The sequence below is a fragment of the Flavobacterium sp. KS-LB2 genome, from assembly GCF_036895565.1.
Classification (GTDB): domain Bacteria; phylum Bacteroidota; class Bacteroidia; order Flavobacteriales; family Flavobacteriaceae; genus Flavobacterium.
Genome location: NZ_CP145904.1, coordinates 1,672,470 through 1,903,155, shown reverse-complemented (window position 1 = coordinate 1,903,155; position 230,686 = coordinate 1,672,470). Strand labels below are relative to the sequence as shown.

General features: G+C 33.4%; 200 protein-coding genes, 5 tRNA genes, 3 rRNA genes, 1 pseudogene and 1 riboswitch (1 of these 210 running past the window's edge). Of the genes and pseudogenes, 116 read left to right on the top strand and 93 right to left on the bottom strand.

Annotation, left to right across the window (positions count from 1 at the left end):
• A protein-coding gene (locus V5J73_RS08060; protein WP_338644823.1) for a membrane metalloprotease crosses the window boundary here: on the top strand, window positions 1–709 show its 3' portion. It extends 68 nt beyond the left edge of the window; the window shows 709 of its 777 coding nt (coding positions 69–777); its start codon lies off the left edge, out of view; its stop codon occupies window positions 707–709.
• A gap of 54 nt (window positions 710–763) precedes the next feature.
• Here V5J73_RS08060 and V5J73_RS08055 read toward each other — a convergent pair whose 3' ends face one another.
• The 3 genes from V5J73_RS08055 to V5J73_RS08045 form a co-directional block, all read right to left on the bottom strand.
• Window positions 764–1,660, bottom strand: coding sequence for a hypothetical protein (locus tag V5J73_RS08055; RefSeq protein WP_338644822.1), 897 nt, complete (start codon window positions 1,658–1,660; stop codon window positions 764–766).
• Between the two features lie 10 nt (window positions 1,661–1,670).
• Window positions 1,671–2,090: a DM13 domain-containing protein gene (locus V5J73_RS08050; RefSeq protein ID WP_338644820.1), complete on the bottom strand. Its 420-nt coding sequence runs from the start codon at window positions 2,088–2,090 to the stop codon at window positions 1,671–1,673.
• Between the two features lie 152 nt (window positions 2,091–2,242).
• Window positions 2,243–2,836, bottom strand: a complete 594-nt coding sequence (locus V5J73_RS08045; RefSeq protein WP_338644818.1) for a hypothetical protein — start codon at window positions 2,834–2,836, stop codon at window positions 2,243–2,245.
• A gap of 214 nt (window positions 2,837–3,050) precedes the next feature.
• Between V5J73_RS08045 and V5J73_RS08040 the strand changes: the two genes are divergently transcribed.
• Complete coding sequence (locus tag V5J73_RS08040; RefSeq protein ID WP_338644816.1) at window positions 3,051–4,538, top strand: aminotransferase class V-fold PLP-dependent enzyme; 1,488 nt, start codon at window positions 3,051–3,053, stop codon at window positions 4,536–4,538.
• Between the two features lie 105 nt (window positions 4,539–4,643).
• Here V5J73_RS08040 and V5J73_RS08035 read toward each other — a convergent pair whose 3' ends face one another.
• Complete coding sequence (locus tag V5J73_RS08035) at window positions 4,644–5,513, bottom strand: lysophospholipid acyltransferase family protein (RefSeq protein ID WP_338644814.1); 870 nt, start codon at window positions 5,511–5,513, stop codon at window positions 4,644–4,646.
• 114 nt (window positions 5,514–5,627) lie between these two features.
• On the opposite strand from V5J73_RS08035, the gene V5J73_RS08030 reads away from it, so the two are divergent.
• Both V5J73_RS08030 and V5J73_RS08025 read left to right on the top strand, forming a co-directional pair.
• Entirely contained in the window at window positions 5,628–6,266 is a 639-nt protein-coding gene (locus V5J73_RS08030) for a rhomboid family intramembrane serine protease (RefSeq protein WP_338644812.1), read from the top strand.
• A 50-nt stretch (window positions 6,267–6,316) separates the two neighbouring features.
• Window positions 6,317–7,006 carry an SIMPL domain-containing protein gene (locus tag V5J73_RS08025; protein WP_338644810.1) on the top strand — a complete coding sequence of 230 codons (690 nt, stop codon included), beginning with the start codon at window positions 6,317–6,319 and terminating at the stop codon, window positions 7,004–7,006.
• 217 nt (window positions 7,007–7,223) lie between these two features.
• On the opposite strand, the gene V5J73_RS08020 is transcribed toward V5J73_RS08025, so the two are convergent.
• The 5 genes from V5J73_RS08020 to V5J73_RS08005 form a co-directional block, all read right to left on the bottom strand.
• Window positions 7,224–7,304 (bottom strand) — tRNA-Tyr (locus tag V5J73_RS08020).
• Window positions 7,305–7,477: 173 nt separating this feature from the next.
• Window positions 7,478–7,843, bottom strand: coding sequence for a TlpA family protein disulfide reductase (locus tag V5J73_RS14665; protein ID WP_445236421.1), 366 nt, complete (start codon window positions 7,841–7,843; stop codon window positions 7,478–7,480).
• Between the two features lie 39 nt (window positions 7,844–7,882).
• On the bottom strand, window positions 7,883–8,644 hold the full coding sequence (locus V5J73_RS08015; protein ID WP_338644808.1) for a DUF4369 domain-containing protein: 762 nt from the start codon (window positions 8,642–8,644) through the stop codon (window positions 7,883–7,885).
• A gap of 293 nt (window positions 8,645–8,937) precedes the next feature.
• Window positions 8,938–9,378 carry a KTSC domain-containing protein gene (locus tag V5J73_RS08010; RefSeq protein ID WP_338644806.1) on the bottom strand — a complete coding sequence of 147 codons (441 nt, stop codon included), beginning with the start codon at window positions 9,376–9,378 and terminating at the stop codon, window positions 8,938–8,940.
• Window positions 9,379–9,548: 170 nt separating this feature from the next.
• Complete coding sequence (locus V5J73_RS08005; protein ID WP_035672083.1) at window positions 9,549–9,794, bottom strand: hypothetical protein; 246 nt, start codon at window positions 9,792–9,794, stop codon at window positions 9,549–9,551.
• Between the two features lie 91 nt (window positions 9,795–9,885).
• Here V5J73_RS08005 and V5J73_RS08000 point away from each other — a divergent pair, with 91 nt between their 5' ends.
• Entirely contained in the window at window positions 9,886–10,431 is a 546-nt protein-coding gene (locus tag V5J73_RS08000) for a hypothetical protein (RefSeq protein WP_338644805.1), read from the top strand.
• A gap of 34 nt (window positions 10,432–10,465) precedes the next feature.
• On the opposite strand, the gene V5J73_RS07995 is transcribed toward V5J73_RS08000, so the two are convergent.
• Together V5J73_RS07995 and V5J73_RS07990 are read right to left on the bottom strand one after the other, a co-directional pair.
• Complete coding sequence (locus tag V5J73_RS07995) at window positions 10,466–10,864, bottom strand: response regulator (protein ID WP_338644802.1); 399 nt, start codon at window positions 10,862–10,864, stop codon at window positions 10,466–10,468.
• A complete protein-coding gene (locus V5J73_RS07990) occupies window positions 10,861–13,704 on the bottom strand; it encodes a PAS domain S-box protein (protein ID WP_338644801.1) in 2,844 nt (947 codons plus the stop codon). Before V5J73_RS07990 ends, V5J73_RS07995 begins: the two co-directional genes overlap by 4 nt.
• A 367-nt stretch (window positions 13,705–14,071) precedes the next feature.
• On the opposite strand from V5J73_RS07990, the gene V5J73_RS07985 reads away from it, so the two are divergent.
• From V5J73_RS07985 to V5J73_RS07960, 6 genes are all read left to right on the top strand, one after another.
• Window positions 14,072–14,221 (top strand): hypothetical protein, encoded by a 150-nt coding sequence (locus tag V5J73_RS07985; protein WP_338644799.1) that lies wholly within the window; start codon window positions 14,072–14,074, stop codon window positions 14,219–14,221.
• A 6-nt stretch (window positions 14,222–14,227) separates the two neighbouring features.
• Entirely contained in the window at window positions 14,228–14,458 is a 231-nt protein-coding gene (locus V5J73_RS07980) for a hypothetical protein (protein WP_338644798.1), read from the top strand.
• 30 nt (window positions 14,459–14,488) lie between these two features.
• The gene (locus V5J73_RS07975) at window positions 14,489–14,872 is read left to right on the top strand and encodes a YchJ family protein (protein ID WP_338644796.1); all 384 of its coding nucleotides are present in this window, start codon (window positions 14,489–14,491) and stop codon (window positions 14,870–14,872) included.
• A 92-nt stretch (window positions 14,873–14,964) separates the two neighbouring features.
• Window positions 14,965–16,083, top strand: coding sequence for a vWA domain-containing protein (locus V5J73_RS07970; protein ID WP_338644794.1), 1,119 nt, complete (start codon window positions 14,965–14,967; stop codon window positions 16,081–16,083).
• Window positions 16,084–16,125: 42 nt separating this feature from the next.
• Window positions 16,126–17,589: an AAA family ATPase gene (locus V5J73_RS07965; RefSeq protein WP_338644792.1), complete on the top strand. Its 1,464-nt coding sequence runs from the start codon at window positions 16,126–16,128 to the stop codon at window positions 17,587–17,589.
• A gap of 301 nt (window positions 17,590–17,890) precedes the next feature.
• A complete protein-coding gene (locus V5J73_RS07960) occupies window positions 17,891–18,403 on the top strand; it encodes a 2OG-Fe(II) oxygenase (RefSeq protein ID WP_338644790.1) in 513 nt (170 codons plus the stop codon).
• A gap of 149 nt (window positions 18,404–18,552) precedes the next feature.
• On the opposite strand, the gene V5J73_RS07955 is transcribed toward V5J73_RS07960, so the two are convergent.
• Entirely contained in the window at window positions 18,553–19,701 is a 1,149-nt protein-coding gene (locus V5J73_RS07955) for a saccharopine dehydrogenase family protein (protein WP_338644788.1), read from the bottom strand.
• 258 nt (window positions 19,702–19,959) lie between these two features.
• Entirely contained in the window at window positions 19,960–21,348 is a 1,389-nt protein-coding gene (gene mnmE / locus V5J73_RS07950; RefSeq protein WP_338644786.1) for a tRNA uridine-5-carboxymethylaminomethyl(34) synthesis GTPase MnmE, read from the bottom strand.
• Window positions 21,349–21,526: 178 nt separating this feature from the next.
• Here mnmE and V5J73_RS07945 point away from each other — a divergent pair, with 178 nt between their 5' ends.
• The 4 genes from V5J73_RS07945 to V5J73_RS07930 all read left to right on the top strand — a co-directional run bounded on the left by V5J73_RS07945 (window position 21,527) and on the right by V5J73_RS07930 (window position 26,084).
• Window positions 21,527–22,357 carry a universal stress protein gene (locus V5J73_RS07945; RefSeq protein ID WP_338644784.1) on the top strand — a complete coding sequence of 277 codons (831 nt, stop codon included), beginning with the start codon at window positions 21,527–21,529 and terminating at the stop codon, window positions 22,355–22,357.
• 79 nt (window positions 22,358–22,436) lie between these two features.
• On the top strand, window positions 22,437–23,270 hold the full coding sequence (locus V5J73_RS07940; protein ID WP_338644782.1) for a universal stress protein: 834 nt from the start codon (window positions 22,437–22,439) through the stop codon (window positions 23,268–23,270).
• A gap of 64 nt (window positions 23,271–23,334) precedes the next feature.
• Window positions 23,335–25,107 carry a MutS-related protein gene (locus V5J73_RS07935; RefSeq protein ID WP_338644780.1) on the top strand — a complete coding sequence of 591 codons (1,773 nt, stop codon included), beginning with the start codon at window positions 23,335–23,337 and terminating at the stop codon, window positions 25,105–25,107.
• 86 nt (window positions 25,108–25,193) lie between these two features.
• On the top strand, window positions 25,194–26,084 hold the full coding sequence (locus tag V5J73_RS07930; RefSeq protein ID WP_338644778.1) for a hypothetical protein: 891 nt from the start codon (window positions 25,194–25,196) through the stop codon (window positions 26,082–26,084).
• Between the two features lie 136 nt (window positions 26,085–26,220).
• Here the strand turns inward: V5J73_RS07930 and dnaN are convergent, their stop codons facing one another.
• The 5 genes from dnaN to V5J73_RS07905 all read right to left on the bottom strand — a co-directional run bounded on the left by dnaN (window position 26,221) and on the right by V5J73_RS07905 (window position 31,080).
• Complete coding sequence (gene dnaN, locus V5J73_RS07925) at window positions 26,221–27,339, bottom strand: DNA polymerase III subunit beta (protein ID WP_338644776.1); 1,119 nt, start codon at window positions 27,337–27,339, stop codon at window positions 26,221–26,223.
• Between the two features lie 103 nt (window positions 27,340–27,442).
• On the bottom strand, window positions 27,443–29,128 hold the full coding sequence (gene gldG, locus V5J73_RS07920) for a gliding motility-associated ABC transporter substrate-binding protein GldG (protein ID WP_338644774.1): 1,686 nt from the start codon (window positions 29,126–29,128) through the stop codon (window positions 27,443–27,445).
• Window positions 29,128–29,853 (bottom strand): gliding motility-associated ABC transporter permease subunit GldF, encoded by a 726-nt coding sequence (gene gldF, locus V5J73_RS07915; RefSeq protein ID WP_338644773.1) that lies wholly within the window; start codon window positions 29,851–29,853, stop codon window positions 29,128–29,130. Before gldF ends, gldG begins: the two co-directional genes overlap by 1 nt.
• 83 nt (window positions 29,854–29,936) lie before the next feature.
• The gene (locus V5J73_RS07910; RefSeq protein WP_338644771.1) at window positions 29,937–30,233 is read right to left on the bottom strand and encodes a putative quinol monooxygenase; all 297 of its coding nucleotides are present in this window, start codon (window positions 30,231–30,233) and stop codon (window positions 29,937–29,939) included.
• A gap of 19 nt (window positions 30,234–30,252) precedes the next feature.
• Window positions 30,253–31,080, bottom strand: a complete 828-nt coding sequence (locus tag V5J73_RS07905) for an SAM hydrolase/SAM-dependent halogenase family protein (RefSeq protein WP_338644769.1) — start codon at window positions 31,078–31,080, stop codon at window positions 30,253–30,255.
• A gap of 120 nt (window positions 31,081–31,200) precedes the next feature.
• On the opposite strand from V5J73_RS07905, the gene V5J73_RS07900 reads away from it, so the two are divergent.
• From V5J73_RS07900 to V5J73_RS07880, 5 genes are all read left to right on the top strand, one after another.
• Window positions 31,201–31,728, top strand: a complete 528-nt coding sequence (locus tag V5J73_RS07900; protein WP_338644767.1) for a hypothetical protein — start codon at window positions 31,201–31,203, stop codon at window positions 31,726–31,728.
• Window positions 31,729–31,750: 22 nt separating this feature from the next.
• Window positions 31,751–32,701, top strand: coding sequence for a PhoH family protein (locus tag V5J73_RS07895; protein WP_338644765.1), 951 nt, complete (start codon window positions 31,751–31,753; stop codon window positions 32,699–32,701).
• Between the two features lie 205 nt (window positions 32,702–32,906).
• On the top strand, window positions 32,907–33,722 hold the full coding sequence (locus tag V5J73_RS07890; protein ID WP_338644762.1) for a Cof-type HAD-IIB family hydrolase: 816 nt from the start codon (window positions 32,907–32,909) through the stop codon (window positions 33,720–33,722).
• A 60-nt stretch (window positions 33,723–33,782) separates the two neighbouring features.
• Complete coding sequence (locus V5J73_RS07885) at window positions 33,783–36,131, top strand: S9 family peptidase (RefSeq protein WP_338644760.1); 2,349 nt, start codon at window positions 33,783–33,785, stop codon at window positions 36,129–36,131.
• A gap of 112 nt (window positions 36,132–36,243) precedes the next feature.
• The gene (locus tag V5J73_RS07880; RefSeq protein WP_338644758.1) at window positions 36,244–37,197 is read left to right on the top strand and encodes a phosphoribosylaminoimidazolesuccinocarboxamide synthase; all 954 of its coding nucleotides are present in this window, start codon (window positions 36,244–36,246) and stop codon (window positions 37,195–37,197) included.
• A 57-nt stretch (window positions 37,198–37,254) separates the two neighbouring features.
• On the opposite strand, the gene V5J73_RS07875 is transcribed toward V5J73_RS07880, so the two are convergent.
• Both V5J73_RS07875 and V5J73_RS07870 read right to left on the bottom strand, forming a co-directional pair.
• Window positions 37,255–37,710 carry a DUF1801 domain-containing protein gene (locus V5J73_RS07875; protein WP_338644756.1) on the bottom strand — a complete coding sequence of 152 codons (456 nt, stop codon included), beginning with the start codon at window positions 37,708–37,710 and terminating at the stop codon, window positions 37,255–37,257.
• A gap of 149 nt (window positions 37,711–37,859) precedes the next feature.
• Complete coding sequence (locus V5J73_RS07870) at window positions 37,860–38,948, bottom strand: M42 family metallopeptidase (protein WP_338644754.1); 1,089 nt, start codon at window positions 38,946–38,948, stop codon at window positions 37,860–37,862.
• 82 nt (window positions 38,949–39,030) lie between these two features.
• Between V5J73_RS07870 and V5J73_RS07865 the strand changes: the two genes are divergently transcribed.
• The 10 genes from V5J73_RS07865 to V5J73_RS07820 all read left to right on the top strand — a co-directional run bounded on the left by V5J73_RS07865 (window position 39,031) and on the right by V5J73_RS07820 (window position 48,752).
• On the top strand, window positions 39,031–39,708 hold the full coding sequence (locus tag V5J73_RS07865) for a DUF4294 domain-containing protein (protein ID WP_338644752.1): 678 nt from the start codon (window positions 39,031–39,033) through the stop codon (window positions 39,706–39,708).
• A gap of 421 nt (window positions 39,709–40,129) precedes the next feature.
• Window positions 40,130–40,303, top strand: a complete 174-nt coding sequence (locus V5J73_RS07860) for a hypothetical protein (RefSeq protein ID WP_338644750.1) — start codon at window positions 40,130–40,132, stop codon at window positions 40,301–40,303.
• Window positions 40,304–40,833: 530 nt separating this feature from the next.
• Window positions 40,834–42,347: ribosomal RNA gene (locus tag V5J73_RS07855) — 16S ribosomal RNA — on the top strand.
• Between the two features lie 124 nt (window positions 42,348–42,471).
• Window positions 42,472–42,545, top strand: a tRNA-Ile gene (locus V5J73_RS07850).
• A gap of 113 nt (window positions 42,546–42,658) precedes the next feature.
• Window positions 42,659–42,732: transfer RNA gene (locus tag V5J73_RS07845), tRNA-Ala, on the top strand.
• 138 nt (window positions 42,733–42,870) lie between these two features.
• Window positions 42,871–45,755 (top strand): 23S ribosomal RNA (locus V5J73_RS07840).
• Window positions 45,756–45,928: 173 nt separating this feature from the next.
• Window positions 45,929–46,038 (top strand): 5S ribosomal RNA (gene rrf, locus V5J73_RS07835).
• Together the 16S, 23S and 5S rRNA genes with 4 tRNA genes alongside form the textbook arrangement of a ribosomal RNA operon.
• Before the next feature lie 64 nt (window positions 46,039–46,102).
• Window positions 46,103–46,175 (top strand) — tRNA-Phe (locus tag V5J73_RS07830).
• Between the two features lie 6 nt (window positions 46,176–46,181).
• A tRNA-Leu gene (locus tag V5J73_RS07825) sits at window positions 46,182–46,267 on the top strand.
• A gap of 859 nt (window positions 46,268–47,126) precedes the next feature.
• Window positions 47,127–48,752 (top strand): amidase, encoded by a 1,626-nt coding sequence (locus V5J73_RS07820; protein ID WP_338644747.1) that lies wholly within the window; start codon window positions 47,127–47,129, stop codon window positions 48,750–48,752.
• Between the two features lie 47 nt (window positions 48,753–48,799).
• Here V5J73_RS07820 and V5J73_RS07815 read toward each other — a convergent pair whose 3' ends face one another.
• Genes V5J73_RS07815 through V5J73_RS07805 form a run of 3 tightly spaced genes read right to left on the bottom strand, consistent with a single transcriptional unit; the run spans window position 48,800 to window position 50,743 of the window.
• Entirely contained in the window at window positions 48,800–49,444 is a 645-nt protein-coding gene (locus tag V5J73_RS07815) for an endonuclease III domain-containing protein (RefSeq protein WP_338644745.1), read from the bottom strand.
• A 4-nt stretch (window positions 49,445–49,448) separates the two neighbouring features.
• Complete coding sequence (gene msrB, locus V5J73_RS07810; RefSeq protein ID WP_099715422.1) at window positions 49,449–49,838, bottom strand: peptide-methionine (R)-S-oxide reductase MsrB; 390 nt, start codon at window positions 49,836–49,838, stop codon at window positions 49,449–49,451.
• A 32-nt stretch (window positions 49,839–49,870) separates the two neighbouring features.
• The gene (locus V5J73_RS07805) at window positions 49,871–50,743 is read right to left on the bottom strand and encodes an alpha/beta fold hydrolase (RefSeq protein ID WP_338644743.1); all 873 of its coding nucleotides are present in this window, start codon (window positions 50,741–50,743) and stop codon (window positions 49,871–49,873) included.
• 161 nt (window positions 50,744–50,904) lie between these two features.
• Between V5J73_RS07805 and V5J73_RS07800 the strand changes: the two genes are divergently transcribed.
• The 6 genes from V5J73_RS07800 to V5J73_RS07775 all read left to right on the top strand — a co-directional run bounded on the left by V5J73_RS07800 (window position 50,905) and on the right by V5J73_RS07775 (window position 60,583).
• A complete protein-coding gene (locus V5J73_RS07800; RefSeq protein WP_338644741.1) occupies window positions 50,905–52,326 on the top strand; it encodes a glycogen synthase in 1,422 nt (473 codons plus the stop codon).
• Window positions 52,323–53,603 (top strand): glucose-1-phosphate adenylyltransferase, encoded by a 1,281-nt coding sequence (locus V5J73_RS07795; RefSeq protein ID WP_338644739.1) that lies wholly within the window; start codon window positions 52,323–52,325, stop codon window positions 53,601–53,603. Before V5J73_RS07800 ends, V5J73_RS07795 begins: the two co-directional genes overlap by 4 nt.
• 72 nt (window positions 53,604–53,675) lie before the next feature.
• Window positions 53,676–55,583, top strand: a complete 1,908-nt coding sequence (gene glgB, locus V5J73_RS07790) for a 1,4-alpha-glucan branching protein GlgB (RefSeq protein WP_338644737.1) — start codon at window positions 53,676–53,678, stop codon at window positions 55,581–55,583.
• Between the two features lie 196 nt (window positions 55,584–55,779).
• Window positions 55,780–58,179 (top strand): glycoside hydrolase family 31 protein, encoded by a 2,400-nt coding sequence (locus V5J73_RS07785; protein ID WP_338644735.1) that lies wholly within the window; start codon window positions 55,780–55,782, stop codon window positions 58,177–58,179.
• 88 nt (window positions 58,180–58,267) lie between these two features.
• On the top strand, window positions 58,268–59,083 hold the full coding sequence (locus V5J73_RS07780) for a M48 family metallopeptidase (RefSeq protein ID WP_338644732.1): 816 nt from the start codon (window positions 58,268–58,270) through the stop codon (window positions 59,081–59,083).
• A gap of 174 nt (window positions 59,084–59,257) precedes the next feature.
• Window positions 59,258–60,583, top strand: a complete 1,326-nt coding sequence (locus V5J73_RS07775; RefSeq protein ID WP_338644730.1) for an MFS transporter — start codon at window positions 59,258–59,260, stop codon at window positions 60,581–60,583.
• Window positions 60,584–60,615: 32 nt separating this feature from the next.
• Here the strand turns inward: V5J73_RS07775 and V5J73_RS07770 are convergent, their stop codons facing one another.
• Genes V5J73_RS07770 through V5J73_RS07755 form a run of 4 tightly spaced genes read right to left on the bottom strand, consistent with a single transcriptional unit; the run spans window position 60,616 to window position 63,502 of the window.
• Window positions 60,616–61,350 carry a head GIN domain-containing protein gene (locus tag V5J73_RS07770; protein WP_338644727.1) on the bottom strand — a complete coding sequence of 245 codons (735 nt, stop codon included), beginning with the start codon at window positions 61,348–61,350 and terminating at the stop codon, window positions 60,616–60,618.
• Between the two features lie 16 nt (window positions 61,351–61,366).
• Window positions 61,367–62,431 carry a hypothetical protein gene (locus V5J73_RS07765; RefSeq protein ID WP_338644725.1) on the bottom strand — a complete coding sequence of 355 codons (1,065 nt, stop codon included), beginning with the start codon at window positions 62,429–62,431 and terminating at the stop codon, window positions 61,367–61,369.
• Window positions 62,415–62,951 (bottom strand): anti-sigma factor, encoded by a 537-nt coding sequence (locus V5J73_RS07760; RefSeq protein WP_338644723.1) that lies wholly within the window; start codon window positions 62,949–62,951, stop codon window positions 62,415–62,417. The genes V5J73_RS07765 and V5J73_RS07760 overlap by 17 nt, the downstream gene beginning before the upstream one ends.
• The gene (locus V5J73_RS07755) at window positions 62,948–63,502 is read right to left on the bottom strand and encodes an RNA polymerase sigma factor (protein ID WP_338644721.1); all 555 of its coding nucleotides are present in this window, start codon (window positions 63,500–63,502) and stop codon (window positions 62,948–62,950) included. The genes V5J73_RS07760 and V5J73_RS07755 overlap by 4 nt, the downstream gene beginning before the upstream one ends.
• A gap of 307 nt (window positions 63,503–63,809) precedes the next feature.
• Between V5J73_RS07755 and lon the strand changes: the two genes are divergently transcribed.
• From lon to V5J73_RS07725, 6 genes are all read left to right on the top strand, one after another.
• Entirely contained in the window at window positions 63,810–66,260 is a 2,451-nt protein-coding gene (gene lon, locus V5J73_RS07750; protein ID WP_338644719.1) for an endopeptidase La, read from the top strand.
• Window positions 66,261–66,407: 147 nt separating this feature from the next.
• A complete protein-coding gene (gene porQ / locus V5J73_RS07745) occupies window positions 66,408–67,430 on the top strand; it encodes a type IX secretion system protein PorQ (protein WP_338644717.1) in 1,023 nt (340 codons plus the stop codon).
• A gap of 23 nt (window positions 67,431–67,453) precedes the next feature.
• Window positions 67,454–68,146, top strand: coding sequence for a (d)CMP kinase (cmk, locus tag V5J73_RS07740; protein WP_338644715.1), 693 nt, complete (start codon window positions 67,454–67,456; stop codon window positions 68,144–68,146).
• Window positions 68,147–68,220: 74 nt separating this feature from the next.
• The gene (locus V5J73_RS07735) at window positions 68,221–69,597 is read left to right on the top strand and encodes a nucleoside permease (protein ID WP_338644713.1); all 1,377 of its coding nucleotides are present in this window, start codon (window positions 68,221–68,223) and stop codon (window positions 69,595–69,597) included.
• Between the two features lie 388 nt (window positions 69,598–69,985).
• A complete protein-coding gene (gene rpsA, locus V5J73_RS07730) occupies window positions 69,986–71,764 on the top strand; it encodes a 30S ribosomal protein S1 (RefSeq protein WP_338644711.1) in 1,779 nt (592 codons plus the stop codon).
• Window positions 71,765–72,058: 294 nt separating this feature from the next.
• A complete protein-coding gene (locus V5J73_RS07725; RefSeq protein WP_338644709.1) occupies window positions 72,059–72,613 on the top strand; it encodes a fasciclin domain-containing protein in 555 nt (184 codons plus the stop codon).
• A gap of 129 nt (window positions 72,614–72,742) precedes the next feature.
• Here the strand turns inward: V5J73_RS07725 and pheT are convergent, their stop codons facing one another.
• Window positions 72,743–75,163 carry a phenylalanine--tRNA ligase subunit beta gene (gene pheT, locus V5J73_RS07720; RefSeq protein ID WP_338644707.1) on the bottom strand — a complete coding sequence of 807 codons (2,421 nt, stop codon included), beginning with the start codon at window positions 75,161–75,163 and terminating at the stop codon, window positions 72,743–72,745.
• A 296-nt stretch (window positions 75,164–75,459) separates the two neighbouring features.
• Here pheT and V5J73_RS07715 point away from each other — a divergent pair, with 296 nt between their 5' ends.
• Window positions 75,460–76,965: an aldehyde dehydrogenase family protein gene (locus V5J73_RS07715; RefSeq protein ID WP_338644705.1), complete on the top strand. Its 1,506-nt coding sequence runs from the start codon at window positions 75,460–75,462 to the stop codon at window positions 76,963–76,965.
• A gap of 77 nt (window positions 76,966–77,042) precedes the next feature.
• Window positions 77,043–77,417: a DUF779 domain-containing protein gene (locus V5J73_RS07710; RefSeq protein WP_338648604.1), complete on the top strand. Its 375-nt coding sequence runs from the start codon at window positions 77,043–77,045 to the stop codon at window positions 77,415–77,417.
• 1 nt (window position 77,418) lies between these two features.
• Here V5J73_RS07710 and V5J73_RS07705 read toward each other — a convergent pair whose 3' ends face one another.
• The 7 genes from V5J73_RS07705 to recG all read right to left on the bottom strand — a co-directional run bounded on the left by V5J73_RS07705 (window position 77,419) and on the right by recG (window position 88,665).
• Entirely contained in the window at window positions 77,419–78,342 is a 924-nt protein-coding gene (locus tag V5J73_RS07705; RefSeq protein WP_338644703.1) for an AraC family transcriptional regulator, read from the bottom strand.
• Between the two features lie 73 nt (window positions 78,343–78,415).
• Window positions 78,416–79,279: a bestrophin family protein gene (locus V5J73_RS07700; RefSeq protein WP_338644701.1), complete on the bottom strand. Its 864-nt coding sequence runs from the start codon at window positions 79,277–79,279 to the stop codon at window positions 78,416–78,418.
• A 167-nt stretch (window positions 79,280–79,446) separates the two neighbouring features.
• Entirely contained in the window at window positions 79,447–80,400 is a 954-nt protein-coding gene (locus V5J73_RS07695; protein ID WP_338644699.1) for a hypothetical protein, read from the bottom strand.
• 248 nt (window positions 80,401–80,648) lie between these two features.
• Complete coding sequence (locus tag V5J73_RS07690; protein WP_338644697.1) at window positions 80,649–81,962, bottom strand: TolC family protein; 1,314 nt, start codon at window positions 81,960–81,962, stop codon at window positions 80,649–80,651.
• Window positions 81,963–82,050: 88 nt separating this feature from the next.
• Window positions 82,051–85,146 carry an efflux RND transporter permease subunit gene (locus tag V5J73_RS07685; protein WP_338644695.1) on the bottom strand — a complete coding sequence of 1,032 codons (3,096 nt, stop codon included), beginning with the start codon at window positions 85,144–85,146 and terminating at the stop codon, window positions 82,051–82,053.
• A 68-nt stretch (window positions 85,147–85,214) separates the two neighbouring features.
• Window positions 85,215–86,273, bottom strand: a complete 1,059-nt coding sequence (locus tag V5J73_RS07680; protein WP_338644693.1) for an efflux RND transporter periplasmic adaptor subunit — start codon at window positions 86,271–86,273, stop codon at window positions 85,215–85,217.
• Between the two features lie 286 nt (window positions 86,274–86,559).
• Window positions 86,560–88,665, bottom strand: coding sequence for an ATP-dependent DNA helicase RecG (gene recG, locus V5J73_RS07675; protein ID WP_338644691.1), 2,106 nt, complete (start codon window positions 88,663–88,665; stop codon window positions 86,560–86,562).
• Between the two features lie 223 nt (window positions 88,666–88,888).
• Between recG and V5J73_RS07670 the strand changes: the two genes are divergently transcribed.
• From V5J73_RS07670 to V5J73_RS07655, 4 genes are all read left to right on the top strand, one after another.
• Complete coding sequence (locus V5J73_RS07670; RefSeq protein ID WP_338644689.1) at window positions 88,889–89,602, top strand: endonuclease/exonuclease/phosphatase family protein; 714 nt, start codon at window positions 88,889–88,891, stop codon at window positions 89,600–89,602.
• A gap of 134 nt (window positions 89,603–89,736) precedes the next feature.
• A complete protein-coding gene (locus tag V5J73_RS07665; RefSeq protein ID WP_338644687.1) occupies window positions 89,737–90,282 on the top strand; it encodes a DUF1697 domain-containing protein in 546 nt (181 codons plus the stop codon).
• Window positions 90,283–90,782: 500 nt separating this feature from the next.
• Window positions 90,783–92,267, top strand: a complete 1,485-nt coding sequence (locus tag V5J73_RS07660; RefSeq protein ID WP_338644685.1) for an aminopeptidase P N-terminal domain-containing protein — start codon at window positions 90,783–90,785, stop codon at window positions 92,265–92,267.
• 313 nt (window positions 92,268–92,580) lie between these two features.
• Entirely contained in the window at window positions 92,581–93,801 is a 1,221-nt protein-coding gene (locus tag V5J73_RS07655) for a sensor histidine kinase (RefSeq protein ID WP_338644684.1), read from the top strand.
• Between the two features lie 27 nt (window positions 93,802–93,828).
• Here V5J73_RS07655 and V5J73_RS07650 read toward each other — a convergent pair whose 3' ends face one another.
• On the bottom strand, window positions 93,829–94,566 hold the full coding sequence (locus V5J73_RS07650; protein WP_445236420.1) for a Dph6-related ATP pyrophosphatase: 738 nt from the start codon (window positions 94,564–94,566) through the stop codon (window positions 93,829–93,831).
• 102 nt (window positions 94,567–94,668) lie between these two features.
• Between V5J73_RS07650 and V5J73_RS07645 the strand changes: the two genes are divergently transcribed.
• Window positions 94,669–96,732, top strand: a complete 2,064-nt coding sequence (locus tag V5J73_RS07645) for a M1 family metallopeptidase (RefSeq protein WP_338644680.1) — start codon at window positions 94,669–94,671, stop codon at window positions 96,730–96,732.
• Between the two features lie 88 nt (window positions 96,733–96,820).
• Here the strand turns inward: V5J73_RS07645 and V5J73_RS07640 are convergent, their stop codons facing one another.
• The gene (locus tag V5J73_RS07640; protein ID WP_338644678.1) at window positions 96,821–97,342 is read right to left on the bottom strand and encodes a DUF7935 family protein; all 522 of its coding nucleotides are present in this window, start codon (window positions 97,340–97,342) and stop codon (window positions 96,821–96,823) included.
• Window positions 97,343–97,472: 130 nt separating this feature from the next.
• Here V5J73_RS07640 and V5J73_RS07635 point away from each other — a divergent pair, with 130 nt between their 5' ends.
• From V5J73_RS07635 to V5J73_RS07625, 3 genes are all read left to right on the top strand, one after another.
• Window positions 97,473–98,240 (top strand): sulfite exporter TauE/SafE family protein, encoded by a 768-nt coding sequence (locus V5J73_RS07635; protein ID WP_338644676.1) that lies wholly within the window; start codon window positions 97,473–97,475, stop codon window positions 98,238–98,240.
• Window positions 98,241–98,446: 206 nt separating this feature from the next.
• Complete coding sequence (locus V5J73_RS07630; protein ID WP_338644674.1) at window positions 98,447–100,786, top strand: ATP-dependent helicase; 2,340 nt, start codon at window positions 98,447–98,449, stop codon at window positions 100,784–100,786.
• Between the two features lie 24 nt (window positions 100,787–100,810).
• Complete coding sequence (locus V5J73_RS07625; protein ID WP_338644672.1) at window positions 100,811–101,431, top strand: L-threonylcarbamoyladenylate synthase; 621 nt, start codon at window positions 100,811–100,813, stop codon at window positions 101,429–101,431.
• Between the two features lie 100 nt (window positions 101,432–101,531).
• On the opposite strand, the gene V5J73_RS07620 is transcribed toward V5J73_RS07625, so the two are convergent.
• The 3 genes from V5J73_RS07620 to V5J73_RS07610 are packed head-to-tail and all read right to left on the bottom strand — an operon-like array spanning window position 101,532 to window position 103,880.
• On the bottom strand, window positions 101,532–102,365 hold the full coding sequence (locus tag V5J73_RS07620) for an OmpA/MotB family protein (protein ID WP_338644670.1): 834 nt from the start codon (window positions 102,363–102,365) through the stop codon (window positions 101,532–101,534).
• A gap of 50 nt (window positions 102,366–102,415) precedes the next feature.
• Window positions 102,416–103,417 carry a glycosyltransferase family 2 protein gene (locus tag V5J73_RS07615; RefSeq protein WP_445236419.1) on the bottom strand — a complete coding sequence of 334 codons (1,002 nt, stop codon included), beginning with the start codon at window positions 103,415–103,417 and terminating at the stop codon, window positions 102,416–102,418.
• Window positions 103,418–103,430: 13 nt separating this feature from the next.
• Complete coding sequence (locus V5J73_RS07610) at window positions 103,431–103,880, bottom strand: type I restriction enzyme HsdR N-terminal domain-containing protein (protein WP_338644666.1); 450 nt, start codon at window positions 103,878–103,880, stop codon at window positions 103,431–103,433.
• Between the two features lie 92 nt (window positions 103,881–103,972).
• Here V5J73_RS07610 and holA point away from each other — a divergent pair, with 92 nt between their 5' ends.
• The 3 genes from holA to ettA all read left to right on the top strand — a co-directional run bounded on the left by holA (window position 103,973) and on the right by ettA (window position 107,004).
• A complete protein-coding gene (gene holA / locus V5J73_RS07605; protein WP_338644664.1) occupies window positions 103,973–104,977 on the top strand; it encodes a DNA polymerase III subunit delta in 1,005 nt (334 codons plus the stop codon).
• Between the two features lie 76 nt (window positions 104,978–105,053).
• Window positions 105,054–105,236, top strand: a complete 183-nt coding sequence (locus V5J73_RS07600) for a CAL67264 family membrane protein (protein ID WP_091169561.1) — start codon at window positions 105,054–105,056, stop codon at window positions 105,234–105,236.
• A gap of 73 nt (window positions 105,237–105,309) precedes the next feature.
• Window positions 105,310–107,004, top strand: a complete 1,695-nt coding sequence (ettA, locus tag V5J73_RS07595) for an energy-dependent translational throttle protein EttA (protein WP_338644662.1) — start codon at window positions 105,310–105,312, stop codon at window positions 107,002–107,004.
• A gap of 60 nt (window positions 107,005–107,064) precedes the next feature.
• Here the strand turns inward: ettA and V5J73_RS07590 are convergent, their stop codons facing one another.
• From V5J73_RS07590 to V5J73_RS07580, 3 genes are all read right to left on the bottom strand, one after another.
• A complete protein-coding gene (locus V5J73_RS07590) occupies window positions 107,065–107,196 on the bottom strand; it encodes a hypothetical protein (protein ID WP_255409051.1) in 132 nt (43 codons plus the stop codon).
• Between the two features lie 76 nt (window positions 107,197–107,272).
• A complete protein-coding gene (locus tag V5J73_RS07585) occupies window positions 107,273–107,689 on the bottom strand; it encodes a thiol-disulfide oxidoreductase DCC family protein (protein WP_338644660.1) in 417 nt (138 codons plus the stop codon).
• Window positions 107,690–107,760: 71 nt separating this feature from the next.
• On the bottom strand, window positions 107,761–109,926 hold the full coding sequence (locus V5J73_RS07580) for an endonuclease MutS2 (protein WP_338644658.1): 2,166 nt from the start codon (window positions 109,924–109,926) through the stop codon (window positions 107,761–107,763).
• Between the two features lie 145 nt (window positions 109,927–110,071).
• Between V5J73_RS07580 and ung the strand changes: the two genes are divergently transcribed.
• Entirely contained in the window at window positions 110,072–110,743 is a 672-nt protein-coding gene (gene ung, locus V5J73_RS07575; protein ID WP_338644656.1) for a uracil-DNA glycosylase, read from the top strand.
• Between the two features lie 151 nt (window positions 110,744–110,894).
• On the opposite strand, the gene V5J73_RS07570 is transcribed toward ung, so the two are convergent.
• From V5J73_RS07570 to porX, 5 genes are all read right to left on the bottom strand, one after another.
• Complete coding sequence (locus V5J73_RS07570) at window positions 110,895–111,269, bottom strand: DUF4258 domain-containing protein (protein WP_282717747.1); 375 nt, start codon at window positions 111,267–111,269, stop codon at window positions 110,895–110,897.
• A gap of 36 nt (window positions 111,270–111,305) precedes the next feature.
• Window positions 111,306–112,505 (bottom strand): alanine dehydrogenase, encoded by a 1,200-nt coding sequence (locus V5J73_RS07565; RefSeq protein ID WP_338644653.1) that lies wholly within the window; start codon window positions 112,503–112,505, stop codon window positions 111,306–111,308.
• A gap of 94 nt (window positions 112,506–112,599) precedes the next feature.
• A complete protein-coding gene (locus tag V5J73_RS07560) occupies window positions 112,600–113,073 on the bottom strand; it encodes a GNAT family N-acetyltransferase (protein ID WP_338644651.1) in 474 nt (157 codons plus the stop codon).
• A gap of 8 nt (window positions 113,074–113,081) precedes the next feature.
• Window positions 113,082–113,489 carry a tRNA (adenosine(37)-N6)-threonylcarbamoyltransferase complex ATPase subunit type 1 TsaE gene (tsaE, locus tag V5J73_RS07555; protein WP_338644649.1) on the bottom strand — a complete coding sequence of 136 codons (408 nt, stop codon included), beginning with the start codon at window positions 113,487–113,489 and terminating at the stop codon, window positions 113,082–113,084.
• A 72-nt stretch (window positions 113,490–113,561) separates the two neighbouring features.
• Window positions 113,562–115,142: a T9SS response regulator signal transducer PorX gene (gene porX / locus V5J73_RS07550; RefSeq protein WP_338644647.1), complete on the bottom strand. Its 1,581-nt coding sequence runs from the start codon at window positions 115,140–115,142 to the stop codon at window positions 113,562–113,564.
• 470 nt (window positions 115,143–115,612) lie between these two features.
• Between porX and V5J73_RS07545 the strand changes: the two genes are divergently transcribed.
• The 4 genes from V5J73_RS07545 to V5J73_RS07530 all read left to right on the top strand — a co-directional run bounded on the left by V5J73_RS07545 (window position 115,613) and on the right by V5J73_RS07530 (window position 119,183).
• Window positions 115,613–116,530: a hypothetical protein gene (locus V5J73_RS07545; RefSeq protein WP_338644645.1), complete on the top strand. Its 918-nt coding sequence runs from the start codon at window positions 115,613–115,615 to the stop codon at window positions 116,528–116,530.
• Between the two features lie 674 nt (window positions 116,531–117,204).
• Entirely contained in the window at window positions 117,205–118,083 is an 879-nt protein-coding gene (locus V5J73_RS07540; RefSeq protein ID WP_338644643.1) for an alpha/beta hydrolase, read from the top strand.
• A gap of 49 nt (window positions 118,084–118,132) precedes the next feature.
• Window positions 118,133–118,672 carry a GNAT family N-acetyltransferase gene (locus V5J73_RS07535; protein WP_338644641.1) on the top strand — a complete coding sequence of 180 codons (540 nt, stop codon included), beginning with the start codon at window positions 118,133–118,135 and terminating at the stop codon, window positions 118,670–118,672.
• A gap of 31 nt (window positions 118,673–118,703) precedes the next feature.
• Window positions 118,704–119,183 (top strand): GyrI-like domain-containing protein, encoded by a 480-nt coding sequence (locus V5J73_RS07530; protein WP_338644639.1) that lies wholly within the window; start codon window positions 118,704–118,706, stop codon window positions 119,181–119,183.
• A gap of 114 nt (window positions 119,184–119,297) precedes the next feature.
• Here V5J73_RS07530 and V5J73_RS07525 read toward each other — a convergent pair whose 3' ends face one another.
• From V5J73_RS07525 to V5J73_RS07510, 4 genes are read right to left on the bottom strand one after another with little or no spacing between them, the layout of a single operon-like run.
• A complete protein-coding gene (locus tag V5J73_RS07525) occupies window positions 119,298–120,698 on the bottom strand; it encodes an efflux transporter outer membrane subunit (protein ID WP_338644637.1) in 1,401 nt (466 codons plus the stop codon).
• A gap of 5 nt (window positions 120,699–120,703) precedes the next feature.
• On the bottom strand, window positions 120,704–123,856 hold the full coding sequence (locus V5J73_RS07520) for an efflux RND transporter permease subunit (protein WP_338644635.1): 3,153 nt from the start codon (window positions 123,854–123,856) through the stop codon (window positions 120,704–120,706).
• 24 nt (window positions 123,857–123,880) lie between these two features.
• Window positions 123,881–124,987 (bottom strand): efflux RND transporter periplasmic adaptor subunit, encoded by a 1,107-nt coding sequence (locus tag V5J73_RS07515; protein ID WP_338644634.1) that lies wholly within the window; start codon window positions 124,985–124,987, stop codon window positions 123,881–123,883.
• 23 nt (window positions 124,988–125,010) lie between these two features.
• Complete coding sequence (locus V5J73_RS07510; protein ID WP_338644632.1) at window positions 125,011–125,511, bottom strand: GbsR/MarR family transcriptional regulator; 501 nt, start codon at window positions 125,509–125,511, stop codon at window positions 125,011–125,013.
• A 234-nt stretch (window positions 125,512–125,745) separates the two neighbouring features.
• Here V5J73_RS07510 and V5J73_RS07505 point away from each other — a divergent pair, with 234 nt between their 5' ends.
• The 15 genes from V5J73_RS07505 to V5J73_RS07435 all read left to right on the top strand — a co-directional run bounded on the left by V5J73_RS07505 (window position 125,746) and on the right by V5J73_RS07435 (window position 141,490).
• Window positions 125,746–126,540 carry a 3-keto-disaccharide hydrolase gene (locus V5J73_RS07505; protein WP_338644630.1) on the top strand — a complete coding sequence of 265 codons (795 nt, stop codon included), beginning with the start codon at window positions 125,746–125,748 and terminating at the stop codon, window positions 126,538–126,540.
• 123 nt (window positions 126,541–126,663) lie between these two features.
• Entirely contained in the window at window positions 126,664–127,893 is a 1,230-nt protein-coding gene (locus tag V5J73_RS07500; protein ID WP_338644628.1) for an HD domain-containing protein, read from the top strand.
• A 40-nt stretch (window positions 127,894–127,933) separates the two neighbouring features.
• Entirely contained in the window at window positions 127,934–128,977 is a 1,044-nt protein-coding gene (gene lpxD / locus V5J73_RS07495; RefSeq protein WP_338644626.1) for a UDP-3-O-(3-hydroxymyristoyl)glucosamine N-acyltransferase, read from the top strand.
• Entirely contained in the window at window positions 128,970–130,358 is a 1,389-nt protein-coding gene (locus V5J73_RS07490) for a bifunctional UDP-3-O-[3-hydroxymyristoyl] N-acetylglucosamine deacetylase/3-hydroxyacyl-ACP dehydratase (protein ID WP_338644624.1), read from the top strand. The genes lpxD and V5J73_RS07490 overlap by 8 nt, the downstream gene beginning before the upstream one ends.
• A 70-nt stretch (window positions 130,359–130,428) precedes the next feature.
• On the top strand, window positions 130,429–131,214 hold the full coding sequence (lpxA, locus tag V5J73_RS07485) for an acyl-ACP--UDP-N-acetylglucosamine O-acyltransferase (protein ID WP_338644622.1): 786 nt from the start codon (window positions 130,429–130,431) through the stop codon (window positions 131,212–131,214).
• Between the two features lie 93 nt (window positions 131,215–131,307).
• Complete coding sequence (gene efp, locus V5J73_RS07480) at window positions 131,308–131,874, top strand: elongation factor P (RefSeq protein ID WP_338644620.1); 567 nt, start codon at window positions 131,308–131,310, stop codon at window positions 131,872–131,874.
• Window positions 131,875–131,969: 95 nt separating this feature from the next.
• Window positions 131,970–132,899: a UDP-3-O-(3-hydroxymyristoyl)glucosamine N-acyltransferase gene (locus tag V5J73_RS07475; RefSeq protein ID WP_338644619.1), complete on the top strand. Its 930-nt coding sequence runs from the start codon at window positions 131,970–131,972 to the stop codon at window positions 132,897–132,899.
• Window position 132,900: 1 nt separating this feature from the next.
• A complete protein-coding gene (locus tag V5J73_RS07470; RefSeq protein ID WP_338644618.1) occupies window positions 132,901–133,263 on the top strand; it encodes a nuclear transport factor 2 family protein in 363 nt (120 codons plus the stop codon).
• 94 nt (window positions 133,264–133,357) lie between these two features.
• Window positions 133,358–134,230: a succinate--CoA ligase subunit alpha gene (gene sucD / locus V5J73_RS07465; protein ID WP_338644616.1), complete on the top strand. Its 873-nt coding sequence runs from the start codon at window positions 133,358–133,360 to the stop codon at window positions 134,228–134,230.
• A gap of 218 nt (window positions 134,231–134,448) precedes the next feature.
• Complete coding sequence (locus tag V5J73_RS07460; protein WP_121342069.1) at window positions 134,449–134,871, top strand: hypothetical protein; 423 nt, start codon at window positions 134,449–134,451, stop codon at window positions 134,869–134,871.
• Window positions 134,872–134,994: 123 nt separating this feature from the next.
• A riboswitch (SAM-I-IV-variant riboswitch) is annotated at window positions 134,995–135,091 on the top strand.
• A 54-nt stretch (window positions 135,092–135,145) separates the two neighbouring features.
• On the top strand, window positions 135,146–136,468 hold the full coding sequence (locus tag V5J73_RS07455) for a Na+/H+ antiporter NhaC family protein (protein ID WP_338644614.1): 1,323 nt from the start codon (window positions 135,146–135,148) through the stop codon (window positions 136,466–136,468).
• A gap of 182 nt (window positions 136,469–136,650) precedes the next feature.
• Window positions 136,651–137,397 carry a 3-oxoacyl-[acyl-carrier-protein] reductase gene (fabG, locus tag V5J73_RS07450; RefSeq protein ID WP_113665733.1) on the top strand — a complete coding sequence of 249 codons (747 nt, stop codon included), beginning with the start codon at window positions 136,651–136,653 and terminating at the stop codon, window positions 137,395–137,397.
• Between the two features lie 101 nt (window positions 137,398–137,498).
• Window positions 137,499–139,526, top strand: a complete 2,028-nt coding sequence (locus V5J73_RS07445; RefSeq protein WP_338644612.1) for a hypothetical protein — start codon at window positions 137,499–137,501, stop codon at window positions 139,524–139,526.
• A gap of 14 nt (window positions 139,527–139,540) precedes the next feature.
• Window positions 139,541–140,437, top strand: coding sequence for a LysR substrate-binding domain-containing protein (locus V5J73_RS07440; protein ID WP_338644610.1), 897 nt, complete (start codon window positions 139,541–139,543; stop codon window positions 140,435–140,437).
• 75 nt (window positions 140,438–140,512) lie between these two features.
• Window positions 140,513–141,490: a YeiH family protein gene (locus V5J73_RS07435; RefSeq protein ID WP_338644608.1), complete on the top strand. Its 978-nt coding sequence runs from the start codon at window positions 140,513–140,515 to the stop codon at window positions 141,488–141,490.
• Here the strand turns inward: V5J73_RS07435 and V5J73_RS07430 are convergent.
• Window positions 141,474–142,223 carry a YoaK family protein gene (locus V5J73_RS07430; protein ID WP_338644606.1) on the bottom strand — a complete coding sequence of 250 codons (750 nt, stop codon included), beginning with the start codon at window positions 142,221–142,223 and terminating at the stop codon, window positions 141,474–141,476. The two genes, V5J73_RS07435 and V5J73_RS07430, sit on opposite strands and share 17 nt — an antisense overlap.
• A 98-nt stretch (window positions 142,224–142,321) precedes the next feature.
• On the opposite strand from V5J73_RS07430, the gene V5J73_RS07425 reads away from it, so the two are divergent.
• A complete protein-coding gene (locus V5J73_RS07425; protein ID WP_338644604.1) occupies window positions 142,322–143,320 on the top strand; it encodes a zinc dependent phospholipase C family protein in 999 nt (332 codons plus the stop codon).
• A gap of 57 nt (window positions 143,321–143,377) precedes the next feature.
• Here the strand turns inward: V5J73_RS07425 and V5J73_RS07420 are convergent, their stop codons facing one another.
• Window positions 143,378–145,477: an LTA synthase family protein gene (locus V5J73_RS07420; protein WP_338644603.1), complete on the bottom strand. Its 2,100-nt coding sequence runs from the start codon at window positions 145,475–145,477 to the stop codon at window positions 143,378–143,380.
• Window positions 145,478–145,730: 253 nt separating this feature from the next.
• Between V5J73_RS07420 and V5J73_RS07415 the strand changes: the two genes are divergently transcribed.
• From V5J73_RS07415 to V5J73_RS07295, 25 genes are all read left to right on the top strand, one after another.
• Window positions 145,731–146,168 (top strand): QcrA and Rieske domain-containing protein, encoded by a 438-nt coding sequence (locus V5J73_RS07415; RefSeq protein WP_338644601.1) that lies wholly within the window; start codon window positions 145,731–145,733, stop codon window positions 146,166–146,168.
• Between the two features lie 124 nt (window positions 146,169–146,292).
• Entirely contained in the window at window positions 146,293–146,727 is a 435-nt protein-coding gene (locus V5J73_RS07410; RefSeq protein WP_338644599.1) for a thioredoxin family protein, read from the top strand.
• Window positions 146,727–147,710: an FAD:protein FMN transferase gene (locus tag V5J73_RS07405; RefSeq protein WP_445236397.1), complete on the top strand. Its 984-nt coding sequence runs from the start codon at window positions 146,727–146,729 to the stop codon at window positions 147,708–147,710. The genes V5J73_RS07410 and V5J73_RS07405 overlap by 1 nt, the downstream gene beginning before the upstream one ends.
• 15 nt (window positions 147,711–147,725) lie before the next feature.
• Window positions 147,726–147,938, top strand: a complete 213-nt coding sequence (locus V5J73_RS07400) for a DUF4266 domain-containing protein (RefSeq protein ID WP_338644595.1) — start codon at window positions 147,726–147,728, stop codon at window positions 147,936–147,938.
• A 44-nt stretch (window positions 147,939–147,982) separates the two neighbouring features.
• The gene (locus tag V5J73_RS07395) at window positions 147,983–149,404 is read left to right on the top strand and encodes a DUF3570 domain-containing protein (protein WP_338644593.1); all 1,422 of its coding nucleotides are present in this window, start codon (window positions 147,983–147,985) and stop codon (window positions 149,402–149,404) included.
• A gap of 19 nt (window positions 149,405–149,423) precedes the next feature.
• Window positions 149,424–150,086 carry a response regulator transcription factor gene (locus tag V5J73_RS07390; RefSeq protein WP_338644590.1) on the top strand — a complete coding sequence of 221 codons (663 nt, stop codon included), beginning with the start codon at window positions 149,424–149,426 and terminating at the stop codon, window positions 150,084–150,086.
• A gap of 6 nt (window positions 150,087–150,092) precedes the next feature.
• Window positions 150,093–151,487 carry a sensor histidine kinase gene (locus tag V5J73_RS07385; protein ID WP_338644589.1) on the top strand — a complete coding sequence of 465 codons (1,395 nt, stop codon included), beginning with the start codon at window positions 150,093–150,095 and terminating at the stop codon, window positions 151,485–151,487.
• Window positions 151,488–151,683: 196 nt separating this feature from the next.
• Window positions 151,684–152,073 (top strand): hypothetical protein, encoded by a 390-nt coding sequence (locus V5J73_RS07380; RefSeq protein ID WP_315177125.1) that lies wholly within the window; start codon window positions 151,684–151,686, stop codon window positions 152,071–152,073.
• A gap of 98 nt (window positions 152,074–152,171) precedes the next feature.
• On the top strand, window positions 152,172–156,515 hold the full coding sequence (locus V5J73_RS07375) for a CusA/CzcA family heavy metal efflux RND transporter (protein WP_338644588.1): 4,344 nt from the start codon (window positions 152,172–152,174) through the stop codon (window positions 156,513–156,515).
• Window positions 156,516–157,640 carry an efflux RND transporter periplasmic adaptor subunit gene (locus V5J73_RS07370; protein WP_338644587.1) on the top strand — a complete coding sequence of 375 codons (1,125 nt, stop codon included), beginning with the start codon at window positions 156,516–156,518 and terminating at the stop codon, window positions 157,638–157,640.
• A 123-nt stretch (window positions 157,641–157,763) separates the two neighbouring features.
• Window positions 157,764–158,882 carry a VIT1/CCC1 transporter family protein gene (locus tag V5J73_RS07365; RefSeq protein WP_338644586.1) on the top strand — a complete coding sequence of 373 codons (1,119 nt, stop codon included), beginning with the start codon at window positions 157,764–157,766 and terminating at the stop codon, window positions 158,880–158,882.
• Window positions 158,883–158,959: 77 nt separating this feature from the next.
• A complete protein-coding gene (locus tag V5J73_RS07360) occupies window positions 158,960–159,472 on the top strand; it encodes a DUF2231 domain-containing protein (protein WP_338644584.1) in 513 nt (170 codons plus the stop codon).
• 270 nt (window positions 159,473–159,742) lie between these two features.
• Complete coding sequence (hisG, locus tag V5J73_RS07355) at window positions 159,743–160,600, top strand: ATP phosphoribosyltransferase (protein ID WP_338644582.1); 858 nt, start codon at window positions 159,743–159,745, stop codon at window positions 160,598–160,600.
• Window positions 160,601–160,686: 86 nt separating this feature from the next.
• Window positions 160,687–161,979 (top strand): histidinol dehydrogenase, encoded by a 1,293-nt coding sequence (hisD, locus tag V5J73_RS07350; RefSeq protein ID WP_338644580.1) that lies wholly within the window; start codon window positions 160,687–160,689, stop codon window positions 161,977–161,979.
• Window positions 161,969–163,018 (top strand): histidinol-phosphate transaminase, encoded by a 1,050-nt coding sequence (hisC, locus tag V5J73_RS07345; RefSeq protein WP_338644578.1) that lies wholly within the window; start codon window positions 161,969–161,971, stop codon window positions 163,016–163,018. The genes hisD and hisC overlap by 11 nt, the downstream gene beginning before the upstream one ends.
• A 31-nt stretch (window positions 163,019–163,049) precedes the next feature.
• Window positions 163,050–164,186 carry a bifunctional histidinol-phosphatase/imidazoleglycerol-phosphate dehydratase HisB gene (gene hisB / locus V5J73_RS07340; protein WP_338644576.1) on the top strand — a complete coding sequence of 379 codons (1,137 nt, stop codon included), beginning with the start codon at window positions 163,050–163,052 and terminating at the stop codon, window positions 164,184–164,186.
• Window positions 164,187–164,255: 69 nt separating this feature from the next.
• Window positions 164,256–164,843, top strand: a complete 588-nt coding sequence (gene hisH, locus V5J73_RS07335) for an imidazole glycerol phosphate synthase subunit HisH (protein ID WP_338644575.1) — start codon at window positions 164,256–164,258, stop codon at window positions 164,841–164,843.
• A gap of 97 nt (window positions 164,844–164,940) precedes the next feature.
• Window positions 164,941–165,657 (top strand): 1-(5-phosphoribosyl)-5-[(5-phosphoribosylamino)methylideneamino]imidazole-4-carboxamide isomerase, encoded by a 717-nt coding sequence (hisA, locus tag V5J73_RS07330; protein WP_338644573.1) that lies wholly within the window; start codon window positions 164,941–164,943, stop codon window positions 165,655–165,657.
• Window positions 165,658–165,765: 108 nt separating this feature from the next.
• A complete protein-coding gene (gene hisF / locus V5J73_RS07325) occupies window positions 165,766–166,521 on the top strand; it encodes an imidazole glycerol phosphate synthase subunit HisF (RefSeq protein WP_338644571.1) in 756 nt (251 codons plus the stop codon).
• Window positions 166,522–166,604: 83 nt separating this feature from the next.
• The gene (hisIE, locus tag V5J73_RS07320) at window positions 166,605–167,204 is read left to right on the top strand and encodes a bifunctional phosphoribosyl-AMP cyclohydrolase/phosphoribosyl-ATP diphosphatase HisIE (RefSeq protein WP_338644569.1); all 600 of its coding nucleotides are present in this window, start codon (window positions 166,605–166,607) and stop codon (window positions 167,202–167,204) included.
• Window positions 167,205–167,335: 131 nt separating this feature from the next.
• Window positions 167,336–168,469: an alpha/beta hydrolase gene (locus V5J73_RS07315; protein ID WP_338644567.1), complete on the top strand. Its 1,134-nt coding sequence runs from the start codon at window positions 167,336–167,338 to the stop codon at window positions 168,467–168,469.
• 81 nt (window positions 168,470–168,550) lie between these two features.
• Window positions 168,551–169,984 carry a leucyl aminopeptidase family protein gene (locus tag V5J73_RS07310; protein WP_338644565.1) on the top strand — a complete coding sequence of 478 codons (1,434 nt, stop codon included), beginning with the start codon at window positions 168,551–168,553 and terminating at the stop codon, window positions 169,982–169,984.
• Between the two features lie 3 nt (window positions 169,985–169,987).
• Window positions 169,988–171,202 (top strand): ATP-grasp domain-containing protein, encoded by a 1,215-nt coding sequence (locus V5J73_RS07305; RefSeq protein ID WP_338644564.1) that lies wholly within the window; start codon window positions 169,988–169,990, stop codon window positions 171,200–171,202.
• 145 nt (window positions 171,203–171,347) lie between these two features.
• Entirely contained in the window at window positions 171,348–172,394 is a 1,047-nt protein-coding gene (locus tag V5J73_RS07300) for an alkaline phosphatase D family protein (protein ID WP_338644562.1), read from the top strand.
• Window positions 172,395–172,444: 50 nt separating this feature from the next.
• Window positions 172,445–174,100 carry a M1 family metallopeptidase gene (locus V5J73_RS07295; protein WP_338644560.1) on the top strand — a complete coding sequence of 552 codons (1,656 nt, stop codon included), beginning with the start codon at window positions 172,445–172,447 and terminating at the stop codon, window positions 174,098–174,100.
• Window positions 174,101–174,172: 72 nt separating this feature from the next.
• Here the strand turns inward: V5J73_RS07295 and V5J73_RS07290 are convergent, their stop codons facing one another.
• The 16 genes from V5J73_RS07290 to V5J73_RS07215 all read right to left on the bottom strand — a co-directional run bounded on the left by V5J73_RS07290 (window position 174,173) and on the right by V5J73_RS07215 (window position 190,610).
• Window positions 174,173–175,048, bottom strand: coding sequence for a sugar phosphate isomerase/epimerase family protein (locus V5J73_RS07290; protein ID WP_338644558.1), 876 nt, complete (start codon window positions 175,046–175,048; stop codon window positions 174,173–174,175).
• A 19-nt stretch (window positions 175,049–175,067) separates the two neighbouring features.
• Window positions 175,068–175,961 (bottom strand): hydroxypyruvate isomerase family protein, encoded by an 894-nt coding sequence (locus V5J73_RS07285; protein WP_338644556.1) that lies wholly within the window; start codon window positions 175,959–175,961, stop codon window positions 175,068–175,070.
• A 9-nt stretch (window positions 175,962–175,970) separates the two neighbouring features.
• On the bottom strand, window positions 175,971–177,209 hold the full coding sequence (locus tag V5J73_RS07280; RefSeq protein WP_338644554.1) for a nucleoside permease: 1,239 nt from the start codon (window positions 177,207–177,209) through the stop codon (window positions 175,971–175,973).
• Window positions 177,210–177,264: 55 nt separating this feature from the next.
• On the bottom strand, window positions 177,265–178,002 hold the full coding sequence (locus tag V5J73_RS07275; protein WP_338644552.1) for a 3-keto-disaccharide hydrolase: 738 nt from the start codon (window positions 178,000–178,002) through the stop codon (window positions 177,265–177,267).
• A gap of 34 nt (window positions 178,003–178,036) precedes the next feature.
• The gene (locus tag V5J73_RS07270; protein WP_338644551.1) at window positions 178,037–179,494 is read right to left on the bottom strand and encodes a Gfo/Idh/MocA family protein; all 1,458 of its coding nucleotides are present in this window, start codon (window positions 179,492–179,494) and stop codon (window positions 178,037–178,039) included.
• 102 nt (window positions 179,495–179,596) lie between these two features.
• On the bottom strand, window positions 179,597–179,971 hold the full coding sequence (locus V5J73_RS07265; RefSeq protein ID WP_338644549.1) for a c-type cytochrome: 375 nt from the start codon (window positions 179,969–179,971) through the stop codon (window positions 179,597–179,599).
• A 19-nt stretch (window positions 179,972–179,990) separates the two neighbouring features.
• Window positions 179,991–181,043 carry a sugar phosphate isomerase/epimerase family protein gene (locus tag V5J73_RS07260; RefSeq protein WP_338644547.1) on the bottom strand — a complete coding sequence of 351 codons (1,053 nt, stop codon included), beginning with the start codon at window positions 181,041–181,043 and terminating at the stop codon, window positions 179,991–179,993.
• Between the two features lie 39 nt (window positions 181,044–181,082).
• Window positions 181,083–182,249, bottom strand: a complete 1,167-nt coding sequence (locus tag V5J73_RS07255) for a Gfo/Idh/MocA family protein (RefSeq protein WP_338644545.1) — start codon at window positions 182,247–182,249, stop codon at window positions 181,083–181,085.
• Window positions 182,250–182,256: 7 nt separating this feature from the next.
• On the bottom strand, window positions 182,257–183,960 hold the full coding sequence (locus V5J73_RS07250; protein ID WP_338644543.1) for a GMC family oxidoreductase: 1,704 nt from the start codon (window positions 183,958–183,960) through the stop codon (window positions 182,257–182,259).
• A gap of 54 nt (window positions 183,961–184,014) precedes the next feature.
• Entirely contained in the window at window positions 184,015–184,578 is a 564-nt protein-coding gene (locus V5J73_RS07245; protein WP_338644541.1) for a gluconate 2-dehydrogenase subunit 3 family protein, read from the bottom strand.
• Window positions 184,579–185,067: 489 nt separating this feature from the next.
• Entirely contained in the window at window positions 185,068–186,258 is a 1,191-nt protein-coding gene (locus V5J73_RS07240; RefSeq protein WP_338644539.1) for a hypothetical protein, read from the bottom strand.
• Between the two features lie 15 nt (window positions 186,259–186,273).
• Entirely contained in the window at window positions 186,274–187,104 is an 831-nt protein-coding gene (locus V5J73_RS07235; RefSeq protein WP_338644537.1) for a type 1 glutamine amidotransferase, read from the bottom strand.
• Window positions 187,105–187,144: 40 nt separating this feature from the next.
• A complete protein-coding gene (locus V5J73_RS07230) occupies window positions 187,145–188,254 on the bottom strand; it encodes a carboxylate-amine ligase (RefSeq protein ID WP_338644535.1) in 1,110 nt (369 codons plus the stop codon).
• Window positions 188,255–188,322: 68 nt separating this feature from the next.
• Window positions 188,323–189,264 carry an ATP-grasp domain-containing protein gene (locus V5J73_RS07225; RefSeq protein ID WP_338644533.1) on the bottom strand — a complete coding sequence of 314 codons (942 nt, stop codon included), beginning with the start codon at window positions 189,262–189,264 and terminating at the stop codon, window positions 188,323–188,325.
• Window positions 189,265–189,282: 18 nt separating this feature from the next.
• On the bottom strand, window positions 189,283–189,996 hold the full coding sequence (locus V5J73_RS07220) for an esterase family protein (protein WP_338644531.1): 714 nt from the start codon (window positions 189,994–189,996) through the stop codon (window positions 189,283–189,285).
• A 212-nt stretch (window positions 189,997–190,208) separates the two neighbouring features.
• A complete protein-coding gene (locus V5J73_RS07215; RefSeq protein ID WP_338648603.1) occupies window positions 190,209–190,610 on the bottom strand; it encodes a glyoxalase in 402 nt (133 codons plus the stop codon).
• A gap of 69 nt (window positions 190,611–190,679) precedes the next feature.
• On the opposite strand from V5J73_RS07215, the pseudogene V5J73_RS14660 reads away from it, so the two are divergent.
• Window positions 190,680–190,883, top strand: a pseudogene (locus tag V5J73_RS14660) (acyl-CoA thioesterase); the annotation flags it as partial.
• 216 nt (window positions 190,884–191,099) lie between these two features.
• Here the strand turns inward: V5J73_RS14660 and V5J73_RS07205 are convergent.
• Both V5J73_RS07205 and V5J73_RS07200 read right to left on the bottom strand, forming a co-directional pair.
• Window positions 191,100–192,356: a mechanosensitive ion channel family protein gene (locus V5J73_RS07205; RefSeq protein ID WP_338644527.1), complete on the bottom strand. Its 1,257-nt coding sequence runs from the start codon at window positions 192,354–192,356 to the stop codon at window positions 191,100–191,102.
• Complete coding sequence (locus tag V5J73_RS07200; RefSeq protein WP_338644525.1) at window positions 192,349–192,627, bottom strand: DUF3817 domain-containing protein; 279 nt, start codon at window positions 192,625–192,627, stop codon at window positions 192,349–192,351. The genes V5J73_RS07205 and V5J73_RS07200 overlap by 8 nt, the downstream gene beginning before the upstream one ends.
• 103 nt (window positions 192,628–192,730) lie before the next feature.
• On the opposite strand from V5J73_RS07200, the gene V5J73_RS07195 reads away from it, so the two are divergent.
• The 4 genes from V5J73_RS07195 (at window position 192,731) to V5J73_RS07180 (ending at window position 197,766) form a co-directional block, all read left to right on the top strand.
• The gene (locus V5J73_RS07195; RefSeq protein ID WP_338644523.1) at window positions 192,731–193,258 is read left to right on the top strand and encodes a DUF6155 family protein; all 528 of its coding nucleotides are present in this window, start codon (window positions 192,731–192,733) and stop codon (window positions 193,256–193,258) included.
• Between the two features lie 107 nt (window positions 193,259–193,365).
• On the top strand, window positions 193,366–194,910 hold the full coding sequence (locus tag V5J73_RS07190) for a DEAD/DEAH box helicase (RefSeq protein ID WP_338644521.1): 1,545 nt from the start codon (window positions 193,366–193,368) through the stop codon (window positions 194,908–194,910).
• Window positions 194,911–195,050: 140 nt separating this feature from the next.
• Entirely contained in the window at window positions 195,051–196,388 is a 1,338-nt protein-coding gene (locus V5J73_RS07185; protein ID WP_338644519.1) for a DEAD/DEAH box helicase, read from the top strand.
• Window positions 196,389–196,485: 97 nt separating this feature from the next.
• A complete protein-coding gene (locus V5J73_RS07180) occupies window positions 196,486–197,766 on the top strand; it encodes an NAD(P)/FAD-dependent oxidoreductase (protein ID WP_338644517.1) in 1,281 nt (426 codons plus the stop codon).
• 186 nt (window positions 197,767–197,952) lie between these two features.
• Here the strand turns inward: V5J73_RS07180 and V5J73_RS07175 are convergent, their stop codons facing one another.
• A complete protein-coding gene (locus tag V5J73_RS07175; RefSeq protein WP_338648602.1) occupies window positions 197,953–199,182 on the bottom strand; it encodes a multidrug effflux MFS transporter in 1,230 nt (409 codons plus the stop codon).
• Window positions 199,183–199,303: 121 nt separating this feature from the next.
• On the bottom strand, window positions 199,304–200,023 hold the full coding sequence (locus V5J73_RS07170) for a sulfite exporter TauE/SafE family protein (protein WP_338648586.1): 720 nt from the start codon (window positions 200,021–200,023) through the stop codon (window positions 199,304–199,306).
• 106 nt (window positions 200,024–200,129) lie between these two features.
• Here V5J73_RS07170 and V5J73_RS07165 point away from each other — a divergent pair, with 106 nt between their 5' ends.
• On the top strand, window positions 200,130–200,549 hold the full coding sequence (locus tag V5J73_RS07165) for an Lrp/AsnC family transcriptional regulator (protein WP_338648584.1): 420 nt from the start codon (window positions 200,130–200,132) through the stop codon (window positions 200,547–200,549).
• Window positions 200,550–200,895: 346 nt separating this feature from the next.
• Here V5J73_RS07165 and V5J73_RS07160 read toward each other — a convergent pair whose 3' ends face one another.
• Entirely contained in the window at window positions 200,896–201,402 is a 507-nt protein-coding gene (locus V5J73_RS07160; RefSeq protein WP_338648582.1) for a DUF2911 domain-containing protein, read from the bottom strand.
• A gap of 184 nt (window positions 201,403–201,586) precedes the next feature.
• Here V5J73_RS07160 and V5J73_RS07155 point away from each other — a divergent pair, with 184 nt between their 5' ends.
• Both V5J73_RS07155 and V5J73_RS07150 read left to right on the top strand, forming a co-directional pair.
• Window positions 201,587–203,503, top strand: coding sequence for a DUF294 nucleotidyltransferase-like domain-containing protein (locus V5J73_RS07155; protein WP_338648581.1), 1,917 nt, complete (start codon window positions 201,587–201,589; stop codon window positions 203,501–203,503).
• Window positions 203,504–203,505: 2 nt separating this feature from the next.
• Window positions 203,506–204,102: a 3'-5' exonuclease gene (locus V5J73_RS07150; RefSeq protein WP_338648579.1), complete on the top strand. Its 597-nt coding sequence runs from the start codon at window positions 203,506–203,508 to the stop codon at window positions 204,100–204,102.
• A gap of 8 nt (window positions 204,103–204,110) precedes the next feature.
• Here the strand turns inward: V5J73_RS07150 and V5J73_RS07145 are convergent, their stop codons facing one another.
• From V5J73_RS07145 to V5J73_RS07115, 7 genes are read right to left on the bottom strand one after another with little or no spacing between them, the layout of a single operon-like run.
• Complete coding sequence (locus V5J73_RS07145; protein ID WP_338648577.1) at window positions 204,111–204,602, bottom strand: 4'-phosphopantetheinyl transferase family protein; 492 nt, start codon at window positions 204,600–204,602, stop codon at window positions 204,111–204,113.
• Between the two features lie 28 nt (window positions 204,603–204,630).
• Window positions 204,631–204,888 (bottom strand): acyl carrier protein, encoded by a 258-nt coding sequence (locus V5J73_RS07140; protein WP_338648575.1) that lies wholly within the window; start codon window positions 204,886–204,888, stop codon window positions 204,631–204,633.
• Window positions 204,889–204,940: 52 nt separating this feature from the next.
• The gene (locus V5J73_RS07135) at window positions 204,941–206,212 is read right to left on the bottom strand and encodes a beta-ketoacyl-[acyl-carrier-protein] synthase family protein (protein WP_338648573.1); all 1,272 of its coding nucleotides are present in this window, start codon (window positions 206,210–206,212) and stop codon (window positions 204,941–204,943) included.
• A 40-nt stretch (window positions 206,213–206,252) separates the two neighbouring features.
• Complete coding sequence (locus V5J73_RS07130) at window positions 206,253–206,699, bottom strand: 3-hydroxyacyl-ACP dehydratase FabZ family protein (RefSeq protein ID WP_338648572.1); 447 nt, start codon at window positions 206,697–206,699, stop codon at window positions 206,253–206,255.
• A 15-nt stretch (window positions 206,700–206,714) separates the two neighbouring features.
• Complete coding sequence (locus tag V5J73_RS07125) at window positions 206,715–207,767, bottom strand: type III polyketide synthase (protein ID WP_338648571.1); 1,053 nt, start codon at window positions 207,765–207,767, stop codon at window positions 206,715–206,717.
• Window positions 207,764–208,474, bottom strand: coding sequence for a methyltransferase domain-containing protein (locus V5J73_RS07120; protein ID WP_338648570.1), 711 nt, complete (start codon window positions 208,472–208,474; stop codon window positions 207,764–207,766). The genes V5J73_RS07125 and V5J73_RS07120 overlap by 4 nt, the downstream gene beginning before the upstream one ends.
• Window positions 208,475–209,602 (bottom strand): NAD(P)/FAD-dependent oxidoreductase, encoded by a 1,128-nt coding sequence (locus V5J73_RS07115; protein WP_338648568.1) that lies wholly within the window; start codon window positions 209,600–209,602, stop codon window positions 208,475–208,477.
• 103 nt (window positions 209,603–209,705) lie between these two features.
• Between V5J73_RS07115 and V5J73_RS07110 the strand changes: the two genes are divergently transcribed.
• Window positions 209,706–210,428, top strand: coding sequence for a hypothetical protein (locus V5J73_RS07110; RefSeq protein ID WP_338648566.1), 723 nt, complete (start codon window positions 209,706–209,708; stop codon window positions 210,426–210,428).
• Window positions 210,429–210,436: 8 nt separating this feature from the next.
• Here V5J73_RS07110 and acs read toward each other — a convergent pair whose 3' ends face one another.
• The 7 genes from acs to V5J73_RS07075 all read right to left on the bottom strand — a co-directional run bounded on the left by acs (window position 210,437) and on the right by V5J73_RS07075 (window position 220,818).
• Complete coding sequence (gene acs, locus V5J73_RS07105; RefSeq protein ID WP_338648564.1) at window positions 210,437–212,344, bottom strand: acetate--CoA ligase; 1,908 nt, start codon at window positions 212,342–212,344, stop codon at window positions 210,437–210,439.
• 529 nt (window positions 212,345–212,873) lie between these two features.
• Window positions 212,874–214,343: a ketol-acid reductoisomerase gene (gene ilvC, locus V5J73_RS07100; protein ID WP_338648562.1), complete on the bottom strand. Its 1,470-nt coding sequence runs from the start codon at window positions 214,341–214,343 to the stop codon at window positions 212,874–212,876.
• 55 nt (window positions 214,344–214,398) lie between these two features.
• Window positions 214,399–214,932, bottom strand: coding sequence for an acetolactate synthase small subunit (ilvN, locus tag V5J73_RS07095; protein ID WP_121365410.1), 534 nt, complete (start codon window positions 214,930–214,932; stop codon window positions 214,399–214,401).
• A 94-nt stretch (window positions 214,933–215,026) separates the two neighbouring features.
• Window positions 215,027–216,721, bottom strand: coding sequence for a biosynthetic-type acetolactate synthase large subunit (gene ilvB, locus V5J73_RS07090; RefSeq protein ID WP_338648561.1), 1,695 nt, complete (start codon window positions 216,719–216,721; stop codon window positions 215,027–215,029).
• Window positions 216,722–216,760: 39 nt separating this feature from the next.
• Window positions 216,761–218,434 carry a dihydroxy-acid dehydratase gene (gene ilvD, locus V5J73_RS07085; RefSeq protein WP_338648560.1) on the bottom strand — a complete coding sequence of 558 codons (1,674 nt, stop codon included), beginning with the start codon at window positions 218,432–218,434 and terminating at the stop codon, window positions 216,761–216,763.
• A gap of 54 nt (window positions 218,435–218,488) precedes the next feature.
• Window positions 218,489–219,604: a 3-isopropylmalate dehydrogenase gene (gene leuB / locus V5J73_RS07080; RefSeq protein ID WP_338648559.1), complete on the bottom strand. Its 1,116-nt coding sequence runs from the start codon at window positions 219,602–219,604 to the stop codon at window positions 218,489–218,491.
• A 38-nt stretch (window positions 219,605–219,642) separates the two neighbouring features.
• Window positions 219,643–220,818, bottom strand: a complete 1,176-nt coding sequence (locus V5J73_RS07075; protein ID WP_338648557.1) for a 2-isopropylmalate synthase — start codon at window positions 220,816–220,818, stop codon at window positions 219,643–219,645.
• Between the two features lie 154 nt (window positions 220,819–220,972).
• Between V5J73_RS07075 and V5J73_RS07070 the strand changes: the two genes are divergently transcribed.
• The gene (locus V5J73_RS07070) at window positions 220,973–222,517 is read left to right on the top strand and encodes a hypothetical protein (protein WP_338648555.1); all 1,545 of its coding nucleotides are present in this window, start codon (window positions 220,973–220,975) and stop codon (window positions 222,515–222,517) included.
• A gap of 45 nt (window positions 222,518–222,562) precedes the next feature.
• Here the strand turns inward: V5J73_RS07070 and V5J73_RS07065 are convergent, their stop codons facing one another.
• From V5J73_RS07065 to V5J73_RS07055, 3 genes are read right to left on the bottom strand one after another with little or no spacing between them, the layout of a single operon-like run.
• Entirely contained in the window at window positions 222,563–222,787 is a 225-nt protein-coding gene (locus V5J73_RS07065; protein ID WP_338648554.1) for a hypothetical protein, read from the bottom strand.
• Between the two features lie 56 nt (window positions 222,788–222,843).
• Window positions 222,844–223,134, bottom strand: coding sequence for a putative quinol monooxygenase (locus tag V5J73_RS07060; protein ID WP_338648552.1), 291 nt, complete (start codon window positions 223,132–223,134; stop codon window positions 222,844–222,846).
• A gap of 2 nt (window positions 223,135–223,136) precedes the next feature.
• The gene (locus tag V5J73_RS07055) at window positions 223,137–223,730 is read right to left on the bottom strand and encodes an NAD(P)H-dependent oxidoreductase (protein WP_338648551.1); all 594 of its coding nucleotides are present in this window, start codon (window positions 223,728–223,730) and stop codon (window positions 223,137–223,139) included.
• A gap of 96 nt (window positions 223,731–223,826) precedes the next feature.
• On the opposite strand from V5J73_RS07055, the gene V5J73_RS07050 reads away from it, so the two are divergent.
• Entirely contained in the window at window positions 223,827–224,720 is an 894-nt protein-coding gene (locus V5J73_RS07050) for a LysR family transcriptional regulator (RefSeq protein ID WP_338648550.1), read from the top strand.
• A 213-nt stretch (window positions 224,721–224,933) separates the two neighbouring features.
• Here V5J73_RS07050 and V5J73_RS07045 read toward each other — a convergent pair whose 3' ends face one another.
• Window positions 224,934–226,910, bottom strand: a complete 1,977-nt coding sequence (locus V5J73_RS07045; RefSeq protein ID WP_338648548.1) for an alpha-ketoacid dehydrogenase subunit alpha/beta — start codon at window positions 226,908–226,910, stop codon at window positions 224,934–224,936.
• 171 nt (window positions 226,911–227,081) lie between these two features.
• Between V5J73_RS07045 and V5J73_RS07040 the strand changes: the two genes are divergently transcribed.
• The 4 genes from V5J73_RS07040 (at window position 227,082) to V5J73_RS07025 (ending at window position 230,611) form a co-directional block, all read left to right on the top strand.
• Window positions 227,082–228,032 (top strand): isopenicillin N synthase family dioxygenase, encoded by a 951-nt coding sequence (locus V5J73_RS07040; protein WP_338648546.1) that lies wholly within the window; start codon window positions 227,082–227,084, stop codon window positions 228,030–228,032.
• A gap of 104 nt (window positions 228,033–228,136) precedes the next feature.
• Window positions 228,137–228,466 (top strand): translation initiation factor, encoded by a 330-nt coding sequence (locus V5J73_RS07035; RefSeq protein ID WP_091256676.1) that lies wholly within the window; start codon window positions 228,137–228,139, stop codon window positions 228,464–228,466.
• 58 nt (window positions 228,467–228,524) lie between these two features.
• Window positions 228,525–229,394, top strand: a complete 870-nt coding sequence (locus tag V5J73_RS07030; RefSeq protein ID WP_338648544.1) for a nucleoside phosphorylase — start codon at window positions 228,525–228,527, stop codon at window positions 229,392–229,394.
• 92 nt (window positions 229,395–229,486) lie between these two features.
• Window positions 229,487–230,611: an SDR family oxidoreductase gene (locus V5J73_RS07025; protein WP_338648543.1), complete on the top strand. Its 1,125-nt coding sequence runs from the start codon at window positions 229,487–229,489 to the stop codon at window positions 230,609–230,611.
• The last annotated feature ends 75 nt before the right edge of the window (window positions 230,612–230,686 follow it).

Genomic DNA, 230,686 nt, shown 5'->3' with positions numbered 1-230,686 from the left:
TGATCCCTTAGATAATCCAGTTGCAATAAATCCAGTAATTAATAAACAGCCAACAGGAAGCTCTGCCAACGATTTATTATCTGATAAAAAGTTCAAGAGTATGGTTATTGAAGTGGTGTATGTAACTGGTTTTGAACCAAGCAGTACCGCAATTAATAATTTTGTAAACTTTCTTACAGCAAGAACATATAAACCAAGTGGTATTCGTGTTGTTAAACGTTCTATACCTTCGCCTGGAAATTCGCCTTACACCAATGAAGAAATTGTAAGCATTGAAGATGCGAACAGAACAAAATACAATAATGCTGATGAAATAGCGGTTTGGGCATTTTTTGCAGATGGAAAATCTTCAAAGGATACAGATACATCGGTTATTCTTGGAACGGCTTACAGAAATACTTCTTTTGTTATTTACGAACAGACAATTCAAGGTCTGAGTGATAGCCCATTTGAACCCAACAGAAGTCTATTAGAAACAACAGTAATTACACATGAATTCGGGCATATATTAGGCTTGACAAATCTTGGTACTGACTTGCAAAGCAATCACGAAGATGCTGAACATCCAAAACATTGTATTGAAAAAACCTGTTTGATGTATTGGTCTTCAGAGTTCGGAGGTGGTATTGGTAATATGGTTTCTTCAGGTGCAGCACCACAACTCGATGCACAATGTATAGCTGATCTTAAGGCCAATGGTGGTAGGTAATACCACAACAGAAATACAATAGTAAAATTGGTTTGAATTAATTTTTTTAAGGTTTTAAAAAGAAACTTTGTAAATTATTCCTGTGGTGAATTTACGAGTTAAACCATCAGGACGTACTTCTCGAACTACAAATGGCGTGGCTAAGGATAATTCGATGCTGTTTTTAGTATTTATGGCATATGTGCCAATAATATTTCCGTTTATGGTCAAACCATCAGAGTTTTTTATCGTTTCTCTTGTTCCAAAAACATTCTCAAAACTATCTTCTCCTAAATGATAAATGAACAATAGGTTGGGTTTGAAAGTGAATCTTTTATTCGTAGTTTGCAAAGTATAGGTAGTTCGAAATAAAGCATCTGATTTTCTTTCGAATAAATTAGTGGAAGGAAAGTCATCTGTATCAGCGAATTCCGTGAAGTACGAATTTTTATTATTATTGAAAACTGGAATTTGAACGGCCGTATTAAAATCCCATTTTTTATAGTTAAGATTCAATCCTGCAATTAAATCAAATGTTCCCAAACTGGATTGGTAATCCAAAGGAAGTGAAAACTCATTTATTTTAAGATTTGAACTCGTAAAAGGTATTTTGAGGCCCACAAGTGAACTCCATTGTGTATTCGTTTTTGGTTTCCAATTGTAATTTCCTATCAAATAAGCATCGCCAAAAGCACCTCTTGTTCCAAAACTACCATTTGCAACCGAATATGTGATTTTAGAACTCAATGCCAAACGTTCATTAATTGTTCTAGTATAGGTGATGTAAGGCGAAAAATAGGTAACATCAGCTTCGCCAGCACCATAAATACTTCCTATTTCAAGTGCATTTTTTACTGTTTTGTCGGTAGTTTGAAAACCGTTTCCAATGGAGCAAATTCCGGCATCGCTACAGCCTTGCGCAAAGGAGTTAGAGAACATCCCAATGGCGATGATTAGCAGTAGTTTTTTCATAAATAAGGTTTTAATTTTGTGATAATTGCGCCACTGCAAAAAGATGACTGTATTGTTGGCAGTGAATCAGTACATATTTATAATCAGAAACATTGACTTGAATTGGAATTGCGTAGACTGTGGAAGATGTTAAATTGCCTAGATTTACAAAATCTGTAGGGGTAGCGTTTTTTGACAGATATACTTTCAAATCGGGACCACTGGAAACACTGAAATTTTCTAAACGAACTTCATTCTGATTTCCATTCAAATAAATTTTAGCAGAACCGGTAACTTTAATTCCTGATGTTGGCATGAAATTACCGGTAGCAACAGGAGGAGTATTTTCAGGAATTGGTATGGTTAACTCGGTATCATGGGTCAAATCGCCTTCAACTTCACACGAAAGTAAAAGCAAGAGAATAGGTAGTATAAAAACAATTTTTTTCATGACGAAAATGTTTTTTGATTCATTAATCAAATATAAAACGAATCAAAATCACACTTTGTCAGCTACTTTACATTTTAAGGGATTTTTATAGAAGATGTTTTTGTATATGATTATTTCAGGATGGGACATTTTTAAAAATAAATGAAAATATTTTACACTTCGGGTTTTGCTTTAGGAATATGTTTAATTATATCTAAATAAAATTCAATATTCCTTTTTAATTTATTCATGCGTGAATAGTCGTTTCTGTTAAAAATGAGGTAGAGTCCAATAAGTGCAGATATTAAGGTAATAATTATACTTGATGTAGTAAAAAGATTAAAAGAAACTATTGCAAGAACAATACAGAATATAAATCCTAATGTTTTTATTGAATTTTCAGGGTCATGCTGGGCATTATTAATTTCAATAATTTTAGGTAATTGCCGCAGTAATGTATTAATATCGGGTTCACAAATCTCATTCTTTTTTAAATCAGCTATTAAATCTTCTACAGTTTTTATTTTTTTATTTTTAGAATATAGATAAGGGAATATTTCATTAATAAAGTTTTGATTTCTTACATCCTGTATGTTCTCAATTAATATTTTGACTTCATTGGATAAATCTTTTCTGAGAATAATTTCTTTTTTCAAAGTGCTAAAGCACATCGTAGAAAGACATTCAGCATTTCCATTAATGTAGTGAGTCAATTCTTCTTCTGAAAAAGATTGAACTTTTTTTTCTAAAATAATACTTTTATTCATAATGGTATTAACTGTTAACTTATTGAAAAAAAGATAAATAATTTGGTTCTTTTACAAAAGTATTTCCTTTGTTTTACATTATTTTGAGGAAAACCTCAATGGAAATAAAAATCGTTGAAATTCATGAAAAAACTAATGACATTCGGAAATAACAAACTGTCAAATTCTCAATTTCATAAAATAATAATATCTTTGAAGTCAAATTAGACATACAATGATTACCAAAGAAGCGCCAACACAATTAGAGCAATACTTTCAACAGTTTCGCGATAACATAATCGGAATAAATCAAGAGTTTGAATCTCCTTACGGACATAAACAAATTATTTATACGGATTGGACAGCCAGCGGTCGTTTGTATCGTCCTATTGAGGAGAAATTAATGAACGAATTTGGTCCTTTTGTGGCTAATACTCACACAGAAACTACGGTTTCGGGAACAGCAATGACTAAAGCCTATCATCAAGCGCGACATATTATCAAACATCATGTAAATGCTAGTGCTGATGATGTTTTAATTACTGATGGAACTGGAATGACAGGTGTTGTCAATAAATTTCAACGAATTTTAGGTTTGAAAATACCTGAAAACTTAAAGAATTTCATCACTATACCAGCCGAAAAGAAGCCAATTGTTTTTATTTCCCATATGGAACACCATTCCAATCAAACGTCTTGGTTAGAAACTATTGCTGATGTTGAAGTTATTCCTTCTTCAGAAGATGGTTTGTTCAGCATAGAAAATCTTGAGCTTTTATTGGATAAATATAAAGAAAGATCTTTTAAAATTGCTTCCATCACATCGTGTTCGAACGTTACGGGAATCAGAACTCCGTATCATGAAGTGGCAAAAATAATGCACCAGCATAACGGACTTTGTTTCGTGGATTTTGCTTGCTCTGGGCCTTACGTGAAAATCGATATGCATCCTGAAGATGCAGAAAGTTATTTGGACGCCATTTTCTTTTCACCGCATAAATTCCTTGGCGGACCTGGAACTTGTGGCGTTTTAGTATTTAATAAAAAATTATATCAAAATTTAGTTCCCGATAATCCAGGTGGCGGAACGGTAAGTTGGACGAATCCTTGGGGAGAACATAAATACATAGATAATATTGAAGATAGGGAAGATGGTGGTACTCCCGGATTTCTTCAGGTGATAAAAACCGCATTGGCTGTTCAGTTGAAAGAGCAAATGGGAATTGAAAATATCTTAAAAAGAGAGCATGAAATAGTAGATTATATTTTCTCTGAATTAGGAACTATTTCTAATATTAAAATTCTTGCAGGACAACATCAGGACAGGTTAGGGGTGATTTCTTTCTTTGTGGAAGATTTACATTTTAACTTAGGCGTGAAATTATTGAATGATAAATTCGGAATTCAAACTCGTGGTGGTTGTAGTTGTGCTGGAACCTACGGACACTTTTTATTGCATGTTGACCAAGAAACTTCCCATAAATTAATTGACGAAATTACACTTGGAGATTTAATCAGAAAACCGGGCTGGATTAGAATGTCTATTCATCCTACAACTACAAATGCTGAAATTGAATTTGTTTGTAACGGAATAAAAGCATTAGCTGAAAACCATAAAACTTGGGCTTTGGATTATAATTATAATTCGGCTACAAATGAGTTTGTAAATAAGAACGCGCAACCCTTAGAGGATGAATTGGTTAAAAACTGGTTTTCTTTATAGAAGTTACGGTTTTAATAAACTAAAAAATCACACGTTATAAATGCTATTGTTTATAATGTGTGATTTTTTTACTGTACACTGTTTCTGATTACTGCAAACTGAATACTATTTTCTGTGTTTCCATCTTTTATGCGTCCAAAAATAATATTCAGGAGCTTCTAGAATTTGTTTCTCGACTTCTTTTATGTAGGTGCTCGTAATTCCAAAATTTGGAATCGAGTTTGGATTATCACTAATAGGAACTATAGTAAGCTCATAATACCCTCTTTTTACCTTTTTGACTTTTGCAAAAACTACGGTCATATCGTATTTTTTTGCTAACATTTCAGGTCCGGTATGTACGGGAACTTCAACGCCCATAAAACTCTCCCAGTGAAATATTCTATCTGCCTTAGGGGATTGATCACTGGCTAGTCCGTATACACATTGAGTTTTATTTTGTTGATTTTGAGTGATTAACGGGATTGTTTTATTGGTAGGAACTAATTCTGTGTTATATTTGGATCGAATGTCTCTTACTAGTTTATCAAAGTATTTATTGGCTAATTTTTTATAAACGGCAATCCCTTTAGATGATATTTTTTGATTCAGTGTAATTAGCCATTCCCAACTTGCATAATGGGAAGCTATAAGCATAATACTTTTTCCTTTTTTCTCGTATTCTTTGATAACCTCTAGATTTGTTATTACAAACCTTTTATTCATTTCTTCTGATGAAATAGTCATAGTTTTTATCATTTCCATAAACATATCGCACAAATGATGATATGACTTTTTTTCGATAATAAGTCGTTCTTCGACACTAATTTGTGGTAATGCTAAAGCTAGATTTGCTCGAACTACTTTTTTTCGATATCCAATAACGTGGTAAACTAAAAGGTAAACTACATCTGATAATCCGTAAAAAACACGAAATGGAAGAATAGAAATAACCCAAAGAAAAGGGTAAGCAATAATAAAAACGAGTAATTGCATTCAGAATTTTTTTTGCAAATATAATGTAAAAATGAATGTTGATATAAAATTTGAGCGTTAACTATAGGTGTGTATGAGAATGACTATATTTACAATTCACAATAAACACAATTTATGAATACCATTTTAATAGCTTTAATTGTTGTAAATGTTTTGATTAGTTATAAAGGATTTAATGACCTTTCCTTTTTTAGAAAATATGAATTTCATATTGGGAGCATTCGTTCTGGAGAACAAATTAGGATGTTGTCTTCTGGGTTTTTGCATGCTGATATGACCCATTTAATTTTTAACATGTTGACACTTTGGTTTTTTGCTCCGGTGGTCATTAGTAATTTGGGCGATTTTTCATTTGTACTCATTTATTTTGGGAGTTTAATTTTCGGGAGTTTGTTGACGATGGTATTTCATAAAAATGATTATGGTTATAGAGCTGTAGGCGCATCAGGTGCCGTTACAGGAGTTTTATATTCGGCAATATTACTACAACCAGATATGATGTTGGGAATCTTTTTTGTCATTCCAATGCCTGCGTACCTATTTGGAATCCTTTATTTATTGTATTCTATTTATGGAATGAAAGCTAAGAATGATAACATTGGTCATACGGCTCATTTTGGAGGTGCTGTAGGTGGTTATTTGATTACATTGCTCAAAGAACCTACATTGTTAGTAGATCATACTTTAATGGTAGTATTATTAGCTATTCCAATAGTCATTCTTTTTGTGATGGAAAAAATGGGAAAACTATAATGGCATAACTTTTGAAAAGGAATTAGTACAAACAATTAAATCATACAAAAATGAAAAAAGCACTATTGATTCTGTCTATTCTATTCTTTACAATGTCTTACGGACAGGAAGTGAAGCAAGTTCCTCAAATAAATGTAAGTGGAGAAGGAAAAGTAAAAGTTATTCCAGACCAGGCTACTATAGCAGTAACCGTTGAAACAAAAGGGAATAATGCCAAAGATGTAAAAAAACTAAATGATGAAAAGATAGAGGCTGTTTTGAAATTTATCAAAAAAATGAACTTGGCGCCAGCCGATTATAAAACACAACGTGTTTCATTGAATCCACAATATGATTATGAAAAAAAGAAGCACACTTATAATGCTACACAAACTATAGAAATTTTGTTGAAAGATTTATCAAAATACGATGAATTGATGGAAGGTTTGGTAGACCAAGGAATTAATAGAATTGATAATGTTATTTTTCAATCTTCAAAATTAGCACAATATCAATCTGAAGCTAGAAAATTAGCGATGAAGGATGCAAAGCTGAAAGCCGAAGATTATGTTTCTGTTTTAGGACAAAAAGTAGGTCGTGCCATGACTATATCTGATAATTCACAAACGTATTATCCGCAACCAATGTATGCAGCAATGAAAACGATGGAAAGGAATGATGCCAGTGGACCAAGAGAAACTTTAGCCGTAGGAGAAATCAATATTACTGCTAATGTAACTGTAAGTTTTATTTTGGAATAAAGACACTATAAATTATGTTTAGAAATCCTATCTCAATAGACTGTGATAGGATTTTTTTTGCGTTAACCAAAATATAAAATAATTAAAGCATTACTTTATATCAAAAAAAAGTTTCAATTGTTTGAAACGCTTAAGTTAGGAGAGCAGTCCCGATGCTTCGGGAAAACCTGCTAATTGTTCATAAAAAAAAACGCTTCAATTACTTGAAACGTTTTAGTGGGGAGAGCAGGATTCGAACCTGCGAAGTTTACACAGCAGATTTACAGTCTGCCCTCGTTGGCCGCTTGAGTATCTCCCCAAGACTCAACAAGCATTGCTTGTTGTGCTAACCGGGTGCAAATATAGAAACTGTTTTGAAGTTTCCAAACTAAAATTGCACTTAATTTTACTATTATTTTTAATCTATTGGTATTGAATAAAATAAAAAAATCTCCACTAGGGAGATTTTTTATTTTATAAGGATAAATGCATTTATTTTGCTAGAAGTTCAATAATTTTTGCTCTAAGCGCATCACCTCTTAAATCTTTTGCAACTACATTTCCAGAGGCGTCCAGAATAAAAGTAGCTGGTATTGACTCTACTTTATATTGAGCAGCTATTGGTTCGTCCCAAAATTTTAAATTTGAAACATGAGCCCATGTTAGCTTGTCTTTTGCAATAGCATCTTTCCACGCTTTGGCATCTTTATCTAGAGATACTCCAATTATGTTCAGGCCTTTGCTGTGAAGCTCTTTATAAATTGCTACAACATTTGGGTTTTCTTGTCTACATGGTCCACACCATGAAGCCCAAAAGTCAACTATAGTAACTTTTCCTAAATTTTCCTTTAGTGAAATTACTTTCCCTTGCGGATTAGGACCTGAAAAATCTGTTCTTCATTTAGCTTCAACAGCTGGCGCTACTGGTGCAGCTCCTACAGCAGGCGTTTTCAATTCAGCAAGTCTAGCTTTAATAGCTATACCTGGTTTTGTTTTTTTCAATGACTCTTCTAGACTGTTGTATAATTTTTCAGATTTTGCAACATCAGCAGTTGGGTCATTTAACATACCTTGAATAATCAAAGCAGAGATAAATGCTTTAGGATGTGTTTCAGCATAAGTTACATATTTAGCTTTAGAAGCTTCACCTACTTCTTGTTGAATTTTAGAAAATTCCTGCATCAATTTATTGATAACAACTGTATCTTTAGTTTGTTGAGCAGTTTCCATAGCTTTCATGTTTTTACTTTGGAAATCCATAAGTTTCTTTTGAACTTTAGTGATTTCTTCATTGAATGCTACATATTCATCATTGTTGTAAGTTCCTGAAACTTTAGATTTTTGAATACTGTCTTTGTTAATGGCGATAGTTACTTCTCCATTTTCTAATATGAAAGGTATTTTAGCTTGAGCTCCTTCTAATTGAATAGTATAAAATGAAGGCTCAGTAATTGTTCCTTTCATTTCGAATTTTCCGTTTTCAACTTTTACAGTGTCTTTTGCTGACATCATTCCAGTAGCATCTTGAGTTTCCAAGATTATCGTTTTACCATTTTCAATTCCTGTTGCAGTCCCTGAAATGATGTATTCATCTTTGCCAACTTTGCTACAAGAAATTAAAACAACAGCAGCCGAAAGTAATAAAATTATTTTTTTCATTATTAATTAGTTAATTAAGTTAAGGTTGCAAAAGTATTTAAAAAATATAAAATACAAATTATTTTAGAACCTAAATTTTTGTTATAATTTCTCATTCTTAATTAGCAACTAACTTGCAATTTATTTGCAATGTAAATGTGAGCTGCTTTTGATCTAGATTTTATTTTTAGATAAATCTGTTGATAATGTAGTTGTTTGTTTAAAAAGGAGTTAGTAGAATATTATGCTGAGTAGTAAAATAAAAAAAGCATCCTGATGAGAGGATGCTTAGTTCTTTTTTTATTTTGTAAAAACTAGTCTTGGTTGATAGTTTTTCTCCAAGTAAAAGAATTTAGGATATGTCTTTTTGCAAATCTTCCCGGAGAATCAGCGTTTACCATTTTCACATAAGTAGCTTTAGGCACGCTAATGTATTCGTAAACACTACCATTTGAAAAGTTGATAATTAATCTACCTTCAACAAATTTGTAATCTGTGATTGTTGATGTCGAGATTGTCTCAGTATATTCTGGCAAGTTTGCTTTTATAGTTTCAGGATTGATACTTACCAAAAAGTGGTAGGCTTCAATGATTTTTTTACTATTTTCTTCTGCAGCTTTCAATCCAGCTTCATCGCCCTGAAATTTGTCAGGATGCGCTTCTTTCATCGCATTACGATATATCGTTTTCAAATCTTTTAGCTCTGCAGTTTTATCTACATTTAGCAGTTTGCGGTATTCAACTATTTTTTTCATAAATAAGGTAACTACTTGTCTTTTACTCTTTAATCAATGTGATTTGATTTCAAAATCGACAAATTTTTTGCAAAGGTACACTTTTTTTTATTTTTTTTGTTTATCACAAAAAAATTTTTAAAAAAAAGAATTTGTATTCTATTTTTTTTGAAAATGTAAACTGAGAACTATTATTGTTGTGGTTTATTATTGGCTTTATCGAAGTTTTTCGATTTTTTTGGATATTTGTTATAACTTATATCGCTTGGGTTTTCAATTATTGATTTTATTGTAATCCAATCACCAACAGTGTGTTTTTGGGCCATTTTATAGTCTAAAAGATATTCACCACAAAAAAAGTTGTTGTTCTCATCTTTTTCCATAATTCCAGTGTAAACACCCTTTTGTAACATTCTTTCTTCAGAAGCTTTGGTCATAATCAATTTATTTTACTAATTCTAGTGGGCAAAGTTAATCAAATATTAATTGTCTTTTTTCTATTTTAGACTTTCTGATTACCTTTGTTTAATGGAAAAAATATTTCGTCCCAATCCTAACTCCTTTAAAAATACTTTTTGTGTCTTTCACGAAGTACCTCTGGATAGCATAAATGGATTAGAACTTCAATATGATAGTAAATCAGGAAGCAAATATTATTATACTAAAATAGGAATGTATCGTTTGTCAAATCATTGGGGGCGATTGGCTAATAGCAAATGGCGCTTGGAGCCATTGGAACCTGAAACCGTTTCTAAAATTAAACTAGGTTTTGCTCCTTGGACTACTTTTTATCCAGATAATGCGGTCGATGAGTTGTATTACTTAGAAGCTAATTATCTAAAGAAAACAGTTAATTATCAGCATAAAAAAAATCCAAATTACGATCATAAAGCCCTACTTAGAACTAGTTTTGAAACAGCAAAAAGAATCAAACAAGTTCGTAATTTATTTAATCTGACTTCATGGGCTAAGTATTTTGATTATGATGATTTAGAAGTTTTGAGGAAAAAGATTATTGATGAATTAATATTCACCAATAAATCTTTGGAAGAAATAAAAAGAGAATTGAATTAAAACGAATAGTTGATGTACTCAAAATACTGTTTTTTTAATCCTTTAAAGCAATTAATTCTAAATCAAGCATAGTAACAGGTTTGGATAAATATCCTAAAATGTCCGAATACGTTTTGGATTTGTTCTTGTCTTCACTAGCAATAGAGGAACTTACAATATAAACGGTGACGTTTTTACTGAATTTTGATTTTATCAAGCCCATTTTTTCCATAAATTCCCAACCATCCATAATTGGCATATTAATATCTAGTAAGATGATATCTGGAAGTGCTTCACTGTTATTATTTAAGGTGTCATGCAAGTTATCTATCGCTTCTTTTCCGTTCTTGAAAGAAGTGGTAGTCGAAAATAATTCAGATCGTTGAATAATCTTATTGATGATAATTTGATAAATAGCATCATCATCGATTACCCAGATTGCTTTTTTTGTCATTGGATATAGATTTTAAATGTTGTTCCTATATTGGGTTCACTTTCTACAGTGATGTTTCCACCCATGGCATCAATTTGATTTTTTGTAATAAATAATCCAATTCCTTTTGAGTCGGAATTGTTGCTGAATGTTTTATACATTCCAAAAATTTTATCAGCATTTTTAACAAGGTCAATCCCCACACCATTATCCGAAATTTGAAGAATTTTATTTCCGTCTTCATTAATCCACTTAATAATAATATTTGGTTTGCGTTCTGGGTGACTGTATCTAATAGAGTTCGAAATTATATTGTATAGAATACTTTCGAGATAAGCTGGATTATAATTTATCATCACATCATCAGGCATGATAGTGGAAATACAAACATTTTTTGAGTTTATTTGTTCTGAAAGAACTGTTTGAACAGTTTCTAGATAGTGCTGTAAATTTAATGATTCTGATACTAAACCTATATTCGTCCTTATATTAATGACTTCGTTTAGGTGAATCATAGTTTCATTTAAGGAATTTGAAACAGATTTTAATAATTGAATCATTTCATTTTTTTCATCTTCAGATTCAGAAGATTCTATTAATTCCATAATCGATGCAATATTACTGGTATGCGATCGTAAATTGTGAGAAACGATATAGGAAAAGTTAAGTAATCTCTTGTTTTGTTCGGTCACTAAATTAAAAGAGTCACTTAAATTTTTCTCGGCTTCTTTTGTTGTTGTAATATCAATCATGATTCCACGTAAACTAATAGCTTGGTCGTTTTCAGAAATTACATTTACAATATCTCTTAACCAAACAACAGCTCCATTCTTAGCTATCATCCGATATTCAAAATCGTGATTTAAATTTTCGCTGCTTTTTAAAGCGCAATAATCGGTCGTCCACTGTCTGTCTTCGGGGTGAATATGATCAGCCCAAAAAGTTTTGCTTTCCAGCCATTCTGCTGCCGTATAGCCCAATATTTTTTCTACTTTTTGACTGATAAAATTGAAGGCAAAGGTTTTTGCATTACATTCCCAAACGATACCATCGATTGTGTTAATTAAGGATTCAATTCGTTGTTGTGAGTGAAGAATTATATTTTCGGATAATTTTCGCTCCGTAATGTCTTCTGTAGAAATTATAACTCTTTCCAATGATTTTTCATATCCACGAATTACATTCCATCTTAAGTTTATATCTCGATATTCACCGTCAGTATTTTTCATTTTGGAATCCGCAATCAATTGATTCTCTCTTTGAGTAATAGCAATTATTTGTTTTATAAAACCATCAGCAATTATACTTTCAGATGTTTGTGAAATTGCCGTAGTGATCAATTCGTCTTTAGATTTAACCTTGTGCAGATTTAAACACATTTCATTTACATCAATGAGTTTTACTAAATTCAAACATTCAAAAACTACATCAGGATGCATTTTTAAATAAAGAGAAACAGTTTCCGGACTTTCATTGATAAGATTTAATTTTTCAAGATGCTTTTTAACATCGGAATAGTCCGTTTCCCACATCGGTATTGGGGAATCATCAAATAGACTTTTGAATCGGGTTTCACTTTTCTTGATTAATTTTTCGGCTTCTTTTCGTAAAGAAATATCTTCGACTATAGAGATTAGTGAAGTCAATTTTTTATCTTTTTTAGACAAAGGTGAAACAGAAAGATTTACCCAAATGATAGTACCAGATTTAGTGTAATATCGTTTTTCAATAGTATATTCTTTTATTTTTCCGGACAGTAATTGTTTTAAATTTAATAAATCAGCTGCTAAATCATCAGGATGTGTTATTGATTGAAAACTCTTTTCTTTCATTTCTTTTTCAGAATAGCCAAGTAATTTGCAAAATTGGCTATTGATTTCTATAAAATTACCTGTAGCTGAATCGATATGAGCTATTCCTACAGCTGCTTGATCAAAAATAGCCTCAAATTTTATTTCAGAATTAAAAAGTTTTTTGGCTTGAATATTTACTAAAGATTGTAGCTCTTCAGGAATTTTTAATAAAGTGTAAATCAAAACACCAAAAAGTGCCGCTAAAATCAGGCCTATAATTCCAGGAATTAGAATTTGGGCATATAAATAATTCTCATGTTTAGATATTAAGTATAATTTCCAATCTGCATCAGGAATAGTGGTTGAGATATTGTATTTTTTAGAAAAATCACTTTTATTGGACAAGTAGAAAACTTCTTCTTTAGTGGTTGGATTTTGCTTTGAAAATTGAAAATAATATTTAGAATTATTAACATTATTAATTCCTGAAGTTCTCAATAAATTATCTAATTTGATAATGACAGCCGAAAATCCCCAAAATTTATTGTTTCTAAAAACAGGAAATCTCCCAACAATGCCCATACCGCCTTGCTTTAACTTTAAAGGACCAGCAAAATACATTTTTTGGCTCGCAACGGATTTTAAAGCTTCGTCTTTAAGATTAGGTTCGGTTAGGATATTTAAATTTAATGCTGCTTCATTACCGCTCAAAGGATAGATGTATTTAATTACTCCGTTAGGGACTAATTGTACGGCATTTATGCTGCTGTTTGATTCCATTAACTTTTTACCTACATAATCAAAGTTTTCTGGAACACCTTTGTCGTTAATGGTTAATGCTAATGTTAATGTGGTTGTGTAACAGTTTTTAAGGGATTGTTCTATATTTTGATGTACAATATGAAGAATGTTATTCATCTCTTGTTCCTCATCTTCTTTTATTAATTGGTATTGTTGAGAGACAATTAATCCTGTAATATAGCTAAGGAATAAGAAGGTGATGAAACCAGTAGTTTTCGGTTTACTCAAGAACCAATTGATAAAATTTGGGTATTTTTTATTGTCCATTTGCGCCATTTGGAGAATTGAGAAAACTGAATTTTTAATTAAATAAATGTAAATAAAAATAAGATAACTGCATAATTTTTTAATATTATAGTTAAATTATTAGTTTTTAGCCTCTTAAAATGCTTTTAATAGTAAATCGTATTTAATCTTTCCTCAAAAATTATATAAAAACTAAAATTTATCTAATAAATTATAATCGATTGTTAAAAATAATAAAAATTATCATAGTATGCCGCATTGATAATTAAATGACTATTTTAAAAAGTTGAACTCTACAATCAAAAACAATTCGAATTACAATAAATAACCCGAACTTTGCAGTAATTGTAAGATTGAAATTGATTTGATAATTTTAAAATAAAAACAAATGGGACGCAATAACGAAAGAAATATAAAGAAGCATAACGATAAGTTGCACAAAGCACAAGATAAAGTAAAACAAGCCGAAGCGTTGCGTAAAGAAAAATTAAAGGAAATCACAAAAAAGTTTAACGAAAGTAAAGCTTCACAAAAATAATTTAAGATGGGAAATAATAAATTTGCAGATTTAAAAAAAGGCATACAAGAACTGATTGATTTAATAGCTGCTAAAAATGGCAAAGAAGCTAATAATAAATTGGTTGATATTAGCGAAGATTTAGATGAATTGCTAGACTTTGCAGAAGAAGATGAAGATCTTATCGAAATCAGTAAGTATCAAGTATTATTGAATCAATTGCAACAAAAAATAATTGCACTTGATGGACAATTATAACTCCTAGTATTTTCTACTTTTAAATATAAAATGATACCTATAAAATGCTATTGTGGTTCTCAAAAAAACACCTCGGAATGTTGCGAAGCATTTATTAGTGGGACTAAAAAAGCAACAACAGCTTTAGAATTAATGCGCTCCCGTTATTCAGCGTATGCAACGCATCAAGCTGATTACTTGTTGGCTACAACCCATATTTCCGAGCGAAAGTTTTATTCGAAATCTGAAATTCTAAAATGGGCAACTAGTAATCAATGGCTTCAATTAGAAATTATAAATGCTACAGAAAATACGGTGGAATTCAAAGCTTATTTTTTAGACAGCAAACTTCAAAAACAAATTCATCATGAACTTTCGACTTTCAAACTCGAAAAAGGAAGTTGGTTCTATGTGGATGGACAATTTTTTAATTAGCTTCAGTATATTTTTTTATAGTATTGGTTTTAACTAAAAATTAATAAACGTTTGTACGGAGTACATTTTTTATTAATGTAATTTTATTGTCTATGAAAAATGACAATAAAAAAGGATTTTATTTCAAGCAATACGAAGCACCATTTCAATCTCCGTTTGATAAACTCTTTGGTATTTTCAAAGAGTTAATTACGCATACTTCGGGAGATTTTGATGAAGCAATCGATTGGTTGCGTGAATTAGATAAAGAATATAAACTCACCGATGAACACTACACCATCGATGATTTTATAGAAGATTTAAAGAAAAAAGGCTACATCCGTGACGAACTCAAAGACGATGGAACTTCGGGAATTGGAATTACTGCTAAGACGGAGCGTGCCATTCGGCAACAAGCTTTAGATAACATCTTTGGTAACTTAAAACGATCGGGAAGCGGGAATCACAAAACAAAACATTCCGGTAACGGAGATGAACATACTGGTGAATTTCGGGAATTTCATTTTGGAGATGGATTGGAGCGAATTTCATTGACTGAGAGTTTACGCAATGCCCAAATCAATAATGGAGTAGCCGATTTTATGTTGACCGAAAATGATTTGGTTGTTGAAGAAACCCAGTACAAATCCCAAATGAGTACCGTTTTGATGATTGATATTAGCCACAGTATGATATTGTATGGAGAAGACCGAATTACACCAGCCAAAAAAGTAGCAATGGCTCTTGCTGAATTGATTACAACCCGTTATCCAAAAGATACGTTAGATATTCTGGTTTTTGGGAATGATGCTTGGACCATTGCAATCAGGGATTTACCATATTTGAAAGTAGGCCCTTTTCATACCAATACGGTTGCCGGTTTGCAATTAGCAATGGACATTTTACGTCGAAAGCGAAATACCAACAAACAAATTTTCATGATTACCGATGGAAAACCGAGTTGTGTGCGCGAAAAAGATGGTTCTTATTATATGAATAGCAATGGACTTGACGAATACATAGTGGATAAGTGCTACAATCAGGCGCAACAGGCTCGAAAATTACACATTCCAATTACTACTTTTATGATTGCCAATGATCCTTATTTGCAAAAATTTGTAAATAAGTTCACCGAATCAAATCAAGGAAAAGCATTTTACACCGGATTGAAAGGACTGGGCGAAATGATTTTTGAAGATTACGAAACCAATCGTAAGAAGAGAATAAAATAAAGGATTATAGAAAAGAAACAAGACGAAAGACAATTCAAAAACATGAAAATAGACAATATAAAAACACTAGGCGAATTAAAAAAATCAGGTTATGAAAGCAAAAGCATTAAAGATGAATTGCGTGCTAACCTAAGAGAAAAAATAAAATCAGGAAAGCCTACCTTCGAAGGCGTTCATGGGTTTGAAAACACAGTTATTCCAGAATTAGAACGCGCTATCTTATCGCGTCACAACATAAATTTGTTGGGGCTTCGTGGTCAAGCCAAAACCAGATTGGCACGTAAAATGATCGAATTATTAGACGAGTACATTCCGTTTGTGACGGGTTCCGAAATCAATGATGACCCTTTGAATCCCATTTCTCGTTTTGCCAAAGACATAATTGAAATCAAAGGAGATGAAACTCCCATTTCATGGTTGCACAGAAGCGATCGTTTTTTCGAAAAATTAGCCACGCCAGATGTTACCGTTGCAGATTTAATAGGTGATGTCGATCCAATAAAAGCTGCGAATTTGAAATTGTCGTATGCGGATGATCGTGTAATCCATTTTGGGATGATACCAAGAGCGAATCGATGTATTTTTGTAATCAACGAATTGCCAGATTTACAGGCGCGTATTCAAGTTGCTCTATTTAATATTCTACAAGAAGGCGATATCCAAATTCGTGGTTTTAAATTAAGAATGCCACTGGATATGCAATTTGTTTTCACTGCAAATCCAGAGGATTATACCAATCGTGGTAGTATTGTAACACCATTAAAAGACAGAATTGGTTCCCAAATTCTAACCCATTACCCTGATTCGATAAAAATTGCCAGAACCATTACAGAACAGGAAGCTAAACTGGATGTAACACAAAGCGATATGGTTTACGTGCCTTCGTTAGCCAGGGATTTATTAGAACAAATTAGTTTTGAAGCACGCGAAAGCGAATATATTGATAACAAAAGCGGAGTAAGTGCTCGATTGAGTATAACGGCTTTTGAGAATTTATTAAGCACAGCAGAAAGAAGGGCTTTGAAGTCTGGAGACGATAAAACCACGTTGCGTTTGTCTGATTTTATGGGAATTATTCCTGCCATAACCGGTAAAGTAGAATTGGTTTATGAAGGTGAGCAGGAGGGAGCAGCCGTTGTGGCACAACATCTATTAGGCGATGCGATTCATACTTTTTTCCCGGCTTATTTTCCAAAAATTGAAAAACTGGAAAAACAAAATGAAAAAACAGTCTACACGGATATTATTGAATGGTTTTTCGCTGAAAGTGGTTTCGAATTATTAGACGATTGTTCGAATGAAGAATATGAAAGAATCTTGGGAAGTATTGTTCCGCTTGAAGTTTTAATCAAGAAATATCAGCCTCAACTGGAAAAAGAAGATAAATTCTTCATGAAAGAATTTATTCTTTGGGGATTGGTTGAATATAAAAAACTGAGCAAAGACCGTTTCTCCGAAGGCTATCAGTTCAAGGATATTTACGGAAGCTTTATTAGTAAATTATAGATAGCAAACATTTTCTACCCTATAAATCATTTAAGAAATTCCTATTTTGTAGTTTCTTAAATGATTTTTTTTTTAAAATTTATATTGTGTTTATATTCTTTCTGTTTTTAAAAAGAGGTGAATTCTAAATATAAATTTTTATTTATTTCAGAATTAGGTATTACCACTTTGTTTTAGCCTGCCTTGGACCGTTGGCAGTATTTTAGTCATCAAAAACAGACATGAAAAATAGCTTTGAGGATTTAATTACCTCTCATATTGAAAATAATGTTGGAATATCCGAACATTTTTAAATGATACTTTGGCCAACAGCTTAAAACAAAATTTACTTGCCTTAAACCAACAAAGTTTATTGATTGAAGCAGGAACTGGCAACTCAGAGTCTATTTCTTACGATAGCGCGGTGCGAAGTGATTCTATTTATTGGTTGGATAAAAAGCACAATAACGCATTCGAAAATGAATTTTTTGCTCAAATAGAAGCATTTATTATCTATCTGAACCAAAGTTGTTATGTTGGAATAACGGGTTATAAATTTCATTATTCGTTGTATGAGTCGGGTGATTTTTATTTGAAATATCTGAATCAATTCAAGAATATTCCCAGTATAAAATACTCCATAATTAGTTATTTGAAGAGTAATTGGCAAGAAAGTGACGGTGGCGAATTACTGATTCATCAACTCAACAACAATCAGAAAATAGTACCTACTCAAGGCAAAACCGTTTTATTCAAAAGTGATGAATTAGTGCATGAAGTTTTGGTTAACCAAAATACTAGAATGAGTATTACGGGTTGGCTGAAAAGTGATTAGTTCTAAAAAAAAAGTGTATCTTTTATGTCTTCTATTTATAGATTGTTAATTAAAGTATGGGATTTCTATTACTTCAAATTCATAAATTGCGATAAGGCAGCAGAAAATTGTTTTTCTAAAGTTTTGGTAAAATGTTTTTATAGTAATTGTTATAGTTGTATTTTTTCGTAGACATTTGCAATATAATTCCCATTCAAAAAAGACTTTGTATCAATTTGACCTTGTAATACAACTCCATTATGAGGTGTTTCAAGGAGTAATTGAGCTGCTTGTGCTAGTGGTGCTGCGGTAGTAGTTTGAATGGCTCTCAATTGATGTTTCCCCACTTTTTGAGGAAGAATGCATTTTGCAATTTCGCGTCTTCGCAACATTCCGGTTGCATCTTTACCTTCAACAGCTACATACAAAACAATTTTGTCATCTTCTATGTGAGGGATTATTGCCTCCATTTTGTCTTGTAGGCTTTTTATTGTATCCTGTTTATTCATTATTGTAGAAATTTGCTCTTGAACCCAAGCATAATGACCAGGATGGCGCAAGGTTTTGTAATCTAAGGAACGCACTTTTCCAGATAAGGCATCAGGTAAATCTGCTGCACCTCCTGAAGTAAGATCTTCTTCATATGTGATTCCATTAATAATAATGGTTTTTCTTTCAGACAAAGAGGGTAGTGTAGTTTTTTTAAAATCCCTTAAGACAATGGTATCTTCTAGATATTCAGTAGCCACACCTACTGGACTCCAAGTGAATCCGTAAAAATGTGGTGCAACAGCATTATTGGTAAGTGCTCCAACTTTAAATTCCAGCTTATCTACTGTATCTACTTCAAAGTCTATGCAAAACTGTTGATAAAGACTATTGGCTAGTACATCTATATAACCTGGAGCTAACCCAGTTTGAAGCATAAAACCAGTTTTAGCATCTTTTGCCAATGCGATTATCTCTTTAGTTTCAGAAACATATTCTGTAAGGTTGGCGTAATGAAGGTTAAAGTCTTTGGCAAACTGTGCTATTCTTGGGGCTTGACTACCCGGAAGGCAATCCAAGATAATAGCGCCTTGTAAGAATATCGTTTTCATTTCATCGGTAAGTTCTTTCTCATCGAGGTGAAAAGCAGTAACGGAGCAGGTTTTTGTTGTTCCATCCTGAATCCATTGGGCTACTTTCTTTGCTTTTGTATGGGTTCTGTCACCAATAAAAAGGGATGGAGTGATTTCGCTCCATTCTACTAGTAACAAAGCAACAGCTTCGGCTATTCCTCCGGCTCCAGCTATGATGATAGTATGATGCTTTTTCATACATTAAAGATACCATTTTTTATTGGTTAAGCATTTTATTGGCTTTAGAAATTTTATGGTTTTGTAAAAGAGTTCACTACTCATGATAGTCATGAAACTTATAAAGCTGGCGACGGTAAAAAACACAACCCAAAAAAGCGCTTCCCAATTTTTTGGAGAAGCTTATTTTGGGTTTCTATTTTTAGTACAATGACGGCAGACTTGCAGTGTATAGCGAAAAAAGCCGTACAATAAATTTATTTAAAGTTCTAGTAAAAATTACTTTCCGATGCAGAAATTAGCAAATATATTACCTAACAATTCATCATTAGTAACTTGACCTGTAATCATCCCAAAATGATACAACGCTTCCCGAATATCAAGCGCCATTAAGTCACTTGACAAGTTCGTTTCAAGACCAAATTTCACTTTTTGTATTTCATCTAAAGCTTTTAGTAAAGAATCGTAATGCCTTGTATTAGTAACGATTGTTTCGTTATTTCGTAATGCTCCGGTATTTACAAAGGATAGTAGTTGATTTTTTAAATCCTCAACACCTAGTTTTTCTTTGGCAGAAATAAGTAAGATTTCAGGAATTTCATTTCTTAAATTTTCAATTTCATTTTCTTCTAATTTGTCGGCTTTGTTACCTATAATTACAAGAGGTTTCAATGGAAACTGATTCTTAATTTTTTCCAGTTCTACTTTTAACTTTAAACCTGAAACTTTAAACTCGGAACTATCAAATAGAAAAACGACTACTTGGGCTTGCTCTATTTTTTCGAATGTTTTTTTGATTCCAATGCTTTCTACTACATCTTCGGTTTCCCGAATTCCAGCTGTATCGATGAATCTGAATCCTATACCGCCTATCACCAATTCATCTTCAATAGTATCGCGTGTCGTTCCTGCAATTTCAGATACTATGGCGCGTTCTTCATTTAATAAAGCATTCAAAAGCGTCGATTTTCCCACATTGGGTTCACCTACAATCGCTACGGGAATGCCGTTTTTAATAACATTTCCTACTGCAAATGAATCGATGAGGCGTTTCAGAACAAATTCTATTCGGTTCAATAATTCATGAAATTGAGTTCTATCTGCAAATTCAACATCTTCTTCGGCAAAGTCTAATTCGAGTTCGATTAATGAAGCAAAATTTAATAGTTCTTCACGAAGTTTTGCAATTTCATTGCTAAAACCGCCACGCATTTGCTGCATCGCAATTTGGTGTGACGCCTCATTATCGGATGAAATTAAATCGGCTACTGCTTCTGCCTGCGATAAATCGAGTTTGCCGTTCAAGAATGCTCTTAGGGTAAACTCGCCCGCATCGGCCATGCGGCAACCTTTTCTAAGCAATAACTGGATAATTTGTTGCTGTATATAAGTAGAACCGTGACAAGAAATTTCAATTGTATTTTCTCCAGTATACGAATTTGGTCCTTTGAAAATGGATACCAACACTTCGTCCAAAGTTTTGGTATTGTCCACAATATGGCCAAGGTGTAAGGTATGTGTTTTTTGTGTTGTTAAACTTTTGTTTTTGATGGATCGAAAAACAGAATCACCAATAGTAATGGCATTTTCGCCGGAAATTCGGATTACGGCTATTGCTCCGGCTCCTGAAGGAGTTGCTAGTGCTACTATGGAATCTTGTGATATCATACTTGTATTCAATTTTATGCAAAAGTAAGTAAAATAGATAAGGCAACAAGACCTGCTTATTAAACCATTAACTTTATTTTTTGTTAAAAATTCACTTAACTGACAATTATCATATTATTTTATTTTTTCTTTCGTAAATTTATATAGATTATTGATTTTCAATAAATTAGTTTGTATTATGAAAAAAATTTTATTTCCAACAGACTTTTCAGAGGTATCAAAAAATGCATTTATTTACGCATTAAAACTAGCTGACTCTATAGATGCTGAGATTATTACTATGCATGTTTATCAATTACCACAGGCAAATTATGTCAATGTTTCAGAATACTTACATGAAATTTATGACGTTGCAGAGTTGAGTAGTTTTGAAAACTACAAAGATGAAGTTCCTGTTTTAAGGGAGATTGCTGAAGAAAATAACTTGGATAAAGTAAAAATAAGTCATGTTCTAATTTTAGGGAATTTGATTCATGAAATTGAAAAAATTACTAAGCATGAAAATATAGACTTTATTGTAATGGGAACTAAAGGTGCGACGGGTTTAAAAGAGACTTTTTTAGGAACTGTTGCCACAAAAGTAATGAATGACGTAAAAGCTGTTGTTCTAGCCATTCCAGAGCGTTGCAAATACCAACCTATTAAAAACTTACTTTTTATCACTGAATACAAATCTGACGATATCGAATCTTTTAAGCATGTAATGGCTTTATCCAAAGTATTTCAAGCTCATATTGATTGTTTGCATATAGCATCGCCTCAGCGTGAAAGTAAGAACAACCAAATGGAAGATTGGAATGATTTAATTAAAAATCATAACATTGTTTTACATTCTATTTCAGGTGATGATGTTGAAGGCATAATTTTAAATTTCATCGATTTACATAAAATTAATATGATTGCGATGCACGTATATCATAAAAATTTCTTTGAAAAATTATTTAAAATCAGTCTCTCAAAAAAATTAACTTTTCATGTCAATGTACCTATTTTAGCGATACACGAATGAATTTAACTTAGATATTATTTAATTAATCGAAAGAAAAAGCTAAACTTTTTTATATACGAACTGTTTAATACTTAATAAAATGAAAAAAATTCTATTTCCAACAGATTTTTCTGAAGTTGCTACAAATGCTTTTGTCCATGCTTTAGAATTTGCAAAAATAGTTCAGGGAGAACTCGTTTTATTGCACACCTTTCAATTGCCAATATATGATAATCAGTTTTTTCCTGAAAATTATGCGGTTATCTATGATTCATTAGAATTATCTCAATTTGATATGTTCAAGGACGAAGTTCCAAAATTACGTGCCATTGCCGAAGAGCGTCATTTGGATAAAATAAAAATGACACACAGGCTTATGGATGGAGAATTACTGTTTAATATAAAAAGATCCATTAAAGAAGACAAAATAGATTTTGTAATCATGGGTACTTCTGGGGCTACTGGTTGGGATGCTTTTTTTGTTGGGACTAATGCAGGATCAGTAATCGCTGGAATTGATGTGCCTATGCTATGCGTCCCTGAAGAAGCAAAATTTAAAAAAATAGAAGTTATTGGTTTTACAACTCGCTTTAGAGCTAAAGATAAAAAAGCATTAAAAATGGTTTTGGATATTGCCAAAAAAACAAAAGCCAAGGTCAAATGTTTATATGTAAAAACCAGTGATTCTGATGTTTCTAAGGATACTGTAGCAAAATGGGAAGAAGAATTTATAAATGAAGCTGTTGAGTTCTTTGTGATTACAAGTGATGAAGTTAAAGAAACGATTCTGGATTTTATAATGTATAAAGATGTAGATATTCTGACAATGCTTACTTATAAAAGAGGTTTTTTTGAAGGCATTTTCAAACCAAGTTTAACAAAAAAAATAGCTACCAATTTTGAAATTCCAATTTTAGCAATTCATATTGATTAGTCTGCTAAATTTGGAGGTAGTCCGAAATCTAATTTGTTATATTTGTCATTCATTCAAATGAAATATGAAAATATACAAAATAAAAAAAGAAGAATTTTCAACTGTATTAAGTAGCATTAATAAAAAGTATAATAGCATAAGTCTTTTACGATTGTTGGCTATTGTATTTTTTTTAGTATCGATGTATTATTACATCAAAAATAGCGAAATTATTTTCATTGTTTTGTCAGTGCTTCTTTTTGGATTATTTGTATTCTTGATGCGCATGCACACCAAATTACTTTTCCGAAAGCAAGTAAATAAAGCGTTATTGGAAATCAATCAGAATGAAATTTCCTATTTGGAAAGAAATAAAATCCCTTTCGAAAACGGACAGGAATTCAATGATTTTCACCATCCGTATGCGTATGATTTAGATATTTTTGGAGAACATTCTTTGTTTCAAAACTTGAATAGAACGGCTACTTTTATTGGAAAGAGAACGCTGGCAAACCAACTTCTGACTCTTTTGCCAAATGATGAGATTCTTAGAAACCACCAAGCAGTAAACGAATTATCAGAAAAATTCGATTGGCGTCAGGAATTTTTGGCTTTCGCCAAAATAAGCAATGACAATCAATTGAATTATGAAACTTTACTCAAGTGGAGTACCTTCAATAGCAAGCCTTTGTCTAAAATGAGTGTTTTTATTTCTTATTTTACACCGCTTCTTTTTCTGGTTTTTTCAATTGGTTATGCAGTGACTTCGAATACTTTTTTTGTTTCTGTTTTGTCGTATTTATTTGTTCTAAATTTAATTATTTTGGGTAGATTCATGAAGCGAATTCAGGCCGAAATTTCCAATTCTACAGCCATTGATAAAACCATTAAACAGTATGGTTTGTTGTTGCAGAAGATTGAAGAAGAGTCTTTTCAATCTGAAAAGTTAATCCATTTGCAACAAAAACTAACCTTCAAAAAAGAAAATGCTAGTGTACACTTCAAACAGTTAGGCGATTTATTTTCTAAAATGGATAGTATCTCAAATTTATTTACGGCTTCAGTTTTTAACGGAACTTTTCTTTTTAATCTGCATGTTCTAAAATCCTTAATTCAATGGAAAAACGATCATACAGCAGCCTTAGAAGCATGGTTGGAAGTTATTGGTGAGTTCGAGATGTTGAACAGTTTGGCCAATCTTTCGTATAATAATCCGCAGTTTGTATATCCAACATTAAATACAAATTTTGAAATTGATTTCACGGATTTAAGTCATCCGTTATTGAATGAGAAAACCAGAATAGGGAATGATGTCCGTTTTCAACCGCAATCCTTTATGATTTTAACGGGTTCTAATATGTCCGGAAAAAGTACCTTTTTGAGAAGCTTAGGAATCAATATGGTTTTATCAGGAATGGGTTCACCGGTTTGTGCCAGCCAAGCAAATGTGCATCCGTTACCAGTTTTAGTTTCCATGCGATTATCGGATTCGTTGTCTGATAGTGAATCGTATTTCTTTGCTGAGATTAAGCGCTTAAAGCAAATTATGGATGAACTGGAAGACAGACCCGCTTTTGTTTTGCTAGATGAAATATTACGCGGAACTAATTCAGATGATAAACGAAATGGAACAATCGAAGTAGTCAAAAAAGTGATTGGTAAAAAAGCAGTTGGAGCCATTGCTACACACGATATTGAAGTTTGCCTGACTGCAAATGAATACCCAAATATATTGACTAATAAATGTTTTGAAGTAGAAATTATCAATAATGAACTCCATTTTGACTACAAACTTCGAGACGGAATTTGTAAAAACAGAAGTGCTACTTTCCTGATGAAAAAAATGGGAGTGATTTAGAAATTCTTTTTTATAAAAAAAATCTTAAAAAATAGAGAGCATAAATTTAAATTACTACTTTCATTTTTCAAAAAAAGATAAAATTTATGAAAAAAAATATATTTGTATTTTTGTTATTTACCTTCACCTCGTTAATTTTTTCTCAGCATAATCAGCATAATTCGTATAGTAAAGCAACTTACATGCTATACAAAAATTATAAATCATTGAAAAAAAGTGGTAATAAAGTTATAGATTCAATTGGTTTTAATATTATCAAAAACGATACTTTAATAATGATTAATGGATATGAAGAGAAAGGAGTAAAAGTTCTTTATGAAGAAAAAGATTCTATTTTTTTAGAACACTATAAACAATTAGTTTTTAATAAAAAATATCAAAATAAAGAAGAGCGATTAAAACCAACAATGAAAATTTGGAAAGATGAAGTGAAAATTTATTTTGACAAATCGGTCAGTAAATACAATAGTAAAAAACTTAGTGAATTTATTCATTATCTTGATAAAGAAATTGATTCATTAAAAATTACTGTGGTAAAAGATAAAGATAAATCAAACTATTTTATTTATTCTATAAGCGATACTAATGAAGTCAATTTAGACGCAAGAATACGAGGGAATGATGGCTATTATCTTTTATGGAATAATAAACAAAATATTTATAGTTGTTCCTTAAAAATTAGCGAGAAAAAAAATCTAAATGAAGAGCAGATATTGACTTATTTGAAGATTAATTTTATACGATCTTTAGGTTATTTTTATCAAGAACTGGGTAATTCAGATTGCAATAGTTATTTTTCAATTTGTAAATCAGATAAAAAAGAATTTGGAAAGAAAGATCTTGAAATTTTAAAGTATCATTATTCCTATGGTATTTGCAAAGGTTCAAATATAGAAACATTTGAAAAAAATCATAAAGATGCTAAAGAAGCATTGAAAAAAGGGAATACAAAGTTTTATTTCCTCCATAACGAATAAAAAAAACCGTCTCATAATTAAACGAGACGGTTTTTTAAATATAAAAATGGTTTGGTTAATAGCGTATTTGTTATGCAATGGTAAGTATTATATTTCAATTTTAAAAATCAAAATATAACAATTTCAAAATATAATGTTAACTGTTCAGCATTACTGGCATTACAAGCATGGTAACAGTTTCACCTTCTTCTAACCCATCAACAGGAGTAAGGATTCCGGCTCTGTTTGGTAATGACATTTCAAGCATAATCATATCCGATTGCAAGTTAGTCAACATTTCAGTCAAGAAACGAGAATTATACCCAATTTGCATATCGTCACCTTGATAATCACAAGTCAATCTTTCTTCGGCTTTATTACTATAATCAATATCTTCAGCAGAAACATTCAATTCAGCTCCAGCGATTTTTAAACGAATCTGGTGTGTAGTTTTGTTCGAAAAGATAGCTACACGACGCACAGAACTCAAAAATTGAGAACGGTCAATCATTAATTTATTTGGATTCTCTTTTGGAATTACCGCTTCGTAATTTGGATATTTTCCATCAATTAAACGGCACATTAAAACATAATTGTCAAAAGAAAAAGTAGCATTCGAATCGTTATATTCAATTTTTACTTCAGCATCCGAAGTGCCAAGAATATTTTTTAAAATGTTCAAAGGTTTCTTTGGCATAATAAAATCAGCCACTTGAGAAGCCACTACATCAGTACGCGCATATTTCACTAATTTGTGAGCATCAGTTGCTACAAAAGTCAATCCTTGTGGCGAAAACTGGAAGAATACACCTGACATTACTGGACGCAAATCATCATTTCCTGCAGCAAATATTGTTTTGCTTATGGCTGTTGCCAAAACATCAGCAGGAACAAGTGTTACAGATGGATCGTCTAAGTTAACGGATTTTGGAAATTCATCTCCAGGAGCATAAGCCAAAGCATATTTTCCAGAATTAGAACTGATTTCTATCGTACTGTTTTCTTCAACCGTGAAAGTTAAAGGCTGTTCTGGGAATGTTTTAAGGATTTCCAAAAGCAATTTTGCAGGGACAGCAACGCTTCCTTTACTTTCTGAATCAATTCCTAAAGTGGCAGACATGGTTGTCTCTAAATCAGAAGCAGAAACCGTTAGCACATTATGGTCTAAATCAAATAAAAAGTTATCTAAAATAGGCAAAGTATTACTGCTGTTGATAACGTTACCTAAAACTTGTAATTGTTTCAATAAGTACGAACTCGATACTATAAATTTCATCTGTTTTGTTTTATTTTTTAAGGTATTTCTTTAATTCAGAAATACGATACATTTTACAAATATATCGTAAACTATTCTAGTTTGGAAACTTTTTTATTAACATCTATTTGCTGTATTTTCTTTTTCGAAGGAAAGTAAATACGACACCAAAAAGACCTAAAATAAGAATTGGAAGCCCGATAGTTAGGATTTGTGTTCGGGTATAGTTTTCATAAACTTTTTCTTTATCCAATAGAGGTAAATCAAGATCTTTGCTTCGAATGTTAATAAGTCCGGTATCATCCAGTAAATAATTCACACAATTTATAAGGAAATCTTTGTTGTCATACAAATTACCAGATCTTTGATCATAACCCAATTCTACCGGTTGAAAGTTTTTATCCAATTGGTTTTTTATCAAATCACCATCCGAAATCACAATCATTTTGTTCTCTTTTCCTGTAGCTTGAAATGTTTTTTGTTCAAATGGTAACACGCGATTTTCAAACATTGAACGAAATGAACCTTCCAATAAAACAGAAAGCGGAATTTTTCCTTTATTAAGGTAATCGTTTGGCGAAGTTTCTTCGGCAACGATATTCAGATTTATCTCCGCTGGTGTTCCTATTTTCTTGGAATATTGTGAGGATTGTAACAAAATGGTTTTCTTAATACCGTTTTTTAAGGTGTCAATCGGATTCGCAAAATCAAATTTGATTCCGCCTAAATTCTTCACTATCGGATGCAAGCTATTTGGATATATCTGAGGTGCAAATTTCCAATTGAATTCTTGAAATTGAGTGGCACTTCCTTGTTCTCCCGTAGCTAATTTTATTGGACTTCCTTGTTCGTCTTTTACTAAATCAGGATTGATTCGGATTCCGTATTTAAAGAACATATCATTCAAATTCAAATCTCTTGGATAGGCCAATGTTGCTCCAGAGGGATTGTACAAACTGTCCATTTCTGCCGAAACTTGATCTACCAACCACAATGTTTTTCCGCCGTTGATTATAAATTGATCTAAAACTTGTTTTTCCGAATCGGTAAATGTTTCGGTTGGTTTAGCAATAACTGCCAAGTCATATTTTTCTATAGCTTCTAAACTTCCAATAGGATTTTTGGCAACCGAATCTAAAGTAAATGGACCGATAAAATAACTCTCACGAACTTGTAAGAGAAATTTGGCCATCAAAATATCCTCCAATTCACCGTTACCTTTGATAACAGCAATTTTCTTTTGTTTGGCTTTGGTAATCTTATTCAAACCTTCGGCAATGGAATATTCTAAATGCTGCACAGAGCCAATTACTTTCTGGGTAGTTGAGGCTCCCATAATGTTTTTCAACAATGGAATATTCACTTCTTTATTGTCGTAAACGGCAATCGCCCAAGGAAAAACCATCGCTTGAGATTGCTTTCCTTTATCGTCAACGGTTATGTTTATTGGCGTAAGACCTTTGCGATACAAGTCTTTAATATTGTCCATGCTAGCGTCTTTGTTCTCCAAAGGATCTACGAATTCAAAAACAATATTTTTGTTGTATGCCTGGAATTCTTCCAATAATTGCTTCGTTTCTTGTTGTAAACGTTTGAATTCTGCCGGCAAATCACCTTGCATATATACTTTTATAGACAACGGATTTTGGACTTGCTTAATAATAGTCAAAGAAGTAGGGGAAAGGGTGTATCTTTTATCATTTGTTAAATCAAAACGATGAAAAAACGAACGACCCATTACATTCAAAACCAATACAATTGTTAGTATAATCAATACTGCTTTTAAGTTGTTTTTCTTAGATATTGTCATTACGATTTGAAAGATTTTAGATTAAAAACTGTAAAAGAAAGAAAGACAACGGTCATGCTTGTAAAATAAAGGATATCTCTTGTGTCTAATACGCCACGACTCATGCTTTTGAAATGATTTTGCATACCAAAAGAAGATATAAAGGAGGAAATACTTGGAATTACTGACGCAAAACCTTCAAAACCAAAATAGAAGAAAAAACATAAAAACACGGCTACAATGAAAGCTACAATTTGATTATCAGATAACGTTGATGTGAATATTCCAATGGCTGAATAGGCGGCAATTAAGAATAATAATCCAAAATAAGAACCAATCGTACTTCCCATATCGATATTGCCTTCTGGCATTCCTAAATTAGAAATAACGGCTACATAAATGAATGTTGGAATAATTGCCATTACAATTAAAAGTAAAGCACCGAGAAATTTTCCGTTTACAATTTGCCAAATACTTAATGGTTTCGTCAGCAATAATTCTAATGTTCCTTGTTTTTTTTCATCCGAAAAACTGCGCATGGTTACTGCAGGAATCAAGAATATCAAAATCCATGGTGCCAAAGTAAAAAACGGAGTCAAATCAGCAAAACCGGTATTCAAAATATTATAATCTCCTTCGAAAACCCAAAGAAACAATCCGTTGATAATTAAAAAAATGGCAATAACTAAGTAACCTATAGGCGAACCGAAAAAGGATTTTATCTCTCGTAATACTATTGATTTCATTTGTTTTTTGTTTAAAGTTTCAAATGTTTAAGGTTTAAAGTTCTCAATCCAAAAACTTTAAACCTTAAACTTTAAACTATTTTTTATTCTAAAGTAACTAATTTATCCACGCTCCATGCTTCCGGTTTGTCGTTGAATAATTTCTTGGTAAATGTCCAAACATCATAAAAAAGTTCCGAATTTCGATAATTTTCTAAATCGGCTTCGGTTTCCCAATAACTGTAGGTAAAGAAAGTACTTTTATTGCTTTTGTCCTGATACAATTCTAAGAAACGATTTCCGGGCGCATTTCGTATTTTATCCTTCATTAACTCGAAGTTTTCTAAAAAGGCAGGAATGTGTTCCTGGTGAAAACTCAATTTTACTATGCGTACAAACATTTAGATTTTTGTTTAAAGTTTAAACGAATTTTATAATAATAATATCTCTATAATTCAATCCTAATAAACTATTCGCTGAACCAACTTTAGAAGGATTGCTTCTAAAAATAGCAATTTCAAGAAAACCGGCTTCGTTAAAAATAGCTAATTTTTCCCCCTCATATGATTTTATTGGATATTTAACAGAATTCGCAATTGCTGAATAGTTAGGCAAAATTGTTTTGATATTTTTAGTTTTCATAACAATTTCATAAGGCCTTCCTTTGGCCACCTCTATAAAATATTTTTTAGAAATATTGGTAATTACATTTCCAAAATGGTCAATATAAATTACGTGTCCTTTTATTGAATTTCCATTATCAGAAACAGTAGCTTGCAGATTTGTAACTTGCTTGATGGCTTGTATTTCTTTGCCTATGACATTCATCAAACCACCCTTGGCGAGATGACAGGCTACTTTTACAAAGACATCTAGATCAGTCGCATCGCTGGGTAAACGATCATGAATGTTAATTGCGACTATTTTTTGCGGAACAATTTTTTGCGAAAGCATGCTCAAAATCCCATTATCAGCGGCAATAAAATAATGATCGTTCCATTGCATCACAATATGTTGATTCTCTTTATTGAATTCCATATCAACGCCTATAATGTGTACAGTACCTTTTGGGAAACTCCCATACGATGCTCCAATAACGTAACTTGCTTCTACTGTGTTAAATGGGTCAATATCATGTGAAATGTCAATGATTTTAGCTTCGGAATACTCAGTTAAAATCTTTCCTTTTAGCGCACCTACAAAGTGGTCTTTCAAGCCATAATCGGAAGTAAGGGTAATTATTGACATAAATTTGTTTATAACTATTGGTGTTTTGTAAACCTAATTTTCATTAAATTTGAGAAACGCAAAGCTAAAGTATTTTCGGCTTTAATTAATTAGAATTTTAATTTCAATTTAAACTAACACATGATCAAACCGCTATTTTTTATTCTTCTTTTCTTTTGTAGCTTACAATCGCATTCGCAAAAATTAGTTTACAAGTCTAACGGAACTATTTTAGATTCTGAAAGCCAAAAAATTTCACCTAATCAAGTAAGGGAATTGTTAAAAGACAATCAACAATTACTACAAGATTATAATGATGGTAGATCTAAAAAAACACTTGGAAACATTTTGCTTATTGGTGGTCTTGGATTTCTGACTGCTGATTTAGTTCAAGGAGTTACTGCATCTGGAATATCTGCAACACCAATTGGAGGCGGGCAGTATACTCTTCAAGACGAGAAAAATAATTACCCATCATTAATGACTTATATTGGTATTGCAGCAGTCATAGTAGCCATTCCTATCAAGATTGGTTTTTCTAATAAAATTAAAAATGTAGTTACTGATTATAACAATCAAAATGCTACAGGATACGAACAATTCAACGATCCAAGACTAGATTTAATTACCAATTCAAACGGAATTGGATTGAGAGTGACTTTAAATTAAAATAACTTAAAAACTACCTCATTTGAACGAAAGAATAATCGAGCTCATAGACATCGCTCCAAAAGACTTTTGGGGCGCTCAAGACACTCATCTTGAAACAATTAAAAAATACTATCCAAAATTGAAAATTGTCGCTCGGGGAACAACCATAAAAGCTTTTGGAGAAAAAGAGGTTTTAGACGAGTTTGAAAAACGTTTTCAACGGTTAATGCTCCATTTTACACGGTACAACACTATTGACAATAATGTTATTGAACGTGTTATTTTAAGTGATGGGAAACAGGCGGAAAGAATGGGCGATCACGACAAAATTTTGGTGCATGGAGTAGGTGGGAAAATCATTAAACCAATGACACCTAACCAGCAACTACTTGTAGATACCATGGGAAAAAATGATATGGTTTTTGCTGTTGGTCCTGCTGGAACCGGAAAAACATATACTGGAGTCGCTATGGCAGTTAAGGCACTCAAAGAAAAGCAAGTAAAACGCATCATATTGACGCGTCCAGCAGTAGAAGCTGGGGAAAATCTAGGTTTTCTGCCTGGTGATATGAAAGAAAAATTAGATCCGTATATGCAGCCTTTGTATGACGCTTTGCGGGATATGTTGCCAAATGAAAAATTGGAGGATTATATTCTAAAAGGGATTATCCAGATAGCACCTTTGGCATTCATGCGCGGAAGAACGCTTGATAATGCTTTTGTTATTTTGGATGAAGCGCAAAACACCACACATTCTCAAATGAAAATGTTTTTAACTAGAATGGGTAAAAGCGCTAAGTTTATGATAACTGGTGATCCTGGGCAAGTTGATTTACCACGAAGAACTATTTCTGGACTCAAAGAAGCATTGTTAGTTTTGAAAGATATTGATGGAATTGGAATTATTTATCTGGATGATAAAGACATTGTAAGACACCGATTAGTTAAAAAAGTCATTGACGCCTATAAAATGATTGAAAATAACGATTAGGAAAGAATCAAGATTATTTATTTTAAAGTATTATTTTAGTGGAAAGAGTGTTTATTTAACATAGATAATGAATCCTCTTTCCACTCATTTTTGTAAAGTACCAATGGATATTTTTTAACTGTTTAAAATAAAAACCAATAGATTCCTTTTGTATCTCTTTGAAATGCAATAAATTTGAAACTATTAAATTGTCAGTTAAAAAGAAATGATTTTAAAAGAAAAAATTAAAGTAGTTATTAGTGATTTAGACGGAACTTTACTCAATTCAGACCACAAAATATCCCAATATACCAAAACTATTTTTCAAGAATTACACAATCAAAACTATTTAATCATTGTTGCCACCGGCCGTCATCACTTGGATGCAATGCCTATTGTGGCATCATTAGATATTCCACTATATTTAGTTACCTCAAACGGAGCGCGCATACATTCCCCTGAAAAAGAGCTCCTCTTTTCTATTAATATGGAAAGCGATGCCGTTAAATCCGTTTTGTCTTTAGATATTGATCCTGAAATTACAACGGTATTATTTAGAGAGAATGTTTGGCAAACGAATAAACACAATGAAAAATTAAATGAGTTTCAACCCGAAGTGCATTACCATCCTGAATTAGTAGATTTTGATAGTTTAGAAGATTGGAGTGCCATAAAAGTATTCTTTACACATCCTAAACATTCAAAATTAATTGAATTGCGAGACCAAATTTTAGAAAATCACACAGGGCTTTTTAGTCATGCGTTTAGTTTGCCATTTTGTTTGGAATTTATGGACAAATCAGTAGATAAAAGTGTTGCTATCGCTAAAATTTTAGAAAAGGAGAATTTTATTTTTGAAGAATCTATTTCTTTTGGGGATGGATATAATGATGAAAATATGCTAAAATCTTCCGGTAAAGGTTTAGTTATGGGAAATGCACCAGATAGTTTGAAAGATAAATTATCTCATTTAGAAGTGATTTTGACTAATGATAATGAAGGTGTGGCAAAATATTTAGCACAACAAATATTAAGTATTTAAAGGCTTTCAATAAGAATTTTTGAAATAATTTTAGAATCTATTTTTAATATAAAGAATAAAATGAATAAAAAAATAATCCTTGTTATCGGTATTTTGTTTTCCATGACGATTCAAAGTCAAACGCTAAAACTGGAAGAAATCATGAAAGGGAATACCTTCGTTGGAGTATCTCCAGAAAACGAAAGATGGTCTTTAGATGGTCAGAAAGTGTATTTTGATTGGAATCCAAAAAATGAATTGGGTACTAGTACTTATTTTTGGAAAAATGGATTGTCAAAACCCGAATTAGCACCACCAACTGAAGCTGCTTTTTCAAAATTAGATTTCAAGAAAACAACTAATCCAGATTTATATTATTATATCGATAAAGGGAGATTGTTTTCATACTCAGTAAAGAGTAAAACGAGTAAAAAGCTATACCAACAAAGCAGTCCAATTGCTAATTTGCAAATAAGTACGGTGCCAGGAATTCTTTATTTCAGACAAAATGAAAACCTGTTCCAATTCAATAGCAACGAAGGATCTTTCATTCAAGTGACTAATTTTAGACGAGGAAAAGGAGAAGATGCTGCAATCGAAAAAGAATCTTTCTTGAAAACCCAACAAGAAGAATTATTCCAATTTGTTAGAGATCAGGAAGCATTGAGAAAATGGAATTTGGCAAAGTCAAAAACTATAAAATCGGATTTTCCAAAACCGTATTATTATGGGAAAAACACATTTGGAAGCTTGAAAGTAGATCCAAAAGGGAATTTTGCTACTTTCAGATTAATTGAAGAATCAGAACGTAAGAATGAAAAAATGGAACTTTTCATCACTGCCGATGGATATAACCAAATTGAAGATACGAAGGAAAAAGTTTCTGTGGATAATTTGTTGGCAACCAAATTCGGAGTGTACAACATCGCTAAAGATTCTGTTTATTTCATGAATTTTTCATCGTTGAGTCACATTCAGGATGTTCCAAAATATTTTGAGTTGTATGAAAAATCAAAAACTGCAGAAAAAAAGAACAAACTAATCGTTGTTCAAGAACCTATTTACAATGAAAATGGCTCTTTTGCTGTAGCCGAAATAAGAAGTCAAGACAACAAAGACCGTTGGATTGTCAGTTTGAATTTAGAAAATGGAACTTTTCAGGAATTAGATCATCAACACGATGAAGCTTGGATTGGCGGACCTGGAATTCCTTCCAATTCTTACGGAAGAGGAACGCTTGGGTTTTTAGGTGAAAATGAAACCGTTTATTTTCAGTCCGAAGAAACCGGTTATTCTCACTTGTATGCTTACAATTTAAAGTCAAAAAAGAAAACACAATTGACCAAAGGAAATTGGGAAGTGCGCAACGTTAGTTTGGCAAAAGATAAAAAGTCTTTTTATTTGACTACAACGACTACACATCCAGGAAACAGAAGTTTTTATAAATTGGATGTTGCAAATCTGGTTTTACAGCCTATTTTAACAAAAGATGGAGCTCATGAAGTCAGCTTATCTCCAGATGAAAGTACCTTATTGGTTCGATATTCGTATAAAAATAAGCCTTGGGAATTGTATGTAGCACCTAATAAAAAGAATACGATTATAAATCAAATCACGTACTCTACATCAGAAAGTTTCAAAGGATATTCTTGGCGTGAACCGGAAGTAATCACTTTCAAGGCGCAGGATGGAACTCCCGTAAATGCTAGATTATACAAGCCAGTATCTGCAAATGCGAATAAAGCAGCCATTTTGTTTGTTCATGGAGCTGGTTATTTGCAAAACGCACATAACTACTGGAGTACGTACCACAGAGAATATATGTTTCATAATATGTTGGTCGATTTAGGGTATACCGTTTTAGATATTGATTATAGAGGCAGCGATGGATACGGACGTGATTTTAGAACAGGAATTTACCGTTTCATGGGTGGAAAAGATTTAACAGATCAAATTGACGGCAAAAAATACTTGGTCGAAAATTATGGAATTGATGCTTCACGAGTTGGAATTTATGGCGGTTCATACGGTGGTTTTATAACATTGATGGGAATGTTGACTACTCCAAATGAGTTTGCTTCAGGAGCTGCTTTACGTTCGGTTACAGATTGGGCACATTATAATCATGGATACACCGGAAACATTCTGAATTTCCCAGAAACGGATCCTGATGCGTACAAAAAAAGTTCTCCAATCTATTTTGCAGATAATTTGCAAGGCAATTTATTGATGCTTCATGGCATGGTAGATGACAATGTAGAATACAAAGATATTGTTCGTTTGTCTCAGCGTTTTATCGAATTAGGTAAGAAAAAATGGAGCTTATCCAGTTTCCCGGTTGAAGCACATGGTTTTAAAAAAACGTATTCTTGGGTTGATGAATACAGCCGAATCTTAAATTTATTCAACGATACGTTGCTTAAAAAATAGTTTTAGAAATAAAAATAATATTTTAGAGTTACCCTCTTTTTCTTTGCGTAACTCTATGAAATAGTTTTAAATTTGCAGGAACAAAAATAAACACACACACACAACTAGTATAATGAGCAATACAATCACAACTACTGATTTTAATTTCCCAAACCAGAAATCTGTTTACCGCGGTAAAGTAAGAGAAGTATATAACATCAATGACGAACTTTTGGTTATGGTTGCTACAGATAGGCTTTCGGCTTTTGATGTAGTTTTGCCAAAAGGAATACCATATAAAGGTCAAATTCTAAACCAAATTGCTACTAAATTCATGGAATTGACTGAGGATATTGTTCCTAACTGGTTAATTGCAACACCAGATCCTAATGTAGCTGTGGGACATTTATGTGAACCTTTCAAAGTAGAAATGGTCATTCGTGGATATGTTTCAGGACATGCTGCAAGAGAGTATGCTCTTGGCAAAAGAGAAATTTGTGGTGTGGAAATGCCAGAAGGATTGAAAGAAAATGATAAATTCCCGGAACCGATTATCACACCAACAACAAAAGCGGATAATGGAGAACACGATGCGGATATTTCTCGTGAGGATATTTTGTTGAAAGGAATTGTTTCTGAAGAAGATTATGTTGTTTTAGAAAAATTCACAAGAGATTTGTTTCAAAGAGGAACTGAAATTGCTGCTAGTCGTGGTTTGATTTTGGTGGATACTAAATATGAATTTGGTAAAACTAAAGAAGGGGTTATTGTCTTGATTGACGAAATTCACACACCGGATTCTTCTCGTTATTTTTATGCTGAAGGCTTCCAAGAAAGACAAAATAATGGTGAAGAACAAAAACAATTGTCAAAAGAGTTTGTTCGTCGTTGGTTAATCGAAAATGGTTTTCAAGGATTGGAAGGACAACAAATTCCAAATATGACTGACGAATACATTGAAACTGTTTCTGAAAGATACATCGAATTATACGAAAACATCTTAGGAGAGAAATTTGTAAAAGCAGACATCAGTAATATAGATGAAAGAATAGAGAAAAATGTTTTGGAATATCTAGCAAACAGATAGAACAATTTTCATAAAAATAATAAAAAACCGCAATTCATAATTTTGAATTGCGGTTTTTTATTTTTTAAATGATGATTCATAACAAGTAATCCATTCTTGCGCTGACATTTTCTGGACGAGTTCAGCAATTAAATCAAAAGGGATTTGGTCCATCTTTTTAAATCGGATGCAACTTTTTCCCATGTCTAATTTTTGTTTGCAATGTTTTGGGTATTCAGCGACAACCCAATTCAGTAATTCCGGTTTAGCATAAATTCCCATGTGGTAAAGTGCAATGAAATTTTTTTGGGAAGCAATAGCTATAAAGGGTAACGGGAGTTTTGGTTCACAATGATATCCGTTTGGATAAATGGAATGTGGCACTACATAGCCAATCATGCCGTAGGACATTTGTTCAATAAAACCATTTGGGATATTTTCTAGAATAGTCTTTCGAAGTTTTGTGAAAGCATCTTTTCTTTCTTTGGGAATTTCTTCTAAATAAGCATCGATTGTTGTAGCGGTTGATTGCATTTTTATGAATTGTTTGAATAAAGTTATTAAAAAAACCGCAATTCATAATTTGAACTGCGGTTTTTAGCCCCGATAAAAGTGGAAATCCTTTTCCTTTTTTTCTTTAAAAAGGAAAAGATTATAACGGATAGCGAGATTAGCTCCAAAAGCTATTTGAAATAAGAGAATGTTTCTTCGTTTTCTAATTTCAATAAGGTTTCATAAATTAATTTAATCACGTTTTCAACGTCATCACGATGTACCATTTCAACCGTAGTGTGCATATAACGCAACGGCAAGGATATTAAAGCAGAGGCAACACCACCATTACTGTATGCAAAAGCATCGGTATCAGTTCCTGTAACGCGAGAAGAAGCCAATCGCTGAAATGGGATTTCTTTAGCCATGGCAGTTTCTAAAATCAATTCTCGAAGGTTATTTTGAACAGCAGGTGCATAAGTAACTACAGGTCCTTTGCCTATTTTTGTATCTCCTTCAATTTTCTTTTCGATCATTGGAGTAGTGGAGTCATGGCAAACATCAGTAACAATCGCTACATTTGGTTTAATGGTTTTGGTAATCATTTCGGCACCACGAAGACCTACTTCTTCCTGAACGGAATTAGTAATATACAATCCAAAAGGAAGTTTTATTTTGTTTTCGTGTAGCAAACGTGCTACTTCGGCAATCATAAATCCACCCATGCGGTTATCAATCGCGCGACAAACAAATTTGTTGTCATTCAAAATCATGAATTCATCAGGATACGTAATCACACAACCTACATGAACACCCATTTTATCTACTTGCTCCTTAGTTTCACAACCTATATCAATAAATAGATTATCAACTTTTGCCACTTCTTCTTTTCCTCTATTGCGGGTATGAATCGCCGGCCAGCCAAAAACACCTTTTATAATTCCTTCTTTAGTATGAATATTGACACGTTTAGAAGGTGCAATTTGGTGATCTGAACCACCATTTCTAATCACGTAGATTAATCCATCATCAGTAATATAATTGACATACCATGAAATTTCGTCAGCATGACCTTCAATCACTACCTTATAAGGTGCATCTGGATTTATGATTCCTACCGCTGTTCCATATGTGTCCGTTATAAAAGTATCCACATATGGTTTCAAATATTCCATCCATAATTTCTGCCCGCCACTTTCATAGCCTGTTGGTGATGCATTATTAAGGTAGTTTTCTAAAAAGTCAAGTGACGACTTGTTTAATATTGATATAGTACTCATAAAATTATTTTTTTGCTAAATTATAAATTTGGCATTACAGTTGTATATATAATTTATAATTTTGGCAATTAAATTTTCCGATATGAAGCTAATTAAATTTTTGTTGTTTTTTCTTTTTATAACACTATCTATTAATGCACAGGTTATGCCTCAAGACACTACTAAGATGGGGTATAAGTTAGAAGATGACGAATCTATTCTTAATGATACAATCCAATTACCCGAAGTACTAATATATAAGGGAAAAATGGATCCCGAAGAAAGAAAGCAGTTTTTAATCCTTCAAAGTCGGGTGTATAAAACATATCCTTACGCAAAATTGGCGTCGGAGCGATTATCAAATCTAAACAAAGGAATGGCAAACCTGAAGACTAATAAGGAGAAAAAAAGATACTTCAAGATAGTAGAAAGTTATTTGAGCAACGAGTTTGAAGCTAAACTAAAAAAACTTTCTCGTAAACAAGGCCAAATATTAGTGAAGTTAATTCACCGTCAAACGGGTACTACAACCTATGAGTTGGTAAAAAACCTTAAAAGTGGCTGGAAAGCATTTTGGTCTAATACAGCGGCAAGCATGTTTGACATCAATTTAAAAACAAAGTATGAGCCCAACGATGTTAATGAAGACTATTTAATAGAAACAATATTAGTACGTGCATTTGATTCTGGAAGACTGCAGAATCAGAACCCTGCCAAACCAGTCGATTATAGTGAACTAACATATTCCTGGGAGTCTAGAGCTAAAACTCTAAAAAAATAATCCTCATTTTTGCGTTTCCATACTGAAAAGAGCCGCAATTATCAAAAAAGATAATCGCTTTTGTGCTATACTAGGCCGAGCTATTCGCTACAAGTCCTCGTCCCGTCAAAGAGAGCCGTGACTGTGGGCTTTTTGCTACTATCCCTAAGGCGTCTTAAACTTAAGGAGAAGATTTATAGACAAATTGGAAAGTGTTTTTATTGTACCTTATATATAAGGAAGAAGGTTAATACTATTGCTACCTATTATAAGGTATCAAATAAAAGAATCGGGAAGTCTAGTTGGAGTATATTAGGGTAAACCGTTCTTTAATTATGGTAACAAAAGGATTTGTGGTGTTTATTTTCAAGCAGGAAGGCAGGATAGGGAGCCAATAAGGAGAACACAGCTGCTATTTTAGGTTATTATATAACGTATCGTAATGTCTTTAGGAGTAGATATTGTGCCTTGTTATTGGTTTTTTTGTAGTTTAAATGGCTTTTTGGTCAAAAATCAAGGGGTGGAGTTAAAAAACTTTGTTATTCAAAAACCATGTTTACAGCGAGTTAAAAAAAAGACGAATAAAAAGGAAAAAAAAGGGTTTAAAAAAGCTTGAATAACGGTATAAAGGTTGTAGTTTTGCACCCGCAACAACGGCAAACGTTCATTTAAATACTGGCAAGCACAACGAATCGGGTTGAAAATTTATTTTCAAAAAAGATTAAAAAAAGCTTGTGAGATTAGAAAACGGATGTTACATTTGCACCCCGCTAACGAGAGAAGAAACGAGTTAGAGATGTTACTACGAGAGTGGTAATTTAGGTTAAGCAAAACAAATGAAGTTCCTTGAAATACTGATAAGAAAAGAAATTAAACGGAGATAAAAATTTCCAAAAAAAAACTTCATAATTTTCTTGCCAGTTAAAAAAAGAATTTTTACTTTTGCACCCGCTTCGAGCGACACACAATGTGAGTTAAACGAGGTTAAAATAAAAGAAGAATACGTTCCTAGACATATTGAATTGACAGCCGTTTTAACAGAGATGTTAAAACAAAAGAATAAGAGTAATAGAATCGAAAGATTTGAAAAAACCACTAGAATTTAGTCGAATAACAATAGCTTGAAGAGATTCAAGCAAACAATATACGATGAAGAGTTTGATCCTGGCTCAGGATGAACGCTAGCGGCAGGCTTAACACATGCAAGTCGAGGGGTATAGGTTTTCGGACCTAGAGACCGGCGCACGGGTGCGTAACGCGTATGCAATCTACCTTTCACAGAGGGATAGCCCAGAGAAATTTGGATTAATACCTCATAGTATAACATGACCGCATGGTCGAGTTATTAAAGTCACAACGGTGAAAGATGAGCATGCGTCCCATTAGCTAGTTGGTAAGGTAACGGCTTACCAAGGCAACGATGGGTAGGGGTCCTGAGAGGGAGATCCCCCACACTGGTACTGAGACACGGACCAGACTCCTACGGGAGGCAGCAGTGAGGAATATTGGACAATGGGCGCAAGCCTGATCCAGCCATGCCGCGTGCAGGATGACGGTCCTATGGATTGTAAACTGCTTTTGCACAGGAAGAAACAACTCTACGTGTAGAGTCTTGACGGTACTGTGAGAATAAGGATCGGCTAACTCCGTGCCAGCAGCCGCGGTAATACGGAGGATCCAAGCGTTATCCGGAATCATTGGGTTTAAAGGGTCCGTAGGCGGTTTAGTAAGTCAGTGGTGAAAGCCCATCGCTCAACGGTGGAACGGCCATTGATACTGCTAAACTTGAATTATTAGGAAGTAACTAGAATATGTAGTGTAGCGGTGAAATGCTTAGAGATTACATGGAATACCAATTGCGAAGGCAGGTTACTACTAATGGATTGACGCTGATGGACGAAAGCGTGGGTAGCGAACAGGATTAGATACCCTGGTAGTCCACGCCGTAAACGATGGATACTAGCTGTTGGGAGCAATCTCAGTGGCTAAGCGAAAGTGATAAGTATCCCACCTGGGGAGTACGTTCGCAAGAATGAAACTCAAAGGAATTGACGGGGGCCCGCACAAGCGGTGGAGCATGTGGTTTAATTCGATGATACGCGAGGAACCTTACCAAGGCTTAAATGTAGATTGACCGGTTTGGAAACAGACTTTTCGCAAGACAATTTACAAGGTGCTGCATGGTTGTCGTCAGCTCGTGCCGTGAGGTGTCAGGTTAAGTCCTATAACGAGCGCAACCCCTGTTGTTAGTTGCCAGCGAGTCATGTCGGGAACTCTAACGAGACTGCCAGTGCAAACTGAGAGGAAGGTGGGGATGACGTCAAATCATCACGGCCCTTACGCCTTGGGCTACACACGTGCTACAATGGCCGGTACAGAGAGCAGCCACTGGGTGACCAGGAGCGAATCTATAAAACCGGTCACAGTTCGGATCGGAGTCTGCAACTCGACTCCGTGAAGCTGGAATCGCTAGTAATCGGATATCAGCCATGATCCGGTGAATACGTTCCCGGGCCTTGTACACACCGCCCGTCAAGCCATGGAAGCTGGGGGTGCCTGAAGTCGGTGACCGCAAGGAGCTGCCTAGGGTAAAACTGGTAACTAGGGCTAAGTCGTAACAAGGTAGCCGTACCGGAAGGTGCGGCTGGAACACCTCCTTTCTAGAGCCTTAGTGTTAGCAGCAATGCACGCTAGGGAAAGAAGACGAAAGTTCGAGTTGGTAACAAATACCAACATTTTATTACTCTTGCTGTTAGTTCAAATAATACCATTTAAGAATAAGAGTGTCTCGTAGCTCAGCTGGTTAGAGTACTACACTGATAATGTAGGGGTCGACAGTTCGAGTCTGTCCGAGACAACTATTTAACTTAAAGATTCTGAAATAAATTCAGGATAAAAAGAAGAAATTCTAGAGTTGAGGAGTTATGAAGTATAAATTCATAATTCATAATTCACAATTCATAATTAGATTGGGGGATTAGCTCAGCTGGCTAGAGCGCCTGCCTTGCACGCAGGAGGTCAACGGTTCGACTCCGTTATTCTCCACAAGATGCTGAAATAAACTCAGCATAAAAGTTCATTGACATATTGAGATAAGAAAATAATAAAAAGTAGAAAGCATTTTTTACTTGTTTATCATTAGGCAAGTAAAAGAAACGGCACATTTTAAATAATGTGTTGGTACAATAAGCAAAATAAGGGCGTATGGGGGATGCCTTGGCTCTCAGAGGCGATGAAAGGCGTGATAAGCTGCGAAAAGTTACGGGGATTGGCACACACGATATGATCCGTAAATACCTGAATGGGGCAACCCACTATGTTGAAGACATAGTACACCGATAGGTGGGCAAACCCGCTGAACTGAAACATCTAAGTAGGCGGAGGAGAAGAAAACAAAAGTGATTCCGTAAGTAGTGGCGAGCGAACGCGGATTAGCCCAAACCAATGTTGTTACGGCAATGTTGGGGTTGTAGGACCACGATATTTCTTGCACAAAGAATTAGAATCTACTGGAAAGTAGAGCCATAGAGAGTGATAGCCTCGTATAAGTAATAAGTGTAAAGGATAGTGGTATCCTGAGTAGGGCGGGGCACGTGAAACCCTGTCTGAATTTGGCGGGACCATCCGCTAAGGCTAAATACTCCTGAGAGACCGATAGTGAACCAGTACCGTGAGGGAAAGGTGAAAAGAACCGTGAATAACGGAGTGAAATAGATCCTGAAACCATACGCTTACAAGCGGTCGGAGCCCTTTCGTGGGGTGACGGCGTGCCTTTTGCATAATGAGCCTACGAGTTAACGTTGCTGGCAAGGATAAGTGGTTAAGCCACGGATCCGTAGCGAAAGCGAGTCTGAATAGGGCGCTTTAGTCAGTAGTGTTAGACGCGAAACCGTGTGATCTACCCATGGGCAGGATGAAGCGCTGGTAACACAGTGTGGAGGTCCGAACCGGTTGACGTTGAAAAGTCTTCGGATGACCTGTGGGTAGGGGTGAAAGGCCAATCAAACTCGGAAATAGCTCGTACTCCCCGAAATGCATTTAGGTGCAGCGTTATGCGTAAAGTTATATAGAGGTAGAGCTACTGATTGGATGCGGGGGCTTCACCGCCTACCAATTCCTGACAAACTCCGAATGCTATATAATGTTTCATAACAGTGAGGGCTTGGGTGCTAAGGTCCAAGTCCGAGAGGGAAAGAACCCAGACCATCAGCTAAGGTCCCCAAATATATGTTAAGTTGAAAGAACGAGGTTTGTCTGCCCAGACAGCTAGGATGTTGGCTTGGAAGCAGCCATTCATTTAAAGAGTGCGTAACAGCTCACTAGTCGAGCGGACGAGCATGGATAATAATCGGGCATAAACATATTACCGAAGCTATGGATTACCTATTTATTTAGGTAGTGGTAGGGGAGCATTCTAACAGGGTAGAAGGTGTATCGTAAGGTATGCTGGACTGGTTAGAAAAGAAAATGTAGGCATAAGTAACGATAATGCGGGCGAGAAACCCGCACACCGAAAGACTAAGGTTTCCACAGCTATGCTAATCAGCTGTGGGTTAGTCGGGACCTAAGGCGAACCCGAAAGGGACAGTCGATGGACAACGGGTTAATATTCCCGTACTAGTTATTACTGTGATGGGGTGACGGAGTGATGAAAGCGCCGCGAACTGACGGAATAGTTCGTTGAAGTACCTACCTATAAGCTGCGCAGGCAAATCCACGCGGCTTGGGGAAATACGATAGTACTCGGAGTCTTCGGACAAAGAGATAGTGCGCCTAAGGGCTTCCAAGAAAAACCTCTAAACTTCAGGTAATAAGTACCCGTACCGCAAACCGACACAGGTAGTCGAGGAGAGAATCCTAAGGTGCTCGAGAGATTCATGGCTAAGGAATTAGGCAAAATAGACCCGTAACTTCGGGAGAAGGGTCGCCAGCAGCAATGCTGGCCGCAGTGAAGAGGTCCAGGCGACTGTTTATCAAAAACACAGGGCTCTGCAAAATCGTAAGATGAAGTATAGGGCCTGACACCTGCCCGGTGCTGGAAGGTTAAGAGGAGATGTTATCTTCGGAGAAGCATTGAATTGAAGCCCCAGTAAACGGCGGCCGTAACTATAACGGTCCTAAGGTAGCGAAATTCCTTGTCGGGTAAGTTCCGACCTGCACGAATGGTGTAACGATCTGGACACTGTCTCAGCCATGAGCTCGGTGAAATTGTAGTAGCGGTGAAGATGCCGCTTACCCGCAGTGGGACGAAAAGACCCTGTGCACCTTTACTATAGCTTAGTATTGACCTTGGACAAATGATGTGTAGGATAGGTTGGAGACTGTGAAGTGGCGTCGCTAGGCGTTGTGGAGTCATTGTTGAAATACAACCCTTTGTTTGTCTGAGGCCTAACCCCCAATCGGGGGGACATTGCTTGGTGGGTAGTTTGACTGGGGTGGTCGCCTCCAAAAGAGTAACGGAGGCTTCTAAAGGTTCCCTCAGTACGCTTGGTAACCGTGCGTAGAGTGCAATGGCATAAGGGAGCTTGACTGAGAGACATACAGGTCGATCAGGTACGAAAGTAGAGCATAGTGATCCGGTGGTTCCGCATGGAAGGGCCATCGCTCAAAGGATAAAAGGTACGCCGGGGATAACAGGCTGATCTCCCCCAAGAGCTCATATCGACGGGGGGGTTTGGCACCTCGATGTCGGCTCGTCACATCCTGGGGCTGGAGAAGGTCCCAAGGGTTGGGCTGTTCGCCCATTAAAGTGGCACGCGAGCTGGGTTCAGAACGTCGTGAGACAGTTCGGTCTCTATCTACTGTGGGCGCAAGAAATTTGAGTGGATCTGATTCTAGTACGAGAGGACCGAATTGGACAAACCTCTAGTGTATCTGTTGTCACGCCAGTGGCATCGCAGAGTAGCTACGTTTGGAAGGGATAAGCGCTGAAAGCATATAAGCGCGAAACCCACCACAAGATGAGATTTCTTTTAAGGGTCGTGGGAGATGACCACGTTGATAGGCTATAGATGTAAAGGCAGTAATGTCATAGTCGAGTAGTACTAATAACCCGTAAGCTTATGTACGCTTTTCTCTCCCGATGCAAATCGGGAGAGAAGAAACTTTCTTTATGCTGAACTTGTTTCAGTATCAAATTTTTTATATTCTTTATCTCAGTATGTTAAGATATTATGTAATTGATGTTTATTATACAATATAAACAACATTACAATAATTGCCCAAAGCAATTATAACCTCTTAAGGTGGTTATTGCGGCGGGGCTCACCTCTTCCCATCCCGAACAGAGTAGTTAAGCCCGCCTGCGCAGATGGTACTGCAGTTATGTGGGAGAGTATGTCGTCGCCTTTCTTTGAAAACCCTGTTCTAACGAACAGGGTTTTTTATTCTTACTTTTCTAAAAGAAAAGTATACTGGTACCTTAGCTCAGATGGTAGAGCAATGGACTGAAAATCCATGTGTCCCTGGTTCGATCCCTGGAGGTACCACAAAATGCTCGGATGGTGAAATTGGTAGACACGCTGGACTTAAAATCCAGTGAACAGCAATGTTCGTGCGGGTTCAAGTCCCGCTCTGAGTACAAAAAGACTTCATTAGGCTAATGCTTAGTGAGGTTTTTTTATTTTATCAGTAATCTTTCTTATATTTAATAAGGATTTTTATTGCAATGTTGATTTTTAATAGCATAAATAATAGTAGTTCTAATTTGAGATTTCCTCAGAGCTAATCACAATAAGGTTGATTATTTCATCCAAATTGAACTTAAATTATTTAATAATCACCAGTATTTTTTTTAATGTAATCTTTGAATCAAAAATTAAAAAAAACACATGATTTAAGGTAGAAATTTGAGTAGATATATCTAAGTTTAGGTTTGAAAGAGGGAATTTACTTTTAAAATAGTTTACGAAACCATTTTTTTTTTTTAAATACAGATTTAGGTCTGATTTTTTTTCTTAAACATTATTTTATTCTTTTAAATTCAATAATAAATCTGTTTTACCTTTTAGTTTTTTTTGGGGTAAGATATATTTTTTGGAAAAGTATTAAATAAGCTCTCCAGATTGTTTTAGGTGGATTTGAAGATGAAATGTATGTTTTAACCAACTTTTAGTCAAACATTTTTTTTAATCTGAAGGTGATTTATCAATCTTTAAATCATTTTGTTCAAATATAAAATATAATTAATTTACATTTACTTTTGTGACTAAGTCTCCGTCTACTTTTTTATTCATTAAATAAGCTTAATTTTTATAAATGATCTTTAATTAATTTTTGATTTAGAATATAAATCAAATGATTTTTTTGATTTCTAAAAACTAATTTTGATTAATGATTAAACTTTAACGTTTGTTCAAATTAATATTTTTTGTATTTGATTAAAAAAAAGTACTTTAGTTAATTGTTTAATAAATCGTTATCCAAAAAACAATTAATATATGAAAAGAAGATCTTTTTTAACTACTGCAACTTTAGCGTCTGCAGGTCTTACCACACTTTTGATTACAGGTTGTACTTCTAGTACTAAGAAGGATGAAAATTCAGGATCAATTGAAAATTTGGATGTAGCCTTTGAATTGGATGAAGAAACCATCGGCAGTCTTAGGGAGAAATTAGCTTCTGGGAAATATACTTCGGAGCAATTAGTGCAATTGTATTTAGACCGTATTGAATCGATAGATAAAAATGGTGCCCAACTAAATTCTGTTATCGAAGTTAATCCTGATGCAATTGCTATAGCTGCTACAATGGATAAAGAACTTAAAGCGGGTAAGAGTAGAGGACCTTTACATGGAATTCCAGTTTTAATAAAAGACAACATAGATACTGCAGATAAAATGCAAACAACTGCAGGATCTCTTGCAATGGTTGGTAATATTGCGTCAAAAGATGCTTTTGTAGTAAAAAAACTTAGAGAATCGGGTGCAATAATTATTGGAAAAACAAATTTGAGTGAATGGGCCAATTTTCGTTCAACGCAATCGTGTTCTGGATGGAGTAGCAGAGGTGGTCAGACTAAAAACCCATATATTTTAGATCATAATCCTTGTGGATCTAGTGCTGGTTCAGGTACTGCTGTGTCAGCCAATCTTTGTGTAGTTGCTGTTGGAACTGAAACGGATGGTTCTATTGTTTGTCCGGCTTCAGTAAACGGAATTGTAGGGATTAAACCAACTGTAGGTTTGGTTAGTCGATCTGGAATTATACCCATTTCAAAAACTCAAGATACAGCAGGCCCAATGGCACGAACTGTAACAGATGCCGCTATATTATTGGGTGCAATTAGTGCTATTGACGAAGCCGACTCAGTAACTTTAGAAAGTAAAGGAAAAGCTCAGAGCGATTATACAATATTTTTAGATAGTAATGCTTTGAAAGGCAAACGCATCGGAATTGAGAAAAAGCCACAAGGAAATAATAAATATATTAATAGACTTTTAGAAGATGCGATTAACTTGTTAAAAAAACAAGGGGCAACTATTGTTGAAATTGACTATTTAGAAAAAATTAATGCTTTTGGTCAAGCTGAATTTGAAATTTTACAATATGAATTTAAAGATGGACTTAATAACTATTTGGCTACGGCCAATGCAAAAGTAAAAAATTTGAATGCAGTTATTGATTTTAATACAGCTAATGAAGACCAAGCAATGCCATATTTCAAGCAAGAAACATTGGAGAGTTCTAATGCAAAAAAAGGATTAGATGATAAAACATATCTAGAAGCATTAACTGCAAGTTTTGAAGGAAGTAAAAGTATTTTAAATGCTGTTTTTCAAAAAAATAAGTTAGATGCTATTTGTGGAATTACTATGGGGCCGGCTTGCAGTATCGATATGATTTATGGAGATCGCTGGGGAGGATATTCTTTGACTTCTCCTGCTGCAGCAAGTGGTTATCCTCATATCACTGTTCCTTGTGGTAAGGTTTATGATTTACCTGTTGGCTTGTCCTTTTTTGGTACACCGTATATGGAAGGAGAATTGATAGGTTTAGGTTATGCATATGAACAAGCTTCTAAAAAGCGGATTAAACCGGGGTTTAAACCTTCATTTTTAAAATAAATTATATTTCGAAAATAATTGAAAAGGGTAATGAGTGAATCACTTTTTTACCCTTTTACTTTTTTATAATATGCACAAACGGAGTTAATAGGACATTCAACACATTTAGGTTGCGGCCTGCAAATTTCTCGTCCCAGAAATGAAATAGCCATCCCGATTTCTCCCCAAATTTCTTTTGGTAACACTTGCATTAGCTGTTTTTCGGCTTTGATTCCGTCTTTGGTTTCTGGGATTAATCCAATTCTGGGTGCAACCCTAATAACATGTAAATCAGCGATAATTCCTTCTGCCGGAATTTTTGCTTCGCGAAGAATTACATTGGCTGATTTTCGTCCGATTCCTTTTAAGGCAACTAAACCGTCCATAGTAAGTGGAATATTTTCATCTTTTTGTATGGTTTGCGCTATTTCTATAAGCCAGTTGGCTTTGGTTCCAAAATTCCTGACTTTTGAAATGTGCGGAATTAGCGCTTCCACATTAGAAACAGCTAAACTTTCCATGTTAGGATATGCTTCAAATAAGATAGGGGCAATTTTATTAATATTGGCATCAGAATCCTGTGCGGATAAAATGACCATCACCATAAGTTGATATAAATTATGATACTCAAGGGGATGTTTTCTTCCTTTATATTTGGTAAGAATTGGTTCTAAATTTGTAGTCCAATCAGTAGTATTTTCAAATAAATTCATAGCTTTATTCTTTAAAATCAACAGATAAAGAGTTCACACAATAACGTTGTCCGGTTTTTGTGGGCCCATCATCAAATACATGCCCTAAATGGCTGCCGCAATTAGCGCAAAGAATTTCAGTACGTTTCATGCCATGTGTCGTATCGGAAATGTATTGTACTTTTCCTGGAATAGATTCGTCAAATGATGGCCAACCGCAATGCGCATCAAATTTAGAATTACTTTCGAATAAAGGCTCTCCGCAAGCACCACAGCAGTATGTTCCTTTTTCATAATGCAAATTATAGGTTCCAGTGTGTGGATATTCAGTCCCTTTTTGGCGAAGAATTCGGTAGCGTTCTTCTCCTAATTGTTCTTTCCATTCTTGTTCGGTTTTTTCTACAGGATATTTCATGATTAAATTTTTTATTAATTTAAATAATTGTATTACAGTTGTTTATTTTGAATGAATTGGACTGTTTTTTCAATTACATTATGGTTTCCTAAAATCTTTCTGTGTCCTAGTCCATCAGTCAATAAAAGCGTTCCGTTTTTTAAGTATTGATGAATGTGAATTCCAGCTTTTACTGGGACTTCGGGGTCATTATTATCATGGATTACTAAAACTGGTATGTTAGTTTCCTTTGCGGCTAAAAAAGCAGAATAATTATTCATTTCTTCTCCATACTTTTTTTCGAAATGTAACCTCAAACGAGAACTTATTATCGGTCTCAATTCTAATTTTGCTACAAAATCATCCATAATATCCTCAACAATATCGCCACTACCAATAACAACGGCATGATTTACTTCTAAGCCTTTCTTTATTGCATTTAAAACAGACATTCCACCTAAGGAATGGCCAATTGCTGCTTCAAATGGTCCAAATTGTTTGTCTATTTCTAAAATTGTAGCGATGAAATCGACCATAATGGTAGTTTTTCCGGGTGATTTCCCATGAGCTGGAGCATCAAAACTTATAGTAGAGTATCCCGCTTTTAGAAGTTCATCTGCTATTTTAAACAATTGTGTTCCACGTCCTGACCAACCGTGAACCAATAAAATTTTCTTATCACTTTTTCCATAATGGTACAAAACAACGTTTTTATCAATAGCTGGGATAAAGACTGATTTTTGAAGGCTATTTCGATCCATTTCAAATTCTCTTTTTGGAATTTTATGTTTTATAGGGGTTGTAAAGAGTTTAGCAGCAAATAATGTAATTAATTTTGGAGAAATAAAAGAGATTAATTTACTGGTTAATAGGATAATCTTAGGAATTTTCAATGATTGGGTATGATTAGAAGTTTTTTTTGCCATTTCAATAAATTTTCAAGCGTGTTATTATATTATAATTTTTTTAGTAAATTTAGAAAAACATAAAAGTAGTATTTTTTATAAAGCTTTTATTGGTATTAACATAAAAGACGGAAATATTAAGAATTACAATAGTAGTAACTAAAAATATCAAAATTTCATAAATGGAAATATTTCATATCAGTGCAGAATGTTACCCAATAGCCAAAGTAGGAGGTTTAGCTGATGTTGTGGGTGCATTGCCAAAATATCAAAATAATGCAGGACATCAAGTAAGGGTAGTGATGCCTTGTTATGATACAAAATTTAAAAAAGAAAATGATTTTGAATGTGTCCATTGGGGACATGTGAAGTTGGGAAATTTTAATTTTCCTTATAGTGTTCTCAAAGAAAAAGCGGATAAATTAGGATTCGAATTGTATTTGATTGAAATCCAAGAATTATTTGATCGAAAAGATGTATATGGATATGAAGATGACATAGAACGTTTTTTGTCTTTTCAAATAGCCACTTTAGATTGGATTATCGGAAGAAATGAAGTTCCCGATGTAATTAATTGTCATGATCATCATACGGGTTTAATTCCGTTTATGATGTTGTATGGTTATAAATATGAAAAATTACAAAATGTTCCTTCTATGATTACCATTCATAATGGTTTGTATCAAGGGCAGTTTGGTTTTGATAAATTGTATTATTTGCCAGAATTCGATTTGGCTCACATAAAAGTTTTAGAATGGGATAATTGTATTAATTCACTTGCCGTCGCTATAAAATGTGCTTGGGCTGTAACTACGGTTTCACCGAATTATTTAAATGAGATTAATTATTCGGCCAATGGATTAGAATCGTTATTTAATCTAGTTCGATATAAATCTAAGGGGATTTTGAACGGAATTGATATTGAAGTTTGGGATCCAGCAAAAGATGCGATGCTGGAAAAAAATTATTCGATTAAAAATTTCGAAAAAGGAAAACAAGAAAATAAAGAAAAATTATGCAACCTTTTTAATCTAGACCCAACTAAACCACTTTTTAGTTTTATTGGTAGGCTTTTAGAGGAAAAAGGGGGTGATTTATTGCCACATGCAGCAGCTTTAGCTTTATCTGAAAATTTTCAACAAATTAATATTTTAATCTTAGGTTCAGGAAATACTGCTATTGAGAATCAATTGAATGGCTTATTATCGGATTACAAAGGGAATTACAATACATTTATTGGATACAATGAGGAATTAGCACACTTGATTTATGCGGGTTCTGATTTTTTATTAATGCCTTCAAGGGTCGAGCCTTGTGGTTTGAATCAAATGTATTCATTGCGCTATGGAACAATTCCTATAGTAAGAAGAACGGGTGGATTAAAGGATACTGTTATTGATTTTGGAGATGATGGAAATGGAATTTGCCATGATCAGGCTAGTGTTGGAGATATTTGTTACTCGATTCAAAGGGCAGTAAATTTATATGACGATAAAAAGCATTTACATAAAATCATAAAAATAGGTATGAACACAGACCATTCTTGGGAACGTGTTTGTCAAGAATATATAGAAATGTACAAACTAATAATTAACAAAAAATGAAAGCTAAAAAGAAAAATGTAATTGCAATTATTTTAGGAGGAGGGCAAGGTTCCAGATTGTATCCGTTGACAGAAACAAGATCTAAACCTGCTGTACCAATTGGGGGCAAATACAGATTAGTAGATATCCCTATTTCAAATTGTATGAACTCAGATATTTATAGAATGTTTGTTTTAACGCAATTTAACTCAGCTTCTTTAAATGCACACATAAAAAACACTTATAATTTTAGTATTTTTAGTCATGCTTTTGTTGATATACTTGCTGCAGAACAAACTCCTGATAATCCAACTTGGTTTCAAGGTACCGCTGATGCTGTAAGACAGTGTATGCCACATTTCTTAAACCATGATTTTGATTATGCTTTGATACTTTCTGGTGATCAGCTGTATCAGATGGATTTCAATGATATGTTAGAAGAACATATCAAGAGAGAAGCAGATATTACCATTGCTACATTACCAGTAAATGCAAAAGATGCACCTGAATTTGGAATATTAAAGACAAATTCCGAAAGTTGTATCGAATCTTTTATAGAAAAACCAGCTAAAGAATTGTTACCTGATTGGGAATCTGATGTGAGTGAGCAAATGAAGAGTGAAGGAAAGCAATATTTGGCTTCTATGGGAATCTACATCTTTAACAAAAAACTGTTGGTAGATATTATGTCAAATAAAGAAACCAAAGATTTTGGCAAAGAAATTATTCCGCAGGCTGTAGGTCACAAAAAGATATTGAGTTACCAATATGAAGGATATTGGACAGATATTGGTAATATTGATTCCTTTTTTGAAGCTAATATTGGGTTAACTGATGACTTACCAAAATTTAATTTATTTGATAACGATAATAAAATTTTCACCAGACCTAGATTATTGCCACCATCTAAATTCCAGAAGACTATGGTGGACAGATCATTAATTTCTGAAGGATGTATTTTGAATGCTAAAGAAATTAATCGTTCAGTAATTGGTATTCGTTCCAGAATAGGCGAAGGAACCATTATTCAAAACTGTTATGTGATGGGTAATGATTTCTATCAGAATATTGATGATATGAATGAGGATGTAAGAACAGGGAGACAACTAGTGGGAATTGGGGAAAGATGCTTTATAAGCAATGCTCTTGTAGATAAAAACTGCAGAATTGGGAATGATGTTTACATCAGTGGAGGCAGTCATTTAGAAGATTTCTCGAATGAGTTGTATGCCATAAAAGACGGAATTGTTGTCATTAAAAAAGGAGCAATTATACCAGATAATTATATCATAAAATAGATTTTTAAACTGTTTTTCTTAAAAAATAATATTCTATTCTGTTTTTAAAAAGTAGAATTATACAATAGTTATATGAGTAAAGTTATTACGCATTCTCTTTTTACCGATTTTGATATCGATTTATTTAAAGCTGGGAAACATTTTCGACTGTACGAAAAACTAGGCGCACATCTACTATCGGTTGACGGAGTAGATGGTGTTTATTTTGCAGTTTGGGCTCCTACGGCTCATTCAGTATCAGTAGTGGGAGATTTCAATTTTTGGACACAAGGAGAACACCAGTTGAATGTACGTTGGGATTCTTCCGGTATTTGGGAAGGTTTTATTCCAAATATCAAAAAGGGGACCACCTATAAATATAAAATACAATCTAATAATGGTGGAATTATAACAGAGAAAGCCGATCCGTTTGCTTTTTATTGCGAAAAACCACCTCATACAGCATCTGTAGTTTGGGATTTGGATTATAAATGGAAGGACAATAACTGGATGAAAACGCGTCAAAATCATAATGGTTTAGACAAACCCTATTCTGTTTATGAAGTACATTTAGGCTCTTGGAAACGCCATACTGAAGAAAATCGTTTTTTGACCTATCTAGAATTTGCAGAAGACTTAGTAAACTATGTCAAAGAAACAGGTTTTACTCATGTAGAGTTTATGCCTATTATGGAATATCCATATGATCCATCTTGGGGATATCAATTAGTGGGATATTTTGCGCCTACATCCCGTTTTGGGAATCCGCAAGAATTCATGCATTTAGTTGATAAATTGCATGAAGCAGGAATTGGAGTAATTCTGGATTGGGTACCATCTCATTTTCCAGATGACGCTCATGGTTTAGGCTTTTTTGACGGATCGAATCTTTTTGAGCATCCTGATCGCAGAAAAGGGTATCATCCGGATTGGAAAAGTTTAGTTTTTAATTATGGACGAAATGAAGTTCGTTCTTTCTTAATTAGTAACGCATTGTTTTGGTTACACCATTATCATGCAGACGCTTTGCGTGTTGATGCAGTAGCTTCCATGCTGTATTTAGATTATTCTAGAAATGATGGCGAGTGGGAACCCAATATTTACGGAGGTAGAGAAAATCTGGATACCATTAGCTTCTTGAAAGAATTCAATGAAGCCGTTTATCTAAACTATGAAGGTGTTCAAACTATAGCAGAAGAAAGTACTTCATTTCCAATGGTTTCTAGACCCACATCTGTTGGTGGTTTAGGTTTTGGTATGAAATGGATGATGGGGTGGATGCATGATACCTTAGCATACTTTCAAAAAGATACTGTATATAGAAAGTACCATCAAAATGATTTGACTTTTTCAATGACATATACCTTTTCAGAAAATTTCATGTTACCACTTTCACATGACGAAGTGGTTTATGGAAAGAAATCAATTGCCGGAAGAATGCCAGGCGATGAATGGCAGAAATTTGCCAATTTACGATTACTATACGGTTATATGTTTATGTATCCTGGAACTAAATTGTTGTTTATGGGAAGTGAATTTGGACAAAGTAGCGAATGGAATTTTGAAGGAAGTTTAGATTGGCATTTGTTGCAATATCCTTTTCATAGTGGTGTGAAAATATTGATCACAGATTTGAATACACTATACAAATCACAACCTGCTTTATACGAAAAACAATTTAGTCCTGAAGGCTTTGAATGGATTAATTACTCGGATCATCAAAATGCAGTAATGTCATTCATTCGTAAAGGAAATAACCCGAAGGACGATGTAGTAGTAGTGTGTAACTTTACACAAGTAACTAGGTCTAATTATCGAATTGGTTTGCCAAAGAAAGGAAAACTAACAGAGATTTTTAATAGTGATGCTTCCATTTATGGAGGAAGCGGAGTCTCGAACTCTAAAAAAATAGCAATTGAGGCTATGCCTTATGATGGAAGAGATTATTCAATAGAGTTGCTTTTACCACCATTAAGTGTTACCGTTTTTAAAATTATATAAATGTAAAACACTCCTTTTTTAAAGTACTTATAACTAATGGTTTTCATTTATAATGAAAACCATTATTGTATATTTTTGACTGTTGTATTGAAATTGACTAAAACGTTTTTGAGAATAAATTTCACATAAATAATTGTATACAAAGTAATTTTATAAGTTTGAGTGCTAGAAAAAGATTAAAATAAATACCATTAAAATGATTACAAATACAGAATTAGAATATAAAGGCGATCTATATCCCACAAAAATAGTTGCTTTTGAGCATGATGTTGATTCAATATATTTTCATACAGATAATAGCGTCATATTAAAAGTAACCGTATTAAGAGATAGTTTAATTCGGTTTAGATTTACTACAAAAGGGTATTTTAGCAACGATTTTTCTTATGCTGTAGATAAAAGTCATTCTCATGGTTATAATTTTCTGGAGGTTTCTGAAGTAGAAGATTATTATCAGGTAAAAACGAGTAAAGTAAAATGTAGAATTCAAAAAATAGATATGAGATTGTCTATTTTTGATTTTGAAGAAAATATTATTTTGGAAGACGAATTGGGTTTTCATTGGGAAGAAAGTTACGAATATGGCGGTAATATCGTAAAAATGAGTAAAGCTTCAAAAGATGGAGAGTGTTTTTATGGCCTTGGTGATAAAGCAACCCAAATGAATTTAAAAGGAAAACGATTGGAGAATTTTGCTACCGATCAATATGCTTTTCAAAAAGATCAGGAACCATTATACAAAGTAGTTCCGTTTTATATAGGTTTACAAAACAAACAATCGTACGGTATTTTCTTTGATAACACTTTTAGAACTTATTTTGATTTTTGTCACGAAAGGAGGAATGTAACGAGTTATTGGGCTGAAGGTGGAGAAATGAATTATTATTTTATTTATGGACCACAAATGCAAGATGTGGTTACTACTTACACTGATTTGACAGGAAAGCCGGAGTTGCCACCACTTTGGGCACTCGGCTATCACCAATGTAAATGGAGTTATTATCCTGAAAGTAATTTAAAAGATGTTGCAGCTAAATTTAGAGAATTACAAATTCCATGCGATGCACTGTATTTGGATATAGATTATATGGATGGCTTTCGATGTTTTACTTGGAATAAAGACTATTTTCCTGATCCCAAAAGAATGGTCGCAGAATTAGCCGAAGATGGTTTTAAAACAGTTGTAATCATTGATCCGGGAATAAAAATTGACAAAGAATATGCCGTATACAAAGAAGCCTTAGAAAAGGATTATTTCTGTAAAAGAGCCGATGGGCCTTATATGAAAGGGAAAGTTTGGCCAGGAGAATGTAATTTTCCAGACTATACAAATCCTACAGTAAGAGAATGGTGGGCAGGATTATTTAAAGAACTAATTTCAGATATTGGTGTAAAAGGAGTGTGGAACGATATGAATGAACCAGCTGTAATGGAAGTTCCTAATAAAACATTTCCCATGGATGTCCGTCACGATTACGATGGAAATCCTTGCAGTCATAGAAAAGCACATAATATTTATGGTACACAAATGGCAAGAGCCACGTATCACGGCGTGAAACGATTTGCGTATCCCAAAAGACCTTTTGTAATAACAAGATCTGCATATGCAGGTGCACAACGATATACGTCTTCATGGACAGGCGATAATGTTGCCACATGGGAGCACTTATGGATAGCCAATATCCAAGTGCAACGCATGTCAATTTCCGGTATGGGTTTCACAGGCTCTGATATTGGTGGATTTGCTGAACAACCTTCGGGAGAATTATACGCACGCTGGATTCAACTAGGTGTTTTTCATCCTTTTTGTAGAACGCACTCTTCAGGAGATCATGGAGATCAAGAACCATGGGCTTTTGACGAAGAGGTTATTGATATCACCAGAAAATTTGTCAATTTAAGGTATCAATTATTACCGTATTTATACACCATGTTTTGGCAATATATTGAGGAAGGGATTCCCATGCTGAAGCCATTAGTGTATTACGATCAAGATGATATTCAAACGCATTACAGAAATGATGAATTTGTTTTTGGAAATCAAATACTAGTTTGTCCTATTTTAGAACCAAATTCTTTGGGACGACGAATGTATATTCCTCGTGGACAATGGTATAATTATTGGACGAATGAAGAAGTAAAAGGAGGTAAAGAAATCTGGGTTGATACTAAATTTGATCAAATTCCAATTTTTGTAAAAGCAGGGGCAATTATTCCTAAATATCCAGTGCAGCAATATGTAGGGGAACTGGAATTTGAAGAATTAACTTTAGATATTTATTATAAGGAAGGTAAAGAAAAATCAGTAGTGTATGAAGATGCTCAAGATGGGTATGATTATAAAAAAGGACGATACAGCTTCTTATCGTTTAAGACTACTGGAAAGGAAAATGAATTAATTATTCAGTTGCACAAAGAAGGGAAGTATGATACAAATTATTCAAAGTATAAAATAAATCTTATTGGATTGCCTTTTAAAGTTGAAACAATTGAAATTGATAATGTAGAAGTGTCTTTTGATGAAAACACTTTAAAAAAAGAAGGGTATTTGATTGTTGATAAGGAATTTACGGCATTGCATATAACTGGCGAATAACAAAAAAGTTGATACTTTTACATTTAATTATGTAAATATAAATGTTTATAATAATTGTATTTTTGTTTAATATTTAAAATCTAAAATTATGAAAAAGCATTTAATAGTAGGGATTTTTGCAGTAGGATTAGTTTATTCTTGTGCAACGAATCCTATAACAGGGAAAAAAAATTTTAATATTGTTTCAAACACTGAATTGTTTCCAACATCGTTTCAACAATATGGTACTTTCTTAAAAGAAAATAAGGTAATTACCGGAACTGCAGATGCTAGAAAAGTGGAAGCAGTTGGGATGCGAATTAAAGCTGCTGCAGAAAAATATTTGACTTATTTAGGGCAATCACAATATTTGCAAGATTACCGTTGGGAATACAAATTGATTGACAATAAAGAGGTGAATGCTTGGTGTATGCCTGGAGGGAAAATTGTTGTTTATTCCGGGATTTTGCCAGTAACATTGAATGATTCAGGTTTAGCAACAGTAATGGGGCATGAAGTATCTCACGCTTTAGCAAATCATGGTGCGCAACGTATGAGCGCATCTCAATTGCAACAATTAGGAGCTGTAGGAGTAGCTGTAGCAACTGGAGGTAAAAGTGAACAAACACAACAAATATGGGGACAAGCATATGGTTTGGGTTCTCAGTTTGGTGTAATGCTTCCTTTTAGTAGAGGTCATGAAACGGAAGCTGATAAAATTGGACTTACTTTAATGGCAATTGCGGGATATAACCCGGATGAATCGATTACTTTTTGGTCTAGAATGGCTGCCCAATCTTCTGGACAAGCACCACCCGAATTTATGAGTACGCACCCTTCTGATGCAACAAGAATTGCAAATTTGAAAGCTTTAATCCCAGAAGCTAAAGCTTTAGCTGCTAAAGTTGGAGTTATTTATAAGTAAACGTTTAGTATATATTATTTTAAAAAGGCCGTCCTTAAAAATGATGGCCTTTTTTTATGAGCCATAATTACCAACTCTTTTTTATTCATTAATGATTATTTAATGTATAAATTATTTACTTTTTATATTGTTCTTAGCAAAAAATAAATAAATTCGTATCATAAAAAAATTAACATGGCTGATTTAGAAAAAGGAAGTAAAAAATTGTTGAATGCATGGGCTTTTTATGATTGGGCAAATTCAGTTTATACACTTACTATTGCCTCTGCAGTGTTTCCTATTTTTTATGAAGCTTTATTTTCTGAACAAAATCATTATATTGATGTTTTTGGTTTACATCTTAAAAATTCAGCTTTAATTAGTTTTGTGACCGCTACCGCATTTTTGTTAGTAGCTTTTATGTCGCCTTTATTATCTGGCATTGCAGATTATGTTGGTGATAAAAAAACATTTATGAAATTCTTTTGTTACCTCGGAGCCTTGTCATGTATGGGATTGTATTGGTTTAATCTGGAGAATATATACGTCGGGTTAGCATTTTATTTCCTTGGATTGATTGGATATTGGGGAAGTTTAGTTTTTTACAATTCCTATTTACCTGATATTGCTTATGTAGAGCAACAAGATAAAATTAGCGCCAAAGGATATTCCTTAGGATACATCGGAAGTGTCATTTTATTGATTATTAATTTAGCAATGATTATGAAGCCAAAACTTTTTGGTATTTCAGGAACAGATGGTGAAGCAGCAATGAAAGCCATGCGATATTCATTTGTTATGGTAGGAGTTTGGTGGATCCTATTCAGCCAGTATACCTATTATTTTTTGCCAAAAGGAAATAAAAATGCCAATCGTAAAGTAACACATCATGTTGTTTTCAATGGTTTTAAGGAGTTAAAAAAAGTTTGGTTTTTGTTGAAAGAAAACATTGCATTAAGACGCTATTTAGGAAGTTTTTTTGTGTACAGTATGGCTGTACAAACTGTAATGCTAGTTGCGACTTATTTTGGAGCACAAGAAATTGCTTGGTCCTCTAAAGCAGAAAGTACAACAGGCTTAATTATTTGTATTTTGATCATACAGTTAGTAGCTGTTCTTGGTGCAGTCCTAACTTCAAGAGCTTCAGAAAAATTTGGAAATATCCCAACTTTAATTGTGATTAACTGTATTTGGGCTCTATTTTGTGCGGTTGCATTTTTTATTACTTTACCAATCCATTTTTATATTATGGCTGGAATTGCAGGACTGGTAATGGGAGGCATTCAAGCTTTATCACGTTCAACATATTCTAAATTATTACCTGAAACGGATGATACAGCCTCTTTTTTTAGTTTTTTTGATGTTGCTGAAAAAATTGGAATTGTTATCGGGATGTGTATTTATGGCATTATCGATCAAATTACAGGAAGTCCAAGATTAGCAATTGTATTTCTGGGAGTGTTCTTTGTAGTGGGTGTTTTACTGTTAAAAAGAGTTCCAAAAAAAGGCGTTTTAAATTAATAAAACACCTTTTCTTAGCATTTTTTAGAAAATTATCCTTTCGAAATTGCTCCTGAGCCATTTACTTTTGTGTCTTTTTTCTTTGGATTTCCAATGTATTCAATGTCTCCAGAACCAGAAACTCGGGCATGAAGGCTTTCACTACAAAAAACTTTGCTATCTCCAGAGCCAGAAACAGTAATTTTTGCATTTTTGGCTTTCAAATTACCAGCATCTATATCACCAGAACCATTTAAATTGCTGTTGAAATTTTCAGTATTTCCTGTTAGAACAATATCTCCTGAACCACTTAAATTAACATCAAAGTCATTTGCTTCAACATCTAATTTCATATCACCTGAACCTGTTAATTTAGCTAAAAATGATTTTGCTTTAATGCTGTTTTTTGCTACTACATCACCAGAGCCAGTCAAAGTAACTTGACTGATACTTTCAAAAGGAACTATTATGATAATTTGCTTTCCTTTACTTGTGCTGATATACTTGTTCTTTTCAGTTGAAATTTTCAATACTTGATTAACAACTTCAATTTTAATTAAAGGCAATAAATTTTCTTCTCCTTTGATAGTAATGTTTCCCTCTTTTCCTGCAACCAATTCGACATCAAAAAAACCTGTAATAGCGATTTTATCATAGGAATTTGTCATTCTTTTTTCAGAAGTTACATTTCCATTGCCTTTTATTTTTTGGTTGGAGGACCATTGTCCATAAGTCATTGTAGTTAGTAAAAGAGAACAACTAACAAATAATTTGATTGAATTTTTCATAAATAGAGTTTTAAGATCATTGTTTTTTTACTAAAATTACATTTCCGTAATCTGAAATTATAGAGACGTTGTTGATTCCTTTTTTCTTGTAAAAACCACTGTATTTTTTTAAGTTATTTGAGTCTTCTTTAGAATTTATTTCTAATTCATTGTCATGTTTAAAAGTAGCATATTTTACACTCACATTAAAATCAAAAGCATAATTGGGGTCAAATCCAATGTTTAATCCCGTATAACCAGCAATTATTGTTACTGTATTGGCTTTTGCAGTAATGGTGCCAATAGTTACGTTGCTGTATTTTGTAGATAGTTTTAGATTTGTAGCGAGTTCACCAATTTTAAGGGTTAAATAATTTCCAGTTGCATCTAGGTTTTTTACATTCTGAATTTTAATATTTCCATATTTACTATTGTATTTTACGACATCACTTTCTTGAATATCTACATCAGTATAATCAGAAACCAAATCAAGTTTTGTGACTTCACCTATTTTTAGATTTGAATATTTTGCTGTAATAGCTGCATTTTTTAAAAATGAAATAGTCGAGTTAGAGCAATATTCTACTACTATATTGTTTGAGTTTCCAAATAATCTGCCTAGTGCTATTTTACCGTATTTACATTTGATTTCTGTCTCAGAAAATAAATCAGCGGTAGTAATATTTCCATATTTATTATAGAGTTTTACACTCCCGTTTTTAGGGATTTTGAGTATGTAATTGATCTGAAAACTATTGTTTTTGCCATTACTTTTATAACTAGAGTTATCTAAAATGGTTTTTGCAGTTATCATTCCTTTTAATGCAATGATGTCAACATCAATATCGTTGAGACGTTGGTTTACCCAGTTTTCGTTGTCACCGCTAACTTTTATAATGATATCTAATTCAGTTTTATCTTCATCCCATGTGGATACAGAAATATTACCATAGGAATTATCGATATAAAGACCCGCATCCGAATTTACGAAATATGCTTTTTTGATATTTTTTTGTTTGGTATGAATATAATCTGGATCATTGGAAAATCCTAAAAATGGAATTAAAATGAATAATAGGATAAGTTTAAATTGTTTTTTCATCAGATATATTTTTAAATTTTTCATTATTTTCAATGTGTAGCAGTACATTTTGTAAGAAAGAAATTCGGGTTTGAAGATTGCTAATCATGGCATAAATAATTTGTTTACTTTCTCCATTTGTTTCTAATTCCTTAATTATTTTTTCATAATCATTATCTAATGTTCTCATTTGCTTGAGTGCATCGGAAATTATTTTTTCATTTTCGGGTGATTTTTTTTCTTTTATTTTTTCTAATTCCTTTTCAATTAAAACCGTAAAAATAGAATCGGTTTGCTTTGTTTCTTTCGATGCAAATCGCAATTCTTCTGTTTTTTTAGGAATGTGATTAAAGATGGAAAGTCCCACCATAACTATGATAGAAGCAGCAATACCTATAGAAACGAAACGTTTCCAATTTGATTTTTTAGTTTTTAATTTTTTTAAAAAACGTTTCTCATGATTATTTTCAATGGTTTCAATGTCCCATTGATTTTCAAATTTTTCAAATAAATGGTCTAGTTTTTTATTTTCCTTTTTCATAATTCCTCTAGTTTTTTTCGTAAACAATCTTTCGCTCTACTTAGCGTAGTCCTGCAATTAGCATAACTAATATTAAGAATTTCGCTGATTTCTTCCTGATCATATCCTTCAATGAAAAATAAGGTTAAAACCATTCTGTAGTTGTATTTTAAGGAGTTGATGGCTTCTAAAATTTGTTTTACTTTTAGCTCATTAAAATTTGCACTTTCATTCAAAGCTGAATCATTTTCTTCTATTTTATGAAGCGTAGTGTCAAAATCTTCGGGTTTGAATTGATTATTTTTTTTATAAAAATCAATACTACAGTTCACGATTATTCTTTTTAACCAAGCACCAAAAGCAACTTCTTGTTTATAGGTATTTATTTTTGTGAATGCTTTTAAAAAACCTTCTTGCATAACATCTTCAGCAAAATGTACATCTTTTACAATTCGATACGAAACATTATACATCGCTTTTGCGTAGCGATTGTAAACTTCACATTGTGCTTTTTGATTTTTTTGCTTACAGAGCACGATTAATTCTTCAATATTATAGTTGGTTAAACTCAAACAGCTGATTTTAGTTTATTATAAGGACTCGGTCTTTTTATGTTTGTTACAGTTTTATAAAACTAAATTACATTTTTTCTTTAGACATGCTCTAAATTCTTTTGGTTGGGCAGTTTTTATGTATTCAAAAAGCTCTTTCTAGTGGAAAATAGAAGAAAAAGTTTGTGTTTTGGCATAGAGATTGACTCTTTTACTGCTGCGCAAATTATAGGAATTAAACATAGATTTTATACAAAAAGACTATTTTGAAATCCTATATTTGCTTAAATAATGAATTTTTTAATGACAAAAAGACTTAAATAATTATATGTCAAATCATAAAATACTTACCATTGACAATCTGTCACTTCAAGAATTTGATTCGGAAGCAGATTTAATTCCACTTTTGACTCCTGAGGATGAAGAGGAAATGAATAACGAGGCATTACCGGAATTATTGGCTATTTTACCGCTGCGAAATATGGTTTTATTTCCTGGGGTAGTCATACCAATTACTGCAGGACGTGACAAATCGATTAAATTGATCAATGACGCTAACGCTGCTGGAAAAACTATTGGCGTTGTAGCTCAAATCAATGAAGAAGACGAAGATCCTACCAAAGATGATATTCATAAAATAGGTACTGTAGCGCGTATTTTGCGTGTGCTAAAAATGCCTGATGGAAATATAACGGTAATTCTTCAGGGTAAAAAACGTTTTGAAATTGATTCTGTTATTGAGGAATCTCCTTATTTAACTGCAAAAATCAAAGAAGTTCCTGAAAAAAGACCTAGGAAAAATGATACTGAGTTTGTAGCAATTCTGGATTCTATTAAAGAATTAGCGATTCAGATTATCAAGGAAAGTCCAAATATTCCAAGTGAGGCTACTTTTGCGATTAAGAACATCGAAAGTCAATCGTTCTTAATCAATTTTGTTACTTCTAACATGAATTTGTCTGTTAAAGAAAAGCAAGATTTATTAGCGATTAATGAATTGAAAGGAAGGGCTTTAGAGACCTTACGTTATATGAATATTGAGTTACAAAAACTCGAATTAAAAAATGATATTCAGTCCAAAGTTCGTTTTGATTTAGACCAACAACAACGTGAATATTTCTTGCACCAGCAAATGAAAACCATTCAGGAAGAATTGGGTGGTGTTTCTCAGGAAGAGGAAATGGATGAAATGTTGCAAAAATCTTTGACTAAAAAATGGGACGAGAAAACTAAGAAACATTTCGAAAAAGAATTATCTAAAATGCGTCGCATGAACCCTCAAGCACCAGATTTTGGAATTCAAAGAAATTACTTAGAGTTGTTTTTGGAATTGCCTTGGAACGAATATTCCAAAGATAATTTTGATCTGAAAAGAGCACAAAAAATATTGGACAGAGATCATTTTGGTCTTGAAGATGTGAAAAAAAGAATGATAGAGCATTTGGCAGTTTTAAAATTGCGAAATGATATGAAGTCTCCGATTATCTGTTTGACAGGACCTCCCGGGGTTGGTAAAACTTCAATTGGACGTTCTATTGCAGAAGCGCTTGGTAGAGAATATGTGCGTATTTCATTAGGTGGTTTACGTGATGAATCAGAAATTCGCGGACATAGAAAAACCTATATTGGCGCCATGCCGGGAAGAATTATTCAAAGCTTGAAAAAAGCAGGAACTTCTAATCCAGTTTTTGTTTTAGATGAAATTGATAAATTATCAAACAGTAATCATGGTGATCCGTCTTCGGCATTATTGGAAGTTTTAGATCCAGAACAAAACAATTCTTTTTATGATAATTTCCTAGAAATGGGATATGATTTATCAAAAGTGATGTTCATTGCGACCTCAAATAATATGGCTGCGATTCAACCTGCGTTGAAAGACCGTATGGAAATTATCAAAATGTCTGGTTATACCATTGAAGAAAAGGTAGAAATTGCACGTCAGCATTTGTTTCCTAGACAATTGAAAGAACATGGTTTGACTACTAAAGATTTGACTATTGGAAAAAAACAATTAGAAAAAATTGTAGAAGGATATACACGTGAATCTGGAGTTCGTGGTCTGGAGGCTAAAATTGCTCAAGTAATCCGTAATGCAGCCAAATCAGTTGCAATGGAAGAAGAGTACAACAAGAAAGTAACTGAGGAAGATATCATAAAAACACTTGGTGTTCCAAGATTAGAAAGAGACAAATACGAGAATAATGATGTTGCCGGAGTGGTAACTGGTTTGGCATGGACTTCTGTTGGTGGTGATATTCTGTTTATAGAATCGTTGCTTTCTCCTGGAAAAGGATCCATGACTATTACTGGAAACCTAGGTACGGTTATGAAAGAGTCGGCAACTATTGCTTTGGAATATATTAAAGCGAATGCACAGCTTTTAGGATTGGATTCGGAAATACTTTCAAAATACAACATTCACTTACACGTTCCAGAAGGCGCTACACCAAAAGATGGTCCAAGTGCTGGAATTGCGATGTTGACGTCTTTAGTTTCGTTGTTTACACAAAAACGTGTCAAGAAAAACTTGGCGATGACAGGAGAAATCACGTTGCGTGGAAAAGTATTACCAGTAGGTGGAATCAAAGAAAAAATCCTAGCTGCCAAAAGAGCCAATATCAAAGAAATTATTCTATGTCATGAAAATAAAAGTGATATTGATGAAATAAAGCCAGAATATTTGGAAGGACTTTCTTTTCATTATGTAAAAGAAATGAGCGAAGTATTAAAATATGCTTTGACTGATCAGAAAGTTAAAAATGCAAAAACGTTATAGCGGAAATAAAATTCCAAATTCATAAATTCCAAATTCCAATTTTGATACGTCAAGTTTTGGAATTTGGAATTTCTTTTGTGAATTTTTTAAATTTATAATTTTATCTTCGCAGTTGCGTTTTACCTTAGATAAGCTGCAATTTAAAGCATGTTAAAAAAACTTTTTCTATACTCTTCAATTTTTGTTTGTTCTTTGGCTTACAGTCAAATAGGAGGCAAGTATACCTATCAGTTTTTGAACTTGGTCACTTCACCAAGACAAGCGGCACTCGGTGGAAAAGTAATCACCATTTATGATAATGATGTCAATCAGGCTCATTTTAATCCAGCGACCATCAATGCCGAGATGGACAATCATTTGGCTTTAAATTACGGGAGTTATTTTAAAGAGGTGACTTACGGAACGGCCTCGTATGCCTATACTTACGATCGTCATTTGCAAACTTTTCAAGCAGGAGTAAATTATGTGAACTATGGTAATTTTGAAGGCTATGACGAAAACGGTCAGCCAACCTCAGAATTTACCGGAAGCGAAATAGCGTTGTCTTTTGGGTATGCCTATAATATTCCCTACACCGACATTCATATTGGAGCAAGTGCTAAATTAATATCTTCTACTTTAGAAAGTTATAATTCGTTAGGTGGTGCAATTGATATAGGGGCACTTTTTATAGACGAGAGGAATGATGTTAATTGGGGTTTGGCTATTCGAAATATAGGGACTCAGTTTTCTACTTATAATGGCATTAATGAAAAACTACCACTCGAAATCATTTTTGGTGTTTCACAGGAACTCGAAAACGTACCCATACGGTGGCATCTTACTCTAGAGAATTTGCAACAATGGAATATTGCTTTTTCAAATCCAGTTAGGGAAGAACCTTCATTTGATGGAGAATCTACCGAAGAAAAGGTGTCATTTATAAATAATGCTTTGCGACATGTAATAGTAGGAGTAGAGCTTTTTCCTAAAAAAGCGTTTAATTTGCGTGTTGGATATAATTTTCGAAGAGCAGAGGAATTACGCCTTGAGGAACAACGTAATTTTTCGGGGGTTTCATTAGGTTTCGGACTTAAATTGAATAAGTTGAAATTTAATTATTCCTATTCCAGATATACATTAGCAGGAAACACGAGTCTTTTTGGGCTAACGATTAACTTTCAAGAATAATTTTCTAATTTAAACATACTATTTTGAAAAAAATTACCATAGCAATTGATGGATTTTCCTCTACAGGAAAAAGTACGTTAGCTAAACAACTTGCAAATCAATTAGGATATATCTATGTTGATACGGGAGCAATGTATCGTGCTGTAGCTTTATTCGCTATGCAAAACGGTTATATAAACGCTGATTTTTTTGACAAACAATCATTAATCAACAGTTTGCCTAGTATAAAATTGCAATTCAAATTTAATGCTGACTTGGGTTTTGCAGAAATGTATTTGAATGAAGTGAATGTTGAAACTCAAATCCGGACGATTGAAGTTTCTAGCTTTGTGAGCAAAGTAGCCGAAGTTTCTGAAGTTCGTGCCAAATTGGTAGAGCAACAAAAAGAGATGGGAAAAGACAAAGCGATTGTTATGGACGGTAGAGATATAGGAACAATAGTTTTTCCTGATGCGGAACTTAAAATTTTCATGACAGCAAGTGCAACCACCAGAGCACAAAGACGTTTTGAAGAATTGCAACAAAAAGGCGATGATGTGACTTATGAAGCAGTTTTGAAAAATGTGGAAGAACGTGATTATATTGATACTCATCGAGTTGACTCTCCATTAGTAAAAGCAGAAGACGCTATTGAAATTGATAATTCATATCTAAATCGAGAAGAACAATTTCAAGTTGTTTTAGATTTAGTAAATGAAATTACTAAAACGTTATAATTATTTGCAGATCGCATTTTTAATAGTAGATTTACGCCTTGTTAATTTTTTAAAAATAAAAAACAATTCATCTCATGGGAATTAAAAATAGATTGGTAATAATGAGCTTTCTTCAGTTTTTTGTTTGGGGAGCTTGGTTGATTACCATTGCAAATTACTGGTTTGGCACAAAAAGTTGGGAGGGAACTCAATTTGGGTTGGTTTTTGGAACGATGGGAATTGCCTCTTTATTTATGCCAACACTAACGGGAATAATTGCTGATAGATGGATTAATGCTGAAAAACTGTATGGAACGCTACATATTCTTTATGCGGCAGTTTTATTTTATATTCCTCAGGTCGCTACGCCCAATTCCTTTATTTATATTATGCTTCTGGCGATGTGCTTTTACATGCCTACAATTGCTTTGAGTAATTCTATATCCTACAATGCACTTAAGTTAAATAATAAAGATATTATTAAAAATTTCCCACCCATACGCGTTTGGGGAACAATAGGTTTTATTGTAGCGATGTGGATTACCAATTTAACAGGCAATAAAGCAACTGAGTATCAATTTTATATTGCGGGTTTAGCGGCAGTTTTTCTAGGTATTTATTCTTTCACATTGCCTCCATGTAAACCACAACGTTTATCAAAGGAAAATGCTTCTGTGATGGAAACATTGGGCTTAGAGTCGTTTAAATTATTTGCAGATTACAAAATGGCTTTGTTCTTTGTTTTCTCTATGTTTTTAGGAGGTGCTTTACAGCTTACAAATGCTTATGGAGATGTATTCTTGGATGAATTTAAACATTTCCCAAAATATGCAGATTCGTTCGTAGTGCAATATTCTACAATCATTATGTCGATTTCTCAAATATCAGAGACGTTATTTATTCTTGCGATTCCTTTTTTTCTAAGACGTTTTGGTATCAAACAGGTGATGTTAATTAGTATGTTGGCTTGGGTATTGCGTTTTGGATTATTTGCTTACGGAAATCCAACTAGTGGTTTGTGGATGATTATTATGTCATGCGTAGTTTACGGAATGGCATTTGATTTCTTTAATATCTCAGGATCGTTATTTGTGGAAACAAATACGGATCCTAAAAATCGTTCCTCCGCACAAGGTTTATTTATGATGATGACCAATGGTTTTGGAGCTGTTTTAGGGAGTTTTACTTCTGGATGGGCTATTGATAAATATTTTACCAAATCATTTAGTAACACAACGGATCTAGCAGGTTTCCTTGAAACAGAAACTACTAATCCAAAGATGTTGGAGTTTGTAACTAATCAAGGAAATACAATTGCAACTGATGGGCTGTTTAGTAAAGTCATTTTTATGAAGGACTGGCATACGATTTGGTTGGCTTTTGCTATTTATGCGTTGGTGATTGCCGTTGCATTCGCTTTATTATTCAAGCATAAACACAATCCTTTGGATGTTGAAAATATAAGTCATTAAAAAACGTCAGAAAAATAAATAGAACCCGATAACTGAAAAGAGTTATCGGGTTTTTTTATCATAAAAATTCGGATTAAAGTACATTAGCCCCGAGTGAAGTGGCATGCTTTTCTATTGCTTCTAGCCTTCAAAAGGCTAGAAGCAATAGAAAAGATACAGCGAAAAGCGGGAACAGAGTTCTTTAAAACCGCAAAATGTTCTGCTCCTAATAATCAGTCGATTATCTAAACATAAATATTTTGCTATTTAATATAAATGTGTTACTTTTGCAGTCCTTTTGGTGAATAAGAGTTTCCACTAGGGTTCAACTATTTATACAAACAACTTCTGCTGTTTTCTATCACATCAAGAAACTCGAGAGAATACAGAATACAAATTTTTAATCAGCATGTCTGAACAATTAAAATCACAAGAAGAGTTTTTAGCAAATTTTAACTGGCACAATTTCGAAGAAGGTATTGATGCTGTTGATGAGAAAAACTTATTAGAGTTTGAAGAACTAGTTTCAAAAACTTTTATTGCAACTGATCAAGAGGAAGTTGTAGAAGGAACAGTTGTAAGAATTACAGATAGAGACGTTATTGTTGATATCAATGCAAAATCGGAAGGTGTTATTTCATTAAATGAATTCCGTTACAACCCAGCATTAAAAGTAGGTGATACTGTTGAAGTATTAATTGACATCCGTGAGGACAAAACAGGTCAATTAGTTTTATCTCACAGAAAAGCACGTACTATCAAATCATGGGATAGAGTTATTTCGGCTAACGAAACAGGAGAAATCGTTAATGGTTTTGTAAAATGCAGAACTAAAGGTGGTATGATCGTTGACGTTTTCGGAATTGAAGCTTTCTTACCAGGATCTCAAATTGATGTTAAACCAATTAGAGACTACGATGTATATGTAAACAAAATGATGGAATTCAAAGTGGTAAAAATCAACCACGAATTCAAAAATGTTGTTGTTTCTCATAAAGCGCTTATCGAAGCGGATATCGAAATCCAGAAAAAAGAAATCATTGGTCAATTACAAAAAGGACAAGTATTAGAAGGTGTTGTTAAAAACATTACTTCTTATGGTGTCTTTATTGACTTAGGTGGAGTTGATGGATTGATTCACATTACTGACCTTTCTTGGTCAAGAATCAACCACCCATCTGAAGTTCTTGAATTAGATCAAAAATTAAATGTTGTAATCCTTGATTTCGATGATGAGAAAACAAGAATTCAATTAGGATTGAAACAATTAAACGCTCACCCTTGGGATGCTCTTGATGCTAAATTAGCAATTGGAGACAAAGTAAAAGGTAAAGTAGTTGTAATCGCTGATTACGGTGCTTTCATCGAAGTTGCTGAAGGTGTTGAAGGTTTAATCCACGTTTCTGAAATGTCTTGGTCTACGCACTTGCGTTCTGCTCAAGATTTCGTAAAAGTTGGTGATGTTGTTGAGGCTGTTATCTTGACTTTAGATAGAGACGACCGTAAAATGTCATTAGGTATCAAACAATTGTCTCAAGATCCTTGGACTGATATCACTGCTAAATACCCAGTAGGTTCTAAACATACAGGTATTGTTAGAAACTTTACAAACTTTGGAATTTTCGTAGAATTAGAAGAAGGAATTGATGGATTAATCTACATCTCTGACTTATCTTGGACTAAGAAAATCAAACACCCATCTGAATTTGTAAACGTTGGTGAAAAATTAGACGTAGTTGTATTAGAATTAGATGTTGACGGACGTAAATTATCTTTAGGTCACAAACAAACTACTGCTAATCCTTGGGATCAGTATGAAGATTCTTTCGCTGTAGGAACTATCCACAACGGTGAAATTTCTGAAATTGTTGACAAAGGAGCTACTGTAGAATTCGGAGATGATATCGTTGCTTTCATTCCTACTCGTCACCTTGAAAAAGAAGACGGGAAGAAATTGAAAAAAGGTGAATCTGCTGATTTCAAAGTAATCGAATTCAACAAAGAATTCAAAAGAGTAGTTGCATCTCACACTGCTATCTTCCGTGAAGAAGAAGAGAAAAATGTGAAATCAGCTTCAGAAAACACATCATCTAACTCATCTACTAATGCACCAGCTGCAACTTTAGGAGATAACAATGATATGTTAGCTGCATTGAAAGCTAAAATGGAAAAATCAGAGAAAAAATAATTTCTTGAATTTTTTTGAATATAGAAAGCCTCACAGTAATGTGAGGCTTTTTTTTGCTTTAGATGGTTCTATTTAAATTTTTTGGTGCTCGGTTCAATTTCAATTTACGATTCCTTCCGTTTTGTGAAAGGTTTTAATCGGAGCTACTTATCACAAATTATTTTCAGAAGACTTCAATAATAATCAATTATAATTCACTGATAATCAATAAATTAAAAAATATTTTAGTTTTTTTAAAACCAAAAGCTATTGTAGTGCGTAAATGACTTTATATAACTTAAAAAAATAGATTTTATGAAAACTAGAAAATTATTATCAGTTGCTTTTATGGCATTAGTATTTGGAGCAACTTCTTTTGCACAAAAAACAGTAATGGTAGGTGGAGCAGCCATGTATCCTTCAAAAAACATTGTTGAGAACGCAGTAAATTCAAAAGAACATACCACTTTAGTAGCAGCAGTAACAGCAGCAGGTTTAGTTGAAACATTACAAAGTAAAGGACCATTCACCGTTTTTGCCCCAACAAATGCCGCGTTTGATAAATTACCAGCTGGAACAGTAACTACATTGTTAAAACCAGAAAACTTAAAAACATTACAAACAATTCTTACCTATCATGTTGTAGCAGGAAAAATGAACGCTTCGGATATAGCAAAAGCTATTAAAATGGGTAATGGAAAAGCGACTATGAAAACAGTAAGTGGTGGAACTTTGACAGCTTGGATGCAAGGAAAAGATCTATACATTACAGATGAGAATATGAATAAAGCTAAAGTGACTATTGCAGATGTAAATCAATCAAACGGTGTTATTCACGTGATTGATGCTGTAGTATTACCTAAACAATAATTTTAGGATTAAAGGTTGATATTTTGTTAGTCTTAAGAGCCCTGCTAATAGCGGGGCTTTTTTGTGCAAAAAAAATCCCAATTCTAAAATTTTTTAGAATTGGGATTTAATACTTTTTCAAAAGTGTTATTATCGTAAGCTGGCACCAAGTTCCGTTTCGAAATTATTTTGCAATTTGCTCATAATTTTATCAATTTGAACATCGGTTAGTGTTTTAGAATTATCTTGAATTGTAAAACTTAACGCATATGATTTTTTCCCTTCTGGAAGATTTGTTCCTTCATAAACATCAAATAAATTAATGTCTTTCAAGAGTGCTTTCTCTGATTGACGTGCAATGTTATAAATACTGTCATAGGTTACGTTTTGATCAATTAGCAACGCTAAATCTCTACGAACTTCAGGATATTTAGGAATCTCGGTGTATTTTATCTTGGTTGAAATCAATTTCAGAATTAACGCCCAATTAAAATCGGCGAAAAGTACTTCTTGTTTGATTCCAAAATGTTTTAACACTGATTTTTTAACAACTCCTAATTCCACCACAATCTCTGTTCCTACACTAATAGCAATTCCTTCAGAAAAAACATCTGAAGTTACAGGTACATTTTGTGTTTTTTGAATGCCTAATCTGGAAAGGATTCCATTCACATATCCTTTGAATAAAAAGAAATCAGATGGTTTTTGAGTGCTGGTCCAGTTTTCTTGATTTCTGTTTCCAGAAAGAAATAAAGTAAGATGTTTTTTTTCTTCGTATCCAGCAAGATAGTTATGGTACGATTTTCCAAATTCGAATAATTTCAAATCGGAATTTTTTCGATTGATATTATATGAGATTACTTCCAGTCCAGAAAACAACAAAGATTGACGCATGGTAGCTAAATCAGCACTTAGCGGATTTAACATTGTTACGTTGTTTGCTGGATTCAATACCTCTGAAAGTTCAACATAAGACGCAGTTGTCAATGAATTTGCCATCATTTCATTAAACCCTTGAGAATTTAACTGTGTGGCAATCAAATTTTGTATTTTGTAGTCTTCATTTCTTGGAGCATTAGAAACGGTAGCATTTAATTTTTTAGAAAAATTAATATTGTTGTATCCGTAAACTCTCAATATTTCCTCTATAACATCTATTTCTCTTTGAACATCAACGCGGTAAGAAGGAATAGTTAATCCCAATCCAGCATCTGAAACACTGTTTACTTTGATGTCTAATGAAACCAATATTTTCTTAATAGTATCTTTTGGTAATTCCTCTCCAATAATTTTAGCTACTTTACTGAAGTTTAAAAATACAGAAAAGTCTTCAATTTTCTTTGGATACATATTAATTAAATCCGAAGTTATTTCACCACCGGCTACTTCTTGTATCAATAAAGCAGCACGCTTTAGCGCGTACTCTGTAATTGTTGGGTCAATTCCTCTTTCAAAACGGAAAGAAGCATCTGTATTTAATTGATGTCTTTTAGCAGTTTTACGAATGCTAACAGGATTGAAATAGGCACTTTCTAAAAATATAGAATTCGTACTTTCAGAAACTCCTGATTTTTTTCCACCAAAAACTCCTGCAATACATAAAGGTCCTTTTTCGTCACATATCATTAAGTCTTCTTCGTGTAATGTTCTTTCAATGTCATCAAGAGTAGTAAATTTTGTTCCTGAAGGAAGCGTTTGAACTACTATTTTACCGTTAATCTTTGAAGCATCAAAGGCATGTAGCGGTTGACCCAATTCATGTAAAACGTAATTAGTGACATCTACAATATTGTTTTTTGGATTTAATCCAATCGCTTTTAATCTGTTTTGTAACCAAGCAGGAGAAGGTTTTACTTCAATACCAGAAATAGTTACACCACAATATCTGGGAGCAAGTTTAGGCTCTTTTACATCAATATCAATTTTCAAAGTTCTCTTATCTACTCTGAAATTGCTCACTGAAGGTGTAATTAATTCAACGTTAACTCCACTTTGGAGCATTCCTGCTCTTAAATCTCGCGCTGTTCCTAAATGACTCATAGCATCAGCACGATTAGGTGTTAATCCTATCTCGAAAACTTCGTCATTTTCAATTTTGAAAACTGTTGCAGCAGGAGTTCCTGGAAGTAATGCTTCATCAAGGATCATAATCCCGTCATGGTTTTCCCCAAGACCTAATTCATCTTCGGCACAAATCATTCCGTGACTTTCCTGTCCGCGAATTTTTCCTTTTTTGATTGAAAAAGCAGTTCCTTCCTTATCGTATAATGTAGTGCCAATTGTAGCAACAGGTACTTTCTGTCCTGCAGCAACATTACTCGCACCGCAAACAATTTGTACAGGAATACCATTTCCTAAATCTACAGTAGTTATTTTTAGTCTATCAGCGTCCGGGTGTTGGATGCAAGTAAGAACATGTCCTACAACAATGCCTTCTAATCCGCCTTTTACCGATTGGTATTTGTCAACAATTTCTACTTCTAGACCTAAATCAGTTAGTAGTGCTGCAGTTTCTTCGGATTTCCAGTCTATTTTAATGAATTGTTTTAACCAGTTGTAAGATATTTTCATCTGTCAATTTTAATGAGATTACTTCGTCAGTTCGACCTACGGTCTCGCGTGCAAATATAAGGATTGCAGTTTGGAGTAAGAAACAATTTTTTTGGTTTTTTATAACTGATTTGGTCTTATAAGTAAGTATTTAAAATAAGAATTTAATAGTATTTGTTGTAAATAAATATGAATTAAATAATAAATTTAGGTTAAAAAAAACAGATATGAAAATTTAATGCTATTAGTTGAATGAATTGTGCTATTTTAATACTAAAGATGAAGGTATATTTGATAAAACATAAATAGATAGCAACATGGATAACGTAGTAAAAAGACCTGATTTTAAGGCAACATATGATAATTATATTGGTGGAAAATTTGTTGCTCCAATAGGTGGGCAGTATTTTGACGTGGTTTCTCCGGTTGACGGGAAGGTATTTACAAGAGCAGCGCATTCCACTAAAGTAGATTTAGATTTAGCTGTTGATACTGCGTATGAAGCTTTCCAGACATGGGGAAAAACATCTGTTACTGAACGAAGTAATTTATTGAATAAAATTGCTCAGGTTATGGAAGATAATTTAGAATATCTTGCCACGGTAGAAACAATTGACAATGGAAAAGCCATTCGGGAGACATTAGCTGCTGATATGCCTTTGGCAATAGATCATTTTAGATATTTCGCTGGAGTAATTCGTGCTGAAGAAAGTTCCATCGCCGAATTGGATTCGCAAACAGTTTCAATCGCTTTAAGCGAACCTTTGGGTGTTATTGCTCAAATTATCCCTTGGAATTTCCCTATTTTAATGGCTGTTTGGAAACTAGCGCCAGCATTAGCAGCAGGAAATACAGTAGTTTTGAAACCTGCAGAAAGTACACCAATTTCAATTATGGTTTTGATGGAATTGATTGGTGATATCTTGCCTCCTGGAGTTATAAATATTGTTAATGGTTTTGGTGCTGAACTTGGAAGAGCTTTGGTTACTAATAAAAAAGTATCAAAAGCAGCTTTTACAGGTTCTACAACAACGGGTCGTTTAGTGATGCAATATGCCACCGAAAATATTATTCCGGTAACTTTAGAACTTGGAGGAAAATCTCCAAATATTTTTATGAAATCTGTAGGTGATGCTGATGATGATTTCTTTGATAAAGCGGTTGAAGGTGCGGTAATGTTTGCTTTAAATCAAGGAGAAATTTGTACATGTCCGTCGAGATTATTGGTTCACGAAGATATTTATGAAAAATTTATTGCTCGAGTAATTGAAAGAACTGCAGCAATCAAATTAGGAAATCCATTGGACAAAACTACCATGATGGGAGCACAGGCTTCTCTGGTTCAAAAAGAGAAAATCCTGACTTACATAAAATTAGGAAAAGAAGAAGGCGCAGAAGTTTTAATTGGAGGTGAAGAAAATCATTTGGAAGGGAATTTAGCTGGTGGTTATTATATTAAACCAACACTTTTCAAAGGACATAACAAAATGCGTATTTTTCAAGAAGAAATTTTTGGACCAGTTTTGGCTGTTACTACTTTTAAAACAACTGAAGAAGCGATTGCGATTGCAAATGATACGATGTATGGTTTAGGAGCTGGACTTTGGACACGCGATGCACACGAGATTTATCAGGTTCCGAGAGCGATTCAAGCGGGTCGTGTTTGGATTAATCAGTACCATTCTTATCCTGCAGGAGCTCCTTTTGGTGGATACAAACAGTCTGGAATTGGTCGTGAAAACCATAAAATGATGCTTGGGCACTATCGTCAGACAAAAAACATGCTGATTTCTTATGATAAAAAGAAATTGGGTTTCTTTTAGTTAATTACTGATTATTGGTTAATCATAAACCTGGCAGATTGTATGATTTGTCAGGTTTTATTTTAAATTAAAAAATGATGATAAAAAGAATTGATGCCACAGAAAAAGCAATAGAATTAATTAAGGTTCTAAAAGAAAAACACGGAGATTTGATGTTTTATCAAGCAGGAGGATGTTGCGAGGGAACGCAACCACAATGTTTTGAAAAAGGCGGATTTTATCAGCGAATGGGTGATGTACGTATTGGTACAATTGAAGATACTGAATTTTGGGTAGACAAGGATTTATTCGAATATTGGAAACATGCACATTTTACTTTGGATGTAATTGATGCTTTTGGGGTAGGAGGATTTTCCTTAGAAACACCTTTGAAAAAAACATTCCGAATTGAATATAGAATCTTTACTCCGGAGGAAGAATTATCACTAGAACCAGTTATTTTTATTGAATAATCTAGTTTACGTATAATAATTGATATTGTTTTGGAGTAATTCCTTCATGTTTTTTAAACAATCGAATAAAGTAATTACAATCTTCAAATCCAGATAAGTAACATACTTCATTGATTTGTATCGAAGGATTTTTTAGCAATTGTTTAGCGCATCTTATTTTTTCTCCAATTACAAATTCAATAGGGCTCATTCCTAGTTCTTTTTTGAAAAAACGATAGAAAGAAGTAGAACTCATACATGCTTTTTCACTCAAATGTTTCATGTTAAAGTTTTCTTTTAAATTCAACCGAATGAATTCTACAACTTCAGTAATAGGGTTCTTGGGATCAATAAATAGTCCATCTTCAATTGATTTAGCAGTTTGTGTCTGTATAATGCGAATCAATAATTCTTGCAAAGACAAATCGGCCAAAACATCTTTAGTTATGGAAGTACTCATGCATTCTTTGATTAATTTATTTATTGTTGTTGCTAATTCTATATTATTATAAAAAAAATAATTTTGGTAGTTCAATTGCCAGAATTGGTCTTTTGCTTCTTTTGGGTAACGTTCGTTTAAAAACGCTAAGGTATCTGTAATTTTAGTTTGGTCTATCGCCAAAGCCAAACACTGCGTCGGATTATTTTTAGAAGCCTCCGGAAAATCGATTTTCATCTCTACATTCGAGGGAATTACGACGGTTTCACCTGGTAAATAGACAAAACTTGGGTCATCAAAAAGATGCATTATTTTTTTACCTCGCAACATGCTGGTCACCACAAAATCATTAAATTTCAAAGGAACTAATGTAGAGGATTCGTAGGTTTCAAAAAGATTCAGTTCACAATGGTTTAAAGAGTAAACGGTCCTATTTTCTACTAATGTTTTTAAAGATTTTTCGTTTGATAAATGAGGTGGATTTATAAAAGCGCGGTTACTATTCATAGTTTTAAACTTTAAAAAGGCAAAGCTTAAATTTAATAAAAATAATTAGAACCGGAACACTCTTTAACAAAATTTAAATTAATTCTTCTACATGTTTTTTAATATTCTGAGCAATTTTATGTGTTGGTAAATCATTTTCATCGCTCCCAAAAGGATCTTCAATTTCTTCAGCAATTAATTCTAAACTCGCCAAAACATAAAAAATAAATACGACAACCGGAACTACATAATAGCCTAAACTAAAAGAATATCCAAAAGGCAAAGTCATCACATAAAAAAAGATGAATTTTTTAAGAAAAGCACTGTAGGAGTAGGGAATAGGAGTGTTTTTGATTCGTTCACAAGCACCGCAAATGTCAGTAAATGATTTGACTTCTTCATTTAAAATAATGAGTTGATCACCTGTTATTTTTTTGGAATCATATAAATCATTAATTTTCTGAAATAACATTTTTGCGACTTGATTGGGCTTGTGTTTGTGATAATCAATTTCTAAATCGACATCTTCAAATAATTGTTTGCTGGTATCATCATCATTCAAATGTTTATGCAAAATAGACGCATAGCTAGGAATCATTTTTCGAAAGTATTTGCGATCTTTTTCATCTTTTAAAATAACAGCTAATTTAAGCGCAAAATTACGGCTGTTGTTGACTAATGCACCCCACATTTTACGGCCTTCCCACCAGCGATCATAGGCAGTATTGGTTCTGAAAACTAGCAATAATGAAATCACGAAACCAAGCATTCCGTGCATGATTGTAATATTCTTTACATAACTGTTGTCCGCTAATTTCCAATATTCAACTTCTAAATAACCGATAATTCCAGAATAAACACCAATAGCGAGCATTATTGGCATTAACGTTCTAAAAGTGTCCGCTTTGTGAAAACGAAAAATAAAAGTAAACCAGTCTTTTGTATTATATGAAACCATTTAATAAGCTTTTTTAGCAAATTTAAATTAAAAATTAAGATTTTATGCTACTTACAAAAGTGCAATTCAAATAAATATTGAATAAAAAAAGGAACTATCTTTTGGATAGTTCCTTTTGTAATGGATTTGTCTAAAAAAGTAGTAAAACTTAATAGAGAAGTTTTAGGTTATTCCTCACAGTGATTATCCTTAATAAACAATCCTATTCTGCTTCCTGCTGCTGCAACTTGAGCTTTAGTATATTCTCCAGATACTGCTGGGAGGTTGAAATATTGGTAAGTATTATTAGGTCCACTTGAACCAGTCATAATTTTTAAATTCACATCAATTCCATTAAAGTAAGCATCAATGATTGTAGCTTCAGCAGCAACTTCATTTTCTACACCACTTAAACGCACTGCTGAAAGTTGGAAGAAAGCATTCATGGTTATATCTCCTCCACGTCCACGATCGATTGTCCAAGCGTTACGACCTTGCGTTTGTGTATAATTAATACCTCCAATTGTAAGTCCGTTACTCCATAACAAACTTGCTCCATTCGTTTGTGCTCCATTACCAAAGAAAAATCCTTGAGAATAAGAACAATAATCTTTTTTAGGACAGCCAGGAGCTGAAATTACAGCTTGATTGCAGGAAGTACCTGCTTTAAGCCATGAAGTAGCAGTAGTGAAAATTTCATACCCACGGCTGAATTTCAAAACGATTACCCATGATGTTGCAGCTTCTACGTTAAATTTAACAAAATTTGTAGTAGTTGCTTGCGGATTACAACCTGTTCCAGAACCTTCAGTTGGCGATAAATTTGCAGGACTTCCATTAACTGTAGCTGAAATAATATCGGCAAAAGTTGCACTTTCTTCACCACAATTATTAAGGTCGATAATAAAGTGGCTAAGGTTTTTTGCTTTAGCTGTAGCTCTTGAAATGGTATAGGTCCATTCAGAACCATCTGGACTTACTGCAACAGCTACGTTGTAATCACCCGAATTACTGGTTGAATTTACTGACTTTGCACTCAAGTTAGTGCTATTAGTCGTTGATTGTGTTTCTAAAGCCACGGGCTCATTGCTACAGCTAAAGGTAATGATAGATAACAAAAGTAATAAATAGATTTTTTTCATTTTTTAGGTTTAAATAATTGGTTACGATTTTGCTAATAATTTAATTTTAAGCAAGATGATAAAGTAATTAGTTTTAAAAAAAAATAATCGTTAAACTCTTACTTTTAACGGTTAAGTGTAATTTTTATAAAAAATATCTAAAATTGAATTATTTATTTAATTAAAAAAGAATCATCTTACAAGAACTAGAATTTGCATTTTTTAGTTCTTGTAAGATGATTCTTTTTTAAGTCTTAATTTTTTTGGAATTAAAAATTAAGATTTCCGGCTAATTCTCTAAGTGCAATTTCAGATAGTTTTCCTTGAAATTGTGCATTGCTGTAACTCACTTTAGCATTCACATAATTCAATTGTGCGGTTCTGAATTCTAAAGTTGTGATGGTTCCAATCCTGAATTTATCTAAAGTAATATTCAAGTTTTGTTTCGCAATCGATTCATTTTTTTCTTCTAAAGAAATCAATTCTAAATTGGTCAAATAGGTCTGATAAGAACTCGCCAACTGTGAGTTTAAAGCTAAATTTTGTTGATCGATATTTAACTTAGAATTTTCAATTTGAATTTTGGCAATTTTCTCATTTCTATTTTGTGCAAAACCATCAAAAAGATTCAAAGAAGCACTAAAACCATAGTTCAAACCTCTGGATTGGGATTGTGCTACGAAGCCAAGACTCGATTGACTTTCTGAAAAATTATAAGCACTATTTACTCTTACGGTAGGATAACGTGCCGCTTTGATCTGTTTTAATTCTAATTCGGCTACTCTTTTATTAATGATTTGAGATTCTAATTGCGGATTTTGTTTTTCGGCTAAAGCTCTTAGTTCTGGTAGTAATAGTAGCGCGTCTACCTCAAGTTCATCAATTACTTTAAAATCGGTGGCAACATCTCTGGCTAATAGTTGATTCAATAAAATCTTACTGTTAGCATACAATTCTTTTTGTCTTAACAACGCAACTTGATCAGTATTCAAATCTACTTGGGCATTCAAGACTTCCAGTTTAGATGCTTTTCCAATCGTAAATCTGTTTTGTGCCAATGCTAATCGTTGATTTGAGATCACAATTGTTGTATCTAAAGCGGCTAATTGTTGTTGTTGTTGCACCAAATTATAATAAGCCGCATTCACGTCACTGATTCGTGTAATAACAGTAAGTTTTAATTGTGCTTCCCCTAATTTTTGTAATTCTTTCAATTGCTCTAGCCTGGTAAACATTCGCAGACCGTCAAAAATAGTCCAATCTAATCCAACGCCATATGTCAAACTATTGTTTTTAGCATTGTCTAATTCTGTTTCAGTGCCGTCTTGACGGGTTTGTGAACTATTCTGAATACTATTGTTATCGAGAACAGTTGCAGTAACTGTAGGTAACATTCCTGCATTTCCAATGGCTACGTTTGTTTTTCCAATGGTTAAATTATTAGTGGCAATTTTTATTTCGTAATTGTTTTCCAATGCAATTTTCACTGCAGTTTCCAATGTCAAAACTTCTTGTGCATTCGTTCTTACTACACAAAATAAGAGTAGTATAAAGCTTTGCAATAGTATTTTAGTATGTGTCATAATTATATTTTTTAGCCACGAACGAAGCGATTTTAAATAAAATTCAAGTTAATCTATTTGATTCGTGTCATAAGAGTTCCATTCAAAATTATTTTACTTCCCTTTCATATTCTTCAATATGATCAAATTCAGGATAATGTTTTCTGGCTTTTGACCACATTAAATACATTGCTGGAATAACAAATAATGTTAAAACCAAAGAGAAAATAGTTCCACCTACGATTACAACTCCCATTCCAATTCTACTTGTTGAAGCTGCTCCAAGTGACATAGCAATTGGTAAAGCTCCTAATGAAATTGCCAAACTTGTCATTAAAATTGGTCGTAATCTAGCTTCCGAAGCTTCTAATATAGCTTCTAATTTTGGTTTGCCTTGTTCCCGCAGCTGGTTCGCAAACTCGACGATTAAGATTCCGTTTTTGGTTACCAAACCAATAAGCATTACAGTTCCAATTTGGCTGAAAATATTCCAAGTTTGGTCAAACAACCACAAGGAGAATAGTGCACCTGCAACGGCCATTGGAACGGTCAAAATAATGATAAAAGGATCGATGAAGCTTTCAAATTGTGCCGACAGAATTAAGAAAATTAATAATAATGCCAGTCCAAATGCAAAGGCAGTATTAGAACTACTTTCTACAAAATCTCTAGATTCTCCACCTAAATCTGTGGTGAACGTATCGTCCAGCACTTTGGCTTTTATTTCGTTCATGGCATCAATTCCATCGTTGATACTTTTACCAGGAGCAAGACCTGCAGAAATAGTCGCAGCCATATAGCGATTGTTGTGGTACAATTGTGGCGGATTACTTTTTTCTTCAATCGTCACTACATTATCCATTTGGATTAATTGTCCCATATTATTTTTAACATACATAGAAGTTAAATCCAATGGTTTCGAGCGGTCTTTTTGATCAAATTGCCCAATAACCTGATATTGTTTTCCATTTTGCATGAAATAACCAAAACGTTGACCACTCAATGAAAGTTGTAAGGTTTGCGCAATATCAATCACTGAAATCCCTAAGCTTTCCGCTTTTTCTCGATCAATAGTGACATTAACTTCTGGTTTGTTGAATTTTAAATTCACATCACTAACTGCAAAAGTTGGGTTTTTAGCCACTTCATCCATGAAAACAGGAATTTTTTCTTCCAGTTTTTTAAAGTTTGGTGCTTGAATAATGTATTGAATCGGTAATCCACCACGTCGGTTGACAGCAATGGTAGGCTGCTCAATTACGGATGTTTTTGCGTCTGGATATTGCTTCGTCCATTTGGTTAATTTCTCTGCAATTTCTTTTTGAGATTCTTTTCTTTCATTGGGTTGTACCAAAGAAACTCTAATAAATCCACTATTTACAGAGGAAGACCCAAAACCTGGAGATGTGATAACCAAGGCTACTTTTTTGCCTGGAATAGAGTCATCGACTAATTTTGATATTTCTTGCATGAAGCGATCGGTGTATTCATAAGAAGAACCTTCGGGAGTAGACATACGCAATACAAAACCACTACGGTCATCATACGGTGCAGTTTCTTTTTGTAACAGATTAAAAAATAAATAGATTAATCCGAAACAAGCAATTAAAATAGGGAAACTCAACCATTTTTTCTTCATAAAACGGTCTAATGCGCTGGCATAACCACTGTTTAATTTTTGAAAATAGGGTTCGGTACGAATATAAAATTTTGATTTTTTTTGCTCACCACCTTTCATCAAATAGGCGTTTAACATTGGCGTAAGCGTAAGGGAAACAAAGGCTGAAATTAATACTGCAGCACCTATTACGACACCAAATTCCCTAAACAGTCGACCGACAAATCCTTCCAAGAAAATCACGGGTAAAAATACCGCTGCCAAAGTTATTGAAATCGATATTACAGCAAAAAATATTTCATTTGATCCTTTGATTGCTGCTTCAATAGGCGTCATGCCTTCTTCTACTTTTTTGAAAATATTCTCGGTGACTACAATTCCATCATCAACCACAAGTCCTGTTGCCAGAACGATTGCCAATAATGTCAATACATTAATAGAGAAACCAAAAAGCCACATGATAAAGAACGTAGCGATTAACGAAACAGGAATATCAATCAATGGTCTAAACGCGATTGCCCAATCCCTAAAGAATAAATAGATAATCAAAATTACCAAAACAATAGAAATTCCTAATGTTTCTGCTACTTCAATAACCGATTTTTTTACAAATATGGTATTGTCAATCGCAATATTTAATTTAATATCCTTTGGTAAATCCTTTTTTAATTTTTCGAATTCCTTGTAAAAAGCTGCAGAAATATCTAAATAATTGGCTCCAGGAAGCGGCACTATGGCAACACCAACTAATGGTGTTCCAGATTGCGTCATTTTAGTTTCTGTATTTTCTGGACCAAGACTTGCTAATCCTACATCGCTAAAACGAACTACTTTTTCTCCTTCGGAACGAATAATAATATTGTTGAATTCTTCAGCGGTAGAAAGGTTTCCTACTGTTTTTACCGTTAATTCGGTATTATTTCCTGTTAGTTTTCCGGAGGGTAATTCTACATTTTGTTTGTTCAAGGCTTCTCTGACTTCAGAAACAGTACAGCCGTACGAAGCAAGCTTTATGGGATCAATCCACAGACGCATGGCGTATCTTTTTTGTCCCCAAATCTGAACGCCACTCACACCAGGAATAGTTTCTAATCGTTGCGAAATTACATTTTCGGCGTAGTCACTTAATTCTAATGCATTTCTGGTATCACTTTGTACGGTCATCGAAATGATGGCATCCCCATTGGCATCGGCCTTAGAGACCACAGGAGGAGAATCAATATCTTGAGGGAGGCTTCTAACTGCTTGAGAAACTTTGTCTCTTACATCATTAGCAGCTTCTTCCAGATCTTTATCTAGATTAAATTCTATGGTGATGTTACTGCTTCCTTGCGCACTAGAGGAGGTTACGTTCCTAATTCCATCAATTGAATTGATTGCTTTTTCTAAAGGTTCCGTAATTTGTGATTCAATGATATCAGCATTTGCACCAGCATAATTGGTTCGGATAGAAACTTGCGCAGGATCAATGGATGGGAATTCTCGAACCCCTAAAAAAGTATAACCTATTATTCCAAATAATACAATGGATAAATTGATTACAATAGTAAATACGGGTCTTCTAATACTTGTTGTGGATAAACTCATTTAGATTTTAGATTTTTGATTGCTTATTTTAGATTTTAGATCGTTCTGAAAGAATCTAATATCTCAACCTATTTAATTTTAACAGTCACTGGAGTTTCATTTTTTAGCGACATAACACCACTGGTAATAATGGTATCACCCGCTTTCAAACCAGAAAGAACTAAAATAGAGGCATCTGTTCTTGTAGCGGTTTCTATCATTACTTCTTTGGCTTGACCATTACTGGATATGAAAACTTTTTTACCGTTTTGCACCGGAATAATAGCTTCTGTAGGCACAACGATTGCATCTTTTATAATGTCCAAAGGCAATTCGACATCAGCAAAAGTACCTGGTAATAATTTTCCGTTTTTATTCTCGGCAATAGCTCGAACTTGTAACGTTCTGGTAGCAACTGCTACTTCAGGCTCAATAGCATATACTTTGGCCGTATAGTTTTCAGTAGAACCCGAAACAGTAAAAGTGATGTTGGTATTTGTTTTTACTTGACTAGCGTATTTTTCCGGAATTGAAAACGTAATTTTTAGTTTTCCCGTATTTACTAATTTGGCCACTAAAACTGTAGGTGTAATATAGGTTCCAGGTGAAATAGAACGTAAACCTATTTTTCCTGAGAATGGTGCTCTAACGGATGTTTTTGCAATTTGTGCTTTTATTAACTGACTTTGTGCTTGTGCTGATTTTAAATCGGCTCGAGCCAAATCATATTCTTCCTGGCTGATAGCTTCTTTTTGCAGTAATAATTTGGCTCTTCTTTCGTTTTCCGAGGCCAATCCTTCTCTAGTTGACGTTTGTCTCAGTTGCGCTCTTAACTCTAAATCATTAACTTTAAAAAGGACTTGTCCTTTACTCACATTACTTCCTTCCTGAAAATAAATAGCTTCCACAATTCCAGAAACTTCACTTCGGATTTCTACTTGTTCATTGGCCTCTATTGAGCCGGAAAGGGATAAGTTATTGTCAAAAGTTTGTGGTTTTGCAACAATTCCAGTAACATTCATCGACTTGCCTTTTCCTTTTTGGTCTTTCGAATCGGCATTTTTATTTTTATTTTCGGTAATTCGGTAGCCAATAAATCCAATGATTCCGACTGTTAACAATGCATAAACTAAATATTTAATTTTCATAGGTATAATGTAATGTAGGATTAGGTTTCAGTATTTTTAGTTAAAAACAAATTTAGGTTTTAGAAATGGGAAATATGATTTCGTTAATTTTTATTTAACGTTTGTACGTACAAATATTAAGGCATGATAAAAAACATTTTTAAAAATTAATAAAGCCCATAAAACATCTAATTTTTTATGACTATTAAAATTGCAAATGGTTTAATCTAAAATATAAAAAAATATTTTTTAAGAAATAGAATGTAGAAAGCTTTTAGAGCTATTGTTTAAGAAAGTAAAGAGGAGACTAACTAATATAATTCCATATATTTTTCTTTTTAGTCATTTCAATAAAAACGGATCTCAAAGCTGCATGCTCTGGTTTTTGCATACTTGCGTCGTTTTTAAGTAATTGCAAAGCATAATTTCTGGCTAGTGCCAATGTATCTCTGTCTTTTACTAAATCGGCAATTTGAAGATTAAGTACGCCACTTTGCTGCGTTCCCATTAAATCTCCGGGACCACGAAGCTTCAAATCGACTTCGGCAATTTCAAAACCATCGTTTGTTTGTACCATCGTTTCCATTCGGGTTTTACTGTCGGAACTCAATTTATGACTCGTCATCAGGATGCAATAACTTTGTTCTGCACCACGACCCACACGACCGCGAAGCTGATGTAGTTGTGATAATCCAAAACGTTCCGCACTTTCGATAATCATCACACTGGCATTAGGAACATTTACGCCCACTTCAATTACAGTTGTGGCGACCATAATATTAGTTTTCCCTTCCGAAAAGCGTTTCATTTCGGCATCTTTATCTGCTGGTTTCATCTTTCCATGCAAAATAGAAATCGAATATTGCGGCAACGGAAAATCTCTAGAAATACTTTCGTAACCGTCCATCAAATCCTTGAAATCCATTTTCTCTGATTCCTGAATCAACGGATACACAATATAGATTTGGCGTCCCAAAGCAATTTCGTCTCGAAGGAATTTCCAAACTTTCAATCTATTGCTGTCAAAGCGATGAACGGTTTGAATGGGTTTACGTCCCGGAGGCAATTCATCAATTACTGAAATGTCTAAATCGCCATACAAACTCATCGCCAAAGTTCGCGGAATAGGCGTGGCGGTCATCACCAAAACGTGTGGCGGAATCACATTTTTCTTCCACAATTTAGAGCGTTGTTCTACACCAAAACGGTGTTGTTCATCAATTACGGCTAGTCCTAAATTCTTGAATTTTACTTTATCTTCCAGTAAAGCGTGCGTTCCGATAAGGATATGTAACGTACCGTTTTCCAGTTCTTCATGGATAATCCTGCGTTGTGCTATTTTGGTAGAACCGGTTAAGATTCTGATATTTATATTTAAGGTTTCGGCTAATTCGGATAAACCAACAAAGTGCTGGTTTGCCAAGATTTCTGTGGGCGCCATCAAGCAGGCTTGAAAGCCATTATCAAGTGCCAAAAGCATGCTCATAAAAGCCACAATTGTTTTTCCGGAACCTACATCGCCTTGCAGCAAACGGTTCATTTGGGCGTTACTGCCCATATCGGTTCGGATTTCTTTGATCACTCTTTTTTGGGCATTGGTCAATTGAAAAGGCAAATGATTCTGATAAAAATCATTGAAATATTCGCCCACTGTACTGAACGGATGTCCTTTTATTTTATGTTTTCGGATAAGATTTTTCGTAATTAATTGCAATTGAATAAAGAACAATTCTTCGAAGATTAGGCGGAATTTGGCTTTCGCCAAAACTTCGGTGCTTTTCGGAAAATGAATGTTGAATAAAGCCGTTTTTTTAGGAATCAGCTTCAATTCGTTGATTAAATAATCGGGCAAAGTTTCTGTAAACAACGCTTGCGTTTCCAGAAACAATTGCTGCATCAATTTATTAATCACCCGGTTTGAAATCCCGCGATTTGTCAAGGTTTCGGTCGAAGGATAAACGGGTTGCATTGCCGAACGTAGACTTTTTTCATGCTCGCTCAGCAATTCAATTTCCGGATGCGCCATATTGAAAGTACTTCCAAAAGACGTGCATTTTCCGAAAATCACACACATTTCATTGAGCTTTAAACTCTCCCGAATCCATTTGTGGCCTTGAAACCAAACGAGTTCCATTTGACCTGTATCATCCACAAAAGTAGCCACCAAACGTTTTTGGTTTCTGCCAAATTCAACGGTTTTGATATTGATGATTTTACCAATGATTTGAACTTCGGCAATGTTGTTTTGCAGTTCGTTAATCTTGTAATACCGTGTCCTGTCAATGTATCTGTTTGGAAAAAAATTAACCAAATCCTGATATTTATAAATCCCCAATTCCTTACGCAGCAATTCGCCCCGATTGGGACCAACGCTTTTGAGGTATTCGATAGGAGTGAGTAGGAGGTTTTGCATTTAGATTTTCTTGGACACGGATAAAACGGATTTGCAAAAGCAAAAACGCGGATTAAAACGGATTTTTAATTTGATGGAGCGAAGATAGTTTTTTGTTTGGAAATTTGGAAATGGGAAGACTTGGAAATGGAGTAGGAAAAATGATATATTTGGTATAAATAAATTGTATGAGGTAGCTGACTTTAATTCTGGACGAAAATTCAGAAAATAACTGATTAGAAAAATGAAATTAATAACATGGAATTGCCAAGGTGCATTTAGAAAAAAAGCAAAAATTATTTTAACACTCAATCCTGATATTCTGGTTGTTCAGGAATGCGAAAGTCCAGAAAGATTAATTTTTAAAAATTCAACTATAAAACCAAATGATTTTTTATGGTTTGGAGACAACCAAAATAAAGGACTTGGAATATTTTCATTTGGAAATTTTAAATTTGAACTTCTTGAGCAGTATAACCCTGAATTTAAAATTGTGACGCCAATTAAAGTTAGTAATAAAGATAAATCATTTGTACTTTTTGCGATTTGGGCAAACAATACACAAGATAAAAACAATCAATATATTGAACAAGTTTGGAAAGCAATAAATCATTATGATGAGATTCTAAATAATGAGATGACAATATTAACAGGAGATTTTAATAGTAATAAAATTTGGGATAGAAAACATCGAATTGGGAATCATTCAGAGGTTGTTGACAAATTAGCGAAGAAAAATATCTTTAGTATTTATCATAATCATTATAATGAAGAACAAGGAAAAGAAACAAAACCAACATTTTATTTACAACGAAATCAAAATAAACCATATCATATAGATTATTGTTTCGCATCAGAAAGTCTAATAGAAAAATTTAAAAATATAGAAATTGGGACTTATGAAAATTGGATTGAACATAGTGATCATTCACCGTTATCTGTAAAATTCGAACTTTAGATAAATACAAAAATGAATTCAGATTGCGACTCTCCGAAAACCATATATTTAGGATATTTATTATAAGCACTTGAAATGAAATAATAAAAAGTTCCTCCAAACACAATATCTTCGCAAAATAAAAAGCTTAAAAAATGACAACTCATCTCGCACTACTACGTGGCATCAATGTTTCCGGTCACAGTATGATAAAAATGGAGGCACTAAAAACGACTTTGGAAGCCATTGGTTTTCAAAATGTGCAAACCTATATTCAATCCGGAAATGTTTTTGTGGATACCGAAGAAGAAAGTCCTGCTGCTGTTGGCTTCAAAATAAAGCAAGAAATTTTCAAGGCTTTTGGTCATGAAGTGCCTGTTGTGGTAATTGCTAAAGAAGACTTGGTAGCATGTTTTAAGAACAATCCTTTTTTGAAGGAAAAAGATATTGATTCTAAGAAGTTGTATGTGGCTTTTATTTCGACCACGTTGCAAAGTACCAGTATGAATGATTTGAGAATTAGTCAGTTCAAACCGGATGAAGCCAGTATTGACGGCTGCAGAATTTTTATAAAATATGCTGTTGGCGCCGGAAAAACTCGATTTGATCAAAAATACATCGAGAAAAAACTGAATGTTACTGCAACAATCCGCAATTGGAATACAGTCACGCAATTGCTAAAAATGTACGAGGAAAGATAATAAAACTTTAAGTCCGGATCAACCGCTAATTTGCTAATTTTTAAATGCTACAAACCATTTGAAAATTAGTGAATTAGCGGTATTTTTTTAGAGTCAAAACAAAGTTTTTTCAGAGTCTATTTTTAACTTTTTCAACTTTAGAAAAAAATAATTATAATTTGACGCAACCTTTTGCGAGAGGAAGCATCTATGTTATAAGTGTAAAAACGAGAGCGTAAAACATTTTACTATTCTAGTATAAAAAGTAAATAATAAGTGCTTATTAAAAACATTTTTCATAAAATTTAGTTTTGGTTAATTTTAGAATGATGAAGCACTTTTGCTAAAGAGTACTCAGAAGTTGAAAGACTTTTGGTGCTCTTTTTCTATTTTTAAACAAACAAAAGAAAGGGACTTTCAATAAAAATAGTATTTGGTACGCACAAAAAAATTATATTTACCTATTAATTCATTCATCCAAAACCTCGCTTTATTTTGCAAAACTCTAATATTTTAATGCTATGAATGTAAAACTTTCTTTTGTTTTTACTGTTCTTTTTGTTTGTGCAGCAATAGCGCAAAACGGAAACCCAACGGATTATTTGTCGGCTCAATTCCATAAAGAGCGTAGAGAAGCCTTGCGTGCCAAAATGCCTCAGAATAGTGTGGCGGTATTTTTTGGAAATCCCATTCGAAACAGAGCCAATGATGTGGATTTCATCTACCATCAAGATCCCGATTTTTATTATTTGACAGGGTACAAAGAGCCGAATTCAGTTTTGGTAATTTTTTCAAACAATCAAACCAATAAAGATGGAAAGTCATTCAATGAATTGCTCTATGTTCAGGAGAAAAATCCAAGAGCGGAGCAATGGACAGGAGTGCGTTTAGGAACGGAAGGCGCCAAAAAAGAGTTGGGTTTTGAAAATGCGTTCAATGGAGCAGCATTTTTAAATTCTGGGATTGATTATGCCAGTTTTGATACTGTTTTCTTTAAGGAATTTGAAGAAGATATCCGAAATTCGAAAAATGAAAAAGCCGATTTATACAAGTTAATTGGAGCATTTAAATCCCAAATTGGCTACAACGAAAAAGTGAAGTCTCAAATGGATTCGAATGTGCAAAACGAAATCAATGCTAAAAAAAGCATCACTTCAAAAAAGGCTACAATAAATACCAAATCGATTTTGACGTATATGGCGAGTTTGCGTGAAAAAAAATCCAAAGAAGAGTTGGTTTTGCTGACAAAAGCCGTTCGAATTTCGGCAATGGGACAACGCGAAATTATGAAAGCGATGCATCCCGGAATGTCCGAAACAGAAATACAGGGAATTCATGAATTTGTATACAAAAAATACGGCAGCGAGTTTGAGGGGTATCCATCAATAGTGGGCGCAGGAAATAATGGCTGTGTGTTGCATTATATTGAAAACAGCAAAATGAAAGTCGAAAATGATTTGGTTTTAATGGATTTAGGTGCTGAATATCATGGCTATACTGCTGATGTAACCCGAACAATTCCTGCTAACGGAAAATTTTCTACGGAGCAAAAACTAATATATGATTTAGTGTATGAAGCCCAAGAAGCAGGAATTGTTGCTGCAAAAATTGGAAATAGTTTCAATGCTCCTGATGTTGCGGCACGTACAGTGATAAGTGCTGGTTTAGTGAAACTAGGGATTGTTAAAACGGAACAAGAATCTAGAAAATATTTTCCGCACGGGACTTCGCATCACATTGGGTTAGATGTTCACGATCCTGGGTTATACAATGCTTTTGAAGCCGATATGGTTGTTACTGTTGAGCCGGGAATTTATATTCCCATTGGTAGTGATTGTGATAAAAAATGGTGGGGAATTGCAGTACGAATTGAAGATGATATTTTAATTACTATGAATGGACCCGTTAATTTATCTGCGGAAGCACCAAGAAAATCTAATGAAATTGAAGCACTTATGAATGAAAAAAGTGTTTTAGACACTTTTACGTTACCAAATTTAGATTAGTACGTTTTTATTGGAATGAATTAGATTAGATTTATTTTTTATTTTTGCAGTTCATACACAATCCAAAACTTTAATAATCAACGCATCGTTTATGTTATTAATCATAATCAGCTTTAGGACGATCTTATTTTTGTATTAAAATTTATATAAAAAAGAATGCTTATTGGAGGTTAGGGATTAGAAAACAGTAATTTTGCAACAATATTTTATTGCGAAAATATTTTTTACGATCAATTAAGCTTTATTAAAAATAGTTATTGTTATATTCTATAATAGTGTAATAAGAATTAAGCATTACATAAATACACCAAAAATGATTATACCAGAAAAGTATATCCAAGAAGAAGAACGTATTAAATTATTGGAATCCTATTCTATTTTAGACACTTTACCAGAAGCTGATTATGATGATTTGACATTGATAGCGTCACAAATATGTGGAACTCCAATTGCACTTATTACCTTTATTGATGAGGAACGTCAATGGTTTAAATCTCATAAAGGATTAGATATTTCAGAAACTCCAAGAGATTATTCGTTTTGTGCCTATGCTATTAATGATCCCGAAAATATTTTTATCATTCCAGATGCTAGAAATGATATTCGTTTTCATGATAATCCAATAGTTGCTGGACAGCCCAACGTGATTTTTTACGCAGGTGTACCGTTGACAAATGAAGATGGATTGCCACTTGGAACAATTTGTGTAATTGATCACAAGCCAAAAATCTTAACGCCAGCTCAAATACGATCTTTAAAGGCGCTATCTGAACAGACGATGAGATTGTTAGAGTTGAGATTGAATAAATCGAAATTAGAACAAACCCTAGTTAGACTAGAAAAAAAGAATGAGGAGTTGGAACGATTCGCTTACATTGCCGCGCATGATTTAAAATCCCCTTTGGCTAATATTTCTGGCTTGACCGATTTTTTTATTGATCATTATAATGATGTAATTGATACCGAAGGCCATGAAATAATGAATTTAATCAAAAGTTCATCGTCTAAATTAAAAGAGATGATTGATAGCTTGTTAGCTTATAGCAAATCGAATGTAAAAGAAAAAGAGAACTATACTGAAGTACCTATTTCTGTTTTAGAAAAAGAACTTTCGGACCTTTTTATTTTTAAAAATAATTGTTCTATAACATTCAAATCCAACGTAAAGTTTTTATACACTAATAAAACTGGGATTGAGCAAATATTGATTAATCTCATTACAAATGCAATAAAGTATAATGATAAAGAAAATGTTGAGATTGTAATTGAGATAATAGATGATTGTGATTATTATAAAATTGCTGTTAGCGATAACGGACCTGGAATTTTAAAAGAATATCATAATAGCATTTTTGAAATATTTGAAGTTGTCTCGGCGGTAGATCGTTATGGAGAAAAAGGAAATGGGATTGGTTTAGCGATAGTAAAAAAAATAATAGAAGGCTTAGGAGGAACTATTCATGTGGAGTCTGACATGGGCAAAGGATCTACTTTTAAATTTACATTAGCTCGCAAAAAAGAAATAGTTTTCTAACTTTTCAATGCTTGGTGTTAACAGAAATTATTTTGGAACCAAATCACAATACCAAAAACCAAAATCAAAAGTATCGGAATTACTTGTATCGCAAGCGGTATCCGAAGAATCTTCTTCTTCCGGTTTTTCATATTTTCGGTATACAATTTCTCCAATTTCAAAATCTATTGGTTTAGAAAAAATGGGACCGTCAAAAGTAAAGGTGTGGAATTCGCCGTTTTCGCCACAAACATCAACATTTTCAGGTAAATCGTTTATGAAATCCTGATCGATAATGCGGCCTACGAAGCTTTTGTCTAAATGACGTTCGTTGACACAAACCACAATTGTTTTAAATCCTAAATCCATGAATTCTTGAATGATATCGTGAGTTGGGATTTTCCAAAGCGGAAAAAGACCTTCAAAACCAATTTCGGCTAATTTATCTTCACGGTATTTACGTAAATCTTCCAGAAAAATATCTCCAAAAATAGAATGACTAATACCTTGGTTTTTTAGTTTTGTTAATGTTTTTCGCATCACGTTTTCATAGGCCTCCATCGTGGGCATTTCTGGAATTTGCATTATTTCAAGCGGTAATCCAATGCTTTCGGCTTGTTGTTCTAATAATTCTACACGTATTCCATGCATCGAAATACGTTGATGCTGTTGGTTTACGCTGGTTAACAAACAGGCAATTTCAATTTCGGGATTTTGTACTATTTTATATAAGGCTAGCGCAGAATCTTTTCCGCTACTCCAGTTAAATAAGGCTTTCTTTTTCAATGTAGTTTTCATGTTGTTTCTGAAGGTAAACTTACAAAATTTGTCGGGTTTGTTTGTGAAACCTTTGTAACTTTGGAAATTGCATTCTTAAATATGCTAGTAATGAAATACCTATTCTTTTTTATTTCCACGTTCACATTTGCCCAACAAACCCAATTTGTTGATTTTAAAACAGTTCTCGGAAAAATTGCTATTAATCCAAATGAAAGGACAATTACTGGAGATGTCAATTATGATTTTGAGGTAATAAAAGCCATTGATACCATTAAAATTGATGCTCAAAATATGGAATTTTTTTATGTAAAACTGAACGGAAAACCAATTGATTTTCGGAATACTCAGAAAGAATTACAAATTATATATCCGTTTAAAAAAGGGCAAAACAATTTGACTTTTCAATATTTGGCTAAGCCAAAGCAAACGGTCTATTTTATTGGTTCAGAATCAAATGACAACCTACAAATTTGGACACAAGGACAAGGGAAATATACCAGTCATTGGTTTCCGAGTTTTGATGATGTGAATGAAAAAGTGATTTTCAATTTGAATGTTATATTTAAAAAAGGCTATCAGGTAATTTCAAATGGAATTTTAAAATCTAAATCAGAATTGCATGGGCTTTCTGTTTGGCAATACCAAATGCAAAAACCAATGAGTTCTTATTTGTTAATGCTCGCCATTGGAAAATTTGAAAAATTTTTTCAAAAATCAAATTCTGGAGTTGTTTTAGAAATGTATCTGGAACCAAAAGACGCAACTAAATTTGAACCAACCTATCGAGATTCAAAAAAGATGTTTGATTTTTTAGAAAAGGAGATAGGAGTGAAATATCCTTGGGGAATTTACAAACAAGCAGCAGTTCGAGATTTTTTGTACGCAGGTATGGAAAACACATCGGCAACGCTTTTCAATACGCGTTATGTTGTAGATTCTATAGGCTTTGAGGATAGAAGCTACAGGAATGTCAATGCGCATGAATTAGCACATCAATGGTTTGGAAATTTAGTCACCGCCGAAAGCGGAAAACACCATTGGTTGCAGGAAGGTTTTGCTACCTATTATGCGTTGCTTGCTGAAAAAGAAATCTATGGCGAAGATTATTTTTATTCCAAATTATATGAGTCGGCGCAACAATTGAAATTTGCTTCCCGAACGGATACGAATCCCGTTTTGAATGCCAAAGCCAGTTCGTTGACTTTCTATCAAAAAGGCGCTTGGGCACTTTTTGTTTTGCACGAAGAAATAGGGGATAAGGCTTTTAAAAAAGCGGTGAAAAACTATTTGAAAAAACATGCGTTTCAGAGTGTAAATACGGAAGATCTTTTTACTGAAATCAAGAAATTATCCAATTATGATTTGGATAATTTTAGTAAAGTATGGCTTGAATCAACTGTTTTTAATACACAACAAGCCAATACTTTATTGCTTAAAAATAAATCAATTCAGATATTGTTTGAAGTGGAGAAACTAAAAAACAAACCATTGTCAGACAAAAAAGATTTTTTTGAAAAAACAATACAATCTGACGTTTATTTTTTCGCCAAAGAAGCCATTATGAATCAATTGAAAAATGAAAGTTTTGAAGATAAAAAACAGTTATTGATTTTAGCTTTAGAAACTAAAAATATACAATTACGTCAAACAGTTGCCACATCATTAAATGAAATTCTGGAAAGTTTTAGAGCCCAATATGAAACTTTATTGGATGACAAATCCTATCAAACACAAGAAATTGCGTTGTATAATTTATGGAATAATTTTCCGGAGCAACGCATTCAATATTTAGATAAATCAAAAACATGGATGGGTTTCAATGACTATAATTTAAGGACGTTGTGGTTGACACTCGCTTTATCAACACCCAATTATGTTGAAGAAAAGATTGCCTTGGTAAATGAATTAATACAGTATTCGTCAATTAATTACGAAGCAAATACCAGACAAAATGCTTTGGAGAAATTGCTTTCTTTCAAAATAATAAATGATGTTGTTTTGGAGAATTTGGTCAACACAACCACACATCACATGTGGCAATTCTCGAAATTTGGAAGGGATAACATCAGAAAATTATTGAAAAATCCAGAAATGAGAGTTTCATTTGAAAGAATAATTCCCGCTTTAAATGAAGCAGAACAATTCCAATTGAATCGCTTGTTGAAAGAATAAGTTCAAATACAATTAACTACTGTGATCTGATGATAACAAACTGGTAAAACATTTCGTAATTTGTAATTCGTAATTTTGAATTGGTTTTTTACCACAATTGTCCTACTTCGTTTTTGATATAAGCCAAAGCAGCATTACTCGGAGATTGTTTTTCCAATAAATCATTCAAAACAACTTCACGCAATTTGTCGGCGCTGTCCACGCGGTCGCTCATATTCGCTTTTCGAATCATCTGTATGGTAGCATTTTTTGCTGTAACAATGATGGTCCAACATTCATCTGACATATAGATTTGTTGGGTCAGGTTGTGTTCAAATTCTTGTTCTATATGAGTAATTATAAGATTTTCGTAATCGTTTTTGTCGTTAGAAATTGGCGCAATACGAATTAATAATTTAGTTGGATTGATGCGTTCCATGTACAATGACATACGTTCATATGCTTGTAAACGCAGTGGTAACGCCTCTTTTTTGGATTCTTTCTGCAACAACCAGCGTCTCGTGTTTTGTTGGTCTTTAAAATAAGCTTTAAATAAATAATAGGCAACTCCACCAGTAATAAGTGAAGGTAAGGTGTACGCTAGAATTTCTATGATTTTTGTTGAATCCATTTTGATATATAAATTTGTGAAAACAAAAATATACTTTTTTAAGTACAAATCAATTCCATTTTAATAGCAATAAATCGATACGAATAGTATTTTTGCCAATCACTTCGGGAACATTAAAAATAATAGTTGCATGGAAACTTATATATTAATTTTACTTTGTTTGGCTGCTTTTGCTGCAGGATTTATTGACGCAATTGTAGGTGGTGGTGGATTAATACAGACTCCTATGGGACTCGTTTTATTACCTAATTTACCTGTTTCAAATGTAATTGGGACATTAAAAGTTCCAGCATTTAGTGGTACTTCTTTTGCAGCGTATCAATATCTGAAAAAGGTTGATATGAACTGGAAACTATTATCGATTATGATGCTTTTGGCATTTCCATCAGCATTTTTAGGATCAACTTTATTAACCTATGTAAGCAATGATTTCATGAAACCGTTGCTATTGGTCGTTCTTTCATTTTTAGTAATTTATACTTATGCAAAGAAAAATTTTGGACAACACATTGAAAAGAATCATTCTTCAAAAGTCCAAATATGGAATGCAATTGCAATCAGTTTTGTTGTTGGTTTATATGATGGATTTATTGGCCCGGGAACTGGCAGTTTTTTAGTAGTTGCCTTTATTGCTATTATGGGTTTTGATTTTTTGCATGCTTCCGCAAATGCTAAAATGGTCAATCTTTCGACAAATTTTGGTTCTATTTGTCTTTTTATTTTAAAAGGTAAAATAATTTGGGCAGTTGCGTTACCAATGGCTGCCAGTAATGCGTTTGGCGGTTGGCTTGGCGCTAAATTAGCTATAAATAAAGGAAATAGTTTCATCCGAATTTTCTTTTTAGTTGTGGTTGTTGGTACCTTAATCCGTTTTGCATACGATGTGTTTTTTAAATAATTTTTTTAAAACCATATAAGTCTTCTAAGAGATTATGAGTTAAAATTGGTCTGCCATTTATTTGACTTTTCAGTTAAAAAAAGGCCTTAAATGACCTTATATTTCTTATATGGTTTAATAAATGAAGAATGGTTTTTTAGCTTCATTTAAAAGTACACTTTTACATCTTAAATTCTTATTTTTGCATAATAAATTTAAATTTCTCCATGCATAAATATATCGATCAACTCAACGAAGCCCAACGTGAACCTGTTCTTCAAAAAGACGGACCAATGATTATCATTGCTGGTGCGGGCTCTGGGAAAACGCGTGTGTTGACTATTAGAATTGCTTATTTGATGAATCAGGGCGTTGATGCCTTCAATATTTTATCGCTTACGTTTACCAACAAAGCGGCACGGGAAATGAAAACCCGAATCTCCCAAATTGTTGGAGCAAGTGAAGCCAAAAACCTTTGGATGGGCACATTTCACTCGGTTTTTGCCAGAATTTTGCGTTCCGAAGCGGATCATTTGGGATATCCTTCAAATTTTACGATTTATGATTCCCAAGATTCATTGCGTTGTATTTCCGGGATTATCAAAGAAATGCAATTGGACAGGGATGTGTATAAACCAAAACAGGTTTTAAGCAGAATCTCCAGTTATAAAAACAGCTTGATTACGGTAAAAGCCTATTTCAATAATCCTGAATTACAAGAAGCGGATGCAATGGCTAAAAAGCCAAGATTAGGAGAAATTTATCAAAATTATGTTGATAAATGCTTTAAATCTGGCGCGATGGATTTTGATGATTTGTTGTTGAAAACCAATGAATTATTGACACGTTTCCCAGAAGTTTTGGCTAAATATCAAAACCGATTCCGTTATATATTAGTAGATGAGTACCAAGATACGAATCACTCTCAATATTTGATTGTTCGTGCATTGTCTGATAAATTCCAGAATATTTGTGTGGTGGGTGATGATGCGCAAAGTATTTATGCGTTTCGTGGTGCGAATATTAACAATATTTTGAATTTCCAGAAAGATTATGAAGGCGTGAAAACGTTTAGATTGGAACAAAATTACCGTTCGACAAAAAATATAGTGGAAGCAGCAAATACGATTATCGATAAGAATAAAGTAAAGCTGGATAAAATAGTTTGGACAGCGAATGATTTTGGTCCAAAGATAAAAGTGCACCGCAGCATGACTGATGCCGAAGAAGGGCGTTTTGTGGCTAGTACCATTTTCGAACAAAAGATGCAAAATCAGCTGAGCAACGGTTCTTTTGCCATTTTGTATCGTACCAATGCACAATCCCGTGCGATGGAAGATGCGCTTAGAAAAAGAGATATTCCGTATCGCATTTATGGTGGTTTGTCTTTTTATCAAAGGAAAGAAATCAAGGATGTATTGTGTTACTTGCGATTGGTTATCAACCCAAAAGATGAAGAAGCTTTGGTTCGTGTTATCAATTATCCGGCTCGTGGAATTGGAGACACAACAGTCGAAAAATTGACTATTGCAGCCAATCACTACAAACGTTCCATCTGGGAAGTCATGCAGAATATTGATAAAATTGACTTAAAACTGAATTCGGGAACCAAACAAAAACTGCAGGATTTTGTAACGATGATTCAGAGTTTTCAAGTTATTAATGAAAATCAAGATGCGTTTTATATCACCGATCATGTTGCCAAGAAAACAGGATTGGTTCAAGAACTAAAGAAAGATGCTACTCCAGAAGGAATGGCTAAAATTCAAAACATAGAGGAATTACTTAACGGTATCAAGGATTTCACCGAAGGTCAGAAAGAAATTGATGGAGCACGTGGTGCCTTGTCTGAGTTTATGGAAGATGTGGCTCTGGCAACCGATTTAGATAAAGACACCAGCGATGAAGACCGTGTCGCGCTAATGACCATTCACCTGGCAAAAGGATTGGAATTTCCTCATGTTTTTGTCGTAGGAATGGAAGAAGATTTGTTTCCGAGTGCAATGAGTATGAGTACCAGAAGTGAACTCGAAGAAGAACGTCGCTTATTTTATGTGGCTCTGACTCGTGCGGAGCATCAAGCCTATTTAACGTACGCTCAATCGCGTTATCGTTGGGGAAAATTGACAGATAGCGAACCCTCTCGATTTATTGAGGAAATTGACGCACAATATTTAGAATACCTAACGCCAGCCGAGTCAAATTATAGGTACAAACCAATGATTGACAGTGATATTTTTGGAGATGTTGATAAATCTAGATTGCGTTTGGCAAAACCAGCCAACGGTACTCCACCAGTTAAATATAATAATGATAATGAACCCAAATCGGATTTAAATATTCGTAAATTGAAACCTGTATCCAATACTGCAACTTCAAGCGGTAGTGCAAATTTGTTTGATAATAAATTGGTTGCCGGAAATATTGTAATGCACGAACGTTTTGGTAAAGGCGAAGTTTTAAACCTGGAAGGAGTGGGAGCAGACAAAAAAGCCGAAATCAAATTTGAGGTTGGTGGAATAAAGAAATTATTGTTGCGCTTTGCTAAACTGGATATTATAGGATGAAAAAAGTTTTAAACTAAAAAATAAATGGCTCAATTTATAAAAATATACGAAGACAAACCTAATGAAGCGGCAATAGCCAAAGTGGTGAAGGTTTTAAAAGAAGGCGGTTTAGTAATTTATCCGACGGATACTGTTTATGGATTGGGTTGTGATATTACCAATACCAAAGCTTTGGAACGCATTGCGAAGATCAAAGGGATAAAACTGGAAAAAGCTAATTTTTCCTTTATTTGCCATGATTTGAGTAACTTATCTGATTATGTTCGACAGATTGATACGCCAACATTTAAATTACTAAAAAGAGCTTTGCCAGGACCTTATACTTTTATTTTACCTGGAAATAATAATTTACCAAAGGAATTCAAAAAGAAAACCACTGTCGGAATAAGGGTTCCAGATAACTCAATAGCTTTAGAAATTGTAAAACAATTGGGAAACCCCATCGTATCAACTTCAATTCATGATGAGGATGATGTGATTGAATATACTACTGATCCAGAACTTATTTTTGAGAAATGGCAAAACCTAGTAGATATGGTTATTGATGGCGGTTATGGGGATAATATGGGGTCAACGATTATTGATTTATCAGGAGATGAACCTATTGTAGTGAGAGAAGGTAAAGGAAGTTTGGACATTCTTTAATTAGTATTCATTCTTGAAGAGTCGGGATTAGTGTTCAGTAGAAAACATAAAAAAACGTCCCGATATTCAGGACGTTTTTTAGTTCAAATACAATTTGAAATTATGGTCTTTGTTTTTTCATCTCTTTTTCAATCATGTCATAAAACTGATCGATTTTAGGCAAAACAACAATACGTGTTCTTCTGTTACGAGCTCTGTTTTCAGCTGAATCATTTGCTACTAAAGGAATATATGAACTTCTTCCTGCTGCAATCAATTGTTCTGGTTTAACACCTAATTGATTTGTTAATACACGAATGATAGAAGTAGAACGTTTCACACTTAAATCCCAGTTGTCTAATAAAATACCTGAACCATTGTAAGGAACATTATCGGTATGACCTTCAACCATACATTCAAAATCCGGTTTGTCATTTACTACTTTAGCCACTTTTGCTAAAACACCTTTTGCTTTATCCGTTACATCGTAACTTCCTGTTTTAAACAACAATTTATCAGCAATAGAGATAAAGACAACTCCTTTTTCAACATTTATTTCAATATCTGGATCAGAAATTCCTACAGCACTTTTCAAACTAGTAACTACAGCAAGTGTAACACTGTCTTTCTTAGTTAAAGCGTCTTGCATTCTGCTGATTTTTAAATCTTTCTCTTTTATAGATTCTAAAGCTTTTTCAATATTTTCAGCTCCTTTTGTTGACAAAATAGTCATGTCCTTAGAAGTGCTTATTAATCCTTGGTTTTGCTCTTTTAAAAGAGATGCCGTAGCAGAAAGTGCTGCTTTTTCTTCTAAACAAGCATTTAGTTTTACTGTTGCAGTATTTAATAAGTCTTGAGTTTCTTTATTTCTAGCTTCTAAATCAGTGTATTTCTTTTTAGAAACACATGAAGTCAATAGTGCTAATACAGATAAGGCAATTACTATTTTTTTCATAAATGGTATTAATTTAATTAAATGTTAAAGACAAATTTACTTTTTTATATTTATTTTATTCTAAATAAATCGTTAAAAACAACGATTTTCTTAATGAAATAGATGTAAACGATACTTTTTGTGTTATAGTATTTTTGTTCTTGAAATTTAGTTCTTTTTTTATAATGATCTAAAAAAAGGTTATAAAAAGAAAAATGTGCTTTCAATATTGCTACAAAATGATTGAATTTTCCTTTCATAAGAAATTGTATTCCGGCAATTCCATCCAGAACCATTCGACCTAAAAGAATTGTGTATAATTTTTCTTTAGGAAGGTTTTTTGTCAGCATCAACAAGGAATTTCTAAAATTCAAAAACGTTTTTTTCGGGTTACCTTGTTGTAAAGTTGCTCCGCCTACATGATACACAACCGATTCCGAAATGTATTTTATTGTATATCCATTATTAAAGGCGCGCCAGCACAAATCAATTTCTTCCTGATGCGCAAAAAAAACATCATCAAAACCATTTAGTTCTTTATAAACGACGCTTCTAATAAAAAAACAAGCTCCTGTTGCCCAAAATATTTCGCAGTTGTCATCGTATTGTCCGTTGTCTTTTTCTAAAGTGTCAAAAATACGACCACGACAATATGGATATCCATATTGATCTATAAAACCACCGGCAGCACCAGCATATTCAAAGTATTCCTTATTTTTGAAATCCAATATTTTAGGCTGAATTATAGCGGTTTTTGGCTCATTCTCGAAAGTTTTAAGAATAGGTTGTAACCAATTTTCGGTCACTTCAATATCCGAGTTTATCAAGGCATATATATCAGCCTCAATATGCTTTAAAGCTTGATTGTATCCATCTGCAAATCCTAAATTAGTGTCGTTTTTTACAATTTTAACCGAAGGAAAAAAAGCTTTCACATAGGAAACAGAATCATCTGTAGAAGCATTATCCGCAACATAAACGGTGGCCTCCGGAGAATATTTCAACACCGAAGGTAAAAATTTTTCTAACAATAAAATTCCATTCCAATTCAGGATGACAACAGCTATTTTCATTTCCATTATTTGATTAAACGATTTTATACATGGGTAATTCAGGTAGAAATTGATATTTTTCATTTTCAAAATCCATTCGACAAAAGTAATGATTCAAACCATTGGTTACCATCAAAAATTCGGACTTCATTGTCATATTGTATCTTGCAATTTGGTCGAAAGTCGCTTGAGCAATTTTTACTTCAGGTGCTTTGCATTCGATTAAAATAAAAATAGAACCATCAGAATTGAAAACCACGACATCGTATCTTTTGCGCAAGCCGTTGACTTTTAAAACTTTCTCTACATTAATCAATGATTTTGGGTATTTTTTTTCTTCCAATAAAAATTGGATGACATGCTGACGAACCCACTCTTCGGGTGTGAGAATGATAAATTTTTTCCTGATTTCGTCGAAAATGGAGACTTTATTTTCGCTATTTTTGAAACGAAAAGTATATGTAGAAAAATTTAATTGCTGCATGAAGCAAAAATAGTTATTTAGTTTAAAGTTTAAGGTTTAAAGTTTCATACGATTCAACAAACTTTAAACTTTAAATTTAAACAAAAAAGAAAATGGACGAGGTTATAAAAATTGTAAATGATATAAAAAGCGGTAACATCAAACCAATTTATTTTTTGATGGGTGAAGAACCGTATTATATTGATAAGCTATCAGATTATATCGAAGAAAAAGTCTTATCCGAAGAGGAAAAAGGCTTCAATCAAACCGTTTTATACGGAAGAGACGTTTCTATAGAAGATATAATTTCTACTGCAAAACGTTATCCAATGATGGCAGAGCGTCAAGTGGTCATCGTAAAAGAAGCCCAAGATTTAATCAGAACCATAGATAAACTGGAAAACTACGCTGAAAACCCAATGGCAACAACAGTTTTAGTTTTTTGCTACAAATATAAAACGCTCGATAAACGAAAAAAAGTAACCAAGTTATTAGCGAAGAACGGTATCGTTTATGAGAGCAAGAAACTATATGAAAACCAAGTAGGAGAGTGGATTAAACGTGTTTTATCCGGTAAAAAATATGCTATTGAGCCCAAAGCAAATGCCATGTTAGTGGAATTTCTTGGAACAGATTTGAGTAAAATAAATAATGAACTGGAAAAATTACAAATTATCTTGCCAGTAGGAAGTACCATTACACCAAAAGATATCGAGGAAAACATAGGTTTCAGCAAAGATTTCAATGTATTTGAATTACGAAAAGCACTTGGCGAACGCAACCAGCTAAAAGCTTATAAAATTGCGGAGAACTTTGCTCAAAATCCAAAAGACAATCCAATGGTAGTTACTACTAGTTTGGTTTTTGGATTCTTTATTCAACTTTTAAAATACCACGGATTAAAAGATAAAAATCCCAAAAATGTGTCGGCTGTATTAGGCGTAAACCCATTTTTTTTGAAAGAATATGATGTGGCTTTGAAAAACTATCCCATGAAAAAAGTGAGCCAAATTGTAGGTGCTTTGCGGGACATTGATGTAAAAAGTAAGGGTGTAGGCGCGAATGCAATGTCACAATCTGATTTACTACGAGAAATGCTTTATAAAATATTTAATTAAAGGACAAAAATTTCCGATATTTGCACTCCTTATTCCGAGGCGTAGTATCGGGTTATTAAAAATATATACCACAATTATGGGAATGAATAAAAATACTATTTTAGGTTGGGCTACTTTAATAATGATTGTAATGGGTTTACTGCTGATTGCATTAGGCGCTTTTAGGTACGATGATGTAGCAGGCTGGGGATTTGCAGCTGTAGGTGTTGGCTTTTTGGCTAATGCTTGGGTGTTTAGTTCTCTTAAAGGCAGGCTTTAAGAATTATTTTAATGTTGACCTGAGTCTGAAAGAGCGAATAGACGAAGTAATTTTAAATTTTAAATAAAAAAAAATGGCAGACGATAAAAAAGTAATATTCTCAATGTCAAAATTGAGTAAAACCTATCAAGGAGCAGATAAACCAGTACTTAAAAACATCTATTTGAGTTTCTTTTACGGAGCCAAGATTGGTATTTTGGGTTTAAATGGATCTGGAAAATCTTCTTTATTAAAAATTATTGCTGGCGTTGATAAAAACTATCAAGGTGATGTAGTTTTTGCGCCAGGCTATACAGTAGGTTATTTAGAACAAGAACCAATTTTAGATGACAGCAAAACAGTTATTGAAATTGTTAGAGAAGGAGCTGCCGAAACGATGGCAGTGCTTGCAGAATATAATAGTATTAACGATTTATTTGGTCTAGAAGAAAACTATTCAGATCCAGATAAAATGGATAAATTGATGGATCGTCAAGCGACGTTACAAGACAAAATTGATGCGCTTGGAGCTTGGGAAATCGATACCAAACTAGAAATCGCAATGGATGCTTTACGCACGCCAGATGGCGATACACCAATCAAAAATCTTTCAGGAGGAGAGCGTCGTCGTGTGGCTTTATGTCGTTTGTTGTTGCAACAACCGGATGTTTTGCTTTTGGATGAGCCTACGAATCACTTGGATGCTGAGAGTGTACTTTGGTTAGAACAACATTTAGCACAATATGCAGGAACTGTAATTGCAGTAACGCACGATAGGTATTTCTTGGATAATGTTGCTGGTTGGATTTTGGAATTAGACAGAGGTGAAGGTATTCCTTGGAAAGGGAATTATTCTTCTTGGTTGGACCAAAAATCAAGCCGTATGGCACTAGAAGAAAAAGTAGCTTCGAAACGTAGAAAGAATCTAGAACGTGAGTTGGACTGGGTTCGTCAAGGTGCCAAAGGGCGTCAAACGAAACAAAAAGCACGTTTGCAGAACTACGATAAATTATTGAATGAAGACCAAAAACAATTAGATGAAAATTTGGAAATTTACATTCCAAATGGTCCACGTTTAGGAACGAATGTAATTGAAGCCAAAAATGTTGCTAAAGCTTTTGGAGATAAATTACTGTATGATAATTTAAATTTCACGTTACCACAAGCAGGAATTGTTGGAATTATTGGACCAAACGGTGCTGGTAAATCAACTATTTTCAAAATGATAATGGGTGAAGAAAAACCAGATTCAGGAGAATTTTTAATCGGGGATACGGTAAAAATCGCTTATGTAGATCAAGCGCACTCCAACATAGATCCTAATAAATCAATTTGGGAAAACTTTGCTGACGGTCAGGAATTGATTATGATGGGCGGAAAACAAGTGAATTCAAGAGCTTATTTGTCACGATTTAATTTTGGCGGTGGAGAACAAAACAAGAAAGTGTCTATGCTTTCCGGTGGAGAGCGTAACCGTTTGCACCTTGCGATGACTTTAAAAGAAGAAGGAAACGTACTTTTACTGGATGAGCCTACGAATGATTTGGACATCAATACGCTTCGTGCATTAGAAGAAGGTTTGGAGAGTTTTGCAGGTTGTGCGGTAGTTATTTCTCACGACAGATGGTTCTTAGACAGAATTTGTACGCACATTCTAGCTTTCGAAGGAAACTCTGAAGTATATTATTTTGAAGGTGGTTTCACTGATTATGAGGAGAATAAGAAAAAACGTTTGGGTGGTGATTTAACTCCAAAACGATTGAAATACAGAAAATTAATTAGAAGTTAATTCACTCTAATTCTGTTAATAATAGAAGAGGATGTCCATTGGGCATCCTCTTTTTTTGTGCTATTTTTTTATTTTTTTGTCGGAATTCATCATAATTAAAACTGCGGCAACAAGTCCTATGATTACTAACCCAAAAACGACAATCATTATAAATGAACCATTATCCCAAGAAAAAAGTGTAGTGTCTTTCATGATTAATTAAATTTAAGATTGTCCAAATATATTATTCTTGCAAAATAAAAGTCATGATAATTATCATATTGGTCATTTATTCTAAAAACTTAGCTTGGAGCTCTTTTGTGGGAATCAGGCAAGTTTCCTTTTTCCCATACCATTTGTAACGATTTTTAGCAATATAATCGTAAATATGGTTATTTAGTGAAGTGGGTAATATTGAAAATAAAGTACCAAAATAAAATAGTCCACTTAAATCTTTTGCAATTTCTAAAACGGCTTCTGATTTATAATAATAAGCGAAACCCGGTTGATACAGAATAATACTATCCGTTTTTTGTGTATCAATTCCCAAGTGTTTAATTATTTTTTGACCTAAATCAGATTGTAAGGCAACAAATCTGAAAACATCTTTTGCATCATGCTTAATGATTCTTTGCACTGCGGAATCACACAGATTGCAAACGCCATCATAGAGGATAATTTTTTTGTCTTTAGGAATATTGAGCATAATTTAAAATTTAAAATTCAACATTTAAAATTATTTAACGGAGTTGAAATTTATTTTCGTCTGAACAATCCTTACTTTTTCCCTGCTTCCACAAATTCCAGCGCTTCCAAACTCACTTTTGAAGTAAATACACCATAGTTTACGGTTGCTTTATTTTTTTCAATAGAATCAATGGTTCCCACCGCTTTTCCGTCAAACATTCGCACGCGATCGCCTACTTTTAGGATAGGTTTTGGTTTCTCAACCACCACTTTTAATTTCTTCTCTTTCTTTTCTTTTCTGATTTCTTCAACCTGAACGGTCACTTCTTGAATGACTTCTTTTTTCTTTTCAATCAGTGCTTTTGCTTCTTTGGTTGTGGCTTTTTTGCGTTTTGAATTTTCGATTTCAATGATTTTCAAAAACTCACCAAGCAGTTCTTTCTTATTTTTATTATTAAAATATTTCTCCGAAATGTCTTCAATTTTTTGACCTATGTAAATGGTTTTCTGGTTGCTGTCGTACAATTCTTGATAGCTTTCCAGTTTCTGTTTGATTTTCACATTGATGGTTTCCATTTTCTTGCCTTCTTCACGCGCTTTTGTTTCTTCTTCTTTAAGCGTTTGCGAAGTTTTCTCCATTTTAGAACGTTCTTTCTGAAGGGTAGCAATCGTTTTATCAAAACGTACTTTTCCAACTTCAATTTTCTTTTTCGCCCGATTAATTAAGCTGAAAGGAATTCCGTTTTTCAAAGCCACTTCAAAGGTGAAGGAACTTCCTGCTTGACCTAAAACTAATTTGTACAATGGCTCTAATGTTTTTTCATCAAAAAGCATGTTGGCATTGGTAGCAAAAGGCAATTCGTTCGCCAGAATTTTTAGATTTGAATAATGCGTTGTAATAATCCCAAAAGCTTCTCTATGATAGAATTCTTCTAAGAAAATTTCTGCTAAAGCACCTCCTAATTCTGGATCTGAACCGGTACCAAATTCATCAATAAGGAACATGGTTTTTCTATTGCACTTCTTCAAGAAATAGTTCATGTTCTTTAATCGGTAACTGTATGTACTTAAATGATTTTCAATAGATTGATTGTCTCCAATATCTGTTAAGATTCTATCAAATAAAAACGTTTCACTACGTTCATGTACCGGAATCAACATTCCGGATTGCAGCATCAATTGCAGTAATCCAACGGTTTTTAACGAAATAGTTTTACCTCCGGCATTTGGTCCCGAAATCACAATAATTCTGTTTTCTTGACCTAATTCAATGGTTTGCGGATGCGTAATTTCATTTTTTTGTTTATTGTTCAAATACAGAATAGGATGGTAAGCTTCTCTAAAATAAAGGCGGCGTTCCTCTGTAATTGTTGGTAAAATTCCATTGATTTTATTTGCATATTTTGCTTTTGCGGCAATTACATCAATATCACTAAGGAAATCCTGGTATTTTATTAAAAGCGGTAAATGCGGGCGAATATAATTGGATAACTGTTTTAATATTCGAGTGATTTCCTCTTTCTCTTCGTATTCTAAATTACTCAATTCACGGGAATATTGTAAAGTAGCTTCGGGTTCAATATAAGCAATACTTCCTGTTTTGGAACTGCCCAAAATGGATCCTTTTACTTTACGGCGATACATCGCTAAAACTGCTAAAACGCGTCGATTTTGAACAAAACTTTCTTTAATATCGTCTAAATATCCTAAAGCATTGTATTGTGTCAATGCTGTACCAAAACTTTGATTGACTTTTCCGCGAACAGCATTCATACTGCGACGGATGTTCAATAAATCCGGGGAGGCATTGTCTTTAATTTCGCCATATTTATCGACTACTTCGTCCACCATCGTGATGATTTCTTTAGTCAGTTCGACTTGGTTTGCTCTTGCGTTTATATTTGGATAATAATCCTCGAATTTTCTCAAAAAACTCAACAGGAAATTTACTGTTGAAGAAATGGTAGCGATTTTTCTAAAACTGCCCACTTCCAAGAAACTGTCTTCAATGGCCAAAAACTTTATTTCATGCGTGATAGCATCAAAACCATGATTGGGAATCGCATTGTTATTTTGGAAAGACGAAACATATTCTGAGGTTTGCATTAATGCTTGCATCAATGTTTCCTTGTCTTTAAAAGGGGTTATTTCTAATGCTTTTTGTTTTCCAATGTCAGTATTACAAATGGTCGAAATGGTTTCGAGAACCGTTGGAAATTGTAAATCTTGTAATGTTTTTTCAGTGATGGATATCATTTATCGTATAATTCTTTTCAAGACAAAAATAGCTAATAGTTAAGACTATTTAACAGACTTTCACAAAGAATTAATGAATGTTTATTATCCTTTTTATGATTCAAAAAAATATTCTCTCTGTATCTTTGCTTTCTAATATTTAACTATGCAAATCAATCTCAATCCCACTTGGCAATCCATTTTATCAGATGAAATCCAGAAACCCTATTTTCAGGAATTAATGGAAACGGTTGATGAAGAATATAAAAATCATACGTGTTATCCTCCGAAAGAATTCATTTTTGCTGCGTTTAATTATTGCAGTTTCAAAGATGTAAAAGTGGTTATCATTGGTCAAGATCCGTATCACGGCAAGGGCGAAGCCAATGGTTTGTGTTTCTCTGTAAATGATGGTGTTCGAATTCCGCCTTCGTTACGCAATATTTTCAGGGAAATGAGTGAAGATTTGGGAACTATTTTTATGCCCACTTCTGGTAATTTAGAAGCTTGGGCAAAGCAGGGAGTTTTATTGTTGAATGCATCGCTGACGGTAAGAGAAGACAATGCGAACAGTCACAAACACTTGAAATGGAATGTTTTTACTGATGCTGTCATTCAAAAAATTTCAAATGAAAAAGAACATGTTGTTTTCTTGCTTTGGGGGAATTTTGCCCATAAAAAAGGACTTAAAATCGACCGAAACAAACATTTGGTTTTGGAATCCGGGCATCCTTCGCCAATGAGTGCGAATCAAGGGAAATGGTTTGGGAATAAGCATTTTAGTAAAACGAATTCGTATTTAAAACAAAACGGATTAGAACCTATAAAGTGGTTGTAGTTTTTTAAACTATTTTGAAATTATCTTTTTCTAAACCATTTAGAAATTAAGTTTAATTAGGGCTATAAAACTTAATTTTCTAAATATCTTAATAGTTTTATTTTAAAAGTACTGTTTCCTAAAATTTACTTTTGTTGGTATAAAAGAGAAATTATTTTTTTATAATATCTTCTAAAACAGCTTTATCGGAGTAATTAATAACTTTCAAGGTAACCTCTTGGTTTTTGATTGTTTTTCCTTCGATTACATACAACTTTCCTTTTTTAAGTTCGATATTACTGTTATCAAAATCTACATCACCGTATTGTAATGTGTTTTTTATATCGGCAGTATCAATCCATTTTTCAGCCAAAATCTGAGATGCTTTATCCGAATAATGGAAAGGTTTGTTTCTCAAATCATTTAAGACTCTCGCATTAGGGAAATAGTTACAACGGGTATCTTTACCACTAAAAACAAGGGCTACAAAAAACAATCCTATCACTAAACCAACTAAGTAATAAGCAAAACGGTGAATAAATTTCATGAATTAAATTTTTGGCAAAGGTAGAAGAAAGTTTTCTTAAAAAACAATTAAATTAATGTCGTTGTAAGGCAAATCAAACCATTCGCCTATAGAAGTATTAGTAAGGATTCCGTGGTACATATAAACGCCATTTTTCAATCCTTTGTCACAACGAATAGCACTTTCGATGCCACCATCTTCCGCTATTTTCATCAGGTAAGGGGAAATTATGTTGCTTATGGAAAGTGATGCAGTTTTAGAATATCGGGAAGGTATATTGGGTACGCAATAATGCAAAACATTGTTTTTAATAAACGTTGGTTTCTCATGTGAAGTCACTTCTGAAGTCTCAAAACAACCACCGGTATCAATACTTACATCCACAATTACAGCGCCGTTTTTCATGTGTTCTACCATGGTTTCTGTAACTATAACTGGACAACGTTCTTTTCCTCGCATGGCGCCAATGGCTACATCACAACGTCTTAACGCTTTTAGTAACGCTTTTGGTTGTATCGTGGAAGTGAAAATGCGTTGGTTTAAATTATTTTGCAAACGACGCAATTTGGTAATTGAATTATCAAAAACTTTGACACTGGCGCCTAAACCTATTGCGGTTTTAGCGGCAAATTCACCTACAGTTCCTGCGCCTAAAATAACCACATCAGTTGGAGGAACTCCGGTAATGTTTCCGAATAACAATCCTTTTCCAAATTCATTGGTAATCATCAACTCTGCAGCGATTAAAATTGATGCCGTTCCTGCAATTTCGCTTAGGGATTTTACCGCAGGATAGGTTCCGTCTTCGTCCTTGATGTATTCAAAAGCGAGAGCAGTAATTTTCTTTTTGGTTAAAGCCTCAAAATAAACTTTCTTTCGGGTTTTGAGTTGAATAGCTGAGAGCAGAATCGTTTGAGGATTCATCATTTCAATTTCGGCAAGCGTTGCTGGCTCTACTTTTAGTATCATCGGACAACTAAAAACTTTCTTGGTGTCACTGGTAACTTCTGCACCGGCATCACAATATTCTTTGTCGGTATAACTGGAATTTAATCCCGCGCCAGCCTCAATCATTACCCGATGTCCATGGTAGGTCAGCGAGTTTACAGCGTCTGGAGTAAGACAGATACGGCGTTCCTGATAACTGGTTTCCTTTGGAATACCTATAAAAAGTTCGCTTTTTTTTCTGGCAACCTCTAGCTTTTCTTCTTGAGGTAATAGCTGTTGTTTTGTGAATGGCGTTATAGTAATTGACATTGATGTTGTTAAATTAAGGGTACAATTTACGTAAAAACTTTTAAAAAAAGTGCACGATTTGCGGGGATAAATACAAGTGAACCTGCATTTACAATTAGTGCATGATTCTTTCCATTTTTATATCGGCTCTTTCATAAACGCCATCTTCCAAAGGTACTTCTACAAAACCAAATTTTTCATACAAATGAATCGCCGGCAGTAATTTCCTGTTCGAATATAAAATCAGCTTTTCAATTCCTTTTTCTTCGGCAACAGCAAGACAATGTAGCATTAGTTTTTTTCCAACTCCTAAACCTTGAACGCCATCAGTTACTGCCATTTTGCTCAATTCAAATGTTGTGCTATCAATTTTTATTAGGGAAACCGTTCCTATTATAGCATCATTGTATTTTGCATAAAAAATCATTCCGCCTTTGTCTATAATTTGACCTTGCGGATCCGAAAGTACGATTTCGTCTTTGGGTTCCACTTTGAAATATTTTTGCAACCATTCCAAGTTCAAGGTTTTTATAGGTTCTTTTAAAGCAGCTGAAAAAGGAATAATTTCTACGGTATTGTCTAAGCTCATAATTACTTTTAACTTAAGGTTAAAGCTCTTTTTCCATCAGGAAGCAGTGAAATAGTTATAACGGAATGGGTTTCCGGAATCAAATTTGGAATCTTCTCTGCCCATTCTATAAAACACCAATTTCCAGAATACAAATAATCATCAACACCCATATCTAAAGCCTCTTCTTCCTTGTTTAATCTATAAAAATCAAAATGATAAACCAGCTGATTGTCATTGGCTTCATATTCGTTAACTAAAGAAAAAGTTGGGCTACTCGTTGCGCCAGATACGCCAAGCGTTTTACACAATTCCTTGATTAAAGTGGTTTTTCCAACACCCATTTCTCCGTGAAAAAGAATCACTTTTTTAGGGTTATTGGCAATAATTTTTTGCGCCACTTCTTCGAGTTGGTCAATAGAAAAAATGATATTCATTCTTATAAAATTGTTTAAAGTTTAAAGTTTAAGGTTTTTGCCGTACACTGAAAACTGAGACTTGCTACTTTTTTATTTCGGGTTAAAAACTAAAAACGGAATAATCATTTCTTCTAATGAAATTCCACCGTGCTGATACGTATTTTTGTAATAACTCACATAATGATTGTAGTTGTTGACATACGCCAAGAACAAATCATTTTTTGCAAAAATATAAGAACTGCTCATATTTATAGCAGGCAAACCAATATTTTTTGGTTCTTTCACCGCATAAACATCTTTGTATTCATACGTTAAGCTACGTCCTGTTTTGTAACGCAAATTCAAACTGGTGTTTTTATCACCCACTACTTTCGAAGGGTTTTTTACATTTATCGTTCCGTGATCAGTAGTTAAAATCAATTTGAAACCCATTTTTTGAGCTTGTTGAATAATTTCTAAAAGCGGCGAATTCTTAAACCAACTCAATGTAAGCGAGCGATATGCTTTATCATCAGAGGCCAGTTCTTTTACCACATCCATCTCTGTTTTAGCATGCGAGAGCATATCCACAAAGTTGTAAACTATCGTAACCAAATCATTATCTTTTAATGCTTTAAAGCTTTCGGCTAATTTTTTTCCTCCAGCAAGACTGGTTATTTTAAAATAATCTTCTTTAATATTCAAGCCCAATCGTTTTAATTGTGCTGTCAAAAATTCAGCTTCAAAAAGGTTTTTACCGCCTTCTTCGGGGTCGTTTTTCCAATATTGAGGAAATTGTTTTTCCATTTCCAACGGAGTCAACCCTGAGAAAATAGCGTTTCTCGCATATTGCGTAGCCGTAGGAAGAATAGAGTAGTAGGGCACTTCTTTTTCCAGTTTATAGTAATTTCCCACTACGCTTTCAAAGGCTTTCCATTGGTCGTAACGCAGGTTGTCAATCACTACAAACAAAATAGGCTTGTCTTTTTTCTTAAGTTCTGGAAGCACTAATTCTTTGAATAACGTGTGCGATTGAACCGGTTTATCCGCTGTTTGTGCACTCGAGCCTTGGCGAACAGGCGAAGCAAACCAATCCTCGTAATTGCGCTCAATGAATTTTCCAAATTGTGAATTGGCTTCTGTTTTCTGGGATTCCAAAATTTCAATCATACTCTGATCGTCGATATTTTCCAATTCCAATTCCCAAAAAATCAATTTCTTATACAACTCAATCCAGTCTTCATAGGAATTCACCATCGCCATTTCCATGGTAATTTTTCTAAATTCTTTCTGATAATCCAGCGTTGTTTTTTGCGAAATCAATCGGGAATGATCCAGATTTTTCTTCAAGCTCAACAAGATCTGGTTCGGATTCACAGGTTTAATCAAATAATCCGCAATTTTAGAACCTATGGCTTCCTCCATAATGTATTCTTCCTCGCTTTTCGTAATCATAATCATGGGAACCGAAGATTTTTTCTCCTTCATTTCTGATAAGGTTTCCAAGCCGCTCATTCCGGGCATATTTTCATCCAAGAAAACAATATCAAAATTGTTTTCCTCAAAAATTGCAATCGCGTCAAGCCCGTTGTTACAGGTTGTTACCTCGTAATTTTTCTTTTCCAGAAATAAGATATGTGGTTTCAAAAGGTCGATTTCATCATCTACCCAAAGTATTTTTATTTTATCCATAATTGTATAAACAAGTGTTCTAAAGTACTATTTAAAGTGCCAAATTACATTTTTTTGCAACGGCTACCTGCTAATATTATGATAATTTTTTAACATACTTACGCTGAATTTTATAAAACTGCAATTCGCTTTCGTTTTGTTTTAGGTTTGTTTTTGGGCGTGCCCCATTCTCCGTAAACTCCGTCTGGGTCGGGCTGTACGCTGTATCTTTCCTTTTTAAAGAAAAAAGGAAAGGATGCCGCTTCCATCCCTCACGCATTTACGAGAATGATTGGGGTTTAGTACAAAGTATAGTTAATAAAAGGTTTCTGAAAATAAGAAGGGTATTTGATTATTTGTAGTTATTTTTTTATATTTTCGTGAAATATGATGATAGATGTTTATCACACAAAGCCTCCAAAATTGGTTGGCTTTGTGTGACTTTGTCACACATATAAATAAGTTATGTGACATATCCGAAAAAACCAAAAATGACAATACAACAAAAGTGCAACGATTTAAATAGAAAAATTCATGAGAAATTGTTTTTAAACAATTTTCTTTTGAATAAAACTGGAAATCATGAAAGAGCATTTACATCGCTCGATTTGATTGAAGATTGTCAAAATGCAATTGAAGAATTTGATAAAGTAGAAACTGTAAAACATAGGTCAACTTTATACATTTATGGAGTATTGCAAGCAATGTATTGTCAACAGGACGGTTTATTTCACTTATATAAGACAATTGTCGATATAAAGATAAAAAACGTATATGAACTTTTTAAGCTAAACCATTTCACAGAAGAAATCAGAGAAGTCAGAGATGATATTGCTGGACATCCAGCTGATAGAAAGAAAGGAAAAGAATTTTATTTCATAGCAAAAGGTTCAAATACAAAATACAAATTTTCATACGCAGGTTATACTCCAGAATTTAGAATTGTAGAAGTTGACTTAAAAAATTTTATCGTTAAACAGAATGATTTTACAAAAACTATCTTAATGCAAATCGAGAACTCCATTTGTGAAAAGATTGAAATTCATAAAAAAAAATTTAAAGGAATGACACTTGCAAATTTACTTAATGATCTAGACAGCAATATACAATTTGTTTACCGAGGCATATATGATAATCATCATATGGCTGATTTTGGTCTGAATGAAATGGAAAAAACGATTGCAAAAGTAAAACAAGAATTAAATACTAGATATAATAATAGAATTCCTGAAAGTGTTGAATGCATTTTTAGGCTTCAAGATTATATAATCAAAAAAGTAGAGAAATGGATTTCAAATAATGAAATTTATAAAAATATCGAAGCCGAAATTTATATGGATAGTTTCGATAAACAATTAGAAGAACTTCGAACAATCTTAACTGAAATTGATCAAGAGTTTGGAAATTAATGCGTCACATAACAGCTACTACAACGGATTTGGGTAATTGGCTTAATGGGAAAATGGTTTTGTATTTGGGATGATTTGGCAAATCGGAAAATAGGGCTTAATTTAGTCACTAACTAGATGCAGTAACAAAACGTAGTGACAAGCAACCTAAAATTGAGAGAAAATTTAATAATTAAAATATACGTAAAGAAAATAATAAAATATTTGCTCAATTTTACTGCATTAAGTTTTATGATTTTTTATTTTTATTTCTCTTATGCAATAATAGTTAGAGTTCCAAATATTGAAAGGCTTATGAATTTAATTTATAGTCAAGTAGAAAAGCTCACACTAGTTTCAATTGCATTTATTATAATTATAACTTTTATAAATTATGTTTCTGAAAGAAAAATTGAGAAAAGAAAAACTTCATATGAATTTACTTGGCTATCGCTCGTTCATTTTATCATTTTAATTTTAACTATTGCTTATTACTCAAATGATTTTTATAAACAATTTATAAAACATCCAGAATATTTTTAAAACTGAAGCCAGAAACTAAAATCAACAGAACTCAAAACATTAATATCTAAAGGCTAGCGTCCCGCTACCGACCACAAACGAAATTGATTAGAATAATAAAAAAATGAACAATATAGAAGAATGTCACACACATTCATTTTTAAAAATATTCGATGAAAAACAAAATGATGAAACCAATATTGATTTTAATACTGCTCTTTTTTACAGTAGCTTCTAATTCGCAAAATAACAATCCAAAAGAGAATAGTAAACCTTTTGTTCTGGGAAGCATCGAAGAAATACATTCAAAAGTATTATTCGAAAAAAGAATATTAAACATTTATTTACCGGAAGGATATCAACAAAATGATACCATCACTTATCCTGTAATCTATTTACTGGATGGTTCCGCTGACGAAGACTTTATTCACGTTGTTGGGCTTTTTCAATTTAACAGTTTTTCATGGATCAATAGAGTTCCAAAATCAATTGTTGTGGGAATTGCAAATGTGGATCGCAAAAGAGATTTTACATATCAAACCACCATCGAAGCGGACCAAAAAAGATATACAAGTGCTGGGAAATCGGCAAATTTTATTTCATTTTTAGAAAAGGAATTACAACCGTATATTGAAAAGAAATACAAAACAAACAATTCAAAAACCATTATTGGACAATCATTAGGCGGACTTTTGGCTACTGAAATTTTACTTCAGAAACCCAATTTATTCAATAAATACATCATCATAAGTCCTAGTTTGTGGTGGGATAATGGCTCTTTGTTGCGTCAAAATTCAGTTATTTATCAAGAAAACTTTAATAAAAAAATAGATATTTACATAGGAGTTGGAAAAGAAGGACTTGCACCAAGTGAGATTCCGCATGTCATGGAAGTAGATGCAAATCTATTAACAGAAAAATTAAAAAGCACAAAATCTAAAACGATAACAGTAAATTTTGACTATTTGCCACAGGAAGACCACGCCACGATAACACATCAAGCTATTTTTAACGCTTTGAGAATTTTGTATCCGATGAGCACGGAAAAGTAAAAGATACTTTTATAATTGGACTGACTGTATTAATTTTAAAAAACAAAAAATGAACATCGAAATTCTCAAAACAGAACGATTGATTTTACGACCAATTACTGTAATGGATTTGGATTATATTCACGAATTGCATTCTTTGAAAGAAACAGATGAATTCAATGCTTTAGGAATTCCGGCAACTATCGAAGAAACAAAACAGCTTTTAGAAAAGTGGATTTCTGAAAACAATAGAGAACTTACGACCCATTTTACTTTTGCGGTTGAATTAATTACCGGAAACCAAACTATAGGATTAATTGGAATCAATTTGGGCAAAGTGAAATATAAAAATGCCGAAGTTTGGTTTAAATTCCACAAAGACCATTGGAACAAAGGCTACGCTACAGAATCTTTAAAAGAAATACTCCGTTTTGGTTTCAATGAACTGAATCTGCATCGGATTGAAGCGGGTTGTGCTATTGGGAATGTTGGTTCCATACATGTTTTAGAAAAAACAGGAATGACCAGAGAAGCTCACACCCGAAAATTATTGCCGTTATCATCTGGCTGGTCCGATAATTACGGTTATGCTATTTTATCAACTGATTAGTCATTTGTTCAATCTAAAAAAGCAACATTATATGAATCCCAGAATTGAAACACTATCGGAGAAAAAATTAATTGGCAAACGAATAACACTTTCGTTATCCAATAATAAAACGGCAGAACTTTGGAAAAATTTTATGCCAAGACGAATGGAAATTCAAAATAGTATTGGAACCGAATTGTATTCCATGCAAAAATATGATGCGTCCTATTTTAAAGCTTTTAATCCCAATACTGAATTCGAAAAATGGGCCGCCATTGCTGTAGCGGATTTCGATGAAATTCCAGAAGGTATGGAACCAATTATTTTGGCTGGAGGATTGTACGCAGTTTTTATTCATAAAGGAGATGTGACGACTGCTTCAAAAACATTTGAGTATATTTTCGGAACTTGGTTGCCCAACTCAGAATATGTTCTGGATGATAGAATGCATTTTGAATTATTAGGAGAAAAATACAAGAATAACGATCCAGATTCCGAAGAGGAAATTTGGATTCCAATCCAACTGAAATAATTTTCGAAATTAATTATCAAAAAGATAAATGTATAAAAGACAAAACCACTGCCGGTACAAAAAGCAGTGGTTTTGAACAAACAGGAATCAATAATCATTAATTATGTAATCTCACTATTTCCAACCGCCTCCAAGCGCTTTGTACAATTGAATAATAGCTTTATATTGTTGAAATTTATTGTCAATCAAATTTAATTCGGCATTTAAAGCGTTATCTTTTACAGTTAAAACTTCAAGGTAATTTGCTAATCCGTAGGTTAATAATTCATCTGAATATTCCGTAGCTTTATTTAAAGAAGCCACTTGTTTTTCACGCACTTGTAACTTGTAAGTTTCATTGTTGTAAATAGCTAATGCATCTGAAACTTCTTTTCCTGCATTTAACAACGATTGTTCAAATTGAAGATATGCTTTTTGCTGATTGGCTTTTGCAATTTCAAACCTAGTTTTTATTTGACGTTGGTTAAAAATAGGCTGAGTCAAACCAGTAATTACGTTAGCAAAAATAGAATTTGCACTAAACCATTCTTTCAAGTCAATACTTTGAAGTCCGCCAGTTGCCGTCAATTTTAAGGTTGGATAAAAATTGCTTTTCGCAACATTGGTTTGCTCAAAATTAGAGATTAAATTGAATTCAGCAGCAATAACATCAGGTCTGTTTCGTAACAAGTTTGCAGGAGCTCCTAGTGTTATCACAGGAGGAATGGATTGTTGTTCAAAAGTACCTCGCTCTCTTGTATCTGAATTTTGCCCTAATAAAATACTCAACGTATTCTCTAAAATTATGGTATTATTTTTTAAATCAGCAATGATAATTTCAGTTGCAAATTTCTGTGCTTCGGTTTGCTTTACACCAACCTCTGTTACATTTCCTGCTTTCTTTAAGGCAATAATGGTTTCAACACTTTGATTTCGGTTAATCAAAGTTTTTTCGGATAATTTAATCTGTGCATCAATAGCCATTAATTGATAATAAGTAGTAGCAATGTTGGCAATTAACTGTGTTTTTACCGCTTGATTCGCCGCTGTTGTTTGCAAAAAAGTAGCATTTACTGCACGTTTATTGCTTCTAATTTTTCCCCAGATATCTGCTTCCCAAGAAACACTTCCCGTTAACTGGTATTGATCTGTGCTTCGATCTCTCAGCAAAGCTCCAAATTGACTGTTTCTAGATAATTCTTGATGAGTCCAATCGGCAGAAGCCGAAACAGTTGGAAAGTATCCCGCTTTGCCTTGTTTCATGCTAGCTTCTGCAGCAACAATATTTTGAATAGCAATCTTAATATCTAAGTTGTTCTCAAGTCCTTTTTGAATGTATTGCTGCAAAATAGGATCGGTAAAAACATTCTTCCAAGCTATATCAGCATATGAAACTGTATCAGCAGCTACTACTTGATTGCGGTATAAATTTTCTGTTTTTAATTCGGGTCTTTTGTAGTCCTTTGCTACAAAACAGGATTGTACAGTCAGCGCAATGCCCAGCAGAAATATAATTTTATATGTTTTATTTTTCATTTTTTTTAGTCTAAAATTGTAGAATCTGTTTCGGATGTAGCGCTAGGAATTGGCTTGCTACTGATTTTTTCTTGTAGAGTTTGGAAAATGATAAACAGTACAGGAATTACAAATACTCCTAATAAAGTTCCTATTAACATACCTCCAATTGCACCTGTACCAATGGCTTTATTACCAACAGCTCCAGCTCCTTGCGCCAACATCAACGGCAATAAACCAAAGATAAAGGCAAACGATGTCATCAAAATTGGACGCAATCTAGCAACAGCCCCTTGAATAGCAGCCTCGGAAATGGATAAACCTTTACTTCTCGCTTCGATTGAAAATTCAATAATCAAGATGGCATTTTTAGCCAATAATCCAATCAACATAATGAGCGTAATTTGAAGGTAAATGTTATCACTAACATTAAACAAAAAGGCAAATAAATAAGCTCCAGCTAAACCAATTGGTAATGAAATTAATACTGCAAATGGCAACATATAACTTTCATATTGAGCAGCCAATAAAAAATAAACAAAAACTAAGCACAACATGAAAATATACAAGGTTTGTCCGCCAGCGCTGATTTCCTCACGAGTCATCCCTGAATATTCATAGCCATATCCTACAGGTAAACTTTGACTGGCTACTTCCTCAATTGCTTTAATGGCATCTCCTGAACTGTATCCATCTTTTGGCGCACCAGTAACTTTTACAGAAGTAAATAAATTGAAACGATCGATGGCTTGAGGTCCAAAGGTTTTCTCTAAAGTAATAAACTGAGAAATTGGCGCCATTTGTCCCGTATTATTTCGCACTAAAACTTTATTCAACGATTCAGGATCACTTCTAAAAGAGGGATCTGATTGATAAACAACTCGGTATTGTTTTCCGAATTTATTGAAATTAGAAGCGTAAACTCCTCCGTAGTACCCTTGTAAAGTTCCTAAAACATCAGTAACAGTTAAGCCTGATTTTTTTATTGCAGGAACATTCAAATCAATACGATACTGCGGATAATTTGGTGAAAAAGATGTCGTAGCATACTTAATTTCAGGGCGACTATTTAACGCTGCTAAAAAGGCATTGTTTACTTCGCTTAATTCTTGAATTGTGCCACCTTTTTGATCTTGTAATTGTAATTCGAAACCATTGGTAAAACCGAATCCTACTAATGTTGGACGCGCAAAATAAAGCACTTTAGCATCTTTTACAGCGGCAGTTCGTTTAAATAATTCTTGTACGATGGCATTAATTTCTTGATTGGCTGCTTTTCGTTCGGCCCAAGGTTTTAATTTTACGATTACCATTCCGTAATTACTTCCTGTTCCACTAATCAAACTTCGACCAGAAATACGTAAAACACCTTTTATTTCAGGAATATCTTTTACTTTATTTTCGATTTGAAGCAGTACTTTTTCAGTATTTTCTAATGAAGTTCCTGGTGGTAAAGATACATCTGAAAGAATTGCTCCCGTATCTTCACCTGGTACAAATGCTTTTGGAGTTACATTCAATAACAAAACAAAAAGTCCAGCAAACAATGCAATTCCTGCTACTGCTACCCATTTTCTTTTGATGAAAAAAGAAACTGATTTTTTGTATTTATTTGTAGTAGATTCGAATCCGACATTAAAAGCAGTATAAAAACGTTGCATGAATCCTTGTTTTTTCTGGTCATCATGTTGTTTTAGAAAAATAGCACATAATGCTGGCGAAAGCGTTAATGCATTTATAGCAGATAAAACGATGGCAACGGCCAAAGTCAAACCAAATTGCTTGTAGAAAACACCCGCAGAACCACTGATAAATGAGACTGGAATAAATACCGCCGACATCACTAAAGTAATAGAAATAATGGCGCTACTAATGTCGCCCATAGCACTATGAGTCGCTTTTTTAGGATCGTGCTCTCCAGCTTCCATCTTGGCATGAACGGCTTCAACGACGACAATGGCGTCATCCACGACAATACCTACGGCAAGTACCAAAGCAAATAAGGTCAATAAGTTGATAGTAAAACCAAACAAACTTAGGAAGAAGAAGGTTCCTACAATAGCTACTGGGACCGAAATTGCTGGAATCAAAGTCGATCTCCAATCTTGTAAAAAGATAAATACGACGATGAATACTAAGATAAAAGCTTCGATTAAGGTATGAATTACTTTGGTAATTGACTCATCTAAGAAATCATTCGCATTAATCAAAGTGGTATAATTTACTCCTTTGGGGAAATTAACTGAACTTTGTTCCAGAACTTGAAGTGAGCCTTCGATAACCTCTTGTGCATTAGAACCCGCCGTTTGTGCCACTGCAATAGCTACAGATTGATTTCCATTTGTCAGGGTGTTACTCGCATAATTTACGGCGCCTAATTCAATTTTAGCAACATCACCCAATTTCAAAACTTCACCATTGGTGGTAGAACGCACTACGATATCCTCAAATTCTTGGGCGTTTTGTAAACGTCCTTTGTATTTTAGGGTATATTGAAAGGATTGTTTGCTGCTTTCGCCCAACTGTCCTGGTGCTGCTTCAATATTTTGTTCGGCTAACAAGGCAGTAATATCTGAGGGAACTAAACCATAAGCGCCCATTACATCAGGCTTTAGCCAAATACGCATCGAATAATCTTTTTGTCCAAAAATCATCGCTTCACCAACTCCAGCAACCCTTTTTATTTTAGGTAAGATGTTTATGTTGGCATAATTTTGTAAAAAAGTCATGTCATATTCTGGATTTTCACTGTATAAAGAGAAAATCAGGATGTTATCACTTTGTCTTTTCGATGTGGTTACTCCAGCTCTTGTTACCTCTTGTGGCAATAAAGGTGTTGCTCTCGAAACTCTATTTTGAACGTTTACAGCTGCCAAATCAGGATTAGTTCCCAACTTAAAGTAAATGCTAATAGAGGCTGAACCATCATTATTAGAGGTAGAAGTCATGTAGGTCATATCTTCCACACCATTAATTTGTTCCTCCAGTGGAATTACCACTGAGTTCATTACCACCTCGGCACTTGCTCCTTGGTAATTGGCACTAACTGTAACGGTAGGCGGAGCAATTTCAGGGTATTGCGATACTGGAAGCGAAATTAAGCCCAAAACGCCCAGAATCACTATGATAATAGAAATCACAGTTGACAATACTGGTCTGTCAATAAATTTTGAAAACATATGTTTTGATTTTTAAAAAGTCAATTATTTTTTAGCAGGGTTGATGATTGTATTAAAATCAACTACTTCAGGTATGATTAAAGTTCCTTCGGTTACAATTCCAACGCCTTCAATTAGCATTTTATCGTTTGGATTTAAGCCACTATCGACCACAAAAAATTGCCCTCCCGGAACTGCTCTTACTGTAATTGGAACAGCTTTAACTTTACTGTCTTTATCTACAATTAAGGCAATGCGTTTGTCTTGCATTTCTAAAGTTGCATTTTGCGGAATAATGATTACATCTTGTAAATTGGTAGGAATTTGGATTAACCCACTTTCGCCTGAGCGTAATAATCGGTTGGTATTAGGAAAACTAGCTCTTACGTTAAATGAACCTGTTTGTGCATTGGCTTGACCACTAAAAGTTTCTATTTTTCCTTTTTGTTCGTAGACAATTCCGTTACTTAAAACCAAATTTACTTTTGGCATTTTGTTGATTTTCTCTTGAAATGTTTTGCCTTCAGCGTTCATCATAACATCCAATTGTTGTTTTTCATTCACTGAAAAATAGGCATAAATAGTACTAACATCAGAAATGCGAGTTAACGGCTCTGGGGTTTGACTGCTTACATAACTCCCTAAACGCAAAGGTAAGGAGCCTACAATTCCGTTTACAGGGCTTTTAATCGTCGCATAATCAATACGTGCGAGTATACCTTGATAAATACTTTTTGCATTGGCTAAATTGGCCTTAGCTGTTTCAAGTTGTACATCACTAATAATATTACGATCCACAAGAGGTTTTAAGCGACTTACTTCGACCTGAGCAGCTGTTACTTTTGCTTTTGCAGCAGCTGCATCCTGATTAGCGGTTTGTGTTTCAAGTTTAAAAAGTAGTTGTCCTTTTTTTATTTCTTGTCCTTCTTGTACATAAATTTTTTCGATGTAGCCATCTACTTTGGCACGGATATCAATATCTGTAATTCCTTCTAAACTGGTTGGATATTCAGCCAAAAGGGTAGTGCTACTAGTTCCTATTTGAACTACTTTATAGGTAGGTGTTGGTGGTGCGACTTGTTCTGTTTCTTTTTTACAGGAAAAAAAACTGATGGATATTAAAAGGGCACTAACTATATATCTCTTTTTCATTTGTGAATATTTACTAAAATTGATTAATTACTATTTTTACCATTATTGATTTCTATTTTCTTGAATTTGTCAATTGTTTTCATCAAAAGTTCTTCTACTTCACCCACATGAATTTTATAAGCTTTTACATTTTCCATATTACATCGTTCCTCTGCACAGGAAACAGTTTGTTCCCTATAATTAATTAATTTATCTATAATGGTTTTTTCAAAATCAAGTATTTTGATATAATTTTTTAATCGTTCACTAAATGGCGAAGGCTTAAAATATTTTTTTCGATCACCGCATAAAGTGTAATAATGTATTTTTTCCATTTTCAGAAGTAGATTTAAGTTGGTAGAAATCGAGCTTTTACTTGCTCCCATTTTTTCTACTATCTCTTCAAATGTCAATCCAGTCTTGCAACCATCTATTATTAGTAATCCAATAATTCTGGCTCCTAATGGCGGTAAATTGTATAATAATTCAAAATGAATTCCGAACATCTCAATAAGTTCATCTCTCTCTTTTTGTATTGAGTCCATATTTTTTTTTTGCAAAAATAAAGTTAGTTCGTAATTTACCGAACTAAACGAACTTAAATTTATGTTAATTATTTTAACAAGCTGTTTCTGCTTCAATTTTTACGAAAATCTAAAGTTTATGAACGAATTCGTTATATTTGGATTAATTGTTAGTTCGTGAAAAAAAAATGCTTAATATTGAAAAGAGAACAATTAACCAATAATTATACTTTATTAAACCAAATGAATTTAACTATGAAATCTAAAAAAATTAAAAATTCTCTTTTAACTATTACCCTGTTTTCTGCAACAATAGCAATGGCACAACACAAATTTGTAAACACTCCGCCAGAGGTTTCGCCTATGCCAATGAAACCCGAAATGACAGAAATTTGGGAACCAGCAGTAAAAGTAATCACGCCTGCTAAAATCCTAGGAAATGCACCTTCTGATGCAATTATTTTATTTGATGGTAAAAACTTAGAGCAATGGGTTAGTCAAAAAGACGTTACAAAACCTGCAGCTTGGAAAATTGTAGATAAAGATTATATGGAAGTGGTTCCAGGTTCAGGAGCTATACAAACTAAGATGGCTTTTGGTGATTGTCAGTTGCATTTAGAGTGGAGTGCTCCAGATGAAGTACTTGATGGTGGACAAGCCAGAGGAAATAGCGGCGTGTTTTTTCAAAATCGCTACGAACTTCAAATTTTAGATTCATACAATAATAGGACTTATGCTAACGGACAAGCAGGAAGTATCTATAAAGATCATCCACCATTAGTAAATGCTGTGAAAACACCATTAGAGTGGAATGCTTATGACGTGATTTATACCGCACCGCGATTTAAAGCAGATGGTAGAATTGATGCCCCAGCGCGAATTACCGTGTTTTTAAATGGTGTTTTAGTACAAAACAATTCAACCATAAACGGCTTAACGCTTTATATTGGCTTACATAATTATCCTTCTTCGCATGGTGAGGATGTTATTTCACTTCAAGATCATGATTCTAAAAATCAATTTAGAAATATTTGGATTAGAAAACTATAAAAAAAATACACAACGGAGCGCTTCAAACGCTCCGTTTTTTTTACTCTAAATCACAATTAGGAACGCTTCTGTTTTTGAAATCTAATTTACTTATATTTGTTGACCTTAAAAACAAACTTAATAGTGAGTCAAATCAATAAGCTAAAAATATTTAATGATCCCATTTATGGGTTTATTACCATTCCAAATGCCTTAATCTACGATTTAGTTCAGCATCCTTATTTTCAGCGTTTGCGTCGAATATCTCAAATGGGATTGTCGTATCTAGTATATCCGGGAGCAAATCATACCCGTTTTCATCATGCTTTAGGCTGTATGCATTTGATGCAAAAAGCAGTCGATGTATTGCGTTTCAAAGGAGTTTCAATATCTCCCGAAGAAGAAAATGCGCTGTATATTGCTATTTTATTGCACGATATAGGACATGGGCCTTTTTCACATGCTATGGAAAAAAGCATTGTTGAAGATGTACATCACGAAGAAATTTCACTATTATTTATGAACCAATTGAATCTGGAATTTGACGGACAGTTAAGTTTGGCTATTCAGGTTTTTAAAGGCGAATACAATAGGAAATTTATGCTACAGTTGATTTCGAGTCAATTGGATATGGATCGAATGGATTATTTGAAACGCGACAGTTTTTACTCGGGAGTAGCTGAAGGGAACGTCAACTCAGAACGACTAATCCAAATGATGAATGTTGTAGACGATTATTTGGTCATTGAAGAAAAAGGAATTTATTCAGTCGAAAAGTTTTTGATGTCCAGACGTTTGATGTATTGGCAGGCGTATCTGCACAAAACAAGTTTGGTAGCAGAGTTAATTTTGATGAAAATCTTAAAACGAGCCAAAGAATTAACATTAAAAGGAGTACAGCTTCCTTGTAGTGAGCCGTTATTGTTTTTCATACAAAAAAAAGTTACGATTGATACTTTTGATGCTGAAACCTTAGATTTATTTGCTCAATTAGATGATTTTGATATTATTGGAGCTTTAAAAGCTTGGCAAAAACAGGATGATTTTATATTGTCGTCTTTGAGTAAAATGATAGTAAACCGAGATTTATTAAAAATAAAATTAACGAGCGAAAAAGTAGCGATTGAAGAATTACAACCGCTAAAAGAACGTTTTGCATTAGAAAATAATATTTCATTAGTTGAAACCAATTATTTTATATTTAAAGGCAAAATAAAAAATCAAGCATATAGCAAAGAAGCAGAACCAATACGAATTTTGAAAAAAGACAGCACAATTGAGGACGTTATAGAATCTTCTGACCAGCTGAATTTAAAATCGTTATCTAAATTGGTGACTAAATATTATATCTGTTTCCCAAAACAACTGCTATAAAAAGGTCATTTAAAATCTATTTTTTTATATTTTTGTCGCAATGAAATTTACAGCAGAGCAAATAGCAGGGATATTAGAAGGAGAAGTTGTAGGGAATCCAATGGTGGAAGTTTTTAGATTGTCAAAAATCGAAGAAGGCACCGAGGGATCACTTACTTTTTTATCAAATCCTAAATATCTTAATTATATATATTCTACAAAAGCCTCAGTAACAATTGTTAATGAGACTTTTGTGGCTGAATCACCTTTGACAACTACATTAATAAAAGTGCAAGATGCTTATGCAGCATTTTCTAAATTATTAGAGTTTTATAATCAGGTAAAATTGAATAAAAGTGGAATAGAACAGCCTTCTTTCCTGTCAGAAAATGCAAAATATGGAGATAATTTATATCTTGGTAGTTTTAGTTATGTAGGCCAAAATGTAGTTTTAGGTAAAAATGTAAAAATATATCCCAACTGCTTCGTAGGAGATAATGTAGTAATTGGGGATAATGTTATATTATTCGCTGGTGCAAAAATTTATTCGGAGACCTTAATTGGGAACAATTGTACGATTCATTCTGGCGCAATCATAGGTGCTGATGGTTTTGGCTTTGCACCCAATCCAGATGGAACGTATACTAAAATTCCGCAAATAGGAAATGTAATAATAGAAGATAATGTTGATATCGGTTCTTGTACAACAATAGATAGAGCTACAATGGGCTCAACGATTATTAGAAAAGGAGTAAAGCTTGACAATCAAATTCAAATTGCTCATAATGTTGAGATAGGAGAGAATACAGTAATTGCCGCTCAAACAGGAGTTGCTGGCTCCACAAAAATTGGCAAAAGCGGTATGATTGGTGGCCAAGTTGGAATTTCAGGACATTTAAACATTGGTAATAATGTTCGAATTCAAGCACAATCGGGTGTTGGAAGGAATATAAAAGACGATGAAATCTTGCAAGGAAGCCCTACATTTGGATACAATGATTTTAGTAAATCCTATGTTCATTTCAAGAATTTACCTAAGATTGTTGCAGAAATAGAAGAATTAAAAAAACAAATATTAAACCAAAAAAATGGAAACAATGGTTAAACAGAAGACCATCAAAACAGAAATTTCGCTAACTGGAGTTGGATTACACACAGGAAAAGAAGTAAAAATGACTTTTAAACCTGCTCCAGTCAATAATGGTTTTACTTTTGTACGAATAGATCTCGAAGGACAACCTATTATTGAAGCGGATGCAAATTATGTTGTAAACACGCAAAGAGGAACTAATTTAGAGAAACTGGGAGTTAAAATTCAAACACCTGAGCATGTTTTAGCAGCATTAATTGGTTGTGATCTAGATAATGTAATCATAGAATTAAATGCTTCTGAGCTTCCAATTATGGATGGCTCTTCAAAATATTTTGTGGAGGCACTTGAAAAAGCTGAAATTGAAGAACAGAATGCTAAAAGAAATATTTATGTAGTAAAAGAAGTTATTTCTTTTATAGATGAAGCATCTGGAAGTGAAATATTAGTAATGCCAAACGAGCAATATTCCGTTACAGCAATGGTAGATTTTGGTACAAAAATACTGGGAACTCAAAATGCTACGATGAAAAGTATTTCAGATTTTAAAACGGAAATATCAGAGTCAAGAACCTTTAGTTTTTTACATGAATTAGAATCATTATTGGAAAATGGTTTAATCAAAGGGGGCGATTTAAATAATGCCATTGTTTATGTAGATAAAGAAATTTCAGCAGCAACGATGGAGAATTTAAAAGTTGCTTTTGGAAAAGATGAAATTACAGTTAAGCCAAACGGTATTTTAGATAATCTTACTTTGCATTACCCAAATGAAGCGGCAAGACATAAATTACTGGATGTAGTAGGTGATTTAGCATTAATTGGAACCCGAATTCAAGGAAAAGTAATAGCCAATAAACCTGGGCATTTTGTAAACACACAGTTTGCTAAAAAAATGGCTAAAATCATAAAAATAGAACAAAGAAATTATGTTCCTGTTTATGATTTACACCAAGAACCTTTAATGGATATTCATAAAATTATGGCTGTTCTTCCCCATAGACCACCATTTTTATTGATTGACAGAATTATTGAAATGTCTGAAACTCATGTTGTGGGTATGAAAAATGTTACCATGAATGAGAATTTCTTTGTAGGACATTTTCCTGAAGCTCCAGTTATGCCAGGCGTTTTAATTGTAGAGGCTATGGCTCAAACAGGAGGGATACTTGTATTAAGTACGGTTCCGGATCCTGAAAATTATTTGACTTATTTTATGAAGATAGATAATGTTAAATTCAAACATAAAGTATTACCGGGTGATACCTTGATTTTTAAGTGTGATTTAATTACACCTATCAGAAGAGGAATTTGTCACATGCAAGCAAATGCTTACGCAAATGGGAAATTAGTTGCTGAAGCAGAATTAATGGCGCAAATTGCAAAAAAACAATAATTTTTTTGTTGATTTGGTTAATCGTTTATTCGGTTAATCGATTAAACAGTTAAACGATTAAATAAAGAATATGAATCAACCATTAGCCTATGTTCATCCTGGTGCCAAAATCGCCAAAAATGTTGTTATTGAGCCCTTTACAACCATTCACAATAATGTAGTTATTGGAGATGGAACTTGGATTGGTTCAAATGTCACCATAATGGAGGGCGCAAGAATTGGAAAAAATTGTAATATATTCCCAGGTGCAGTTATTTCGGCGGTCCCACAGGATTTAAAATTTGGTGGAGAAGATTCTTTAGCAATAATAGGAGACAATTGCACGATTAGAGAATGTGTAACTATCAATAGAGGAACAATAGCCTCTGGGCAAACTACTTTAGGTAATAATTGTTTAGTAATGGCAACTGCACATATTGCACACGATTGCCACATTGGCGATAATGCAATTATTGTAAACGGAGTCGCTTTGGCTGGTCACGTTACTGTAGGTAAATTTGCAGTTATCGGTGGCTTGGCAGCAGTTCATCAATTTATTCACATAGGAGATCACGCGATGATTTCTGGTGGATCATTGGTAAGGAAAGATGTTCCGCCATTTACGAAAGCAGCAAAAGAACCTTTATCATATGTTGGGATTAATTCCGTGGGATTAAGAAGACGCGGTTTTACAACTGAAAAAATAAGAGAAATTCAAGATATTTACAGAATTCTCTATCAAAAAAATTACAACACAACTCAAGCTTTAGGTATTATTGAAGCCGAGATGGAAGCAACACCTGAAAGAGATGAAATCATTGATTTTATTCGAAATTCATCACGTGGAGTAATGAAAGGTTATTCTGGAAATTATTAAAAATAAATAGGTTATGTTTGTTTGCTACATCGTTTAATCGATAGAAAAAATAAACGAATCAACAAATAAACGAATCAACAAATAAATAAAAAAATGGCATCTACATCAGATATTAAAAACGGATTGTGTATTAAATATAACAACGATATTTACAAAATCATTGAATTTCTTCATGTAAAACCAGGAAAAGGACCTGCTTTTGTAAGAACTAAATTGAGAAGTTTAACAAATGGGAAAGTATTAGACAATACCTTTTCAGCTGGACATAAAATAGATGAAGTTAGAGTAGAAAACCATAAATTTCAGTTTTTATATCCAGAAGGTGATCAATTTCATTTTATGAATACTGAAACTTTTGAACAAATTACTTTGAACAAAAACATTTTAGACTCACCAGATTTATTGAAAGAAGGAGAAAATGTAATGGTAAGTATCAATACAGAAACTGATTTACCTCTTTCTGTAGATATGCCAGCATCTGTTATACTTGAAGTGACTTATGCTGAACCAGGAATTAAAGGAAATACAGCTACAAATGCAACCAAATCAGCAACTGTTGAAACTGGTGCAACTGTAAATGTTCCTTTGTTTATTAATGAAGGAGATAAAATTAAAATCGATACTGCATCAGGTTCTTACATGGAACGTGTTAAAGAATAGTTTTTATAGAGTTTCAGTTTTCAGTCTTAACAGACAGTTTGTGTCACTAAAGATTGAAAGCTGAAACTGAAAACTGAGACTAAAAACTATTAAAAATGAAATTCCAAAAAGTTTATACTTTACAAGAAATTGCAAATATCATCGGCTGTGAGTATGTTGGTGATACAGATTTTCCAGTTACTGGAATGAATGAAATACATGTTGTTGAGTCAGGAGATATAGTTTTTGTTGACCATCCCAAGTACTATGAAAAAGCATTAAACTCAGCCGCAACTATTGTTTTAATCAATAAAAATGTAGCTTGTCCGGATGGAAAAGCGTTGTTGATTTCTGAAGATCCTTTTAGAGATTTTAATAAATTGACAAACTATTTCAAGCCATTTCAAGTCTCTAATGTTTCAATAGCTACTTCAGCTTATATAGGTGAAGGAACTGTAATACAGCCCAATACCTTTGTAGGAAATCATGTTGTTATTGGGAAGAATTGTTTGATTCATTCTAATGTTTCCATTTATGATTATACCGTAATTGGAGATAATGTAATCATTCATGCAGGAACTATTTTAGGCGCAGATGCGTTTTATTATAAAAAACGTACTGAGGGTTACGATCAGTTGCTTTCTGGCGGCAGAGTGGTTATCAAAGATAATGTGGGTATAGGAGCGCTTTGTACTATTGATAAAGGCGTTACTGGCGATACAACCATTGGCGAAGGCACAAAAATTGACAATCAAGTACATGTAGGTCACGATACTGTTATTGGAAAAAAATGTTTAATTGCTTCACAAACCGGAATCGCAGGTTGTGTGATTATTGAAGATGAAGTGACTATTTGGGGACAAGTAGGAACAACCAGTGGTATAACGATAGGAGCAAAGGCAGTTATTCTAGGACAAACAGGAGTAACAAAATCCGTTGAAGGAGGAAAGTCTTATTTTGGTACTCCAATTGAAGAATCAAGAGAGAAATTAAAACAACTGGCAAATATCAAGAAGATACCAGAAATTCTTAATAAACTAAAGTAATATGTCTGCTAAAGAAATCGTTCAGAAATTTTACAAATCAGATGCCCTTATAGATAGCGAAGTCCTAAAAGATTTTTTGCATCCTGAAGTTATCGTTGAGTGGAATAGTAGTAAAGGATTGGTTCAATTGGACTACAATTCTCTATTAAGTCTGTCCAATGATTTAAGTAAAGCCTATGTTCGTTCAAAGGTAAGGATTAGTCATATTGTAAGTGAAAATGATACTATTTCGCTACGATATTCACATTTTGTGAAAACGATTGAGAACCCCAGAGAAGAAATGTTATTGGCCCATTTTATGGTTATTTGGCAAATAAAAGATAATAAACTATTTCGAGGGTATCAAATGAGTCAATTATCATAATTTAGTATCAAAAAACTGAATACTGAATACAGATTACTGATTACTATTTTATACTTTTGCATAACAATTTTAAAAACTACATAAAAAATATATCATGAGTGTTTTAGTTAATAAAGATTCCAAAATAATTGTTCAAGGTTTTACAGGAAGCGAAGGAACTTTCCATGCTTCTCAAATGATTGAGTACGGTACTAACGTTGTTGGTGGTGTAACTCCAGGAAAAGGTGGAACTTCGCACTTAGACCGACCAGTTTTCAATACTGTAAAAGATGCTGTAGAACAAGCAGGTGCTGATACAACTATCATTTTTGTACCGCCGGCTTTTGCTGCAGATGCAATTATGGAAGCTGCTGATGCTGGAATCAAAGTAATTATTGCAATTACTGAAGGAATTCCTGTTGCTGACATGATAAAAGCAAATAGTTATGTTAAAGAAAGAAATGCAAGATTAATAGGTCCAAACTGCCCTGGAATTATTACTCCGGGTGAAGCTAAAGTTGGTATTATGCCAGGATTTGTTTTTAAGAAAGGAACTGTTGGTATTGTTTCTAAATCTGGAACATTAACGTATGAAGCTGCTGACCAAGTTGTAAAACAAGGATTAGGAATCACTACTGCAATTGGTATTGGTGGAGACCCAATCATTGGAACTACTACAAAAGAAGCGGTTGAATTATTGATGAATGACCCAGAAACAGAATGTATCGTAATGATAGGTGAAATTGGTGGACAATTAGAAGCTGATGCTGCTCATTGGATCAAAGCTGATGGTAACCGTAAACCAGTTGTAGGTTTCATCGCAGGAGTTACCGCTCCAGCAGGACGTACAATGGGACATGCTGGTGCAATCGTTGGTGGATCTGATGATACTGCTGAAGCTAAAAAACAAATCATGAGAGAATGTGGAATTCACGTAGTAGATTCTCCAGCTGAAATTGGTAAAAAAGTAAAAGAAGTTTTAGGTTAATCTAAACTCTTATTAAATATTTCTAGAAGCCTCACAATTTGTGGGGCTTTTTTATTATTAATTGAATTAAAGAAATATCTTTGCACTTTATTAAATATTTCTGTTTTTACAGATTCAATTGTAATAAGAACAAACATAAACGAATGGTTTTCTAATGGGCCTCACGATTTTGTGGGGTATTTTTTTGTCGAAGCCAGTTCAAATAAAAATAAAATAATATGTACAAAGAGTTAAAAAAATTCAAAGTTAGCAATCAGTTTTCATTTACTACAGAAGATAGTTTAGCAGAAGTTTGCAATGCATCAGAAGGATCTGGAGTATTTTTAGTGTATTCAGTAGGAGATGAAAAAGAGTTAATTATGGTTGGTTCTACTGGAACTGTTCAAAATAACGGAACTTTGAAAATTAAAAATGGTGGACTTAAAGATAAAATTGTAGAAGGCCACCAATTTGCAAAAACTGGAAGAAAATATTCTTGGCCTGCACAAATGAAAATTGAAGATATCAGCACACTAGAGGTAGTTTGGTATGAGACATTCAATGATAAGACAAAAGTGATTCCTACATTTGTAGAAGGACAAGTTTTACAAAACTTCCTTGACGAAAATGGAAGATTACCAAAATGGAATGTAGCTTTCTAAAAGTTAACGACTGTTTTTCAGAATTTTATATTTAAGCGCTACATTTTTATGTGGCGCTTTTTTTGTTTTATTATTTTTTTGAGTGAAATTCAAAATATTTCATAAATAATTAATTACTTTTGCACCCGTTATCACGAATCCTTCAATAGGATAGCAACCTGCAACAACAAGCAAGGTGCTAAAACGATAAGCCAAATCCTTTGGAAAAAATGTTGTTTACATTCCCATATTTAGCTTCGTTTTTCGTCATAATTTTTAATTTAAAATTATTTTTATGACTTTATTTTCTAAAGAAAAAGGAAATGCCTTTGCCTTGATTCCTTTATTTGTTTTTATTTTTACTTTTTTGGGAGCGGGAATTATTTTGAATGATTTTTATGCTTTCCCATCTCCAGTAGCTGTTTTAGTTGGTATAATCGCCGCTTTTTTATTATTCAAATCCTCAACTGAGGATAAAGTTGAAACGTTAATCGCAGGTTGTGGCGAAAGTAAAATCATGACCATGTGTTTAATTTACTTGCTAGCGGGAGCGTTCGCAGTGGTAAGTAAAGCGATGGGCGGAGTTGACGCTGTGGTGAACCTTGGGATAAATACGATTGACGTTGCTTACTTTCCGTTAGGTATTTTCTTGATTGCCTCTTTTTTATCAACTGCTACAGGAACTTCAGTAGGTGCAATTGTAGCGATTGGTCCAATAGCTGTCGCTTTAGCTGATAAAAGTGGTGCTTCATTACCGCTTATATCTGGCGCTTTATTAGGTGGTTCTATGCTTGGTGACAATCTTTCCATGATTTCTGATACTACTATTGCAGCAACGCAATCATTAGGGTGTGATCTAAAAGACAAGTTCAAAATTAACTTGTTCATTGCCTTCCCTGCTGCAGTTTTTACTATTTTGGTTTTCTTTTATCTTGGTTTAAACTCTGATATTGTGACTGTTGCCATTGCAAAAAATGATTTTTCATGGATAGCAATTGTACCTTACATTTTAGTAATCGTATTAGCGGTTGTGGGTGTTAATGTATTTTCAACATTGCTTATTGGTACTTTATTAGCAGGTATTATTGGATATTTTAGTGGTTCATTTACGCTAATGGAGTTTACGCAAAAGATATATGAAGGCTTTACTAGTATGACTGATATTTTCTTGTTGTCTATGCTTACCGGAGGTTTAGCTGCCATGGTAGATAAAGCGGGCGGAATAACGTATTTATTAGTTCAGATTAAAAAAAGAATTAAAAGTAAAAAATCAGCTCAAGCGGGAATTGGCGCTATAGTAGGTTTTGCTAATTTAGCGATAGCGAATAATACGGTTTCTATTGTAATTACAGGGCCAATTGCTAAAGAAATTAACGATGAGTACGAATTAAATCCTAAAAAAACGGCTGCAATTCTGGATATTTTCTCGTGTATAATTCAAGGGATTTTACCTTATGGTGCTCAAGTATTGCTTATATTGAGCTACGCTAATGGGAAATTAGATTTCTTTGACTTAATTAGTAATGCATGGTATCATCTATTTCTACTAGTTTTTACATTAGTAGCTATTTACAGTTCGTTTTGGGATAAATGGACAAAGCGTTTCTTTAAAATTTAAGAGTTGAATTTTGACTGTTATTGCTTTTGAATTTTTTTTAAAAAGGGAATTATTATATATTTGACGAGTGTAAGATAGCCCTGATAGTAGTGAAAATCCTTTTATGTAAGCGATAGCGTTCATAAAAGATTGAAGCGGATAGCAGGAATAGCTCCAAATAAAATTTAAACTAATTTTTGAATATGAAATTACTAGAAGGAAAAGTTGCCATAATTACTGGTGCGAGTCGAGGAATTGGAAAAGGAATTGCTGAAGTTTTTGCAAAACATGGTGCAAATGTAGCCTTTACATATAGTTCATCAGTAGAATCTGCTTTGGCTCTTGAAAATGAATTGAATGCTCTTGGAATTAAAGCCAAAGGGTACCAATCGAATGCTGCGGATTTTAATGAAGCGCAAACTCTTGTAGATGCGGTTTTGGCTGAATTTGGAACGGTTGACATTTTAATCAATAACGCCGGAATTACCAAAGACAACCTTTTGATGCGTATGTCAGAAGGTGATTTTGATCAAGTAATTGATGTTAACTTAAAGTCGGTTTTTAATATGACTAAAGCCATTCAACGTACGTTTTTGAAGCAACGTTCTGGTTCAATTATCAATATGAGTTCTGTTGTGGGAGTAAAAGGAAATGCTGGACAAACGAATTATGCTGCTTCTAAAGCGGGAGTTATTGGTTTTTCTAAATCAGTAGCATTGGAATTAGGATCTCGTAACATTCGTTGTAATGTAATTGCTCCAGGATTTATAGAAACGGAAATGACGGCTAAATTAAACGAAGATGTTGTAAAAGGATGGAGAGACGGAATTCCGTTGAAACGCGGCGGAACGACTGAAGATGTTGCCAATGCATGTCTTTTCTTTGCCTCGGACATGAGCGCGTATGTAACCGGACAGGTTATGAATGTTTGTGGAGGAATGCTTACTTAAAATTCAATTAAAAGATTGTAAAATTCAAAGATTTAAAGATTTCTGAACTAAATAATTATTTTTTTAATCATTAAATCCTTCAATCATTTAATAAAGAATAAATGACAACAAATACGCTACTATTATTACTTCTTTCATTACTAATAGCTGGTGGTTTGTCGTATTTTCAATATATCTACAAAGCCAAAAACAAATCGAAAGTCGGTTGGTTTTTGGCTTTTTTGCGTTTCTTATCCATTTTTGGACTTTTATTGTTGTTGATTAATCCAATAGTAACTAAAAATACGCTTGAAACGGTAAAAACGCCTTTGCCCATTGTTGTTGATAATTCGAGTTCTATTTCTTTTTTGAATGCCAATGAAAAAGCATTAGAATTGTATAAAAAAATACAATCTAACTCTGATTTACAAGAGAAATTTGATGTGCAATCGTATCAGTTTTCCGATGACTTTGAACTTACAGAAGCTTTTGATTTTAAAGGAACTCAAACTAATATAGATGTTGTTGCCAAAAATCTAAAAAGCATTTATAAAAACAGAACATATCCAACGGTTTTGATTACAGATGGAAATCAAACTTCGGGTAATGATTATGTCTACAGTTTTGATGCTGTAAATAAAGTATATCCTGTGATTGTAGGCGATACAACGACTTTTTTAGATTTCAAAATCAATCAACTGAATGTTAATAAATATGCTTTTCATAAGAATAAATTTCCTGTCGAAGCTTTTTTAAAGTATTCAGGAACTAAAAGTGTAACAGCTGATTTTGTTATTTCGCAAGGTAATTCGGTATTCAGTAAACAATCAATTACTTTTTCTCCATTTAAGAAAACAGCAACTGTAAACATACTTTTACCGGCTGATAAAATAGGATTACAGGTTTTTAAAGCTACAATATCATCAAAAGAAAAAGAAAAAAACACGTATAATAACACTAAGAATTTTGCGGTTGAAGTCATTGACCAAAAAACAAATATTGCTATTATTTCAGCTATAAGTCATCCTGATTTAGGCGCAATGAAAAGAGCAGTTGAATCGAATGTACAGCGTAAAGTAACGATCGTTAAACCAAATGAAATCAAATCATTGCAAGATTATAATGTTTTGATTTTATACCAACCAACAACCGAGTTTAAAACTATTTTTGAGAGTAATAGAGCTGCCGGAATCAATACGTTTATCATAACAGGAAACAACACCGATTTTAATTTTCTGAATCAGCAGCAGGATAATTTGAACTTTAAAATGAGCGGACAAAAAGAAGATTATTTGTCGGTTTTTAATGAGCAGTTTAATTTATTTGCAGCTGACAATATCGGCTTTGAAAATTTACCGCCTTTGCAAAATGCTTTTGGAACCGTAACTGCAAAAGGTGCGGTGTCTGTTTTGCTATCGTCCAAAATCAGAGCTATAAATACCAATTCACCTTTGTTGGCTTTTGCCGAAAATCAGGGGAAACGAGCCGCTTATCTTTTAGGAGAAAACAGTTGGAAATGGCGTTTGCAAACCCATGTCAACAATCAATCTTTTGAAAAATATGATGTTTTCATCGATAAGATTATTCAATTTCTGGCTTCTAATAATTCTAAAAAATCACTGGTGGTGGAACATGAAAGTTTTTATAATTCAGGTGAAGCCATTGAAATAACCGCTCAATTTTTTAATAAAAATTATGAGTTTGATGAAAAAGCCCGTTTGACAATTGCGGTGACCAATACTAAAACGAAGCAAACTAAAAATTACGATTTACTAAAAGGAAATAATTCCTATAAAGTCAATCTTGACGGATTGAAAGCGGGTTCTTATGCGTTTACAGTAAAAGAATTAAATTCTAAAACGACTTATTCCAGTAGTTTTGAAATTCTTGATTTTGATATCGAAAAGCAATTTGTAAATCCAGATGTCGAAAAATTGACGCAATTAGCCACACAAACACAAGGAAAAGCTTTTTTTTCGGACCAAGTTGATGTGTTGATTAAAACGCTTTTGGAAAATGACGAATACAAAGCGATAGAGAAGAACATTGTTACTAAAACTCCTTTGATAGATTGGATTTGGTTATTGGTTTTAATTTCATTTTTGTTGGCAACGGAATGGTTTGTTCGAAAATACAACGGATTACTCTAATACAATTAAATAACATGGATTTTAGACTGAAAGTATTTTATACCGTTGCAAATCGTTTGAGTTTTACAAAAGCAGCAACCGAATTATTCATTACGCAACCTGCGATTTCCAAACATATTCAAGAGTTAGAAGAGCAATATAAAATCAAATTGTTTGACAGGAATGGTTCTAAAATCGCATTGACAACTGCCGGTGAAGTATTATTAAAACACACCAAAAATATTTTCGAACTATATAGAGAAATTGATTTTGATATGAGCACGCTTATTAATCAACGTTCTGGTTTGTTGCGATTAGGCGCCAGTACAACGATTTCTCAGTATATAATTCCGCCACTTTTAGCTCGTTTCCATCAAAAATTACAAGATGTAAAAGTGAGTTTACTCAATGGAAACACCGAGCAAATAGAAAATGCTTTACTAAACCAGGAAATTGAAATAGGAATTGTTGAAGGGCAATCAAAAAATAAATCCATTAAATATACCGAGTTTTTAAAAGATGAATTGGTTCTAGTTTGTAAGAGTTCCAATCCGTTAGTAAGTTTTGATGAAGTGACTCAGGAAGATCTTAAAAACATGCATTTTTTAATGAGGGAACAGGGTTCTGGAACACTTGAAGTTATTGAACATGCATTAAAACCATTTGAAATTAAACTATCAGAACTACAAATTGAAATGCAATTAGGAAGTACTGAAAGCATAAAATCCTATTTGATAAACTCTGACTGCGTGGCTTTTATATCCATTCATGCGATAAAAAAAGAACTTCAAAACAATGAATTGGCTATATTAGATATTAAAGACTTAGTTATTGAACGTTTCTTTTACGTCATTACGTTACAAGGAAAAACTGATTCTTTATCGGATTTGTTTATCCAGAATATTTCTAATCATTATAATTTAAAGTTATAGCAGATTATAATTTGCGATTGGCATAAATAGATTTATCAGCTGACCTTTGTACTGTACTAATTCAACAACTTTACATTGGAAACGCATCAAAAAGTCATACAAAAAGAATCTTTTATTTTTTTTAAAGTAAATGCCCCTTTGCAGCAACTTATTTTTGTTGTCTTGCTATTGTTTTGTACCACAATTTTTGTTTCTCCGCCGATTGCTTTAGTATTAGGATTGATTGTAGCCAATCTTTTTGGGCATCCTTTTTTAGAATTAAATCACAAAACCACTAATTATCTGTTGCAGTTCTCAGTAGTTGGTTTAGGATTTGGAATGAATGTTCACAGTGCGGTTTCTGCAGGAAAAGAAGGTTTTTTGTTCACCATTATTTCTATTGTGAGTACTTTAGTTTTAGGAACTTTTTTAGGAAAATGGTTTAAAACGGAAAAGAAAACATCTCATTTAATTTCTTGTGGCACTGCAATTTGTGGAGGAAGTGCCATTGCTGCGATTGCTCCAGTAATTAAATCCAATGAAAAACAAACTTCAGTTGCTTTGGGAGTGATATTCATTCTGAATTCGGTGGCGCTGTTTTTATTTCCTGCCGTGGGTCATTGGTTGGATTTAACTCAAAAAGAGTTTGGATTATGGTGTGCCATTGCTATTCATGACACAAGTTCTGTGGTAGGAGCGGCGAGTAAATTTGGCCCCGAAGCCTTGCAAATTGCTACAATGGTAAAATTAGCCCGAGCGTTATGGATTATTCCTGTCGCACTGACTACAGCATTTATTTTTAAAAATAAATCGGGTAAATTAAAAATCCCTTATTTTATCGGATTGTTTATTTTGGCGATGATTGCCAATACTTATTTGCCACAAATGGAGAGTATACGGTCACACTTGGTTTCCGTTTCCAAAATAGGCTTAACAGTAACTTTGTTTCTTATTGGAGCTGGACTAAATATTAATGTATTGAAATCAGTGGGATTAAAACCACTTGCGCAAGGCGTTTTGCTATGGACATTTATTACAATTGCGACTTTGGTCTCGATTATTTATCTAAGATAGTTTTGTGACGGAATGTTTTTCGTTTGATCACATGAAATTGCAATCGGATATAATCATACAGAAGCGCAAACAACAAAAAGGTTGCAGCAACAAAAAGCGTTTTCATTTCTAGTAAATTATACAAAAAACCACCTGAAATACAGCCGATAAAAAAGAAAATAATAATCGATAATCGGAGGTAAATACTGGTTTTTAATTTCTTGTTTTCTTCGGGTTTTTTATAAAAGAACAATTGCGACAGCTCTATTCCTAAATCGGTAAAAAGTCCCGTTAAATGCGTTGTTCTGACAGTAGATTGAGAAATTTTGGTTACCAAAGAATTTTGTATTCCCATCGCGAAAAGCATCGCAAAAGCAATCCATTTTCCTTCGAAACTAGATAAATCCGAGGCGATTCCAAAAACTCCAACACTAATCAAAACAATCATTTCTAATGAAATAGGAATAACATGTGATAAATTGGGATGTTTTTTCGAAATCAATTCCGCTAAAAAATTAGAAGTAAAGGCACCAAACAAAAAGAAAATAGTGAATACAAAAAAAGTGATTGCGGCTGTGTAATCTCGTTTCATGATTTCTTCGGCAAAATAGGCGAAATGTCCCGTCACATTTGTTGTTAGTGTTTGTACCGATAAAACTCCGGTAACATTTACGATTCCGGCAACAAAAGATAATAAAGTGGCTAAACGAAGATTATGAATAAAAGTTCTGTTTTTTCCTTGATGTCGAAACATATTTGTTGTTTTCTTTTTTTAATTAACAGAATCTTAAACCCAATTTTTTCTAATAACGATTTAAAGAAATACATTTGTACCTCAAAAAAATAAATTTAATGAAAAATTTTAAAATTAAACCTACACTTGTGACTTTATCTGCTCTTGGAGTTGCACTTTTTCTTTTGTCTTGGGGCGTTATTGGTCACGAACGAATCAATAGAGCTGCAGTAATGGCATTGCCAAAACCATTACAGACTTTTTTTTACAATCATATTGATTTCATTACTCAGGAATCTACCGTTCCGGATTTAAGAAGAAATGTTTTGAATGATAAAATGGAACCACCACGTCATTATTTTGATATGGAAAACTTTGGAGATGTGGCTACATTTCCTAAGACTATGGACGAAGCGAAGCTAAAATACGACGAAAAATTCTTGACCAAAAACGGAATTTTACCTTGGCATATTCAAGATTTAATGGTAAAACTTACCAAAGCATTTAAGGAAAAAAGGAAAAATGAAATACTATTTATTGCAGGTGATTTAGGACATTATATTGCTGATGGTCACATGCCATTGCACACATCTGATAATCACGACGGGCAAAATACCAACCAAAAAGGAATTCACTCTTTATGGGAAAGCCGTTTGCCGGAATTGTTTGCAAAGGATTATAAGTTCAACGTACCTCAAGGCGTTTATCTTGAAAATGTAGAAAAAGCAACATGGGACATGATTTTTGATACTCATAGTTTAGTAGAACCTCTATTAGCGATAGATAAAAAATTGAGAACTGCGACCCCTGAAAATAAAATATTTGTGACTGATGCTAGTGGGGAAATTGTAAAAAATAAATACGGAGGAACCTTGTATTCTGATGAGTATGCCAAACAATTGCATGCTGATATGAACGGAATGGTTCAAAAACAAATGAGAAAAGCCATTACAGTTACGGCAAGTTTTTGGTACACTGCATGGGTTAATGCCGGTAAACCCGATTTAAGTGGTCTTGATACTCCAGCGTTAACTAAGAGAAACAGCAAACTTCTAAAAAAAGATATGAAGACGTATGCAAAAGGAGATCTTTTTGGGTTGACAAATGAAAAAGACTAATATATTTATCAATGATTTCAAAACGGGTGAAACTTCAATTTCACCCGTTTTTTTATGCTAATTAATTTTTTGGTATTTCTTTTTCTTCAACATATCCGAGGCTGTTTGATAGTAAGAAATCGTTTCGTTTACTAAATCCATTCTTTCTTTTGTGACCGGTATTTGATCATAATGAATTTGAAAATCGGAACCTATTTTCTGGTTTGGTTTTAAAGTCAATTGAAATTGTTTTACGGTTTGTTTCGGCGAAATAATTGTTAAAACATTGTCTTTAATCAATCCTAAATCCTGATAAGTAGCAATTAAAGCTCTTGGTTTATAATCTGGTTTTAAAACATCCTGACCAAAGAATTTACTTTGGTAATCAAAATTCAATAATCCAAAAACTGTTGGCATTACATCAATTTGTGACATCAAATTAGTATATTTTCTTGGCTCAACGAATCCCGGACTGTAAACCATCGCCGGAATCCTGTATTTATCTGCTGGAAGTTCTGTTTTTCCTGCACTCGAAGCACAATGATCGGCTAGAATCACAAAGACGGTGTTATTAAACCAAGGCTGTTTTTTAGCCATTTCAAAGAATTTTTTCATCGCATAATCCGTATACTTTACACCACCATCACGAGATTTTGCATCGCCAGGAATATCAATTTTCCCATTTGGATAGGTAAATGGTCTGTGATTACTAACTGTCATAATGTGATTGAAGAACGGCTTATTTGCCGCTGCTTCTTTGTTCATTTCCGTGATAGCTTTATGGTACATGTCTTCATCGCAAACGCCCCAAATATTAGCAAAAGTGATTTGGTTTGGTTCAAATGTTTTTTTGTCTACAATTTCATATCCGTTTCCGGTAAAGAAATCACCCATGTTATCAAAAAAAGAATCGCCTCCATACATGAATTTTACCGCATATCCCTTTTGTTTAAAAATGCTTCCAGTAGAGAATTTATTTTTATTATCTTCTCTTTTTACCACACTTTCTCCAGCTGTAGGAGGAAAGCATAATGTAACGGCCTCTAGACCGCGAACGGTTCTGTTACCCACAGCGTAAAGATTTGTAAAAACTAAACTTTTGTTTGCCAAACTATCTAAAAAAGGAGTAATATTCTTTTCGTTACCATACATTTTCATAAACTCTGCACTGTAACTTTCAATGGTAATCAATACTACATTTTTATGATTTTCGGTTGCCTCATTTTGTATTTGTCTCCAAGTCGTTTCTCCTGAAATGGAAGAGATTTGCTTTTTTAATTGTGTATATGCTTCACTGTTTGGAACGGTTTTATAAAATTTAAAATAATCCAATTCACTATGCATAAAGGCCAAATAGAATTTGTAAATACCATTAGCTTGAAGTTCATTGGCAAAAACATTATGAGCATTTTCTTTTGAGGATAAAAATGGTATTGCCAGTAAAGAGAACCCAAACAATACTAAGTAAATCCCGGATAATTTTATTTTCTCTACAAAAGCAGGAATACTTTGGATATAGTTTTTTGACTTTTTTACAATAAAATAAGTAACCAGTCCAGAAATTATGAATAAAGCGGAGAACAATGGAATTACAGGATAAGATTCCATAATATTACCTAAAACCTCATTAGTGTAAACCAAATAATCTACAGCGATAAAATTATATTTCACCCCAAATTCATTCCAAAAAAAGTATTCGCTGATTCCATTTTGTAAAATTAAAACTACGTAAATAAAAATGACAAATGAGAATAACCAAAATCTGATTTGGTTACGGTATTTAGGTAAAAAGAGAAGTAATCCAAACAAAAAAGTTTTTACGGAAAGAAAGGCGATTGCAATTTTTGGCAAAGCACTACCATATTCATTTAGTATTGTGTTTCCGATTGAAACATAAAGTAACAACGCTAATAATAACCCAAAAATAATATAACCATAAGGGGTATAATATTTTGAATTGGAGATGAAAATAAGATAAACCCATAAAAAACCACTCAATAAAACAAAAACAAAAAAGTCAGATACAAATCCAAAAACAAATAGCGATAGCGTATCAGTCCAAGTAAATGAAGTCTGTGTTATGGGATGAAAAAATAGAACTATCCTTAAAACGAAACTTACAATAATGTAGAAAAGTAATAAATAATAAAAAGGCGATAATTTTTTAAGAAAGGTCATGATTCTATTTTTACTTACAAAAGTATACATAATTTTCGCCATCGTTTTTTAAGAATTGCTTAATATTTCATTGAAATGCAATATGAATTTGAATAAAACTACTAAATTTGAAAGAATACTATTGATTTTTCTAATAATTATATAAAAAAAATTGAACTATTTACAGCTTTCTTTTTTATTTTTTAAGATTAAAAACTGTAACAACTTCTTTTGCGTAAGTACTTTATCATAACCAACCAAAAACTAAATAATTATGACTAGGAAAGAATTTTTTGCAAGAGTAGGATTTGGAGCAGCAACTGTTTTGTTACCTACTTGCATAGCTGGTTTATCTACTAGCTGTAGCTCCGATGATTCAAATGCAGATGGCTCATCAACACCAACACCAAGTGCCACAAGTAATTTCACAGTAGATGTGAGCACAGGAGCTTTGTCAACAAATGGAGGCTTTATAGTCACCAAAGGGATTATTATTGCACGAACCACAACAGGGGCTTTTCTGGCAGTATCCTCTATGTGCACACATGAGGGAGTAACGCTAGGTTATGATAAATCAGCTAATGTATTTGTCTGCCCAAGGCATAATTCTCTGTTTACAAGTACTGGCACCGTAATTTCCGGACCTGCGCCATCCAATTTAAAACAATATCAGACTACATTATCTGGAACAACTTTGACCGTTATTGTTTAGTCCAATAAAGAATCATGTATATCTGTAAAAAGTCGTTAAATTAATTCTGTCTTAATTTTCACTGTCAGAAAACTATACTTCACTAGAAATAAATACTTTTACAGTATTAAAACAGATTTAAAAGATGAAAAAGCAGATCCTATTCTTGTTTCTTTTTATAGGAACACTTGGGTATTCTCAAAATTGGAAGGCTAATTTTGAAGAAGCAAAAGCACAAGCCATTTCTGATGACAAAAATATTCTTCTTGTCTTTTCAGGATCAGATTGGTGCGCTCCATGCATTAAATTAGAAAATACCATTTGGAAGTCAGAGGAATTTAAAAAAGAAGCTGATGAAAAATGGGTTATTTACAAAGCAGATTTTCCAAAGAAAAAAGCAAATTTATTGTCAGTAGAACTAACTGCCAGCAATAAAAAATTGGCAGAGCAATACAACAAATCTGGAAATTTTCCTTTAGTGTTAGTTATGGATAAAACAGGAAATGTTTTAGGGATTACAGGGTTCAAAAACCTTTCTCCTGCTGATTATATCAAACTACTTCATTCCTTTGAGAAATAATGAAAGGCCTAATTATAATATGTCTATTCTTTACAACCTTTATTTCTGTTGGTCAAATCGCCCATAAAAGAAAGTTATCGATGTTAGGAAGTCCTTTTGAGGTTACTGTTGTTGCAAATGACACTATAAAAGCCAACGAATATATTGATTTGGCTGTAGCCGATGTAAAACGAATTGAAAATTTAATTTCCGATTGGATTCCAACAACGCAAATCTCAGAAATCAATCGCAATGCAGGAATAAAACCAGTAAAAGTGGATATCGAAGTTTTTGAGTTGGTCGAAAGAGCGATAAAAATTTCTCAAATTACCAATGGCGCCTTTGATATTTCGTATGCATCTATGGATAAAATATGGAAGTTTGATGGCTCGATGAAAGTAATGCCAACCGAAGAAGCTATAAAAAGATCAGTCGCAAAAATTGGATATAAAAACATTATTTTAAATCCAAAAGACCATACCATTTTTCTAAAATTTGAAGGAATGAAATTAGGTTTGGGCGGAATTGGACAAGGATATATTGCTGATAAAGTGAAAGATTTATTATTTTCTAAAGGCTGTATTTCTGGAATTATAAATGTTTCAGGTGATATTAATGCTTGGGGAAAACAACCGGATGGAAAACCTTGGACTGTAGGAATCGTAAATCCTTTGAACAAGAATAAAATTTTTGCCACTTTTCCAATAGAAGACAGCGCCGTGGAAACTTCAGGAAGTTACGAAAAATATGTGAATTTTAATGGAATCCGATATTCGCACATAATTGATCCCAGAACGGGTTATCCAGCAAGTGGTATTGTGAGTGTCTCTGTTTTTGCAAAACAAACCGAAATCGCTGATGCCATGGCAACAGGAATTTTTGTCCTTGGAGTAGAAGTAGGGTTGGATCTTGTCAATCAAATTAAAGGACTTGAATGCATTATTGTTGATGATAAAGGCAAAATCTATTCGTCAAAAGGAATTGATATCAAAAAATATGATTAATAAAAAAATACACTCATGAAACAGAAAATAGCCTTTGTATTTTTTACACTTTTGATTTTACAATCGTGCAGTTCAGTAAAAGAATACGAAAAAGAAAAAATAAATGATCCTGATATGAAACTAACGGCAAGAACTGCTGAGCGATACGAAACTTCTTTTCAAGTATATCGTGAAGCTGCGGCTGGAGCCAATGGAGGTAAATCAGGTGGCGGTTGTGGTTGCAACTAATTTACAAAACAACAATTTATATAGTAATTAGTAATTTCTATACCATGAAAATAAAATTTTTATTCTTTTTAGGATTAATTAGTAGCATAGGCTTTGCACAAGATAAAACGCCTGCGCCAGCATTTAAGAAACGTGTATTAGAAAGTACAGAAGTCGATTTCCTAGCTAGTTATTACAATCAAGATGGAGCAAGATCAGCTGTATCTGGAGGTATAGGTTCTGAAAAATTAACTGATGTTGCCTCAAATATTGTAGTTGCAATGCCACTAAATGATGATGATGTTTTAACCATTGATTTAGGAATATCAGCTTATTCATCAGCGTCTTCTAGTAATATAAATCCATTCAATGCTACAGGTGCGTCTGGCGGTGATGATGATAGGGTAGCAGCTCCAACGCCTAGTGGAACTCCTTGGCAAGCTTCATCCGGTGCTTCTAAAAGTGATCAATTAGTGTCAATTGTTGCCAATTATAGTCATAGTAGTGATTCCAGAAATTTTATTTGGAATACTGATGTTTCATTTTCAAATGAGTATGATTATACTTCCGTTGGTTTTGGAGGAGGAATTGCAACTCTTTTTAATGAAAAAAATACAGAATTAAGTTTGAAAGCCAATGTGTATCTGGATCAATGGAGACCTATTTATCCAACGGAACTCCACGAATATTCAAAATATGGTGCTAATTTTTTAAATCAAGGCTATTTTAATGGTGTATCGGTTTTGGATCAAAATGGGCAAACCACAACAAATTATTTGCCTTCAGCATTTCAAACGGTAAGTGGTGTAAATAGAAACTCTTATTCGGCTTCAGTTGGTTTCTCTCAGGTTTTAACCAAAAAACTACAGTTTTCAATCTTCTTTGATGTTTTGCAACAACAAGGTTTATTATCTTCACCGTATCACCGAATTTATTTTGCGGATAAAGCTAATTATTACATCGGTCAGGCACAATACATTAATAGTTACGAAAGTTCAACGAATACTGGAGTTTATAAACTGGCTGATGATATCGAAAGATTACCGGATTCCCGATTTAAAATCCCTGTTGGTGCACGTTTGAATTATTACATCAACGAGCGATTTATATTGCGAACCTATTATCGTTTTTATTCCGATAATTGGGATATTCAATCGCACACCGCAACGATTGAACTTCCTATAAAATTATCCGATAGGTTTACCGTTTTTCCAATGTATCGCTATTACACACAAACGGCTTCTAAATACTATGCGCCTTATGAAACTCATTTGTCAACAGAAAAATTTTATACCTCTGATGCTGATTTAGCTACATTTGATGCAAATCAATATGGTTTTGGAATTAATTATACGGATATTTTCACAGGTGCAAAAATTTGGAAATTTGGTTTGAAAAATATTGATTTTAGATTCAATCATTACGAAAGAAGTGACAATCTTAATGCTAACATTGGTACTATTGCATTCAAATTTATAATGCAATAAATCCTAAAATTATACAATCATGCACATATTAATCGTAGAAGATGAAGCTGGAATTGTTCAATTTCTTCAGCAAGGATTAGAGGAAGAAGGATATACAATTACCAGCGCTTCTGATGGTTTAAAAGGATTTGAGTTGACACAAAAAAATAATTTTGATCTGATTTTATTGGATTGGATGCTGCCTAAAATGACTGGATTAGAACTATGTAAAGCCATTCGATTGAAAAACAGTACTACACCAATCTTATTTTTGACAGCAAGGGATACAGTACAAGAAACTATTGAAGGTTTGAAAGCAGGTGCCAATGATTATATCAAAAAACCATTTAGTTTTGATGAATTACTGGAACGCATCAAAATTCATTTTAGAAACCAAAATGAAAATCAAATTCTAAAACTTGGAACTATAGAAATTGATATTGCCAAACATCGTGTTTTAGTTAGTGATACTGAAGTGAATTTGACTCAACGTGAATTTGATTTATTGACGTATTTGGTCAAAAATAAAGGCAAAGTATGTACTAGACCCCAAATTATTGAAGATGTGTGGGACATTCATTTTGAATATGACACCGGTGTAATCGATGTTTTTATGAATGCCATCCGTAAGAAATTGAATTTAAAAATTGAACAAGATTACATAAAAACAGTTCGTGGTGTAGGCTACATTGCTAATGACTAAATAAACATGCAACAACTTTCCTTTAAAAATAGAATTGCTTCTAATTATATCGTTACTACAGCGTTATTAATTTTTGTAGTTTTTTTTATCATTTATTCTATTGTTAAATTCAGTGTCTACAGTCATGTCAATAACGATATTACAAGTGAAGTAGAAAAACATCTCAGTGAAATTGAAATTGTAGGCAATACTTTTCATTTAATTCATAAAGAGGAATGGAAAGAACAAGAACACAATACATTAGACGTAAATCCTGTGTTTATTCAGTTTGTGGATCAAAATAGAAATGTGATTGAAAAATCGCCTAATCTCAAAAAATCTGCTCTTATCTTCAATGAAAATAATGGGGAGAACAAGCTCTTTGATACAAAGTTAGCCGATAACTCAATTCGACAAATTCAGGTCCCCATTTATAAAAAAACAAAAATTATTGGATACATCATAATTGCAATGTCTTTAGAAGATGCCACAATGGTACTTAATAATTTATTTGAGGTCTTGCTTATTGTTTATCCTTTAATTCTAATGGTACTTTTCTTTATAGCACGATTTATTGCCGGAAGGAGCATAAAACCGATTAGTTCCATAATCACGACTTCTAATATTATTACTAAAGACAATCTGACATCCAGAATTCCATTGCCACAAAACCGTGACGAATTGTATATTCTGTCTCAAACAATAAATAATTTATTAGATAGAATTGAAACCGCTATCGAAAGAGAAAAACAATTTACTTCGGATGCATCGCATGAATTAAGAACACCTTTAACGGTAATCAAAGGAACATTGGAAGTTCTGATTCGAAAACCCCGAAATACAACTGAATATGAAGAAAAAATTAATTTTTGTGTTACAGAAGTCAATCGGTTGAATCATTTGGTTGATCAGTTGCTTTTATTGGCCCGATTTGAAAATCAAAAACAAAGTTTAAAAATAGAAAAAGTCTATTTGAACGCTATATTTTTAGATACTATTGCCAGAAATTCAACTATAATACAAGCTAAAAAAATCATTGTTTCTACAGAATTTTCAAAAGATCATTATGTCGAAACAGATAGTTACTTATTTTCCATAATTATTAATAATCTAATATCAAACGCGCTAAAGTATTCGAATCAAAACGGACATTTATCAATTGCTTTAAAAGAAATTGATTCTCAAATTGAATGTCACATCGTTGATACTGGAATAGGAATACCTACTGAGGATTTAGAAAATATTTTCAATCAATTTTACCGTTCAAAATCGAATAAACATCCTGAAATAAAAGGAACCGGATTGGGCTTGTCTATTGTAAAAAGACTGTGTTCATTACTCAACATTGATATTGCAATTACCAGTGAAGAAAACATAGGAACACGAGTAGTATTAAGTTTATTTGAAGCAGACCTTAAGTAATTCTTAAGTAAATCCTTAAATTTATGTTCTACATTTATGCTTTATTTAATTGTCATTAACAATCATGAAGTTATGAATTTAATATTTTGCAAAAGTCACCAGGTTATTTAATTTTCTTTAAAACAAGAAACCTAATGTGTCAATGCATAAGTATATCATTTAAAATAAAATCTAAAAAAGTACTTAAATTTGTTTTGTGAAATTTCTAAAAAACATAATAACTTTAATCATTTGCCTACAACTAACAATTCCTTTTGTTGTTGAGGATAGTTTGCGCCTACCAATTTTGGTTTCACATTTCATTGAACACAATCATAATCATAGAGCCGTTACTATGGTCCATTTCTTGGCGGATCATTATTTAAACAAGCATCATGATGAGAAACACGATGATCATGGAGATTTACCTCTCCATAATCATTCTGACTTTTCATTTAATCAAAATTTAGCAATAAACGTAGAAATAAAACTATTCAAATTTATTCCTAACTATTATTTTAAAGAACCACAAAAAATAGCTTTTTTACAAAATCATTTTTCTTCAAGAGTTCTACTATCTATCTGGAGACCTCCAAAAAATTGTTAATTATTTTTATTGCTTTTTTACAATTCATCATCGTCTATACATTGATGAGCATTTGTATTACAGCATATTCTTAGAAAAATAATTAATAATTATAAATTATGTTGAATAAAATAATTGAGTTTTCAATAAAAAACAAACTCATCATTGGTCTTTTTATTATTGCACTGATAGGATATGGAAGTTATCAATTTACCAAATTACCTATCGATGCGGTTCCCGATATTACAGATAATCAAGTTCAAATAATCACATCAGCACCATCACTGGGCGCAACTGATATTGAACGACTAATTACATTTCCAATAGAACAGACCAATAGCAATATTCCTGGACTGAAAGAAATTCGGAGTTTTTCTCGTTTCGGTCTATCAGTGGTAACTATTGTTTTTGATGATAAAACCGATGTCTATTGGGCTAGACAGCAAGTTACTGAACGATTAAGCGCTGTTAAAGACCAAATTCCAAAAGGAATAGGCAATCCATTTCTAGCACCAGTAACTACAGGGCTGGGTGAAATTTACCAATATGCAGTTCGAACAAAACCCGGTTTTGAAAAAAAATACGATGTAACCGAGTTGAGAACCATTCAGGATTGGATTGTTCGCCGTCAATTATTGAGCGTTGAAGGTGTTGCAGAAGTGAGTAGTTTCGGTGGGAAATTAAAACAATTTGAAATTGCCATTGACCCCAATAAATTACAATCGTATACTATTACGATTGCTGATGTTTTTTCTGCTTTAGAAAAAAACAATCAAAATACAGGTGGTGCTTATATCGAAAAAGGTCCGAAAGTTTTATACATCCGAAGTGAAGGATTGATTAATACCATCGAAAATATAAAAGACATTTCAATTAAAAACACCAGTAGCGGTAGTCCCTTATTTATCCGTGATGTAGCCGATGTTCGTATTGGTAATGCTATCCGATATGGTGCAATGACTTTTAATAAAAAAGGAGTACCATCTGGCGAAGTTTCAGGTGCAGTAGTGATGATGTTAAAGGGTGCTAACAGTAATGTGGTTATCAAAAAAATTAAAGAACGTATTGAACAAATACAAAAAACCTTACCCGAAGGCGTTATTGTAGAACCATTTTTAGACCGAACAAAAATGGTGAATAATTCCATTTCAACGGTAGAAACGAATTTATTAGAAGGAGCATTGATAGTCCTATTTGTTTTAATTTTCTTTTTAGGAAATATAAGAGCAGGATTAATTGTTGCCTCAGTTATTCCTTTAGCGATGTTAATTGCAGTCATACTGATGAATATTTTTGGTGTGAGTGGTAATTTAATGAGTTTAGGAGCATTAGATTTTGGATTGATTGTAGATGGTGCCGTTATTATTGTTGAAGCATGTTTGTTTAGTTTACACAGCAGGAAAACTTCTCAAATCTCACAGCAAGAAATGGATAACACCGTATTGAAAACGTCTATAAAAATGCGTAATGTATCCGTTTTTGGAGAACTGATTATATTGATAGTATACATTCCAATTTTTACTTTGCGAGGTATTGAAGGAAAAATGTTTTTACCAATGGCACAAACAATTGCGTTTGCTCTGTTTGGTGCTTTTATATTGTCGCTGACTTATGTTCCCATGATGACTGCTTTGTTTTTGAATAAAAACATATCCCACAAAAAAAACTTCTCAGATAGAATGATGGAAAAATTAGAAAATTTCTATCAACCTCTTCTGAACAAAGCATTAGGAATTCCTCGAACAATTATTGCTGCAACTTTAGGATTATTTGTTTTGGCATTAATTACACTTTCGTTTATGGGTGGTGAATTTATGCCCTCATTAGAAGAAGGGGATTTCGCTGTAGAAACAAGGGTTTTGCCGGGAAGTAATTTGCAAACTTCGATGACTGCCATTTCGCAGGGCGCAAAAATACTAATAGAAAAATTCCCCGAAGTGGAGAAAATTGTAGGTAAAACTGGAAGCAGCGAAGTACCAACCGATCCAATGCCTATTGATGCCAGTGATATGATGATTATTTTAAAGGATAAAAGCGAATGGACTTCTGCTGAAACTTTTGACGAATTATCAGAAAAAATGGCAAAAGAATTAGAAGCTGTTCCAGGTGTTTCTTATGGTTTTCAATATCCTGTGCAAATGCGTTTTAATGAATTAATGACGGGCGCAAGACAAGATGTGGTTTGTAAAATATTTGGAGAAAACTTAGATACCCTGGCTTTATACGCTAATAAACTGGGCAAAATTGTGAATACGGTCGAGGGGACTTCTGATCTTTATATAGAAACCGTTACCGGAATGCCACAAGTGGTAATTGACTACAATCGGTCAACAATAGCGCAATATGGATTGAACATTGAAGATATTAATCGAATAGTAAACACCGCTTTTGCAGGACAAAGCACAGGTGTTATATACGAAGGCGAAAAAAGATTTGATTTAGTAGTTCGTCTGGAAGGCGAAAAACGTCAGGATTTAGCAGATGTTCAAAATTTATTAATTCCAACACCAAATGGTTTGCAAATTCCGTTATCCCAATTGGCAAAAGTTGAAATTACTGAAGGGCCAAATCAAATACACAGAGAAGACGCTAAACGTAGAATTGTGGTTGGTTTTAATGTTCGGGCTCGCGATGTGCAAAGTATTGTAAAAGAATTACAAGAAAAAGTCGAAGCCCAAATAAAATTTCCTGCGGGTTACTATCCTACGTATGGCGGTGCTTTTGAAAACCTAAATGAAGCCAAAAATCGTTTAATGATAGCTGTTCCGGTTTCATTATTATTAATATTTATTTTGCTTTATTTTGCATTCAATTCCGTGAAACAAGGACTATTGATTTATTCCGCGATTCCACTTTCTGCAATTGGAGGTATTTTCTTTTTAGCGTTGCGAGGAATGCCTTTTAGCATCAGTGCCGGAGTTGGTTTTATAGCCTTATTTGGTGTAGCGGTTCTGAATGGATTGGTATTAATTGCAGAATTTAATAGTATTCGGAAATCAGGCGAAACCGATTTGAAAGCGATTGTTTTGAAAGGAACTAAAATACGTTTACGTCCTGTTTTAATGACTGCATTTGTTGCCTCATTAGGATTTTTACCCATGGCATTAAGCAACGGTTCTGGGGCCGAAGTGCAAAAGCCATTAGCAACAGTTGTAATTGGCGGGCTATTGATTGCCACTTTATTGACCTTATTTGTTTTACCAATTTTATACATTATGTTCGAAAAAGGAACTAAATTAAAATCAAAAAAAATGCAATCAATTACAACAATCATGGTATTGGGGTTGTTTTTTTCTTTTCAAAATGCAAGTGCACAAGAAAAAATTTCACTTGAAAAAGCCATTGAAACTGCATTGGATAATAATATAAAAATAAAAAACGGAAAACTAAATTCTGAATATTTACAAAAGATGACCAAAACGGGCTACGATATTTCCAACACAGGAATTATTGGGGAATACGGTCAGTTTAACAGCAATGCTAATGATATAAAAATTGGCGTTTCACAAACAATTAAATTTCCAACAGTTTACAAAAGGCAGAAACAACTGCTAATTGAAGAAGCCAAAACTGGTGAATGGAATGAAGCTTTACAAAGAAAAGAATTGACCAAACAAGTGACAACAGTGTTTTATGAAATGATTTATCTCAAAGAAAAGGAAAAATTATTGCTAAAAAGTGATAGTATCTATTCTGAATTTTTAAGAAAATCAACACTTCGTTTTGACAAAGGAGAAAGCAATATATTAGAAAAAGCAACTGCCGAAAATCAATCAGGGCAAATAAAAATTCAACTTCTGGAATTGCAAAGTGATTATAAAATGACACAATTGCAATTCAAGTATATTCTTAATACAAATAAAGACTTTATCCCAGTTTCAGATAAATACAAATTGGATTTTAACGAAACGTTAGATGAAAATACAATTGCTAATCAACCCAGTATAAAATTATTCGAGCAAGAAGTTAACAGTAATAAAGCAGAAATTTCACTTGAAAAATCTAAAAAACTACCCGAATTAATAGGCGGTGTTTATTGGCAGACATTCAAAACAAATGCTGAATTTCAAGATGGTTATAATGGCGTTTACGGACAATTTGGAGTGGCACTGCCGCTTTTCAATTCAAACATAAAAAACAGACAAAAAGCATTAGAAATCAACAGTCAAATTGCAGAAAATAATTTGACTAACGAAAAATTAAAACTGCAAAGTCAGTATCAGGAATTAATTCAAGAATCGAAAAAACACCAAGAAACTATTGCTTATTTCGAAAATCAGGCTTTAAAGAATGTGGATTTGGTAACTAAAGCCGCTAATGATAAATTCATCAATGGTGACATCAATTATCTAGAATGGGTGATGCTAATTAATCAAAGCACCGAAATTCAAAGTAATTATATTGAAGCGGTTAGAAAATTCAATGAAACAATTCTTAAATTAGGAAATTTAATATCAAAATAAATGAAAAATACAGTCATTACTTTAATAGTGTTATTTTTTCTGTACTCGTGTGGAAATAAAAAAACAGAAAACGAAACAGAAGCTACTCCAGCTATTGAAAACACAACAACACTTACCGATGCACAAATAAAAAATGCAGGTATTGAAACGGGGAAAATCGAGCAAAAAGAGATCTCATCACTATTAAAATTAAATGGAAAAATAGATGTGCCACCTCAAAATTTAGTATCTATAAGTGTTCCAATGGGAGGATATTTAAAATACACCAAACTTTTAGAGGGCATGTATGTGACCAAAGGACAAGTTTTATGCGTCGTTGAAGACCAACAATACATTCAATTGCAGGAAGATTACCTTTTGGCAAAAGCAAAAATTGGGTATGCAAAAGCTGAATTCGAAAGACAAAAAGAACTCAATCGAAGCAAAGCCAGCAGCGATAAAGTGTATCAACAAGCACAATCAGAATACAACTCACTATCGGTAATGGTACAATCGTATGGGGAGAAATTAAAATTCGCAGGAATAAATCCAAGTAATGTATCGGCAAAAAACATTTCAAAAAGCATCAATATTTATTCGCCAATAAGCGGTTATGTGTCTAAAGTAAATGTAAATACTGGAAAATATGTAAATCCAAGCGACATTTTATTCGAGATTGTAAATCCTTCGGATATTCATTTGGCACTAACCGTATTCGAAAAAGACATTAACAAAATGGCAATTGGTCAGTCAGTTATAGCTTATAATAACATTGACCCAGAAAAAAAATATCCTTGTAAAATCATTTTAATTGGTAAAGACTTTTCCGAAAACAGAAGCACCGAAATGCATTGTCACTTTACAAGCTATGACAAATCACTTTTGCCAGGGATGTATATGAATGCCGAAATAGAATTAAAAAGTCAGCAATCAAACGCGTTGCCATCAGAAGCTATTGTAAATTATGAAAACAAAAATTATGTTTTTGTTGCTAAAGAAAACAAACAATTTGTAATGAAAGAAGTTGCAACAGGAAATACAGAAAATGAATTTACTGAAATTATTTCAGAAGATTTGAATGAGGCTACTATTGTGATAAAAGGGGCTTATTCACTTTTAATGAAAATGAAAAATTTAGAGGAATAAAATGTTAGATTTATAATCGAAACAGAAAGGTTTTTAAATTAAAATCTTTAAATTAGTAAAATTAATAGTGCAAAACATACTAACAAAAGGAGTTTTTGATTTAGTCAATTAATTAAATATAATATGAATTTTAATAAACTAAAAGATCAGTTGCAAACAGAGGTAGATACGGCTTTTTTGTACGATAGTATTGCTGCCATTCAATCCGATGATAATCTTTCAAGAGTATTATTAAGTTTGGGTGAAATTGAAAAAGGTCACGCGAAACATATGTTTGATAAAGTGTTGACTTTTGAACCAAATTACAAAATGCCTTCGCCTTCCTCCAGAGCAAAATTTCAATTGAAGTTGGGTAAAATTTTTGGTTACAGTTCTATAATCAGCAACCTTTCAAGCATCGAAAAACAGTTTGCGGTAAATTCAATTAAAAATAAGATTAAAAGCGGGGAAAAGCCAACAGGTTTTGAGCACAATCATCTTAATATTATTGAAGCCATAAACAATAATGCTGCTTTGAATGTTTCGGGTGGCTTTTTGTCCAAATTTGAAAGTCGTCATAAATCAGTGGGCGGAAATGCATTGCGTGCGGCTGTTTTAGGTTCAAATGACGGATTGGTTTCTAATATGAGTTTGGTAATGGGTGTTGCCGGAGCGGCTGTTTCTAATAATACGATATTATTAACCGGTATTGCGGGACTTTTGGCTGGAGCAATTTCAATGGCTTTGGGCGAATGGCTTTCGGTACAAAGCTCGAGAGAATTAAATCAGCGCCAAATTGATTTGGAAACCGAAGAACTGGAAGCTTCTCCCGAAGAAGAAAAAAAAGAATTAGTATTGCTGTATCAAGCCAAAGGAATGAATGCTGTTGAAGCACAAAAACTGGCGGATAAAGCATTTGAAAATCCTGAAACAGCGATTGATGCTATTATTACAGAAGAACTGGGGATTGATAAAGAAGAATTAGGAGGATCAGCCTGGGAAGCTGCTATTGCCTCATTTGTTCTCTTCTCGATTGGAGCCATAATTCCATTATATCCATTTATGTTTTTAGATGGTAAAAACGCCATTTTATTAAGTATTGGGAGTAGTGTAATTGGGCTTTTTGGAATTGGAGCAGCAATTACTTTATTAACAGGTAAAAGCGTTTTGTTTTCAGGATTTAGACAAGTTTTCTTTGGTTTAGCAGCTGCAGCCGTCACGTATGGAATTGGCTCACTCATTGGAGTTTCACTGGCTGGATAAAATAAATAACCAGTTTCGAGTGGTAATTTACATGTATTACAAGTTTTATTTTTTTTTAACCTTTAATAAATTATATTATGAATGATGCTCATTTACACATGGTGGTAAACCATTTTCCAATTATTGGGACGATTTTTGGCCTTGGAATTTTAATCGCTGGGATAGTACTCAAGAACAAGTCCATACAAAATACAGCTTATGTATTATTTGTAATTGCAGCTGTTTTTGGCTTTTTTAGCATGTCTACCGGTGAAGGAGCAGAGGAAATGGTAGAGGATTTTCCTGGAATAGGAAAAGCAATTATTCACGAACATGAGGAAATAGCAGAGAAACTAGCTATTGTATTATATTTATTAAGTGGAATTTCTATTTTAGGCCTAATTTTGAATGTGCAAAGACACTCCAAAGCAAAATTTATTTCCTTCGTAGCTGTAGTCGTTGCTGTTTTAGGGGTTTATCTAGCAACCTTGGTAGGAACTTCAGGTGGTGAAATTCGTCATACTGAAATTAGAGAAGAAAGCGTTCTCAATGTTGCAAACGATACAAATTCTAATGAGAGCGAATCAAGTGTAACGAGAGACAAAAAGTAATTTTAACAATTTTACAACTTTAAGTTAAAATAAAAATTGCTTTTTAAATAATTTATCTCTTATATTTGCAAAAGAATTTAATTCTAAAAATAAAAACAAAAATGTTTACAAATCAATTGCATCATCATCATTTTCATTATTGCTCTCAAGCGATGTGTTAATGGTATGTGTGTAAATCATCATATTTAAAAACCCGTTTGAGTACATCAAACGGGTTTTTTTATTGCCTCAATTTGTACTCAAACACTATTCTACTAAAAAAACAAAAAAATGAGTACATTAAAAATTGCAATTCAAAAATCAGGGCGTTTAAACGAAGACAGCATTCAAATTCTAAAAGATGCTGGTATTTCAATCGACAACGGAATCGACCAGTTAAAAGCCGAAGCATCAAACTTCCCTTTAGAGGTTTTATATTTAAGAAATTCAGATATCCCACAATATTTAATGGATGGTGTTGTAGATATTGCTATAGTTGGCGATAATTTATTGGTCGAAAAAGGAGGTAATATTGAAGTAATTCAAAAATTAGGTTTTTCAAAATGTAAAGTATCTGTTGCGGTACCAAAAGCATTTAATTATAAATCTGTAAAAGATCTTGACGGAATGCGTATTGCTACTTCCTATCCTAAAACAGTACTTGATTTTTTCAATTCCAAAGGCGTAACAGTCGATATTCACCAGATTTCAGGTTCAGTAGAAATAGCTCCAAACATTGGTTTAGCAGATGCTATTGTTGATATTGTTTCCAGCGGAAGCACTTTATTTAAGAATAATCTGAAAGAGGTTGAAGTTATTTTTAAAAGTGAAGCGGTTTTAGCGGTTTCTCCAAAAGTAAGCCCCGAATCTCAAAAAATAATTGACACCTTAAAATTCAGAATAGAATCTGTTTTAAGAGCAAGAAAATCAAAGTATATTTTGATGAATATTCCAAATGATAAAATTGATGCTGTTGGAAAAATTCTTCCTGTACTAAGAAGTTTAACCGTTTTACCTCTCGCACAAGAAGGGTGGAGCAGCGTACACTCTGTAATCGACAAAGACACTTTTTGGGATGTGATTGATCAGTTGAAAGAAGTTGGAGCCGAAGGGATTTTGGTTTGTCCAATTGAAAAAATGGTCCTTTAAAAGTTTTAAATTATTACGTATTCTATTTAAGAATTCTTTGCGAACTTTGCGAAACCTTTGCGAACTTTGCGGTTAAACATAACAAAATGAACAAAATATACAATCCAAAACCAGAAACATGGTCCGCTATTTTAGAAAGGCCTACAAAAACGGTAGATGACATTGAGTTAACAGTAAAAGAAATTTTTAAAGAAGTTCAGAAAAAAGGAGATGCCGCTGTAGCAAAGTATACATCGCTTTTTGACGGTGCTACAATCGATGCAATTGAAGTTACTCAATTCGAAATCGAACAAGCAATTGCATCCATTTCTACTGAATTGAAAGAAGCTATTTCACTTGCTAAGTCAAATATTGAAAAATTTCATACCGCCCAAAAAACAGAAAGAGTGGTTGTTGAAACCATTGAAGGAGTTAACTGTTGGCAAGAAAAAAGACCCATTCAAAAAATTGGCTTGTATATTCCTGGGGGAACAGCACCTTTATTTTCAACAGTATTGATGCTTGCTGTTCCAGCAGAAATTGCAGGTTGTAACGAAATTGTTCTGTGTTCTCCTCCAGATAAAAATGGGACTATAAATCCAGCTATTTTATATACTGCCAATTTATGTGGTGTTACTAAAATATTAAAAGTAGGCGGGATTCAAGCTATTGCAGCAATGACTTTTGGAACAGAAACGATTCCTAAAGTGTATAAAATTTTTGGTCCCGGAAATCAATTTGTGACCGTGGCTAAGCAATTGGCAACACAATTTGGCGTAGCAATTGATATGCCGGCGGGTCCATCAGAATTGTTGATTGTTGCTGACGATTCTGCAGTTCCGGCTTTTGTAGCTTCGGATTTATTGTCACAAGCAGAACACGGAGCAGATAGTCAAGTAATTTTAGTTTCTACATCTAAAAAATTAATTGATGCTGTTGAAAACGAAATTCAAACTCAAATGGATTTACTTCCGCGAAAGTCGATAGCCGAAAAAGCAATTGCGAATTCAAAATTAATTTTTGTTGAAAATGATAAAATCGCCTTGGACTTAATCAATGAATATGGACCGGAACATTTTATCATTTGTTCCAAATTTGATGATTTTTATAGTAATGGCGTTCAAAATGCAGGATCTGTATTTATAGGGAATTTTACTCCTGAAAGCGCTGGAGATTATGCTTCAGGAACCAATCATACGTTGCCAACAAACGGTTATGCCAAGAATTACAGTGGCGTAAATCTAGATAGTTTCACTAAAGCAATGACTTTTCAAAAAATAACTGAAACAGGAATTCAAAATATAGGTAGAGCTATTGAAATGATGGCTGAAGCCGAAGGATTACAAGCACACAAAAATGCAGTTACATTACGATTAAAAGCAATTGAAGATGGAAAATAGTTTTGATATTAATAACTTGGTTCGGGAGAATGTAAAAATAATGAAACCTTATTCCTCTGCTCGTGATGAATTTGAGGATTTTGATACTGCCGATATGATTTTTTTGGATGCCAATGAAAATCCGTTTGAGAATGGAGTAAATCGCTATCCAGATCCACAACAAATTACTGTAAAAGCAGTTTTAGCAAAGCAGAGAAATGTTAAAACAAATCAAATTTTGCTCGGAAATGGAAGTGATGAAGTATTAGATTTGTTATTCAGAGCTTTTTGTGAACCAAAAAAGGATAATGTAATCACATTACCGCCAACCTACGGGATGTATGGCGTTTTGGCGAATATCAATGCCGTTGAAAATAAAGAAATTTTACTTTCAGCAGATTTTCAACCACAAATTGAGAAAATAATCGAAGCGATTGATGAGAACACTAAAATGATCTTTTTGTGTTCACCAAATAACCCAACCGGAAATTCATTTTCGGATGAAAGTGTAGCCTATCTTTTGCAGAATTTTAAAGGTTTGGTTGTAATTGACGAAGCTTATATTGACTTTTCAAAAAAGGAAAGTTGGATTAATGAACTTGATGAATATCCAAATTTGGTGATTACTCAAACGTTATCAAAAGCGTATGGTTTAGCAGGAATTAGATTGGGAATTTGTTATGCCTCTGCAGAAGTAATTTCGGTTTTAAATAAAATAAAACCACCGTATAATGTGAATGAATTGACTCAGAAAAGAGCTTTGGAAAGATTAGATAATCCTGAAAAAATCAAATCTGAAATTGAATCTATTATAACGCAAAGACAAGAATTACTTAAAGTTTTACTTAATGTAAATTTTGTCGAAAAAATATATCCAACCGAAGCTAATTTTATTTTGGTAAAAGTGGATGACGCCAATAAAAGATACGATGAATTGATTGCAAAAGGAATTGTAATTAGAAACAGAACCACCCAACCTTTATGCGATAATTGTTTGCGTCTGACCGTTGGAACAGAACAAGAAAATATGAAATTAATTGAGGTGTTAAAACAACTTTAAACTTTAAACCTTAAACTTTAAACTTTTTTTAATGAAAAAAATACTTTTTATAGATCGTGATGGAACAATGGTTTTGGAACCAAACGATTACCAACTAGATAGTTTTGAAAAACTTGAATTTTATCCCAATGCCTTTCAATATTTGGGTAAAATAGCAAAGGAATTGGATTTTGAATTGGTAATGGTGACTAATCAAGATGGTTTGGGAACGGATTCTCATCCTGAAATTAACTTTTGGCCAGTGCATAATTTAATTATGAAAGCTTTTGAAAATGAAGGAGTGGTTTTCAAGGACGTATTAATTGACAAAACTTTTCCGCACGAAAATGCTCCAACTCGCAAGCCTGCAACTGGTTTATTGACAAGATATATTGATAATCCTGCTTACGACTTAGAAAATTCGTTTGTAATTGGAGATCGAATTACTGATGTTGAATTAGCTAAAAACTTAGGTGCCAAAGGTATTTTTATTAATACTGATGAAGCTTTAGGTAGTGATGAAATTGCTTCAAAAAGAGAAGAATTAGATTCGGTTATTGCTTTACAAACAACAGATTGGAAAGTAATTTATGAGTTTTTGAAATTAGAAGAGCGTTCTGCTTCAATTGAAAGAAAAACGAATGAAACGGATATTTTTATCAACTTAAACCTTGACGGAACGGGCAAAAGTAAAATTGAAACCGGAATTGCGTTTTTTGATCACATGCTGGACCAAATTGCGCGACACGGTCAAATGGATTTGGAAATCCTTGTAAAAGGGGATTTAGAAGTCGATGAACACCACACGATTGAAGATACAGCGATTGCACTTGGAGAAGTTTTTGCGAAAGCATTAGGAAATAAATTAGGTATAGAACGTTACGGTTTTTGTTTGCCAATGGACGATTGTTTAGCGCAAGTGGCAATAGATTTTGGAGGTAGAAACTGGCTGGTTTGGGAAACCGAATTTAAACGAGAAATGGTAGGTAAAATGCCAACGGAGATGTTTTATCATTTCTTTAAATCATTTTCTGATGGAGCAAAAGCGAACATCAACATCAAAGCAGAAGGAACAAATGAGCATCACAAAATTGAAGCCATTTTTAAGGCTTTCGCCAAAGCAATAAAAGTAGCCGTAAAACGTGATACGGAGAAAATGATTCTGCCAAGTACGAAAGGAATGTTGTAAAATTGTTTAAGGTTTAAAGTTACCGCTCGGAACTTGAAACTTGAAGCCTTAAACTTGAAACAAAACTAAATGAAAATAGTAATCATAAATTACGGAGCAGGTAACATTCAAAGCATTATGTTTGCGATTGAAAGATTGGGATTAAAAGCCGTTTTGAGTAATAATCCAGACGAAATAAAGGAAGCCGATAAAGTTATTTTTCCAGGTGTTGGTGAAGCAAGTTCAGCAATGAAAATGCTTTTAAAAAGTGGTTTGGACACTTTGATTCCAACCTTGAAACAACCCGTTTTAGGGATTTGCTTAGGAATGCAATTGATGTGTAATAAATCAGAAGAAGGGAATACAAGAGGATTAGGGATTTTTGATGTTGATGTGATCAAATTTTCACCAAAAGTAAAAGTACCACAAATGGGCTGGAATCAAATTTATAATTTAAAATCACCTTTATTCGAAGGAATTAATGAAAATGAATACATGTATTTAGTGCATAGTTTTTATGCGCCAAATTGCCCCGAAGCCATTGCTACAACGAATTATGAAGTAGAATATGCCTCGGCTTTACAAAAAGATAATTTTTATGGAACACAATTTCACCCGGAAAAAAGTGGTGATATTGGAGAACGAATTTTAGGAAATTTCTTAAAATTAAAGGGTTGAAAAATTTAAAGATTGAAAATTAGAGAATTAAATAATTCTTTATTCGATGTTGCCAATCTTTAAATAGTTCAATTTTTAAATCTTTAAATTAAAATAAATGAGAATAATACCTGCAATAGACATCATAGAAGGAAAATGTGTTCGCTTATCAAAAGGCGATTACAATACCAAAATTATATACAACGAAAATCCACTTGAAGTGGCAAAATCTTTCGAAGCCCATGGTATTGAATATTTGCACTTGGTAGATTTAGACGGAGCAAAGTCGAGCCAAATTGTGAACTATAAAATACTGGAACAAATTGCGACGAAAACCAAATTGAAAATTGATTTTGGTGGTGGATTAAAATCGGATTCCGATTTAAAAATCGCTTTCGAAAGTGGGGCGAATCAAATTACTGGAGGAAGTATTGCCGTTAAAAATAGAGAACTATTCGAAAAATGGATTCAAGAATACGGTTCAGATAAAATTATTTTAGGAGCAGATGCTAATAATGAAAAAGTAGCTGTTTCAGGTTGGTTAGAGGATTCAAATGAGGACTTGATTCCATTCATTCAAGACTATCAAAATAAAGGAATTCAATACGTTATTTGTACAGATATTGCCAAAGACGGCATGCTGGAAGGACCATCTTTTGATTTATACGCTAAAATTTTGGCGGAAGCCAAGGGCATAAAATTGATTGCTTCAGGAGGAATTTCTACTTTTGACGAATTACCAAGACTAGCCGAATTAGGCTGTGAAGGAACGATAATTGGAAAAGCAATTTATGAAGGAAGAATTTCGTTGAAACAATTGGAAAATTATATTTAAAATAAATAGATTATTTCACAAAGGCACACAAAGAAAACGCAAAGATTCTCAAATAATTTTGTGTGTCTCTGTGAAATCTTCGTGAATCTCTGTGTAACAATAAAAAATATGCTTACAAAAAGAATTATTCCCTGTCTCGATATAAAAAACGGAAGAACCGTAAAAGGTGTTAATTTTGTGGACTTACGGGATGCAGGAGATCCGGTGGAATTAGCCAAAATATATTCGGATGAAGGTGCTGACGAATTGGTTTTTTTGGATATTTCAGCAACTGAAGAAAGAAGAAAAACCCTAGTTGATTTGGTTCGGAAAGTGGCTTCGACGATTAATATTCCATTTACTGTTGGTGGTGGAATTTCATCGGTTGAAGATGTTGAAATTTTATTGCAAAACGGTGCGGATAAAGTTTCTATTAATTCATCGGCAGTGAAAAACCCGCAGTTAATTAATGATTTGGCACAAAAATTTGGAAGCCAATGTGTAGTGGTTGCGATTGATGCGAAACAAATTAACGGGCAATGGATTGTTCATTTAGTAGGTGGAAAAGTACCTACCGAACTAAATTTATTTGATTGGGCAAAAGAAGTAGAAGAACGTGGAGCAGGCGAAATCCTATTTACCTCAATGGATAATGACGGAACTAAAAACGGATTTGCAAATGAAGCTTTGGCTAAATTGTCAGAGTTAGTTAATATTCCTATTATTGCTTCAGGTGGTGCAGGAAACATACAACATTTTGTAGACACTTTTCTGGAAGGAAAAGCTGACGCAGCATTGGCGGCAAGTGTATTTCATTTTAAAGAAATTGAAATCAAAACATTAAAAACAGCACTAAAAAATAATAATATCGAAGTTAGAATATAAAAATAGATAATAGAATAAATAGAAAAGAAACTCGGATTAGGGAATCTTTAAATATTTAAATTTTCAATCATTAAATTATAAAAATGAACATAGATTTCTCAAAAAATACAGATGGATTAATTCCAGCCATAATTCAAGATAGCGAAACCAAAACGGTCTTGATGCTTGGTTTTATGAATGCCGAAGCCTATCAAAAAACGGTAGAAACTAAAAAGGTAACTTTTTATAGTCGCACCAAACAAAGACTTTGGACAAAAGGAGAGGAAAGTGGCAACTTTTTGAATTTGATTGACATCAAAAATGACTGCGATAATGATACGCTGTTGATTCAGGTTAAACCAGAAGGTCCAATATGTCACAAAGGTACTGATACGTGCTGGGCAGACGAAAATAAAGTAGATTATGGTTTTATTTCGGATTTAGAAAATACGATTCAGGTTCGTAGAGAAAATGCGGACTCTGAAAAAAGTTATGTTGCTTCATTGTTTAAATTAGGGATGAACAAAATTGCCCAAAAAGTAGGTGAGGAAGCAGTTGAAGTTGTTATTGAAGCCAAAGATGATAACGACGAGTTGTTTTTGAGCGAAAGTGCTGATTTGCTTTTTCATTACCTTATTTTGTTACAGGCAAAAGGTTTTAAACTGAATGATGTTGTTGAAGTACTGAAAAGTCGTCAGAAATAATAATTTCTTTTTAATTTTTTTCTCTATAAAACCCAATAGTACATGAATTTACTATTGGGTTTTCTTTTATTTCAAATACCAATCCACTATATTTACTATTATTTTAATATAAGAGTACCACAATGCAAGTGATGAATTTAGATAATACCACATTGATACCAGAATTACAAAATCCAATATTAAATACGGGACTTTATATAGTACTGACCACTGACGAAGACGATGCAAGACCTGTTTATATTTCAGGAAATTTTAATAATTGGCGTACTCAGGATAAGGCCTTCATAATGGAGAAAATAGGAAATAATGTTTATCATTATAAATTTTCACATGATTTTGATTATCCAGCTACCCTTTTGTATAAATTTACTAAAGGGGATTGGAGTGAAGTAGAAATTGACAGCCATGGAAATAGAACTGAAAACCGTACAACGACAAATCATACAGGTATTCAAAAAGAACATGTAGCCAGATGGAGAAAAAACTGGTTGCCTTTTAAACAGTCTTTTTTGCCTCAAGTTCAGCTGATATCTGATGAGTTTGAAATCCCTCAGCTGAACAAAACCAGGAAAATTTGGGCTTTGTTACCTCATGATTATGACAATTCAAGTGAAAGTTATCCAGTCATGTATTTGCAGGATGCTCAAAATTTATTTAATGAAAATGCAGAATTTGGTAACTGGGAGATTGACAAAAAACTGGCTGTTATGTCCGAATATAAAATTGGGAAGATTATAATTATTGCCATAGAACATGCCGAAGAAGATCGAATAAAAGAATACAATGTAGGTAAAACAGTTCTGGGAAAAGGACAAGGAAAAAAATACATCCGATTTGTGACAGATACTTTAAAACCATTTGTTGATAGTAATTTTAGAACTAAAAAAGAAAGAGAATTTACTGGAATAGGAGGAAGCTCGATGGGCGGTTTGATTAGTATTTTCAGTGGATTGAGAAACCCAGAAGTGTATGGGAAATTAATGATTTTTTCGCCATCGCTTTGGGTAGTTCCAGAACTGAAAATTGATCCAAAGAAAGCCAATGCAGCTGATACAAAAATCTATTTATATGGAGGTGGTGATGAAAGTAAAACGATGATTGAACACATAACAACTTTTAACGATAATTTGATTTCAAGTCAATTTATTAAGGATAAATCAAAGATTAACCTTAGTATTAATCCGCAAGGGAAACATAGTGAAACCTATTGGAGTGATGAATTTCCTAAAGCAATTGAATGGTTGTTTTTTCAGACGAAAGAATAGGTCTCGTATTTAACCCTTAAAGAATTAAGAAATAGCATGCATTTTTATAAAATACAATAATGCAATAAATTAAAAGAACAAATGAAAACAAATACAATACAAGACGTAACTAATTTTTCAGGAACAATTTTGGTTCCAGTTTTTGAAACCTATGAAAAAAGTATTGTTCCTATGACTTTTAATGGGCTAGAAGTAACTTCAAAAATTTTTTCTGGAAAAAAAGACACACATTATCTAGCCGAAAAAAATAACAATGCACATGTTTTTATTGGCTTAGGAAAAGAGATAGATTATAAATCCTTAAAAACTATTTTTCGTCGTATCGCTTCTAAACAAAAAGAAAATTTTAGTTTAAATGTTGCTTTAGTTGTACCAGAACAATTCACTCAGGATCAGATTGAAGCAATGATTTCTGGCTTGCTGTTAGGAACCTATGATTTAGGACATTTTAAATCAGAAAAAAAAGCACATCCCTTTCTGAATAGTGATTTTATTTTAAGTTTAGTATCTGAAAAAGATTATTTGGCTACAGCCAAAAAAGCAATTAAAATTGCCAAAGCACAATTAGCAACTTATAATTTAGTCGATTTACCACCTAACACAATTAATCCAAAATATTTAGCAAATTGGGCTAAAGAAAAAGGGCAAGAATACGGCTTTGATGTAGAAATTTTGGGTTATGATGCTTCAAAAAGAGTGGGTTTAGGTGCCTTTTTAGCCGTAGGTAAAGGAAGCGAAAATGAACCTCAATTTATCATCATGAATTACACTCCTGCAGCCAAAGTCGAGCATCTAAAACATGTTGGGCTAGTAGGGAAAGGAATCACCTTTGATACTGGAGGATTAAACATAAAAACATCCGGCATGCTTCATATGAAATGTGATATGGCTGGTGGTGGTGCTGTTTTTGGAGCTATGCAATTGATTGCTGATTTGCAATTACCCGTAAAAGTGACTGCAATTGTTCCTTGCGCCGAAAACTCCGTTGATGCTAAATCATTTTTACCAAGTGATGTGATTCACAGTTATAGTGGACATTCGATTGAAATAATTGATACAGATGCCGAAGGTCGACTTATTTTAGCCGATGGATTGTCGTATTTAATTAAAAATTTCCAACCAGAGTACATTGTTGATATTGCTACACTTACGGGAAGCAGTGTTGGTACTTTTGGGTATGAATGTGGTGCTTTGTTTACCAATAATACAGAAATGGCTCAGAAACTGCAAGAAAACGGAGATGCAATTGGAGAGCGTTTGTGGCCTTTACCGCTTTGGGATACCTATAAATCAGATATTGAAAGTGATATTGCCGATGTGAAAAATTATAGTGGAAAACCCGTAGCTGGAGCAATTAGTGCCGCTAAATTTTTAGAATATTTCACCCAAGAACACAAAGCTTGGGCTCATCTTGATGTTGCAGGTGTCGCATTTGGCGATGATGAATTTGCTAAAAGTAAGCATGCTACAGGATATGGAGTTCATTTATTAACTAAATTCATTGAAAATTTATAACGTATGGAAAACTCTAAAACCTTCCTTTGTATTTCAAATTATTTCAAGGGTTCCGATTTTTTAATTAATTTAAAAAAGTTAGGCAACAAAGTCTATTTAGTGACAAGTGAAAAACTGAGAGACAAACCATGGCCACATCAACATATCGATGAGATTTTTTATATGGAAGGCCAAGATGTCGATTGGAATTTAGAACATCTGCTGTTAGGTGTTGGTAATTTTATGAAATCCACTAAAATTGACGCAATTGTTGCTCTAGACGATTACGATGTGGAAAAAGCGACGTATCTCAGAGAAAATCTCCGTATTGACGGGATGGGACAAACAACGGGACGTTATTTTAGAGATAAACTGGCGATGCGCATGAGAGCAAAAAGTTGTGGAATTCCTATTCCGGCATTTTGTTCTTTATTTAATGATCATGACATCAATACTTTTGCAGACACGATTTCAGCTCCATGGGTTTTGAAACCACGTTCCGAAGCTTCGGCAACAGGAATCATAAAAATATATGACAAAGAGAGTTTGTGGATTCATATCAATGAAATGGGGAATAACAGATTCAAATATTTATTAGAACAATTCAAACCAGGCGATGTGTATCATTGTGATAGTTTGATTTCAGAAAGTAAAGTAATTTTTAGTTTGACTTCAAAATATTTAGCCACTCCAATGGAAATTTCTCAAGGTGGCGGTGTTTTCCGTTCAGCTAATATTAAGTACAATTCAGAGGATGATAAAGCCATAAAAAAGTTAAATGAAGAAGTAATGAAAGGCTTCGGATTGAAACATGGTGCCGCACATACTGAATTCATAAAATGTAATGATGATGGTCAAATTTATTTCCTGGAAACTTCTTCAAGAGTAGGAGGAGCGCATTTGGCCGAAATGGTAACTGAAGCTTCTAATATTAATTTATGGAAAGAATGGGCTGCAATTGAAGACGCATTGGTTAAAGGTACTAAATACATTTTGCCAAAAGTAAAAAAAGGATATGCAGGTATCGTTTTGACATTGTCAAAATTCCAACATCCTAATTTAACATCGTTTTCAGATCCGGAAGTTTGCTTTAAAGTTCCACTAGAATATCATGCTGGATTGATAGTGAAATCAGATAAACAAGAAAGAGTTTTAGAATTGCTAGAGGATTATGGGAATCGTTTAGCAAATGATTTTACCGCTGTAGTTGAACAAAGTAAAGTGACAAACCTTCATTAATTTTTGGTTTAAAATCTATAAGAAAAGCGACTATTTCCATAAGAATAGTCGCTTTTTTATTAAACTTTACTTAAAGTTGAACTGAACTGATTTTTATATCTTCGTAGCAAATTTAGAATTTAAACATATTTTATAAAAATACCACATGAAAAAAATACTTTTTATTTTTGGTTTTTTGGTCTTTATTGGTTGCAAAACGCAGGATACAAAATCCACTATTATAACTGAAAAACCGGTTCAAAATACCTTTTTAACGGTTGCTTTCGGTTCTTGCGACAACCAGAAAATTAAGAATGAACTTTGGTCAGCGATAGATGAAAATCATCCGTCCGTATGGATTTGGGGCGGTGATAATGTCTATTCGGATACTGAGGATATGCAGGTTCTTAAAAAAAATTATGAAATTCAGAAACAGGATGCTGATTATCTGAAATTTATAAAAAACAAAATCATTTTAGGAACTTGGGACGATCATGATTTTGGCGCAAATGACGGCGGAGAAGAATATCCTTTTAAAAGAGAAAGTCAACAGCTTTTGTTGGATTTTTTAGACACTCCAATGAATGCTTCTGAGCGAAAACGAGAAGGTGTTTATACTGATAAAACTATTGTTATAAATGAAAATAAAATAAAAATTATCGTGTTAGATACACGTTATTTTAGAACCACATTAACAAAATCTACCGATTCAAAAAAGCGTTTTCAACCCAATAGATATGGTGATGGAACACTATTAGGAGAAGCACAATGGGCATGGTTGGAAAAAGTACTTCAATCATCCGATGCACAATTTAATGTTATTGTTAGTAGCATTCAATTTTTATCAAATAAGCATGGATTTGAAGCTTGGGGTAATTTTCCTCATGAAATAGAGAAGCTTGAGCAATTGATAGTTTCTACAAAAGCAAAAGGTACTTTTATACTCTCTGGCGACCGCCATATAGCAACTTTTTCTTCAAAAAACGTTGCCGGTTTGTCATATCCTTTAATTGATTTTACATCTAGTGGATTGACGCATACTTACGCTAATTTTTCTGGGGAAGAAAATCCTTATGTGAAGGGAGAAGTGGTTAAAGAATTGAATTTTGGACTCTTAAAATTTGATTTTAATAACAATAAAGTGATCATGGAAATCCGAGGGAAAAAAAATAAATTAATTCAAGAATATGTTCAAGTATATTCTGGAAAATAATTTTTTAGAGTACCCAATATAAAGTTTATTTTTGTCTAAAATGATTAATTATGAAAAAACAGTTTAGTATTATTTTTATTGCAGTTCTTTTTTTTAACGGTCTAAATGCACAAGGTTTATTGAATAAATCAGCGCAACTATTCACAAGACAAGATACTTTGCGCGGAAGTATCACAAAAGAAAGAGCATGGTGGGATCTAAAAAACTATCACCTTAACATTAAAGTTAATCCTGCAGATAGTACCATTTCAGGCTCCAATACAATAAAATATCAAGTTATTCAAGAATACAACAGTATGCAAATTGACTTGCAAAATCCTATGAACATTACTAAAGTTATTCAAGAAGGAAAGACTTTAAAATACAAAAGGGAAGGAAATGCATTTTTTATTGAATTGATTGCTCCTCAAACAAAAGGTGCACTAAAAGAAATTACCATATTTTATGGCGGAAAACCAAAAGTAGCTGTAAATCCACCTTGGGACGGAGGAATTACTTGGAAAAAAGACAGTAATGGCAATTCTTTTATTGCTTCATCTTGTCAGGGATTGGGTGCTAGTGTGTGGTGGCCAAATAAAGATCATATGTATGACGAAGTGGAGAATATGCTGATTAGTGTAAATGTTCCAAAAAATTTGATGAATGTATCCAATGGACGTTTACAAAGTGTCACTAACATGAAAGATGGAACTAAAACCTATAATTGGTATGTTTCCAATCCAATCAATAATTATGGTGTAAACATAAATATTGGGGATTATGTTTCGTTTTCGGAGAGATTCAAAGGGGAGAAGGGGAATTTAGACTGTACTTATTATGTTTTGAGAGACAATTTGGCGAAAGCCAAAGAACATTTCCAAGATGTTCCTAGAATGCTAAAAGCTTTTGAACATTGGTTTGGACCCTATCCATTTTATGAAGATAGTTACAAGTTAGTTGAAGCACCTTATTTAGGAATGGAACATCAAAGCTCAGTAACGTATGGAAATAAATTTAAAAATGGATATTTAGGCCGGGATTTGAGTGGAACGGGTTGGGGATTAAAATTTGATTTTATCATTATCCATGAATCTGGACATGAATGGTTTGCTAATAATATCACTTATAAAGATATTGCCGACATGTGGATTCATGAAAGTTTTACGAACTATTCAGAAAGTCTATTTGTAGAATATTACTATGGAAAAGAGGCTGGATTTGAATATGTTAGAGGAACAAGGAAAGGTATAGATAATGACAAACCCATTATCGGGAACTACAATGTTAACAATGAAGGCTCTGGTGATATGTACCCAAAAGGAGGAAATATGCTGCATACTATACGCCAAATTGTAAATAATGACGAAAAATGGAGAGGAATATTGAGAGGTTTAAATAGTACTTTTTATCACCAAACGGTAACTACTAAACAAATTGAAGATTATTTAGGTCAGCAAGTTGGAATCGATTTATCTACCGTTTTTAATCAGTATTTAAGAGATACTAGAATTCCAACATTAGAATATTTTTTCAAAGATAATCAGTTTGGATATCGCTGGACGAATTGTGTTGCTGAATTTAAGATGCCTGTTAAAGTAACTTTGAATGGAAAAGAAGAATTACTTCAACCAGAAATAGAATGGAAGAGTATTCCAGTAAATTCTGAAAATTCAATACTGGAAATAGATAAAAACTTTTATGTAGCTGGTTTTAATATTACCGAGTAAGTTTCAGAATAAATTATAAAAAAAGGGATACAATAAGTATCCCTTTTTTATAATTACTATTTTTTAAAACATTTAGATTAAATTCTTCTTAATGTAATTAAAACTTGTTACTGCGGATTCTATCGGATTTGGTTTGTAGTTTGATTCGTGTTCCAAAAAGAAACGTTTCATTCCGGAAAGTTCAGCTTGAGCAAAAATCGATTTGAAATCAATTGCTCCAGTTCCTATTTCGGCATTCCAATCCGGATTTACTTTATCCATATCTTTTACGTGCCACATGGTGAAACGCCCAGGATATTTTTGGAATAATTGCAAAGGATCATTTCCAGAACGAACTACCCAGTATAAATCCATTTCAAAATCAACTAAGTTTTTATCTGTTTCATTCAATAAAATCTCATACCCATTTGTTGATCCGAATTTTGTAAATTCAAAATCATGATTGTGATACGCTAATTTTAAACCTCCTGCTTTACAAATTTCACCTACTTTATTGATTTGTAGGGCTAATTTTTTATAATCGTCCCCACTTGTTCCGCGCAATTCAGAAACTATGTAAGGTACCGTTACATATTCGCTTCCTAAATGATTTGCTGTTTCTACGTATGATTTTACAAGATCAGTTGAACCATCTTTAATCATCGAATTAAAATCAAAATGATTACTCGTCGCTTTTAAACCATTATCATCCAACATGGATTTAAAATCATGTACAGAAGTTCCAAAGAAACCTTTGTCTGCAGAATAACCAAAAGTTTCAACTTCAGTGAATCCTGCTTTTCCAACTTGAGCTAAAACACCTTTAACATCTTTCGGTAATGTATCACGTAGTGTCCATAATTGAATTCCTATGGCTCTTTTTTTAGAGTCAAAAGCAAATGTAGGAGCAATGGCTAAAGCGCCTAATGCTAAACCTGCATTAATTAAAAATTCTCTTCTTTTTATCATGTTTTTTTTTTTAGATTAATTAGACATCACATATTGTAATAGCTTGCTTCAACGAAGCCAGCTTATCGGGGTTTTTGGGGATAAATTCTTGTCCGACAAAGCCTTTAAAACCAGTTTTTACAATTGCTTTCATTATTGCTTCATAATTTAATTCCTGTGTCGCATCAATTTCATTTCGTCCCGGAACACCAGCCGTATGAAAATGTGCAATATATTGATGGTTGTCTCTTATGTTTCTAATCACATCACCTTCATCAATTTGCATGTGATAAATATCATAAAGAAGTTTGAAGTTTTCTGAGTTCAAGCGCTTCGCAAGTTCAACTCCCCATGATGTCCTGTCACATTGGTAATCTTTATGGTCAATTTTACTGTTTAATAATTCCATGACTAAAATCACATTGTGCTTTTCAGCCAATGGAATTAGTTTTTGTAAGCCCAAAACGCAATTACTCCAACCTTCTTCATCTGTTTTTCCTCTTCTGCTTCCGCTAAAACAAATTAGATTTTTATAACCCGCTTTTGCCACTAGCGGAATCATTTCTGTATAATTTTTTAAAAGCGTTTCATGAAATTTTATATCATTAAAACCATCTACCAAATTAATTTCAGCACCGTTACACATTGTTGAAACTAAGTCATATTTCTTCAATGTTGGCCAAGATGATGGTCCTACTAAATCAATACCGGTTATTCCAAGTTTCTTTGCTTCAATGCAAAGTGTCTCTAAATCAAGATTATCAAAACACCAACGAGAAACAGAGTGATTTATGTTTCCTTTTAATTTACCCAATTGTGTTTCTATCTCTTTTTTTGGCATAGCGAAAGCAGATAATCCCGAAGGAATTCCCATAGCAGCCGTACTAGCTAATATTCCTTTTATGGCAGATCTTCTATTTAGATTCGTACTCATTTTTTATTTTTATACTGCAGAAGACGTTTCTACTACTTTGTTTTTTTCATTGAATAAAAGTGCGAAAAGTACAAATACAACGGTAGCAATTCCAGCAGGAATGATCCAAACCATTTGCCAGTTTACGGCTCCATCAGCCATTTTGTAATTGTCCGTTATCCAGCCTGCAACTGCAAAACCAATCAACATACCAACTCCATAAGTTGCTAAAGTGATTAAACCCTGTGCTGCACTTTTATATTTTTCTCCCGCTTTTGAGTTGGTGTAAATTTGGCCCGAAACAAAAAAGAAATCATAACAAATACCGTGTAACGCAATTCCTATAATCAACATGAAACTTAAATCTCCACCATTACCATAAGCAAATAAAACGTAACGAATTGCCCATGCTAACATCCCAATTAAAATAGTTTTTTTGAAACCAAAACGAGTAAAAAATACAGGTATCAATAATAGAAATAAAGCTTCTGATATTTGCCCTATAGCCATTTTACCAGTTGGATTTTCAACTCCAGCTTCTGTCAAAAAGAGATTAGCATTTTGGTAATAAAAAGCAAGAGGAATACAAATTAGTATAGACGAAATGAAAAAGATAGCGAAGTTCTTGTCTTTCAATAATTTCAAAGCATCAAGACCTATAATATCTCCAATTTTTATTTTTTCATCGCTCACTTTTGGTGGTGTTTTTGGTAATGAAAAACTAAATAAACCTAAAATGAAAGCTGCAACACCCGCTAGTAAAAAGGTATTTTTTAGTAAACCTGAGCTAATTGCTTCTTTAGAATCCCAATGAAAGAAGTAACTAATGGATAATCCTGCAATAATCCAACCAATAGTTCCCCATACTCTAATGTTTGCGAATTCTTTTTCTGGATCTTTCATTTGATTAAAAGACACTGAATTTACTAATGCTAATGTTGGCATGTATAAAATCATATAACTTAGAACGTAAGTATAAAACATTCCAACGTCTTCTGACTGATACATTTGATACATTAGAAATGCTCCAATAAGATGTAGAATACCTAAAATTTTCTCAGCATTAAAATATCGATCAGCAATCAAACCTATAATAAAAGGTGCAATAATAGCGCCCCATGATTGTGTAGAAAAAATGGCAGCAGATTCTGCTCCAGATGCTTTTAGATTATTCCCTAGAAACGTACCAAGTGTTACAAACCATGCTCCCCAGATAAAAAATTCTAGGAACATCATTATAGATAATTTAATTCGTGTGGTGTTATTCATTAGTTTTTGGTTTTATTTTTTGGTTTTGGTTAATTTTTTAATCTCGAGTGGTTTATTACATCCCAGCTTCACAACCAGTAGTAATTTTCATAGAATTCCATTCTTTTATCTGAATATTTCGGAACCATACATTATCACCGTGATCTTGTAAGGCAATTTTACCTTTTTTGGAAACAGCAAAACCTGGCCAAGTAGCAAATTTACTTCCTGCTACTAAGGTTTTAAAATTAGCATCCCAAAGCGTAGTTTCAACTACTTTTACTCCATTTAATAACATAGTCAGTTTTCCAAATTTACATACTATGTCTACGGTATTCCATTCACCTACGGGTTTAACAGGCTCTGAACTACTTTTTATTAAATCGTATAAATCACCTGCTCTATGCTTTTCAATTTTTCCATCAGGATGCCCGTCATTGTCTAATACTTGCATTTCTAAACCGGTTTCATAGGTATTCTTGAATTTTGATAAATCTTCGTTCACATAAAAAATTATACCACTATTAGCTTTGGAAGCTACTTTCCAATCTAATTTTAAATGAAAATTCTCATATTCTGCATCAGTTACAAGATCACCGCCTTGACCATTTTGGGCTGCTGTAGGATCAAAATGCAACACACCATCTTCAACTTTCCATCCAGAACCAGCAGTAGTTTTACCATAAGTATGCCAGCCAGTTGTTGATTGCCCATCAAATATTGACTTAAATCCTTTAGCTATAGGGGCTTGCTGTGCATTTGCGGTTTGAATCATTATCATAACTAGTAATGAAGTACAGATATTTTTAATCATTTTTAAATTTTTGAATTTATAATTACTCTTTTTTTTATAAAGTTAAAGCTTTCCAACCTTGACGATACTCTCGTTTAACAAATTGATTTACTTCGTCAAAATTTGTAATTTTCATAGCGTCATTATCCCATAATAGTTTAGAAGAACGTCCTGGATAGACTTCTTCTCCAAGTTCTTCTCTCATTACATCATATCCTCTGATAGCAAGGTTAGCCATTAATAAAGCTTCGGTTAAAGGCCCGGCAATTTCAAAAGGAGAACTTAATTCTTTTTTTCCATAACCTGCAATTGCTGCTTCAACCCACTGTCTGTAATGTCCATCAGCTCCGTCTTTTACTCGAGCATATTTTTGAGCAACTTTCAGATTTTCATTTTTGCTAAGTGGAAGTAAACGAGGATTTAAGCCATAGGTATCACACATCATTTTTCCTTTTGTACCAGTGAATAATGTTCCATTTCCACCATCGCCAAAAATTTCATTTGGCCCCAATTCAGAAGGTCTTTCAGGCTGAATTCCGCCATCCATCCAATGAACAGCTATATCACCTTTAGTTTTCTCTGTTTTTGGAAAAGTTAAGGTAACATGACTTGAAGGAGGACAACTCTCTGGAAAATATCCTCTTTGAAATTCATCAACATAAACGGAACCAACACTACATTGAACATCTTTAGCATATTTTAAGTTCAAAACACTAAAAGGAGCTTCCAGTAAGTGACATCCCATATCTCCTAATGCACCAGTTCCATAATCCCACCAACCTCTCCAGTTAAACGGAACTAATTTGTTAACATATTCTTTATAAGGAGCAGTTCCTAACCATAAATCCCAATCTAATTCTTTTGGAATATCTGCTTTATTAGCAGACCAAGGAATTCCTTGAGGCCAAACTGGGCGATCAGTCCAAGCGTGTATCGTGTGAACATCTCCAATTAAGCCTGCTTCATACCATTCTTTCATTATTCTGGTACCATCATTTGAGGCACCTTGATTTCCCATTTGAGTTACCACTTTATATTTTTTAGCCGCTTGAGTTAAAATACGAGCTTCGTAAATATCATGCGCCATTGGTTTTTGAACGTAAACATGTTTGCCTAGTTGCATCGCTGCAAGAGCTTGAATAGCATGATTATGATCCGGTGTAGAAACAGAAACTGCATCGAAGTTTTTATGTTCTTTGTCTAACATTTCACGCCAATCCTTGTAAAATTTAGCTTTTGGAAATGCGTTTACACTAGCAGCAGCTCTTCTTGTATCTACATCACATAAAAATGAAATATCAGCTTTACCACTGTTAGCAAACATAGCAATATCAGATTTTCCTTTTCCTCCAACACCAATGCTGGCAATTGATAAACGATCACTTGGAGCTACGAATCCTCTTCCTAAAACATGACGAGGAACAATCATAAAAGCTGCAGCAGCTACAGCAGTAGTTTTTATAAAATCACGACGGTTATTGATGATTTTACTTTCTTCTTCTTTTTGTTTCATTTATTGTTAATACGGTTAGTTAATAGTAATGAAATAGTTTAATAAATAAATGCTTTTCGATATTCTAATAGTTTTTTAGAATCTTGAAAAGCACTTATAAAATTATTTTTTTAAGGATAAAATATATTTGGCCATAGATTTTGCATCATCCTTTTTTAGTGATGCATGCGCAGCCATTGGTATAGTTCCCCAAACTCCAGAACCTCCTTTTATTATTTTTCCAGATAAATAGGCCACATTTTTATCATTAGAAGGATATTTTTTTGCAATGTCCATATAGGAGGGACCTATTAGCTTTTTGTCTAATTTATGGCAGCCTACACAATCAGATTTAGCAATTAATTTCTCACCATCTGATGTTTGAAAAACAGTGTTTGTTTTCTTAGTAACTTTACTATAGTTTGTGTATAAAGTATCATTAGAAAATGAGGTTAAGCTGATTAAAGCAACCCCAAAAAGCAAATATTTTAATTTCATTTTCATTTCTATTTAAGTTTTATAATCCTAAGTTTTTTCTATTAAAAGCCTTATTAGTTTCTACAGCTGCAAAGTCATCAAATGCTTTGTCTGTAACTTTTATAATATGATTTTTTATAAATTGAGCACCTTCACGGGCACCATCTTCTTGATTTTTGATGCAACATTCCCATTCCATAACTGCCCAACCTTTAAAATCATATTGAGCCAGTTTACTAAAAATAGTTTTAAAGTCAATTTGACCATCTCCAGGGGAACGATAACGTCCCGCACGGTTTGCCCAACTTTGGTATCCTCCAAAAGTTCCTTGCTTTCCTGTAGGGTTAAACTCGGCATCCTTTACGTGAAAAGCTTTAATTCTTTCGTGATAAAAATCAATGTATTGAATGTAATCTAACTGTTGCAAAACAAAATGTGATGGATCATATAGCAAGCAAGCTCTGGAATGATTATTTACAGCCTTCAAAAACATTTCATATGTTTCTCCATCAAACAAATCTTCTCCAGGATGAATTTCATAGCAAAGATCGACCCCATTTTGATCAAACTCATTTAAAATAGGCAACCAACGTTTTGCCAATTCGGCAAAACCATCTTCAACTAAGCCCGATGGTCTTTGTGGCCAAGGGTGAAAATATTGCCAAAGCAAAGATCCACTAAAAGTTGCATGTGCATTTAAGCCTAAATTTTGAGATGCTTTTGCAGCATATTTCAATTGCTGAACGGCCCATTCTTGTCTGGCTTTAGAATTACCATGTACATTTACTGGAGCAAAAGCATCAAAAAAATCATCATAAGCTGGATGAACAGCTACCAGTTGTCCTTGCAAGTGAGTAGATAATTCTGTTATTTCTAATCCGTATGAAGCAATAGTACCTTTAAGTTCATCGGCATACGTTTTACTTTCTGCAGCCTTTTGTAAATCAATAAATCGAGTATCTAATGTTGGCATTTGAATACCTTTAAAACCTAAATCAGCAGCCCATTTACAAATTCCGTTTAAGGAATTAAAAGGAGCTTCATTACTGATAAATTGGGCTAAAAATACTGCGGGGCCTTGTATTGTTGTCATATTATATTTTGTCTAAAACTTTTATGAATTCCTATTTTATTACAAAACGTAAGGAGTCCATTTTTTATCAGATTGTGATGATGCTACTACGTTATCGATAAATGCCATTCCTCTTAATCCATCTTCAACAGAGGGAAAGTCTAACATTTCAGGCGTAGGCTCTGTACCATCTAACTTACAACCAAGCGTTAAGGCAAAGTTGCGGTAAATATTAGCAAATGCTTCTAAATAACCTTCTGGATGCCCACCAGGAGTACGGCAGTTATGGGTTGCAAATGAAGATAAATATCCACCATAATTAACCCCCGCTCTCAAAATTTGAGCTGGTTCCTCTAGCCATCGAACCGTCAAGGTATTGGGCTCATGTTGAAACCATTCAATTCCGCCTTTTTCCCCATAGATTCTGATTTTTAGAGCGTTTTCTTCTCCAGCGGCAACTTGTGATGCAATTAAAACTCCTTTTGCGCCATTATCAAACTTCAATAGTACGGCGCCATCATCATCCATTACGCGGCCTTCAACTAATGTGTTCAACTCAGCACAAACATCTGTAATTTTAGCACCAGTAATATATTCGGCTAAATGAGATGCATGAGTCCCAATGTCTCCCATTACAGAACTTTTTCCAGATTTTTTAGGATCAGTTCTCCAAGCCGCTTGCGCATTACCTTCTCTTTCTGATAATTTACTCAACCAACCTTGAGGATATTCTACGATAACTTTTCTAATTTTACCCAATTTCCCCTCTCTAACCATAGCTTTCGCTTGTTTGACCATTGGATAACCTGAGTAAGTATGTGTTAAACAAAGTATTAATCCTGTCTCTTCTACTTTTTGTTTCAATAGTTTTGCTTCTTCCAATGAAAAAGTCATTGGTTTTTCAATTACAACATTAAAACCATGCTCCAAAGCCATCATTGCAGGTGCAAAATGCGCAAAATTTGGAGTAACTATAGTGACAAAATCGATTCTTTCTTCAGCAGGTAAAGCCGCTTCAGCTTTAATCATTTCGTCATAGGTTAGATACGTTCTCGACTCTGGAAGAAACAACGCTTTACCAGATGCTATTGCTGTTTCTGGAGTTATACTTAATGCTCCACAGCTTAATTCAATCAGTCCATCCATGTTTGCGGCTAAGCGGTGAATAGCACCTATAAAAGCATCTTGGCCACCACCGACCATTCCCATTCTTAATTTTCTCATCATGATGAACCTAAATATTTCCTTTTTTTAATTCTTTTACTGCGTAATCACAAGCACGTGCTGTTAAAGCCATAAAAGTTAATGATGGATTTTGACACGCAATAGAGGGCATACAAGAACCATCGGTAACAAATACGTTACTAACTTCATGCATTTGATTCCATTTATTTAAAACAGAATCTTTAGGATCATTACCCATTCTAGCAGTACCCATTTCGTGTATAGCCATTCCAGGATAGCAATCGTTATCATACGTTTTAACATTTTTGATTCCCGATGCTTCAAGCATTTCAGCTGCATCATTCATCATGTCTTCACGCATTTTAGCTTCATTCTCTTTATATTCACAATCAATCGCTAAAACAGGTTGTCCCCATTTGTCTTTCTTACTATGATCGATGTATACTTTATTCTCATAATATGGTAACATTTCACCAAAACCACCCAATCCCATACTCCAAGAATCGGCAGGTAATGACATAGTATTTTTAAAGTTTTCACCAAAAGCTAATTCAGCAACTTCTTTATGCCATAATCCTCTGCTAGCACCTCCTTGGTAACCAAAACCTCTTAAGTAATCACGCTTGTCACTACCAACATTTTGATATCTTGGAATATAAATACCATTTGCTCTTCTTCCGTACGTGTATTTATCTTCAAAGCCTTCAGCACTTCCTTCAGCACCACAACGGAAATGATGATCCATTAAATTATGTCCCAATTGTCCACTGGCATTACCCATCCCATTTGGATGCGCTTCTGAAGTTGAATTCAATAAGATGAATGTTGATCCTAAAGTAGAACCATTTACAAAAACAATTTTAGCATAAAACTCCATGGTTTCATTTGTTTCTGCATCAATTACCATTACACCTTTTGCCTTTTTTGTGTCTTTATCATAAATAATATGATTCACAATAGAGTAGGGTCTTACTGTCAATCTTTTTGTAGCCATAGCAGCAGGCAATGTAGATGATTGCGTGCTGAAATAAGCACCAAACGGGCAACCACGACTACATAAATTTCTATATTGACAACTTCCACGACCTTTATGAGGCACTGTTAAGTTAGCTGTACGTCCTATAGTTAATATACGTGTTCTGTTATAATGCTTTTCTAGTCTTTCTTTAACTGATTTTTCTACACAATTTAAATCCATAGGAGGCAAAAATTTTCCATCTGGCAAAAGAGGCCAGTTTTCAGCTTGCCCGCTGATTCCTGCAAATTTTTCTACATAATCATACCATTTTGTAAGATCTTTATAACGGATAGGCCAGTCATTACCATGACCATCTTTAGCGTTATCTTCAAAATTATGATCACTAAAACGATAACTTTGACGTCCCCACATTAAAGACTTTCCTCCAACATGAAATCCTCTGTACCAGTCGAAACGTTTGTCTTCAGTATATGGACATTCCAAATCGTTTACCCACCATTTTTCGGTAGCTTCATTGTATGGGTAATCACGTGTTTGTACTGGATGTGTTCTTTTTTGTTCTTCGGTCAATTTTCCAGCGTGCTCAAATTCCCAAGGAGCTTTCATTGCAGATTCATAATCTTTAACATGCTCGATGTTCATTCCTCGTTCTAACATCAAAACTTTTAACCCTTTTTCGGTTAGTTCTTTTGCTGCCCAACCACCGCTAATTCCTGATCCTATTACAATAGCATCATATGTATTTTCCTCTTTTAAATTTGTATTTATATTCACGTGTAGTAATTTTTATTTAATAAAATAGTTTAAGACAAAATGTTCTACTAAAAATTAGTTAGTAGCCCAACCTTTTTGTCCAGGTATGTAATCAGCATTACCGTCATATCTTCCTGGGACAGGTAGGTATTCACGTGCTTGTGTACAACCTATTTCTGAAGAATAATAACCCAGAAGAGTCAAATCTCTTGCAAGCAAAAAGAAAGAAGGTGCTTTTTTATTAGCAATAGTTTCTTCTTTTAAAGCTTCCATTAATTTCTGACGTTCTGCAACTGACATTGCTAAGAAATCTTTATTGAAATCTTTCAAACATTTTGCCTGCATATCTTTCATTCCTGAAGCAAAAATCTCTTGCATTTGTGCTGGATAACAATCTTTAATCATCATCGGAATAAAAGCGCCAAGTCCTGCGGATTTAGCCCCTGGTGAAGATGCTGTCGTCGGTATAATGATATCGGCAAATTCAGCTAGAACTTCTTCATCTGAAGCAGAAAAAAATACTCTATTTTTCTCTTTATCAGGCAAAGTAAAACTTTCAAACAAAACGCCCATCGTAGTTGCTGAGATTGCGCTTCCCATCAAAAACGCAACGCTTTTAAGTGCTTCTCTTCTATTCATTTGTTAATTATTAAAATTGTTTATTATTCTTAAATTATTATTACTTTACAATAATAAAGAAAAAAAAAATATCTTAATTTTTTTTATGTTAATTTATTGAATAATTCCATTTTTTTCAAATTATTAAGGGAATCACTTTAAAAAATTCAGTAAACACTATCTGTAATCTATTAAAACAAGAAAAAAAATATATTTTAAAAAATCCAAATTGACTAAAAATTCATTTATTTATTAATTTTAGTTAAATTTGATAAGATATATCTTATAAATTTATAATCGAACTTCATTTTGAGTGATTTCAATGTGTTAAAATGACATTAACTATAAAAAAATTGAACTTAAAAATAAAATAAAATTGTACTATAAATGAGGCCTAATTAAATAGGTAAGACGAAGTATCTTTATAATAGAATAAAAAGCTAAATTGGAATCAAATATTGTAAGCAAAAAAAAGCATAAAAAAATTACACTTTATTATGTGTAGAAAAGTTATCTTTCAAATAAACCAAGTGTACCGCCAACCCAATCTTTGTCTTTATTGAATTTCACACCTATCATTTCACCACGGCTCAATCGTACTAAGTTGCACAATAGAGTAGGCGCAGCATCTTCTTTTTTCCAAACACAGAGTATACGGACTTCTGCTTTTACTTTCCCATCAGGAGATTGTACAATAGGAAGGTAGTTTACCTTTTTTTGAAGAATATAAAGTTCTTTTTCAACAACTGCTTCTATATCTTCTTTCGTTACATGAAAAATAACTCCTGTTCCTGAGAAGGAAAAGAGTGGTTTAAGCACATAATTTTCTAAATCCAAAGGGATTTCTTTAAGCTCACTTAATAGAGTCGTTTCAATAAAATATTTTCCTTTTAAGAATGGTAAAATAAATTTACTGATTCTGAAAAACCAATTGGGATGACCAGCCCATTCTACATCAAGATCATCTGAAAAATGGAAATTTAACTTTAAATCTGTTCGCAAATCCAATTCATCAAAAATAACCCGATTGTAGATTCTTTTCACCTGGATTTCATCACCTTTTATGTTTTTGTAGAACAGTTGTTTGCCTTTCTTTATGAGTTCAGTAACGCAAACTATAGGTATGCCAATATCTCTTTGGCAATAATAAAAATCAATCTTGGTATTTTGTTTTTCGGGTTCTATTTCAAGAAGAATAACATTTTCTTTTGGATGATTATTGCAAATTGCATCTTCTAAAATATTCAAATATTCTTGTGGCTCAATGCCATTGATAAAAGGCGTTAGCTCACTAAGAAAAGGATAATGTTTCTTAAATTTTTCATACAAATTAATTTGATAATTATACAAAGAAGGAAATCCTTGAACTTCAATTAGCTTAGGAATAATCATTCCATCTTCCTCACAAATTCCAAAATCAATAGCTAAAAAAGTAGTGTGTTCATCCTCATTTGGTACTTTATTATTTAATTCTAATGACTTATAAGTAAGACTTTTAAAATCTTTTTTTTGAATAAAAGCTATAACTTGATTACAACCTTGAATCAATTGTGCTTTTAACTCATTTGAAATAAAGAAAGGCGTTTCACCTAATCTAAAAGTAGGCATATAATTAAAATCGGAAGCAATATCATCTTTGAATTCCTGATATTTTTTTTCTGTAAATTGAGTATTAAATAACTCCCGATATTTTGAAATCATCTTGAAATGAATTTATTAATTAGAAAGTATTTTCTTAGTTTTCATCAAGTCATTGATGGCAGTTCTTAGAAAGTTTGGAATCAAAGTTTCATTAGTTCTGTATATTTTATCATCATCTAATAAATCTTCCAGCATATTTCTGAACTTTCTTTTGCCTTTCATAGCTTTTATTTTTTCTTTTGCCTGTTTGTTTCTCAAATGAGAGACAAAGCTTATTGGATCAGCTTCGGGATGAAATTGTGTACCTACAAAATAGTCTGTAAAACGAACTGCCATTATCGCACGTTCATATTGCACATGATCCCGAATTTTTTCCAATGAAATTATTTTTGCTCCTTTTTTGGCAAAAACACTCAATTTGGGTTGTACCACTTGATAATCTCTAGAATCAATTGCATAAAAAGGATCGGCTAATCCTTCAAATAAAGGATCTACAAGTCCTTCTTTGGTTTTATGTATAGTCATTACTCCAAAAGAAGTGTCGTTTCTTCGTGTCACTGTGGCTAAACCAAAATGCAAGCAAGCCATTTGAAAAGAATGACAAATGAAAAGCACATGCTTTTTAATTGTATTTTCACTATTCCATTTATGTAACGAATCAATAAAAGCATAATATTTCACATCCCAATTTCCATCTCCAATTAATGGATTCCCTGGACCACCGGTAGAAATATAAATATCAAATTCTTTAATATCCGGTAATTCACATTTTACCCGAACATCGAATATTTCAAAACTAACCACAGGACTAAACCTGTTTACAACATCAATGATACAACGCATCCCTTGATTAGGTTCTCCTTTGTACATGTCCAGAAGCGCTATTTTTATAATTTTATTCGACATAACTATTTTTAAAAAATAATGCGCAAAGATAATTTATATTTTATAATCCCTTAGTGAATTCGCCAGTTATAAAGTCCACTACTTTAGAAAGATCAGCTGATTCTTCAAAAATAGCAAGTTGTTTGTCTGCTCCAGTTCCATTTTTTAAAATTTCATGAACATAATTAATATCCTCACGACTTCCCAATTCATCCACTACATCATCAATAAAATCTAATAATTCCAAGATAAGCATTTTAGTTTCCACTTCTTTTTGCAATCCAAAATCAATCATATTATTATCAATTCCATAACGAGCAGCACGGAATTTATTTTCCTTGATTAAAGCCAATCGATAAATATTGAAACTCGTATTGTTCATGTTCAATTTGTAGAGTTTAGCCACAATTGCTTGAATAATAGCTACAATACAAATAGTTTCATCAACCGTTAAGCACATATCGCAAATCCTAAATTCAATCGTATTATAAAAAGGATGCAAGCGCAAATCCCACCAAATTTTCTTTGGATTATCGATACAATTAGTTTTCACCAAAGTATCTAAATAATTTTCATAGGAACTCACTGAGTCAAAATATTCAGGTAATCCAGTTCTTGGAAATTTATCAAAAACTTTAGTTCTAAAAGATTTGTACCCAGTCTTTCTACCTTCCCAAAAAGGGGAATTTGTCGAAAGTGCAAATATATGAGGTAAGAAGTAGGTTGCTTGATTCATTAATTGCAAACCAATTTCCCGATTTTCAATTCCCACGTGACAATGCATTCCAAAAATCAAATTAGAACGTGCCGCATCTTGTAATTCATTAACAATATCGTGATATCGTGGGTCATCAGTGATAGGTTGATCCTGCCATTTTGAAAAAGGATGCGTTCCGGCGCCACCCACAATAAGATCTTGCTTGTCAGCTAACTCAACTATTTTGGAACGTAAAAAACGAATCTCATTTTTAGCATCATCAACATTCTTGCAAATATTAGTTCCCACTTCTACCACAGATTGATGCATTTCAGCCTTGACCTGCTCATTTAAAATTATCTTGGCACCATCTACAATTTTAGATAAATGCGACCGCAAATCTCTAGAAACAGGATCTATAATTTGATATTCTTCTTCTACACCAAGTGTAAAAACAGGTAATTTCTTTAACATATTTATTTTTTTAGCGTTCAGTCGCAGTCGCAGTTTTCAGTTTGTTTACTGAATACTGTGACTGAAAACTATTTCGTAGCGTCTTTTATAAAAGTTCCCCAAGTCAAATTTAGTTTTCCTGGTTTTTGTTTTTTTGCGGCGGCGATGGCCATTTTAGCAGCTTCTTCCACTACCCATTCAAAATTTTCAGCACCCACTGAAGTTAATTCAGCATCAGGCGCGGGATTTCCAAAATCAATAGCATACGGAATCCCATCACGAACGGCAAATTCTACCGTATTAAAGTCATATCCTAGGCCTTTGCAAAGGCGTAAAGTATAGTCTTTTATAGTAGCCAGTAATTTTTTATCTACCGGAGGCCCGTCAATTACATAACGCAAATGATGTGGATTTCTGGGTTCGTATTGCATAATTCGGACTGCTTTGCAACCCAAACAATATACTCTAAAATACTCTGTAAAAACAATTTCTTCTTGTAACATCATCACTAATTGTCCCGTTTCCTGATGTTTTTCCCAAAACTCTTCTTTGTTTTCCAATCTGTACACGTTTTTCCAACCTCCGCCTGCATAGGGTTTCATATAAGCTGGAAATCCGATATAATCAAAAATTCCTTCCCAATCCATTGGATATTTTAAATTTCTAAATGATTTTCCAGTAGTATCCGTAGGATGTTCTGCAGATGGAAGAATTACGGTATTAGGCAACGGAACTCCAAGGGTATCTGCCAAAGCATTATTGAAAAATTTATCATCGGCACTCCACCAGAAAGGATTATTAATAACGTTAGTTCCTGTTAAAGCTGCATTTTTTAAATAGGCGCGATAAAAAGGAACATCTTGTGAAATTCGGTCAATAATTACTGCGTATTCTCCGTCTTTATTTTGGACTACTTTATCAATAGCTACAGCTTCAGCAATGATTCCTTTCTCGTTTTTTGAATTAACACGATCTATAAATGCTTGTGGAAAAGTGTCTTCCATTCCAAATAAAATTCCAATTTTTTTCATCTTGATGTGTTTATAATTTTAAAAAAATTTAATTCTTGATAAATAATGTGGAAACATTTCTTTCCAAACAGGCCAATCATGTTTGCGCTCCTGACGAATATCCAGCCAGTGATGTATGTTTCGGTCACTTAAAATTTTGCTTAGTTTTAAATTTGCATCAAAACAAATATCCCAATTAGAAGTTCCTAAAACGATATCCATATTCCACAATTCATGATCATTCAATCCATATAAATAATCTTCAGGACTGTTGTAAAATACATCATCATTGTGAAAACCATCCATAAAACTTTTAATATTGAAAGCGCCACTCATCGAGAACATATGACTTACGTAACCGGGATGACGAAAAGCAAAATTTGCAGCATGGTACCCTCCAAAACTACATCCTGCCATAACTACTTTTCCTGATGAAGTATTGTTCTTGACTTTTTCTACGATTTCATGACAAATCATTTTATCGTATCTGACATGATTTTCTATGCGATGAATAGGATGAATATTTTTATTGTAAAAACTATCTTTGTCAATGCTGTCTGGACAAAATATTTGGATTAAACCCTGATCGATGTACCATCTTGCGGAATCAATCAATCCCATATCCTTATTTTCATGGTAACTGCCCATAGAAGTGGGAAATAAAATAATAGGATATCCTGCATGTCCAAAAACTAACATTTCAATATCTCGGTTAAGATTGGGTGAATGCCATTTAAAATATTCTTCCTTCATAACTTTATTTTTAACAATTATAATGAAAAAATTCGTGCAAATGACATAAATATTTATGCTTAATTAAGATTTATTGTATAAAACATTACGATTGTCAAATTGTAATTTAATTGTAAAATTTGAATGAATATGTCGCTGTTTTTTAAATTATAAACAACAAATCAATTCCTTTTAACATATTTCTAAAACTAAAAAAATCAAGATTCCTTTTTTTATTTTTCCTTTAATTCAAATAATTGGACTTGACTTTTTAGTCTTTCAATTAACATGCTCATCATTCTTTTATTGATATTTGATGAGTTTTTTATATAAACGGCATACTCATCCAAAGTAAATAATGCCATTATCATTCCTTTTAAAGCATTTCTAAACTTGATGTCTTTTTGGATAGCATTTTCTATCACTGCTATTTTTTTTTCAACGGTGTAGCCGTAAAAGTCAGCTTTATTTTTCGCTACATAATTACTAAAGGAAGCGATAAATAAATCGTTTTGTAATTTTAAAATAGGCCTAAGAACCTCATTTTGAAATGATTCTTCGGTTGTAGATTGATTGGTTACGGAACCAATTGTTTGTCCTCGGAATTCTTTTATAAAAGTATCGCGTTCGCTCATGATTTTTTCTTTAAAAATAAAGAAAATAGCCATAAGAAAAGTTTATTTTTGCAGATATACAGAAAAATTATGCGATTTCACACTAGAAAATGGGTAAAGCCTGAAGATCTAAACCCCAACGGTACTTTATTTGGAGGTAAATTATTGGCTTGGATTGATGAAGAACTAGCTTTGTATACTATTATTCAACTAGAGAATACGAGAGTAGTTACCAAACACATGTCTGAAATCAATTTTAGAAGTTCTGCAAGACAAGGTGACATTATCGAAATTGGTATTGATGTTCTAAAATTTGGAAATACTTCGCTAACACTAAAATGTGAAGCTAGAAATATGATGACTCGTGAAACAATTATCACCATTGATCACACCACAATGGTAAATTTAGATGCGGACGGGAAACCAAAATCGCATGGAAAAACAGCAATAGAATTTGTAAAAGACAGACTCCCAACTTAAGTAAAAATATAATAAAAAGTACAACTAAAATTACGTTGTACTTTTATTTTCTGTAGCTGTTTCAAAAATTTCAAGATCAAAATAACCCGCTGAAGCAATGATGTGATCGAATATATCCGACATGATATATTCGTAATTTTCAAATCGTTTGTCATGCGAAAAAGCATAAATTTCTAGCGGAACTCCGTGAGAAGTAGATTGCAATTGACGGCAAAGCATCAACATATCTTTATTTAGTCCTGGATAATTGAATAAATATTCCGTGATATACTTTCGAAACAAGCCTAAATTGGTCAAATTTCGACCATTGATAGCGATTGATTTGTCAATTTTATTGAGAGCATTATACTCGTCAATTTCTAATTTCCTAGAGTCTATATAATCCGAAATAAGATGTATTTTCTTCAAGTCACTTAATTCTGCTTCTTCCAAAAATCGGATGCTGCTCGTTTTGATAAGAATGTGTCTTTTGATACGTCTTCCATCTGAATTAAGCATACCGCGCCAGTTTTGAAACGAATCGGAACTTAAACTGTATGTTGGAATTGTTGTAGTGGTATTATCAAAATTTCGAACTTTTACAGTTGCTAAATTGATTTCAATTACATCTCCATCAGCACCAAATTTATCCATCGTAATCCAGTCGCCAATTCGAACCATATCATTAATGGATACTTGAACGCTCGATACAAAACCTAAAATAGTATCTCTAAAAATCAAGATTATCACTGCAGAAACTGCTCCCAAAATGGTTAAAAGCTCTTTTTGATCAATATCAAATAATTTAGAAATAATAACCGTAATACCAACTGCCCAAAGGACAATCATAATAACCTGAATGAAACTATCAATGGGTTTGTCGCTGTATCGGGGTTTTAGTTTTAAATAATCACGTAAAGCATTGAAAATAGTACGGATTATCCATAAAACAAGCATGACAATATAAATCCCAACCAGCTTCCCAAAAACACCTTCCCAATATTCGTATCGTTCCAGAATTATGGGCACCGATTTATAAATGAATAATAACGGAATTAGATGCGCAATGTATTTAGCCGTTTTGTTGGTTACGAGTAAATCATCAAATTTGGTTTTGGTTTTTTGGGCTATTACCGCCATAATAGTGACCAAAACAAGTCGAAAAACAACATAAATTGCATACGCTAATACGCAAAGCACAACAATGTTTATAAGCAGACTTAGGTACGAAGCAAAACTGCTGCCTAATCCCCATTTTCTGAATATTGGATATAGAAAATTGAATATTTTTTCTATTAATTTATACATTTCTCAAGTATTTCTTTTCTATATAAAAAGTTCCAAAAGGAGGAATTGAGGCGATACAAATTATAAAATACTTTTTGAAATCCCACTTTTCACTAAACTTTAAAATTGTTGCCATAATAATATAGGCAGTAAATAATACCCCGTGAGCCATTCCAATATGTTTTACATAAATGGGATCGTTAAAAATATATTTCATTGGCATAGCAAAGAAAAATAATAGTAGGGCAGATATACCTTCTACTAGTGCTGTAACCTTAAAAATTTTAAGCATTTACTATTTTTTTTAGTGATAAATGACAAAATTAAGTATTATCATTGATTTTCGATGCATGGATTCACAAAGTAAATTACTTTTGTACTCTTAAACTTTGATAATGAGTAAACGCGATTTAAAAAAATACCTAGCCGAACTAAATAAAGAGCAACTCGAAGAGCAAATTATGGAATTGTACGAGAAATTCAGTCCCGTAAAAGTCTATTATAATTTTGTTTTTAATCCAAAGGAAGAAACGCTTTTGCAGGAATGCAAACTCAAAATCTCGAATGAATATTATCCTGTAAAGAAATCAGGAAGACGCAGTAAACCAAAAATGAGACGTTCTGTTGCTCAAAAATACATTAAGCATTTCATACTTTTAGGTGTAGATCCCTTCATAATTGCGGATGTGATGCTCTACAATATTGAAATTGCACAAACGTTCTCATCAGAACATGTTATTAAGCAAGATTTGTTTTTCAAAAGTATGTTCAATTCTTTTGAGCAAGCTGTTATTTTCTTGATTGCTAATGGAATCCTCAATGATTTCAAAACAAGAATAATAGGAATTCATACGGAAACCATCGAGCAAAAGTGGTTCAACGAACCGGAGTTTAATGCTATAATAGAGCGATTTGAATATTGAGCGGTTACATAATTCAATTTTATTTAATCCATCCCATATTTTTTTACTTAAAAGTGACAATTAAACTGTTTTTTAGGTGTATTTTTGCAAAAATCCAACAATAAGCAATGTCCCAAAACACTTTAGAAATAGAAATCGAAGACAAAAAAGAACTTTATGCGTACCAAAAAGGCGACATCGATGCCATATTTGAACGCATAGATAATGCACCTCCACAACACCATCTGTTATATCAATTGCCAACCGGTGGTGGGAAAACAGTAGTGTTTTCAGAAATTGTACGCCGTTATTTATCACAGCATGATAAAAAAGTAGTTGTTTTAACACACCGAATTGAGTTGTGTAAGCAAACTTCAAAAATGTTGAAGGGGTTTGATGTAAAAAACAAAATCATCAACAGTAAAGTAAAAGAACTTCCGGACCAAAACGATTATTCTTGTTTTGTTGCCATGGTAGAAACCTTGAAAAACCGAATCAACGATGAAAAATTACATTTAGATAATGTAGGGTTAGTAATCATCGATGAGGCACATTACAACTCTTTTAGAAAATTATTAAGCTCTTTCAAAAACGCCTTTATATTAGGAGTTACCGCAACGCCATTAAGTTCAAATATCAAGTTGCCTATGCACGAAAGCTACGATGAATTAATCGTAGGAGATACTATCAGCTCTTTGATTGCCAATGGATTTTTGGCAAATGCAGTTACATATAGTTATGATGTAGGATTGACTTCCTTAAAAGTAGGTATCAACGGAGATTATACCGTAAAATCATCAGATGATTTGTACACGAATATGGCCATGCAGGAAAAATTATTGCATGCTTATACGGAGAAATCTTTGGGCAAGAAAACCTTGATTTTCAACAATGGTATCAACACCTCTTTGTATGTATATGAAACTTTTAGAGAAGCCGGTTATGCCATTCGTCACTTAGATAACACCAGCAATAACGAGGAACGAAAAGATATTTTACATTGGTTCAAGCACACGCCAGACGCTATTCTAACATCGGTTGGAATTTTGACAACCGGTTTTGATGAGCCTACTGTAGAAACCATAATTTTAAATAGAGCCACAAAATCATTAACGTTGTATTACCAAATGATTGGTCGTGGTTCCAGAAAATTACCAGGAAAAGACACTTTTAATGTGATCGATTTAGGAAACAATGCAGCCCGATTTGGCTTGTGGAGCGAGCCGGTAAACTGGCAACACATCTTTAAATCCCCAGAGTTTTACTTAGAGAATTTACGTGATGATACGGAGATTGAATTGTATTTCAAATACAGCATGCCACCGGATTTACGTGCCAAATTCAGCAAAACCGAAGTCGTAACCTTTGATGTCGATGAAGAACACAAACTCATCATCAAACAAAATTTACGCTCTAAGGAAGTTCTGGATAAATCGCTGGAACAACACGCTGCTATGTGCGTTGATAATTCTGACACCTTACAAGAAGCCAAAGCATTGGGGAAATTGCTAGAGGATGACATCGATTGTCGCATCAAGCGCTATTCAAAATGTTTGAGTCAATGCAGTAAAAATTACCGCGAGTGGCTTGTTGACGATTACAAATTGAAACTAGTATTGTTAACCGGGAAAAAATATCGTGAGAAAATCATGAACGAACCGGATGAAGATTAATATTTCTTTTTCAAATAGCTAATCCCGCTGTACACTATATCTGTTGTGGCGAACCCCACCACAACAGGATGCTGTTTCCATCGGGGCTAAAAATTACGTTACAAAACAACTATTTTTTATAAAATATAAAATCCAATAAAATGCCAAAACAATTCTCTGATTTAGGAATTTCAGCACCATTAGTACAAGCGCTTACCGAAATGAAAATTGTGGTACCAACAGAAATCCAACAAAAAACAATTCCACTTTTATTAGCTAATGAAACGGATTTGGTTGGACTAGCTAAAACCGGTACCGGAAAAACGGCGGCTTTTGGATTGCCTATTTTGCAATTAATAGATACTGCTTTACCACAAATACAAGCTGTTATTTTAGTTCCAACACGTGAACTAGGACATCAGATTTTTAGAAACTTAGAAGATTTTGCTAAATTTTTACCTCAAGTTTCTATTGCAGCAACTTGCGGTGGAATTCCAATAAAACCACAAATCGAAAGACTTGTATTGCCTACACACATTGTGGTGGCAACTCCAGGACGTTTAATCGATTTGATTCAGCGTAAAGCGATTAACTTGAAAGAAACTAAATTCCTCGTGCTCGATGAAGCCGATGAAATGGTAACCATCTTAAAAGAAAGCTTAGATGAAATTGTTGCCGAATTGCCAAAAGAACACAAAACAGTATTGTTCTCAGCAACTATGCCTGGAACCATAAAACAATTAGTTCAGAATTACTTACATAAAAATGTAGTAGAAGTTCGTGCCAACATGGAAACGTTAGGAAATCAAGGTATTGACCACGAATATATTGTGGTAGATCCTATTGAAAAACTGGATGTTTTAATGCATTTCTTGAATTCGAAAGAAGGAGAACGCGGCATTATCTTTTGTAAAACTAAAGCAGCAGTTAATAAATTAGCTAAAAATCTAGCTATCAATCGCTTTTCATCAGGCGCATTGCACGGCAGTTTATCGCAAGGAATCCGTGACCGAATCATGGAGCAATTCCGTGAAGGACATATCAATATTTTAGTCGCTACTGATTTAGCCGCAAGAGGTATTGACGTTAAGGAAATCTCGTATGTGGTGAATTACCATTTACCTGATGTTTACGAAGCTTACGTGCACCGTAGCGGAAGAACCGCTAGAGCAGGAGCAAAGGGACTTTCTTTAACCGTTTTACAACCCGAAGAAGTAGTCGAAATTGCTGATTTTGAAAAAGAACTGGGAATCAAATTCACCGAGTTCAAAAAGCCAAGCGCGTTAAGCATCGAAGAAAATAATACGTTATTGTGGGCGAAACAAATCTTCAAAACAAAACCCAATCATGATGTTGCCCCAGAATTAAAAGATAAAATAAAAACCGTTTTCCATCATTTGACTAAAGACGAATTGATCGAAAAACTGTTGGCTAATTATTTGTTGCAAAACAAAAACGAACCAACAGAGAAACCGGTAAAAAGACAGAAAATGAAGTAAAATTTATAAGTTTTTTAATACTTGTATATTTAATTACAGTCATAAATAGTGTATATTTATGACTGTTTTTTTTGATTAAATATTAAAATAATACTTTATGGAAATTGTAATAATAGGAGGAGGATTTGCAGGTTTAAACCTTGCCAAAGAACTCGTAAATGAAAAAGGAATCAATGTAACACTAGTTGACAAAAACAATTATAATTTCTTTCCGCCACTAATTTATCAGGTTGCTACTGCTTTTTTAGAACCTTCAAGTATCAGTTACCCTTTTCGGAAATTTTTTTCGGGTAAAAAAAATCTGCAATTCCGCTTGGGAAATTTAGTAAAAGTAAATACTGCCGAAAATAAAATCATTCTCAACAACGGAGAATTAACATACGATTACTTGGTTTTTGCCACGGGCGCTGAAACGAGTTATTTTGGCATGGAAAACGTAAAGAAAAATGCCATTCCAATGAAAACGCTCAATGATGCCATCGTAATGCGTAATACATTGCTTAAAAATTTAGAAAAAGCAGCCATTTGCAAAGACATACGCGAACGTAGGAAATTGTTAACCATTGTGGTTGCCGGTGGTGGTCCAACTGGTGTTGAAGTTTCGGGAATGTTTGCTGAGATGCGCAAAAATATTTTACTGAAAGAATATCCAGAATTAAGTACTACAGCCAGTAATATTTATCTGGTTGATGGTGCCAATGCCGTATTATCACCAATGAGTAAAGCTTCACAGGAGGATACACTTGAAGCACTGACAAAATTAGGTGTTGTAGTAAAATTAAACACTACTGTAGTAGATTATATTGATGACACGGTATATTTTGGAAACGGGGAAACCATTCAAACCAAGAATTTAATTTGGGCAGCGGGAGTTACGGCTAAAGTTTTTGAAGGAATTCCAGCAGAAAGTTATGGCCGTGGAAAACGAATGGCTACAGATGCTTTTAATAAAGTTAACGGTACTGAAAATATCTTTGCGATAGGCGATACTTGCATTCAACTGACAGATCTTGATTTTCCAAATGGTCATCCGCAAGTGGCGCAAGTTGCGATTCAGCAAGGAATCAATTTGGCTGACAATTTTAAACGAATGAGTGTCAACAAGCCTTTAAAACCTTTTAAATATAATGATAAAGGATCGATGGCGATTATTGGAAAAAATAAGGCTGTAGTTGATTTGCCAAAACCAAAAATGCATTTCAAAGGATTTTTTGCCTGGATAATATGGTTGTTTATTCACCTTATTTCATTGATCACGTATCGCAACAGAGTGCAAACATTCTTCAATTGGATGATTGCTTATTTTGCAAAAGATCAATCGCTGCGTATGATTATCAGACCCGATAAAAAGGTAAAAATAGAACCTAAACAAGCGTAAACTAAGTAGCTAAACCTATTTCATTTTATACTATAAAATCAGTAAAATACTATTTAACACATAAGTCATGTAAGTATTAACCCTTAAATGACCTTATTATTGCTAAAAGTATATAAGCCTAACAAATGAAACTTATCTGACTTATATGTAAAAAAATATGACATTGTTTTATTCTTATTACTAAAATTAATGAACTATCGCAATTCCCTCATCGTGAGAAGTTGTGATAGTTTTTTTTATGTTTCGTTTTCCGAAAATTAAAATAGTCAGTGCCAAAATGGTTGAAACAGTCATAATCAAAACCATAGGCAACATTGAGTCTTTTACAAAAATACCTACTGCAAAAGAAGCCAAAGCGCCTAAACCTAACTGAATTGCACCCATCAACGCTGATGCGCTTCCTGCATTTCTTGAAAAAGGAGCAAGGGTAAGCCCAGCTGTATTAGGATTTGAAATTCCCAAACACGCTAAGAATAAAAATAGCATAGCAATAGTTTCGTATAATCCTAAAAGATTATTCATTGCCAAAACAAGGAATGAAATGCTAATAATAGTTTGTGAAATTAATGCTCCAAAAATCATTTGTTCGCTTGTGAATTTTCTCAACAAAAATGAATTTAACTGACTCGCACCAATAAAACTCAAGGACATAAAAGCGAAAATCCAACCATACGTTTTTCCATCAACTTTAAAAATATCCATAAATAAAATAGGGGAAGCCGCTACATAGGTAAATAATCCGGAGAAAGCAATTGCTCCAGTAAAAGCATAGGTATAAAACGGAGGCTCTTTTACAATACTAATAAAATTGGTAATAATTGGCTTTGGTTTTAATGAAATGGAAGTATCTGGTTTAAAAGTATTTGGAAGTCCCATTTGAGCTGCCAAAAGAATCAAAATTCCCATACACATTAATATAAAAAAGACAATGTGCCAGCCATAATCTTCTGTAATATAACCACCGATAGTAGGTGCTAGCATTGGCGAAAGCCCTACAACCAGCATTAATAAAGAAAATACTTTAGGAATATCTTTGACAGGAAACAAGTCGCGAACCATAGAAACAGAAGCTACTGTAGCAGCGCAACTACCAATAGCCTGAATAAAACGTAATCCGATGAAAGTATCTATATCGGTTACAAAAACGCAACCCAATGAAGCAAGAATATAAACTAAGAGCCCTATAAATAAAGGTTTCTTTCGACCAAACCGGTCTAATAAAGGACCGTAGAGTAATTGTCCTGCGGAAATTCCAATAAAATAACTCGATAAAGTCATCGAAACATTAGCAACAGTAGTATTTAAATCTTTAGCAATTCCTGCAAAACCGGGTAAGTACATATCTATAGAAAATGGGCCAAGTGCTGTCAGTGAACCTAAAATTAGAATTAATTTAAAATATTTTGCTTTTGTCATTACAGTATCAGTCATGAAATCTTTTTTTAATTTTTTGCAAAGGTAAAAATTTAAAAAGCGAAACAATTACTAGATTCAATAAATTTAGACTATTGCAAAATAGCGTCACGAAAGGAAATAATTAATTCTTAATCAATAATACAATCCCAGACAGGAAAAGCAGTCCTAGCATTATTCTCTTCAAAAGGATATCATTTAATTTTAAATATACTTTTTTACCTAATACCAAAGCCAGTATAAAAAACGGCAATACATACAAGGAATTATACAATTGATTTACGGTTAAAATACCTTCAAAAGCAAGTACAGGAATTCGCATTAATGTAATCAAACCCAAAACGCCAAACATTGTGGCACGAAGTGTTTTTACATCCGCTGTTTCATTTTTTACAATTACTAAATATAAAGGTCCGCCTGTTGAAAAAACACCTGAGAAGAAACCACCTAAAAAGCCAAAAAAGAACTTCATTTTTGAGAATAGTTGTATTTCTTTTTTTGCTTTTAGACTATGTAAAACAAATAAAATTATAAATATTCCCAACGCTTTTTTGAGAAAAATAGGTTGGCCGTATGCCAAGACAACAATGCCAATAGACAACCCGAAAAAAGAGGATACCGCTAATTTTTTAAGTAACGATTTGTCTATATATTTCCATTCTTTATATACATGAAAAGGTGTTGAAATCATGTAAAAAATGGATAAATACCCAATTGCATCAGGTAGCGGCATTACAAACAATAAAAATGGCAAAGCGATTAAAGCGCCTGCAAATCCAGTAATTGTTTGAACAAAAAAACCAGTAAAAATTCCAATAGTAAGCAATACTAACATTATATCCATAGCGCAAAATTAAAATAACACTAAATGAAACTAAAATTTAATCCACGGATTTAATATCTTTATGCCATAATATAATTGTAATTTAATAGTATTTAAGACTTTATTTATGGTAGATACACTTGATTTAAAAATTATAGAAACTCTAAAAGTTAATTCTAGAACTTCATTTGTCGAAATTGGTAAGCAAATTGGACTTTCACCATCATCGGTTCGAGAACGTATTCAGAAATTAGAAGATACTGAAGTAATTAACGGATATTCTATTCAACTCAATAATAAAAAATTGGGTTATGGTTTAGAGGTGTTCATCATGTACAAATTGTTTAGTGGAAAACTTAAAATATTTTGTGATGAATTGAACCAGTTTCCCGAAATATACGAAGTGTATAGAATTACTGGAACACACAATATTTTCATGAAAGTTGTATTGATTGATCAATTACACCTGCAGCAATTTATTGACAGACTCTTAGTGTATGGGGAACCTACCACACATTTAATCTTATCAGATTTGAAGGAGTTGTAAGTAAACTGTTATGCGAGGAGGTATTCTAGATATAGGCGATTCCGGCTTTGATGTCATAAAATTATTTGATTTTATGCCTGTCATAAAATTTAAGTTTTATATTTACTTTAATATGATTAGAAACGAACAATGTATAAATTGTTCGTTTTTAATGTGTTAATAATTAACTGAATAATACTAAGTTTCAACAGTAATCTTACATATGAAGTCAAATAATTCATTGTCATAAAATGCACTATAATTTATATTATGTAAAATAGAATTTTAAGCAAACTCAATAAAACGCTTTTGTGCTAAACAAAAAAGCATCGCCTATTGGCAATGCTTTCGTATAAAAAAAATCTATTTATTTAACTGTTATTGGAATATTCCAGTTTTCCCAACTTAAAATAACACTATTTGAGTTGATGGTGTACACTAATTTTTCAGCTTTTGACTTTGATACTTCAGGTTTTACTGTTACTCTTAATTGATCCTCATTTTGTTTATACTTGTAAGCTCCCCATTGTTTTGCTTCTTTATTAAAAATGATTACACATTCTTTTTCATTTGGTATAACAAAAAAAGAATATTTTCCAGCAGGTAATTTAGCACCTTCAATAGTCAAGTCTTTATCTGTTTCAAATGTTGTAGCATCATTTGCCCCGGCACGCCAAACTTGATTAAATGGAACCAATGCGCCCCAAATTGCTCTTGAATTAACAGATGGACTTCCGTAATTGATTGTAATAGTTGCATTATTAATTTTCCCAGTAGCGACTTCTTTACTGCTGGTAGGCTTTCCCTGTGCTGCTATAAAATTCACAATGAATAATGCAATAAGCGAAAAATGTATTTTTCTAATTAATTTCATGATTTAAAATGTTTTAGTTTATGATATAAAAGTAAAACAACTTGTATTTAATCTGTAGCAATACATAATTTTTTTATGAAAAAATTATGTATTGTATAATTTAATTATTTTAAAACAGCAATGCCTGTGATTGTATTTTTAAAATTGTTATTTTTACAATCAATACTTATTTACTCCATAAATTATGAATACGATTGCTGAGCATATTGCTGATTTTTTAAAGGAATACCCACCGTTTAATCATTTGACATTCGAGGAATTATCCCAAATAGCAACTAGTATTCGTGTTGTAAATTTAGAAAAACACAAAACCTTATTCCAAATAAATGATCTTCTGCACGATAGTTTTTATGTAGTTGCATCAGGAATTATTAATTTATCTGTTATTGCTGACGCTGAAGAAACATTATTAAATAAATGTACCGAAGGTGACATCTTTGGTTTACGCCCGTTTTTTGCCAAGAACAATTATATGATGACGGCCAAAGCTAGAGAAGAAAGTATTGTTTATGCAATTCCAATTGACACTTTTCGCCCGTTTGTCGCTAATAATTCGGAAGTTTTAAACTTTTTACTAGAAAGTTTTGCTGTAAACACTCGAAACCCTAAGGACAAAGAAAATTTAATAGGAAAATTGATTTCCGACAACGTTTTTTACTCAGATCAACAATCGGAAATGCAATATTTCCAATCATTATCCTATAATATTTCTCCACTAAAAGCAACAATTACAGCTAATGTTCAAGATGTTGCACAGTTAATGACTGAAACATTAAAAAACAATATCATTATTTGCGACAATACCTTTCCAATAGGAATTGTGACCGATAGTGATATGCGTTCTAAAATTGCAACTGGTCGATTTCCTATAACTGCAACTGTTGATAAAATAATGTCGGCTCCAGTAATTACTGTTGTTGAGAATGTTTCATTGGCCGAAGCTCAATTGCTTATGTTAAAACATAATGTAACTCATTTATGCGTAACACTAGATGGAACCGATAAGTCAGATGTAAAAGGAGTTATTTCAGAGCATGATTTAATCGCTGCTCAAGCAAATAATCCAGGAGTACTAATCAAAGAAGTTAAGCGTTCTCAAACCCCTAAGGAGTTAAAACAAATTCGAGATCGTTTGACAGATTTGATTCAAACTTCTATTTCTAAAAACATACCACTTTCTCACGTTTTTAATATTGCCAGCGAAATTAATTTAGCTATTATTAAACGTTCTGTAGAATTATCTATTTTAGATTTAGGCTCACCTCCTGCCCGTTTTGCTTGGCTAAGTATTGGTAGTCAAGGAAGAAAAGAGCAGTTATTATTAACTGATCAAGACAGTATTTTGATTTTTGAAGATGTATCACCGGATAAATATCGAGAAGTGAAAGATTATTTCCTTAAACTCGGAAAAAGAACAACAACTACACTTGAAAAAATAGGGTATGAATTGTGTCCAAACGGCCACATGGGAAGTAATATGCTCTGGTGTAAGTCATTGACTGATTGGAGTAAACAATACGACAGTTGGATGAATACTCCAGGTGAAAATAGTAATGATTTAAGTAGTATTTTCTTTGATTACGAAATCACATTTGGAGAACAAAGAATAGAAGATGCCATTGGAAATGTAGTATTTAAGAATGCAAAAAACAACACCCTTTTCTTTGACTTCTTAGGAAATGATGCATTAAGAAAAAATTCACCTCTAACGTTTTTCAAAAATTTTAATGTCGAAGAAGAAGGTCCAAACAAAGATAAATTTGATATAAAAACCCGTGGTTTAATGCCATTGATAGACGGCGCTCGTCTATTTACCTTAAATTTTGACATACGAGGAATCAATAACACTTTTCAACGCTTTAAACAGTTAGCAATAGCTGATCCTAAACATGCTGAAATTTATCTTAATTGTGCTGAAGCCTTTTTAGTTTTATCAAAATTCAGAACCCTTGAAGGTCTAAAAAATGATAATTCAGGCCAATTTATAAATTTAAACGAATTATCAAAAATTGATAAAGAAAAATTAAAAAATGCTTTAGCTCCTATGAGAGAATTGGAGGAATTAATAAAAAATAAATTTCAACTTACTCAATTTTCATAACTATGTTAGACTGGTTAAAAAACATCAATAAAGAATACCCAGAATTTTGGAAAACTTATCTTTCTAAATTTGATAAAAAATCAACTCGATTTGTTGTTTTGTCAACTGAAACTTCGGGATTAAATCCACACAAAGATGTTATTTTATCTATTGGTTCTTTTGCAGTAATTGACAACAGTGTTATTATTGGTGATAATTTTGAAGCGGTTTTACTGCAATACAAGTTTTTTCATGATAATGGACTTTCAAATGAATTTCTGGTAGAAAGTAAAATGAAAAAACTAGGAGAATCAGAAGCTATCAAATTGTTTATTGAATTTATAGGGAATTCAGTATTGGTGGGTCATCATATTGATTTTGACGTAGAAATGATTAATGCCGCATTAGAAAGATTAGACTGTGGCAGATTGAAAAATGAAGCCTTAGATGTTGATATTATGCATCGAAAACTACATGATATTAATGACAAACAATTTTCTCTCGATGAACTTTGTACCGCTTATAATATTCCTAAAAGCGACAGAAATTCTTCTGCTGAAGATGCTTATAAAACATCGTTATTGTTCTTAAAATTAAAATCTAGACTTGGAATAAAATAATTTTCAGACTAATCCACAAGAGTAATTCCCTCCCAAAACAGTCCGTGATGACTTATGGAAACAGGTTTTGTTAATTTTGAACAGGCATCAATTACAAATGGAATTCCGTTCTTTTTAAAAATGTCTACATCAGAATTAAGGTGCATAATCTTTTCAAAATACTCTTTTTTCACAGCAGCAATCGAATGCAAATAAGCATCTGTAACTATCGTTTTAGTATAATAGATATTCTCTCTTATAGTGACAGAGCCTGAATTTTCAGTTTGATAACTGCATTCTATTTGCAAAGGAAAATACCCTCTAATTCCTGTTTCCCGATTGTATATTTTATAAGCTGCTTCCTTTCTTGACCATAAATTCCAAACCATTACCTCTGGAATTTCGGCATGAAATATGAGTAATTGTTCGTTTACCGTAAAGATTTTGTCTAAATACCGGTCTCGTTTCCAATTGCTTACTCTTTTAGCTAAAGCCAAATCTACTACATCATTTCCAATCATCTTTTATTGAGTTTTAATCAACAACTCACTATTTTTTTTCTGACAATTTAGTTTCAATTATCTCCAAGGCAGCTTTTACATTTACCATGCGCTCCATAGCTTCATTGTCTATTACAATATCATATTTCTCTTCGATATCTAAAATAACATCTACTAAATTAGCCGAATTTATCTTCAAATCATTTATAAAATCAGTTTCCTCCGACAGTACGTCAAATGCCTCTTGATTTTGAATATAGGGCTTTATTATGTTCTTTAATTCTTCAATTGTTTGTTCTTTATTCATATTTTTACTTTTTGTTAATGTTTTCAATTCGAGATTAGCTGTAAATATTTGATTAAATGTATTTCTTAAAAATTACGCATCCATTTACATCGCCAAAACCAAAACTAGCTTTTGCAATTATATTTAATTCCTTTTCAATCATCCGTTGTGGAATTCTCGATTCATCAATATGAACTGTAATTTCGGAATGCAAATCTTCACAATTGATATTCGGAAAAACAAATCCGTAATGCAATTGCAATACCGAAGCTACACTTTCAATGCTTCCCGCACCTGATAAACAATGGCCTACCATAGATTTTAAGGAATTTATATAAGGAAATTCTTTTCCTTTTCGACCTAAAGCTTCACTCCAATTCTGAATTTCTAAACTGTCTTTTGATGTAGCTGTCAAATGTCCGTTGATGGCATCGACATCATTGCTAGTAATTCCAGCGTTTGCAATAGCATCAGTTATGCATTTTTGAACTGCAATAGGATTTGGCGCTGTCATTGTTCCTAAACCGCGTTGTCCGCCAGAATTTACATTACCGCCCAAAACTTCGGCATAGATTGTAGCTCCTCGGGCAATTGCACTTTCTAAATCTTCCAAAACCAAAGCTCCTGCTCCACTTCCGGGAACAAATCCTGAAGCACTTGCTGACATTGGCCTTGAGCCCTGTTCTGGATTTTCATTATGTTTAAAAGTACAGACTTTCATTGCATCGAATCCACCCCAAATATAAGGCCCCGAATCGCTTGTGCTTCCTGCCAAAATACGTTTTGCTTGTCCTGATTTAATGCGTTCATACGCCATTAAAATACTTTCGGTTCCTGTGGTACAAGCCGATGAATTAGTAGAAACTTGATTTCCAAGCCCTAATTTTCCGCCCAAATATGCACTCACACCACTATTCATCGTTTGTGCTACAGCTGTACTACCTAATCTTCTAGTTTGAAAATCATCTATTTTATAAATGCTTTCGCGAAATTTATCAATTCCAGAAGTTCCTGTTCCAAAAATAGTTCCGCTGTCCCAATCCGGTTCTTCATTATTTTCCAAAGAAAAACCAGCATCTTTCCAAGCGTCAATTCCTGCAATTACACCATACAAAATTCCAGTTGAATTGAAGTTTCGTAACTCTAATTCCGAGAAATAGCGTAATGCTAATTCCTCAGCAATCTCCGGTTTTCCAGCAATTTGACACGAAAATTGTAATCTTTCCAACTCAACATCGTGCTTAATCCCCGAAATTCCATTTTTGATAGCATGTGTAAAAGCATCAAGTCCTACTCCATTTGGAGCAACAACACCGAGACCCGTTATGACAACTCTTTTTTGCATATTAAAGATTAATTTAAAACCATTAAGAAAGTAAAGAAAATTAAGTTATTACACTATTTGAAACCATCATTCCAGCAATAGTTCCTGTACAAACTACATCGCCGCTTTGATTTTTCATGAGGACTTTACATTTTAATTTCCCAAATCTAAAGTATACTTTTTCTGAAACAACGGTCACTTTTTCTTTAGGAAAAACTGGTTTTAAAAATTCTATTTCTATTGACGTTAAGGCGATTGATGTATTTTTATTAAATGTATCATTTAATAAAAAAATTCCTAAACAAACCAATCCAATTTGTGCCATAACCTCGGTTAAAATTACTCCTGGAGTTACCGGATTATCTTTAAAATGTCCTTTGTAAAAATCCAAATGCTCGTCAAAATAATAGGTGCCCTCTACTCCATTCTCGTCAATATGCAGAATTTCGTCCACAAATAAAAATGGTTCTGTATACGGTAATTTATATAGGATTTCTTGGTTAGTCATATTTTGAACACTGATTTAAAACTGTAACAAAACGCGTTGTGCTGAAAAACCCGGGCCAAAACTCAACATTAAACCTTTCTCTCCTTTTTTTGGCTGATTGTCCATAATTCGCTCTAAAACATACAATACAGTTGCACTTGACATATTACCATACAAGCGCAGTACTTCTTTAGTATCGTCTATATTTTTCCCTAAACTTGAAAACAATCCTTCTACCGTTTGAACAATTTTCTTTCCACCAGGATGAAAAATTAGATGATCAATATCCTCCATTTTTAAATTGTTTTTTTCTAAAAATGGATGAATAATATCGGGGAAATGCGAAGCAATCGTTTCTGGAACTTCAATGTCTAATACCATTTGCAAGCCAGAATTCGTGAGTTTAAAGCCCATCATGTGAATATTATCATAGAAATGGTACATTTCCTCTGCCTGAATTTCAGGACCTTCATCGTCATCATGTGAAGAAAGCAGAACACAAGCCGCTCCATCACCAAAAATGGCTGCACTTACTATATTTGCCATCGAGAAATCATCTAATTGAAAGGTTGCCGTGGGGCTTTCTACTGCAATTACAGCAGCACGTTTTCCAGGATTGGCCTGCAAAAAGTTTTTAGCATAAATGATCCCCGAAATTCCGGCAGCACAACCCATTTCAGTAACGGGAAGCCGTACAATATCCTGACGCAATTTTAACTTGTTAATAAGATAAGCATCTAATGACGGAATCATAATTCCAGTGCAACTAACTGTAATGATGTAATCTAAATCTTCAGGGTTCCAATTGGCTTTTTTTAATGCACTTTCCAATACTTTTTCACCTAAATCAATTACTTCACGAACATAAATATCGTTTCTTTCTTCAAATGAAATTTTAGTAAATACTTCGATTGGATCCATTATAGAGTACCGCTTATCAACCGAAGCTCCTTCAAAAATTTTCTTTACTTTTCGAATGAAACGCTCGTCTTGTCCAACGAGCCAAGCATCCAAAAAAGGAATAATTTCATCTGTATTTCTGGAATATTTAGGTAACTGTTTGGTTACGGTTTTGATTTTTACACTCATATTTTTGAAATTATCCATTGGTAACGAAAAGCCCATTTCCAATGAATTTTATAGTTTTTAAAATTTAATTTTTCAGAAAATTCGATTAACTCTTCTTTTTTAAAACCTCTTAAAATTGAAGTTAATCCATCTTCTCGAGACATATCATTCAATTGAAATACGAAACATAAAGCTTGAAATAAACGATAAGCAACCGCACTTCGATGTAAATCATTGATTACAATTCCTATTGCTGCATTAGTATAAAAAACATTCAATAATTGTACAATCTCATCGTTTTTGAAATGATGTAATGTCAAAGTACATAAAACAATATCATACTTTAAATCATTAAATGATTCATTAAAAATATCTTCACAGCGATAACTAATATTAGCGTATTTATCTGATAATTTTCGTGCATGCGAAATTGTAAAATTGTTAGCATCGATACCTATCAACCGCAAATTAAGATTGTTTTTAAGTCCAAAATCAGCTAAAGTCCGCAACATATCTCCATTGCCACAGCCTACGTCCACAATTATAATTTCCTTTTTTTTAAAATCCTGAATCAGTTCTTGAACGCCTTGTACAGTTAGCTGGTTCCCTCCTAAAAGCTGATTGATTCTGGCTATTTTATCTAATGCATCACGCAAGATTTCACCTTCCATGGCAAAATCATCCATAGTTTCAATCGTATCGGTTCTGAATTTGGTATTTAGAGGCATTTATGAATTTAAAGTTATAGGTTTTCCGTGCGTCTTCTTTATGATTAAAGACAATAAAAATGGAAATATAATTAATATACGCATCAATACGGCTGAAAGTTTTGGCTTTTGTAAAATATTCGATAACAACCGACCCATTTTTAGTCTATTTCTAAAATTGAAATTCCATTCCTGAATGTATTTTTCTTCCAATTCACTTCTGGATTTGATTTCATTCGAATAATATTTATGAATTAATTCTGAAACAATTTTGGCACTATGAATTGCCATTGCCATTCCGTTTCCGCACAACGGATGAATTAGTCCAGCGGTATCACCAATCATCAGAATATGGTTTTCAATAGCTTGCTTTTTCTCAAATGAGATTTGGCTAATGGTCAACGGTTTTTCAAAAAGCAAATTACTTTTTTCGAAAATTACCTTCAAATGCGGGTTTTGAACCACTACATTATTTTGATACTCTTGAACATTTTTAAATTTTTTAAAAGTTTCATAATCTGCTAAATAACAAATATTAATGATGTCTTTTTCTACTTTAGAGACTCCACAATACCCGCCTTTAAAATTATGAAGACCAACACTATCTTTTGGAAAATCTCCAGAATAGTGTGCCTTAACTGCCAACCAGTATGATTTTTTCTGAATAAAATCTCTATTTAATTTTTGATCAATGTTAGAACGTTTTCCAAAAGCACCAATTACAATAGCTGCAGTATAAGTATTCAAATTGGTGACAATTGTAAATCTACCGTCCAAAAACTCAATATCAGTTACCATCTCTTGAACAATAACACAACCACGATTTTTTGCTTCGTTGTATAAATAGTCGTCTAATTGATATCTACTTATTCCAAATCCGCCCATAGGTAAAACTGTGTTTACTGATTTTCCAGAAACTAACGAAAAAGAAAGTTTGTCAATGTTAGTAGGATGTAACGAGTTAATGTCTAAACCAAGTGATTTTAGATAAGGTACAACTTCGTTGGAAATGTATTCACCGCAGACCTTGTGTTTAGGAAAATCAGTTTTTTCGATAACTAAAACATTATAATTATTATTTTTAAGATGGATTGCAGCAATAAGTCCTGCTAAACCACCACCAACAATAACTATTGAATTTTGTATCATAGTTGTAAACTTAAGAATTTAGATTTATAAAGTGTTTTAAAATCCTCTAAATTTTTACACGAATTTTGTAATAAAAAATATAAAGTACTAGATTTGTTTCACTATGAAAAGAACCTTAATTAAAAGAGTATTACTTACGATAACTGTTGTTTTATTGATTGTTTATTATTGTGTAGGTATTCTTTTTGATCCAAGTATAGTAATTTTTATTAAACCATTTATAATACCGAGTTTTATTGCCTATGTCGTAACGACTGATCCCAAAAAGCTTACATTGAATTATATTTTATTTGTCTCTTTTTTTTATATTTATCAGTTTTTGATCTTGTTTTGGGAAGATTCCCCACAATTATTCAGAGCAGCCATGGTAGCGTCTTTTTTTAGCTATTTATCCTTGATAAGTTTAGGCTATCGTTCCATTAAAAGCAGAAAATTATTCACATTACCTAGTGGTTTTTCGCTCTTTATCTTACTATTAAATTGCCTGTTTTTACTACTAATTCTATATATCTTGATCTCTACTATTGGTGATCAATATTTAAATATTATTTTAGTTTTTAATGGTATTATTACTCTCTTTTTGGGCGCTACGGCCGTATTATACTTAAGTAAATTTGGAGATAAAAAAGCATACTATTACTTTTTTGGAAGTTTTGCCCTCATTTTCAATGATGTATTTGCCGCTATTGGAACTTATTTTTTAAACAATATAGTTTTAAATAGTTTAGACAGAATACTTCATTTTGGTTCGTTTTATTTGATTTATCTTTTTATTGCGCATAAAAAAAAGGTTGACAATCTTGTAATTGATTCTCAACCTTCGTAATAATTAATTTATACTCTATTATTTTTAATTTCCTCAACAATCTCAGGATTTAATAGTGTCGATATATCTCCAAAATTTGAATAATCTCCTTCGGCTATTTTTCGAAGAATTCTTCTCATTATTTTTCCAGAGCGTGTTTTTGGTAAACCAGAAACAAACTGGATTTTATCTAATTTTGCTATTGGTCCAATATGATCTGAAATATGTTGATTAATTTCTTTAGCCAAATTTTCTTTGTTTCTGGTTTCTCCAGTTTCTTTCAAAATAACAAAACCATATAAAGCATTTCCTTTGATGTCATGAGGGAAACCTACAATTGCTGATTCAGCTACGGCTGGATGTTCATTAATTGCGTCTTCTATGGGTGCCGTTCCTAGGTTATGTCCCGAAACAATTACCACATCATCCACACGACCTGTAATTCTATAATATCCTACTTCATCACGCAAAGCTCCGTCTCCCGTGAAATATTTACCTGGAAAAGCTGAGAAATAGGTGTCTTTATAGCGCTGGTGATCGCCCCAAATAGTTCTCGCAATTCCTGGCCATGGAAATTTAATACATAAACTACCAACGACTTGATTCCCTTCTATTTCATTGCGTTTTTCATCCATTAAAACGGGTTGGATTCCTGGTAAAGGTAAAGTTGCATACGTAGGTTTTGTTGGTGTTACAAATGCCAAAGGCGAAATCATAATTCCACCCGTTTCGGTTTGCCACCACGTATCTACAACAGGGCATCTTTTATCACCTACGTGGTCATTGTACCAGTGCCAAGCTTCTTCATTGATTGGTTCACCTACAGATCCAATTACTTTAAGTGACTTCAATGGATATTTTTGTACAAATTCTATATTTTCTTTTGCCAAAGCACGAATTGCAGTTGGCGCAGTATAAAACTGTGTAACTTTATGTTTCTCAATAACTTCCCAAAAACGACTAAAGTCAGGATACGAAGGAACTCCTTCAAAAATTACTGTTGTCGCTCCGTTCAATAAAGGCCCGTAAAGAATATACGAATGTCCTGTAATCCAACCAATATCAGCAGTACACCAAAAAACATCATTCTCTTCATAATTGAAAACATTCTTAAAAGTATAAGCCGTATACACCATATAACCTGCTGTAGTATGCACCATCCCTTTCGGTTTTCCAGTTGAACCAGAAGTATACAGTATGAATAATGGATCTTCGGCATCCATGATTTCAGCAACATTATTATCTGATGCTTGATCTAAAAGTGGTTGCAACCATTGGTCACGTCCTTCTTTCATAGTAATATCGGAATGAATTCTTTTGGCAACTAAAACTTTTTCGACCGAAGTACATTTTTCCAATGCTTCATCAACGATTTCTTTTAAATCTATGGTTTTATTACCACGAAAACCTCCATCTGAGGTGATTACCATTTTACACTCACTGTCGTTAATACGAGTCGCAACTGCTGTGGATGAAAATCCTGCAAAAACAACAGAATGTATAGCTCCAATTCTGGCACAAGCTAATACTGAAACCGCTAATTCAGGTATCATCGGTAAATAAATACAAACACGATCGCCTTTTTTTATACCCTGCTCACGCAATACGTTAGCCATTTTGCAAACGCGTTGATACAACTCATTATAGGTAATATGCAAAGCTTCTTCCGAAGGATCATTAGGTTCAAAAATAATAGCTGTTTTCTCTCCTCTTTTGGCAAGGTGTCTGTCAATGCAATTTTTGACAATATTTACTTTGGCTTCAGTAAACCATTTGATGTCGGCATCCGCCATATTAAACTCAACTACTTTATCCCATTGCTGGTACCAAGTAAAATTTTCTTCTGCTATTTTACCCCAAAATTTTCTAGGTTCACGAACTGATTTATTATAATGTTTAAAATATTGTTCTAGATTTTCAATTTTGTAGTAGCTCATGTTATAATTTTTTATAAAAGTATTAAATCTCTCGCGATTCTTAAAATTATTTAAATCATAAATACTTACCAAAAAAAATAGATTCCCAAATAAAAAAGCACTTTTTATATTAATTTGTTTGATTTTCGCTGTTTTTGAAAAAATTAGCAATACACAAAAAGGCGAAATAGATTTAAATCTACTTCACCTTATGTATCAACAAAATTTAACAACAATTATTTTAGTACTATAAACGATGATTTTTTGAACAATAATCAACCAAAACTATTTTGTTCCCACCATGGAATGCTACTACTAATTTTTCAACATAATTTATTAGAAAATAAATAGGGCTATTTATACAATTTCCCAATCTATTTAATAGGGATTACTTCACTCAACTTTTAGCTCGTTTAAAAATTGAGTGAATGTAAAAGCATCCATATCTATTTATCTTTTTTAATAAATTTTAACTAATTCAAATTATTATGAAATCAAATGATATAGTGCAAATCCCAACACACCCTCTTGTGTGGTAATTCCTATTTTATTATCCTATTTTTTTCATGGCAGTCATAGATTCTCTCAACCACTCTCCTACTTCTTCAATTGGATGTTGACGTATTGTTTTGTTTACAGCAATAAGAACCGCATTATCTACTCCATTAGAAGTTGAAAAAGGTTTTCCTATCACATTAGTATCAATCGTTTTCATAAAATCAGTCAATAACGGTTTACAAGCATGGTCAAACAAATAACAACCGTATTCTGCAGTATCCGAAATGATTCTGTTCATTTCATATAATTTTTTTCGAGCCACTGTATTAGCAATCAAAGGCAATTCGTGTAATGACTCATAATAGGCAGATTCTTCAATAATTCCTGTTTGAGTCATGGTTTCAAAAGCCAACTCTACACCAGCTTTTACCATTGCAATCATCAAAACTCCATTATCAAAATACTCCTGCTCTGAAATAGGAGCTGCTGTTGGCGCAGTTTTCTCGAAGTTTGTTTCTGCAGTTGCGGCTCTCCAAGTCAATAAATTAATGTCATCATTAGCCCAATCAATCATCATGTTTCTGGAAAATTCACCAGAGATAATATCATCCATGTGTTTTTGAAACAACGGACGCATAATCTCTTTTAATTCGTCAGCCAAACGGAAAGCTTCAATTTTTGCAGGATTTGATAAACGATCCATCATATTAGTAATTCCACCATGTTTCAAGGCTTCAGTTACTGTTTCCCAACCGTATTGAATTAGTTTTGAAGCATAAGCCGGCTCGATTCCTTTTTCAACCATTTTATCAAAGCATAAAATAGAACCTGTTTGTAACATTCCACAAAGAATGGTTTGTTCTCCCATTAAATCCGATTTTACTTCGGCAACAAATGAAGAGTTCAATACTCCAGCTTTATGACCACCAGTAGCAACTGCATACGCTTTTGCTTGTTCGAAACCTTCTCCATTTGGATTATTTTCTGGATGAACGGCGATTAAAGTTGGAACACCAAAACCTCTTTTATATTCTTCACGTACTTCAGATCCAGGACATTTTGGCGCACACATAATTACAGTGATGTCTTTACGAATTTGCATTCCTTCCTCGACAATATTAAAACCGTGAGAATAAGCCAAAGTTGATCCGTTTTTCATCAAAGGCATGATTGCGGTAACTACAGCAGTATGTTGCTTGTCTGGCGTAAGGTTACAAACCAAATCAGCTGTTGGGATTAATTCTTCATACGTTCCCACTTTAAATCCATTATCAGAAGCATTTTTAAACGAAGCTCTTTGTTCTGAAATTGCATCTGCGCGCAATGCATAAGAAATATCTAAGCCAGAATCTCTCATGTTTAAACCTTGGTTTAAACCTTGTGCTCCACAACCTACAATGACTACTTTTTTTCCTGCTAAAGCTTTTATTCCATTTACAAATTCAGATTGGTCCATGAATTCGCAAACGCCTAATTGTTCTAATTGTAATCTAAGTGGTAATGAATTGAAATAATTTGCCATTTTTTATTATTTAATGATTGTAAAGTTTATAATTGATAGGTTTACTAATTAAAAATTAAACAGGTTCTTGTTTAAGTTCTTCTAATAATGTTGAAATTTCCATTTTTGCTTTGGACACCGATATTCTTCCGGAGCGCACAAATTGCATGATTCCAAAAGGTTTCAATTTTTCATATAACGATTCTATTTCAGCACGTTGTCCTGATTTTGAAATCACAAAAAAGTCTCTTGCAACCGTAACTATTTCGGAGTGGCTTTCTTTAATTATGTTCTGAATTTGTTTTTCATCAAAAAGTAAGCTCGATTCAATTTTGAATAATGCATTTTCTAAGAAAATAGTTTCTTCATCAATATGATAAAATGCTTTAATTACTTCAATTTGTTTTTCGATTTGTCCTACTATATTTTGCACCCATTTTTCGGTTGTATTAACTACAATGATAAATCTGGAAACATTTTCGATTTCAGATTCGGATACATTTAAACTCAAAATATTGATATGGCGTTTCAAGAATATTCCAGATATTCTGTTTAATAAGCCAACGTTGTTTTCTGAATAAACAGAAATGGTGAATGTTTTATTTTCCATTTTTTTATGTTTAAAGTTTTATTGTTTAAAGTTTAAAGTTGCGTAACATTATTTTCAGGTTCCAACAACTTTAAACCTTAAACTTTAAACTATTTTAGGACAAACGAATGTCCGAAACCGATGCTCCTGTAGGAATCATTGGAAATACGTTATTTTCTTTTTCTACCATAACTTCAAGAAAATACGATTCTTTTGAAGCCATCATTTCGGCAACGGCAGCATCAAGATCTTCTCTTTTGGTTACTTTTTTCGCTTTGATATAGTAGCCTTCAGCAATGGCTATAAAATTAGGATTGATCATTTCCGTAGAAGCGTATCTTTTGTCAAAAAACAATTGTTGCCACTGACGAACCATTCCTAAAAATTCATTGTTCAAGACCACAATTTTCACAGGAACTTTGGTTTGGAAAATAGTTCCTAATTCCTGTATGGTCATTTGAAAACCTCCATCACCAATTATGGCTACGACTTCACGATTTGGCATTCCCATTTTAGCTCCAATCGCAGCAGGCAAAGCAAATCCCATAGTTCCTAAACCACCAGATGTTACATTACTTTTTGTCGAATTGAATTTGGCATAACGACACGCAAACATTTGGTGTTGTCCCACATCCGAAACCATAATGGCATCTCCTTTAGAATGTTTGTTAATCATTTCAATCGTTTCTCCCATAGAAATTCCTTCTCTCTTAGGTTTTAACTCGTCATTGATTACCTTTTCTAATTCTATTTCATATTTCTCTTTGAATTCATTGTGCCAAGCTTCGTGAGAGTTACTTTCAATTAAAGGAAGTAAAGCTGTTAAAGACTCTTTTAAGTCAGCCAAAACAGCTACAGTAGTTTTTACATTCTTATCCACTTCTGCAGGATCAATTTCAAAATGAATTACTTTGGCTTGTTTGGCATAAGTGGCTAAATTTCCTGTAACACGATCGTCAAAACGCATTCCAAGCGCAATTAAAACATCGCATTCATTCGTCAAAACATTAGGGCCGTAATTTCCATGCATTCCCACCATTCCAACATTTAATGGATGATCTGTTGGCATTGCCGAAAGTCCTAAAATAGTCCAAGCAGCCGGAATTCCTGATTTTTCAACCAAAGCTTTTAACTCGGCTTCCGCTTCACTAAGAATTACGCCTTGACCAAATATGATAAATGGTTTTTTAGCACTATTAATTATTTTAGCTGCTTCCGCTACTTTTTCAAGATTTAAAACTGGCTTCGGATTGTAGCTTCTAATACTGGTGCATTTTTTATAGCTGAATTCAATTTCGTCAAACTGAGCATTTTTTGTAATATCAATTAAAACTGGACCTGGACGACCTGATTTTGCAATATAAAATGCTTTTGCCATGATTTCAGGAATTTCTGAAGCTTCGGTAATTTGATAATTCCATTTGGTCACCGGAGTCGAAATTCCAATGATATCTGTTTCTTGAAAAGCATCAGACCCTAGTAAATGCTTTCCTACTTGTCCTGTAATACAAACCATAGGAGTCGAATCGATTTGCGCATCAGCAATTCCAGTAACTAAATTAGTGGCTCCTGGACCCGAAGTGGCAATCGCAACACCTACTTTTCCAGTTGCTCTTGCAAAACCTTGTGCGGCATGAGTAGCGCCTTGTTCATGACGAACTAAAACGTGGTGCAACTCATCTTTAAATTTATATAATTCATCGTAAACTGGCATTATAGCTCCACCTGGATAGCCATAAACCAAATCTACTCCTTCTTCTAATAAGCATCTAATAACGGCTTCGGCGCCGGATATTTTATTTGTTCCCATGGGTATTTTTTTATTCGCTTTAGCGTTGTGCATCAAGCTTTATTTATCAGTAACACATCCTGTAGATGCGCTTGAAACTGATCGGATATATTTTAATAAAACTCCTTTTTTAATTTTTGATTCGGGTTGTACCCAAAGTGCTTTTCTTGTAGCAAACTCTTCATCAGAAATTTTGAGGTTTATGGTGTTTTTGACAGCATCGATGGTAATAATATCTCCATTTTTGACTAATGCAATTCCACCACCATCATACGCTTCTGGTGTTACGTGACCTACTACAAAACCGTGTGAACCACCAGAGAATCTTCCATCAGTAATTAAAGCGACACTTTTTCCTAAACCAGCACCCATAATGGCTGATGTAGGCTTTAACATTTCAGGCATTCCCGGGCCACCTTTAGGTCCACAGTACCTGATGACGACTACATTTCCTGGTTTCACTTCTCCGCCACGAACACCTTTTATTACATCGTGTTCATTTTCATAAACAATTGCATCACCTTCAAAATATTCTCCTTCATTACCGCTTATCTTAGCAACACAACCTTCTTTTGCAAGATTTCCGTATAAAATTTGGATATTTCCTGTATTCTTAAGTGCTTTCTGAATTTCATGGATAACATCTTGACCATCATTTAAATCAGGAACAGTTGCTAAATTCTCTGCTATTGTTTTTCCTGTTACGGTCAAACAATGGCCATGTAGTAAGCCTTCTTTTAATAAATATTTCATCACAGCAGGAACTCCACCCACCGCATGTAAATCTTCCATAAGGTATTTTCCACTTGGTTTTAAGTCGGCTAACAAAGGGGTTTTATCACTAATTTTTTGAAAATCGTTCAAAGTAATTTCTATATCTACTGAGTGAGCCATTGCAATCAAGTGCATTACTGCATTTGTAGAACCTCCTAAAACTGCCACCATTGTAATAGCATTTTCAAAAGCTTCACGCGTCATTATATCTCTTGGTTTGATATCTTTTTCTAATAATATTTTAATGGCTTTACCAGCATCAAGACACTCTTGTTTTTTTTCGGGACTAAGGGCAGGATTAGACGAACTGTATGGTAAACTCATCCCTAAGGCTTCAATAGCTGAGGACATGGTATTTGCGGTATACATTCCGCCACATGCACCTGCGCCAGGGCATGAATTTTGAATTACTCCTTTAAAATCTTCAGGTGAAATGGTATTGTTGAATTTTTTTCCAAGAGCTTCAAATGCCGAAACGATATTCAATGATTCTCCTTTCCATTTTCCGGAGTGAATGCTGCCCCCATATACCATAATTGATGGACGATTGAGTCTTCCCATAGCGATTATCGATCCAGGCATGTTTTTATCACAACCTGGAATTGCAATAAGTCCATCATACCATTGCGCTCCAACTACTGTTTCAATAGAGTCAGCAATAACATCTCGAGAGACTAATGAAAAACGCATACCGTCAGTTCCATTAGACATACCATCACTCACACCGATAGTATTAAAAATCAATCCCACCAAATCTTCATTCCAAACTCCCGTTTTTATATCTTTTGCCAAATCATTTAAGTGCATGTTACATGGATTTCCATCGTAACCCATGCTTACTATTCCAACTTGGGCTTTCTTTAAATCATCTTCAGTTAAACCAATTCCGTATAGCATGGCTTGTGCAGCTGGCTGCGTTTCATCTTGCGTTATGGTTTTGCTGTATTTATTTAATTCCATTATTTTTAGGTTTGTATTTTAATTAAAATTAAGAAGTTCTATTATTTTGTACTTCTATACAATAGTTGATTGTCCTATATAGACATTGTCACTTTTAAAGTATAAGTCGTCTTTACTCAAGATATAGTTTGAAATAAAATCTCCTACTTCATTGGTTCCAAATTTTGAATACGGATTTAAATCTGCCGTGACGACATTTAATTCAATTGCTTTATGAACTGCTTCGTATACTTTTTGCGATTCGATATGAAGACCAAAATGCTCTAAAAGCATTGCTGCAGATAATATTGATGCAATAGGATTTGCTATGTTTTTATTTTTAACCTCAGTAGATGATCCATGAATTGGCTCAAAAAGTGCTGATGAACTTCCTAAAGACGCCGATGGTAACAATCCAATAGTACCTGTAATTACACTAGCCTCGTCAGATAAAATATCACCGAATAAATTTTCGGTTAAAATGACATCAAACTGTATTGGATTTATAATGATTTGCATAGCAGCATTATCAACAAAAAGAAAATCTAAGGCTACATCAGGATATCCTTCTGCAATTTCTGTCACCACTTTTCTCCATAATCTGGAGGTTTCAAGAATACTGGCTTTATCAACTAATGTCAGTTTTTTGTTTCTTTTTTGAGCGGTTCTAAAAGCCAAATGACAGATTCGAATTATTTCTTCTTCTGAATATTCGCATAAATCAGAGGCTAATGTTCCTTGTTCGTTGATCTTTTTTTCACTAAAGTAAGATCCTCCAGAAATTTCTCTGAAAATTATAAAATCAGCTCCTTCGATTATTTTTCTTTTCAAAGGGGACAAATCTAGTAAGTCCTTATATGGCTTTATTGGTCTAATATTGGCATACAATCCTAGCGCTTGTCTCAATTTTAATAATCCTTGAATAGGACGCAATTTCGAATCTGAAACAGCATCATATTTTGAGTCATCAACAGCTCCAAACAATATGGCATCCGTATTCAAACAAAGGTTTAGTGTTTGTTCTGGCAAAGGATTTCCTGTTTTTTCAATAGCAACAGCACCAATAAGAGCATCTTCAAATACAAACTCATGATCGAAAACCACACCAATTGCATATAAGGCTTTTTTTGCTTGTAAGATTACCTCCGGGCCTATTCCGTCTCCTGAAAGTACTGCTATTTTTAAGTTCATAATCGTAGGATTTAGATTTTACTAGTAATCAAAATATTTTAGTTCAGGATTAATTCCTTGTTCATTTTGCAAGCTTCAATTATTTGATGAATATCATCATCAAGCACTTCTTTTTTAATATCGGCAAACTTTAAAAATTCAACATAAACCACATCTAATTGTACTTTTGTAAGTTCATATCCAACTTTTTTGGCTCTGTAGGCCAATGCTGCTCTACCGCTTCTAGCAGTTAGCACTATTGAAGATTCATTCACACCAACTTCTAAAGGATCCATGATTTCATAGGTTGCTCTGTTTTTTATCACTCCATCTTGATGAATTCCGGAGCTGTGTGCAAAAGCATTAGCACCAACAATCGCTTTATTGGGTTGCACCATCATTCCCATACTTTCAGAAACCAATCGGCTCATTTCATTCAACTGACGTGTATTAATATTGGTATCTAAATTCAAGTATGGATGTTGTTTGAAAATCATTACTACTTCTTCAAGCGCTGTGTTTCCAGCTCTTTCACCAATACCATTTATTGTACATTCTATTTGTCTGGCTCCATTTACTGCTCCAGCAATAGAATTAGCAGTAGCCATTCCTAAATCATTATGACAATGGCAGGATAAGATTACGTTTTCAATTCCCTTGACGTTTTCTTTTAAATATTTCATCTTTGCACCATATTCATCTGGCAAGCAATACCCGGTTGTATCTGGAATATTAAGCACGGTAGCTCCTGATTTAATTACTTCTTCACAGACTCGAGCCAAAAATTCATTGTCCGTTCTACCGGCATCTTCTGCATAAAATTCCACGTCTTCTACATAGGATTTAGCATGTGAAACAGCAAACTTTGCGCGAGCAATAATATCTTCTCTAGTTGTATTTAGTTTGTGAATTATGTGCGAATCAGAAGTTCCAATTCCAGTATGTATGCGAGGTCTTTTGGCATGTTTTAAAGCTTGTGCTGCAACATCAATATCGTTTTTAACGGCTCTTGTTAATCCGCAAACAACAGCGTTTTTAACAACTTTACTTATTTCTGAAACAGATAAAAAATCACCTGGACTTGACACAGGAAAACCAGCTTCGATGATGTCAACACCCATTTCATCCAGTCGATTTGCTATAACGAGTTTTTGATTGGTATCTAACTTACATCCTGGAACTTGTTCCCCATCTCTCAAAGTGGTATCAAAAATTTGAACTTTCTCTCTATTCATTTTCATTTATTTAATGTAATTTCACATCTTGATAACAAAAATATCTTTCATTACTTTAATATAAAATTCAATTTAATGAAATATACTGCTTATAAAACAAATAATAAGTTTTTAACTTATTGATTAACAGCAAATTACATTACTATATTTTACAATGGCTAACCATCAAAAAGATTTCTTATTTGTATTAATAAAATCGCTTTCAAAATCTGAAAAAAGACAATTCAAGATTTTTGCAAGCCGATTAGAAACTAGTTCGAATACAAAATTTATCGAATTATTCAATATTTTGGACAAATCAGAAGTCTATGATGAGAAACTCATTCTGAAAAGTGGTATTATCAAAAAAGTACAATTATCGAATCTAAAATCATACCTGTACAAGCAAATTTTAGTGAGCATCCGATTGAATATTCCTAGCCAGAACATTCGGTATCAGCTGAGAGAACAAATTGATTTTGCTGCCATATTGTACAATAAAGGGTTATACAAGCAGAGTTTGAAAATTTTGGATAAAACAAAAATTTTAGCTTTAGAGAATGACGAAAAACTGATGGCTTATGAAATTGTAGAATTCGAGAAATTGATTGAATCACAATACATCACTCGAAGTATTCAAGGACGTGCAGATGAATTAGTGGTGCAAGCTAAAGAGCTCAATTATCGCAATACCATTTCTAGTAAATTATCTAATCTATCCCTGCAATTATATGGGATCATGCTTAAAACCGGTTATGTAAAAAGTGACGAAGAATACAAATATATAGACGACTATTTCAACAAACACATTTCTAAATTTGATGAAAAAAAATTCGGATTTAGAGAGAAATATTGGTTTTATAATGCTAATCTTTGGAGAAGTTTTCTGGTGCAAGATTTTCTTTCGTGTTATAAATATTCTTTAAAATGGGTTACACTATTTTATGATAATCCAAGTATGATTCATTTAAACCCCGTATTTTTCCTTAAAGGAAATCATTATTTATTGGAATCGTTATACATGTTAAAATACAAATCTAAATTCAAAAAGTATTTAGAGTTGCTGGAAGAAACTATAAAAGATGCTCATTTTCCAGTGAATGATAATATTGCGTCATTATCATTCTTATATGTCTACAATAATAAATTGAACTACCATATTCTGGAAGGAACGTTTGCCGAAAGCGAGTATTTAATTCCCGAAGTATTAAATAAATTAAAAATTCACACGGACCATCTTGATGAACACCACGAAATGTTGTTCTATTATAAATTTGCCTCTATTTATTTTGGAAACGAAAAATATACGGAATGTATCTTTTACTTAGAGAAAATAATAAACAACAAAAATCTTTCAATGCGAGAAGATTTGATGTGTTTTGCTCGAATATTGTGTTTAATTGCTCATTATGAATTAGGTAAAGATTATTATCTGGAAAATCAGTTAAAAAATACCTATAAATTCCTGATCAAAATGAACGATTTACACGAGGTACAAAAAGAGATTATTAAGTTTTTGAAAAATTTAAACTCCATTTATCCAACAGATATCAAAAAGGAGTTTATAAAAATGAGAGCACGTTTTATTGAATTGGAAAAAAACACTTATGAAAAAAGAGCGTTTCTTTATCTAGATATTATTTCTTGGCTCGAAAGCAAAATTGAAAACCGAAAAATCAGTGACATCATTAAGGAGAAAGCAAAATTAATTAATCGCTAAGAGATTATAATAACAAAAAGGAGGCGTTTATTGCCTCCTTTTTACTCACTCATATTCCTTTCTACCTCTTATAATATCTTCAAAAGTGCTGCATTTTACAAATTCTTTTTCATCGTCAATTATCATTGGTAAATAAACAAATTCAACCTCTGATAAATCTTCTTTCAGATAAAAAGCCATATCATCTAATTTGTAAAACCATTCTTTATCAAATTGCACCTTGTTTATCGTGGCATCTTTTACCAAAAGTTTTTCGTTAAGCGGCTTCATTATATTGCTGTCATTTTTTTTCAAAAATAAAATATAGCAATAATGTACCCAAATTTTTAGGCTAATTTATAAGTTCTATAAACAATAGGTGCCTCATACAATAAGGATCTCGAATTTTCGAAAAAAGAAATAAGGTGCAATTGCTTATTGTGAAATTGTAATCCCGCTTCATTTTCCCAAACTTCGTGAAAAATAAAAATGTTTGAATCCTCCTCACTTTGATGCAAATCATATTGCAAGCAAGCAGCTTCTTTAGTCGAATTTTGAACCAAATCCAGCAGTAGTGATTTTAATATTGCACTACTTTCCGGTTTGCTTTTTAGGATAACAGTTAGATTTATGGCCATAATTAATTTAAAAATAGTTGTGTTAAATGGTTTTGATAGACTTTAAGATCATTTTCAACATTTGCATTTTTTTCAATATCATGAAAGTGAATACTTTGCAGTGGTTTCATTCCTGTAAAAGCATTCATTCTGTGAAAGCCAAATAACGGTCCTTCATCTACGCTGTGCTCATTGAAAAATTCTCCTGGTAAAGTAAAAGCTTCTTTTGGTGCATTCCAAGAAGTGGTCAACATATATTTTTTACCATGAAGCATTCCTCCTGTTCCATAATTAATCGTTGGATTTTCAGCAGATCGACCGTCACTTTTGTAAATCCCCTTGGCGTGACCTTCGGTGAAAACGACATCAATGTATTTTTTAAAGCCGTGAGGCAATTGAAACCACCATATTGGCGTGTGGTAGATGATTACATCAGCCCAAACAAATTTTTCTACTTCAGTAATAGGATTGTAATCGTCATTAATATTGGTAGTTTTCACTTCGAAATCGCTATTGCTTTTAAAAAAATTCAAGGTTTCATTCGAAATAGTTTCGTTAAATCGTCCTCCGGAATGGCCAAACTTTTGTCCGCCATTAATTATAAATATTTTTCTCATGATTAGTATTTTTAATTTGATGCTGCAAAGTTAGAACGAGAAAGTCTATTATTAAAATAACTTAATTCATACCTTTGTATTATAATTATAATAGTTATGATAAATTTAGAATGGTATCGCACTTTTAAAGCGGTTTACAAAACAGGAACTTTAACAAGTGCTGCGGAAGAATTATTTATTTCTCAACCTGGTGTGAGTCTGCATTTGAGCTCCTTGGAAAATTATGTGGGCTATAAATTATTTGACCGAACCGGTCGAAAAATGGTTCCCACCGAAAAAGGAAAAGTGCTCTACAATTTTATCATTGAAGCATTAACTAAATTGGAAGAAGCCGAGAAAAATTTTCAAAGAAGCACCGAAAAAAATACGCCAACAATAAGCGTGGGAATGTGTTTTGAAACATTCCAAATTACACTGGAACAGTATATTTCAACCTTGCCATTTAATGTTATCATTCAATTTGGAGAATATCCTGAAATGGTAGAAAGTTTAGAAAAAGGGATTCTTGATTTAATCATCACGCCACAAATGGTAATTAAAAACGCCATCGAATATCAAGCATTTTCATCAGAAACTATTGTACTTGTTGGTGGTAGCGAAATTGATGATTTGGGATTCAATTCGGCAGCAAAAAATGAAAATTTAGAGGAAATCGAACTTTGGCTAAAACAACAAAAATGGTATGGAACTACCGGAGACATGGAACATTTACGCCGTTTTTGGCAATTAAATTTCAATAAACATCCTGATTTCAGACCAAATTATATAGTTCCAAATCTAAATTCTATTGTACGTTGTTTGAGCAGTGGCAAGGGATTAGCTGTTGTTCCTGATTTTTTATGCCGTAAAGAAATTGATAATGGTTCGATTAAAATGATTTGGGAAGGGAAAACACCATTAAAAAACACACTCTATTTTGCCACTAGAAAAAAAACAATGTATCAAGAAGAAATTGAATTGATTAAGAAAATATTTTTAGAATTAAACTAAAACACTCCGTCTAAAAAATATTCATTACTTTTAAAGGATACTTAAAAATTTAAAATTATGAATGGATTTTTTAAAACAATACTTGCAGGTTACGGTGCCAAAAAATTAGGTGGTGGCTGTTTTGGAACAATTATTATTTTCATAATAATCTATTGGCTATTAGGTTATTTTTAGAATTAAAACACTAAAAATAACCTAATTATAATTTAACTATTAGTACGCCAAGAGTTCCTTCAGATCACTTTCGAATTGACCTTTTGGCAAATATTGATCTTCTAATGCTTTTGTAAACGGAATCGGTGTATCTAAACTTGCCACCCGTTTTACGGGTGCATCAAGGTATTTGAAACAATTTTCCATAATCATTGCCGATATATCACTGGCAATACCACCAAACATACTGTCTTCCTGATAAATAATCACTCTTCCCGTTCTCTTTACTGATGCAAAAATAGATTCGGTATCTAAAGGTTGTAAAGTTCTCAAATCTAGTAAATCAGCAGAAATTTGAGGGTTTTTTGCTAAAGTTTCCAAAGCCCAATGCACGGCTGCTCCAAACGAAATAATCGTAACTTGATTTCCTTCTTTCAAAAAAGATGCTTTTCCTAATGGAATTGTATAATAGTCATTTGGGACATCTTGGTACACACTTCGGTACAATTGTTTGTGTTCAAAGAATAAAACTGGATTCGGGTCGTTTATAGAAGTATTCAACAATCCTTTCGCATCATAAGGAAATGCTGGATAAACAACTTTTAATCCCGGAGTTTTAGTAAACCAAGCTTCATTGGTTTGCGAGTGAAAAGGCCCCGCTTGTGTTCCTCCGCCGCAAGGCATTCTAACTACAACATCAGCTTTTTCTAACCAACGGTAATGTGATTTGGCTAATAAATTGACAATTGGATTAAATCCTGTGGAAACAAAATCAGCGAACTGCATTTCCACAATCGCTTTGTATCCATTAATCGACAATCCCATTCCTGCCGAAACTACTGCACTTTCACAAATGGGTGTATTGATGACGCGCTCTTTACCAAACTGCGCTACAAAACCATCTGTAATTTTGAAAGCACCACCATATTCAGCGATATCTTGTCCCATGATTACCGAGTTTTCATGACGTTCCATCGATTGTCTCAAACTACTGGAAATTGCATCTATAAAACGAATATTTTCTTTTTCTTCTGATGGATTAACTTGTTCAAATACAAACGGTTTGTACACATCATTTAGTTCTTCACTTAACGTAGCTTCAATTTCCGGTTCGGCATTGGCAACAGCCAAATGTTCTTCAATTTCTTTCTTTATTTCAATATGTAATGCAGTATCATAATCATCGGTAAGAACTCCGTTTTCTGTCAAATACTTTCTATAATTTTCTACTGGATCTTTAATCGCCCACATATCCATCAACTCTTGCGGAACGTATTTAGTCCCACTCGCCTCTTCATGTCCGCGCATTCTGAAGGTTTTGAATTCTAATAAAATCGGACGTGGATTTTCTATCATCGAAGCCTTCAATTCAGATAACAAATTAAACACTTCCAGTATATTATTTCCATCAACAATATGACTTTCCATTCCGTAGCCTTTCCCTTTATCAGCAAGGTTTTCGCAACGGTATTGCTCGTTTGTAGGAGTTGACAATCCATAACCATTATTTTCTATGACAAACATCACCGGCAATTCCCAAACCGAAGCAATATTCAATGCTTCATGAAAATCACCTTCACTTGTTGCTCCTTCACCAGTAAAAACTGCGGTTACTTTTCCGTTTTTCTTGAGTTTATTTGCCAATGCGATTCCGTCAGCAACGCCTAATTGCGGACCTAAATGTGAAATCATTCCTATAATCTTGTATTGTTGTGTTCCAAAGTGAAAACTGCGATCACGCCCTTTGGTAAAACCATTGGCTTTGCCTTGCCATTGCGAAAAAAGGCGGTATAACGGAATATCCCTTCCGGTGAAAACACCAAGATTTCTGTGCATTGGTAAAATGTACTCATCTGAATCTAAAACTGCTGTGACACCCACAGAAATAGCCTCTTGACCAATTCCAGAAAACCATTTGGATACTTTGCCTTGGCGAATCAACTTGAGCATTTTCTCTTCAATGAGTCGGGGCTTCAAAAGCTTTTTGTATAAATCTAATAATTGATTATCAGTGAGATTTTTTCTATCGAAAGTCATTTTTTCGGTTTTATTGTATGGTTCAAAGATAAAAAAATATAACAGTTTAGTGTTATTTTGTTATATTTTTTTATATTGTTTATAAGTTTTAAAATTCAAATATAAAATTATTCTTTACATTTGTATCTGCAAGGTTTTTAACCTTCAAGTTATTAAAAAATATTTAAAAGTATGCAAAACATTCCTAGTGTTGACTTGCGTGATTTCCTGTCGGATGACCCGGCACGTAAACAAAAATTTGTAAATGAAATCGGAAGTGCATTTGAAGATATTGGCTTCGTAGCACTCAAAGGGCATTTTTTAAACGACCAGTTGGTTGATGAATTGTATGGTGAAATCAGAAATTTTTTCGCTTTACCTTTAGAAACAAAACACAGTTATGAAATTCCTGGCATTGGCGGACAAAGAGGCTATGTTTCTTTCGGGACAGAGCATGCCAAAGGCAGAAAAGAAGGCGATTTGAAGGAATTTTGGCACTTTGGACAATATGTGTCTGAAGATTCAAAATATGCTTCAGAGTACCCAAAAAATGTTGAAGTTAAAGAACTTCCCCGTTTTAATGTTGTAGGTAAAGAAGCGTACCAAATGCTGGAAAAAACAGGAGTCTATGTTTTAAGAGCTTTGGCTTTACACCTTGGTTTAGATGAATTTTATTTTGACCAATATGCTAAAGACGGAAATTCAATCTTAAGACCTATTCATTACCCACCAATCACATCTGAACCAGCAAACGCAATTCGTGCTGCTGCTCATGGTGATATCAACTTGATTACTTTGTTGATGGGTGCGCAAGGAAAAGGATTGCAAGTACAAAATCACAACGGAGAATGGATTGATGCTATTGCTGAATCGGATGAATTAGTTATCAATGTGGGTGATATGTTATCACGCCATACGAATAACAAATTGAAATCTACGATTCATCAAGTTGTAAACCCACCAAGAGAATTATGGGGAACTTCACGTTATTCTATTCCGTTTTTTATGCATCCTGTGAGTGATATGAAATTGGATTGTTTGGAAAACTGTATTGATGCAGAACATCCAAAAAAATTCGAAGATATTACTGCAGGAGCTTATTTGTACGAGCGTTTAGTAGATTTAGGTCTTATTAAAAAGTAAACTTAATTTACGTCAAATACTAAAAGACATTAAGTTTATGCTTAATGTCTTTTGTTTTTTACCAATTTAACTCAGCATTATCAGCGTTCAAAATATATAAAGTTATGGACTTACAAGACCAATTAAAAAACCTTTTTCCAGATCACGAACCATCGCCTGAAGAGCAAATTGAGGAAGTGGCTCACGAATTATACGTTCAAAAAGAACCTATGATTTGTAAATTCGAAAAACGAAAAGGAAAAGCGACCACTATAATTGAGGGATACGAAGGAAGCGACGCCGATTTTAAAATTTTAGCCAAAGAAATCAAAACCAAATTGAGTGTTGGTGGTACTTTCAAAGACGATTCCATCATTATTCAAGGGGATTATCGGGATAAAATAATGACTATTTTAAAAGAAAAAGGATTTAAAGTAAAACGAGTTGGAGGGTAAAAAATGTTCAGTATTCAGTTGAGCAACTTGAAACCTTAAACCTTAAACAAAAAAAATAATGATACAATCATCAGAATTAATATTAAATCCAGACGGTAGCGTTTACCATTTGAATTTAAAACCAGAACATATTGCACACGACATCATCTTTGTAGGAGATCAAAATCGCGTGGAAAAAATCACACAGTTTTTTGACAGCATTGAATTTTCGACACAAAAAAGAGAATTCAAAACCCAAACCGGGATTTTTAAAGGCAAGCGAATTACAGTAATGTCTACAGGAATTGGTCCTGATAATATTGATATCGTCATCAACGAACTGGACGCTTTGGTTAATATTGATTTGAAAACCCGTCAGCCAAAAGAAAATTTAACGTCATTAAACATAATTCGTATAGGAACTTCGGGTTCTTTGCAAGCGGATATTCCAGTAGACAGCTTTGTGATGTCAAAATTTGGATTAGGACTGGATAACATGCTTCGCTCCTATTTAATTGACGAAGTTTCTAATCTGGAAATGGAAGATGCTTTTGTGAAACACACCAATTGGGATTTACGAAAAGGTAAACCGTATGTGATTACTTGTTCCGAAAAATTAGAAAAAATAATTGAAAGCGACAAAATGCACAAAGGAATAACCGCAACTGCAGGTGGTTTTTACGGTCCACAAGGCCGAGTTTTGCGTTTGAATATTCAAGATGAAGCGCTAAATTCTAAAATGGATAATTTTAAATTTGGTGACAACCAAATTACCAACTTAGAAATGGAAACCGCAGCAATTTATGGACTTTCGGCGCTTTTAGGACATCAAGCATTGTCATTAAACGCGATAATTGCCAATCGTGCTTCGGGAACATTCAGTGAAGATCCATACAAAGCCGTTGATGAATTGATTGCGTATACATTAGAAAAAATTGCTTTAGGATAGAGAAATTAATTTTCAAAACCGTGCCATTTGTAGTTTTAAAAAAGTGCTTTTAATTTTTTTAAAACTACATTTGTTTTTAGAACAAAACGATAATGAAAATAATACTTACAGGTGCAACGGGAGTTTTGGGATCTCATATTATGTATGAAATTCTAGAGCTTTTCATCAATACTAAAATGGATGGAAAACTTTTTATAATTGCACGAAATAAAGGCAAAAAATCCGCTTTAGATCGCATCAATGAACTTTTATCCAGCAGTTATACGCCAAAAATCATAAAAGACAAAGGAATCGCAAAACTGCACGAATACATTGAAATCATTGATACCGATTTGGCTGTAATTCAAGATACTTTTTCAAGTCAAATAAAAGAGGCCTATTTCATTCACTCTGCAGGATTTGTTAATTTATCGACAGATGAAGCCCAGCGTGAAAAGATTTTTGATGAAAATACCAAAATTACAAAATCACTTTTTACTTTATTTCATCCTTTTATAAAAAAGTTCATTTACATTGGAACTGCTTTTTCATCTGGAAACAGAAAAGGATTAATTGACAATGATTTTCATAGTTTAGGCTTCCAACCGGAGCACCGCAATGCGTATGAGAATGCCAAATTCCACTCGGAAAATTTTATAGCCCAAGAATGTAAAAAAATAAATTTGCCTTTTCAAATTTTACGTCCAAGTGTGATTGGAGGTAAAATGTTAGGAACAGAAAACCAGTATTTTATTTCGAAATATATGGTTTTTTATCTTTTGGCTAAATTCTTTCACTTCACTTCCCAGCGAAAAGGAGATCAAGAAAATGTGCGTTTTATTGTCAATGAAGACACCGTTTTGAACATTATTCCTGTCGATTATGTTGCAAAAGTGATTGTAAATACATTCGAAAGAGACGATATAGAACAGCTTAATATTGTACATAATAAGAGTTTTAATATGGTAAATGGATTGCGGTTGATTATGAAGGAAGTTGGTTACTCTAATTTTACTTTGATACAAAATTCGTTAGACTTTAAATACAAAAATACGATCGAAAAATTGTATTATGAAAGTATTGGAAAACATTTAAACCCATACTTTACAACAGCTGCCAATGAATACGATACCACTTTGCTAAACTCCATTCTGGAAATACCCAAACTGGATCAAGAAGCCTTCACCAGTATGATTCGATATGCAAAATTGAATAATTTTAAAGATATTAATGTGTAATTTTAGGAGCTGACTCCTGCTGTACGCTGCAATCTATTCCGCCGAACCCCGGCGCAATAGGATTTACGTTACCAT

Coding starts and splice junctions, on each gene's coding strand:
- V5J73_RS07290 (WP_338644558.1), bottom strand. CDS start 175,048: ATGATAAAAAGAAGAGAATTTTTAATTAATGCAGGTTTAGCATTAGGC.
- V5J73_RS07540 (WP_338644643.1), top strand. CDS start 117,205: ATGAAAAACAAAATGATGAAACCAATATTGATTTTAATACTGCTCTTT.
- V5J73_RS07770 (WP_338644727.1), bottom strand. CDS start 61,350: ATGAAAAATTCAATCAAATTATTTGTTAGTTGTTCTCTTTTACTAACT.
- V5J73_RS07375 (WP_338644588.1), top strand. CDS start 152,172: ATGTTGAATAAAATAATTGAGTTTTCAATAAAAAACAAACTCATCATT.
- V5J73_RS07400 (WP_338644595.1), top strand. CDS start 147,726: ATGAAACAGAAAATAGCCTTTGTATTTTTTACACTTTTGATTTTACAA.
- V5J73_RS08030 (WP_338644812.1), top strand. CDS start 5,628: ATGAATACCATTTTAATAGCTTTAATTGTTGTAAATGTTTTGATTAGT.
- V5J73_RS07145 (WP_338648577.1), bottom strand. CDS start 204,602: ATGATTGGAAATGATGTAGTAGATTTGGCTTTAGCTAAAAGAGTAAGC.
- hisF (WP_338644571.1), top strand. CDS start 165,766: ATGCTTACAAAAAGAATTATTCCCTGTCTCGATATAAAAAACGGAAGA.
- sucD (WP_338644616.1), top strand. CDS start 133,358: ATGAGTGTTTTAGTTAATAAAGATTCCAAAATAATTGTTCAAGGTTTT.
- V5J73_RS07245 (WP_338644541.1), bottom strand. CDS start 184,578: ATGAATAGAAGAGAAGCACTTAAAAGCGTTGCGTTTTTGATGGGAAGC.
- V5J73_RS07910 (WP_338644771.1), bottom strand. CDS start 30,233: ATGTTTGTACGCATAGTAAAATTGAGTTTTCACCAGGAACACATTCCT.
- V5J73_RS07940 (WP_338644782.1), top strand. CDS start 22,437: ATGAAAAAAATTCTATTTCCAACAGATTTTTCTGAAGTTGCTACAAAT.
- V5J73_RS07150 (WP_338648579.1), top strand. CDS start 203,506: ATGTTAGACTGGTTAAAAAACATCAATAAAGAATACCCAGAATTTTGG.
- hisH (WP_338644575.1), top strand. CDS start 164,256: ATGAAAATAGTAATCATAAATTACGGAGCAGGTAACATTCAAAGCATT.
- V5J73_RS07635 (WP_338644676.1), top strand. CDS start 97,473: ATGGAAACTTATATATTAATTTTACTTTGTTTGGCTGCTTTTGCTGCA.
- V5J73_RS07880 (WP_338644758.1), top strand. CDS start 36,244: ATGAGCAATACAATCACAACTACTGATTTTAATTTCCCAAACCAGAAA.
- V5J73_RS07280 (WP_338644554.1), bottom strand. CDS start 177,209: ATGAATAACACCACACGAATTAAATTATCTATAATGATGTTCCTAGAA.
- V5J73_RS07205 (WP_338644527.1), bottom strand. CDS start 192,356: ATGTATAAATTAATAGAAAAAATATTCAATTTTCTATATCCAATATTC.
- V5J73_RS07610 (WP_338644666.1), bottom strand. CDS start 103,880: ATGCAGCAATTAAATTTTTCTACATATACTTTTCGTTTCAAAAATAGC.
- V5J73_RS07235 (WP_338644537.1), bottom strand. CDS start 187,104: ATGTCGAATAAAATTATAAAAATAGCGCTTCTGGACATGTACAAAGGA.
- V5J73_RS07955 (WP_338644788.1), bottom strand. CDS start 19,701: ATGAAAAAGCATCATACTATCATCATAGCTGGAGCCGGAGGAATAGCC.
- V5J73_RS07820 (WP_338644747.1), top strand. CDS start 47,127: ATGAAAAGAAGATCTTTTTTAACTACTGCAACTTTAGCGTCTGCAGGT.
- V5J73_RS07305 (WP_338644564.1), top strand. CDS start 169,988: ATGGAAAACTCTAAAACCTTCCTTTGTATTTCAAATTATTTCAAGGGT.
- V5J73_RS07590 (WP_255409051.1), bottom strand. CDS start 107,196: ATGAAAGACACTACACTTTTTTCTTGGGATAATGGTTCATTTATAATG.
- V5J73_RS07425 (WP_338644604.1), top strand. CDS start 142,322: ATGAAAAATTTTAAAATTAAACCTACACTTGTGACTTTATCTGCTCTT.
- V5J73_RS07075 (WP_338648557.1), bottom strand. CDS start 220,818: ATGAATAGAGAGAAAGTTCAAATTTTTGATACCACTTTGAGAGATGGG.
- V5J73_RS07985 (WP_338644799.1), top strand. CDS start 14,072: ATGGGACGCAATAACGAAAGAAATATAAAGAAGCATAACGATAAGTTG.
- V5J73_RS07110 (WP_338648566.1), top strand. CDS start 209,706: ATGAAAAGAACCTTAATTAAAAGAGTATTACTTACGATAACTGTTGTT.
- V5J73_RS07220 (WP_338644531.1), bottom strand. CDS start 189,996: ATGAAGGAAGAATATTTTAAATGGCATTCACCCAATCTTAACCGAGAT.
- V5J73_RS07045 (WP_338648548.1), bottom strand. CDS start 226,910: ATGACTTTCGATAGAAAAAATCTCACTGATAATCAATTATTAGATTTA.
- V5J73_RS07570 (WP_282717747.1), bottom strand. CDS start 111,269: ATGAAATTTATTCACCGTTTTGCTTATTACTTAGTTGGTTTAGTGATA.
- ilvD (WP_338648560.1), bottom strand. CDS start 218,434: ATGGAATTAAATAAATACAGCAAAACCATAACGCAAGATGAAACGCAG.
- V5J73_RS07395 (WP_338644593.1), top strand. CDS start 147,983: ATGAAAATAAAATTTTTATTCTTTTTAGGATTAATTAGTAGCATAGGC.
- V5J73_RS07680 (WP_338644693.1), bottom strand. CDS start 86,273: ATGAAAATTAAATATTTAGTTTATGCATTGTTAACAGTCGGAATCATT.
- V5J73_RS08025 (WP_338644810.1), top strand. CDS start 6,317: ATGAAAAAAGCACTATTGATTCTGTCTATTCTATTCTTTACAATGTCT.
- V5J73_RS07295 (WP_338644560.1), top strand. CDS start 172,445: ATGAAAAAACAGTTTAGTATTATTTTTATTGCAGTTCTTTTTTTTAAC.
- msrB (WP_099715422.1), bottom strand. CDS start 49,838: ATGAAATATCCTGTAGAAAAAACCGAACAAGAATGGAAAGAACAATTA.
- V5J73_RS07285 (WP_338644556.1), bottom strand. CDS start 175,961: ATGAGTACGAATCTAAATAGAAGATCTGCCATAAAAGGAATATTAGCT.
- V5J73_RS08055 (WP_338644822.1), bottom strand. CDS start 1,660: ATGAAAAAACTACTGCTAATCATCGCCATTGGGATGTTCTCTAACTCC.
- efp (WP_338644620.1), top strand. CDS start 131,308: ATGGCATCTACATCAGATATTAAAAACGGATTGTGTATTAAATATAAC.
- V5J73_RS07515 (WP_338644634.1), bottom strand. CDS start 124,987: ATGAAAAAGAGATATATAGTTAGTGCCCTTTTAATATCCATCAGTTTT.
- hisB (WP_338644576.1), top strand. CDS start 163,050: ATGAAAAAAATACTTTTTATAGATCGTGATGGAACAATGGTTTTGGAA.
- V5J73_RS07700 (WP_338644701.1), bottom strand. CDS start 79,279: ATGGTTTCATATAATACAAAAGACTGGTTTACTTTTATTTTTCGTTTT.
- V5J73_RS07970 (WP_338644794.1), top strand. CDS start 14,965: ATGAAAAATGACAATAAAAAAGGATTTTATTTCAAGCAATACGAAGCA.
- V5J73_RS07140 (WP_338648575.1), bottom strand. CDS start 204,888: ATGAATAAAGAACAAACAATTGAAGAATTAAAGAACATAATAAAGCCC.
- V5J73_RS07050 (WP_338648550.1), top strand. CDS start 223,827: ATGATAAATTTAGAATGGTATCGCACTTTTAAAGCGGTTTACAAAACA.
- V5J73_RS07270 (WP_338644551.1), bottom strand. CDS start 179,494: ATGAAACAAAAAGAAGAAGAAAGTAAAATCATCAATAACCGTCGTGAT.
- V5J73_RS07275 (WP_338644552.1), bottom strand. CDS start 178,002: ATGATTAAAAATATCTGTACTTCATTACTAGTTATGATAATGATTCAA.
- V5J73_RS07190 (WP_338644521.1), top strand. CDS start 193,366: ATGTCCCAAAACACTTTAGAAATAGAAATCGAAGACAAAAAAGAACTT.
- ilvC (WP_338648562.1), bottom strand. CDS start 214,343: ATGGCAAATTATTTCAATTCATTACCACTTAGATTACAATTAGAACAA.
- V5J73_RS07065 (WP_338648554.1), bottom strand. CDS start 222,787: ATGAAGCCGCTTAACGAAAAACTTTTGGTAAAAGATGCCACGATAAAC.
- V5J73_RS07640 (WP_338644678.1), bottom strand. CDS start 97,342: ATGGATTCAACAAAAATCATAGAAATTCTAGCGTACACCTTACCTTCA.
- V5J73_RS08050 (WP_338644820.1), bottom strand. CDS start 2,090: ATGAAAAAAATTGTTTTTATACTACCTATTCTCTTGCTTTTACTTTCG.
- hisG (WP_338644582.1), top strand. CDS start 159,743: ATGAGTACATTAAAAATTGCAATTCAAAAATCAGGGCGTTTAAACGAA.
- V5J73_RS07645 (WP_338644680.1), top strand. CDS start 94,669: ATGAAATACCTATTCTTTTTTATTTCCACGTTCACATTTGCCCAACAA.
- ilvB (WP_338648561.1), bottom strand. CDS start 216,721: ATGGGAACAAATAAAATATCCGGCGCCGAAGCCGTTATTAGATGCTTA.
- hisC (WP_338644578.1), top strand. CDS start 161,969: ATGGAAAATAGTTTTGATATTAATAACTTGGTTCGGGAGAATGTAAAA.
- V5J73_RS07930 (WP_338644778.1), top strand. CDS start 25,194: ATGAAAAAAAATATATTTGTATTTTTGTTATTTACCTTCACCTCGTTA.
- V5J73_RS07255 (WP_338644545.1), bottom strand. CDS start 182,249: ATGATGAGAAAATTAAGAATGGGAATGGTCGGTGGTGGCCAAGATGCT.
- V5J73_RS07160 (WP_338648582.1), bottom strand. CDS start 201,402: ATGAAATTAATTAGAAAAATACATTTTTCGCTTATTGCATTATTCATT.
- V5J73_RS07445 (WP_338644612.1), top strand. CDS start 137,499: ATGACAACAAATACGCTACTATTATTACTTCTTTCATTACTAATAGCT.
- V5J73_RS07715 (WP_338644705.1), top strand. CDS start 75,460: ATGGATAACGTAGTAAAAAGACCTGATTTTAAGGCAACATATGATAAT.
- leuB (WP_338648559.1), bottom strand. CDS start 219,604: ATGAACTTAAAAATAGCAGTACTTTCAGGAGACGGAATAGGCCCGGAG.
- V5J73_RS07405 (WP_445236397.1), top strand. CDS start 146,727: ATGAAAGGCCTAATTATAATATGTCTATTCTTTACAACCTTTATTTCT.
- V5J73_RS07525 (WP_338644637.1), bottom strand. CDS start 120,698: ATGAAAAATAAAACATATAAAATTATATTTCTGCTGGGCATTGCGCTG.
- V5J73_RS07660 (WP_338644685.1), top strand. CDS start 90,783: ATGAATGTAAAACTTTCTTTTGTTTTTACTGTTCTTTTTGTTTGTGCA.
- V5J73_RS07430 (WP_338644606.1), bottom strand. CDS start 142,223: ATGTTTCGACATCAAGGAAAAAACAGAACTTTTATTCATAATCTTCGT.
- ilvN (WP_121365410.1), bottom strand. CDS start 214,932: ATGGAAAATAAAACATTCACCATTTCTGTTTATTCAGAAAACAACGTT.
- V5J73_RS07860 (WP_338644750.1), top strand. CDS start 40,130: ATGTCTTTAGGAGTAGATATTGTGCCTTGTTATTGGTTTTTTTGTAGT.
- V5J73_RS07815 (WP_338644745.1), bottom strand. CDS start 49,444: ATGAATTTATTTGAAAATACTACTGATTGGACTACAAATTTAGAACCA.
- V5J73_RS07180 (WP_338644517.1), top strand. CDS start 196,486: ATGGAAATTGTAATAATAGGAGGAGGATTTGCAGGTTTAAACCTTGCC.
- V5J73_RS07580 (WP_338644658.1), bottom strand. CDS start 109,926: ATGATATCCATCACTGAAAAAACATTACAAGATTTACAATTTCCAACG.
- V5J73_RS07765 (WP_338644725.1), bottom strand. CDS start 62,431: ATGAAAAAACAATTTAAACTTATCCTATTATTCATTTTAATTCCATTT.
- ung (WP_338644656.1), top strand. CDS start 110,072: ATGCAAATCAATCTCAATCCCACTTGGCAATCCATTTTATCAGATGAA.
- V5J73_RS07230 (WP_338644535.1), bottom strand. CDS start 188,254: ATGTTAAAGAAATTACCTGTTTTTACACTTGGTGTAGAAGAAGAATAT.
- V5J73_RS07070 (WP_338648555.1), top strand. CDS start 220,973: ATGGCTAACCATCAAAAAGATTTCTTATTTGTATTAATAAAATCGCTT.
- V5J73_RS07260 (WP_338644547.1), bottom strand. CDS start 181,043: ATGACAACAATACAAGGCCCCGCAGTATTTTTAGCCCAATTTATCAGT.
- acs (WP_338648564.1), bottom strand. CDS start 212,344: ATGAGCTACTACAAAATTGAAAATCTAGAACAATATTTTAAACATTAT.
- V5J73_RS07455 (WP_338644614.1), top strand. CDS start 135,146: ATGACTTTATTTTCTAAAGAAAAAGGAAATGCCTTTGCCTTGATTCCT.
- V5J73_RS07665 (WP_338644687.1), top strand. CDS start 89,737: ATGACAACTCATCTCGCACTACTACGTGGCATCAATGTTTCCGGTCAC.
- V5J73_RS07510 (WP_338644632.1), bottom strand. CDS start 125,511: ATGGACTCAATACAAAAAGAGAGAGATGAACTTATTGAGATGTTCGGA.
- ettA (WP_338644662.1), top strand. CDS start 105,310: ATGGCAGACGATAAAAAAGTAATATTCTCAATGTCAAAATTGAGTAAA.
- V5J73_RS07360 (WP_338644584.1), top strand. CDS start 158,960: ATGAATGATGCTCATTTACACATGGTGGTAAACCATTTTCCAATTATT.
- V5J73_RS07155 (WP_338648581.1), top strand. CDS start 201,587: ATGAATACGATTGCTGAGCATATTGCTGATTTTTTAAAGGAATACCCA.
- V5J73_RS07240 (WP_338644539.1), bottom strand. CDS start 186,258: ATGATTTCAAAATATCGGGAGTTATTTAATACTCAATTTACAGAAAAA.
- V5J73_RS07945 (WP_338644784.1), top strand. CDS start 21,527: ATGAAAAAAATTTTATTTCCAACAGACTTTTCAGAGGTATCAAAAAAT.
- V5J73_RS07775 (WP_338644730.1), top strand. CDS start 59,258: ATGGCTGATTTAGAAAAAGGAAGTAAAAAATTGTTGAATGCATGGGCT.
- V5J73_RS07620 (WP_338644670.1), bottom strand. CDS start 102,365: ATGAAAAAAATAGTAATTGCCTTATCTGTATTAGCACTATTGACTTCA.
- V5J73_RS07585 (WP_338644660.1), bottom strand. CDS start 107,689: ATGCTCAATATTCCTAAAGACAAAAAAATTATCCTCTATGATGGCGTT.
- gldF (WP_338644773.1), bottom strand. CDS start 29,853: ATGAAATCAATAGTATTACGAGAGATAAAATCCTTTTTCGGTTCGCCT.
- hisD (WP_338644580.1), top strand. CDS start 160,687: ATGAACAAAATATACAATCCAAAACCAGAAACATGGTCCGCTATTTTA.
- V5J73_RS07215 (WP_338648603.1), bottom strand. CDS start 190,610: ATGAGCGAACGCGATACTTTTATAAAAGAATTCCGAGGACAAACAATT.
- V5J73_RS07885 (WP_338644760.1), top strand. CDS start 33,783: ATGAATAAAAAAATAATCCTTGTTATCGGTATTTTGTTTTCCATGACG.
- V5J73_RS07135 (WP_338648573.1), bottom strand. CDS start 206,212: ATGCAAAAAAGAGTTGTCATAACGGGTCTCGGTGTTGTTGCTCCAAAT.
- V5J73_RS07490 (WP_338644624.1), top strand. CDS start 128,970: ATGGTTAAACAGAAGACCATCAAAACAGAAATTTCGCTAACTGGAGTT.
- V5J73_RS07130 (WP_338648572.1), bottom strand. CDS start 206,699: ATGACTAACCAAGAAATCCTATATAAATTACCGTATACAGAACCATTT.
- V5J73_RS07175 (WP_338648602.1), bottom strand. CDS start 199,182: ATGACAAAAGCAAAATATTTTAAATTAATTCTAATTTTAGGTTCACTG.
- V5J73_RS07780 (WP_338644732.1), top strand. CDS start 58,268: ATGAAAAAGCATTTAATAGTAGGGATTTTTGCAGTAGGATTAGTTTAT.
- V5J73_RS08010 (WP_338644806.1), bottom strand. CDS start 9,378: ATGAAAAAAATAGTTGAATACCGCAAACTGCTAAATGTAGATAAAACT.
- hisA (WP_338644573.1), top strand. CDS start 164,941: ATGAGAATAATACCTGCAATAGACATCATAGAAGGAAAATGTGTTCGC.
- V5J73_RS07935 (WP_338644780.1), top strand. CDS start 23,335: ATGAAAATATACAAAATAAAAAAAGAAGAATTTTCAACTGTATTAAGT.
- V5J73_RS07995 (WP_338644802.1), bottom strand. CDS start 10,864: ATGACAAAAAAAGCAATCTGGGTAATCGATGATGATGCTATTTATCAA.
- holA (WP_338644664.1), top strand. CDS start 103,973: ATGGACGAGGTTATAAAAATTGTAAATGATATAAAAAGCGGTAACATC.
- lpxA (WP_338644622.1), top strand. CDS start 130,429: ATGAATCAACCATTAGCCTATGTTCATCCTGGTGCCAAAATCGCCAAA.
- V5J73_RS07470 (WP_338644618.1), top strand. CDS start 132,901: ATGTCTGCTAAAGAAATCGTTCAGAAATTTTACAAATCAGATGCCCTT.
- V5J73_RS07385 (WP_338644589.1), top strand. CDS start 150,093: ATGCAACAACTTTCCTTTAAAAATAGAATTGCTTCTAATTATATCGTT.
- V5J73_RS07735 (WP_338644713.1), top strand. CDS start 68,221: ATGGGAATTAAAAATAGATTGGTAATAATGAGCTTTCTTCAGTTTTTT.
- V5J73_RS07655 (WP_338644684.1), top strand. CDS start 92,581: ATGATTATACCAGAAAAGTATATCCAAGAAGAAGAACGTATTAAATTA.
- V5J73_RS07625 (WP_338644672.1), top strand. CDS start 100,811: ATGGCTCAATTTATAAAAATATACGAAGACAAACCTAATGAAGCGGCA.
- V5J73_RS07265 (WP_338644549.1), bottom strand. CDS start 179,971: ATGAAATTAAAATATTTGCTTTTTGGGGTTGCTTTAATCAGCTTAACC.
- V5J73_RS08035 (WP_338644814.1), bottom strand. CDS start 5,513: ATGCAATTACTCGTTTTTATTATTGCTTACCCTTTTCTTTGGGTTATT.
- V5J73_RS07060 (WP_338648552.1), bottom strand. CDS start 223,134: ATGGCCATAAATCTAACTGTTATCCTAAAAAGCAAACCGGAAAGTAGT.
- V5J73_RS07890 (WP_338644762.1), top strand. CDS start 32,907: ATGATTTTAAAAGAAAAAATTAAAGTAGTTATTAGTGATTTAGACGGA.
- V5J73_RS07475 (WP_338644619.1), top strand. CDS start 131,970: ATGAAATTCCAAAAAGTTTATACTTTACAAGAAATTGCAAATATCATC.
- porX (WP_338644647.1), bottom strand. CDS start 115,142: ATGGATAAAATAAAAATACTTTGGGTAGATGATGAAATCGACCTTTTG.
- V5J73_RS07705 (WP_338644703.1), bottom strand. CDS start 78,342: ATGAATAGTAACCGCGCTTTTATAAATCCACCTCATTTATCAAACGAA.
- V5J73_RS07965 (WP_338644792.1), top strand. CDS start 16,126: ATGAAAATAGACAATATAAAAACACTAGGCGAATTAAAAAAATCAGGT.
- V5J73_RS07170 (WP_338648586.1), bottom strand. CDS start 200,023: ATGGATATAATGTTAGTATTGCTTACTATTGGAATTTTTACTGGTTTT.
- V5J73_RS07440 (WP_338644610.1), top strand. CDS start 139,541: ATGGATTTTAGACTGAAAGTATTTTATACCGTTGCAAATCGTTTGAGT.
- dnaN (WP_338644776.1), bottom strand. CDS start 27,339: ATGAAATTTATAGTATCGAGTTCGTACTTATTGAAACAATTACAAGTT.
- pheT (WP_338644707.1), bottom strand. CDS start 75,163: ATGAAAATATCTTACAACTGGTTAAAACAATTCATTAAAATAGACTGG.
- V5J73_RS07565 (WP_338644653.1), bottom strand. CDS start 112,505: ATGTCAATTACTATAACGCCATTCACAAAACAACAGCTATTACCTCAA.
- V5J73_RS07670 (WP_338644689.1), top strand. CDS start 88,889: ATGAAATTAATAACATGGAATTGCCAAGGTGCATTTAGAAAAAAAGCA.
- V5J73_RS07390 (WP_338644590.1), top strand. CDS start 149,424: ATGCACATATTAATCGTAGAAGATGAAGCTGGAATTGTTCAATTTCTT.
- V5J73_RS07365 (WP_338644586.1), top strand. CDS start 157,764: ATGAATTTTAATAAACTAAAAGATCAGTTGCAAACAGAGGTAGATACG.
- V5J73_RS08040 (WP_338644816.1), top strand. CDS start 3,051: ATGATTACCAAAGAAGCGCCAACACAATTAGAGCAATACTTTCAACAG.
- V5J73_RS07055 (WP_338648551.1), bottom strand. CDS start 223,730: ATGAGAAAAATATTTATAATTAATGGCGGACAAAAGTTTGGCCATTCC.
- V5J73_RS07415 (WP_338644601.1), top strand. CDS start 145,731: ATGACTAGGAAAGAATTTTTTGCAAGAGTAGGATTTGGAGCAGCAACT.
- V5J73_RS07520 (WP_338644635.1), bottom strand. CDS start 123,856: ATGTTTTCAAAATTTATTGACAGACCAGTATTGTCAACTGTGATTTCT.
- V5J73_RS07545 (WP_338644645.1), top strand. CDS start 115,613: ATGACAATACAACAAAAGTGCAACGATTTAAATAGAAAAATTCATGAG.
- V5J73_RS07710 (WP_338648604.1), top strand. CDS start 77,043: ATGATAAAAAGAATTGATGCCACAGAAAAAGCAATAGAATTAATTAAG.
- V5J73_RS08005 (WP_035672083.1), bottom strand. CDS start 9,794: ATGACCAAAGCTTCTGAAGAAAGAATGTTACAAAAGGGTGTTTACACT.
- V5J73_RS07460 (WP_121342069.1), top strand. CDS start 134,449: ATGTACAAAGAGTTAAAAAAATTCAAAGTTAGCAATCAGTTTTCATTT.
- V5J73_RS07225 (WP_338644533.1), bottom strand. CDS start 189,264: ATGAAAAAAATTGGAATTTTATTTGGAATGGAAGACACTTTTCCACAA.
- recG (WP_338644691.1), bottom strand. CDS start 88,665: ATGCAAAACCTCCTACTCACTCCTATCGAATACCTCAAAAGCGTTGGT.
- V5J73_RS07125 (WP_338648571.1), bottom strand. CDS start 207,767: ATGAGTGTAAAAATCAAAACCGTAACCAAACAGTTACCTAAATATTCC.
- V5J73_RS07805 (WP_338644743.1), bottom strand. CDS start 50,743: ATGGCAAAAAAAACTTCTAATCATACCCAATCATTGAAAATTCCTAAG.
- V5J73_RS07615 (WP_445236419.1), bottom strand. CDS start 103,417: ATGAAAATAGCTGTTGTCATCCTGAATTGGAATGGAATTTTATTGTTA.
- V5J73_RS07120 (WP_338648570.1), bottom strand. CDS start 208,474: ATGCCTCTAAATACCAAATTCAGAACCGATACGATTGAAACTATGGAT.
- V5J73_RS07200 (WP_338644525.1), bottom strand. CDS start 192,627: ATGCTTAAAATTTTTAAGGTTACAGCACTAGTAGAAGGTATATCTGCC.
- V5J73_RS07040 (WP_338648546.1), top strand. CDS start 227,082: ATGCAAAACATTCCTAGTGTTGACTTGCGTGATTTCCTGTCGGATGAC.
- V5J73_RS07785 (WP_338644735.1), top strand. CDS start 55,780: ATGATTACAAATACAGAATTAGAATATAAAGGCGATCTATATCCCACA.
- V5J73_RS07560 (WP_338644651.1), bottom strand. CDS start 113,073: ATGAGCTTAGACAATACCGTAGAAATTATTCCTTTTTCAGCTGCTTTA.
- fabG (WP_113665733.1), top strand. CDS start 136,651: ATGAAATTACTAGAAGGAAAAGTTGCCATAATTACTGGTGCGAGTCGA.
- rpsA (WP_338644711.1), top strand. CDS start 69,986: ATGTCTGAACAATTAAAATCACAAGAAGAGTTTTTAGCAAATTTTAAC.
- V5J73_RS07690 (WP_338644697.1), bottom strand. CDS start 81,962: ATGACACATACTAAAATACTATTGCAAAGCTTTATACTACTCTTATTT.
- glgB (WP_338644737.1), top strand. CDS start 53,676: ATGAGTAAAGTTATTACGCATTCTCTTTTTACCGATTTTGATATCGAT.
- V5J73_RS07195 (WP_338644523.1), top strand. CDS start 192,731: ATGAGTAAACGCGATTTAAAAAAATACCTAGCCGAACTAAATAAAGAG.
- V5J73_RS07980 (WP_338644798.1), top strand. CDS start 14,228: ATGGGAAATAATAAATTTGCAGATTTAAAAAAAGGCATACAAGAACTG.
- V5J73_RS07370 (WP_338644587.1), top strand. CDS start 156,516: ATGAAAAATACAGTCATTACTTTAATAGTGTTATTTTTTCTGTACTCG.
- V5J73_RS07990 (WP_338644801.1), bottom strand. CDS start 13,704: ATGGACAATAAAAAATACCCAAATTTTATCAATTGGTTCTTGAGTAAA.
- V5J73_RS07695 (WP_338644699.1), bottom strand. CDS start 80,400: ATGAAAAAAATCTATTTATTACTTTTGTTATCTATCATTACCTTTAGC.
- V5J73_RS07035 (WP_091256676.1), top strand. CDS start 228,137: ATGGACTTACAAGACCAATTAAAAAACCTTTTTCCAGATCACGAACCA.
- V5J73_RS07115 (WP_338648568.1), bottom strand. CDS start 209,602: ATGATACAAAATTCAATAGTTATTGTTGGTGGTGGTTTAGCAGGACTT.
- V5J73_RS07905 (WP_338644769.1), bottom strand. CDS start 31,080: ATGTCAATAATTACCCTTACTTCCGATTATGGCTTGAAAGACCACTTT.
- V5J73_RS07600 (WP_091169561.1), top strand. CDS start 105,054: ATGGGAATGAATAAAAATACTATTTTAGGTTGGGCTACTTTAATAATG.
- V5J73_RS07800 (WP_338644741.1), top strand. CDS start 50,905: ATGGAAATATTTCATATCAGTGCAGAATGTTACCCAATAGCCAAAGTA.
- hisIE (WP_338644569.1), top strand. CDS start 166,605: ATGAACATAGATTTCTCAAAAAATACAGATGGATTAATTCCAGCCATA.
- lpxD (WP_338644626.1), top strand. CDS start 127,934: ATGAAATTTACAGCAGAGCAAATAGCAGGGATATTAGAAGGAGAAGTT.
- V5J73_RS07410 (WP_338644599.1), top strand. CDS start 146,293: ATGAAAAAGCAGATCCTATTCTTGTTTCTTTTTATAGGAACACTTGGG.
- V5J73_RS07870 (WP_338644754.1), bottom strand. CDS start 38,948: ATGAGTACTATATCAATATTAAACAAGTCGTCACTTGACTTTTTAGAA.
- mnmE (WP_338644786.1), bottom strand. CDS start 21,348: ATGATATCACAAGATTCCATAGTAGCACTAGCAACTCCTTCAGGAGCC.
- V5J73_RS07165 (WP_338648584.1), top strand. CDS start 200,130: ATGGTAGATACACTTGATTTAAAAATTATAGAAACTCTAAAAGTTAAT.
- V5J73_RS07310 (WP_338644565.1), top strand. CDS start 168,551: ATGAAAACAAATACAATACAAGACGTAACTAATTTTTCAGGAACAATT.
- porQ (WP_338644717.1), top strand. CDS start 66,408: ATGTTAAAAAAACTTTTTCTATACTCTTCAATTTTTGTTTGTTCTTTG.
- V5J73_RS08045 (WP_338644818.1), bottom strand. CDS start 2,836: ATGAATAAAAGTATTATTTTAGAAAAAAAAGTTCAATCTTTTTCAGAA.
- V5J73_RS08015 (WP_338644808.1), bottom strand. CDS start 8,644: ATGAAAAAAATAATTTTATTACTTTCGGCTGCTGTTGTTTTAATTTCT.
- V5J73_RS07975 (WP_338644796.1), top strand. CDS start 14,489: ATGATACCTATAAAATGCTATTGTGGTTCTCAAAAAAACACCTCGGAA.
- V5J73_RS07685 (WP_338644695.1), bottom strand. CDS start 85,146: ATGAGTTTATCCACAACAAGTATTAGAAGACCCGTATTTACTATTGTA.
- V5J73_RS07535 (WP_338644641.1), top strand. CDS start 118,133: ATGAACATCGAAATTCTCAAAACAGAACGATTGATTTTACGACCAATT.
- V5J73_RS07725 (WP_338644709.1), top strand. CDS start 72,059: ATGAAAACTAGAAAATTATTATCAGTTGCTTTTATGGCATTAGTATTT.
- V5J73_RS07030 (WP_338648544.1), top strand. CDS start 228,525: ATGATACAATCATCAGAATTAATATTAAATCCAGACGGTAGCGTTTAC.
- V5J73_RS07865 (WP_338644752.1), top strand. CDS start 39,031: ATGAAGCTAATTAAATTTTTGTTGTTTTTTCTTTTTATAACACTATCT.
- V5J73_RS07300 (WP_338644562.1), top strand. CDS start 171,348: ATGAAAAAAATACTTTTTATTTTTGGTTTTTTGGTCTTTATTGGTTGC.
- V5J73_RS07420 (WP_338644603.1), bottom strand. CDS start 145,477: ATGACCTTTCTTAAAAAATTATCGCCTTTTTATTATTTATTACTTTTC.
- V5J73_RS07185 (WP_338644519.1), top strand. CDS start 195,051: ATGCCAAAACAATTCTCTGATTTAGGAATTTCAGCACCATTAGTACAA.
- V5J73_RS07505 (WP_338644630.1), top strand. CDS start 125,746: ATGAAATCTAAAAAAATTAAAAATTCTCTTTTAACTATTACCCTGTTT.
- V5J73_RS07875 (WP_338644756.1), bottom strand. CDS start 37,710: ATGCAATCAACCGCTACAACAATCGATGCTTATTTAGAAGAAATTCCC.
- V5J73_RS07760 (WP_338644723.1), bottom strand. CDS start 62,951: ATGAAAAAGGAAAATAAAAAACTAGACCATTTATTTGAAAAATTTGAA.
- V5J73_RS08000 (WP_338644805.1), top strand. CDS start 9,886: ATGGAAAAAATATTTCGTCCCAATCCTAACTCCTTTAAAAATACTTTT.
- V5J73_RS07795 (WP_338644739.1), top strand. CDS start 52,323: ATGAAAGCTAAAAAGAAAAATGTAATTGCAATTATTTTAGGAGGAGGG.
- lon (WP_338644719.1), top strand. CDS start 63,810: ATGTCAAATCATAAAATACTTACCATTGACAATCTGTCACTTCAAGAA.
- V5J73_RS07900 (WP_338644767.1), top strand. CDS start 31,201: ATGATCAAACCGCTATTTTTTATTCTTCTTTTCTTTTGTAGCTTACAA.
- gldG (WP_338644774.1), bottom strand. CDS start 29,128: ATGACAATATCTAAGAAAAACAACTTAAAAGCAGTATTGATTATACTA.
- V5J73_RS07530 (WP_338644639.1), top strand. CDS start 118,704: ATGAATCCCAGAATTGAAACACTATCGGAGAAAAAATTAATTGGCAAA.
- V5J73_RS07025 (WP_338648543.1), top strand. CDS start 229,487: ATGAAAATAATACTTACAGGTGCAACGGGAGTTTTGGGATCTCATATT.
- tsaE (WP_338644649.1), bottom strand. CDS start 113,489: ATGAATATCATTTTTTCTATTGACCAACTCGAAGAAGTGGCGCAAAAA.
- V5J73_RS07630 (WP_338644674.1), top strand. CDS start 98,447: ATGCATAAATATATCGATCAACTCAACGAAGCCCAACGTGAACCTGTT.
- V5J73_RS07315 (WP_338644567.1), top strand. CDS start 167,336: ATGAATTTAGATAATACCACATTGATACCAGAATTACAAAATCCAATA.